The 230686-nt window shown below is 43.1% G+C and carries 202 protein-coding genes, 36 tRNA genes, 3 rRNA genes and 1 other RNA gene (2 of these 242 running past the window's edge); 143 read left to right on the forward strand and 99 right to left on the reverse strand.

Going from position 1 to position 230686, the window contains the following annotated elements; all coding sequences use genetic code 11:
- The 12 genes from Q7657_RS10745 to lpxC form a co-directional block, all read left to right on the forward strand.
- A protein-coding gene (locus Q7657_RS10745) for a penicillin-binding transpeptidase domain-containing protein (RefSeq protein ID WP_053988056.1) crosses the window boundary here: on the forward strand, nt 1-26 show its end. The gene continues 1723 nt to the left of window position 1, outside the view; 26 of the gene's 1749 nt are visible here — the last part of the coding sequence; the start codon falls outside the window, past its left edge; the stop codon is at nt 24-26.
- 3 nt (nt 27-29) lie between these two features.
- Complete coding sequence (gene murE, locus Q7657_RS10750) at nt 30-1547, forward strand: UDP-N-acetylmuramoyl-L-alanyl-D-glutamate--2,6-diaminopimelate ligase (protein ID WP_107166895.1); 1518 nt, start codon at nt 30-32, stop codon at nt 1545-1547.
- Complete coding sequence (gene murF, locus Q7657_RS10755; RefSeq protein WP_107166894.1) at nt 1544-2926, forward strand: UDP-N-acetylmuramoyl-tripeptide--D-alanyl-D-alanine ligase; 1383 nt, start codon at nt 1544-1546, stop codon at nt 2924-2926. The genes murE and murF overlap by 4 nt, the downstream gene beginning before the upstream one ends.
- On the forward strand, nt 2926-4008 hold the full coding sequence (gene mraY, locus Q7657_RS10760) for a phospho-N-acetylmuramoyl-pentapeptide-transferase (RefSeq protein WP_053988059.1): 1083 nt from the start codon (nt 2926-2928) through the stop codon (nt 4006-4008). Before murF ends, mraY begins: the two co-directional genes overlap by 1 nt.
- A gap of 2 nt (nt 4009-4010) precedes the next feature.
- Entirely contained in the window at nt 4011-5351 is a 1341-nt protein-coding gene (gene murD / locus Q7657_RS10765) for a UDP-N-acetylmuramoyl-L-alanine--D-glutamate ligase (RefSeq protein WP_107166893.1), read from the forward strand.
- Complete coding sequence (gene ftsW / locus Q7657_RS10770) at nt 5351-6661, forward strand: cell division protein FtsW (RefSeq protein ID WP_107166892.1); 1311 nt, start codon at nt 5351-5353, stop codon at nt 6659-6661. Before murD ends, ftsW begins: the two co-directional genes overlap by 1 nt.
- On the forward strand, nt 6648-7712 hold the full coding sequence (murG, locus tag Q7657_RS10775) for an undecaprenyldiphospho-muramoylpentapeptide beta-N-acetylglucosaminyltransferase (RefSeq protein ID WP_107166891.1): 1065 nt from the start codon (nt 6648-6650) through the stop codon (nt 7710-7712). The genes ftsW and murG overlap by 14 nt, the downstream gene beginning before the upstream one ends.
- A 15-nt stretch (nt 7713-7727) precedes the next feature.
- Nucleotides 7728-9191, forward strand: coding sequence for a UDP-N-acetylmuramate--L-alanine ligase (murC, locus tag Q7657_RS10780; RefSeq protein ID WP_053988063.1), 1464 nt, complete (start codon nt 7728-7730; stop codon nt 9189-9191).
- A gap of 276 nt (nt 9192-9467) precedes the next feature.
- Nucleotides 9468-10253: a cell division protein FtsQ/DivIB gene (locus Q7657_RS10785; protein WP_053988064.1), complete on the forward strand. Its 786-nt coding sequence runs from the start codon at nt 9468-9470 to the stop codon at nt 10251-10253.
- Between the two features lie 12 nt (nt 10254-10265).
- Nucleotides 10266-11522: a cell division protein FtsA gene (gene ftsA / locus Q7657_RS10790; RefSeq protein WP_053988065.1), complete on the forward strand. Its 1257-nt coding sequence runs from the start codon at nt 10266-10268 to the stop codon at nt 11520-11522.
- A gap of 32 nt (nt 11523-11554) precedes the next feature.
- Entirely contained in the window at nt 11555-12697 is a 1143-nt protein-coding gene (ftsZ, locus tag Q7657_RS10795; protein ID WP_008987911.1) for a cell division protein FtsZ, read from the forward strand.
- Between the two features lie 285 nt (nt 12698-12982).
- Nucleotides 12983-13900: a UDP-3-O-acyl-N-acetylglucosamine deacetylase gene (lpxC, locus tag Q7657_RS10800; protein WP_008987912.1), complete on the forward strand. Its 918-nt coding sequence runs from the start codon at nt 12983-12985 to the stop codon at nt 13898-13900.
- Nucleotides 13901-13964: 64 nt separating this feature from the next.
- Here lpxC and Q7657_RS10805 read toward each other — a convergent pair whose 3' ends face one another.
- Complete coding sequence (locus Q7657_RS10805; protein WP_107166890.1) at nt 13965-14423, reverse strand: DUF721 domain-containing protein; 459 nt, start codon at nt 14421-14423, stop codon at nt 13965-13967.
- A 428-nt stretch (nt 14424-14851) separates the two neighbouring features.
- Here Q7657_RS10805 and secA point away from each other — a divergent pair, with 428 nt between their 5' ends.
- On the forward strand, nt 14852-17584 hold the full coding sequence (gene secA / locus Q7657_RS10810) for a preprotein translocase subunit SecA (protein WP_045063166.1): 2733 nt from the start codon (nt 14852-14854) through the stop codon (nt 17582-17584).
- An 89-nt stretch (nt 17585-17673) separates the two neighbouring features.
- Here the strand turns inward: secA and mutT are convergent, their stop codons facing one another.
- From mutT to nadC, 9 genes are all read right to left on the reverse strand, one after another.
- On the reverse strand, nt 17674-18078 hold the full coding sequence (gene mutT, locus Q7657_RS10815; protein ID WP_107166889.1) for an 8-oxo-dGTP diphosphatase MutT: 405 nt from the start codon (nt 18076-18078) through the stop codon (nt 17674-17676).
- A 4-nt stretch (nt 18079-18082) separates the two neighbouring features.
- Nucleotides 18083-18304: a DNA gyrase inhibitor YacG gene (yacG, locus tag Q7657_RS10820; RefSeq protein ID WP_107166888.1), complete on the reverse strand. Its 222-nt coding sequence runs from the start codon at nt 18302-18304 to the stop codon at nt 18083-18085.
- Nucleotides 18305-18311: 7 nt separating this feature from the next.
- Complete coding sequence (gene zapD / locus Q7657_RS10825; RefSeq protein ID WP_107166887.1) at nt 18312-19058, reverse strand: cell division protein ZapD; 747 nt, start codon at nt 19056-19058, stop codon at nt 18312-18314.
- Nucleotides 19059-19122: 64 nt separating this feature from the next.
- Nucleotides 19123-19728, reverse strand: a complete 606-nt coding sequence (coaE, locus tag Q7657_RS10830) for a dephospho-CoA kinase (protein ID WP_107166886.1) — start codon at nt 19726-19728, stop codon at nt 19123-19125.
- 3 nt (nt 19729-19731) lie between these two features.
- A complete protein-coding gene (locus Q7657_RS10835; RefSeq protein ID WP_107166885.1) occupies nt 19732-20601 on the reverse strand; it encodes a prepilin peptidase in 870 nt (289 codons plus the stop codon).
- Nucleotides 20602-20689: 88 nt separating this feature from the next.
- Nucleotides 20690-21913 carry a type II secretion system F family protein gene (locus Q7657_RS10840; RefSeq protein WP_107166884.1) on the reverse strand — a complete coding sequence of 408 codons (1224 nt, stop codon included), beginning with the start codon at nt 21911-21913 and terminating at the stop codon, nt 20690-20692.
- A gap of 44 nt (nt 21914-21957) precedes the next feature.
- Entirely contained in the window at nt 21958-23643 is a 1686-nt protein-coding gene (gene pilB, locus Q7657_RS10845) for a type IV-A pilus assembly ATPase PilB (protein ID WP_107166883.1), read from the reverse strand.
- Nucleotides 23644-23648: 5 nt separating this feature from the next.
- Nucleotides 23649-24050: a pilin gene (locus Q7657_RS10850; protein WP_107166882.1), complete on the reverse strand. Its 402-nt coding sequence runs from the start codon at nt 24048-24050 to the stop codon at nt 23649-23651.
- Between the two features lie 347 nt (nt 24051-24397).
- The gene (gene nadC / locus Q7657_RS10855) at nt 24398-25285 is read right to left on the reverse strand and encodes a carboxylating nicotinate-nucleotide diphosphorylase (protein WP_107166945.1); all 888 of its coding nucleotides are present in this window, start codon (nt 25283-25285) and stop codon (nt 24398-24400) included.
- 238 nt (nt 25286-25523) lie between these two features.
- On the opposite strand from nadC, the gene ampD reads away from it, so the two are divergent.
- From ampD to lpdA, 5 genes are all read left to right on the forward strand, one after another.
- Nucleotides 25524-26069, forward strand: a complete 546-nt coding sequence (ampD, locus tag Q7657_RS10860; RefSeq protein WP_107166881.1) for a 1,6-anhydro-N-acetylmuramyl-L-alanine amidase AmpD — start codon at nt 25524-25526, stop codon at nt 26067-26069.
- 321 nt (nt 26070-26390) lie between these two features.
- On the forward strand, nt 26391-27164 hold the full coding sequence (gene pdhR / locus Q7657_RS10865; RefSeq protein WP_107166880.1) for a pyruvate dehydrogenase complex transcriptional repressor PdhR: 774 nt from the start codon (nt 26391-26393) through the stop codon (nt 27162-27164).
- A 70-nt stretch (nt 27165-27234) separates the two neighbouring features.
- Complete coding sequence (gene aceE / locus Q7657_RS10870; RefSeq protein ID WP_053988075.1) at nt 27235-29901, forward strand: pyruvate dehydrogenase (acetyl-transferring), homodimeric type; 2667 nt, start codon at nt 27235-27237, stop codon at nt 29899-29901.
- A 14-nt stretch (nt 29902-29915) separates the two neighbouring features.
- The gene (aceF, locus tag Q7657_RS10875; protein ID WP_107166879.1) at nt 29916-31802 is read left to right on the forward strand and encodes a pyruvate dehydrogenase complex dihydrolipoyllysine-residue acetyltransferase; all 1887 of its coding nucleotides are present in this window, start codon (nt 29916-29918) and stop codon (nt 31800-31802) included.
- A 195-nt stretch (nt 31803-31997) separates the two neighbouring features.
- Nucleotides 31998-33428 carry a dihydrolipoyl dehydrogenase gene (gene lpdA / locus Q7657_RS10880; protein WP_008987928.1) on the forward strand — a complete coding sequence of 477 codons (1431 nt, stop codon included), beginning with the start codon at nt 31998-32000 and terminating at the stop codon, nt 33426-33428.
- A gap of 72 nt (nt 33429-33500) precedes the next feature.
- Here lpdA and Q7657_RS10885 read toward each other — a convergent pair whose 3' ends face one another.
- Nucleotides 33501-35420 (reverse strand): methyl-accepting chemotaxis protein, encoded by a 1920-nt coding sequence (locus Q7657_RS10885; RefSeq protein ID WP_107166878.1) that lies wholly within the window; start codon nt 35418-35420, stop codon nt 33501-33503.
- 380 nt (nt 35421-35800) lie between these two features.
- Between Q7657_RS10885 and acnB the strand changes: the two genes are divergently transcribed.
- Complete coding sequence (acnB, locus tag Q7657_RS10890; protein ID WP_107166877.1) at nt 35801-38398, forward strand: bifunctional aconitate hydratase 2/2-methylisocitrate dehydratase; 2598 nt, start codon at nt 35801-35803, stop codon at nt 38396-38398.
- 81 nt (nt 38399-38479) lie between these two features.
- On the opposite strand, the gene Q7657_RS10895 is transcribed toward acnB, so the two are convergent.
- Complete coding sequence (locus tag Q7657_RS10895; RefSeq protein ID WP_107166876.1) at nt 38480-39613, reverse strand: glycerate kinase; 1134 nt, start codon at nt 39611-39613, stop codon at nt 38480-38482.
- Nucleotides 39614-39801: 188 nt separating this feature from the next.
- On the opposite strand from Q7657_RS10895, the gene Q7657_RS10900 reads away from it, so the two are divergent.
- From Q7657_RS10900 to Q7657_RS10925, 6 genes are all read left to right on the forward strand, one after another.
- Complete coding sequence (locus Q7657_RS10900; RefSeq protein WP_107166875.1) at nt 39802-40170, forward strand: YacL family protein; 369 nt, start codon at nt 39802-39804, stop codon at nt 40168-40170.
- Nucleotides 40171-40381: 211 nt separating this feature from the next.
- Complete coding sequence (locus Q7657_RS10905; RefSeq protein ID WP_008987933.1) at nt 40382-40720, forward strand: P-II family nitrogen regulator; 339 nt, start codon at nt 40382-40384, stop codon at nt 40718-40720.
- Nucleotides 40721-40770: 50 nt separating this feature from the next.
- The gene (locus tag Q7657_RS10910; protein WP_008987934.1) at nt 40771-42000 is read left to right on the forward strand and encodes an ammonium transporter; all 1230 of its coding nucleotides are present in this window, start codon (nt 40771-40773) and stop codon (nt 41998-42000) included.
- Between the two features lie 175 nt (nt 42001-42175).
- Nucleotides 42176-43189, forward strand: coding sequence for a Fe(3+) ABC transporter substrate-binding protein (locus tag Q7657_RS10915; RefSeq protein ID WP_107166874.1), 1014 nt, complete (start codon nt 42176-42178; stop codon nt 43187-43189).
- Nucleotides 43190-43355: 166 nt separating this feature from the next.
- A complete protein-coding gene (locus Q7657_RS10920; RefSeq protein WP_107166873.1) occupies nt 43356-44984 on the forward strand; it encodes an ABC transporter permease in 1629 nt (542 codons plus the stop codon).
- The gene (locus Q7657_RS10925; RefSeq protein WP_008987937.1) at nt 44984-46024 is read left to right on the forward strand and encodes an ABC transporter ATP-binding protein; all 1041 of its coding nucleotides are present in this window, start codon (nt 44984-44986) and stop codon (nt 46022-46024) included. The genes Q7657_RS10920 and Q7657_RS10925 overlap by 1 nt, the downstream gene beginning before the upstream one ends.
- Before the next feature lie 79 nt (nt 46025-46103).
- On the opposite strand, the gene Q7657_RS10930 is transcribed toward Q7657_RS10925, so the two are convergent.
- Nucleotides 46104-46712: a TetR/AcrR family transcriptional regulator gene (locus Q7657_RS10930; RefSeq protein ID WP_053988084.1), complete on the reverse strand. Its 609-nt coding sequence runs from the start codon at nt 46710-46712 to the stop codon at nt 46104-46106.
- 222 nt (nt 46713-46934) lie between these two features.
- Here Q7657_RS10930 and hpt point away from each other — a divergent pair, with 222 nt between their 5' ends.
- Nucleotides 46935-47468 carry a hypoxanthine phosphoribosyltransferase gene (gene hpt, locus Q7657_RS10935; RefSeq protein WP_008987939.1) on the forward strand — a complete coding sequence of 178 codons (534 nt, stop codon included), beginning with the start codon at nt 46935-46937 and terminating at the stop codon, nt 47466-47468.
- Between the two features lie 47 nt (nt 47469-47515).
- Here hpt and can read toward each other — a convergent pair whose 3' ends face one another.
- Nucleotides 47516-48205, reverse strand: coding sequence for a carbonate dehydratase (can, locus tag Q7657_RS10940; protein WP_053988085.1), 690 nt, complete (start codon nt 48203-48205; stop codon nt 47516-47518).
- A gap of 117 nt (nt 48206-48322) precedes the next feature.
- Between can and Q7657_RS10945 the strand changes: the two genes are divergently transcribed.
- Entirely contained in the window at nt 48323-49258 is a 936-nt protein-coding gene (locus Q7657_RS10945; protein ID WP_107166872.1) for an ABC transporter ATP-binding protein, read from the forward strand.
- Nucleotides 49255-50025, forward strand: coding sequence for an ABC transporter permease (locus tag Q7657_RS10950; protein ID WP_107166871.1), 771 nt, complete (start codon nt 49255-49257; stop codon nt 50023-50025). Before Q7657_RS10945 ends, Q7657_RS10950 begins: the two co-directional genes overlap by 4 nt.
- 72 nt (nt 50026-50097) lie before the next feature.
- Here the strand turns inward: Q7657_RS10950 and panC are convergent, their stop codons facing one another.
- The 7 genes from panC to sfsA all read right to left on the reverse strand — a co-directional run bounded on the left by panC (nt 50098) and on the right by sfsA (nt 56268).
- Entirely contained in the window at nt 50098-50985 is an 888-nt protein-coding gene (panC, locus tag Q7657_RS10955; protein ID WP_107166870.1) for a pantoate--beta-alanine ligase, read from the reverse strand.
- A 10-nt stretch (nt 50986-50995) separates the two neighbouring features.
- Nucleotides 50996-51790, reverse strand: coding sequence for a 3-methyl-2-oxobutanoate hydroxymethyltransferase (gene panB / locus Q7657_RS10960; RefSeq protein ID WP_008987944.1), 795 nt, complete (start codon nt 51788-51790; stop codon nt 50996-50998).
- Nucleotides 51791-51816: 26 nt separating this feature from the next.
- On the reverse strand, nt 51817-52302 hold the full coding sequence (gene folK / locus Q7657_RS10965) for a 2-amino-4-hydroxy-6-hydroxymethyldihydropteridine diphosphokinase (RefSeq protein ID WP_008987945.1): 486 nt from the start codon (nt 52300-52302) through the stop codon (nt 51817-51819).
- Nucleotides 52299-53684 carry a polynucleotide adenylyltransferase PcnB gene (gene pcnB, locus Q7657_RS10970; RefSeq protein WP_237459080.1) on the reverse strand — a complete coding sequence of 462 codons (1386 nt, stop codon included), beginning with the start codon at nt 53682-53684 and terminating at the stop codon, nt 52299-52301. Before pcnB ends, folK begins: the two co-directional genes overlap by 4 nt.
- 102 nt (nt 53685-53786) lie before the next feature.
- The gene (gluQRS, locus tag Q7657_RS10975) at nt 53787-54671 is read right to left on the reverse strand and encodes a tRNA glutamyl-Q(34) synthetase GluQRS (protein WP_023933590.1); all 885 of its coding nucleotides are present in this window, start codon (nt 54669-54671) and stop codon (nt 53787-53789) included.
- Nucleotides 54672-54975: 304 nt separating this feature from the next.
- On the reverse strand, nt 54976-55425 hold the full coding sequence (gene dksA, locus Q7657_RS10980; RefSeq protein WP_008987948.1) for an RNA polymerase-binding protein DksA: 450 nt from the start codon (nt 55423-55425) through the stop codon (nt 54976-54978).
- Between the two features lie 129 nt (nt 55426-55554).
- Entirely contained in the window at nt 55555-56268 is a 714-nt protein-coding gene (gene sfsA, locus Q7657_RS10985) for a DNA/RNA nuclease SfsA (RefSeq protein ID WP_107166868.1), read from the reverse strand.
- 114 nt (nt 56269-56382) lie between these two features.
- On the opposite strand from sfsA, the gene hrpB reads away from it, so the two are divergent.
- Together hrpB and mrcB are read left to right on the forward strand one after the other, a co-directional pair.
- Nucleotides 56383-58881 carry an ATP-dependent helicase HrpB gene (gene hrpB, locus Q7657_RS10990; RefSeq protein ID WP_107166867.1) on the forward strand — a complete coding sequence of 833 codons (2499 nt, stop codon included), beginning with the start codon at nt 56383-56385 and terminating at the stop codon, nt 58879-58881.
- 113 nt (nt 58882-58994) lie between these two features.
- Nucleotides 58995-61475, forward strand: coding sequence for a penicillin-binding protein 1B (mrcB, locus tag Q7657_RS10995; RefSeq protein ID WP_107166866.1), 2481 nt, complete (start codon nt 58995-58997; stop codon nt 61473-61475).
- A 129-nt stretch (nt 61476-61604) separates the two neighbouring features.
- Here the strand turns inward: mrcB and Q7657_RS11000 are convergent.
- The 18 genes from Q7657_RS11000 to mutY form a co-directional block, all read right to left on the reverse strand.
- Nucleotides 61605-61680, reverse strand: a tRNA-Thr gene (locus Q7657_RS11000).
- 47 nt (nt 61681-61727) lie between these two features.
- Nucleotides 61728-61803, reverse strand: a tRNA-Phe gene (locus Q7657_RS11005).
- Nucleotides 61804-61860: 57 nt separating this feature from the next.
- Nucleotides 61861-61936: transfer RNA gene (locus tag Q7657_RS11010), tRNA-Thr, on the reverse strand.
- 10 nt (nt 61937-61946) lie between these two features.
- A tRNA-Asn gene (locus tag Q7657_RS11015) sits at nt 61947-62022 on the reverse strand.
- 43 nt (nt 62023-62065) lie between these two features.
- Nucleotides 62066-62141 (reverse strand) — tRNA-Phe (locus Q7657_RS11020).
- Between the two features lie 54 nt (nt 62142-62195).
- Nucleotides 62196-62271 (reverse strand) — tRNA-Thr (locus Q7657_RS11025).
- A gap of 51 nt (nt 62272-62322) precedes the next feature.
- A tRNA-Asn gene (locus tag Q7657_RS11030) sits at nt 62323-62398 on the reverse strand.
- A gap of 42 nt (nt 62399-62440) precedes the next feature.
- Nucleotides 62441-62516 (reverse strand) — tRNA-Phe (locus Q7657_RS11035).
- 372 nt (nt 62517-62888) lie between these two features.
- Nucleotides 62889-62964, reverse strand: a tRNA-Asn gene (locus tag Q7657_RS11040).
- A 43-nt stretch (nt 62965-63007) separates the two neighbouring features.
- Nucleotides 63008-63083: transfer RNA gene (locus Q7657_RS11045), tRNA-Phe, on the reverse strand.
- Between the two features lie 57 nt (nt 63084-63140).
- Nucleotides 63141-63216 (reverse strand) — tRNA-Thr (locus tag Q7657_RS11050).
- A gap of 10 nt (nt 63217-63226) precedes the next feature.
- A tRNA-Asn gene (locus Q7657_RS11055) sits at nt 63227-63302 on the reverse strand.
- A gap of 43 nt (nt 63303-63345) precedes the next feature.
- Nucleotides 63346-63421: transfer RNA gene (locus Q7657_RS11060), tRNA-Phe, on the reverse strand.
- Between the two features lie 54 nt (nt 63422-63475).
- Nucleotides 63476-63551 (reverse strand) — tRNA-Thr (locus Q7657_RS11065).
- Between the two features lie 51 nt (nt 63552-63602).
- Nucleotides 63603-63678, reverse strand: a tRNA-Asn gene (locus tag Q7657_RS11070).
- 42 nt (nt 63679-63720) lie between these two features.
- A tRNA-Phe gene (locus Q7657_RS11075) sits at nt 63721-63796 on the reverse strand.
- 173 nt (nt 63797-63969) lie between these two features.
- Nucleotides 63970-64242, reverse strand: coding sequence for an oxidative damage protection protein (locus Q7657_RS11080; protein ID WP_053987270.1), 273 nt, complete (start codon nt 64240-64242; stop codon nt 63970-63972).
- Nucleotides 64243-64371: 129 nt separating this feature from the next.
- Nucleotides 64372-65436 carry an A/G-specific adenine glycosylase gene (mutY, locus tag Q7657_RS11085; RefSeq protein ID WP_107167271.1) on the reverse strand — a complete coding sequence of 355 codons (1065 nt, stop codon included), beginning with the start codon at nt 65434-65436 and terminating at the stop codon, nt 64372-64374.
- A gap of 285 nt (nt 65437-65721) precedes the next feature.
- On the opposite strand from mutY, the gene trmB reads away from it, so the two are divergent.
- The 3 genes from trmB (at nt 65722) to Q7657_RS11100 (ending at nt 67961) form a co-directional block, all read left to right on the forward strand.
- A complete protein-coding gene (gene trmB, locus Q7657_RS11090) occupies nt 65722-66459 on the forward strand; it encodes a tRNA (guanosine(46)-N7)-methyltransferase TrmB (protein ID WP_053987272.1) in 738 nt (245 codons plus the stop codon).
- A gap of 116 nt (nt 66460-66575) precedes the next feature.
- A complete protein-coding gene (glsB, locus tag Q7657_RS11095; RefSeq protein WP_053987273.1) occupies nt 66576-67496 on the forward strand; it encodes a glutaminase B in 921 nt (306 codons plus the stop codon).
- A gap of 54 nt (nt 67497-67550) precedes the next feature.
- Nucleotides 67551-67961 (forward strand): YggN family protein, encoded by a 411-nt coding sequence (locus Q7657_RS11100; protein ID WP_258178297.1) that lies wholly within the window; start codon nt 67551-67553, stop codon nt 67959-67961.
- A 63-nt stretch (nt 67962-68024) separates the two neighbouring features.
- Here Q7657_RS11100 and hemW read toward each other — a convergent pair whose 3' ends face one another.
- The 7 genes from hemW to Q7657_RS11135 all read right to left on the reverse strand — a co-directional run bounded on the left by hemW (nt 68025) and on the right by Q7657_RS11135 (nt 72942).
- Nucleotides 68025-69188 carry a radical SAM family heme chaperone HemW gene (gene hemW / locus Q7657_RS11105; protein ID WP_107167269.1) on the reverse strand — a complete coding sequence of 388 codons (1164 nt, stop codon included), beginning with the start codon at nt 69186-69188 and terminating at the stop codon, nt 68025-68027.
- Complete coding sequence (locus Q7657_RS11110; protein ID WP_107167268.1) at nt 69189-69782, reverse strand: XTP/dITP diphosphatase; 594 nt, start codon at nt 69780-69782, stop codon at nt 69189-69191.
- A gap of 119 nt (nt 69783-69901) precedes the next feature.
- The gene (locus Q7657_RS11115; RefSeq protein WP_107167267.1) at nt 69902-70327 is read right to left on the reverse strand and encodes a DUF4426 domain-containing protein; all 426 of its coding nucleotides are present in this window, start codon (nt 70325-70327) and stop codon (nt 69902-69904) included.
- Between the two features lie 145 nt (nt 70328-70472).
- Complete coding sequence (gene yggU, locus Q7657_RS11120; protein ID WP_053987278.1) at nt 70473-70766, reverse strand: DUF167 family protein YggU; 294 nt, start codon at nt 70764-70766, stop codon at nt 70473-70475.
- Nucleotides 70763-71317, reverse strand: a complete 555-nt coding sequence (locus tag Q7657_RS11125; protein ID WP_008987961.1) for a YggT family protein — start codon at nt 71315-71317, stop codon at nt 70763-70765. Before Q7657_RS11125 ends, yggU begins: the two co-directional genes overlap by 4 nt.
- 9 nt (nt 71318-71326) lie before the next feature.
- Complete coding sequence (gene proC, locus Q7657_RS11130; protein WP_107167266.1) at nt 71327-72145, reverse strand: pyrroline-5-carboxylate reductase; 819 nt, start codon at nt 72143-72145, stop codon at nt 71327-71329.
- 86 nt (nt 72146-72231) lie between these two features.
- On the reverse strand, nt 72232-72942 hold the full coding sequence (locus tag Q7657_RS11135) for a YggS family pyridoxal phosphate-dependent enzyme (protein WP_107167265.1): 711 nt from the start codon (nt 72940-72942) through the stop codon (nt 72232-72234).
- A 22-nt stretch (nt 72943-72964) separates the two neighbouring features.
- On the opposite strand from Q7657_RS11135, the gene Q7657_RS11140 reads away from it, so the two are divergent.
- A complete protein-coding gene (locus tag Q7657_RS11140) occupies nt 72965-74002 on the forward strand; it encodes a type IV pilus twitching motility protein PilT (protein ID WP_008987964.1) in 1038 nt (345 codons plus the stop codon).
- Nucleotides 74003-74036: 34 nt separating this feature from the next.
- Nucleotides 74037-75140 carry a PilT/PilU family type 4a pilus ATPase gene (locus Q7657_RS11145; protein WP_008987965.1) on the forward strand — a complete coding sequence of 368 codons (1104 nt, stop codon included), beginning with the start codon at nt 74037-74039 and terminating at the stop codon, nt 75138-75140.
- A gap of 349 nt (nt 75141-75489) precedes the next feature.
- Here Q7657_RS11145 and ruvX read toward each other — a convergent pair whose 3' ends face one another.
- From ruvX to metK, 7 genes are all read right to left on the reverse strand, one after another.
- Nucleotides 75490-75918, reverse strand: a complete 429-nt coding sequence (gene ruvX / locus Q7657_RS11150; RefSeq protein ID WP_023933568.1) for a Holliday junction resolvase RuvX — start codon at nt 75916-75918, stop codon at nt 75490-75492.
- Nucleotides 75915-76478: a YqgE/AlgH family protein gene (locus tag Q7657_RS11155; RefSeq protein WP_008987967.1), complete on the reverse strand. Its 564-nt coding sequence runs from the start codon at nt 76476-76478 to the stop codon at nt 75915-75917. Before Q7657_RS11155 ends, ruvX begins: the two co-directional genes overlap by 4 nt.
- A 123-nt stretch (nt 76479-76601) precedes the next feature.
- Entirely contained in the window at nt 76602-77552 is a 951-nt protein-coding gene (gene gshB / locus Q7657_RS11160; RefSeq protein WP_006647266.1) for a glutathione synthase, read from the reverse strand.
- Between the two features lie 18 nt (nt 77553-77570).
- A complete protein-coding gene (gene rsmE, locus Q7657_RS11165; protein WP_045069248.1) occupies nt 77571-78302 on the reverse strand; it encodes a 16S rRNA (uracil(1498)-N(3))-methyltransferase in 732 nt (243 codons plus the stop codon).
- A 147-nt stretch (nt 78303-78449) separates the two neighbouring features.
- Nucleotides 78450-79223 carry an endonuclease gene (locus tag Q7657_RS11170; RefSeq protein WP_107167264.1) on the reverse strand — a complete coding sequence of 258 codons (774 nt, stop codon included), beginning with the start codon at nt 79221-79223 and terminating at the stop codon, nt 78450-78452.
- A 126-nt stretch (nt 79224-79349) separates the two neighbouring features.
- Nucleotides 79350-79835, reverse strand: coding sequence for a SprT family zinc-dependent metalloprotease (locus Q7657_RS11175; RefSeq protein ID WP_053987282.1), 486 nt, complete (start codon nt 79833-79835; stop codon nt 79350-79352).
- A 153-nt stretch (nt 79836-79988) separates the two neighbouring features.
- Nucleotides 79989-81143, reverse strand: coding sequence for a methionine adenosyltransferase (gene metK / locus Q7657_RS11180; RefSeq protein ID WP_053987283.1), 1155 nt, complete (start codon nt 81141-81143; stop codon nt 79989-79991).
- Nucleotides 81144-81820: 677 nt separating this feature from the next.
- Between metK and epd the strand changes: the two genes are divergently transcribed.
- The 5 genes from epd (at nt 81821) to Q7657_RS11205 (ending at nt 87481) form a co-directional block, all read left to right on the forward strand.
- Nucleotides 81821-82867, forward strand: coding sequence for an erythrose-4-phosphate dehydrogenase (gene epd / locus Q7657_RS11185; protein WP_053987284.1), 1047 nt, complete (start codon nt 81821-81823; stop codon nt 82865-82867).
- Between the two features lie 96 nt (nt 82868-82963).
- Nucleotides 82964-84127, forward strand: a complete 1164-nt coding sequence (locus Q7657_RS11190; protein WP_053987285.1) for a phosphoglycerate kinase — start codon at nt 82964-82966, stop codon at nt 84125-84127.
- Between the two features lie 161 nt (nt 84128-84288).
- Nucleotides 84289-85365, forward strand: a complete 1077-nt coding sequence (gene fbaA / locus Q7657_RS11195; RefSeq protein ID WP_053987286.1) for a class II fructose-bisphosphate aldolase — start codon at nt 84289-84291, stop codon at nt 85363-85365.
- 311 nt (nt 85366-85676) lie between these two features.
- A complete protein-coding gene (gene mscS, locus Q7657_RS11200) occupies nt 85677-86561 on the forward strand; it encodes a small-conductance mechanosensitive channel MscS (RefSeq protein WP_053987287.1) in 885 nt (294 codons plus the stop codon).
- A 206-nt stretch (nt 86562-86767) separates the two neighbouring features.
- Nucleotides 86768-87481, forward strand: coding sequence for an oxidative stress defense protein (locus Q7657_RS11205; protein ID WP_107167263.1), 714 nt, complete (start codon nt 86768-86770; stop codon nt 87479-87481).
- A 75-nt stretch (nt 87482-87556) separates the two neighbouring features.
- On the opposite strand, the gene serA is transcribed toward Q7657_RS11205, so the two are convergent.
- From serA to zapA, 5 genes are all read right to left on the reverse strand, one after another.
- Nucleotides 87557-88786 (reverse strand): phosphoglycerate dehydrogenase, encoded by a 1230-nt coding sequence (serA, locus tag Q7657_RS11210; RefSeq protein ID WP_053987289.1) that lies wholly within the window; start codon nt 88784-88786, stop codon nt 87557-87559.
- A gap of 287 nt (nt 88787-89073) precedes the next feature.
- Entirely contained in the window at nt 89074-89733 is a 660-nt protein-coding gene (gene rpiA, locus Q7657_RS11215) for a ribose-5-phosphate isomerase RpiA (protein ID WP_023933552.1), read from the reverse strand.
- A gap of 190 nt (nt 89734-89923) precedes the next feature.
- On the reverse strand, nt 89924-90544 hold the full coding sequence (locus Q7657_RS11220) for a 5-formyltetrahydrofolate cyclo-ligase (RefSeq protein WP_107167262.1): 621 nt from the start codon (nt 90542-90544) through the stop codon (nt 89924-89926).
- 75 nt (nt 90545-90619) lie between these two features.
- Nucleotides 90620-90801: non-coding RNA, 6S RNA (gene ssrS / locus Q7657_RS11225), on the reverse strand.
- Between the two features lie 7 nt (nt 90802-90808).
- Nucleotides 90809-91111 (reverse strand): cell division protein ZapA, encoded by a 303-nt coding sequence (zapA, locus tag Q7657_RS11230; RefSeq protein WP_053987292.1) that lies wholly within the window; start codon nt 91109-91111, stop codon nt 90809-90811.
- 389 nt (nt 91112-91500) lie between these two features.
- Here zapA and Q7657_RS11235 point away from each other — a divergent pair, with 389 nt between their 5' ends.
- From Q7657_RS11235 to gcvH, 4 genes are all read left to right on the forward strand, one after another.
- Entirely contained in the window at nt 91501-92079 is a 579-nt protein-coding gene (locus Q7657_RS11235) for a YecA/YgfB family protein (RefSeq protein ID WP_053987293.1), read from the forward strand.
- A 25-nt stretch (nt 92080-92104) separates the two neighbouring features.
- Nucleotides 92105-93292: a 2-octaprenyl-6-methoxyphenyl hydroxylase gene (gene ubiH, locus Q7657_RS11240; RefSeq protein ID WP_107167261.1), complete on the forward strand. Its 1188-nt coding sequence runs from the start codon at nt 92105-92107 to the stop codon at nt 93290-93292.
- A gap of 2 nt (nt 93293-93294) precedes the next feature.
- Nucleotides 93295-94509, forward strand: coding sequence for an FAD-dependent 2-octaprenylphenol hydroxylase (locus tag Q7657_RS11245; RefSeq protein WP_181319902.1), 1215 nt, complete (start codon nt 93295-93297; stop codon nt 94507-94509).
- Between the two features lie 184 nt (nt 94510-94693).
- A complete protein-coding gene (gene gcvH, locus Q7657_RS11250) occupies nt 94694-95089 on the forward strand; it encodes a glycine cleavage system protein GcvH (protein ID WP_053987295.1) in 396 nt (131 codons plus the stop codon).
- A gap of 50 nt (nt 95090-95139) precedes the next feature.
- Here the strand turns inward: gcvH and Q7657_RS11255 are convergent, their stop codons facing one another.
- Nucleotides 95140-95349: a DUF1107 domain-containing protein gene (locus Q7657_RS11255; protein ID WP_053987296.1), complete on the reverse strand. Its 210-nt coding sequence runs from the start codon at nt 95347-95349 to the stop codon at nt 95140-95142.
- Between the two features lie 443 nt (nt 95350-95792).
- Here Q7657_RS11255 and Q7657_RS11260 point away from each other — a divergent pair, with 443 nt between their 5' ends.
- The 3 genes from Q7657_RS11260 to nqrM all read left to right on the forward strand — a co-directional run bounded on the left by Q7657_RS11260 (nt 95793) and on the right by nqrM (nt 96831).
- A complete protein-coding gene (locus tag Q7657_RS11260; protein ID WP_045069258.1) occupies nt 95793-96083 on the forward strand; it encodes a DUF134 domain-containing protein in 291 nt (96 codons plus the stop codon).
- A 77-nt stretch (nt 96084-96160) separates the two neighbouring features.
- Nucleotides 96161-96631: a NifB/NifX family molybdenum-iron cluster-binding protein gene (locus tag Q7657_RS11265; RefSeq protein ID WP_053987297.1), complete on the forward strand. Its 471-nt coding sequence runs from the start codon at nt 96161-96163 to the stop codon at nt 96629-96631.
- Nucleotides 96628-96831: a (Na+)-NQR maturation NqrM gene (nqrM, locus tag Q7657_RS11270; protein ID WP_008987989.1), complete on the forward strand. Its 204-nt coding sequence runs from the start codon at nt 96628-96630 to the stop codon at nt 96829-96831. The genes Q7657_RS11265 and nqrM overlap by 4 nt, the downstream gene beginning before the upstream one ends.
- Before the next feature lie 44 nt (nt 96832-96875).
- On the opposite strand, the gene Q7657_RS11275 is transcribed toward nqrM, so the two are convergent.
- Complete coding sequence (locus Q7657_RS11275) at nt 96876-97832, reverse strand: LysR family transcriptional regulator (protein ID WP_107167259.1); 957 nt, start codon at nt 97830-97832, stop codon at nt 96876-96878.
- 236 nt (nt 97833-98068) lie between these two features.
- On the opposite strand from Q7657_RS11275, the gene Q7657_RS11280 reads away from it, so the two are divergent.
- Nucleotides 98069-99199 carry a patatin-like phospholipase family protein gene (locus Q7657_RS11280; protein WP_107167258.1) on the forward strand — a complete coding sequence of 377 codons (1131 nt, stop codon included), beginning with the start codon at nt 98069-98071 and terminating at the stop codon, nt 99197-99199.
- A gap of 82 nt (nt 99200-99281) precedes the next feature.
- Here Q7657_RS11280 and Q7657_RS11285 read toward each other — a convergent pair whose 3' ends face one another.
- Entirely contained in the window at nt 99282-99761 is a 480-nt protein-coding gene (locus Q7657_RS11285) for an aminoacyl-tRNA deacylase (protein ID WP_181319901.1), read from the reverse strand.
- Complete coding sequence (gene ygfZ / locus Q7657_RS11290; RefSeq protein ID WP_107167257.1) at nt 99751-100734, reverse strand: tRNA-modifying protein YgfZ; 984 nt, start codon at nt 100732-100734, stop codon at nt 99751-99753. The genes Q7657_RS11285 and ygfZ overlap by 11 nt, the downstream gene beginning before the upstream one ends.
- Nucleotides 100735-100983: 249 nt before the next feature.
- Between ygfZ and Q7657_RS11295 the strand changes: the two genes are divergently transcribed.
- The 3 genes from Q7657_RS11295 to Q7657_RS11305 all read left to right on the forward strand — a co-directional run bounded on the left by Q7657_RS11295 (nt 100984) and on the right by Q7657_RS11305 (nt 103618).
- Nucleotides 100984-101244, forward strand: a complete 261-nt coding sequence (locus Q7657_RS11295; protein ID WP_023933531.1) for an FAD assembly factor SdhE — start codon at nt 100984-100986, stop codon at nt 101242-101244.
- The gene (locus tag Q7657_RS11300; RefSeq protein WP_107167275.1) at nt 101216-101629 is read left to right on the forward strand and encodes a protein YgfX; all 414 of its coding nucleotides are present in this window, start codon (nt 101216-101218) and stop codon (nt 101627-101629) included. The genes Q7657_RS11295 and Q7657_RS11300 overlap by 29 nt, the downstream gene beginning before the upstream one ends.
- A 159-nt stretch (nt 101630-101788) precedes the next feature.
- Nucleotides 101789-103618, forward strand: coding sequence for a methyl-accepting chemotaxis protein (locus tag Q7657_RS11305; protein WP_107167256.1), 1830 nt, complete (start codon nt 101789-101791; stop codon nt 103616-103618).
- A 78-nt stretch (nt 103619-103696) separates the two neighbouring features.
- Here the strand turns inward: Q7657_RS11305 and nadB are convergent, their stop codons facing one another.
- Complete coding sequence (gene nadB / locus Q7657_RS11310; RefSeq protein WP_107167255.1) at nt 103697-105313, reverse strand: L-aspartate oxidase; 1617 nt, start codon at nt 105311-105313, stop codon at nt 103697-103699.
- Nucleotides 105314-105880: 567 nt separating this feature from the next.
- On the opposite strand from nadB, the gene rpoE reads away from it, so the two are divergent.
- From rpoE to acpS, 11 genes are all read left to right on the forward strand, one after another.
- Nucleotides 105881-106459 carry an RNA polymerase sigma factor RpoE gene (gene rpoE, locus Q7657_RS11315; RefSeq protein ID WP_008987998.1) on the forward strand — a complete coding sequence of 193 codons (579 nt, stop codon included), beginning with the start codon at nt 105881-105883 and terminating at the stop codon, nt 106457-106459.
- Nucleotides 106460-106482: 23 nt separating this feature from the next.
- Entirely contained in the window at nt 106483-107139 is a 657-nt protein-coding gene (locus Q7657_RS11320) for a sigma-E factor negative regulatory protein (protein ID WP_181319900.1), read from the forward strand.
- Nucleotides 107139-108134, forward strand: coding sequence for a sigma-E factor regulatory protein RseB (gene rseB, locus Q7657_RS11325; protein ID WP_107167254.1), 996 nt, complete (start codon nt 107139-107141; stop codon nt 108132-108134). Before Q7657_RS11320 ends, rseB begins: the two co-directional genes overlap by 1 nt.
- Nucleotides 108134-108631 carry a SoxR reducing system RseC family protein gene (locus Q7657_RS11330; protein WP_008988001.1) on the forward strand — a complete coding sequence of 166 codons (498 nt, stop codon included), beginning with the start codon at nt 108134-108136 and terminating at the stop codon, nt 108629-108631. The genes rseB and Q7657_RS11330 overlap by 1 nt, the downstream gene beginning before the upstream one ends.
- 77 nt (nt 108632-108708) lie before the next feature.
- Nucleotides 108709-110505: a translation elongation factor 4 gene (gene lepA, locus Q7657_RS11335; RefSeq protein ID WP_053987306.1), complete on the forward strand. Its 1797-nt coding sequence runs from the start codon at nt 108709-108711 to the stop codon at nt 110503-110505.
- 142 nt (nt 110506-110647) lie between these two features.
- Nucleotides 110648-111547: a signal peptidase I gene (gene lepB / locus Q7657_RS11340; protein WP_045064353.1), complete on the forward strand. Its 900-nt coding sequence runs from the start codon at nt 110648-110650 to the stop codon at nt 111545-111547.
- 10 nt (nt 111548-111557) lie between these two features.
- Nucleotides 111558-112232: a ribonuclease III gene (rnc, locus tag Q7657_RS11345; protein WP_053987307.1), complete on the forward strand. Its 675-nt coding sequence runs from the start codon at nt 111558-111560 to the stop codon at nt 112230-112232.
- Nucleotides 112229-113134 (forward strand): GTPase Era, encoded by a 906-nt coding sequence (era, locus tag Q7657_RS11350; RefSeq protein WP_008988005.1) that lies wholly within the window; start codon nt 112229-112231, stop codon nt 113132-113134. Before rnc ends, era begins: the two co-directional genes overlap by 4 nt.
- A gap of 8 nt (nt 113135-113142) precedes the next feature.
- Complete coding sequence (recO, locus tag Q7657_RS11355; protein WP_053987308.1) at nt 113143-113853, forward strand: DNA repair protein RecO; 711 nt, start codon at nt 113143-113145, stop codon at nt 113851-113853.
- A complete protein-coding gene (gene pdxJ, locus Q7657_RS11360) occupies nt 113850-114581 on the forward strand; it encodes a pyridoxine 5'-phosphate synthase (protein WP_107167253.1) in 732 nt (243 codons plus the stop codon). The genes recO and pdxJ overlap by 4 nt, the downstream gene beginning before the upstream one ends.
- The gene (gene acpS / locus Q7657_RS11365) at nt 114581-114961 is read left to right on the forward strand and encodes a holo-ACP synthase (protein ID WP_107167252.1); all 381 of its coding nucleotides are present in this window, start codon (nt 114581-114583) and stop codon (nt 114959-114961) included. Before pdxJ ends, acpS begins: the two co-directional genes overlap by 1 nt.
- 87 nt (nt 114962-115048) lie before the next feature.
- On the opposite strand, the gene barA is transcribed toward acpS, so the two are convergent.
- Nucleotides 115049-117844 carry a two-component sensor histidine kinase BarA gene (gene barA / locus Q7657_RS11370; protein ID WP_107167251.1) on the reverse strand — a complete coding sequence of 932 codons (2796 nt, stop codon included), beginning with the start codon at nt 117842-117844 and terminating at the stop codon, nt 115049-115051.
- A 120-nt stretch (nt 117845-117964) separates the two neighbouring features.
- On the opposite strand from barA, the gene rlmD reads away from it, so the two are divergent.
- The 3 genes from rlmD to Q7657_RS11385 all read left to right on the forward strand — a co-directional run bounded on the left by rlmD (nt 117965) and on the right by Q7657_RS11385 (nt 122527).
- A complete protein-coding gene (gene rlmD, locus Q7657_RS11375; protein WP_107167250.1) occupies nt 117965-119284 on the forward strand; it encodes a 23S rRNA (uracil(1939)-C(5))-methyltransferase RlmD in 1320 nt (439 codons plus the stop codon).
- A 71-nt stretch (nt 119285-119355) separates the two neighbouring features.
- A complete protein-coding gene (gene relA / locus Q7657_RS11380) occupies nt 119356-121590 on the forward strand; it encodes a GTP diphosphokinase (protein WP_107167249.1) in 2235 nt (744 codons plus the stop codon).
- A gap of 739 nt (nt 121591-122329) precedes the next feature.
- Nucleotides 122330-122527: a hypothetical protein gene (locus Q7657_RS11385; protein ID WP_107167248.1), complete on the forward strand. Its 198-nt coding sequence runs from the start codon at nt 122330-122332 to the stop codon at nt 122525-122527.
- A gap of 81 nt (nt 122528-122608) precedes the next feature.
- On the opposite strand, the gene Q7657_RS11390 is transcribed toward Q7657_RS11385, so the two are convergent.
- Nucleotides 122609-122860, reverse strand: a complete 252-nt coding sequence (locus Q7657_RS11390) for a hypothetical protein (RefSeq protein WP_107167247.1) — start codon at nt 122858-122860, stop codon at nt 122609-122611.
- Between the two features lie 96 nt (nt 122861-122956).
- Between Q7657_RS11390 and mazG the strand changes: the two genes are divergently transcribed.
- The 11 genes from mazG to rpoS all read left to right on the forward strand — a co-directional run bounded on the left by mazG (nt 122957) and on the right by rpoS (nt 133274).
- Nucleotides 122957-123766, forward strand: coding sequence for a nucleoside triphosphate pyrophosphohydrolase (gene mazG, locus Q7657_RS11395; protein WP_107167246.1), 810 nt, complete (start codon nt 122957-122959; stop codon nt 123764-123766).
- Nucleotides 123767-123987: 221 nt separating this feature from the next.
- Nucleotides 123988-125628, forward strand: a complete 1641-nt coding sequence (pyrG, locus tag Q7657_RS11400; protein ID WP_008988015.1) for a CTP synthase — start codon at nt 123988-123990, stop codon at nt 125626-125628.
- Nucleotides 125629-125708: 80 nt separating this feature from the next.
- Nucleotides 125709-127010, forward strand: coding sequence for a phosphopyruvate hydratase (gene eno / locus Q7657_RS11405; protein ID WP_053987316.1), 1302 nt, complete (start codon nt 125709-125711; stop codon nt 127008-127010).
- A gap of 359 nt (nt 127011-127369) precedes the next feature.
- On the forward strand, nt 127370-127648 hold the full coding sequence (ftsB, locus tag Q7657_RS11410) for a cell division protein FtsB (protein WP_053987317.1): 279 nt from the start codon (nt 127370-127372) through the stop codon (nt 127646-127648).
- Between the two features lie 35 nt (nt 127649-127683).
- Nucleotides 127684-128391, forward strand: coding sequence for a 2-C-methyl-D-erythritol 4-phosphate cytidylyltransferase (ispD, locus tag Q7657_RS11415; protein WP_107167245.1), 708 nt, complete (start codon nt 127684-127686; stop codon nt 128389-128391).
- Nucleotides 128391-128867 (forward strand): 2-C-methyl-D-erythritol 2,4-cyclodiphosphate synthase, encoded by a 477-nt coding sequence (gene ispF / locus Q7657_RS11420; RefSeq protein WP_107167244.1) that lies wholly within the window; start codon nt 128391-128393, stop codon nt 128865-128867. Before ispD ends, ispF begins: the two co-directional genes overlap by 1 nt.
- Nucleotides 128868-128901: 34 nt before the next feature.
- Nucleotides 128902-129954, forward strand: coding sequence for a tRNA pseudouridine(13) synthase TruD (truD, locus tag Q7657_RS11425; RefSeq protein WP_107167273.1), 1053 nt, complete (start codon nt 128902-128904; stop codon nt 129952-129954).
- Nucleotides 129935-130684 carry a 5'/3'-nucleotidase SurE gene (surE, locus tag Q7657_RS11430; protein ID WP_107167272.1) on the forward strand — a complete coding sequence of 250 codons (750 nt, stop codon included), beginning with the start codon at nt 129935-129937 and terminating at the stop codon, nt 130682-130684. Before truD ends, surE begins: the two co-directional genes overlap by 20 nt.
- 2 nt (nt 130685-130686) lie before the next feature.
- Nucleotides 130687-131316: a protein-L-isoaspartate(D-aspartate) O-methyltransferase gene (locus tag Q7657_RS11435; protein ID WP_053987321.1), complete on the forward strand. Its 630-nt coding sequence runs from the start codon at nt 130687-130689 to the stop codon at nt 131314-131316.
- A 21-nt stretch (nt 131317-131337) separates the two neighbouring features.
- Nucleotides 131338-132189 carry a peptidoglycan DD-metalloendopeptidase family protein gene (locus tag Q7657_RS11440; protein ID WP_053987322.1) on the forward strand — a complete coding sequence of 284 codons (852 nt, stop codon included), beginning with the start codon at nt 131338-131340 and terminating at the stop codon, nt 132187-132189.
- A gap of 83 nt (nt 132190-132272) precedes the next feature.
- A complete protein-coding gene (rpoS, locus tag Q7657_RS11445; protein WP_008988024.1) occupies nt 132273-133274 on the forward strand; it encodes an RNA polymerase sigma factor RpoS in 1002 nt (333 codons plus the stop codon).
- A gap of 110 nt (nt 133275-133384) precedes the next feature.
- On the opposite strand, the gene mutS is transcribed toward rpoS, so the two are convergent.
- The gene (gene mutS, locus Q7657_RS11450; RefSeq protein WP_107167243.1) at nt 133385-135964 is read right to left on the reverse strand and encodes a DNA mismatch repair protein MutS; all 2580 of its coding nucleotides are present in this window, start codon (nt 135962-135964) and stop codon (nt 133385-133387) included.
- A gap of 232 nt (nt 135965-136196) precedes the next feature.
- Between mutS and pncC the strand changes: the two genes are divergently transcribed.
- The 30 genes from pncC to luxS all read left to right on the forward strand — a co-directional run bounded on the left by pncC (nt 136197) and on the right by luxS (nt 156198).
- Nucleotides 136197-136688, forward strand: coding sequence for a nicotinamide-nucleotide amidase (gene pncC, locus Q7657_RS11455; protein WP_107167242.1), 492 nt, complete (start codon nt 136197-136199; stop codon nt 136686-136688).
- Nucleotides 136689-136813: 125 nt separating this feature from the next.
- On the forward strand, nt 136814-137866 hold the full coding sequence (gene recA / locus Q7657_RS11460; protein WP_008988027.1) for a recombinase RecA: 1053 nt from the start codon (nt 136814-136816) through the stop codon (nt 137864-137866).
- Between the two features lie 181 nt (nt 137867-138047).
- Nucleotides 138048-139277, forward strand: a complete 1230-nt coding sequence (kch, locus tag Q7657_RS11465) for a voltage-gated potassium channel protein (RefSeq protein WP_053987325.1) — start codon at nt 138048-138050, stop codon at nt 139275-139277.
- 290 nt (nt 139278-139567) lie between these two features.
- A complete protein-coding gene (alaS, locus tag Q7657_RS11470; protein WP_107167241.1) occupies nt 139568-142192 on the forward strand; it encodes an alanine--tRNA ligase in 2625 nt (874 codons plus the stop codon).
- Between the two features lie 16 nt (nt 142193-142208).
- On the forward strand, nt 142209-143393 hold the full coding sequence (locus Q7657_RS11475; protein ID WP_107167240.1) for an aspartate kinase: 1185 nt from the start codon (nt 142209-142211) through the stop codon (nt 143391-143393).
- Nucleotides 143394-143479: 86 nt separating this feature from the next.
- A complete protein-coding gene (csrA, locus tag Q7657_RS11480; protein ID WP_005371488.1) occupies nt 143480-143677 on the forward strand; it encodes a carbon storage regulator CsrA in 198 nt (65 codons plus the stop codon).
- Nucleotides 143678-143925: 248 nt separating this feature from the next.
- Nucleotides 143926-144017 (forward strand) — tRNA-Ser (locus Q7657_RS11485).
- Nucleotides 144018-144066: 49 nt separating this feature from the next.
- Nucleotides 144067-144143: transfer RNA gene (locus tag Q7657_RS11490), tRNA-Arg, on the forward strand.
- Nucleotides 144144-144191: 48 nt separating this feature from the next.
- A tRNA-Ser gene (locus Q7657_RS11495) sits at nt 144192-144283 on the forward strand.
- Between the two features lie 45 nt (nt 144284-144328).
- A tRNA-Arg gene (locus tag Q7657_RS11500) sits at nt 144329-144405 on the forward strand.
- 48 nt (nt 144406-144453) lie between these two features.
- Nucleotides 144454-144545 (forward strand) — tRNA-Ser (locus Q7657_RS11505).
- A 99-nt stretch (nt 144546-144644) separates the two neighbouring features.
- Nucleotides 144645-144723 (forward strand) — tRNA-Arg (locus Q7657_RS11510).
- A 43-nt stretch (nt 144724-144766) separates the two neighbouring features.
- Nucleotides 144767-144843 (forward strand) — tRNA-Arg (locus Q7657_RS11515).
- 43 nt (nt 144844-144886) lie between these two features.
- Nucleotides 144887-144963 (forward strand) — tRNA-Arg (locus Q7657_RS11520).
- 44 nt (nt 144964-145007) lie between these two features.
- A tRNA-Arg gene (locus Q7657_RS11525) sits at nt 145008-145084 on the forward strand.
- Between the two features lie 44 nt (nt 145085-145128).
- A tRNA-Arg gene (locus Q7657_RS11530) sits at nt 145129-145205 on the forward strand.
- Nucleotides 145206-145249: 44 nt separating this feature from the next.
- Nucleotides 145250-145326 (forward strand) — tRNA-Arg (locus tag Q7657_RS11535).
- Between the two features lie 44 nt (nt 145327-145370).
- Nucleotides 145371-145447: transfer RNA gene (locus tag Q7657_RS11540), tRNA-Arg, on the forward strand.
- 44 nt (nt 145448-145491) lie between these two features.
- Nucleotides 145492-145568: transfer RNA gene (locus tag Q7657_RS11545), tRNA-Arg, on the forward strand.
- Nucleotides 145569-145611: 43 nt separating this feature from the next.
- Nucleotides 145612-145688 (forward strand) — tRNA-Arg (locus Q7657_RS11550).
- Between the two features lie 43 nt (nt 145689-145731).
- Nucleotides 145732-145808: transfer RNA gene (locus Q7657_RS11555), tRNA-Arg, on the forward strand.
- Nucleotides 145809-145860: 52 nt separating this feature from the next.
- A tRNA-Arg gene (locus tag Q7657_RS11560) sits at nt 145861-145937 on the forward strand.
- 451 nt (nt 145938-146388) lie between these two features.
- Entirely contained in the window at nt 146389-146643 is a 255-nt protein-coding gene (locus tag Q7657_RS11565) for an oxaloacetate decarboxylase subunit gamma (RefSeq protein WP_107167467.1), read from the forward strand.
- 61 nt (nt 146644-146704) lie between these two features.
- Nucleotides 146705-148486, forward strand: a complete 1782-nt coding sequence (oadA, locus tag Q7657_RS11570) for a sodium-extruding oxaloacetate decarboxylase subunit alpha (RefSeq protein ID WP_107167466.1) — start codon at nt 146705-146707, stop codon at nt 148484-148486.
- Nucleotides 148487-148495: 9 nt separating this feature from the next.
- Nucleotides 148496-149629, forward strand: a complete 1134-nt coding sequence (locus tag Q7657_RS11575; protein ID WP_053986462.1) for a sodium ion-translocating decarboxylase subunit beta — start codon at nt 148496-148498, stop codon at nt 149627-149629.
- A gap of 134 nt (nt 149630-149763) precedes the next feature.
- The gene (locus Q7657_RS11580) at nt 149764-150210 is read left to right on the forward strand and encodes a YqaA family protein (RefSeq protein WP_107167465.1); all 447 of its coding nucleotides are present in this window, start codon (nt 149764-149766) and stop codon (nt 150208-150210) included.
- A gap of 11 nt (nt 150211-150221) precedes the next feature.
- Nucleotides 150222-153071, forward strand: a complete 2850-nt coding sequence (locus Q7657_RS11585; protein WP_107167464.1) for a M16 family metallopeptidase — start codon at nt 150222-150224, stop codon at nt 153069-153071.
- Between the two features lie 147 nt (nt 153072-153218).
- Nucleotides 153219-154796: a glutamate--cysteine ligase gene (gene gshA / locus Q7657_RS11590; protein WP_181319911.1), complete on the forward strand. Its 1578-nt coding sequence runs from the start codon at nt 153219-153221 to the stop codon at nt 154794-154796.
- Between the two features lie 200 nt (nt 154797-154996).
- Complete coding sequence (locus Q7657_RS11595) at nt 154997-155605, forward strand: transglycosylase SLT domain-containing protein (RefSeq protein WP_053986458.1); 609 nt, start codon at nt 154997-154999, stop codon at nt 155603-155605.
- A 74-nt stretch (nt 155606-155679) separates the two neighbouring features.
- Nucleotides 155680-156198 (forward strand): S-ribosylhomocysteine lyase, encoded by a 519-nt coding sequence (luxS, locus tag Q7657_RS11600; RefSeq protein WP_107167461.1) that lies wholly within the window; start codon nt 155680-155682, stop codon nt 156196-156198.
- 60 nt (nt 156199-156258) lie between these two features.
- Here luxS and Q7657_RS11605 read toward each other — a convergent pair whose 3' ends face one another.
- Together Q7657_RS11605 and Q7657_RS11610 are read right to left on the reverse strand one after the other, a co-directional pair.
- Nucleotides 156259-157524: an HlyC/CorC family transporter gene (locus Q7657_RS11605; protein WP_053986456.1), complete on the reverse strand. Its 1266-nt coding sequence runs from the start codon at nt 157522-157524 to the stop codon at nt 156259-156261.
- 108 nt (nt 157525-157632) lie between these two features.
- Entirely contained in the window at nt 157633-158430 is a 798-nt protein-coding gene (locus Q7657_RS11610; protein ID WP_107167460.1) for a cytochrome C assembly family protein, read from the reverse strand.
- Between the two features lie 208 nt (nt 158431-158638).
- Between Q7657_RS11610 and ffh the strand changes: the two genes are divergently transcribed.
- From ffh to rplS, 5 genes are all read left to right on the forward strand, one after another.
- Entirely contained in the window at nt 158639-160006 is a 1368-nt protein-coding gene (gene ffh, locus Q7657_RS11615; protein WP_008988042.1) for a signal recognition particle protein, read from the forward strand.
- Nucleotides 160007-160177: 171 nt separating this feature from the next.
- Nucleotides 160178-160426 carry a 30S ribosomal protein S16 gene (gene rpsP / locus Q7657_RS11620; protein WP_008988043.1) on the forward strand — a complete coding sequence of 83 codons (249 nt, stop codon included), beginning with the start codon at nt 160178-160180 and terminating at the stop codon, nt 160424-160426.
- A gap of 27 nt (nt 160427-160453) precedes the next feature.
- Nucleotides 160454-160987, forward strand: coding sequence for a ribosome maturation factor RimM (rimM, locus tag Q7657_RS11625; RefSeq protein WP_008988044.1), 534 nt, complete (start codon nt 160454-160456; stop codon nt 160985-160987).
- 23 nt (nt 160988-161010) lie between these two features.
- Nucleotides 161011-161757 carry a tRNA (guanosine(37)-N1)-methyltransferase TrmD gene (trmD, locus tag Q7657_RS11630; RefSeq protein ID WP_023933478.1) on the forward strand — a complete coding sequence of 249 codons (747 nt, stop codon included), beginning with the start codon at nt 161011-161013 and terminating at the stop codon, nt 161755-161757.
- A 37-nt stretch (nt 161758-161794) separates the two neighbouring features.
- The gene (gene rplS / locus Q7657_RS11635; RefSeq protein WP_008988046.1) at nt 161795-162145 is read left to right on the forward strand and encodes a 50S ribosomal protein L19; all 351 of its coding nucleotides are present in this window, start codon (nt 161795-161797) and stop codon (nt 162143-162145) included.
- 141 nt (nt 162146-162286) lie between these two features.
- Here the strand turns inward: rplS and asrC are convergent, their stop codons facing one another.
- From asrC to cobA, 4 genes are read right to left on the reverse strand one after another with little or no spacing between them, the layout of a single operon-like run.
- Nucleotides 162287-163288 carry a sulfite reductase subunit C gene (gene asrC / locus Q7657_RS11640; RefSeq protein ID WP_008988047.1) on the reverse strand — a complete coding sequence of 334 codons (1002 nt, stop codon included), beginning with the start codon at nt 163286-163288 and terminating at the stop codon, nt 162287-162289.
- Nucleotides 163289-163297: 9 nt separating this feature from the next.
- The gene (gene asrB / locus Q7657_RS11645) at nt 163298-164131 is read right to left on the reverse strand and encodes an anaerobic sulfite reductase subunit AsrB (RefSeq protein WP_107167459.1); all 834 of its coding nucleotides are present in this window, start codon (nt 164129-164131) and stop codon (nt 163298-163300) included.
- On the reverse strand, nt 164124-165185 hold the full coding sequence (gene asrA, locus Q7657_RS11650; protein WP_107167458.1) for an anaerobic sulfite reductase subunit AsrA: 1062 nt from the start codon (nt 165183-165185) through the stop codon (nt 164124-164126). Before asrA ends, asrB begins: the two co-directional genes overlap by 8 nt.
- A 12-nt stretch (nt 165186-165197) precedes the next feature.
- The gene (gene cobA, locus Q7657_RS11655) at nt 165198-166004 is read right to left on the reverse strand and encodes a uroporphyrinogen-III C-methyltransferase (RefSeq protein WP_008988050.1); all 807 of its coding nucleotides are present in this window, start codon (nt 166002-166004) and stop codon (nt 165198-165200) included.
- 219 nt (nt 166005-166223) lie between these two features.
- On the opposite strand from cobA, the gene Q7657_RS11660 reads away from it, so the two are divergent.
- The 3 genes from Q7657_RS11660 (at nt 166224) to tyrA (ending at nt 169062) form a co-directional block, all read left to right on the forward strand.
- Complete coding sequence (locus Q7657_RS11660; RefSeq protein ID WP_008988051.1) at nt 166224-166604, forward strand: DUF2799 domain-containing protein; 381 nt, start codon at nt 166224-166226, stop codon at nt 166602-166604.
- A 237-nt stretch (nt 166605-166841) separates the two neighbouring features.
- The gene (locus tag Q7657_RS11665; protein ID WP_107167457.1) at nt 166842-167912 is read left to right on the forward strand and encodes a 3-deoxy-7-phosphoheptulonate synthase; all 1071 of its coding nucleotides are present in this window, start codon (nt 166842-166844) and stop codon (nt 167910-167912) included.
- 19 nt (nt 167913-167931) lie between these two features.
- The gene (gene tyrA, locus Q7657_RS11670) at nt 167932-169062 is read left to right on the forward strand and encodes a bifunctional chorismate mutase/prephenate dehydrogenase (RefSeq protein ID WP_107167456.1); all 1131 of its coding nucleotides are present in this window, start codon (nt 167932-167934) and stop codon (nt 169060-169062) included.
- A gap of 72 nt (nt 169063-169134) precedes the next feature.
- Here the strand turns inward: tyrA and pheA are convergent, their stop codons facing one another.
- From pheA to bamD, 3 genes are all read right to left on the reverse strand, one after another.
- Nucleotides 169135-170310, reverse strand: coding sequence for a prephenate dehydratase (pheA, locus tag Q7657_RS11675; protein ID WP_107167455.1), 1176 nt, complete (start codon nt 170308-170310; stop codon nt 169135-169137).
- A gap of 291 nt (nt 170311-170601) precedes the next feature.
- The gene (gene hpf, locus Q7657_RS11680) at nt 170602-170952 is read right to left on the reverse strand and encodes a ribosome hibernation-promoting factor, HPF/YfiA family (RefSeq protein ID WP_053986445.1); all 351 of its coding nucleotides are present in this window, start codon (nt 170950-170952) and stop codon (nt 170602-170604) included.
- 405 nt (nt 170953-171357) lie between these two features.
- Nucleotides 171358-172086 carry an outer membrane protein assembly factor BamD gene (bamD, locus tag Q7657_RS11685; RefSeq protein ID WP_053986444.1) on the reverse strand — a complete coding sequence of 243 codons (729 nt, stop codon included), beginning with the start codon at nt 172084-172086 and terminating at the stop codon, nt 171358-171360.
- Between the two features lie 169 nt (nt 172087-172255).
- Between bamD and rluD the strand changes: the two genes are divergently transcribed.
- The 10 genes from rluD (at nt 172256) to Q7657_RS11735 (ending at nt 182758) form a co-directional block, all read left to right on the forward strand.
- On the forward strand, nt 172256-173230 hold the full coding sequence (gene rluD / locus Q7657_RS11690; RefSeq protein WP_053986443.1) for a 23S rRNA pseudouridine(1911/1915/1917) synthase RluD: 975 nt from the start codon (nt 172256-172258) through the stop codon (nt 173228-173230).
- Complete coding sequence (gene pgeF, locus Q7657_RS11695; RefSeq protein ID WP_107167454.1) at nt 173230-173964, forward strand: peptidoglycan editing factor PgeF; 735 nt, start codon at nt 173230-173232, stop codon at nt 173962-173964. Before rluD ends, pgeF begins: the two co-directional genes overlap by 1 nt.
- A gap of 169 nt (nt 173965-174133) precedes the next feature.
- Complete coding sequence (gene clpB, locus Q7657_RS11700) at nt 174134-176710, forward strand: ATP-dependent chaperone ClpB (RefSeq protein WP_053986441.1); 2577 nt, start codon at nt 174134-174136, stop codon at nt 176708-176710.
- 431 nt (nt 176711-177141) lie between these two features.
- A 16S ribosomal RNA gene (locus tag Q7657_RS11705) occupies nt 177142-178690 on the forward strand.
- A gap of 99 nt (nt 178691-178789) precedes the next feature.
- A tRNA-Glu gene (locus Q7657_RS11710) sits at nt 178790-178865 on the forward strand.
- Between the two features lie 21 nt (nt 178866-178886).
- Nucleotides 178887-178962: transfer RNA gene (locus tag Q7657_RS11715), tRNA-Lys, on the forward strand.
- Between the two features lie 29 nt (nt 178963-178991).
- A tRNA-Val gene (locus Q7657_RS11720) sits at nt 178992-179067 on the forward strand.
- Between the two features lie 386 nt (nt 179068-179453).
- Nucleotides 179454-182344 (forward strand): 23S ribosomal RNA (locus Q7657_RS11725).
- Nucleotides 182345-182429: 85 nt separating this feature from the next.
- Nucleotides 182430-182545, forward strand: a 5S ribosomal RNA gene (gene rrf, locus Q7657_RS11730).
- Together the 16S, 23S and 5S rRNA genes with 4 tRNA genes alongside form the textbook arrangement of a ribosomal RNA operon.
- A 136-nt stretch (nt 182546-182681) precedes the next feature.
- Nucleotides 182682-182758 (forward strand) — tRNA-Asp (locus tag Q7657_RS11735).
- A 213-nt stretch (nt 182759-182971) separates the two neighbouring features.
- Here Q7657_RS11735 and Q7657_RS11740 read toward each other — a convergent pair.
- Nucleotides 182972-183499, reverse strand: coding sequence for a glycine zipper 2TM domain-containing protein (locus Q7657_RS11740; protein WP_107167235.1), 528 nt, complete (start codon nt 183497-183499; stop codon nt 182972-182974).
- Between the two features lie 307 nt (nt 183500-183806).
- On the opposite strand from Q7657_RS11740, the gene Q7657_RS11745 reads away from it, so the two are divergent.
- Nucleotides 183807-184997 carry an MFS transporter gene (locus tag Q7657_RS11745; RefSeq protein WP_258178296.1) on the forward strand — a complete coding sequence of 397 codons (1191 nt, stop codon included), beginning with the start codon at nt 183807-183809 and terminating at the stop codon, nt 184995-184997.
- A 2-nt stretch (nt 184998-184999) separates the two neighbouring features.
- Here Q7657_RS11745 and Q7657_RS11750 read toward each other — a convergent pair whose 3' ends face one another.
- From Q7657_RS11750 to gadC, 4 genes are all read right to left on the reverse strand, one after another.
- On the reverse strand, nt 185000-185614 hold the full coding sequence (locus tag Q7657_RS11750) for a trimeric intracellular cation channel family protein (RefSeq protein WP_107167233.1): 615 nt from the start codon (nt 185612-185614) through the stop codon (nt 185000-185002).
- A 138-nt stretch (nt 185615-185752) separates the two neighbouring features.
- Nucleotides 185753-187153: a glutamate decarboxylase gene (gene gad / locus Q7657_RS11755; RefSeq protein ID WP_107167232.1), complete on the reverse strand. Its 1401-nt coding sequence runs from the start codon at nt 187151-187153 to the stop codon at nt 185753-185755.
- A gap of 15 nt (nt 187154-187168) precedes the next feature.
- Nucleotides 187169-188113: a glutaminase A gene (gene glsA / locus Q7657_RS11760; protein ID WP_107167231.1), complete on the reverse strand. Its 945-nt coding sequence runs from the start codon at nt 188111-188113 to the stop codon at nt 187169-187171.
- Nucleotides 188114-188123: 10 nt separating this feature from the next.
- The gene (gadC, locus tag Q7657_RS11765) at nt 188124-189641 is read right to left on the reverse strand and encodes a glutamine/gamma-aminobutyrate antiporter GadC (RefSeq protein WP_107167230.1); all 1518 of its coding nucleotides are present in this window, start codon (nt 189639-189641) and stop codon (nt 188124-188126) included.
- A gap of 315 nt (nt 189642-189956) precedes the next feature.
- Here gadC and Q7657_RS11770 point away from each other — a divergent pair, with 315 nt between their 5' ends.
- Nucleotides 189957-190295, forward strand: coding sequence for a hypothetical protein (locus Q7657_RS11770; protein WP_107167229.1), 339 nt, complete (start codon nt 189957-189959; stop codon nt 190293-190295).
- Between the two features lie 102 nt (nt 190296-190397).
- Here the strand turns inward: Q7657_RS11770 and dapD are convergent, their stop codons facing one another.
- Together dapD and Q7657_RS11780 are read right to left on the reverse strand one after the other, a co-directional pair.
- A complete protein-coding gene (dapD, locus tag Q7657_RS11775) occupies nt 190398-191429 on the reverse strand; it encodes a 2,3,4,5-tetrahydropyridine-2,6-dicarboxylate N-succinyltransferase (protein WP_107167228.1) in 1032 nt (343 codons plus the stop codon).
- Between the two features lie 335 nt (nt 191430-191764).
- On the reverse strand, nt 191765-192070 hold the full coding sequence (locus Q7657_RS11780) for a YebG family protein (RefSeq protein WP_107167227.1): 306 nt from the start codon (nt 192068-192070) through the stop codon (nt 191765-191767).
- An 81-nt stretch (nt 192071-192151) separates the two neighbouring features.
- Between Q7657_RS11780 and Q7657_RS11785 the strand changes: the two genes are divergently transcribed.
- Nucleotides 192152-192838 carry a DNA-3-methyladenine glycosylase I gene (locus Q7657_RS11785; protein WP_107167226.1) on the forward strand — a complete coding sequence of 229 codons (687 nt, stop codon included), beginning with the start codon at nt 192152-192154 and terminating at the stop codon, nt 192836-192838.
- A gap of 27 nt (nt 192839-192865) precedes the next feature.
- On the opposite strand, the gene Q7657_RS11790 is transcribed toward Q7657_RS11785, so the two are convergent.
- Entirely contained in the window at nt 192866-193753 is an 888-nt protein-coding gene (locus tag Q7657_RS11790; RefSeq protein ID WP_107167225.1) for a LysR substrate-binding domain-containing protein, read from the reverse strand.
- Nucleotides 193754-193962: 209 nt separating this feature from the next.
- On the opposite strand from Q7657_RS11790, the gene Q7657_RS11795 reads away from it, so the two are divergent.
- The 4 genes from Q7657_RS11795 (at nt 193963) to recD (ending at nt 204579) form a co-directional block, all read left to right on the forward strand.
- On the forward strand, nt 193963-194955 hold the full coding sequence (locus Q7657_RS11795; RefSeq protein WP_107167224.1) for a TDT family transporter: 993 nt from the start codon (nt 193963-193965) through the stop codon (nt 194953-194955).
- 200 nt (nt 194956-195155) lie between these two features.
- Nucleotides 195156-198617 carry an exodeoxyribonuclease V subunit gamma gene (gene recC / locus Q7657_RS11800; RefSeq protein WP_107167223.1) on the forward strand — a complete coding sequence of 1154 codons (3462 nt, stop codon included), beginning with the start codon at nt 195156-195158 and terminating at the stop codon, nt 198615-198617.
- A gap of 276 nt (nt 198618-198893) precedes the next feature.
- Nucleotides 198894-202517 (forward strand): exodeoxyribonuclease V subunit beta, encoded by a 3624-nt coding sequence (gene recB, locus Q7657_RS11805; RefSeq protein WP_107167222.1) that lies wholly within the window; start codon nt 198894-198896, stop codon nt 202515-202517.
- Complete coding sequence (gene recD / locus Q7657_RS11810; RefSeq protein ID WP_107167221.1) at nt 202510-204579, forward strand: exodeoxyribonuclease V subunit alpha; 2070 nt, start codon at nt 202510-202512, stop codon at nt 204577-204579. Before recB ends, recD begins: the two co-directional genes overlap by 8 nt.
- A gap of 72 nt (nt 204580-204651) precedes the next feature.
- Here the strand turns inward: recD and Q7657_RS11815 are convergent, their stop codons facing one another.
- The 3 genes from Q7657_RS11815 to argA all read right to left on the reverse strand — a co-directional run bounded on the left by Q7657_RS11815 (nt 204652) and on the right by argA (nt 206819).
- Nucleotides 204652-205200: a disulfide bond formation protein B gene (locus tag Q7657_RS11815; RefSeq protein ID WP_107167220.1), complete on the reverse strand. Its 549-nt coding sequence runs from the start codon at nt 205198-205200 to the stop codon at nt 204652-204654.
- Between the two features lie 13 nt (nt 205201-205213).
- Nucleotides 205214-205369: a DUF5993 family protein gene (locus Q7657_RS11820; protein WP_045065873.1), complete on the reverse strand. Its 156-nt coding sequence runs from the start codon at nt 205367-205369 to the stop codon at nt 205214-205216.
- 121 nt (nt 205370-205490) lie between these two features.
- Entirely contained in the window at nt 205491-206819 is a 1329-nt protein-coding gene (gene argA / locus Q7657_RS11825; RefSeq protein ID WP_107167219.1) for an amino-acid N-acetyltransferase, read from the reverse strand.
- A gap of 166 nt (nt 206820-206985) precedes the next feature.
- Between argA and Q7657_RS11830 the strand changes: the two genes are divergently transcribed.
- Complete coding sequence (locus Q7657_RS11830) at nt 206986-207402, forward strand: DUF2850 domain-containing protein (RefSeq protein WP_181319898.1); 417 nt, start codon at nt 206986-206988, stop codon at nt 207400-207402.
- Here the strand turns inward: Q7657_RS11830 and Q7657_RS11835 are convergent.
- Nucleotides 207388-207603: a hypothetical protein gene (locus tag Q7657_RS11835; protein WP_053989509.1), complete on the reverse strand. Its 216-nt coding sequence runs from the start codon at nt 207601-207603 to the stop codon at nt 207388-207390. The genes Q7657_RS11830 and Q7657_RS11835 overlap by 15 nt on opposite strands.
- A 298-nt stretch (nt 207604-207901) precedes the next feature.
- Between Q7657_RS11835 and mltA the strand changes: the two genes are divergently transcribed.
- Both mltA and tcdA read left to right on the forward strand, forming a co-directional pair.
- A complete protein-coding gene (mltA, locus tag Q7657_RS11840) occupies nt 207902-209029 on the forward strand; it encodes a murein transglycosylase A (RefSeq protein ID WP_107167218.1) in 1128 nt (375 codons plus the stop codon).
- 125 nt (nt 209030-209154) lie between these two features.
- Entirely contained in the window at nt 209155-209964 is an 810-nt protein-coding gene (gene tcdA, locus Q7657_RS11845; protein WP_023933432.1) for a tRNA cyclic N6-threonylcarbamoyladenosine(37) synthase TcdA, read from the forward strand.
- Between the two features lie 114 nt (nt 209965-210078).
- On the opposite strand, the gene csdE is transcribed toward tcdA, so the two are convergent.
- Together csdE and csdA are read right to left on the reverse strand one after the other, a co-directional pair.
- On the reverse strand, nt 210079-210513 hold the full coding sequence (gene csdE / locus Q7657_RS11850) for a cysteine desulfurase sulfur acceptor subunit CsdE (RefSeq protein ID WP_107167217.1): 435 nt from the start codon (nt 210511-210513) through the stop codon (nt 210079-210081).
- Between the two features lie 22 nt (nt 210514-210535).
- Nucleotides 210536-211756 (reverse strand): cysteine desulfurase CsdA, encoded by a 1221-nt coding sequence (gene csdA, locus Q7657_RS11855; protein ID WP_107167216.1) that lies wholly within the window; start codon nt 211754-211756, stop codon nt 210536-210538.
- A 364-nt stretch (nt 211757-212120) separates the two neighbouring features.
- On the opposite strand from csdA, the gene Q7657_RS11860 reads away from it, so the two are divergent.
- Genes Q7657_RS11860 through rlmM form a run of 4 tightly spaced genes read left to right on the forward strand, consistent with a single transcriptional unit; the run spans nt 212121 to nt 215180 of the window.
- A complete protein-coding gene (locus tag Q7657_RS11860; RefSeq protein WP_042116732.1) occupies nt 212121-213041 on the forward strand; it encodes a transcriptional regulator GcvA in 921 nt (306 codons plus the stop codon).
- Entirely contained in the window at nt 213022-213699 is a 678-nt protein-coding gene (locus Q7657_RS11865; RefSeq protein WP_107167215.1) for an alpha/beta family hydrolase, read from the forward strand. Before Q7657_RS11860 ends, Q7657_RS11865 begins: the two co-directional genes overlap by 20 nt.
- On the forward strand, nt 213692-214084 hold the full coding sequence (locus tag Q7657_RS11870) for a DUF423 domain-containing protein (RefSeq protein WP_107167214.1): 393 nt from the start codon (nt 213692-213694) through the stop codon (nt 214082-214084). The genes Q7657_RS11865 and Q7657_RS11870 overlap by 8 nt, the downstream gene beginning before the upstream one ends.
- Before the next feature lie 10 nt (nt 214085-214094).
- Nucleotides 214095-215180 (forward strand): 23S rRNA (cytidine(2498)-2'-O)-methyltransferase RlmM, encoded by a 1086-nt coding sequence (rlmM, locus tag Q7657_RS11875; RefSeq protein WP_107167213.1) that lies wholly within the window; start codon nt 214095-214097, stop codon nt 215178-215180.
- A gap of 76 nt (nt 215181-215256) precedes the next feature.
- Here the strand turns inward: rlmM and xni are convergent, their stop codons facing one another.
- The 5 genes from xni to queF form a co-directional block, all read right to left on the reverse strand.
- Complete coding sequence (gene xni / locus Q7657_RS11880; protein ID WP_107167212.1) at nt 215257-216033, reverse strand: flap endonuclease Xni; 777 nt, start codon at nt 216031-216033, stop codon at nt 215257-215259.
- Between the two features lie 74 nt (nt 216034-216107).
- The gene (gene ppnN / locus Q7657_RS11885) at nt 216108-217481 is read right to left on the reverse strand and encodes a nucleotide 5'-monophosphate nucleosidase PpnN (RefSeq protein WP_107167211.1); all 1374 of its coding nucleotides are present in this window, start codon (nt 217479-217481) and stop codon (nt 216108-216110) included.
- 282 nt (nt 217482-217763) lie between these two features.
- Entirely contained in the window at nt 217764-219329 is a 1566-nt protein-coding gene (locus Q7657_RS11890; RefSeq protein ID WP_107167210.1) for a GGDEF domain-containing protein, read from the reverse strand.
- Between the two features lie 126 nt (nt 219330-219455).
- Nucleotides 219456-221735 (reverse strand): tetratricopeptide repeat protein, encoded by a 2280-nt coding sequence (locus Q7657_RS11895; protein ID WP_107167209.1) that lies wholly within the window; start codon nt 221733-221735, stop codon nt 219456-219458.
- A gap of 115 nt (nt 221736-221850) precedes the next feature.
- The gene (queF, locus tag Q7657_RS11900; RefSeq protein ID WP_053989498.1) at nt 221851-222699 is read right to left on the reverse strand and encodes an NADPH-dependent 7-cyano-7-deazaguanine reductase QueF; all 849 of its coding nucleotides are present in this window, start codon (nt 222697-222699) and stop codon (nt 221851-221853) included.
- An 89-nt stretch (nt 222700-222788) separates the two neighbouring features.
- On the opposite strand from queF, the gene syd reads away from it, so the two are divergent.
- Together syd and Q7657_RS11910 are read left to right on the forward strand one after the other, a co-directional pair.
- Complete coding sequence (gene syd, locus Q7657_RS11905) at nt 222789-223343, forward strand: SecY-interacting protein (protein WP_053989497.1); 555 nt, start codon at nt 222789-222791, stop codon at nt 223341-223343.
- Nucleotides 223344-223347: 4 nt separating this feature from the next.
- A complete protein-coding gene (locus Q7657_RS11910) occupies nt 223348-224124 on the forward strand; it encodes a Zn-ribbon-containing protein (protein WP_053989496.1) in 777 nt (258 codons plus the stop codon).
- 50 nt (nt 224125-224174) lie between these two features.
- Here Q7657_RS11910 and Q7657_RS11915 read toward each other — a convergent pair whose 3' ends face one another.
- From Q7657_RS11915 to Q7657_RS11930, 4 genes are all read right to left on the reverse strand, one after another.
- Nucleotides 224175-224447, reverse strand: coding sequence for a hypothetical protein (locus tag Q7657_RS11915; protein ID WP_008986219.1), 273 nt, complete (start codon nt 224445-224447; stop codon nt 224175-224177).
- Between the two features lie 30 nt (nt 224448-224477).
- Nucleotides 224478-224708: a DUF2789 family protein gene (locus Q7657_RS11920; protein WP_008986220.1), complete on the reverse strand. Its 231-nt coding sequence runs from the start codon at nt 224706-224708 to the stop codon at nt 224478-224480.
- 2168 nt (nt 224709-226876) lie between these two features.
- The gene (locus Q7657_RS11925; RefSeq protein WP_008986221.1) at nt 226877-227191 is read right to left on the reverse strand and encodes a DUF3301 domain-containing protein; all 315 of its coding nucleotides are present in this window, start codon (nt 227189-227191) and stop codon (nt 226877-226879) included.
- A 25-nt stretch (nt 227192-227216) separates the two neighbouring features.
- Nucleotides 227217-228257: a DUF3549 family protein gene (locus tag Q7657_RS11930; protein ID WP_181319899.1), complete on the reverse strand. Its 1041-nt coding sequence runs from the start codon at nt 228255-228257 to the stop codon at nt 227217-227219.
- A 198-nt stretch (nt 228258-228455) separates the two neighbouring features.
- Here Q7657_RS11930 and Q7657_RS11935 point away from each other — a divergent pair, with 198 nt between their 5' ends.
- The 3 genes from Q7657_RS11935 (at nt 228456) to Q7657_RS11945 (ending at nt 230062) form a co-directional block, all read left to right on the forward strand.
- Nucleotides 228456-228776, forward strand: a complete 321-nt coding sequence (locus Q7657_RS11935; protein ID WP_107167238.1) for a YqcC family protein — start codon at nt 228456-228458, stop codon at nt 228774-228776.
- A 9-nt stretch (nt 228777-228785) separates the two neighbouring features.
- Nucleotides 228786-229523 carry a tRNA pseudouridine(65) synthase TruC gene (gene truC / locus Q7657_RS11940; RefSeq protein WP_107167207.1) on the forward strand — a complete coding sequence of 246 codons (738 nt, stop codon included), beginning with the start codon at nt 228786-228788 and terminating at the stop codon, nt 229521-229523.
- Between the two features lie 92 nt (nt 229524-229615).
- Nucleotides 229616-230062 (forward strand): flavodoxin, encoded by a 447-nt coding sequence (locus tag Q7657_RS11945; RefSeq protein ID WP_107167206.1) that lies wholly within the window; start codon nt 229616-229618, stop codon nt 230060-230062.
- Nucleotides 230063-230123: 61 nt separating this feature from the next.
- Here the strand turns inward: Q7657_RS11945 and glnD are convergent, their stop codons facing one another.
- On the reverse strand, nt 230124-230686 hold the end of the coding sequence (gene glnD / locus Q7657_RS11950; protein WP_107167237.1) for a bifunctional uridylyltransferase/uridylyl-removing protein GlnD. It continues 2059 nt past the right edge of the window; the window shows 563 of its 2622 coding nt (coding positions 2060-2622); its start codon lies off the right edge, out of view; its stop codon occupies nt 230124-230126.

Below are 230686 nucleotides of genomic sequence, written 5' to 3' on the forward strand. Positions count from 1 at the left end.
TACATAAAGTCGATAAGGGAGCGTAAATAATGGCATCGTCACGCATTATGATGAAATTAGAGATGCTGTTATCACCTTGGTTAGCAAAAGATAAGTTGCCTCTTGAACTTACTGATTGCCAGATTAGCGCGATAACATTGGATAGCCGACAAGTTGCCGCAGGCAGCTTGTTTGCTGCTGTAAAAGGACATACGGTTGATGGTCGTCGTTTTATTGAAACGGCAATTAAGGCTGGTGCTGCTGCCGTGATTGCAGAAGCTGATGGTGTTGCACAAGATGGTGATATTGTGCTGCAAGACGGTAGTTGTATTGTCTACTTGCAGGATTTAAATCAAAAGTTATCTTCGATTGCTGGGCGCTTCTATGGTGAACCAGATCAGCAACTTGCACTATATGCGGTAACGGGAACTAACGGTAAAACCACGATCAGCCAATTATTAGCGCAATGGGCAAATCTTATTGGCTATAAAGCTGGTGTGATGGGGACCACAGGTAATGGTTTACTTACTGATCTAAAGCCTGCGGCAAATACCACGGGTAGTGCGATTGAGATCCAGCAAACGTTAGCGGGTTTAGTGGCGCAAGGTGCTGATTTTGCAGCGATGGAAGTCTCTTCTCATGGCCTTGTTCAAGGTCGAGTACGTGATCTGCATTTCAAAGCGAGTATTTTTACTAATTTAAGTCGTGATCATCTTGATTATCATGGCAACATGCAAAATTATGCTGATGCAAAGAAGTCTTTGTTTACTGAGCATGATACGGGTGTGCCGATCATTAATGCAGATGATGCTGTCGGTGCTAAGTGGCTCCATGACTTAACGCATGCTGTTGCCGTTGCTATTGAACCTGAGGCGGTTGCTGAGCATACGGGCTTAAAGCTTTGGGCAACAGAGGTGCAGTTCAGTACCCAAGGTGTCACCATTGCTTTTGATTCTAGTTGGGGGCAAGGCAAATTTACCGCACCATTAGTTGGTTCATTTAATGTCACTAATTTATTGCTGGCATTGGCGACGTTATTAGCAACAGGTCATCCTATGGCTGATTTACTTGAAAAAGCACCGCAACTACAGGCGGTGATTGGTCGAATGGAAGTTTTTCAAGCCAATGACAAAGCGATGATGGTGGTCGATTATGCTCACACACCAGATGCATTAGAAAAAGCATTGCAAGCTCTGCGTGTACATTGTGATGGAAAGCTATGGTGTATCTTTGGTTGTGGTGGCGATCGCGATAGCGGTAAACGCCCAATGATGGCAGAGGTTGCTGAGCGCCTTGCCGATCAAATTATTCTGACTGATGATAACCCTCGCAGTGAAGATCCTAAGACAATTATTGCAGATATGTTGGCTGGTCTAAACGCGCCACAATCTGCATCAGTGATCCACGATCGTGCAACGGCTTGTCGCCATGCATTTACTCATGCTTCTCACCAAGACATTATTTTAGTGGCAGGTAAAGGGCATGAGGATTATCAAATTCTAGCGGATCGTACGATCCATTATTCTGACCGTGAAACGGTTGCTGCATTATTAAAGGAATTGGCATGATTGAGGTTCAATTAAGTCAGCTTGTATCGGTATTAAATGCCGAGCTTATTGGTGCGGACACATCAATTTCTGCGGTATCAACCGATACGCGAAATATCTCTGCCGAAACGCTGTTTATTGCCTTAAAAGGCGAGCGTTTTGATGCTCATGATTTTTGCCAAACGGCGAAAGATAACGGTGCTAAAGCTCTGTTGGTAAGTAAACGCTTACCTGTCGAGTTACCTCAGTTGGTTGTGACAGATACCCGTATTGCTTTAGGGCAAATGGGCGCATGGCTAAAAGCGGAAATGGCTCAAAAACACGGTTTAAAGACATTAGCGCTAACAGGTAGCTGCGGTAAAACCACAGTAAAAGAAATGTCTGCAGCTATTCTCGCAACCAAAGGCAATGTATTAGCGACAGCGGGCAACTTTAATAACGACATTGGTGCACCATTAACGCTACTGCGTCTAACGCCTGAGTACCAATACGCTGTGATCGAGCTTGGTGCAAATCACCAACAAGAGATTTCTTATACCACTCATTTAGTTAAGCCTGATGTCGCGCTTATTAATAATTTGGCGGCAGCGCATCTGGAAGGTTTTGGCTCACTTAAAGGTGTGGCAAAAGCGAAAGGTGAAATCTTCGAAGGGTTAAGTGATGGTGGGATTGCTATTGTTAACCTTGATTCAAATGACTTACCGCTATGGCAGCCATTGCTTGCACAGCATCAAGTGCTTACTTTCTCTGCAACCGCACCTGACGCTGACTACCATGCCGAGCAGATAAACATTAACACTCAAGGGTTAGCCTGTTTTACAATGTGCACCCCGATTGGCAAGGTTGAAGTGAATCTAACTCTGGCGGGTATGCACAATGTGGCGAATGCACTGGCAGCAGCAGCATTAACTATTTCGTTAGGTGCAACACTTGCAGAAGTGAAAGCTGGGCTAGAGACTATGGCGAACGTGAAAGGTCGTTTAGATATTACTGAGCCTCGTGCGGGTTTACGTCTGATTGATGATACGTATAACGCCAGTGTTGCTGCAGTAAAAGCCGCAATTGATGTATTAGCCAATTTCCAAGGTCAGCGTTATTTCATCTTAGGAGATATGGCTGAGCTAGGTGAGGAAAGCGATAATCTTCACCGTGAAGTGGGTGAATATGCGCAAGCAAAACAGCTTGATTGTGTGATGACGTTTGGTCGTGCAAGTGCCGTGGTTAGCGAACTAAACCAAGGGCAACACTTTACCGATAAAACAGCGCTGATCGCATTACTTAAACAACAATTACAACAACATTTTAGTCAACCAGACTTTGAGCAAGTGACGGTGCTTGTAAAAGGCGCTAGAAGCTCGAAAATGGAAGACGTTATTGCAGCATTGCAGGATGATAAATAATGATTTACTGGTTAGCTGAACAGTTTCAGTCAACAATCCCGTTTTTCCGCTTATTTGAGTACCTCACGTTCCGAGCGATCATGAGTATTCTAACAGCGTTACTTTTCTCGTTATGGATGGGACCTCGTTTAATTGCCCGCTTGCAGATGCTGCAAATTGGTCAGGTTGTGCGTAACGAAGGACCGGAGTCTCACTTTAGCAAGCGTGGTACGCCAACCATGGGCGGTATTATGATCCTTGCTGCGATCACTTTCACGGTATTGCTATGGTGTGACTTAGCTAACCCTTATGTTTGGGCTGTGCTGGTTGTGATGCTTGGCTATGGTGCTGTGGGTTTTGTTGATGATTACCGTAAAGTGGTACGTAAAAATACCGATGGTTTGATCGCCCGTTGGAAGTACTTCTGGCAGTCAGCTATCGCATTAGTCGTTGCTTTTGCGCTATATGCTTATGGTAAAGATACAGCCGCTACTCAATTGGTAGTGCCTTTCTTTAAAGATGTAATGCCTCAGCTTGGTCTGTTCTACATCATCATGACTTACTTTGTGATTGTTGGTACCAGTAACGCAGTAAACCTAACCGATGGTCTTGATGGCTTAGCAATCATGCCAACCGTAATGGTATCAGCAGGTCTTGCATTTATTGCATGGGCGACAGGTAACTTTAACTACGCAGAATACCTTCATATTCCTTATATCAAAGATGCTGGCGAGTTAGTGATTGTTTGTACGGCTATCGTTGGTGCAGGTCTTGGCTTCTTATGGTTTAACACTTACCCAGCACAAGTCTTTATGGGCGATGTTGGCTCACTAGCATTAGGTGGTGCACTGGGTACGATTGCAGTATTAGTTCGTCAAGAGCTACTGCTGGTGATCATGGGCGGTGTATTTGTAATGGAAACTGTATCGGTGATCCTACAGGTCGGCTCATACAAACTACGTGGTCAACGTATTTTCCGTATGGCACCGATCCATCACCACTACGAATTAAAAGGCTGGCCAGAGCCACGAGTTATCGTGCGTTTTTGGATTATTACACTGATGTTGGTATTGATTGCGTTAGCAACACTTAAGGTACGTTAAAAATGAAAGGCTTGGCTGGTGTGAATACGGTCGTTGTGATCGGTCTAGGGATGACAGGGCTCTCTGTTGTTAATCATTTAATGCGTTTACCGCAATCATTGACCATCAAAGTGATTGATACCCGTGACAATCCACCTGGCCAAGATCAACTGCCTGAGTCGGTAGCGTTATGTAGTGGGCAATGGAATACCGAATGGCTATTGTCCGCTGACATGATCATTGCAAGCCCTGGTATTGCATTAGCAACGCCAGAGCTTGTACTCGCTGCTGAGGCGGGCGTAGAAATCATTGGTGATATTGAGCTATTTGCTCGTGAAGTGGATAAACCTGTCGTTGCGATCACAGGCTCTAATGGTAAAAGTACCGTAACGAGCCTTGTAGGTGAAATGGCAAAAGAAGCGGGTATTGATGTCGGTGTTGGCGGCAATATCGGCTTTGCAGCGCTGGATATGCTAGTGCAGCAACATCAGTTATATGTGCTAGAGCTCTCTAGCTTTCAACTAGAAACCACATCCTCTCTTGAATTAACCGCAGCGGTTTATCTTAACCTTTCTGAAGATCACATGGATCGCTACCCTGGCGGGTTAGCACAATACAGCCAAGCAAAAATGCGTATTTTTGATCACGCAAAGCTAGCTGTGTTCAATCGTGATGATTTAGCCACAAAGCCTGCTCACTTTAATGGTGAGATGACAAGTTTTGGCTTTGATGACAAGGCTTATGGCATCGTTTTAGTCGATGGTAAAGAGTGGTTAGCTGTAAACGGTGAAGCAGTAATGGCGGTCGCTGATATTGCTTTAGTGGGTCGTCACAATGTGGCGAACTGTTTAGCGGCATTAGCGCTTGCTGATGCAGCTGGTATTTCGCGTGACGCATCATGCCGTGCAATGCAGCATTACACAGGTCTTGCTCACCGTTGCCAATTAGCGGTTAATCGTCATGGTGTACGCTGGGTCAATGACTCAAAAGCCACTAACCTTGCAAGTACTTTAGCAGCATTAAATGGTTTACAGCTTGATGGTAAATTGCACCTATTAATGGGTGGTGATAGCAAAGGTGCGGAGTTTAGTGAACTAAAACCGGTTCTTGCTGACTTAAACGTACAGCTTTATAGCTTTGGTCGTGATCGACACTTATTTGATGATGTAACTAATAACGTTATCAGTGTTGAAACGATGAGCGAAGCAATGGAGCAAGTGAGCCATCGCGTCCAATCTGGCGATATGGTGTTGTTATCTCCTGCCTGTGCCAGTTGGGATCAATTTGCCAACTTTATGGCACGTGGCGATGCGTTTGTTGAGCAAGCGATTAAGTTACAAGATTCGGTTTCAGGAAATAGTTAATGTTTAAAATGATCCGTAATGGATTCGCTGCAGTGGGGGGCTGGTTTGTTAAACCAAGTAAGCCCTGTTTGTATGATCGCCAATTAGTCTGGATTGCGATTGCATTGATGATCACCGGCCTTGTAATGGTGACATCGGCTTCTGTACCTGTAGCGACACGCCTTACTGGCATTCCTTTTTATTTTGCTTATCGTCATGCATTCTTTTTGCTGGGTGCTTTAGTGATCGGTGCTATTGTATTGCAGGTACCATTAGCAAGATGGAGGCAATTAAGTGTACCGATGTTATTTATATCGATAGTCTTACTGGCTGTCGTGCTAATCATCGGTCGTTCAGTTAACGGTGCCGCACGTTGGATCCCGCTAGGTATTTTTAACTTACAGCCTGCTGAAGTGGCAAAGCTTTCCCTGTTTATTTTCCTCGCAGGTTATCTTGTTCGTCAGTACAACCAAGTCCGTGGTACTTTTATTGGCTTTTTAAAGCCGCTTGGCGTACTTGGTATTCTGTGTGTGCTATTGTTGATGCAGCCTGACTTAGGCTCATCCGTGGTGATGTTTGTTGGTACTGTCGGCATGCTCTTTATCGCCGGTGCCAAGTTATGGCAATTCTTAATGATGCTAGGTACTGCCCTTGTCGGTATTGCCTTTTTGATCATTTTAGAACCTTACCGTATGCGCCGTGTTACATCTTTCCTCGACCCATGGCAAGATCCTTACGGCAGTGGTTATCAGCTAACCCAATCCTTAATGGCGTTTGGTCGTGGAGAATGGTTTGGACAAGGGCTTGGTAACTCGATTCAAAAATTGGCTTACCTTCCTGAAGCACATACTGACTTCGTATTTGCCGTACTAGCAGAAGAGCTAGGACTTGCTGGTGTGATTGTGGTGCTTTGCTTACTTTTTGCACTGGTTTACAAAGCCTTAATGATTGGACGTAAATGTCTTGAAACAGGTCAGCTGTTTGGTGGTTTCCTTGCGTTTGGTTTCGGTTTTTGGTTCGCATTCCAAACCCTTGTAAACGTAGGTGCCGCAGCCGGCATTGTTCCAACAAAAGGTCTAACATTGCCGTTGATCAGTTACGGTGGTTCCAGTCTGTTTATTATGGCAGCAGCTGTTGCTATTTTGATCCGTATCGATTTTGAGCAGCGTATTGCTGCCAAATTTGAATCTGACGAGCCAGCTGAAGTGGATGACGAAGCGCTAGATAATATGGATGGTGCAGTCGAGCAAATTGCGATTGACCCAGAGGCTTTACTTGATGAGCCTACTCAATTAGAGAACGATAAAAAAGACGCTCATGACAAAGAATAAACGTTTATTAGTAATGGCAGGTGGCACTGGTGGTCACGTTTTTCCAGGGCTTGCCGTTGCACAAAAATTACAGCAAGAAGGCTGGGAGATCCGCTGGCTAGGTACCGCAGATCGTATGGAAGCCGATTTAGTACCAAAACATGGTATTGAAATTGATTTCATTAAAGTGAAAGGCTTACGTGGTCAAGGTGTACTGCGCTTACTGACCGCTCCTTTTAAAATTGTTGGCGCTATTTTACAAGCTCGTAAATACATCAAAGCATGGCAACCTGATGTCGTGCTTGGTATGGGCGGTTATGTGAGTGGCCCAGGCGGCGTCGCTGCATGGTTATCAGGTGTACCCGTTGTACTGCATGAGCAAAATGCAGTTGCGGGTTTAACTAACCAGTGGCTATCAAAAATTGCAGCTAAAGTACTGCAAGCCTTTCCAGGTGCATTCCCAAACAAAGAAGTGGTGGGAAACCCTGTTCGTCATGATGTTACTGTCTTGCCTGCGCCTACAGAGCGTTTTGCTGAACGCACTGGTCCTATTCGCATTCTAGTGATGGGGGGCAGCCAAGGTGCACGTATTTTGAACCAAACTATGCCAGAAGTGGCAAAAGTGTTAGGTGATAGCGTGACGATTTGGCATCAAGCTGGTAAAGGTAGTCAACAATCTACTGAGCAAGCTTATACCGAGCAAACTTCTACTCCACACAAAGTCACCGAGTTCATCGATGATGTTGCTGCAGCCTACAGCTGGGCAGATCTTGTAGTTTGTCGTTCAGGTGCATTAACGGTTTCAGAATTATCTGCAGCGGGTGTGGGTGCTATTTTTGTTCCATTTATGCATAAAGATCGCCAGCAAGCGTTAAATGCTGATCATTTGGTACAGTGTGGTGCAGCCAAAATGATTGAACAAATGGATCTGACCGTGTCAGGTTTAGCTCAAGAAATACAACAATTAGATCGTCATGCGTTAGAGCAAATGGCATGTGCAGCACGTGATGCTGCCATTCTTGATGCTGATGAACGTGTGGCGACTGTGATCAAATCACTAGCAAAAAATTAAGACGGGAACAAAGTGATGAGTAAACTGGATAACCAGCAATTAGCAAAAATTCGTACAATGGTGCCTGAGATGCGCCGTGTAGAGCGAATTCACTTTGTTGGCATTGGTGGTGCAGGCATGAGCGGTATCGCTGAAGTGCTTGTAAACGAAGGCTACCGTATTAGTGGTTCTGATATTGCGCCTAATGCCGTGACTAACCGTCTAACAGCAAAAGGTGCAGAGATCTTCTTTGGCCACTCAGCTGAAAACGTACAAGGCGCAAGCGTCGTGGTAGCATCAACGGCTATTAGCAAAGAAAACCCAGAGCTAATGGCGGCAACAGAGCTACGTATTCCCGTTGTTCGCCGTGCTGAAATGTTGGCAGAGCTAATGCGTTACCGTCATGGTATTGCTATTGCGGGAACACATGGTAAAACCACAACGACGGCACTTACGACACAAATTTATTCTGAAGCAGGTCTCGATCCAACGTTTGTTAACGGTGGTTTAGTGAAAAGTGCAGGTACCAATGCTCGTTTAGGTTGTAGCCGTTATTTGATTGCAGAAGCGGACGAAAGTGATGCGTCGTTCTTGCACCTACAACCTATGGTGTGTGTGGTTACTAACATTGAAGCCGATCATATGGACACTTATGGCGGTGACTTTGAAGTATTAAAGCAAACCTTCATTGATTTCCTACATAATTTACCGTTTTATGGTTTAGCCGTAATGTGTATTGATGATCCTGTGGTACGTGAATTATTACCACGAGTGGGTCGTCCAATGCTGACGTATGGTTTTGCAGAAGACGCAGATGTACGTTTAGTTAACTACACCCAAACAGGTCAACAAGGTCACTTTACAGTACTACGTAAAGGCAAACCTGCGCTGGATATTACGTTAAATATTCCAGGCAAACATAATGCATTGAATGCGACAGCGGCAATTGCTGTTGCAACTGAAGAAGGCGTTGATGATGATGCTATCTTACGTGCCTTGGTTGAATTTGAAGGCACAGGTCGTCGTTTTGATCATTTAGGTGAATTTGAAACTGGCAACGGTAAAGTGATGCTGGTGGATGATTATGGTCACCACCCAAGCGAAGTAGATGTAACGATCAAAGCTGCACGCGCTGGTTGGGAAGATAAGCGCCTAGTGATGATCTTCCAGCCGCACCGTTATAGCCGTACTCGTGATTTATACGATGACTTTGCAAATGTACTGGATCAAGTCGATGTGCTAGTGATGCTAGATGTTTATGCAGCAGGCGAAGCACCAATCGCTGGTGCGGATGGTCGAGCTTTATGTCGAACCATTCGTTCTCGCGGTAAGATTGATCCTATTTTCGTACCTGAAAAAGAAGAATTACCCGCAGTCTTGGCGAATATTATTCAAAATGATGATTTAGTTTTGACACAAGGTGCAGGTGATGTCGGCAAAATAGCGCGTCAGCTTGCAGATATGAAGCTAAATATCGAGATCATGCAAAAAGACGTATAAGTTTGTTATAACGTCAAGCATTCAGCTGTAAGTAAATGGTAATGACTGGCTATAGATTGTCTACACAATAGCCAGTTATGCTACTTTTTTCGATATTTGGGTAGGTATACACAAAATTATTCTCAGGTTATGCGTCGAAAACGCCTAATGAGTGTTGGAGTGGGTCGAGTTGCTCGGTATAATCGTTCAACTTTGCTTATTATACCTGTGATAGCTGACAGCTTATTTGTACCGAAAGGTTGGGTGAAGCTGAAATGGTAAGGCGAATAGTAAACAATGACTGAAGAAGTCGTAGACCAAGAGCATGTACTCCCATCTCCGAAAAAGCGTTCGCGCTGGGGAGGATTGGCGTTTTTCATCTTTGTCATTGGTTTCACGGTTTGGTTATTCAGTGCAACAAAGGACTGGATGACAGATACAAACCGACTGCCTTTGTCACAATTAGTGATTCAGGGGCAATTGCATTATCTAACCAAAGACAATGTACGCCAGGCAATATTAACTATCGATCATCTTGGTACTTTTATGACCCAAGATGTGGATACAATTCAGGCGCATATAGAAGCATTACCTTGGGTAGCCCATGCTTCTGTACGTAAACAATGGCCTGATACAATAAAAGTTTTCATTGTAGAAAACCAACCAGTAGCGCAATGGGATCATAAATATTTGGTCAACACAGATGGTCAAGTATTTAAAGCGCCTGCTGAGCAAGTTGCCGATTTAAACCTTGCTAATCTATCTGGCCCTGAGGCAAGTAGTCCTGAGGTATTAGCAGCCTTGCGAGAAATGCGTCCCGTATTGAAAAACGCTGGCTTAAGTATCGCGTCGTTATCATTAAATGAACGTCGGGCTTGGCGGATACTGTTATCGAATGGCATCACGCTTAAGTTAGGTCAAGAGGCGCGAATGGAGCGTCTTAAGCGTTTTATTGAAATTTATCCAGAACTAGTAAAACTGGGTAAACCGATAGATTATGTGGATTTGCGTTACGATACTGGCGCAGCTGTGGGTTGGAAAACAATACCGGAACATGATGCTAATGCATCAGCTACCAAATAAGAGCGTGTGTTAATGACTAAGGCTGCAGATCAAAAACTTATCGTTGGTCTTGATATCGGCACATCCGAAGTTACGGCTTTGGTTGGGGAAGTGCTGCCTGATAACACTGTAAATGTTATTGGTATGGGAAGTAGTCCGTCACGCGGAATGGACAAAGGTGGGGTGAATGACCTCGAATCAGTGGTTAAGTCAGTTCAACGTGCTGTTGATAAAGCTGAATTAATGGCTGAGTGCCAAATCAGTTCCGTGTACCTGTCGCTATCAGGTAAACATATTAGTTGCCAAACAGAAAAAGGCATGGTGCCTATTTCTGAAAAAGAAGTGTCTCAAGACGACGTCGACAATGTTATTCATACGGCGAAGTCAGTAAAATTAAGCGATGAACAACGAACTTTGCATGTAATTCCTCAGGAATTTGCTATTGATTATCAAGAGGGCATTAAAAACCCTGTTGGTTTGTCTGGGGTTCGTATGGAAGCCAGCGTTCATTTGATCACGTGTCACAATGACATGGCGAAAAACATCGTGAAAGCAGTAGAGCGTTGTGGTCTTACGGTTGATCATCTGATTTTCTCAGGATTAGCCTCAAGCTACGCTGTGCTGACACCAGATGAGCGAGAGCTAGGTGTATGCGTGGTCGATATCGGCGGCGGTACGATGGATCTGGCTATTTGGTCTGGTGGCGCATTACGTCATGCGGAAGTAATTCCGTATGCTGGTAATGTGGTTACCAGTGATATTGCTTATGCATTTGGTACACCACCGGGTGACGCTGAAGATATTAAAGTGAAATACGGTTGTGCGCTAAGTGAATTGGTGAGTAAAGATGCCAAAGTTGATGTCCCTAGTGTGGGGGGTCGACCATCACGCAGCTTGCAAAGCCAAACACTGGCAGAAGTGATAGAGCCTCGTTACAGCGAATTGCTGGGGCTGGTTAATCAAAAGCTGTTAACAGTACAAGAACAGTTGCGTGAAGCGGGTGTTAAACACCACTTAGCAGCGGGCATCGTCCTAACTGGGGGCGCTGCACAAATGGAAGGTTTAACTGAGTGCGCTGAGCGAGTTTTCCGTCACCAAGTGCGTATTGGTCAACCTTTAGAGCTAAGTGGATTGACTGACTATGTTCAGTCTCCAGCTTACGCAACCGCAGTAGGATTACTGCACTACGGAAAGGACAGTCAATCATTTGATGAAAATGAATTAGAGCCAAAACGTTCGGTTTCTGGTTTATTTTCTCGAATTAGTGGTTGGTTAAAAAAAGAATTTTAAACCTGATGCGAACAGGATAACGGAGAGAACACATGTTTGAACCGATGATGGAAATGTCTGATGAAGCTGTAATTAAGGTCATTGGCGTTGGCGGCGGCGGCGGTAATGCTGTCGATCACATGGTACGTGAATCTATCGAAGGCGTTCAGTTCATTAGTGTAAACACTGATGCACAAGCCCTACGTAAAACAAGCGTAAGTACAGTTATTCAAATCGGTGGTGATATCACTAAAGGTTTGGGTGCGGGTGCTAACCCACAAGTGGGTCGTGATTCTGCGCTAGAAGACCGTGAAGCAATCAAGAAAGAGCTTGAAGGCTCTGACATGATCTTCATTGCAGCGGGTATGGGCGGTGGTACTGGTACAGGTGCTGCTCCAATCATTGCAGAAGTGGCAAAAGAGCTAGGTATTCTTACTGTTGCGGTGGTGACTAAACCATTTAGCTTCGAAGGTAAGAAGCGTATGGCTTTTGCTGAGCAAGGTATCGATGAGCTTTCTAAGCACGTTGACTCATTAATTACGATTCCAAACGAAAAGCTACTTAAAGTACTTGGTCGTGGTATCACCCTACTTGACGCATTTGCAAAAGCAAACGACGTTCTTAAGAACGCTGTTCAAGGTATTGCAGAACTAATTACGCGTCCTGGTATGATCAACGTCGACTTTGCTGACGTTCGTACAGTGATGTCTGAAATGGGTCATGCGATGATGGGTAGTGGTGTTGCTTCTGGTGATGACCGTGCTGAAGAAGCGGCTGAAATGGCTATTTCAAGTCCACTTCTTGAAGATATCGATCTAGCTGGTGCTCGTGGTGTTCTTGTTAACATCACTGCTGGTATGGATATGCGTCTAGACGAATTTGAAACTGTGGGTAACACAGTGAAAGCATTCGCATCTGACAACGCAACTGTTGTTATCGGTACTTCTCTAGACCCAGAGATGACTGATGAACTACGTGTAACTGTAGTTGCAACAGGTATCGGCAAAGAAGTGAAGCCAGACATTACGCTAGTAACATCATCTAAGCCTGTTCAAGCTGCTGTAGCACAAGAAAAAACTGTTGCTGCAGAAGAGAAAACAGTAACTAACAATGATGGTCAAGCGACTGCGGCTAAGCCACAAGCTGATCATGATTACTTAGATATTCCTGCGTTTTTACGTAAACAAGCTGATTAATATCTATAGTTAATAGGGTAAAACTGCTTTAACGCGAAAAGTAAAAAGGAAGTGTCATATTTATATGATAACCATTTTACTTGAAGCATAAGTTAATCAGTTAATTAGCGGTGCCTTTTGAGATTATTCGAAGGCACTGATTTATCTTATTTGCAAATTATTTTGGATATTTAGTAGCTTATGGTATTATTTATACCCATTTCGCAGATTAATAGTTGATAATGGGTTTTATTTAGCTTAGTTGCTTTATAACAAAAGTTTGTTTAACAGTTGAGATATGAGCAGATGATCAGACAACGTACACTTAAAAGCATTGTGCAAACGACCGGTGTGGGTCTCCACTCTGGGCGTAAAGTGACGCTTACTCTACGTCCTGCGGCCGCTAATACTGGCGTGATTTATCGTCGCACGGATCTAAATCCACCTGTGGATTTCCCTGCTAATGCAGATTCTGTCCGCGATACCATGCTATGTACAGCTCTTGTAAATGAAGAGGGCGTGCGTATTTCTACGGTTGAGCACTTGAATGCAGCACTAGCAGGTATGGGTATCGATAATGTTATTATCGAAGTAAACGCACCAGAAATCCCAATTATGGATGGTAGTGCGAGCCCATTTATCTACCTGCTTCAATCTGCGGGTATTGAAACGTTGAATACGCCAAAGCGTTTTCTTCGAATCAAAAAGCCTGTTCGCATTGAAGATGGCGACAAGTGGGCGGAGCTCGTTCCTTACAACGGTTTCCGTCTAGATTTTGCTATCGAGTTTAACCACCCTGCGATTGAATCAGATCAGCAGCGTCTAGTGTTAGATTTTTCAAGCCAGTCTTTTGTTAAAAACATTAGCCGCGCGCGTACCTTTGGTTTCATGCGTGATATCGAATATCTACAATCACAAAACTTATGTTTAGGTGGTAGTTTCGATAATGCTATCGTACTGGACGATTACCGCATCCTGAATGATGACGGCTTACGTTTTGACAATGAGTTAGTAACCCACAAAGTATTAGACGCCATTGGTGACTTATACATGTGTGGTCATAACATCATTGGTGAAATGCGCGCTTACAAGTCAGGACATGCGTTAAATAACAAGTTGTTACGTGCAGTATTGGCAGATCAAGAAGCTTACGAGTGGTCTACCTTTGAAGATGAGCAGCAAGTACCGGTTACTTTTGCTCAACCAGGTATGGTTCTCGCTTAATACCATTGCGATGCAAGAATTAAAAAACGCCGAACTTCATGTTCGGCGTTTTTGTATCTATTCATTACTGTCTTTTCTTCATAGCTAATTGTGCCAGCCGTTCTAATCGCTTTTTTACTTTATCTGGTGCAGTTGCCGCAGTTGCTAATAAGTGTTGTGCGGCTACATCAGAAATTGGTTTTTGCACAATATCAGGGATCTTATTCTGTTTTTGCTCTTGAATCGCAGCAAGTGCGGGGTTGACCTTGATTTCAATGTCTTGCAATTTGGGTAACAGCTTTTCTCTTAGCTTCATGATCAGTTGATGACGTTCATAATTGAGTCGCATCGACCATGCCGCAGAGGCAGTTTCAATGATCAATATCCCATGACGGTAATTACTCACCCGACAATGCTCGGCACCATTGACATGTTGTTTTACTGCTTTATTTAGCTGGCTTAATGCAATCGCGCGTTGCTGAATATTATTAAGTCCAGTTTCTTCTAAAATATCACCAGTAGTTTGCGGACGATGATCTCTCATGGCTTGTGATCCTAGGTAATGCAGTCAGATAGAGTAAAAATTTGCGGATATGATCCTAATTTTGCGAATATAAAAAGCGCTCTGGCCGCTTTTCCCATAGGCGATGACACTATTATGACTTATTATATCATTCATATAGGTTAATATATCTGGAAAGATGTGCCTGTTCGCGTTGTGACTTAATTCGCTGTAATTAAGTGATCAATAGTTTTTCCTCTTCATTGTTTACGGTTATTACAAAACAACCCTTGAAAAAAGAACTGTTCGACGCAATATCAGGTACTACACAGTTTCAGGAATATCCTCTTAGTCACCATTGTGGCGATTCTAGTGGGACAGGGATTGCTTAAGGTCCCCCAGAGAATGAAACCAAGATTAAGCGATTCAGCAATAGAACGCTGATATAACAAAGAGAAAACGGCATCGCCATGTTATCAAAACTACTGACTAAAATTATCGGTAGCCGTAACGACCGCACTCTGCGTCGTATGCGCAAAATTGTTGATCAAATCAATAAGCTAGAACCTCAATTTGAAAGCCTGCAAGATCATGAGCTGCAAGCAAAAACAGCTGAATTTCGTGAGCGTTTAGATCAAGGCGAAACGCTAGATCAACTATTACCGGAAGCCTTCGCGACAGTTCGTGAAGCATCAAAACGTATTTACGGTATGCGTCACTTCGATGTCCAGCTGCTAGGCGGTATGGTACTGAATGACTGTAAAATTGCAGAAATGCGTACAGGTGAAGGTAAAACCTTAACAGCTACCTTGCCTTCATACCTGAATGCCCTAACAGGTAAAGGTGTTCACATCGTAACAGTGAACGACTACCTTGCGGCACGTGACGCCGAAACTAACCGTGCGTTATTCGAATTCCTAGGCATGACTGTTGGTGTAAACGTACCTAACATGGCACCACATGCTAAGAAAGAAGCTTATGCTGCTGATGTACTTTACGGTACAAACAATGAGTTTGGCTTTGACTACTTGCGCGATAACATGGCATTCCGCCCAGAAGATCGTGTTCAACGTGAACGCTTCTTCGCTGTTGTCGATGAGGTTGACTCAATCTTAATCGATGAAGCACGTACCCCTCTTATCATTTCAGGCCCTGCTGAAGATAGCTCTGAAATGTACATCAAAGTTAACGCACTGATCCCACAACTTGTTCGCCAAGATAAAGAAGACAGCGAAGAATACCGTGGTGAAGGTCACTACACCGTTGATGAAAAATCAAAACAAGCGCACTTAACTGAAAATGGTCAAGAGTTCGTTGAAGAGCTATTAATCAAAAATGGCTTGATGGCTGAGCATGATACCCTGTACTCACCTGCGAACATTAGCTTGCTACACCACGTTAATGCTGGCTTACGTGCACACGTACTATTTGAAAAAGACGTTGATTACATCGTTCAAGACGACGAAGTTATCATCGTTGACGAACACACTGGTCGTACAATGCCAGGTCGTCGTTGGTCTGAAGGTCTTCACCAAGCGGTTGAAGCGAAAGAAGGCGTGAAGATCCAAAATGAAAACCAAACGCTAGCCTCTATCACATTCCAGAACTACTTCCGTTTATACGAAAAACTTTCTGGTATGACAGGTACGGCAGATACTGAAGCGTTTGAATTTCAGTCTATCTATGGTCTAGATACAGTTGTACTTCCAACTAACCGTCCTATGGCACGTATCGATAACGGCGATTTAGTCTACATGACTGAAGCTGAGAAATTCGCAGCAATTAGCCAAGATATCAAAGAGCGCGTAGGCAATGGTCAGCCATGTCTTGTAGGTACAGTATCGATTGAAAAATCTGAGCTGTTATCTAATGCACTTAAGAAAGAAGGCATTAAGCACAACGTACTGAATGCTAAATTCCACGAAAAAGAAGCGGATATCATTGCAGAAGCGGGTGCGCCAGGTGCGGTAACTATCGCAACTAACATGGCAGGTCGTGGTACCGATATCATGCTAGGTGGTTCGTGGAAGACGGATGTTGAGAAATTAGACAACCCAACAGAAGAGCAAATCGCGAACATTAAAGCGAAGTGGCAAGAAAAACACGACGCTGTTTTAGCTTCTGGTGGTCTACACATTATTGGTACTGAGCGTCACGAATCTCGTCGTATCGATAACCAGTTACGTGGTCGTGCAGGTCGTCAGGGTGATGCTGGTTCATCGCGTTTCTACCTATCGATGGAAGATGGCTTAATGCGTATCTTCGCTTCAGATCGTGTATCAGGCATGATGAAGAAGCTTGGTATGGAAGAAGGTGAAGCGATTGAGCACCCATGGGTATCAAAAGCGATTGAAAACGCACAACGTAAAGTTGAAGGTCGTAACTTTGATATTCGTAAGCAGCTGCTTGAATTTGATGACGTAGCGAATGACCAACGTAAAGTGGTTTACGAACTGCGTGATGAGTTAATGCAAGCTGATGATATCAGCGAAATGATCGAGCATAACCGCGAAGACGTACTAAACGCATTGATGGATAGCTACATTCCACCTCAATCACTTGAGGAAATGTGGGATATCGAAGGCTTAGAAACGCGTCTGAAAGAAGATTACGATCTTGAGCTTCCTATCCAGCACTGGCTTGATACTGAAGACAAACTTTACGAAGAAGCGCTACGTGAGCGTATCGTAGAGAAAGCACTAGAAGTATACCGCGAGAAAGAATCTGTTGTGGGTGCTGAAGTGTTACGTAACTTCGAGAAAACAGTGATGCTGCAGAACCTTGATACGCTATGGAAAGAACACCTAGCGGCAATGGATCATCTGCGTCAAGGTATTCACCTACGTGGTTACGCACAGAAGAACCCGAAACAAGAGTACAAGCGTGAGTCGTTTGAACTGTTTGAAGAAATGCTTGATAACTTGAAGAGCGATGTTATCTCGATCCTAAGTAAGGTTCGTGTACAGCAGCAAGAAGAAGTTGATCGCATGGAAGAAGAGCGTCGTCAAATGGCAGAAATGCTAGCACGTCGCCAACAGTTCGAGCATCAAAGTGCTGAAAACCAAATTGTTGATGAATCATCACAAGAAGCAGGTGAGTCTCAAGGTACTTACGAGCGTGAAGAGCGCAAAGTAGGTCGTAATGAGCCTTGTCCTTGTGGTTCAGGCAAGAAGTACAAGCAATGTCACGGTAAGATCAGCTAAGGTTTTATCCTGATAAGAAAAAAGTCGCTCTCGGGCGACTTTTTTGTTGCTTACTTTTCGCGTTAACTGACTTATTTGTAAGTCAATGATTAAGCGAAACAGCGTTGGATTTTTTCAAGTACTGGGGTATTAGCTTCTGGGAAGGCATATTCTGCGAGTTGGTTAATTGCAACCCATTCGCCCGGTTGTCCCTCTTTACCAAAAGCTTCACCATTAAATTGCTGGATTAGAAAGAAATCAAACTTGAGTGATTTATCTGGGTAGTCATGAGCAAGGGCAATAAAAGGTTCAACCTTAGTTGCATCAATGCCGACTTCTTCATGTAATTCACGGATCACCGCTTGCTCTGCGGTTTCGCCTGCTTCGACCTTACCGCCAGCAAACTCCCAGAATCCGCCTTGATGGGCTTTATCTGCACGTCGAGTAATAAAGATTCGCTTTTTATCGCTATCTAAAATAATGCCCGCAGCAATCCAGATTTGCTTTTTATCCATGCTATTAGTAACCCATATCTTCAGACCAGCCATCAGAATCAGATAGATCTGGTGCGCCTGGAATTGATTTTTCTTCGTCTGCCCATTCACCTAAATCGATAAGTTGGCAACGCTTACAGCAAAAAGGACGAAATGGACTCTGCTCACCCCATACCACATCAGTTTTACAGGTTGGACACTTCACGACAGTGATTTTGTCGTTGGTATTGGTTGTAGATTGAGACACAAAAACCTCAGCAAATAGCTAGTTTGAATTCAAGATCACTTGCTACAGGTTCACCTTCAGTAAAAGGTGAAAAACGGATAGCAAAGCGATTACGGTGTCCCGATATCATAGGATAAACGCCGTCTTCAGCGCAAATTTCTAGCCTTAGTAAACAGGCATCTTCAGCATCGTATTGGAAGAAGCCATTACGGGCATGATGGGTTTTATATTGCGCTGTTTCTCGAATCAACTTTAGCCACAGGTTTAAGGCATCTTGAAGTTCGTCTAACTCACCAAGCCATGCTTTCATCGCACTTTGCTTTTCATCATTAGGCAGGTGTAGCCAGTGATGCAGTGAAGGGAGATCGAAACAACAGCTACCACCTGGGATAGAAAAACGTTGTTTAATACTAGAAAGGAAACGATCTTCTCGCAGGCTTTGACCTAAACGTGGTGATGAAATTAGGGCTTTGTGTGCTTGCTCCATCGCATCGATCATTTGCTGTAGTGCATATTCATCGACACCATCGATATTGAGCCAGCTTTTGAGTTGTTGGCGCTGTTTATCAATGTCTTTGGCTAGATCAGTTTTTACTTGGACTTGATCAAGGATCTCTAGCAAATCAAACAGCGCATTAAAGAAGATTTTATATTGCCACGGATCGTTTTGGTTACTGCTGTGCTGCATTTGTCGCAAGAGATAATCAAGACGTAAATAGATACGGACTTTCTCCGTTAAAGGGTGTTCATAGCGCGTGATTTGCGAAGTTTGCATAAGGGGATTACCAAACAGGAACCAAGTTAAGAATAAGAATTATCAGTGGTTAGACAAAATATTACTACTGATCTTGGCTCATTTTGAGATATTGCAGGTGAAGTTGCTCTACTTGCGAAACAAGGGCTTTATTATCGCCATTGTTAGTGATGACATCATCAGCGGCATCAAGTCGTTGCTTGCGAGAAGCTTGGCTCGCTAAAATGTTTTTGATCTGCTCAATAGAGACATTATCACGTTGTTGGGTACGCTCTATTTGTACCTGTTCGTCCACATCAACAACCAGTAAACGGTGAGTCATGGTTTGCAGATTATTTTCCACCATCAGGGGCACAACCAAAAGGCAATAAGGGGATTGGCTTTGGGTTATGTCTTGCTGCATTTTTTCGCGGATCAATGGATGAAGTAAATTGTTCAGCCATGTCTTTAGCTCTGGTTGACTAAAAATAGCATCACGTAACTTGGAACGATTTAACGTACCATCTTCAAGTAAGATCTCTTTGCCGCACTTTTCAATAATGGCATTTAGGCCAAAGGTGTTGGGTTCAACCACTTCTCGAGCGACAATATCAGCATCAATAATATCGATGCCATAGGTGTCTGCAAAAAGGTTAGCAACTGTGGTTTTACCGCTACCAATACCACCGGTTAGGCCAATAACAAGGCTCATTTATTACATTCCTAAGTATGATGTTAAATACCAGTCGATGATTGGTGCGCCCCAAAGCATTGCGATCCACCCAGCAATCGCAAGGTAAGGACCAAATGAGAATGGGGTTTGGTTATCTGCGTCTTGCATTTTAAGTAATACAAGACCACATAGCGCACCGACAAGAGATGATAATAACACAACGAAAGGCAGTAATTGCCAGCCAAGCCATGCACCTAATGCGGCAAGTAGTTTGAAGTCACCATAGCCCATGCCATCTTTTTTAGTCAGCAGTTTAAATACCCAGAACACACTCCACAGTGATAAATAACCTGCCATCGCACCGATCACTGAATCGGTTAGGGATACAGGGCTAATACCAGCTACCGACAATAAGATACCCGTCCACATTAATGGCAAGGTGATTTGATCGGGTAGTAGCATTTTATCGATATCGATAAAGGTTAGCGCGATTAATGCGAAGGTAAAAAAGATCACTGCCAGTGACCACCATGATGGTGGCAACATTAATGATACGGTTAAGCTCATAGCGGCTGTCAGTAACTCAATGGCAGGGTAGCGTTTACTGATCGGTGCTTTGCATTCTTTGCATTTACCACCGAGTACGAGCCAACTGATCACTGGAATATTTTCTAGCGCGCTAATGGCGTGATTACAGTGCGGGCAGCGTGAACGTGGGACACTTAAATTAAATACACTGTCGTCTTTCTCTGCGTTGATTTCAGGAAAACACTCTTGGCATTCCTTACGCCATTGACGCTCCATCATGATAGGCAGGCGATAGATCACCACATTTAAAAAGCTACCGACAAGTAAACCAAAAATAACGGCAAAAAGAGGGTAAAGCCAAGGGTAATAATCAAGTACTGCCATGAGAGGATCTCTTAAAAATGATGAAGTTATTGTAAGGCAATCGGCTAGGTGATCCTAGCCGATGGAAGGGAAGATAAGTAAAAAAGAATTAACCCATTACACTCATTAAGGTGAATATTGGCATATACATCGCCACTAGTAGGCCACCGATCAAGCCACCTAGAATAATGATGATGAAAGGCTCTAAAATTTGCCCAAGGTTATCAACGGTATTATCGACATCTGATTCATAGATTTGCGCCATTTTATTGAGCATGTCATCGAGTGCACCTGATTCTTCACCGATCATCACCATTTGCAGCATCAGCTCTGGAAAAACACCTGATTGACGCAGGGCTAAATACAAAGGCATACCGCCAGCGGTACTTTCATAAACTTCTTCAATGGCTCTTTCAATGTATAAGTTGCCACAGGTTCTTCCTGCTGATTGGATACCTGATAGCAGCGGAATACCTGCCATAAAGGTGGTCGCTAAAGTGCGGGCAAAACGGGCAATGGTTGCTTTGAGTAATACATCACCAAAGATAGGAAGCTTTAACACGAATTTATTGGATTTATAACGAAAATCGTCAGATTTCTTGTAAAAATAACGGTAGAGGAAAACAATCGATGCAATTCCTATTGCCATATAGGTGCCATAGGCAATCAGAAAATCTGATGCATGCATGACAAATTGAGTAAAAAGAGGCAATTCTGTATTGAAACTTTTGAATATGGCTGCAAATTGCGGGATAACAAAAACCAGCATTAGAACGGTGACGAGCACAGCCGTTAACATAACCATAGATGGGTAAATCATGGCTTTGATGACTTTTTTACGCATTGCTTCGTTTTTTTCACGGTAAACCGCAATACGGGCAAAGACTTGTCCGAGGTGACCAGTTTGCTCACCAGTTGCGACCAAATCACAGAAGAATTTATCAAATAGTGGCGAGCTAGAGCGCATGGCGCTTGATAGGGATGCGCCCGATTCCACTTGGGCGGTGATTTGCAATAAGGTGGCGCGCATTTCAGCTTTGTTATAACTGCTCGCCATTAATTGCAGTGCCTGAACAACGGGAACACCTGATTCAATCATGGTGGCAAGCTGGCGGGTGACTGCTGTTATATCTTCCCCTTTCATTTGGTCGCGCATTTTTGCCAAAATCGAAGGAGAGGTTTTCTTTATTTTCTTAATAATGATCTTTTGTTCAAGCAGTTGTTGGCGAACTTCTTGTTCTTGAAAGCCTAATGTGGTGCCTGAAACTTTACGCCCTGCTTGGTTGGTTCCACGCCAGTTGTAATAGCGAATTTTAGTGGCAGCTGTACTCATAAGCGGGACTCTCTATTAATATCCATATCAAAAGAAAACTATTGTTAAAGCTGTAATACACGTTGCAGTTCAGATAGGCTAGTTACGCCTTCAAGCAACTTCTCAACACCTGAATCTTTTAAGCGCTGCATGCCTTGTTTAACAGCAATATCTTCTAGTTGTAATGCAGTGGCATTCGCCATTAAGGCTTCGGCTATTTCGCGACTAAATACCATTACTTCATAAATACCAACACGTCCGGCATAGCCTTTATTACAATCATCACAACCTGCATTATTGGCTTGATAAACCGTGGTATTCAATGGCACGTTTAAACGCTGGCAAGTGATTTCATCTAGCGGGTGAGGGTGTTTACAGCTTTTACATAAACGGCGGGCAAGGCGCTGGGCAATGATTAAGCTCAGCGATGATGCAAGGTTAAAATCTTCCACTCCCATGTTAGTTAAACGGGTAATGGTTTCGGCAGCAGAGTTCGTATGCAGGGTTGATAACACTAAGTGTCCGGTTTGCGCCGCTTTTACTGCAATAGAGGCGGTTTCTAAATCACGGATCTCACCAACCATCACGATGTCAGGGTCTTGGCGCAGAAATGAACGCAGCGCATCGGCAAAACTTAAACCCACTTGCTGATTAATTTGTACTTGGTTAATGCCGGGTAAGTTAATTTCCACCGGATCTTCAGCAGTAGAAATATTGCGCTCATCGGTATTTAAAATATTTAGCCCGGTATAAAGCGAAACAGTTTTACCGCTACCTGTAGGACCGGTGATTAATATCATTCCTTGTGGGCGTTCAAGGGCAGTTAAATAATCAGATTTTTGCTTATCGTTATAACCCAAAATATTGATATCAAGGTTCGCCGAAGAGCTATCTAATATCCGCAGTACCACTTTTTCTCCCCACAGTGTTGGCAGGGTAGAAACACGTAAATCTATTGCTAAGGTATCTGATAGCTTTAGCTTAATACGTCCATCTTGCGGTTGGCGACGCTCGGCAATGTTGAGCTTCGACATGACCTTTAAACGAGTGGACAAACGGCGTGATAAACTTGCTGGTGGAGTTAAGTGCTGATGCAAAATACCGTCACAGCGAAAACGAATACGATAATTATGCTCGTAGGGTTCAAAGTGAATATCGGACGCTTTTCGACGCACAGCATCTAATAACACTTGGTTGATGTAACGGGTAACAGGAGCGCTGTCTTGGGTTAAATCTGTCGCTTCATCAAGCTCTGTATCGTTAATATCAACCAGTTCACCTAAATCGGCATCACTGACTTGTTTGCTGTGGCTGGTTTCACCAATATCGCTACCGTAAACACGGCGAATGGCTGATTCTAACTGTTTGTTTTCTAAAATTAGAAACTCAACGGTTTTACCTACCGCAAAACGAAACTCATCTTGCGCATCCATATTGGTGGGATCGCTGACACCTAAAAATAGACTGTTAGCATCTTGGGTTAATGGTAGGGCGCGGTGGCGCAATACTAATTCACGTTGGTAAACACTTTGGCAACAACCATCGTAGTCGTAGTGGTGAACATCGACTTTTTGTAAGCCAAATAAATTCGCCAAGTTATCGGCTAAATCTATGTCGCTTAATATCCCTAAACGGGTTAAGGCGGTCGGGACGTTAATCCCTTCCGCCGTCACAAACTCGACCACTTGTTGCTCTTGCTCTGGGCTAATTAAACTAGCTTGAGCCAAAATGGAAGCGAGATTGGTTTGCATAAATATTAACTACATCCATCAACAGTGGCTGTTGCACCAGAAATAGAACAAGCCCATCCTGTATCGGCATTACGAGTTAAAGTTACGGTAGCATTATTAACGGAGCTAGTGCTATTAAATAGAAATTGTAGTTCGTTGGTACCAGTGAATGAAATTGTACCTAGAGTATTTTCAGAGCCAGTTGTTCCTGCTGCAGAAGCAACTGCAGTCCCTGATGCAATATCACCATTCTCTTGGATATATAGTTCAGTTGGAGTAATAAGAGCTTTCATTGTAGCTACTGCAGATGCAAGTTCTCCTTTGGTAACATAATTTTTATATGCTGGGATAGCTATAGCTGAAAGCACACCGATAATCGCTACCACGATCATCAATTCAATAAGAGTAAAACCCTGTTGTTTTTTCATTTCTCTGTCCTTAAGTAACAAAATAATAAATGAGTTAACTTCATAAATTCGCGAATGGAATTAAGTTCAGGATAGAGGCTTTACTGTTAGAGTGAATAACGAAAAAGAGATAGCTCGGTGCGGGTTAAAAAAAAATATTGAGTGTTGCATAAGTTGCAATATTCAAAGCGAGTAACCGCGCGTAATTACATTTGATTTTTATAAAATTCAGTAAGATGTGAGATAGAAAGAGAAAAATCAGTAGTTATTCTTCTCTTTCTTTATAAATAGATGTATTAGTTAAATAAAAGGGTCATATAACTCTGTTAAGGCAAGTTATATGCTTGAGTGTATTATTTAGAACACCTTTATTTGAAACGCATGGAAAGATCCATGGCTTTGACGTGCTTAGTCAGTGCGCCTACCGAAATATAATCAACGCCTGTTTCTGCACATTCTCGGATATTGCTTAGAGTAATATCACCTGAGTTTTCTAATGCCACTCGCCCTTTGTTAAATGCTACGGCTTCACGCATCATCTCTAAGGTAAAGTTATCCAGCATTACAATGTCAGCGCCTGCTTCAATGGCTTGTTTTAGCTCATCAAGGCTTTCGGTTTCCACTTCAACTGGTTTGTTTGGATTTAGTTGCTTGGCTGTGGTAATGGCTTGCTTAATACCGCCACAAGCAATGATGTGGTTTTCTTTAATAAGGTACGCATCAAACACCCCAATACGGTGATTAAAACCGCCGCCACAGGTTACTGCATATTTTAGTGCGCTGCGAAGCCCCGGAATGGTTTTACGGGTATCAAGCAAACGAGTATTAGTACCTTCAAGCTGCTTAACATATTGTGCGGTTAAGGTGGCACAGCCTGACAGGGTTTGGATAAAGTTCATCGCATTACGTTCGCCAGTTAACAGAATGCGAGAAGGGCCAGATAGGGTACACAAGGTTTGATTTGGCTCGACTATGTCACCATCTTCTAAGTGCCATTCAATGGTGACTTCACCACCTAATTGTTTAAACACTTCATCAGCCCACATTTTGCCGCAGAACACACCGTGTTCACGGGTAATAATGGTCGCTACTCCTTGGCTATCGGCTGGAATCAACCCTGCGGTAATGTCGAGGTTAGGATCGATTTCGCCACCAAGATCTTCACGTAGCGTATCTGCGACAGTACGGGTGATTTCTAAAGGTAATAGTTGTTTAAGGTAAGCAAGGCGAGCACTGCTGTCGTGTTTGTGTTCCATATCTAATGCGGTATCCATTACAGGTTTTGCAGCCAAACTATGCTGCGGATCATGGCTAAATCATACCGTGAGATAGTGTAGGGATAAAGTAAAGAAGGGTTAATCCCATGTTAACCGTGATTATATCTATTGCTGTGATAGGTGAAAGCGATGAGAGGATATTGGCTTTTGGCTATAAGCTAGCGATACTTTATCTTCCAATCTAATTTTAGTGACTCAATAGAGATGAAGGTGAACTATGACGTTAATGATTAATGATGATCATTGGGTAACAACGGCAAGGCATGTCCCGTCACCTTTTTGTGATGCTCGACCAGCAGATGAAATGTCGTTGCTGGTGGTGCATAACATTAGTCTGCCACCGGGAAAGTTCGGTGGCCCTTACATTGAGCAATTGTTCACGGGGAAATTAAACCCCCACGATGATCCCTATTTTGAAATCATTCATCAATTTCGAGTCTCTGCTCACTGTTTGATCCGCCGAGATGGTGAGATAGTGCAGTTTGTGCCATTTAACCAACGGGCATGGCATGCTGGCGTATCTAAATTTGAAAATCGTGATAAGTGTAATGATTTTTCGATTGGTATTGAGTTAGAAGGGACGGATAATATCCCTTACACCGATGAGCAATACCAAATTTTAACCAAATTGACTCAAATGTTGATGTCTAGGTATCCAGCGATTACACGAGAGCGTGTTACAGGTCATGAGTTCATTGCGCCTGTTCGTAAGACAGATCCTGGGCTGTCTTTTGATTGGTTAAGATATAAAAAAGCGCTTTAAAAGCATAGTTATTAGACTAAAGTTTTATTTACGTATGGAAATTGGTCAAATTGGTAAGACCAATTTCCATAACTTCCCTTCTTATTTGTCATACTTTTCGTTACCTTCCTGTATCTGGCTTTGAATGACTAATGTATTAGTAATAAGTCAGGATTTTAAAATTTTGTTAAAACCAACTGCATTCTATGATTTCAATCAAGTTGTATGTGGACATCCTCGATTATTTCTGTACACTTTGCTGCTATAAATTAATTGGTAATACCAATTATCCGATGATTCGGACTTTATGAAACGGGTTTTATACAAGAAGCGTCGATAAAAATGACTTATAAACGCATTAGACAACCTAAGCTTTCCGATGCAATTGAGCAGGAGTTGGAGCGCTTGATCCTCGAAGGGATTTTATCTCCGGGTCAGCAATTACCTCCAGAGCGAGAGTTGGCAAAACAATTCGATGTTTCCCGTCCGTCCGTTCGTGAAGCGATCCAACGCTTAGAGGCAAAACATTTGCTCACTCGTCGCCAAGGAGGCGGAACTTTCGTTAAAGAGAAGTTGTGGCAAAGTTTTTCAGAGCCTTTATTGGATCTGTTAGCGACTCATCCGGAAACACAATTAGATTTATTGGAATCTCGCCATGCGCTTGAGGGGTTAGCCTCTTATTTTGCGGCATTGCGAGGTAACGACGAAGATTTTGAACGTATTCGAGATTGTCATCAGCGTATTCAAGATGCGCAGCAGCAAGGAGATTTACCGGCTGAAGCTGCTGCTGTGATGCAATATCTGATTGCGGTAACAGAATCGGCTCATAACGTGGTGTTGCTCCATATTATTCGCAGCTTAGCGCCACTGCTTGAGCAAAACGTATTACAAAATTTCGAACTCCTAAACCGCCGACCTGAAGTGGTGGAGAAAGTAAGAAAGCACCGAGCTAATATTGTGCAGGCGATTGTTTCTGGTGAACCAGAAAAGGCCCGTGAAGCATCGCACGCACATTTGGCTTACATCGAGGAAACCTTGTTGGATTTATCGCGTGAAGATAGCAGACGTGAACGCTCTCTTCGTCGGATTCAACAACGCAAGGACGGGCTAGAGTAAAGCATCCCTAATTTAATGCTTAACCTAGTCGCGACATTGTTAGTAGATTATCAACGAAAGGATAGATCGCATGTCTGAAGTCATGAAAAATGACGTGGATGTACTGGAAACTCAAGATTGGCTAGAAGCACTTGAATCAGTTGTCCGTGAAGAAGGTGTAGAACGCGCACAGTTCTTACTTGAAACAGTGTTAGAAAAAGCTCGTTTAGATGGTGTTGATATGCCAACTGGCATCACAACGAACTACATCAACACAATTCCAGCAGCACAAGAACCAGCATACCCAGGTGATGTAACATTAGAGCGTCGTATCCGTTCTATCATCCGTTGGAACGCAATCATGATCGTTCTACGTGCTTCTAAGAAAGATTTAGACCTAGGTGGCCACATGGCTTCTTACCAGTCTGCATCTGCTTTCTACGAAGTATGTTTCAACCACTTCTTCCGTGCGCCTAACGACGTTGATGGCGGCGACTTAGTGTACTACCAAGGTCACATCTCTCCAGGGATTTACTCTCGTGCGTTTGTTGAAGGTCGTCTAACTGAAGAGCAGCTAGATAACTTCCGTCAAGAAGTTGATGGTAAAGGTATTCCTTCATACCCACACCCTAAACTAATGCCTGAATTCTGGCAGTTCCCAACTGTATCTATGGGTCTAGGTCCAATTTCTGCGATCTACCAAGCTCGTTTCCTTAAGTACCTTGAAGGCCGTGGTCTTAAAGATACTTCTGCTCAGCGCGTATATGCGTTCTTGGGCGATGGTGAGATGGATGAGCCAGAATCACGTGGTGCTATTTCTTTCGCTGCGCGTGAGAAACTAGACAACCTATGTTTCCTAATCAACTGTAACCTACAGCGTCTAGACGGCCCAGTAATGGGTAACGGTAAGATCATTCAAGAGCTTGAAGGTCTATTTAAAGGTGCTGGCTGGAACGTTGTTAAGGTTATCTGGGGCAACAACTGGGATGCACTATTAGCGAAAGATACGTCTGGTAAGCTTCTACAGCTTATGAACGAGACTATCGACGGTGACTACCAAACATTCAAATCTAAAGATGGTGCATACGTACGTGAGCACTTCTTTGGTAAGTACCCAGAAACTGCAGCACTTGTTTCTGACATGACTGATGAGCAAATCTTCGAGCTGAAGCGTGGTGGTCACGATTCTTCGAAACTATTTGCTGCATTTAACAATGCAAAAGAAACAAGCGGTAAGCCAACTGTGATCCTAGCTAAGACTGTTAAAGGTTACGGCATGGGTGAAGCAGCTGAAGGTAAGAACATCGCTCACGGTGTTAAGAAGATGGACATGACTCACGTTCAATACCTACGTGATCGTCTAGGTCTACAAGATCTAATTTCTGACGAAGAAATTAAGTCTCTGCCTTACCTAAAACTAGAAGAAGGCTCTGCTGAGTTTAACTACCTACACGCTCGTCGTGATGCGCTACACGGTTACACACCTAAGCGTAATCCTAAGTTTACTCAAGAATTCCAAGTGCCTGAGCTTGAAGCATTTGCGCCACTACTTACTGAGCAGAAGCGTGAAATCTCAACTACTATGGCTTACGTTCGTGCGCTAAACATTCTTCTTAAAGATAAAGCGATCGGTAAGAACATCGTTCCAATTATCTGTGACGAAGCACGTACATTCGGTATGGAAGGTCTGTTCCGTCAGGTTGGTATCTACAACCCTGAAGGTCAAACTTACACGCCAGAAGATAAAGGCATCGTTTCTTTCTACAAAGAAGCGACATCTGGTCAGGTACTGCAAGAAGGTATCAACGAACTAGGTTCAATGGCATCTTGGGTTGCTGCTGCAACATCTTACAGCACCAACGATCTTCCAATGATCCCATTCTACATCTACTACTCAATGTTCGGTTTCCAACGTATTGGTGACATGGCATGGCTAGCAGGTGACCAACAAGCACGTGGCTTCCTATTAGGTGCTACTGCAGGTCGTACAACACTGAACGGTGAAGGTCTACAGCACGAAGATGGCCACAGCCACATTCTTGCAAACACAGTACCTAACTGTATTTCTTACGACCCAACATTCGCTTACGAGCTAGCAGTAATCATGCAAGATGGTATCCGCCGTATGTACGGTGAGAACCAAGAAAACATTTACTACTACCTAACAGTGATGAACGAAAACTACGCAATGCCAGCAATGCCAGAAGGCGCTGAAGAAGGCATTCGTAAGGGTATTTACAAGCTTGAGTCTCACGCTGGTGATAAAGCTAAAGTTCAGCTAATGAGCTCTGGTACTATCATGAACGAAGTACGTAAAGCGGCTGAGATCCTAAGCGCAGAGTACGGTGTAGCGTCTGATGTTTACTCTGTAACATCATTCAACGAACTGACTCGTGATGGTCAAGATTGTGAGCGTTACAACATGCTTCACCCAACGGCTGAGAAGAAGGTGCCTTACCTAACAACAGCTATGGGTTCTGAGCCTGCAATCGCTGCAACTGACTACATGAAGAACTACGCTGAGCAAGTACGTGCATTCATGCCATCAGAATCTTTCAAGGTTCTTGGTACTGACGGTTTCGGTCGTTCTGACAGCCGTGCAAACCTACGTCGTCACTTCGAAGTGAACGCAGGTTACGTAGTTGTAGCTGCACTTTCTGAACTAGCTAAACGTGGCGATATCGATAGCTCTGTAGTTGTAGACGCAATTGCTAAGTTCGACATCGACGCTGACAAGATCAACCCGCTATACGCATAAGAGGCAAAACAAAAATGGCAATCGAAATTAATGTACCAGACATCGGTGCGGATGAGGTTGAAGTAACTGAGATCCTTGTTAGCGTTGGCGACAAGGTTGAAGAAGAGCAATCACTGATCACTGTTGAAGGCGATAAAGCTTCAATGGAAGTTCCTGCTTCTCAAGCGGGTATCGTTAAAGAAATCAAAGTTGCTGAAGGCGACACGGTTTCTACTGGTTCTCTAATCATGATTTTCGAAGCCGAGGGTGCAGCTGACGCTGCACCTGCTCCTGCGGCTGAAGCAGCGCCTGCTGCTCCAGCTCCAGCTGCAGCGGCTGAACTGAAAGAAGTTCACGTTCCAGATATCGGTGGTGATGAAGTTGAATGTACTGAAATCATGGTATCTGTTGGCGATACAGTAGAAGAAGAGCAATCTCTAATTACTGTTGAAGGTGACAAGGCTTCTATGGAAGTTCCTGCACCGTTCGCTGGTACAGTTAAAGAAATCAAAATCGCAGAAGGCGACAAGGTTTCTACTGGTTCTCTAATCATGGTATTTGAAGTGGCTGGTTCTGCACCTGCAGCAGCACCGGTAGCTCAAGCGGCAGCGCCTGCTCCAGCAGCACCTGCGGCATCTGCATCGAAAGAAGTTAACGTTCCAGATATCGGTGGCGACGAAGTAGAAGTTACTGAAATCATGGTAGCTGTTGGCGATACAGTGGAAGAAGAGCAATCTCTAATCACGGTTGAAGGTGACAAGGCTTCTATGGAAGTACCAGCACCATTCGCTGGCACAGTTAAAGAAATCAAGATCGCAGAAGGCGACAAGGTTTCTACTGGCTCACTAATCATGGTATTTGAGGTTGCTGGTGCAGCACCTGCAGCTGCTCCTGTAGCTCAAGCGGCAGCGCCTGCTCCTGCAGCAGCACCTGCGGCGGCTCCAGCAAAAGCTGAAGTGCCTGCAGCAACAGGTGAGTTCGTTGAAAACAACGAATACGCACACGCATCACCAGTTGTTCGCCGTCTAGCACGTGAGTTCGGTGTTAACCTTGCGAAAGTTAAAGGTACTGGCCGTAAGAACCGCGTTCTTAAAGAAGACGTTCAAAACTTCGTTAAAGATGCACTTAAGCGTCTTGAGTCTGGTGCTGGTGCATCAGGTAAAGGCGATGGCGCAGCGCTTGGTCTACTACCTTGGCCGAAAGTTGATTTCAGCAAGTTTGGTGAGACTGAAGTTAAGCCACTATCTCGCATTAAGAAGATCTCTGGTGCGAACCTACACCGTAACTGGGTAATGATCCCTCACGTTACACAGTGGGATAACGCAGACATCACTGCGCTTGAAGCATTCCGTAAAGAGCAAAACGCGATTGAAGCGAAGAAAGACTCTGGCATGAAGATCACTCCACTTGTGTTCATCATGAAAGCGGCTGCTAAAGCACTTGAAGCATTCCCTTCATTCAACTCTTCTCTATCTGACGATGGTGAGAGCTTGATCCTGAAGAAATACGTGAACATCGGTATCGCAGTAGATACGCCAAACGGTCTAGTTGTTCCTGTATTTAAAGATGTGAACAAGAAAGGTATCTACGAGCTATCTGAAGAGCTAATGGCTGTTTCTAAGAAAGCACGTGCTGGTAAGCTAACTGCATCTGACATGCAAGGCGGCTGTTTCACTATCTCTAGCCTTGGTGGCTTAGGTGGTACTGCATTCACACCAATCGTGAACGCACCAGAAGTAGGTATCCTAGGTGTATCTAAGTCTGAAATGAAACCTGTATGGAACGGTAAAGAGTTTGAACCGCGTCTACAGCTTCCACTATCACTATCATACGATCACCGTGTGATTGATGGTGCTGAAGGTGCACGCTTCATCACTTACCTAAATGGTTGTCTATCTGACATTCGCCGTTTAGTACTATAAGGTTTCACATCCACAACGCCATGCCTACAATGCGTAGGCATGGAATTGTTGTGTAGCTCACAGGCTGCGGTAATTTATTTTTCACCTTGTTAACAGGTCTGTAGACTTGTTATTCATCTGAAAGATAAACGTATATAAATACGTAAAAGTTACCTGATAGCTTGTTAGGGATATAAGACTTACAACGAGGTCATAATGAGTAAAGAAATTAAAGCCCAGGTAGTGGTGTTGGGTTCAGGCCCTGCGGGTTACTCTGCTGCATTCCGTTGCGCTGACTTAGGTCTAGATACGGTTCTAATTGAAAAATTCAACACACTAGGTGGCGTATGTCTTAACGTGGGTTGTATCCCATCGAAAGCACTACTTCACGTAGCGAAAGTTATCGAAGAAGCAAAAGCAATGGCTGAGCACGGCGTTGTTTTTGGCGAACCACAAACTGACATCAACAAGATCCGTCTGTGGAAAGATAAGGTAATTACTCAGCTAACTGGCGGTCTTGGCGGTATGGCTAAGATGCGTAAAGTTAACGTTGTTAACGGTTACGGTAAATTTACTGGTCCTAACACGATTGTTGTTGAAGGTGCTGACGGTCAAACGACTGTTAACTTCGATAACGCTATCGTAGCTGCGGGTTCTCGTCCAATTGAACTTCCGTTCATTCCTCATCACGATCCACGTATTTGGGATTCAACTGATGCGCTTGAGCTAAAAGAAGTACCTGAGAAGCTGCTTGTAATGGGCGGTGGTATCATCGGTCTTGAAATGGGTACGGTTTACCACGCACTAGGTTCTCAAATCGACGTTGTTGAAATGTTCGATCAAGTGATCCCAGCTGCCGATAAAGATATCGTTAAAGTATTTACTAAGCGTATCGAGAAGAAATTCAACCTGATGCTTGAAACGAAAGTAACAGCAGTTGAAGCAAAAGAAGACGGTATCTACGTAACAATGGAAGGCAAGAAAGCACCTGCTGAGCCTGTACGTTACGATGCTGTTCTTGTTGCTATCGGTCGTGTACCAAACGGTAAACTGATTGACGCTGAGAAAGCGGGCATCAATGTTGACGAGCGTGGCTTCATCAATGTTGATAAGCAAATGCGTACCAATGTTTCTCACATCCACGCTATCGGCGATATCGTAGGTCAACCTATGCTTGCTCACAAAGGTGTGCATGAAGGCCACGTAGCAGCTGAAGTTATTTCTGGTAAGAAGCACTACTTCGATCCTAAAGTTATTCCTTCAATTGCTTACACTGAGCCAGAAGTTGCTTGGGTTGGTAAGACTGAAAAAGAAGCGAAAGCAGAAGGTATCAACTACGAAGTTGCGACTTTCCCATGGGCTGCATCAGGTCGTGCAATCGCATCTGACTGTGCTGACGGTATGACGAAGATGATCTTCGACAAAGACACGCATCGTGTGATCGGTGGTGCTATCGTTGGTACTAACGGTGGTGAACTACTAGGTGAAATCGGTCTAGCGATCGAGATGGGTTGTGATGCTGAAGATATCGCATTAACTATCCACGCTCACCCAACACTACACGAATCTGTTGGTCTTGCAGCAGAAGTATTTGAAGGCTCTATCACTGACCTTCCAAATGCAAAAGCAGTTAAGCGTAAGAAGTAATTACTACTTTTTATGACAATAAAAAAAGCGCCTCAGGGCGCTTTTTTGTTATCTAGATTTTTTTGTTCGCCATTACAACTTAAACGTACCAACCATATGATCTAGACGTTGCGATAGCTGACGTAGCTCTTGGCTTGAATCGGCCAATTGTGCGGCAGTATCTGCGGTCATTTGAGTTGTTTCGTTGATCTCTTCAATATTGCAATTGATATCTTGTACCACGGTAGATTGCTCTTCTGTCGCAGTAGCCACTTGGGTATTCATATCGGCAATTAAGCTAATTCGCTCAGAAATCGCAATCAATGCGGTAGATGCTTGATCTGAAGCTGAGACACCATCTTCTGATAGTTGGCGACTTTGCTCCATCGCTGTCACTGCATTAGAGGCTTCTTGTTGAAGTCGGTTGATCATTGCTTGAATTTCATCGGTTGAATCAGCTGTTCGGCTAGCAAGGCTTCGTACTTCATCGGCAACCACTGCAAATCCACGACCTTGTTCTCCTGCTCGTGCTGCTTCAATGGCAGCATTTAACGCAAGTAAATTGGTTTGCTCTGAGATCCCTCGGATCACATCCAAAATGCTGCCAATTGATTGGGTGTTACTTGCCAGAGAATCAATCACTTCACTGACTTGGCTAATATCAGATGATAATTGATTGATGGTGTTGCGGGCTTGTCCAACGACGGTTTGACCATCATGGGTTTGTTGCTCCGCCTGTTGGGTAGATTCAGCAGCTAGGGCGGCATTGCTGGCAATTTCATTGACTGTTGCACCCATTTCATTAATCGCGGTGACAACTTGTAGGGTTCGGTCGCGTTGACTATGGCTGTTATCGAGCGTCATTTGTGCTTGATGAGCCACAGACTCGGCAGCTTGGCGGAGTGAGTTACCGGTTTCGGCGACTTCTGTTACCGAGTGGTGAATTTTACCGATAAAGCCATTAAAGCCTGCTGATAGCTGTGCAAGTTCATCATTACCTTCCACAGTTAAACGGTGGCGTAGATCGCCATCACCTTCACCTAAGTCTTTAAACATTGCAGCTAGTCTTTGGATCGGGCGAGTAATACTGCTGGCAAGGAAGATAGCAATTACAATGAAAATTGCAGCAATCACACAGGTAAGGAGTATCACTTGATTACGAATGTGGGTGAGTGCAGCATAGGCCTCTTTTTTCGGCAGCTCACCAATGACATACCAATCCATGGCTGGAATATAACTAGATGCTAAGAACACTTCTTCGTTGTTATTTAGGGTTTCTACCACACTGAAACTTTGCTTATTTAATAATTTAGATGCGATGTTGGAGTTAAACAACGTGGTGATAGAGTTGTTATTTAGCATCATGTTGTTATCTCGGTGGATCTTTACTGTGCCACGACCGTCAACTAAATAAACAAATCCAGTCTCTTCAATTTTGAATTGGCTAATAAAGCTTGCCATATCATTGAGCGATTTTGATAAGCCAGCAAGGGTATCGCCGTGGGTTTGTTGGTAATTAACAAACAGTTTTACCTCACCATTATTTTCTCTAAAAATGCTGAGTGTGCGGGCTTGATTACTCTTAATTGCATCATAAAACCATGGGTCTTGCTGTGGTGTTAATTGGCGTAAAAAGCCGTTTTGATTCCAGTAGTCGCCATTATGACGGTTAGCGATTGACACATCTAACAGATGATATTGGCTTTGAATGTTTTGTAATTCTTGTACTAAGCGTGATTTATCTTGTGGTGCTTTATCGCTTAATACACTTTCAATGACATAGCTATTATTTGCTAGTTGTTCGGCTGCAGATTGGATTTGTGTGACTTCTTTTTCAACATTGTTTCGGATCTGATGCAGGATCGCAGGGAGCTCTAGATCTAAGATACGAGTGGAAATGGCATCACGAACCTTACTTTGGCTAATGATACTGACTAAAGCGGTTGAGGCTAATACAGCAAGGGTAATTGCGAGTATCAGTTTGGTTTTGATACTTAAATGTTTGTAGTTCATAAAGCGACTTATATTTATGAGCAATGATCTCACCGTAGGAGTAACGGTAATGCCATTTTTCGGTGAATGTAAAATACGCATTTATGTATCTGCTTGTATGTTGCAAAACTTTAGTGAATTAGCTCACTAAAATGGATATTTAATGCGAAATTGGAATTGAAGTTATAAACAAGATTCTTTCTAAAATGTGAATGTTGTAAAAAAGCAGTAGTTTTTAACTTAACGTTAAAAATGGTATGATGTTTATACAGATCTGATCTCTACTAAATGGTTTTTGCTCAGAAGGTATTTGGCAAAACAAGATTGATAAGAATCCAGAGATCATTTACTTCCAAGGATGTCTAGCCGCTAGAGCTAGGCCGTAATATGAGGAATATGTCGTGCTTGAAGCCTACCGTAAACACGTCGAAGAGCGTGCTGCTGAAGGGGTTGTTGCTAAACCATTGGATGCTGAACAAGTTGCCGCTCTTGTTGAGTTATTAAAGAACCCGCCAGCAGGTGAAGAAAGTGTTCTACTAGATTTACTCGAAAATCGTATTCCCCCTGGTGTTGATGAAGCCGCTTATGTCAAAGCTGGTTTCCTTACTGCTATCACTAAAGGTGAAGCGCAATCGCCACTCGTCAGTAAAGAAAAAGCGGCTGAATTGCTTGGTACAATGCAAGGTGGTTACAACATCGAACCATTAATTGCATTGCTTGATGATGAATCACTTGCGCCTATTGCTGTTAAAGCACTCTCTCATACGTTACTGATGTTTGATGCGTTCTACGATGTAGAAGAAAAAGCGAAAGCTGGAAATGCATTTGCTCAACAAGTTCTACAATCATGGGCTGATGCTGAGTGGTTCTTATCAAAACCTGCACTGGCTGAAAAAATCACGTTAACTGTCTTTAAAGTGACAGGTGAAACCAATACCGATGACTTATCACCTGCACCTGATGCATGGTCTCGCCCTGATATTCCATTACACGCACTAGCGATGCTAAAGAATGAGCGTGATGGCATCGTGCCGGATCAAGCGGGCTCTGTGGGTCCAATTAAACAAATCGAAGCGCTAAAAGAAAAAGGTCACCAATTAGTATACGTGGGTGATGTTGTGGGTACGGGTTCATCTCGTAAGTCTGCAACGAACTCAGTGCTTTGGTTTATGGGGGATGATATTCCTTATGTACCGAACAAGCGTGCGGGTGGTTATGTACTAGGTGGTAAGATCGCACCTATCTTCTTCAATACCATGGAAGATGCTGGCGCACTACCAATTGAGGTGGACGTAACGAAACTGGCAATGGGTGATGTGATTGATGTGTACCCATTTAAAGGTGAAGTACGTCGTCACGATAGCGATGAGCTTGTGTCTACCTTTGAGCTAAAAACCGATGTACTGATTGATGAAGTACGTGCAGGTGGTCGTATTCCATTGATCATCGGACGTGGTCTGACTGATCGTGCTCGTCAATCATTAGGTTTACCATCATCGGATATTTTCCGTCGCCCAGTGGCAGTAGAAGATAGCGGTAAAGGTTACACGCTTGCTCAGAAGATGGTAGGTAAAGCTTGTGGTGTTGAAGGCGTTCGCCCTGGCACTTACTGTGAGCCTAAGATGACAACGGTAGGTTCGCAAGATACTACCGGTCCTATGACTCGTGATGAGTTAAAAGACTTAGCGTGCCTTGGTTTCTCAGCAGAACTTACGATGCAGTCGTTCTGTCACACATCAGCTTATCCAAAACCGATTGATGTAAATACGCATCATACCTTACCTGATTTCATTATGAACCGTGGTGGTGTATCACTTCGCCCAGGTGATGGTGTTATTCACTCATGGTTAAACCGTATGCTACTTCCTGATACTGTAGGTACAGGTGGCGATTCACATACCCGTTTCCCATTAGGTATTTCATTCCCTGCAGGTTCTGGCCTTGTCGCCTTTGCTGCTGCAACAGGTGTTATGCCGTTGGATATGCCTGAATCAATCTTGGTTCGTTTTAAAGGTGAGATGCAAGAAGGGATCACGCTACGTGATCTGGTTCATGCGATCCCGTATTACGCGATTCAGCAAGGTCTACTGACGGTTGAGAAAGCAGGTAAGATCAACGAATTCTCTGGTCGAGTACTTGAGATCGAAGGTGTTGAGCACCTAACGGTTGAGCAAGCATTTGAGCTATCAGATGCATCGGCAGAGCGAAGTGCGGCAGGTTGTACCGTTAAGCTTTCTGAAGAATCGATTGCCGAGTACTTAAACTCAAACATCGTGATGCTGAAGTGGATGATCTCTGAAGGGTATGGCGATCGTCGTACCATTGAGCGTCGTATTACCGCAATGGAAGAGTGGTTAGCAACCCCTGAGCTAATGACCGCAGATAGCGATGCAGAATATGCTCACGTGATTGAAATTGATCTGGCAGAGATTGATCAGCCAATTCTATGTGCGCCAAACGATCCGGATGATGCGCGTTTACTGTCTGACGTTCAAGGTACACAAATTGATGAAGTGTTCATCGGTTCATGTATGACGAACATTGGCCACTTCCGTGCAGCAGGTAAACTGCTTGAGAAATTCGGTGGTCAGCTAGATACGCGTCTATGGGTCGCACCACCAACGAAGATGGATAAAGATCAGCTAACGGAAGAAGGCTACTACGGTATCTTTGGTCGTGCTGGGGTTCGTATCGAAACACCGGGATGTTCACTGTGTATGGGTAACCAAGCACGTGTTGCAGATAAAGCGACGGTGATGTCGACATCAACCCGTAACTTCCCGAACCGTTTAGGTACAGGTGCTAATGTTTACCTATCTTCAGCTGAACTTGCAGCAGTAGGTGCGATTTTAGGTCGTATTCCAACGAAGGAAGAATACCTAGAGTATGCTAAGCAAATTGATGCAACAGCGGCGGATACTTACCGTTACTTAAACTTCCACCGTATGGAAGATTACACTAAGAAAGCGGACGAAGTGATCATTCAACAGCCTGCTTAGTATTGTATCTAGTTGCTGATTAAATAATAAAAAACGCCTCGACTTATGATAAGTTCGAGGCGTTTTTGTTCCTTATTCGTATTAGCGAGCTAGAGCATAAATGGCTGCCACATTACGTGCGGTTAGCTCAACGTTGATTGCTGCTTCTGATAGCGCTTCCGCTAGGCTAACCGAGCGTGGAACCACACTGAATACGGCATCAATACCATGTTCATGAACGACATTGCAGTCGTAAGATAAAGAGCCCGCAATACCAATCACTGGTTTGTTAAAACGTTTTGCAGTACGTGCCACACCAATCGGTGTTTTGCCGTGAATGGTTTGACTATCAATGCGGCCTTCACCGGTGATCACTAGATCAGCGTCTTTTAGTACATCTGCTAAGTTAACGGCATCCATGACAATCTCAATGCCAGGACGTAATTGGGCATTAAACAGCCCTAGCAAAGCTGCTCCCATACCGCCAGCCGCTCCTGCGCCAGCGATATCTTTTACATCTTTACCTAAGTTACGCTTAATGATTTCAGCATAATGGGCAAGGTTATTATCGAGTTGAGTGACCATTTCAGGCGTTGCACCTTTTTGAGGACCAAAGACTTGCGACGCGCCTTTTTCTCCACACAATGGGTTATCAACATCACACGCTACGTCGAGCTTTACAGATCTTAAGCGAGGATCAATATTGCTCATATCAATACGTTGTAAGCGATCTAATGCACCACCGCCATAGCTAATTTGCTTATTATTTTCATCGAGAAAACGTATACCTAATGCTTGCGCCATGCCTATACCACCATCGTTAGTGGCACTACCGCCAATGCCGATGATGATGTGTTTAACGCCTTGATCTAATGCGGCAAGAATGAGCTCACCAGTACCAAAGCTGGTGGTCAACATTGGGTTGCGTCGCTCTGGGCTCACAAGGTGTAAACCTGATGCGGCAGCCATTTCGATAATGGCGGTTTTACCGTCACCCATTAAACCGAAGAAGCCATTGACTTGTTCACCTAACGGCCCGGTTACTGAATGCTCAATGATGGTGCCGTTGCTGGCATCAACCAGTGATTGCACAGTACCTTCACCGCCATCAGCCATTGGCAACTTAATGTATTCAGCGTTCGGTATTACTTGGCGAAAACCGTTTTCAATCGCCGTTGCCACGTCCATTGCCGTTAAGCTTTCTTTGTAAGAATCAGGAGCAATAATAATTTTCATAATTTGGGCCTTTCATACGAACCGATTGAATACATTTCTCTTTGTTGTTCTATGGTGTATCACGATTTGTTGAATATAGCGCTATTGAGTTGCATTTATTGAGAAGATCCTGACAATGGGCGACAAGCGTAAGGGCTGGCAGTTGATCAGCTTCATCGCAACAAGATCACCTATGAGGAACGAAAGGTATGGATTACGAATTTAAAAAAAATACCTTGGACGGTACTTACCACGCTATTTTTTCTATGGGACATGAAGTTCTGGGGCGCTGGATCATTGATGAGATAGGTAAAGATACCGATAAGCTTGATCTGATCATGGATCAACTTAGTGCAATGAAAAATAGTAGCCAAGAATGGCGTTTAGTCGGTGAAGAGCTGACCCTTTCTCTGCAAGATAATGAAGCATTAGTTCAAGCTAATTATTTGTTTTTAGAGGAAGAAGAAGATTTTGAAGAAGATCTGCACTTTTATGATGAAGAAAGTTTATCTGTATGTGGATTTGAAGATCTAGCACAAGTTCTTGAAGGGTGGCGTGCTTTTATCCAGCGTTTTTAAACGGGAAATCGTGTTAAAAAAGCGTCATTGATAGAAAACATATTTATGCTTCATGTTAGTGAAAAGGCTGCACTGTAATAGTGCAGCCTTTTTTCGTTTATTTGTCCTTAAATTTATAAGTTATTGAATATTCGGGAAAATAAATATTGGCATAATGCTTGTTTGTTAAATAAGTGTAAACATCAAGGATTGGGTATTTGAGGAGCTAGCAATGAAGATCATTAACGCCATTATTAAGCCATTTAAGTTAGACGATGTACGTGAAGCATTAGCTGATGTCGGTGTTGAAGGTATGACTGTCTCGGAAGTCAAAGGATTTGGCCGACAGAAAGGACACACCGAATTGTACCGTGGTGCTGAATATCAGGTGGATTTTCTGCCTAAGGTGAAAATTGAAATTGCCACACAAGCCCAGAACTTGGATGCCATTGTTGAAGCGATCAGCAATGCTGCGCAAACCGGCAAAATCGGTGATGGAAAAATTTTTGTTTATGACCTTGAACACGCAGTACGTATCCGTACAGGTGAAGTTGATACTGAAGCGCTGTAGATCGTAAACGTAACAAATTGATGAATTAGGGTTATTAGGGGAAGACGACCATGGAATTATCAACAACAGTAACAGAATTGCGTTATGCGCTAGACACCTTTTTCTTTTTGATGTCTGGAGCATTAGTAATGTGGATGGCAGCTGGATTTGCAATGTTAGAAGCAGGTCTTGTTCGATCTAAAAATACCACAGAAATCTTAACTAAAAACATTTGCTTATATGCTATCGCTTGTACTATGTACCTGCTAGTGGGTTACAACATCATGTACGTTGATAACGGTGCTGGTGGCTGGTTACCGTCATTTGGTACTTTAATTGGTACCCAAGCAGAAGGGGCTGATCACTCACTAGAATCTGACTTCTTCTTCCAAGTGGTATTCGTTGCAACAGCAATGTCTGTGGTATCAGGGGCGGTTGCTGAGCGTATGAAGCTATGGTCATTCCTTATTTTCTCTGTAGTGCTAACGGCATTTATCTATCCGGTTGAAGGTTACTGGACATGGGGCGGTGGTTTCTTATCAGAAGCAGGTTTTAGTGATTTTGCAGGCTCAGGTATTGTTCACATGGCAGGTGCTGCTGCGGCATTAGCGGGCGTATTACTGCTTGGTGCGCGTAAAGGTAAGTACGGTAAAAACGGTGAAATTTACCCAATTCCTGGTTCAAACATGCCACTTGCGACACTAGGTACATTTATTCTGTGGTTCGGTTGGTTTGGTTTCAATGGTGGTTCTCAGTTAATGGTGTCTGACTTTGAGAACGCAACGGCAGTAGGTCAAATCTTCCTAAATACCAATGCAGCAGCGGCAGCAGGTGCGATTGCAGCATTGGCAGTATGTAAAACAACATGGGGTAAAGCTGATTTAACCATGGTATTGAACGGTGCATTAGCAGGTCTAGTTGCTATTACCGCAGATCCTTTATCTCCATCACCAGTTGCAGCGGTAATTATTGGTGTGGTTGCAGGTGCATTGGTTGTATTTAGTATCATCGCACTAGATAAAGTGAAGATTGATGATCCTGTAGGTGCAATCTCTGTACACGGTGTGTGTGGTCTATTTGGTCTAATGGTAGTGCCATTTAGTAACGCTGATGCCAGCTTTATGACGCAGTTATTTGGTGCTGCTGTTATCTTCGGTTGGGTATTTGCTGCAAGCTTTGCGGTATGGGGCGTGCTAAAAGCAACAATTGGTATCCGTGTAACAGAAGAAGAAGAATTAGAAGGTATGGACTCACACGATTGTGGTGTTGATGCTTACCCAGAATTTGTTAGCGTGAAATAAAATATAAGTAACTAATTACTTTATAGATAAAAAATCGCCACCTAGAGATAGGTGGCGATTTTTATTTTTGATTGTAAAAATTTGTAACGGCTAGATTGCGAAGGGAAGTCTTTTGCGTATAATGAATGTTATTGAGAAACATTATCATTACATTTTGCGTTTAAGGGAATAATCAATGAAAAAGCTTTTAGCTCCTGCCATCCTTATGGGTTTAGCCGCTCCTCAAGTTGCCACTGCGGCTGAAGAGGTAAATGTTTATTCATACCGTCAACCTTTCTTAGTTGAGCCTATGTTTAACGAGTTCACAAAAGAAACAGGTATTAAAGTTAATGTGAAATTTGCTAAACAAGGTATTGCAGAAAAACTACAACAAGAAGGTGAGTACAGCCCAGCAGACGTTGTATTAACAACAGATATTAGCCGCTTGGTTGAGCTTTCAGATAAGAAGCTAGTTCAAGCTGTTGATAGCAAAGTGATTGATAGCAATGTACCTGCTCAGTTCCGTGATAACGAAGATGAGTGGTTTGCTCTAACATTGCGTTCTCGTAACGTTTATTCATCAAAAGATCGTGTAGGTAAGCTACCAGCATCTTTTGATTACAGCGATTTAGCGAAGCCTGAGTGGAAAGGTAAGATTTGTACTCGCTCTGGTAAACACCCTTACAATGTTTCATTAGTATCATCAATGATCGCGCATTACGGTGAAGCAGAAACCAAAGTATGGCTTGAAGGCGTGAAAGCGAACCTTGCGCGTAAGCCACAAGGTAATGACCGTGCGCAAGTACAAGCTGTGAAAGAAGGTCTATGTGATCTGGCAATTGGTAACAGCTACTACCTAGGTAAAATGGTTAACGATGAAAACCAAAAAGCATGGGCAGAAGCAGTTTACATTAACTTCCCAGGTCAAGAGAGCAAAGGTACACACGTTAACGTAAGTGGTATGGCAATGGCGAAATACGCGCCAAACAAAGACAACGCACTTAAGTTAATGGAATTCCTAACTTCTGATAAAGCACAAGAAATGTATGCAGAAGTGAACTACGAGTACCCAGTAAAAGATGGTGTGAAGCGTTCAGAGCTTGTGGCATCTTGGGGTGACTTCAAAGCTGACGATGTATCACTAGATGAAATTGCTCAGTACCACAATGCAGCGACTAAACTGTTGGATGAAGTGAAGTTTGATCTGTAATTAGTTACAAAATAAATGGGGCGCTAAGCCCCATTTTTACATTGTGCTTGGTAAGTTTTGCAATAAGTTGTGGTAGTTTCCCTTTCCCATTTAAGGAATATGGGGACAGAATCTAGCCGATGCGGATGATGGCTAAAGATATTGAAAAAATACTAAGTAGTAGTAAATGAAAGAAAAGTTTTTGTTCTGGAAGACCGGTAGTTGGACGTTTGCTCTGCTGCTGGTTTTTCCTATTTTAGCGATATTTGTTACCGCAATGGGCAATTCAGATGATGTGTTTAGTCATTTGCTTAATACGGTGATGCCAACCTATGCCTTCAACACGGTTGGTCTTGTTATTGGTACGGTACTGCTTTCTCTTTGTTTTGGTCTTCCTGCTGCCTGGTTTATGGCAATGTGTCGCTTACCGGGAGAAAAAATCCTGCAATGGGCGCTTGTACTTCCCCTGGCGATGCCAGGTTATATCGTCGGTTATCTCTACACTAACTGGTTTGATTACGCTGGCCCTATCCAGATTTTCCTGCGCGATATTTTCGGTTGGCAGCACGTTAGTGATTATTGGTTTCCTGATCTACGTACCCTTGGTGGGGCGTGTTTTGTCCTCGCTTTAGTGCTTTATCCTTATATCTATTTATTAGTTCGTGCAGCGTTTATGGAACAAAGCGTGAGTCTATTGCAATCAGCACGTTTGCTACGTTGTACCCCTTGGGAAAGTTTCCGTCGTATCTCATTGCCATTAGCGCGCCCTGCCATCGCGGTAGGTGTGTCTCTGGTCGCAATGGAAGCACTAGGGGATTTTGGCACCGTTAGTTATTTTGCGGTCAATACCTTAACCACGGCGGTATACGATACATGGTTGGGTTACTCGAACTTGTATGCAGCGGCAAAAATCTCCGCGATTATGTTGTTGGTGATTTTCTTTTTGATCAGCAGTGAGCGTTTTAGTCGTCGTAAACAGAAGATGTTCCAACATCAATGTGATAACGATGGCGATTATAAATATCAGCTAACGGGTTGGAAAAAGTGGTTTGCCTTGGTGTGGTGTTGGAGTTTAGTCGGCAGTGCCTTCATTCTACCGGTACTGCAATTAGGTTATTACGCGGTTGATTATTTCAGTCAGAGTTGGACGCCAGAATTTCAGCAATACAGCATTAATAGTTTATTAGTCTCGGTATCGGCAGCCGTGATTGCGGTGATCTTAGGACTATTAGTGAATTTTTACCGCCGCTTAGATGGCAAAGGCTTAAGTCAAATGCCAATTCGCTTATCGTCACTGGGTTATGCGGTACCGGGAACGGTTTTGGCGATTGGGGTGATGATCCCACTAACCAGTATGGATCACCTTGTTAATGATATTGCGATTAGTTTAGGTTTAGGTCGTCCAGGACTTATCTTCTCAGGCACTATTTTCGCGATTGTATTTGCCTTTGTTGTCCGTTTTGCCGCTGTTGCGATTGGCAGTATTGAAACTAGCTTAACCAAAATATCGCCATCGTTAGATATGGCCTCAAAAACCATGGGATATGGCTCAACGGCAATGTTGAGAAAAGTCCATTTACCGTTGATACGTCGTGGCTGTTTAATTGCGGGTTTATTGGTGTTTATTGAGTCGATGAAAGAGCTCAACGCGGCACTGTTATTACGTCCATTTAACTTTGAAACCTTAGCGACGTATGTATTTAATTTCGCCTCTGATGAGCAGTTAGAAATCGCCGCATTACCTGCGATTTTACTGGTGGCGGTAGGGTTGATCCCTTTGGTGTTGGTTAACCGATCTTTGGAGCAAAAGAACTAATGAAACATGCATTATCTGTCAGTGGCTTAACCTGTAGTTACCATGGTCAGCCAGTGTTAAAAGACTTATCGTTAGCGGTTAATTCAGGTGAGATTGTCTGCTTGCTTGGCGCCAGTGGTTGCGGTAAGACAACGTTATTAAAAGCGATTGCTGGCCTACTGCCATTAGAGCAAGGTTATATGTCGATCAACGAGCGTACGATTGTTGATGAACATCAGTGGCAACCGCCAGAGAAACGTAATATTGGCATGATCTTTCAAGACTATGCATTGTTTCCACATCTTACGGTGGCGCAAAATATCGCGTTTGGTTTGCGCCATTGGGAAAAGCCACGTATTGCAGCCAAGATCCAAGAGATGTTGGAATTGGTTCACTTAACAGGGCTTGCAGATCGTTACCCTCACCAATTGTCTGGTGGTCAGCAACAGCGTGTGGCGATTGCACGAGCACTGGCGTGTGAGCCTGATTTAATCTTACTTGATGAGCCGTTTTCAAATATTGATACTCAAGTACGCCATAGTTTGATCCGTGATATTCGTAAGATTTTCAAAGCTCAAGGTGTTACTGCTATTTTCGTAACTCACAGTCGTGAAGAGGCTTTTGCTTTTGCCGATAAAATGGCGGTGATGAATAACGGTGTGATTGAACAGTTTGGTACGGCGACGGAGCTTTACTATCAGCCAAGCAGTCGTTTTGTCGCTGACTTCTTAGGTACAGGTTCTTACTTACCAGCCACAGTGAAAAATCAAAACCGCTTACTGACACCATTGGGTGAATTAGCGCTAGCATCGAATGAAACCTTACTGGCGGATGATACTTCCGTTGATTGGTTGTTACGCCCTCAGAACCTACGTGTAAGCTTGCAGCAGGATGGTGATGGGGAAATTATCGAACAACAATTTATGGGCGATAGCTGTCGTTATACGGTTGACTTCTCTGGTCATCAATTGATTGTTAATTCACACTCATTGATGAATATCGGCGATCGTGTGGCGGTGGATGTTGAACCGCATCAGCCTGTTGTTTTTGCAGTCGCGTAAGTTGCGTTAATTACAAAGTCAAAGAATATAGATATGAAAAAGGCCAGCATGATGCTGGCCTTTTACTTATGGGATTTTATTAGCGAGTCAGTGCTAATGCTTCAAGGTAAGTTTCTGCTTGTTGATGTAGTGCTGTTTGATCTGGCAGTAAATTAGCTTGGATATAAAGTACGTAGCAAATGCCGTGCAGTAATTTGGCTAAGTCATCTGCAGTTTGCTCTGTTTTGATCTCACCATTATCAATGGCTTGAGAAAAAGCATCACGCACTTTGTGTAGATTATTACGGTTAGTTTCAACAAATTGTGGCCATACTTCATCACGTACAGAAGTACTCCATTCAAACCACACTTTGATCCAATCTTGTTGCTCTAAAACGGTATCGATAAGGTTGTGACTAATGCAAGTTAGACGCTCGTGCAGTGTCCTGTTTTTATCACCAAGGCATTCTTCAAGTAATGCACTAAACTCGTTTTCAACTTCAACTAATACTTGTTCAACCAGTGCTTCTCGGGTTGGAAAATAATTGAATACAGTAGCAACGGAAACGTTTGCCATTTCCGCAATATCAGCGTGACCTGCACGACCAATACCTCTTCTTGCGAAAACTTCTAGTGAGTAATCAAGAAGTTGCTGTCTTCTTTTCTCCGGTGAAAGACGCGTACGAGTTTTTTTGGTAATCGTATCCATAATTAATCATCCCTAGCCTAAGTATAAAATTCAGTTATGCATCTGCTTTAATAAGGCTAGCTTACATAATAAACAACTGTTCGGCAAATAATTACTCAGTGATGTGTTTCGTATAATTGACACTATTGATTAAATAACCATTATTTCTAATGAGTGGTACAATGCGATTCCTTTGAAAGAAGTAGCCTTGTGGCTAGTGCCGTTGCACTAATGGAGAAGAAAATGAAACATACAATTGAAGTAATGATTTCTGAGCAGGAAGTTCAGGAACGTGTAAAAGAGCTAGGTAAGCAGATCACTGAATGCTACAAAGACTCAACTGATTTAGTGATGGTGGGTTTACTACGTGGTTCTTTTGTTTTCATGGCTGATCTAGCACGTGCGATTGAATTGCCACATGAAGTCGATTTTATGACTGCATCAAGCTACGGTAATACTATGGAAAGTAGCCGTGATGTTCGCATCCTAAAAGATCTGGATGATGACATTAAAGGTAAAGATGTACTGCTGGTTGAAGATATTATCGATACTGGTAATACTCTAAGCAAAGTATGTGAAATTCTATCGCTACGTGAGCCTAAGTCTATTCGTATTTGTACGCTACTTGATAAGCCAGAACGCCGTGAAGTAGACGTGAAAGTAGATTGGTACGGCTTTGTGATCCCAGATGAATTCGTTGTGGGTGTAGGTATCGACTATGCTCAGAAATACCGTCACTTACCTTACATTGGTAAAGTGGTACCGGTACAGGAATAATAAAAAAGCGACCTGATGGTCGCTTTTTTTCTATTTAATCAACAAGATTATTCTGCTTTTTCAGCAATATGTTCTTCAATCGATTTTTCCAGTGGCGGTAGCAGTGATGCCATCGCAGCTTGATAACCCACTTCGAGTGTTTCGCGGCTGGTTGATGTCACGCCAAGATCTTTAAGCACACCATTACTTGTACCGTAGATCCAACCGTGAATTTTCACTTCCTGACCACGCTCCCAAGCTTGTTGTAGGATCGTAGAGTTACCTAGGTTATAAACCTGGGAAGCGACGTTGATTTCAGATAGCTTATCATCCCACTCTTGACGAGGTAGCGCGCCTAGATCTGAGCGGTGTTTTAGATAAAGGTCGCGAATGTGAAGTAGCCAGTTATTGATAAGACCAAGTTGTGGATTCTCAATGGCGGCTGTCACACCACCACAACCATAGTGACCACAAACAATGATGTGTTTAACTTTTAAAACATCAACGGCATACTGCACTACTGATAAACAGTTTAAGTCGGTATGGATAACTTGGTTTGCTACGTTACGGTGAACGAATAGCTCACCTGAAACCAGTCCTGTTAGACGTTCTGCAGGAACACGGCTGTCAGAACAACCAATCCAAAGGTATTGAGGATGTTGTCCTTTTGCTAATTCGGTAAAGTAGTCAGGATCTTCATTTTTAATGTTCTCTGACCAAGATAGGTTGTTTGCGAAGAGCTGCTTAATATCTGCCATGATGATACCTTATATTGATATGTTCCTTACTATACACAAGCTGAGCTGGTAGCAAATCGGATTAGTGATAAATCAGTAATAATTCCTTTTATTTTTGTAACAGAAAGAGCGCAATTTATGAACGCTTTAGAAATAAAAAGTGTAAGAAAAACTTACAATGGCGGTGTGAAAGCGCTTAAAAACATGAACTTAACCGTGACTGAAGGCGACTTTTTTGCGCTTTTAGGGCCAAATGGCGCAGGAAAATCTACCACGATTGGCATTATTAGCTCGTTAGTGAACAAAACTTCTGGTTCGGTGAAAATCTTTGGCTATGACCTTGATAGTGAAAAAGTTGATGCGAAAAATCAGCTAGGTTTAGTGCCACAAGAGTTTAATTTTAACCCATTTGAAACGGTTGAGCAGATAGTGGTGAACCAAGCGGGTTACTACGGAGTTGAGCGTTCGGTGGCTAAAGAGCGTGCTAAAAAATACCTTTCTCAACTTGATTTATGGGGTAAGCGTAGTGAACGTGCGCGTAATTTATCCGGTGGTATGAAGCGTCGTTTAATGATCGCACGGGCATTAATGCATGAGCCAAAGCTGCTGATTTTAGATGAGCCAACCGCTGGGGTTGATATTGAATTACGTCGTTCGATGTGGGCGTTTTTACGCAAAATCAATCAAGAAGGAGTGACGATCATTTTAACTACTCACTACCTTGAAGAAGCAGAAATGCTGTGTCGTAACATTGGCATTATTAATCACGGTGAGTTGATTGAGCACACGTCGATGAAAGACTTACTGGGTAAATTAGAACTAGAAACGTTCATTTTAGATATTGAGTCACAAACCCAAGCACCACAATTAACAGGCATGAACAGCCAGTTAGTCGATAGCACCACATTGGAAGTTGAGCTGAAAAAGGGCGAAAGTTTAAATCCTGTTTTCACTCAATTATCTGAGCAGGGCATTGCGGTGAAATCGATGCGTAATAAGAGTAATCGCTTAGAAGAGCTATTTGTCACGCTGGTCAATCAAGCGGAAGCGAAGAAAGAAGGAGTAGAGGCGTGAAGAAGCAATACTGGATCGCATTTAAGAGTTTGATCACCAAAGAGATCCATCGTTTTACTCGTATTTGGGTGCAAACCTTAGTGCCGCCAGCGATCACCATGACCTTGTATTTCATTATCTTCGGTAACTTAATTGGTAGCCGCATTGGTGATATGGAAGGCTTTAGCTATATGGCGTATATCGTTCCTGGTTTGATCATGATGTCGGTGATCACCAACTCTTACTCGAATGTGGCATCCTCATTTTTCAGCGCTAAGTTTCAGCATAACATCGAAGAGTTATTGGTCGCACCGGTACCGAATTACATCATTATTGCAGGCTATGTCGGTGGTGGTGTGCTGCGAGGTTTAGCTGTGGGAACGCTAGTGACGATTGTATCGTTGTTGTTTGTACCACTGCATATTGCGTATATTGGGGTGATTATCGCAACCGTAGTGATGACATCGATCGTGTTTTCACTCGGCGGTTTAATTAATGCGGTATTTGCTCGTACCTTTGATGATATCAGTATTATTCCGACCTTTGTCCTAACGCCATTAACCTATCTGGGTGGGGTGTTTTATTCGATCAATCTATTGCCTGAGTTTTGGCAAGGCGTTTCGAAAATTAACCCAATCGTCTACATGGTCAATGCGTTCCGTTATGGCTTCTTAGGGGTATCCGATGTTGCGATTGGTACTTCTTTTGCGGTGTTAAGTGTGTTTGTTATCGCGCTTTATAGTGTGGCGTATTACTTAATTTCTCGTGGTATTGGTTTACGCTCATAACAGGCAACCAAAGAAAAAAGATAAAAAAATACCGCTCATGTGAGCGGTATTTTTTTGCTTATGCATTAATGCTTATTCAGCCACATCTTCATCTGAGTTTTGTGTTGGACCTAAATCGACCACTTGGTTGTCGATCAGGCGTACTTTACCCAATTGAGAAGACATTAAGATCACCGCATGTTGGGTCTCTTCTGTCACTGGCAGTAGGGTAACGGCATCGCGAATAAAGCACTTGTCAGGTTGTAGACCGGCTGCACGTAATTGATCATTGGCATCAATCACTAGCTCATCATAATCAGTACGACCACCACGCATTTGGCTGCTGATCCAACGCATAGTACGAGCGATCACAGGTGCACGTTGGCGCTCGTCAACGGTTAGTTTACCGTTGCGTGAGCTCATAGCTAAGCCATCCATTTCACGCACAGTTGGTACGCCAACGATTTTGATGTCTAACGCTAAATCGATCACCATTTGACGAATTAATGCCAACTGTTGGAAATCTTTCTCGCCAAAACAGGCAACATCAGGCTGAACAATATTAAACAGTTTATTAACGATGGTTGCCACGCCACGGAAGTGACCTGGACGCAGTTCGCCTTCAAGGATGCTAGATAGGCCTGGAACTTCAACAAAAGTTTGGTTCTCAATACCTGCTGGATACATGATCTCTGGTGTTGGTGTAAACACCACATCAACCATGTTTTGCTCATGCAGTTTGGCAATATCTTCTTCCAGCGTACGCGGGTACGTTTGAAGATCTTCAGCTTTATCAAACTGCATTGGATTAACAAAGATACTAGCAACAACAACATCGGCATGTTTGCGCGCTTTACGCATTAGCGTTAAGTGGCCTTCATGCAAGTTACCCATAGTTGGAACAAAAGCGATACGACGACCCTCACGGCGCCAGGTACGAATTTGCTCTCTTAGTGGGGCAATTTCGGCGAATGTTTGCATCTCTTATTCCTTATTCAAAAGTATGTTGAGGTCCTGGGAATTCACCCGTTTCAACATCTTTAATATATTTAGTGACGGCCTCACGCATGTCGCCAGTTTCTGCAAGGAAGTTCTTTGAAAACTTCGGCATGTAGTTAGCAGAAATACCGAACATATCGTGCATAACTAGAATTTGACCATCGGTGCTATTACCAGCACCAATGCCGATGACGGGAATATCAACCGCTTTGGTAATGCGCTCAGCAAGGCTTGCAGGAACACACTCAAGTACAATGATTTGAGCGCCAGCATTTTTTAAGACGATAGCGTCTTTGACCATTTGCTCGGCTTTATCGATATCACGACCTTGGACTTTGTAACCGCCGAAAATGTTAACAGATTGCGGGGTTAAACCAAGGTGAGCACACACAGGAACGGCACGTTCAGCTAGCATAGAAATGGTATCTGCTAGCCATGCGCCGCCTTCTAGTTTGACCATGTTTGCACCAGCTCGCATTAGCTTAGCTGCGTTTTCGCAAGCTTGCTCTGGTGTTGCATAACTCATAAATGGCATATCAGCCATCAGTAATGCATTAGGGCTTCCCGCACGAACACTACGCGTGTGGTAAGCAATATCTTCTACCGTCACAGGAAGCGTATCTTCACGGCCTTGTAAAACCATGCCAAGAGAATCACCAACCAGCATAACTGGCATTTCCTGTTGCTCAAATAATTGAGCGAAACTCGCATCGTATGCGGTAACAGATGCGAACTTACGACCTTCTTGCTTCCATTTCATGAGATCGTTGATAGTAATTTTCTTCATAGCTTCTCCTCGCCCTGATAGATTTTTTATTTTTGCCAGATAGCTAAGCCATTGAGGTCTACCTGATCCAATAGAGTGGATAAAGAAGTGTTGTCAGGTAGGATTAACTTAGGGCTGATCTCAGCTAACGGATAAAGTACAAATTCACGTACTTTCATGCCGTAATGGGGAACGGTTAAACGTTCACAATGGTGTTCAAGATCACCATATAACAGAATGTCGAGATCCAAGGTTCTTGGTCCCCAACGTTCATCTTTGCGCACTCGACCATGTTCAAGCTCAATTGCTTGGGTTTGATCAAGTAAAGCCAGCGGCGCTAATTCGGTATCAATAGCGACGACGGCGTTAATGTAGTCTGGTTGGTTTTGTGGTCCCATCGGGGTACTGCTGTACAGCGATGATACGGCAACCACCGTCATATCTGGATGTGCTTTTAATGCATCAATGGCGCTATTAGCTTGGGCGATCGGATCGCCCAAGTTACTGCCAATCGCTATATAGGCTCGGATCATGATGATTTTGGCTGCGGTTTTTTACGACGTTGCTGAGGACGGCGACGACGTGGGCGGCGGTTACCACCTTCATTGACATTCATGACCATTTTGCCGCGTTGATTACGATCGGCATTTTGGAACTCAGCCCACCACTGCGCTAACTCTTTAATGTCATGACCTTCAAATAGGGCACGCATTTCTAAGAAATCGTAGGCAGCGCGGAACTTTGGATGTTCCATGGTCTTAAAGGCACGTTTCCCACTGCGACGGGCAAAGCGCAATTGTTGCTGCCAAATATCACGTACAGTAGTGGTATGACGGCGTGGGATCGCAATGGTGCGAACTTGATCATCAAGAATATCGTTACTTGCCACCATAAAGGCATCGTAGAACGATAAGCCGCTAGCAAAAGAGACTTCTTCCGCGCGGATCATCATTGGATACCACAGCATTGCAGCATAGATAAACGCAGGATTAACTCGCTTATCTTCGGCAATACGCTTATCCGTTGATGCCAAGATATGCTCAATCATCTTCTCTGTTTGGCTACTTTGATCTTCGGTAAAGTGATCTGCCAAAATAGGGAAGAGTTGCTGGAATAGGTTGTATTCACGCAACATGCGGTAGGTTTCTAAACCTTGGCCTGATTGCAGCAGTTTTAAACTTTCTTCAAACAAACGCGCTGCAGGAATATCTTGCAGTAATGATGAAAGCTCTTGGATTGGTGCTGCTGTTGCAGGATCAATGTCCATGTCCAGTTTCACCGCAAAACGGACTGCACGTAGCATACGCACAGGATCTTCACGGTAACGGGTTTCTGGATCACCCATTAGGCGTACGATGCGATTATTTAAATCTTCAACACCGTTTGCGTAATCGGTAACAGTGAAATCTTTGACGCTGTAGTACAGGGCATTGATAGTAAAGTCACGGCGTTCTGCATCTTCATCGATGGTGCCATAGACGTTATCTCGAAGTAGCATACCTTCACGGTTGCGTGAAGAAATTTGTGGCTTCTGTTTGCTGTCTTTTGGGGTTGTGGCTTGTACTGGCGCATCGGAGTGGTGACCACGGAAAGTGGCAACTTCGATGATGTCTCGACCAAATAGGATATGGGCAAGACGGAAACGGCGACCAATTAAACGACAGTTACGGAACAGCTTTTTGATCTCTTCTGGCGTTGCATTGGTAGCAATATCAAAATCTTTTGGTTGTTTGTCTAGCAGTAAATCACGTACGCCGCCACCTACTAAGTAAGCGTCGTAACCGGCTTTATTTAGACGATATAGTACTTTCAGCGCATTTTCGCTGATATCTTTACGTGAAATGCTGTGCTCTTGGCGTTGGTAAACTTGCAAAGTTTGTTCCTCTGGAACGCGAGTACTACTGTCGCGATTCAATACTTTACGGCAAAAGCTGGCTACTCGATTAAAGATAATACACCCCATTATGTGCATCTGGTTCAACAAACAGCCGTATATAATATATCACGGCAGACTATTTTAGAATGCTAGTGTGATGGCAGTTGTTTTTGGTAGCTTATCTAGCTGCCAGTGCGCAACGCCCCACATTAAAATTTCTTCTACAGTGTGTGCAGCAAGATCTGCTGGTGGCGCAAGGCCTAAAAACTGTAGCGCTGCAACCAAGGCTGGACGCGGATTGGTTTTATCAATCGCAGGCGCATGGTTTTGTTTCGACAACTTATTGCCGTTTTCTGTAACAGCGAGCGGTAAATGCAAGTAACTCACAGGGGTATGACCAAGTTGCTGGTATAAACCGATTTGACGACCTGTTGGTTCTATTAAATCAGCACCACGAACAACTTCAGTGATCCCTTGTTCGATATCATCGAGCACCACCGCAAGATTGTAAGCAAATAACCCGTCTCGACGTCGAATGATAAAATCTTCTCCCGCCAGTGATTCCGGCAGAGCGATTCGACCATGTAATTGATCATCGAAAGCAACGATAGGTGTGTCCACTTTTAATCGCACAGCACTGTCTTTTGGCTGTTGATTGAGGTGACGACAAGTACCTGGGTAAAAACCGCCAGCTTCTTTGATTGCTTTACGACTACACTGGCAATAATAAGCATCGCCTTGGGCTAACCATTGGTCGATTTGACCTTGATAAGCATCATGACGTTGGCTTTGATACATCAGTTCACCATCCCAACAGAAGCCATAAGCTTCTAATGTGCGCAGAATATCATCGGCAGCACCGGGCATTTCTCGAGGTGGATCAAGATCTTCAATTCTGACTATCCATTTTCCTTGATGTGACTTAGCTTGTAAGTAACTTCCCAAGGCAGCAATGAGTGAGCCGAAATGAAGCGGTCCTGACGGTGATGGCGCAAAGCGTCCTACATATTGGTTCGTCTGTGTCATAAATCATGAGCAAAAAAGTTGCCTACACCTGATAGGGCGTTAGGCACGGCGTTAACGTATGTTGACCAGAGCTAGGGGTACTGCAACAAGGCAAATCCTCCAAACTGAGTAAGATTCTTATGCAAGAACCTTATTCAGTTTGGTGCGAGCTAATCTGTGGGCTGGTTAAGCGTGATCAGGGCGCAAGCTATGGTCGACATGGATAGGGTGCAAAAAAGTGCACCACATTAAATCGCACGCTAGTGTAAACGAAAGAGGGAGCTTTCGCTCCCTCTAAAATTAGGCATTAACGCAGGCGACGTAATTAGCCAGCCATTTGCTTTTCTTTGATCTCTGCAAGTGTCTTACAATCAATACAAAGTTCAGCAGTTGGACGTGCTTCTAGTCGACGAATACCGATCTCAATACCACAAGAATCACAGAAGCCGAAATCATCTTCTTCAATGCGCTTCAATGTTTTCTCGATCTTTTTGATCAGTTTACGTTCACGGTCACGGTTACGTAACTCAAGGCTGAATTCTTCTTCCTGAGCTGCACGATCCACAGGATCAGGGAAGTTAGCTGCCTCGTCTTGCATGTGGTTTACTGTACGATCGACTTCTTCACGAAGTTGATTACGCCATGCTGAAAGAATCTTATGGAAGTGGGCACGTTGTGCTTCACCCATATACTCTTCACCAGCTTTTTCCTGGTAAGGTTCAACCCCAGCAATAGCCAGGATGCCTAGTGATTTTTTAACGTTGGTCTCTGGCATATAGCATCTCCTAATGTACCTAATAACCGTCACTGGTTAATTTTGGGCGGTATCTATAGCAGAAAGGTTTGGCTGTGGCAATTACTGTCTTTCTTCAATTCTATACCAATGTGAAGAAAGCATCACTTTTCAGTTCGAGTGACGAAATTCTATACAATTGGACAGTGTTATTTGCTCTATATCGAGATCTGCTTTGTAGCAGATAACCTCAACCCCTGCCTTTACTGCTTGTTTGAGTAATTGGGCGTATATCGGATCGATATGATCTGCGACCGAAACGCTATTAATTCCTGAATGTAATACTGCAAAAAATAGTACCGATCTGTAGCCTTGCTCTACCATTTCGGTGAGCTCTCTCAAATGTTTTTGTCCACGAGTGGTCACAGCATCAGGGAAATAACCTTGTCTATTTTCCCCTAATAAGGTGACGCTTTTTACTTCAATATAGCAGGGTGGACGTGTTTCTGATTCAAGTAATAGATCAATACGACTATTTTCAGCACCATATTTCACTTCTGCTCGCAGTGATGTGTAACCTGTTAGCTCATCAATTACGTCATTACGAATCGCTTCTTCCACTAATCGATTGGCTTGTGCTGTGTTGACACAAATCCAATCATTATTGAGTGTTTGGGTGAGTTCCCAACTATTAGGGTACTTACGTTTTGCGTTATCTGAGGTGGAATACCAAACAGTGCTATTCGGTTCGGCACAGCCTGTCATTGCACCTGTGTTAGCACAGTGGATGGTACGAACTTCATTATTATCAAGCTCAATATCGGCTAAAAAACGCTTATAACGTTTAATAAGTTTGCCTGCTTGTAAAGGTTGCGCAAATTTCATAGTTCTCTCGATGGCTGATGATTGTTTTTCGTTATAAATTGCCTTTTCGTTACAATAGCACTTAAAGGCACTGGCATTAGCCGATTCATTCGATCATGACATAAGGTATCTAGATTGTCACAGCTCCCTATTGAAGACGTTTTACCTGACTTGTTTGCAGCATTAAACACGCACTCACAATTGATTTTAAAAGCCCCTCCGGGCGCAGGTAAATCAACATATCTTCCTCTTTCATTACTACAGCAAAAAGCCTTTACTGGACGTATTGTGATGTTAGAACCAAGACGTTTAGCGGCAAGAAATATTGCCGGCTTTTTAGCGCGTCAGTTAGGAGAAAAAGTTGGGGAAACTGTTGGCTTGCGGGTTCGTGGTGAAACCAAAGTCAGTGCTAAGACCAAGCTTGAGATTGTCACCGAAGGGGTGATGACTCGAATGCTGCAGCAAGATCCTGAACTCACTGGCATTGATTTACTGATCTTCGATGAATTTCATGAGCGCTCTATTCATGCCGATACGGCATTGGCGTTAGCACTCGAAGTACAACAAGCGCTGCGTGATGATTTAACGGTGCTGGTCATGTCGGCAACCTTATCGCAGCAAGAGCTGATGACGTTATTGCCAGAGGCGAGTTATATCGAATCGCAAGGCCGTTGTTTCCCTGTTGAATATCGTTATAGCGGCACTATTGAACCCCGTGAACTGATTGAGAAAATGGCGCAAGCGATTTGTCAGCTATTGGATAATGAAAAGGGCTCTGTGCTGGTGTTCTTACCCGGTGTCGGTGAAATCAAACGTTTGCAGCAATTGCTGCAAGAACGTTTAGATAACAAAACATGGCTTTGCCCGTTATATGGTCAATTAAATATTGAGCAGCAGCAACAAGCGATCAGTGCACCAACCAATGGACAACGTAAAGTGGTATTGGCAACCAATATCGCGGAAACCAGTTTAACCATTGAAGGTATTCGCTTAGTGGTTGATAGCGGCTTAGAGCGAATTGCGCAGTGGGATCCTAAAACTGGGATCAGTCGCTTACAGCAAGTACGTATTGCACAATCGTCGGCAGAGCAACGAGCAGGTCGTGCTGGGCGATTAGAAGCGGGTATTTGTCTGCGCATGTACAGTGAAGAGCAGTTACAACGCCAACCTGCCACACCACAGCCTGAAATTTTGCGAAGTGATCTAACCTCATTAGCGATGGAGCTAGTGCAATGGGGCTGTAACGATCCTGCTGAATTACAGTGGTTAGATTTACCGCCAGCCATTGCTTTGCAACAATCTCGTGAGTTATTAGTACAACTTGGCGCTATAGACAGTCGAGGGCAGCAAACTGAGCGTGGACAATTAATTCAATCTTTAGGTGCCGAGCCTCGTCATGCCGCTATCTTAGCGTTTGCGCTTGAGCTGTATCGTGAGCAATCCGATGCGACAATCTTATCAACGGCTGTCATGTTAATTGCTTTACTCGAAGATCCGCCTCGAGCAATGGATAATCCAGATCTCGCATTCCAACTACATTTATTAGAAAGCCAGAAACTTGCCAAAGCTGGGCATTATCGTCAGCGAGCAATACAAACCCAGCAAAAGCTCCATCAACAGCTAGATATCAAAGTAAAGAGTGCGTCATTGACGGTGAATAACCAATGGTTAGGCGCATTACTGGCAGCGGGCTTTCCGGATCGTATAGCAATGACCCGTAATCATGATGGACGTTATCAGCTGTCTAATGGTCAAGGAGTAATGCTAGAGGTTGATCTGAGCTTAGCATCAGAGCAAACCTTAGTGGTTGCCGATGTGGTCAAAACACGCCAAGGGGATAGCCGAGTTTTCTCTGCTGTTGCGGTTGATATTACACAGTTGCAGCAAGCGCATCCTGAACTTTTCACTGCGCAAGATTGGCTCGATTGGGATGATAAGAAAGGGCGATTAAGTGCCGAACATCGTGTTTACTGCGGTAAGCTAATTATAAGTCGAGATATTGCGCCAGAGCCTGATCCAGCCCTTGCCAGTGAAGCTTTGGTGAATGCGATTAAGCGTAAAGGGTTAAGCGTATTGAATTGGACAGATAAAGCCCATTCACTCTTAACTCGTGCCCGTTGTGCCACACGATGGTTACCTGAGTTAAACCTTCCTGCATTAGATGATGAGAGTTTACTCATGGTAGCTGATACATGGTTACTGCCTTATATGAGTGGGATCAAGACCATGAAAGGCGTAGCGAAAGTTGATGTATTAGCTGCCTTAGAAGCATATTTAGGTTGGGATAAAAAACAACAGATTGATTTGCTACTGCCAACGCATTATCAAGTGCCAACAGGGTCTAATATAGTGATCCGTTATCATGAGCAACAACAGCCAGTGCTTGCGGTAAAATTACAGGAAATGTTTGGTGAAAAAGCGTCGCCTTGTATTGCTAATGGCAAAGTAGCATTAGTACTGGAGTTGTTATCTCCAGCACAGCGACCGTTACAAATAACTCAAGACTTAGCGGCATTTTGGCAGGGCTCATACAAAGAAGTGCAGAAGGAAATGAAAGGACGTTATCCTAAGCATCCATGGCCGGATGATCCCGCCAATCATATTCCAACCCGCAAAACGAAAAAATATATGTAGCAATAGACCTGTATATATAATCAGGTATAGTGTTCAATAATTATCAAATCACATGTATAGGAGCAGTATTATTTGCTCCTATCTTATATAGGAATGACATTAGTTGACGCATTATGATTAAGTTGTCTTCTCATCTACAGTCAAGCAAACATGTCGCACCGCCGAAAGACAGTGGCGGGAAAAAGCCGACGACGCCTCGAAAAAAAACACCAGTAAAACCAAAACCTACCGAAAAAAAGCCAACTAAGCGTACAGCAACCAGTGCGACGAAAAAGGCTCCAGCAAAAAAAACGCCTGCGAAGAAAACCAAAAAGACCACCAAAAAAGATCGCCCATGGCTTAAAAAGCTTGGCTGGCTAGGCTTTAAAATTGGTTTAGTGGTGGTGGCTGCGATGTTAGTGGTAGGGATTTATTTAGATACGATTGTGCGCAATAAAATGGACGGTCAAATTTGGGATTTACCGTCTGTTGTTTATGGTCGCGTGTTAACACTTCGCCCTGATCAACACATTAGTATTATGGATGTGCGCCGTGAATTAGATTTATTGAAATACCACAAAGTGCGCACACCAACCCGTATCGGGGAATATTCAGCATCATCAACTCGCATTGAATTGATCCGACGTCCGTTTGATTTTCCTGAAGGGGCTGAGAAAAAAAGTCATGTGTTGCTGACTTTTTCTGGTAACACCCTAGCAAGCATTAAAGACTTAACCACTAATCGCTCGTTAGGTTATTTCAATATTGAACCTAAAATGCTCGGTATGCTTGGCCTTTCAGGCAATGAGCAGCGCATCTTTATGAAGCGTGATGAATTCCCACCGTTATTAATTGATGCATTACTGGCAACGGAAGATAGAGATTTCTATCAACATGATGGTGTTTCACCGTTAGCTATCATTCGTGCCATGTTCGTTAACTTACGCGCAGGCCGCACAGTACAAGGTGGTAGTACTTTAACCCAGCAACTAGCGAAGAACTTATTTTTAAGCCGTGAACGTAGTCTATGGCGTAAAGTTCGTGAAGCCTATATTGCCGTGATCATTGATTATCGCTATAGCAAAGATCGGGTATTAGAAGCTTACCTTAACGAAATCTATCTCGGTCAAAATGGCGGTAAAGAGGTACATGGTTTCCCATTAGCAGCAAGACTGTATTTTGGTCGTCCATTGGATGAGTTAACACCTGCACAGTTAGCCATGCTGGTGGGCATGGTGAAAGGGCCTTCTCAGTTTAACCCTTGGCGACATCCAGAGCGTACGCTAGAGCGTCGTGATTTGGTGTTAAGCCTTCTGCTTAAAAACAACACCCTTACTGGAGCTGAATATGAAGCTGCAGCTTCAAGCCCATTAGGTGTACAAAAGACACCGAAGATCGCTAGTCGTCAACCTGCTTATTTCCAGCAATTACAACGAGAGCTTGAGCGTGATGTCGGTGATATTTATAAGTCAGGTAAAGGTCTTCGTATCTTCAGTACTTTAGATCCATTATCACAGCAATCAGCAGAGCAAAGTATTGCTGCAATGGTGCCAAAGCTCAATAAAAAAGCAGGGCTGAAAGTTGAAACGGCAATGGTGGTGGTTGATCGCCTAAGCGGAGAAGTACGCGCTATTGTCGGTGGTAGTCGCCCAGGTTACGCAGGCTTTAACCGTGCGTTAGATGCGAGCCGTCAAATTGGCTCATTAGCCAAGCCTGCGGTTTATTTAACGGCATTAAGCGAGCCTAATAAATTTAACTTAGCAACAAGCTTGGATGATAAGTCGATTGTATTACGCGGCAGCAAAGGCACTACATGGCGTCCACGAAATTACGATCGTAAGTTTAGAGGCCAAGTTCCACTTTATTATGCGTTAGCTAATTCTTTGAATGTGCCAACGGTAAATCTTGGTTTAAAAGTTGGGCTGGGAAGTGTGATTAATACCATGAGCAAATTGGGTGTTGATCGCGATGAAATTCCTAAACTGCCATCAATTCTGCTTGGTTCATTTACTTTATCACCTTATGAGGTGGCACAAATGTTCCAGACCATTACCAGTGGTGGACGTAAAGCTGATTTAACTGCGCTACGAGCGGTAGTCGATCAGAAAGGTAGAATTCTTTATCAGAACTATCCGAAAGCAGCTCAGGTAGTGCCAGAGCAGGCTGCGTGGCTCACTACGTATGATATGAAGCGTGTCGTTAGCCAAGGCACCGCACGTTACTTACAAAGTAAATTCAGCGCGGCAAAATTGGCTGGTAAAACCGGAACAACGGATAAGAACCGAGATAGCTGGTTTGCAGGTGCTGATGGTCATGAAGTGGCGGTAGTATGGGTTGGACGTGATGATAACACTCCAGTGCGCTTAACAGGCTCTAGTGGTGCTTTACGTATTTATGCTGATTATCTTACTCGCAGGCAACCAGCCCCACTGACATTGCCGTGGCCACAACAGATCACAACTATGAAATACGATAAGCAAGCTAATGGCACATTAACACCTAACTGTAACGGTAGTGTTTCGTTGCCGGTTTGGGATAAAGATGGACAATTAAAAGCGCAGTGTTCAAGTAATAAACCTGCCGCTTGGATCACCAATATGTTTACGGGTGGTTAATCTATCGGTATTGCAAAAAGCCTCGCTCATATAGCGGGGCTTTTTTCTGTCTGAAAGGGGAGTGATGACTTTGAAGAGGTATTTTCTTTAGATGAAAAAAAACCTCATCAAAGATGAGGTTTCAAAAGATGGTGCCGACTACCGGAGTCGAACTGGTGACCTACTGATTACAAGTCAGTTGCTCTACCTACTGAGCTAAGTCGGCACGTTTTGTTCTTTTTGTCATAACGTCAAAGACGTTACTTTTTAATATGGTGCCTCGAGGCGGAATCGAACCACCGACACGAGGATTTTCAATCCTCTGCTCTACCGACTGAGCTATCGAGGCAGAAGTAGCGATGGTTAAGTCTCTACTTTTGCATTCTTACCAAAGTAAGAAAATAAATGGTGCCGACTACCGGAGTCGAACTGGTGACCTACTGATTACAAGTCAGTTGCTCTACCTACTGAGCTAAGTCGGCACACTTTATTTGGCTCCTCCTGCTGGACTTGAACCAGCGACATACGGATTAACAGTCCGCCGTTCTACCGACTGAACTAAGGAGGAATTGTACTTTTATCTTACTCGATTAAATCAAGCGAGATGAATATGGTGCCTCGAGGCGGAATCGAACCACCGACACGAGGATTTTCAATCCTCTGCTCTACCGACTGAGCTATCGAGGCAAAAACACGAAGTTAATCGTTGTTTTGCATTTCTTACGTGAGTAAGAGAATAAATGGTGCCGACTACCGGAGTCGAACTGGTGACCTACTGATTACAAGTCAGTTGCTCTACCTACTGAGCTAAGTCGGCACACTATATTCTTTTTTATTTCTCCGCTCAATGAGCCAAGAAACTAAATAGTGGCTCCTCCTGCTGGACTTGAACCAGCGACATACGGATTAACAGTCCGCCGTTCTACCGACTGAACTAAGGAGGAACAGATTGTGGTTGCTTGCACCAAACTTCGAAAGGGAAGTGATGGTGCCTCGAGGCGGAATCGAACCACCGACACGAGGATTTTCAATCCTCTGCTCTACCGACTGAGCTATCGAGGCAACGGAGCGCATTAAAAAGGTTTTCGCTCTTTTCGTCAATGCTTTTTTTTCAAATAATTATCAACCTTGTCTTTTTTATCCCGTTTGTTTGAAAAGTGAGCTTTTATTAAGGGTTACAGTGATGTTATGGCTGAAAAAGAGAATAAATATAAGGAATTTATGAAGCTTAAGTTTGGGATGTTTTCACCTGTTCAAGAGAAAAATATGGCATAAAAATGAGAAATAAGCACAAAGCAGAAAGATAAAAAGAGTCGAAGCGAGAGAGGGGAGTGAGAACTAAAGAGATGTGAGTGGAAGAAATATGACTGAACGTATTGATTAATCCAAATGACAGGCGAAAAAAAACCTTGTCTTACGACAAGGTTTCTTAACTGGCTCCTCCTGCTGGACTTGAACCAGCGACATACGGATTAACAGTCCGCCGTTCTACCGACTGAACTAAGGAGGAATCGTACTTTTATCTTACTTGAACAAATCAAGCGAGATGAATATGGTGCCTCGAGGCGGAATCGAACCACCGACACGAGGATTTTCAATCCTCTGCTCTACCGACTGAGCTATCGAGGCAGAAGTAGTGATGCTTAAGTCTCTACTTTTGCATTCTTACGTGAGTAAGAAAATAAATGGTGCCGACTACCGGAGTCGAACTGGTGACCTACTGATTACAAGTCAGTTGCTCTACCTACTGAGCTAAGTCGGCACACTTTATTTGGCTCCTCCTGCTGGACTTGAACCAGCGACATACGGATTAACAGTCCGCCGTTCTACCGACTGAACTAAGGAGGAATTGTACTTTTATCTTACTTGATTAAATCAAGCGAGATGAATATGGTGCCTCGAGGCGGAATCGAACCACCGACACGAGGATTTTCAATCCTCTGCTCTACCGACTGAGCTATCGAGGCAAAAACACGAAGTTAATCGTTGTTTTGCATTTCTTACGTGAGTAAGAGAATAAATGGTGCCGACTACCGGAGTCGAACTGGTGACCTACTGATTACAAGTCAGTTGCTCTACCTACTGAGCTAAGTCGGCACACTATATTCTTTTTTATTTCTCCGCTCAATGAGCCAAGAAACTAAATAGTGGCTCCTCCTGCTGGACTTGAACCAGCGACATACGGATTAACAGTCCGCCGTTCTACCGACTGAACTAAGGAGGAACAGATTGTGGTTGCTTGCACCAAACTTCGAAAGGGAAGTGATGGTGCCTCGAGGCGGAATCGAACCACCGACACGAGGATTTTCAATCCTCTGCTCTACCGACTGAGCTATCGAGGCAACGGGGCGCTATTAAAAGGGTTTTCAGCCTTTTCGTCAACACTTTTTTCAAGAAAAAATGATAAATGTTGTTGTTTGTTGGCTTTTTGTTCGTTGTGATGTTGTTTTGATATTCATTTGTGAGATTTCATCAATTTAAAACTAATTCGTGATGAAATCTCAGTAACGAATTTTTACTTTTCTGGCGGTGTGTAACCGTCGATTACCACGTCTTGACCTTCAAATAAAAACTTCACCATTTCAGTTTCAAGCAATTGGCGGTGTTCTGGGTTCATCATGTTCAACTTTTTCTCGTTGATTAACATGGTTTGCTTACCTTGCCACTCAGCCCATGCTTGCTTAGAAATATTGTCAAAAATACGTTGGCCTAGCTCACCTGGGTATAGTTGAAAATCTAAACCTTCAGCTTCTTGTTTTAGTCGAGCACAAAAAACAGTACGACTCATGAAATATTCCTTACTTTTGCTCGCTGAATGTCACGCCCAGCGAAAATGAGTGATGATTATCTAGTTATACCAGAGTCAGTGACGGGCATCTAGCGTCACTGACAGGAATAAAACGGCTAAAAATTAGGGTTATTTTGTGTTGGCTAGCTGATATGCCAAGCTTTCTAATATTTTTTGTACTGGCGCTGCTAAACCGATTTTTGCTGGATTTTCGAGATCATACCATTGCCCTGCATTGTCATTGATGAGGTTAGGCTCGGCAGATAACTCATACAGCATAGGCACAATATCAAGGTGATAATGGCTAAATGTGTGGCGAAATGCGGTTAACTGCTGATTACTTTGAATTAAGTCTTGTTGTTGACCGAGCTGTTTTTCAAGTAGCGGCACTAAATCATCATTATCGTGTTGTGGAAAACACCATAATCCTCCCCAAATCCCTACTTGTGGGCGTTGCTCTAACCAAACCTTGTTGCCATGTTGCAAGATAGCGAACCATGTTTGTTTCTCTGGCATGGTCTTTTTCGGTTTTTTGTCAGGAAAATCCATTTGTCGTTGTTGGGCTAAAGCGAGACATTGGTTGCTTACCGGGCATAATTCACACTTGGGTTTACTGCGAGTACAAATCATCGCCCCCATGTCCATCATGGCTTGGTTATAACGCTCAACCCCTTCTGCTGGGGTGTTGGTTTCAGCAATCTCCCATAAGGTATTTTCAACGGTTTTCTTGCCCGGCCAACCTTCAACGGCGTAACAGCGTGAAAGTGTGCGTTTAACGTTCCCATCTAAAATTGGATGATGCTGACCCAATGACAGCGATAACACTGCTCCTGCTGTTGATCGCCCAATGCCCGGTAGGGCTTGAACTTGATCAATATCCGTTGGGAAAACACCGTTATGATCGCTGACGATCATTTTTGCCGCTTTGTGTAAGTTACGGGCACGGGCGTAGTAGCCCAGTCCAGTCCATAGGTGTAGCACTTCATCTTGTTCGGCGGCGGCTAAGTCTTGCACCGTTGGGAAGCGTTCCATAAAGCGTTCAAAGTAGGGGATCACGGTGGCAACTTGAGTTTGTTGCAGCATGATTTCTGATAGCCAAACTTTGTATGGGGTTTTATTTTGTTGCCAAGGTAGGGTTTTACGGCCGAATTTGTCGTACCACGCTAAGATGGCATCGGAAAATGACGTACTCAATGTTGTGCTCACTTTACGGTTGGGGTGTGACTTATCACTGGCAGTACGAAGAAATTCGGTACTTTGTTTAATGACAAGCAACGATTTTGTTATTTTTGCTGCGAGGTGAAAATTGGTGTCCGCCAGTGCAATCACTTATACTGCAAGCGGAGGTGCAGCGTTATTTATTGTCTATTTTGGACAAGATTGCACCATAAACTGGCTATTGTCGCAATCGATAGACTTGAATTGAGTCTATAACTTTGGATAATGCCGTTCCGTTTCTTTTTTGTTTGGATAGTTAGCATGAGCGAAGTTTCAAAGAAGTCAGGCGAAGTGACCCTGACTGAATTTACCGAAGATGGCAAGCTGGTTCGTAAGATCCGTAGCTTTGTTCGTCGTGAAGGCCGTTTAACTAAAGGCCAAGAAAATGCGATGGAAAACAACTGGCCAACTATGGGTATTGATTTCGCCAAGCAAATGCTGGACTGGAAAGAAGTATACAACCGTGAAGCACCAGTTGTTCTTGAAATCGGTTTTGGTATGGGCGCATCATTAGTTGAAATGGCGAAAAATGCCCCTGAGAAAAACTTCATCGGTATCGAAGTACATAGCCCAGGTGTGGGGGCGTGTCTAATGGGGGCTGAAGAAGCAGGTTTAACTAACCTACGTGTAATGTGTCACGACGGTGTGGAAGTGTTTGAGCACATGATCCCAGACGGTAGCCTAGACACAGTACAACTATTCTTCCCAGATCCTTGGCACAAAGCGCGTCACCATAAGCGTCGTATCGTTCAGCCTGAATTTGCTGAAATGCTACGTAAGAAGCTTAAAATTGGTGGTATTTTCCATATGGCAACAGACTGGGAAAACTACGCAGAGCACATGGTTGAAGTGATGGATGCAGCACCAGGTTACCGTAACACGGCAACTGATGGTCCTTACATTGCACGTCCAGAAGATCGTCCATTAACCAAGTTCGAAGCGCGTGGTCACCGCTTAGGTCACGGTGTTTGGGATATGAAGTACGAGCGTACTGAGTAATCGCCATTCAGCATGCTTTGCTTAAATTAGAGAGATTTTATCGATCTTAGCAAGCAGTATAGAATTGATTAAAAAGCCAACCTCGTGTTGGCTTTTTTGCCCTTGGAGAAAGAAATATGAAGCCTACCGCAGCATTACTAAATGAAGTGTTAGAAGAAGTGAGACCTCTGATTGGTCAGGGAAAAGTTGCTGATTATATTCCTGCTTTAGCCACTGTTCCGGCTGAAAAATTGGGTATCGCTGTGTGTTACAACGATGGTGAAATTATCCAAGCTGGTGATAGTCAAGAAGGCTTTTCTATTCAATCGATCTCCAAGGTGTTATCGCTAACCTTAGCCATGACGCTATATGAGCCAGAGGAGCTATGGTCACGCGTGGGTAAAGAGCCATCAGGCCAAGCCTTTAACTCAATGATCCAGCTAGAGCTAGAAAAAGGTATTCCACGTAACCCGTTCATTAACCCTGGTGCCATTGTTGTCTCAGACATGCTGCATAGCCGCTTATGTGCGCCACAATACCGCATGCTTGAGTTAGTACGAGAGCTATCGTGCAACCCACATATTGTTTACGACAAGGTGGTAGCAAGCTCAGAGATGCAGCATAGCGATCGTAATGCATCGATTGCTTATTTGATGCGTTCATTTGGTAACTTTGAAAATGAAGTCATGCCAGTGCTAACTAACTATTTTAGTTACTGTGCACTGAAGATGAGCTGTGTGGATTTAGCAAGAACGTTTAGCTATTTAGCAAATAAAGGGCTTCCTTTAGGCGCGAAAAAAAGAATTATCAGCCAGACTAAAAGTAAGCACATAAATGCATTGCTTGCGACTTGTGGTTTATACGATGGCGCAGGTGAATTTGCTTACCGTGTAGGGATGCCGGGTAAATCTGGTGTCGGTGGCGGTATTGTTGCGATTGTACCGGGTGAAATGACGATTGCGGTTTGGTCGCCAGAGCTTGATCAATCCGGTAATTCTGTTGCAGGGACTGCAGCATTAGAAAAATTATCAGAGCGTATTGGGCGTTCTATTTTTTAGTGAGTCCGTGTAGTTGACGTTACGAGACTCACATTAGGGGAGGATCGTATGTTAATGAATAAAGGGATTCACGGATTAAGAATAGCGATACAAGGGGCTTTATTGGCTTCTGTGGGATTTATCAGTTCAACGGTATTTGCCAATGAATGTGATCCGCAGTGGCATAATTCACTTAGCTTGAATGAAGGGCGATTAACCCTGGTACAAGGTGAACAAGAGTTTAGTATTGATGCTAAAGGGCAGATGTACTTTGATGTTCATAAAATTGAACTCAGCTCCAAGCAAACCGAGTTATTATCTGATTACTATGAGATTTTAGATAATGATTTGCCTTATTTATTGTCGCATTCTCAGCGTATCGATAAGCAAGTGTGTGAGTTTGTTACGCTTCGAATAGAACAAGAACAACGCCTACAAGATGCGATCCCAGCATTAAAAAATTGGCGCAGCGTAACATTAAACTAGTCAGCGTTTGAAAAGAAAAAGCGAGCATGAGTGATCTCTCAATGCTCGCTTTTTTATTGATTTTTATTCGTCGTCATCTTCGACAAAAGCGGCTAATAAATCATTTAAGAACAATTTACCATGCTCGGTAATTTGCCAATGCTCACCTGTGTCTTGCAGATAATTTTGTCCAATCGCCCAATCAATGGCTGGCTCAATGCTTGATAGCGGTAAGCCCGTACGAGTTGGGTAGTCTTGTTTTGGACAGGCTTCTAGCAAACGGAAACGGTTCATGAAGAACTCGAATGGACGCTCGCAGTCAGCCACATTGGTTTCTTGCGTCAGGTAAGGCTTATCAGCCTGTAAATAGCCACGAGGATGTTTGACTTTAACAGTGCGGATAATACGACCGTCTTCAAAACTGATCTTACCGTGAGCACCACAACCTATCCCTAAGTAGTCACCAAAACGCCAGTAGTTCAGGTTATGCTGACATTGTTTTCCCAGCTTGCTGTAGCCAGAAATTTCATACTGTTGATAACCGGCTTCTGTAAGTAGTTGATGACCTTGCTCAAAAATATCCCATAAATCGTCATCGTCAGGTAGCGTGGGTGGCTTTGAGTAATACAGGGTATTTGGCTCAATCGTCAGTTGATACCAAGACAGATGCGGTGGATCGAGTGCGATCGCTTGCTTTAGATCGCTGATCGCATCTTCCACGCTTTGATCTGGCAGACCATGCATAAGATCGACATTAAAGCTGTTTAATCCCGCTTGTTTTGCAAGTCCTGCTGCACGGATCGCTTCATCACAACCATGAATACGACCAAGGCGCTCTAGCTTTTCGTTTTGAAAGCTTTGAATACCAATTGAAATACGGTTTACACCTGCTTGGCGATAGGCATCAAAACGTCCCGCTTCAACGGTACCGGGGTTGGCTTCCATAGTGATTTCAATGTCATCACTAAAGGGAATACGCTGCTCAATGGCTTTGAGTAAACGACCAATCTCGTTTGGTGAGATCAGGCTTGGTGTGCCGCCACCAATAAAAATAGAGTGCAGTGGACGTACACCGTTTACTAATTGATAAGCGCTGAGATCGGTTTCAAGATCGTCAATTAACGCATCAATGTAATCGAGCTCAGGGAGTTCCGTCTTTAGTGCGTGTGAGTTGAAATCGCAGTAAGGGCATTTCTGCACACACCAAGGAATGTGAACATATAAGCTGAGCGGTGGAGGTACCAACATTTATTGTGCCTTTAGTGCGCTAAATAGTTGCTGTAGGGCTTTACCACGGTGTGATAGTTGTTTTTTACGAGCAGGAGCAAGCTCTGCAGATGCACATTGATCTTCTGGTACCCAGAATACTGGATCGTAACCAAAACCGTTTTCGCCATGACGTTCAGTTAAAATGCTGCCTTCCCAAGAGCCGTGGCAAACTAGTGGTGTTGGATCGTTTTCGTGGCGCATCATCACAAGTACACAATGAAAACGTGCCGTGCGTTGATCTTCTGGTACGTCTTTCATTTCAGCTAATAGCTTATCAATGTTGTCAGCATCAGATGCGCCTTCACCTGCAAAGCGTGCCGAGTAAATACCCGGTGCACCTTTAAGAAAGTCCACTTCTAAACCTGAATCATCCGCAATGGCTGGAAGACCGGTTTCTTTTGCCGCATGGCGAGCTTTGATAATGGCATTTTCGATAAATGTTGTGCCGGTTTCTGCCACAGAAGAGACGTTATAATCACTTTGAGCGACTACATCAAAACCAAAATCAGCCAGTAAATCGGCCATTTCTTTTACTTTGCCTTGGTTGCCTGTTGCTAGTACAAGTTTACTCATTTTGATGCCTTTTGATCGTCAAGCTCTCTAAATAATGGCGGCTATAATAGCGGTTGTTTAGCCAATAAAAAAGGCGCAGATGCGCCTAGTGAGTGTAGCTATGATTAAGCAAATTCTGTTTATTTATCGACAAAGAAGGTTTGTTTAAAGGTTAGGGTTTCTTTTTTGCCGTTGTAGAAAATATTGATCTTAAAATCGAGGGTTTCGTCGTTGGTATGCTTAAATTGTGCAATGGAATAAATCGCTTTCCCTTCTTTGATTTCCCTAAAGGTTAAGGTTTTCTGTTGGCCTAATACGTTACGAGCTGTGCCTGTAAGCTGAGCAGAAACCGCTGGGTTGCCTTCTTTGCTGGTATCGAAAACGGAAATATTAACCAGTGCGCCATAACGGCTACGTTGAATTTTATAGTGACTGGCAATGTCTGGGGTTAAAAACGTTGATGCGAAGCTAGAATAATGCACTTCTAAATCGCCAAAACGTTTTAGTTGCTCTGCAGTACTCGGTAGGCTGAAGGCGAGCAAAAGTAGACTCAATAAGGCTTTCATCGTTGTATCCTTTCTGTTCAGTATTTCACTGAATACTTCCTTTAAGTGTAGCGTTTACCGCTAGCTGTTTTGATTGTAGCGAAGTGTTACCACATAAAAAAAGCGAATACCTAAATTAGATATTCGCTTTGTTGTGCTGATCAAATTACATCAGGGTTTCTATCTCATTGGGTATCGCTTTCGGCGCTTCAATCCGTACCTGTTTGTGACGTCCTTGTAAGCCTTTTTCGACATGGATCAGCCCTTTAGCAACCTTGAATTGTTTCGATAGGTATTTCACTAAATGGGCGTTGGCTTTGCCATCGACAGGTGGCGCTGTGATGGCAATTTTAATTTCGTCACCGTGCAAACCAACGATCTGATCACGGCTTGCTTTGGGTTGGATATAAAGTCGAACGATGAGATCGTCACCATCCTGATGGATCGCTTTTTCTGTCACAGCATGTACCAAACGTTACCTACAACAGAGCCCATTGCGTAGTTGGCAAACTGCAGCGCAATGAAGATCACTAAGATACTTAAATCTAAGCCGCCCATCGCAGGAAGAATACGACGCACAGGTGCCATTAGTGGCTCTGTAAGTTGATACATTACGTATTCCATTGGGCTACGGCCTTGGCTCACCCAACTTAGGATTGCACGGATCAGTAGTACCCAGAACAGTAAGCTACCCGCAGCTTTTAATAGTGCAAGCAAGCCTAAGAATAGGAAGCTTGGCTCAAAAATAACGCCACCGCTACTGATGGAAATAATGATGAGGAACTTGGCAACACAGAGTACGTAAGCAAACAATACAGTTGCCATATCTAATGAACCAATTGATGGGATCACGCGGCGAAGCGGTGCAACAATTGGCTGGGTTGCTTTAACAATAAATTGTGAGAATGGGTTATAGAAGTCAGCACGTGACCATTGTAACCAAACTCGTAATAACACCACCATGATGTATAAATCAAAGGCGGTTTGAACTAAATAAACGAATGGATTCATAGATAAACCTTAAAACAATTGTTCCATTTCTTTTGCGCGAGATACTGCAGCTTGCATCGCTTTAGCAACAATCTCTGACAATTGGTGTTGATTGAATGTGTTGATAGCTTCTGCTGTTGTACCACCTTTTGAGGTGACTTGCTCACGTAATGTTGAAAGCGATGTTTCTGGATTTGCTTTCACCATTTCAGCGGCGCCCAGAGCGGTTTGTTGGATCAACAAACGTGCAGTATCGGCATCAAAACCTTGTTTGATCGCTTCTTGCTGCATTGCTTCCATAAATAGGAAGAAATAAGCCGGTGCACTACCAGCAGCAGCAATAATGCCATTAATGCCAGATTCATCTTCTACCCAGCAAATTTCACCTACCGCTTGTAGTAATTGGGTCGCAAACTCACGATCAGCCTGTGCCAACTGTGGTTTAGCGTATAAGCCGCTCATCCCTTTACCAATCAAAGACGGGGTATTTGGCATCACTCGTACTAATTCAACATCTTGCCCTAACATTTCACAAAGACGCTGACAGTTAATACCTGCTGCAATCGAGATCACCAGTTTGCCTTCAAAGTTAATACTCTGTAGTGGCAGACAGACTTCCTCCATTAATTGAGGTTTAACCGCAAGTACTACGACATCTGCTTCTTTAGCTGCTTGTAGATTATCGCTGGTGGTATGAATAGCAAAATCACGCGCTAAAGGCTCACGACGCGCGTCACTTGGCGCTGTCGCTGTGATTTTTTTCGCATCGTAACCGCTGGCAACAAGACCTGCGATGATCGAGCGCGCCATATTTCCTGCCCCAATAAAGGCGATTGAGCGTTGTTCCATGTCAAATCCTTATAAATAGGTACAAACTTAATGTTTTTTACCTTAATTGAGCTGTCATTTAAATGAACAGTACGAGTGATTTTTTATTATGCTTTTGGGCTGTAATCACGCGCACCAAAAATAGCAGTACCAATGCGAACGATGGTGCTACCGGCAGCAATCGCTGCATCCATATCATCACTCATACCCATTGATAGCGTATCAACTTGTGGGTATGTGGTTTTTAACTGCTCGAGTGCATCGGATAGCGCTTTAAATGTTGCAAATTGGCTATCAAAATCGGTTGCTGGCTGAGGAATAGACATCAAGCCACGCAATTCAATATTGGGCATCGCTGCAATTTCTGCTGCTAGTGCAGGAAGCTCTGCGAGAGATACGCCCGATTTGGTCTCTTCATCATTGCTGTTAACTTGCAATAGCACTTGTAATGGTGCCATATCAGCAGGACGTTGATCGCTTAAACGTTTAGCTGTTTTTACACGATCAATCGAATGTACCCAATCAAAGTGCTCTGCAACAAGGCGCGTTTTATTTGATTGAATTGGGCCAATAAAATGCCATACAAGCAAGTTTTTAGCACTATGGGTTGAAAAGTGATTTACCTTATCAACACCTTCCTGTACATAGTTTTCGCCAAATGCATACTGGCCTGCGGCGATGGCTTCTTCGATCGCCTCGACTGGCTTGGTTTTACTTACCGCCAATAATTGCACGGAATCTGCAGCCCTGCCGCATTTTTCAGTTGCTAAGGTGATCTGATTGATGACCTCTGCAATATTTTGTTTGATACTAGTCATAATTGATTCTTGGGGAAAATTTATGGATATCACCGAACTACTGGATTTTAGTGTAAAGCATAACGCATCGGATCTACATCTTTCTGCAGGTGTTCCTCCCATGATCCGTGTCGATGGCGATGTGAGAAAATTAAGCATGCCAGCGTTGGATCATAGTGAAGTGCATCGCTTAGTGTTTGACATTATGAACGATGCCCAACGTCGTGAGTATGAAGAAAACTTAGAAGTCGATTTTTCATTTGAAATTCCAGACATTGGTCGCTTCAGGGTGAACGCTTTCCATCAATCTCGAGGTTGTTCGGCTGTATTACGTACGATCCCAATTCATATTCCTACATTGGAATCGTTAAATGTACCTGACGTGTTCTACGACATTGCTCAGCTTAAGCGTGGCTTAGTGCTAGTAACAGGTGCAACAGGCTCAGGTAAATCGACCACAATTGCTGCCTTGGTTGATTATATCAATAGCAACTATAACCGTCATATTTTGACGATCGAAGATCCGATCGAATTTGTTCACCAAAGTAAGCGTTGTTTGATCAACCAGCGTGAAGTGCACCGTGATACGTTAGGTTTCCAGAATGCATTGCGCTCAGCACTGCGTGAAGATCCAGACGTTATTTTGGTTGGTGAATTACGTGACCAAGAAACCATTAGCCTAGCACTCACCGCAGCAGAAACAGGTCACTTAGTATTGGGCACGCTACACACCAGTTCAGCGGCGAAAACGGTCGACCGTATTATTGACGTATTCCCAGGTGCGGATAAATCCATGGTGCGCTCAATGTTGTCTGAATCACTGCGTGCGGTAATTTCTCAAAGCCTATTAAAGCGTGTCGAAGGTGGTCGTGTTGCTTCTCATGAAATCATGATGGCAACGCCTGCGATCCGTAACTTGATCCGTGAAGATAAGATCGCGCAAATGTACTCGATGATCCAAACCGGCTCAGCAATGGGTATGCAGACGATGGAGCAAAGCGTCAAGATGCTGGTGGCGCAAGGTTTAGTGGAAGCCGAAGAAGGGCGTCGTATTGTTGATAGTAGTCAGCGAGGCTTCTAATTGCGTTGAGCAGCTGCAATAAGTAGGAAAAATAATGAATTTAGATTACATCTTAGCGCAGATGGTTGAGCGTAAAGCATCGGATTTATATATCACGGTTGGCTCGCCTTGTTTGCTTAAAGTCGATGGTAACTTACACAACTTAGGTGAGTTATTAGATCGTGAAGCTGTCGATGCCTTGTTTGATGAAGCGATGGATGATGAGCAGCGCAAGGTATTTGTCACCAGTCGTGAGGCAAATTTTGCGATCGTGCGTAACGGTTGTCGTTTTCGTTTAAGTGCATTTTGGCAACGTGAATTACCGGGTGTGGTGATCCGTCGAATTGAAACCAAGATCCCGAATATTCATGATCTTCACCTACCTATTGATATGGAGCGTTTAGCGCTATCTAAACGTGGTTTAGTACTGGTTGTGGGGGCTACGGGGTCGGGTAAATCTACGTCGATGGCAGCAATGACAGGGTATCGAAACCAAAACCGTAGTGGCCATATTCTAACGGTAGAAGATCCGATTGAGTTTATTCACGAACATAACAAATGCATCATTACTCAACGTGAAGTGGGACTTGATACGGAAAGTTATGAAGTCGCACTGAAAAACTCGCTGCGCCAAGCACCAGACATGATTTTGATCGGTGAGATCCGTACCCGTGAAACCATGGAATACGCAATGACCTTTGCTGAAACAGGCCACTTGTGTATGGCAACGCTACACGCCAACAATGCTAACCAAGCCCTTGAGCGTATTTTGCATTTAGTGCCTAAAGAGCGTCGAGATCAATTCTTATTTGATCTGTCATTGAATCTTAAATGTATCTTAGCGCAGCAGTTGATCCCAGATGCGAATGGTATTGGGCGTCATGGTGTGTATGAGCTATTACTCAATACACCACGTGTTGCTGATTTGATCCGTCGTGGTGAGCTACATGAAATTAAAGATGTCATGGCGAAATCAAACCAAGCGGGCATGGTGACATTTGACCAATCACTGTATGCCTTGTTCCGTGACGGTAAGATCACAGAGCAAGATGCACTGCACCATGCTGATTCACCAAATGATCTGCGTTTGATGATTAAAATGGGCGATCCAAATAATAAAACGGCGAGCTCGTTATCCGGCGTTAAATTAGATTTGTAATAAGCCTATAATGATCACTTTACTTTAGTCACATGATAGGTCAATAGCTGTATTAAAAACGATCAAGTGTTAACTACTTGAGTCATAGCTATTAATATTTTGAATGATGAAAAGTGATCAGCTTGTGGAGCTTTTGAGTTCAAATGGTTCAAAAGCTGTACAAGCTGTACAGACGAGAAACAATAAGGGATAGCGCGATGATCGAATGCTCTGTAAATGATCTTGCTAACCTTTATGATGATCAATCTAGAAAAAGCTGTACAAGGATTAAACGTATTCTCTTAAAAGCGGCAATAAAAAAGACAAGCGCAATGCTTGTCTTTTTCGTTAATAGAAAGGGGTATAGCGATTAACCGTATTGGCGTTCAAACCAGCTTTCTAAAATCACAACGGCAGATTGTGAATCAATATTGCCTTTACTGAGAGAGCGATAACCACCACGCTCAAACAGTTCTGCCCGTGCTTCTACGGTGCTTAAGCGCTCATCGTGTAATTCAACTTGGCAGCCAAAACGACCATGCACACGGTTAGCAAATTTCTTTGCTCGTGGTGTGATGGTTTCTAGCTCTTTGCCTTCCAAATCTAAAGGTAAGCCTACAACCACTAAATCCGGTTGCCACTCTTTTAAAAGCTTTTCAATGTTATCCCAATTGGGGACACCATCATTGGCTTTAATCGCAGCAAGTGGGGTTGCTGTACCTGTAAGTTCTTGTCCGATCGCCACACCAATACTTTTGGTGCCGTAATCAAAGCCTAAAACTGTGCGTGATTGACTCATGCGTGACCTATATCTAAAGAAAGATTTGCTAAGTTAAAGCCTAATTTTTCAATGGCTTTATGCCAGCGTTCACCCACTGGTGTGGAAAAAATAATGTTGTCATCAGCTTCAATAGTAAGCCAATTATTATCAACTAACTCTTGCTCTAATTGACCCGCATCCCAGCCAGCATAACCTAGCGCAACAATAAATTGCTCTGGTGCCAGTGTTGTACCTAGCTCAGATAAAATATCGAGCGAAGTGGTGACGGCCAGTTCACTGTTGACAGGTAGGCTTGAGCTGTATTGCCCTTTGGTGGTGTGAAGTACAAAACCACGATCTTCAGATACTGGACCGCCATTTAGCACTGGAGACTCTAGGCTGACAGGATCGGCGATCGGGAGTGTTCTATCGACTTCAATTTGCTCCAGCATATTAGCGATGGAGATATCGATAGGGTGATTGATAATGATCCCCATAGCACCTTCATCATTATGCTCACAAAGATAAATAACACTTTGCTTAAATTGAGGATCTTGCATAGTGGGCATGGCCACTAAAAAGTGGTTGGTTAGATTCATGTACAACACCAGAATTTAGTACAAACCAGCAAGGGATAATACGTTGCTGATAAGCAAAAAAGCAGCGACATGGCCGCTGCATTCTTGTTTTGAGTATGGCTGATGATTGTCGGTAAAGCGATATTACTTCGCGTTTACTCGGCGCTCGATCGCATCCATTAATTTGCCTGTAATTGAAATATCAAACGCAGCTTCAATTTCACGAATACAGGTAGGGCTGGTTACGTTGATCTCAGTAAGCTTATCGCCAATGACATCAAGGCCAACGAAAATCAGACCTTTTTCTTTTAGTACGGGTGCAACTGTTTCTGCGATCTTACGATCTGTTTCGCTAATAGGGCGAGCTTCACCACGACCACCGGCAGCTAGGTTACCGCGAGTTTCACCTTTGGCAGGAATACGTGCTAAGCAGTAAGGCATTGGTTCGCCATCTACCACTAAAATTCGTTTATCACCATTACTAATATCAGGCACGAAGGTTTGTGCCATACAGTAGTTTTGACCCATGTTAGTCAGGGTTTCGATGATCACTGAAACGTTAGGATCGCCTTTCATCACACGGAAAATTGAAGAGCCGCCCATGCCATCTAGTGGCTTTAAGATCACATCACCGTGCTCTTGGTGGAACGCTTTTAGTTTCTCTGCACGACGCGTCACGATAGTGGTTGGCGTTAGCTCTGGGAACCATGCCGTAAATAGCTTTTCATTACAGTCACGTAAGCTTTGCGGCTTATTAACGATTAGAGCACCGTTATCTTCTGCACGTTCAAGGATGTAAGTCGCGTAGATGTACTCAGTATCAAACGGAGGATCTTTACGCATTAGCACAGCATCAAGATCTGATAATTCAATCTCTTGCTCGCTGTGGAAATCAAACCAGTGTTCAGGATCTTGTTGTACTGTTACCACACGAGTACGAGCAATTGCTTTGCCTTGCTCTAACGAAAGATCATTCATTTCCATGTAATGAATTTCCCAACCACGACGTTGAGCTTCTAACATCATGGCAAAGCTTGAATCTTTCTTGATATTGATAGACTCGATAGGGTCCATCACGATACCCAGTTTGATCATTGTGTTCTCCTAATCTAATTAGCCTAAATCACCAAAACGTACTTGTAGTGCGGTGATGGCTGTCATTGCTGTGGTTTCTGTACGTAGTACACGAGGACCCAGCAAAATTTCATCAAATTTATATTCTTCCGTCATGCCGATTTCTTCAGCTGATAAACCGCCTTCAGGACCAATCAGTAAACGTACATTAGTCACAGGTGTAGGCAGGGTATTAATGGAATATTTAGCGCGAGGATGTAAGTTAAGCTTTAATCCATCATATTCCTCAGCACACCATTGTTCCAGTTTCATCACTGGACGAATGGTTGGCACAACGTTACGACCACATTGCTCACAGGCAGCAATGGCGATCTTTTGCCATTGGTCGAGTTTCTTTTCAAAACGCTCAGCATTTAATTTAACGCCACAACGTTCAGAAATCAGTGGGGTAATAGTGCTTACACCTAATTCCACTGATTTTTGAATGGTGAATTCCATTTTATCACCACGTGAAATCACCTGACCTAAATGGATATTCAGTGGTGACTCAACGCTATGTTCCACACGAGATTGAATTTCAACTTCAACGCTTTTTTTGCTGGCGTTAGTGATCACAGCAGGAAACTCTGCATCACTGCCATCGAACATTAGAAGTTCTTGACCTGCTTGCATACGCATAACGCGGCCAACATGGTTAGCTGCATCGTCACTGAGCATTACCTTGCCTTGAGAAGGTAAAGATTCTGGATGATAAATACGTGGAATTCTCATAATGCGGTCATCTATGCAATAAAAAAAGAGTAATGACGAATCTTAACATGGATGCTCTGTTCGCCAATTATTCGAGGTGAAATAAAACGCGTTATTTACACATAACGCGTTTTTGAACGCTAAAGTGCGTTTAAGTAAAAGATGCTGTTATGAACAACGGCTCGCAAGAATAGGGTTAACGTTACCTTGGATTTTTTCAATCTTAGCAGCGCGTTGACATTCCCATTTGGTGACTGGGTATTGCTTATCCCAAGCATCCATTAATCGGCGTTGTTGTTTACTCATCTTGTATTTAGGGTAGACCGCTTCAAAGTACATGTAAGTACGGGCAATCACACCACGCGCGCGCTCTGGTGGTTGAGCATCATGATCTTTTTTATCGATGATCATGTCACAGCTACCGAACGAACGGTAATTTTTGCTACTGGTACTTGGTAGCATAACGAAGTTGTAATTCTGACGTGCTGCGTTCACAGCACCGACTGCTGGATATAAGTTGTAAAGATCGGATTGCATAAAGCGATATTCTTTATTTGCTTTTTCAGCACATTTACGACCTTTAAATGCTTTTCCTTTGCTATCGACACAAACGGCTGCACCTTCACGCCATTCACTAAATGCGCGACCAAAGTTTTCCGCTGGCACGATGTGCTCTGCTTCCCAACGTTTAACACGTTTTTTATAGACTTCAGTGCTAAACCCAGAAGGTAACGTTACATATTTTTGATTGTTAAAATCGGCACCACAATAAATGGTCTTCATATCTTGGGGCGCAATATAGATCTCTTTCTGCATAATTTTTTTTGCTTTGCTGAAAGAGTCGTTGCTGTTGTTGCCTAAAGGATTGGCATGATAAGGGGTTGCCTGTGCGACAGCAGGAAATAACAGCGCAATGGCTAAGCTGGTAAATACACGCTTCATCAGTGTGCTCAATAGAAAAGTATCGTATCACTAGCTTACTGATATTTTTCTCTTTGAGAAGTGTGTCGCAGATATTTGTAACTATGTTGTGGTTATTTAGCTGAAAGTTTAATAGTAAATAGCACTTTACTGTGGCGAATACACTAAGACTTCACGACATCGACGACAGTGATAGGTGGCTTGACCACGTAAAATACGGTTATGGCGACGGATGGTTAATGGGTATTCGCTACAGCTGCATTTATAAAGATAAGTCTCACCGGCAACAGAGCTGACATCAAAGCTATGAGTGGTTCTAGGTGCAACTTGAAATACTTCTCGCATGATCAATTGCCATTCTCGACCGTGCGGTTTTACTCGTCCAAACAGTTTAAACACAATTAAATGCGCCACTTCATGTGGTACCACCTCATTGAGAAAAGCATCGGTATTTTCTTTTAATAAAATAGGATTAAAGCGTACTTCCCAGCTTTGTAGACGTGCGCTACCGGCAATTTTTCCTCGTTGGGTGAAAGTGACGGTTGGCATTTTTAACCGTTTATTTAAGCGTTGATTTGCGGTTTTAATAGCATGCTCGACACGCTCGATAACTTGTTGTTGCAGTGAATTCATTGTTACTCGTTCTTTACTATATAGAGCTGCACTATACACCGAACAAAAAGGGCTGGCGAGAGCTTGAAACTCTAGCATTTGACCGAGGCTCGACAGCGCACAGGCAATAAAAAAGGACGCCTAAGCGTCCTTTTTTGTGCAGTATTAAGTGTATTACTTAATGTTTGCGAAATCGCGAAGTGCAGCCACTTTGTCTGTTTTTTCCCAAGGGAATTCTTCACGACCAAAGTGACCGTAAGCTGCTGTCTTCTTATAGATAGGCTGTAGAAGATCTAGCATTTCTTGTAGGCCGTATGGACGTAGGTCGAAGTGCTGACGTACTGCTTCAATGATGATCTCATGTGCTACTTTTTCAGTACCAAATGTTTCCACCATGATAGATGTTGGATCGGCAACACCGATAGCGTAAGAAAGTTGGATTTCACAACGATCTGCCATACCAGCTGCAACGATGTTTTTCGCTACATAACGTGCTGCGTATGCTGCAGAGCGGTCAACTTTTGATGGATCTTTACCAGAGAAAGCACCACCACCGTGACGTGCTGCACCGCCGTAGGTATCAACGATGATCTTACGACCTGTTAGACCACAGTCACCCATTGGACCACCGATAACGAAACGACCGGTTGGGTTAATGAAGAATTTTGTCTCTTTGTTTAACCACTCAGCTGGAAGTACCGGCTTGATGATCTCTTCCATTACCGCTTCACGTAGATCTGGGGTTGAGATTGAATCGCTGTGCTGAGTTGAAAGTACAACTGCATCAATACCCACGATCTTACCTTGATCATAAGCGAACGTTACCTGAGATTTTGCATCAGGGCGTAACCAAGGTAGTGTGCCGTTCTTACGAACTTCCGCTTGGCGTTGAACTAAACGGTGAGAGTAAGTGATTGGCGCAGGCATGAATACTTCAGTTTCGTTAGTTGCGTAACCGAACATAATACCTTGGTCACCAGCACCTTGCTCTTTAGGATCTGTTTTATCAACACCTTGGTTGATATCTGGAGACTGTTTACCGATGGTATTCATTACTGCACAAGAGTTAGCATCAAAGCCCATATCTGAATGAACGTAGCCAATCTCACGTACTGTTTCACGTGTTAGCTCTTCGATGTCTACCCAAGCTGACGTTGTGATCTCACCACCAACCATTACCATGCCGGTTTTTACGTAAGTTTCACAAGCTACACGCGCTTTAGGATCTTGTTCAAGAATTGCATCCAATACTGCATCTGAAATCTGATCTGCGATTTTATCGGGATGACCTTCTGATACCGACTCAGAAGTGAATAAATGTTTTGCCATCGGTAGTCTCACTTATCTTTGAATTTAGTCGCACGGTCGCGTTTATAACGCAGTTATATAGCTATATGTACGTTTACATGTATAGAGCTACTTCCGTCTAGACGTCCATAATAACGTTAAAGCGGAAAAAATCAACATTAGTGATATTAGGGTTTTTGCTTTAATTCATGATGATGGTGCTATAGCAGCGTTGAAATTGATGATATTTAAGATGGATAAATAAGTTTTATTTTGTTTTATAACAGTTGGTTATTGTTTTTATAGGGCTGGGGTGAGCATAAGAAAACAGTAAATAAGATAAAAATGTAATAAAAAATTGCGATTTCGATATCTACATGGAAGGTGAGCATATTACAGGTGTTTAATGCTTAGATTGCGAAAAAGCGATAACAGGGAAAATTAAGATAAAAATGAATCACATCTTGAAGGATTCGTACTTTTTAACAGCGATAGTTGAGTGACAATTGAGTGAAATTTTTATATCGACATAAAGCGAAAATAGCATAGTGGTAGCTTGGTTAAGCTATAGCTTATAACTATATTCGCATGACGAATAATCTTTATGTGTTTGGTTATATTGGTTTTTATAGCTGGTTGGTGAGAGATATCACAATTATGGTGATTCTCTAACGGGCTTGGTATACACTAACGCCGCTTAGTATTTTTGTAGCACGGATATGACACTAAAAGTCGCAATAAATGGATTCGGTCGCATTGGTCGCAGTGTGCTTCGCGCATTGTATGAAAGCGGCAAATATCATCACATTAACGTCGTGGCAGTTAACGAGTTAGCTGAGCCAGAAGCAATGGCGCACTTACTTCAGTTCGATTCTAGCCATGGACGTTTTCGTAATCCTGTCAGCCATGATCAGGAGCACCTTTTTATTGCTCACGAAAATGGTCATCAAGATCAAATCCGTATTCTTCATCAACCGGATCTAAAATTACTGCCTTGGCACGACCTCGATGTTGATATTGTTTTAGATTGTACCGGTAAATATGGTTCTCGTGATGACGGTTTAGCGCATATCGCATCGGGCGCTAAAAAAGTGTTATTTTCCCATCCTGCTAGCAAAGATATCGACTGCACTGTTATTTATGGTGTTAATCATCAGCAATTAACATCCCAACACCGCATTGTTTCCAACGGCTCTTGTACAACTAACTGTATCGTCCCTATTATCAAAGTGCTTGATGACAACTTTGGTATTGAATCTGGGACCATCACGACGATTCATTCCGCGATGAATGATCAACAAGTGATCGACGCCTACCACTCTGATTTACGCCGAACTCGCGCTGCAAGCCAGTCTATTATTCCTGTTGATACCAAACTACATCTTGGAATCGGTCGTATATTTCCGAAGTTTTCTGACAAATTTGAGGCCATTTCTGTGAGGGTGCCCACAATTAATGTCACTGCTATGGATTTGAGTGTCACAGTTAAAACAAATGTGAAAGTTAATGACATAAATCAATCATTAAAAAATGCGTCTCGTTGTACATTAAGTGGTATTGTGGATTACACCGAAGCACCTTTAGTATCAATCGACTTCAATCATGATCCCCATAGTGCGATTGTCGATGGTAGCCAAACAAGGGTAAGCAACCAGCATTTAATTAAGTTGTTGGTGTGGTGTGATAATGAATGGGGCTTTGCTAATCGCATGTTGGATACAGCGTTAGCAATGCATGCAACCGAAAACACGGATGCTGAAAAGTAAAATAGTAAGAATTACTGGGTTTGGCGTTGAACATTGATAACGCTGGGCTGTCAATTTTATGAACTTTTATTTTTAATAATGTTGAGAGGACAAAACATGTCTGTAATCAAGATGACTGATCTGGACCTAGCTGGTAAGCGTGTATTTATTCGTGCTGACCTAAACGTGCCAGTAAAAGACGGTAAAGTAACTTCAGATGCACGTATCATTGCATCTCTTCCTACAATTAAGCGTTGCCTAGAAGCTGGCGCTAAAGTAATGGTTACTTCTCACCTAGGTCGTCCAACGGAAGGCGAATACGCAGAAGAATTCTCTCTACAGCCTGTAGTTAACTACCTAAACGACGTTCTAGATTGTGACGTTAAATTAGCAAAAGACTACCTAGACGGTCTTGAGCTAAACGCAGGCGAGCTTGTTGTTCTTGAAAACGTACGTTTCAACAAGGGCGAGAAGAAAAACGAAGACGAACTATCTAAGAAATACGCTGCACTTTGTGACGTATTCGTAATGGATGCATTCGGTACGGCTCACCGTGCACAAGCATCGACTTACGGTGTTGGTATGTTTGCACCAGTAGCATGTGCTGGTCCTCTACTAGCAGGTGAGCTTGAAGCACTAGGTAAAGCAATGGACAACCCAGCGCGTCCAATGGTTGCTATCGTTGGTGGTTCTAAAGTATCAACTAAGCTAACTGTTCTTGAGTCACTATCTAAGATTGCTGACCAAATCGTTGTTGGTGGTGGTATTGCTAACACATTCATCGCTGCTGAAGGTAACGATGTAGGTAAGTCTCTGTACGAAGCAGACCTAATCCCAACAGCTAAAGAGCTAATGGCGAACACTAACATCCCAGTAGCAACTGACGTTGTTTGTGCGAAAGAGTTCTCTGAGTCAGCTGAAGCGACAATCAAGTCAGCTTCTGATATCGCTGCAGACGACATGGTACTAGATATCGGTCCTGATTCAGCTCAAGCACTTGCTGACATCATCATGAACGCAAAAACGATCCTTTGGAACGGCCCTGTAGGCGTATTCGAAATCGAGCAATTCGGTAAAGGTACTGAAGTTGTTGCAAACGCAATCGCAGAATCTGCTGGCTTCTCTGTAGCTGGTGGTGGTGACACACTAGCCGCTATCGACAAGTACGGCATTAAAGATAAAGTATCTTACATCTCTACTGGTGGCGGTGCGTTCCTTGAGTTCGTTGAAGGCAAGAAACTTCCTGCAGTTGAAATGCTAGAGACTCGCGCTAAAGCATAATTTATTTCACGTGGAAGTCTGATTTATTCTGAAATATAGCCATTCTTCCACGTTTAAATGTTTGTGATAGCATGATTGTTTAAGTAAAATACATCACTATCGCAAACGTTTGCATAAGAATTTTTTTCACAGACAACAAAGTAAATAATAGGACTATTGTTATGTCTAAGATCTTTGATTTTGTAAAACCTGGTGTTATTTCTGGCGACGACGTACAGAAAGTTTTTGCTGTAGCTAAAGAAAACAACTTTGCTCTACCTGCAGTTAACTGTATCGGTACTGACTCTGTTAACGCAGTACTTGAAGCTGCGGCTAAAGTTAAGTCTCCAGTAATCGTTCAGTTCTCTAACGGTGGTGCTGGTTTCTTCGCTGGTAAAGGTCTTAAACTAGACGGTCAAGGTACACAAATCCTTGGTGCAATCGCTGGTGCTAAATACGTTCACGCTGTAGCTGAGTCTTACGGTGTGCCTGTAATTCTTCACACTGACCACGCAGCTAAGAAGCTTCTTCCATGGATCGACGGTCTACTAGACGCTGGTGAAGAGTTCTTCGCTCAAACTGGTAAGCCTCTATTCTCTTCTCACATGATCGACCTTTCTGAAGAGTCTCTAGAAGAGAACATCGAAATCTCTGCTAAGTACCTAGAGCGCATGTCTAAAATGAACATGACACTAGAAATCGAACTAGGTTGTACTGGTGGTGAAGAAGACGGCGTTGATAACTCTCACATGGACGCTTCTGAGCTTTACACTTCTCCAGAAGACGTTGCATACGCATACGAGAAACTAAGCGCAATCAGCCCACGTTTCACTATCGCAGCATCTTTCGGTAACGTACACGGTGTTTACAAGCCAGGTAACGTTGTTTTAACTCCAACTATCCTACGTGATTCTCAAGCGTACGTTTCAGAGAAGTTTGGTCTACCAGCTAACTCTCTAAACTTCGTATTCCACGGTGGTTCAGGTTCTACTGAAGCTGAAATCCAAGAGTCAATCGGCTACGGTGTTATCAAAATGAACATCGATACTGATACTCAGTGGGCATGTTGGGATGGTATCCGTCAGTTCGAAGCTGAGAACCACGACTACCTACAAGGTCAAATCGGTAACCCAACTGGTCCTGATGCACCAAACAAGAAGTACTACGATCCACGCGTATGGCTACGTGCTGGTCAAGCTTCAATGGTTACTCGTCTTGAGAAAGCATTTGCTGACCTTAACGCTATCGACGTTCTATAATCGAACGACTTAGCAAAGCTAAAATGTGAAAAAGTCCGCTTCGGCGGACTTTTTTTTTGTATTTGCTAATTGCTTGTACTTAAATGGTTCTTTAGTGATATTTAAGTTAATTTATGTAAATATCTTCTTTTTTTAGTAGCTATTTAATATCAAAAGCAGGAATAATTAGCGTCCAGAATTCTGATATGCGTAAGGCGACCGTTTTACGTGTTTTATAGGAAGTTTATTCAATGGTGTAAGTCGTAGTGCATTGACCTACGACTTGCTCTATGAATTTATATTTTAAGTAAATTATAAGAGAGAGCACTTCAATGACTGAGAGCGTTACTGACAAGGTTGTCGACAAAATTTCAGATAACTCATTAACTGACAGCGTACTTCACGCTGGCAACTGGTTAAGTGATAATCAAGATCTACTGATCCAATATGCAGTGAATCTTGTATCAGCACTGCTAATCCTATTTATCGGTAATATGATCGTTAAAGCAGTTGCTGGCGCAGTTGCTAAAGTATTACGTAAGAAAGATATGGATAATGCGGTTGTTGAGTTTATTCACGGCCTAGTTCGTTACCTACTATTTGTTATCGTATTAATCGCAGCCTTAAGCCGTATCGGTGTACAAACAGCCTCTGTGGTTGCTGTGATCGGTGCTGCAGGTCTTGCTGTTGGTCTTGCTCTTCAAGGTTCACTATCTAACTTTGCTGCAGGTGTTTTGATCGTTGCGTTCCGTCCATTCAAATCTGGCGACTTCGTAGAAGTTGCGGGTGTGTCTGGTGCCGTAGAATCTATCCAAATCTTCTCTACAGAGCTACGTACTCCTGACAATAAAACAGTAGTTGTACCAAACTCATCTATTATTGGTAACCCAATTACAAACTACTCACGTAATGCGACACGTCGTATTGATCTTGTGATCGGTGTTTCTTACAAAGCTGATCTTCAAAAGACAAAAGAAGTGCTTACTCGTGTTGTTAATGCAGATTCTCGCGTTCTTAAAGATCCAGAGCCAACAATCGGTGTTGTTGCACTAGCAGATTCTTCTGTGAACTTCGTGGTACGTCCATGGGTTAACACGCCTGATTACTGGGCTGTATACTTCGATCTTAACCAAGCGATCAAAGAAGAGCTTGATAAAGAAGGTATCGAAATCCCATTCCCACAAATGGATGTTCACCTAAACAAAGTTGATGCTTAATTTTTAAAGTATCACGATGAAGAAAATGGAGCCTTTGGGCTCCATTTTTTTATCGCTAAAATGGTGAGAGAAATATATAAAGGAACAATGTTCAAAATTAATGGTCTTAAGGGATAGTTTTCATTTTTTAGTGGTCAAACATTCGTAAGTGATTTATCTCAGAACTAAGATAAAGAAACGAATGTTGTTGCCAATGAGGATTTCCAATGAAGAAACAACTATTAGCTCTTTTATTAACTACCAGTGCATTGATGTCAACGGGCGCAATGGCTGCTGATTTGCCATTTCCTCATTTGGAAACTACAGGGCGCGGTGAAGTAGTAGTAAAGCCTGATATGGCAGTATTCTCGGTTGATGTTGTCGCAACCAAGCCAACAGCGTCAGAAGCAAAACAAGCGGCTGATGAAGCGGTCACTAAATTTATTGAACGTCTAACCAAAGCGGGAGTTGAACGTAAGAATATTAGCAGTGCTAATATTTCGTTATCTGCGCAGTATCGCTACCCTAAAGATCAAGCGCCAGAATTTACAGGTTTTAAAGCAACCCGCAATGTGGTTGTGACGGTATACAAATTAGAGAATCTAAACACTTACCTTGATGGTGCATTAGGTGATGGTATTAATCAGATCAACAATATCACCTTGAAAGTGAAAGATCAGAAGAAATACCAAGAAGAAGCACGTCAAGCAGCGATTGCTAATGCGAAAGAAGTAGCTGCATCGTTAGCAAAAGGCTTCGGCGATAAAGTTGAAGGTGTATGGCAAATTGATTACAACACGGCTTCTCGTCCAATGCCGTATCGTATGGCTAATTATGCTGGTGGTGCGATGCAAGACTCCGCTGCGATTAACCAAAGCTACAGTGAGAACAACATTGTTATCTCTGATAGTGTGAATGTGATTTTCAAGCTCGCTAAGTAATCACAATTGCTTTTAGCTGCTGGAATAAAAAAGGAGAGCTGATGCTCTCCTTTTTACTATTTATTCACGCTGTAACTAGTGAAGAATACGTGCACGAATAGTGCCTTCGATAGATTTCAGTTTCGCTAATGCTTCTTGAGATCGTTCTGTTTCGACATCAATCACCACATAACCAATTTCAGCCCCTGTTTGTAGGAACTGAGCGGCAATGTTGATACCTTCTGAGGCAAAGATAGTGGTTATTTGATTTAAAATGCCAGGGCGGTTTTCGTGAATATGCAGTAGACGTGAACAGCCACGGTGCTCAGGCAATGATACTTCTGGGAAGCCAACTGCAGATAAGGTTGACCCGTTATCTGAGTATTTCACTAGCTTACCAGCAACTTCAATCCCAATATTTTCTTGAGCTTCCTGGGTTGAACCACCAACGTGAGGAGTTAGTAGTACATTGTCGAAACGCAGTAATGGTGACTCAAATGGGTCGTTATTGGTCTTTGGCTCTACAGGGAATACATCAATCGCAGCTCCTGCAATGTGCTTGCTTTCTAGCGCACTACATAAGGCATCAATATCAACCACTGTGCCACGGGCAGCGTTAATGAAAATAGCACCAGGCTTCATGCGTGCAAATTCTTCTGCGCCCATCATGTTTTGGGTATCTGGTGTTTCTGGTACGTGAAGAGAAACCACATCTGATTTATTTAATAGCTCACTCAATGAAGCAACTTGAGTGGCATTACCGAGGGTGAGTTTATTCTCGATATCGTAGAAACAAACACGCATACCAAGGTTTTCAGCCAAAATACCTAACTGCGTACCAATGTGACCATAGCCAATAATGCCCAGTGTTTTACCGCGAGCTTCAAACGAGTTGTCTGCTGATTTTAACCACTCACCACGGTGCGCTTTGGCGTTCTTTTCTGGAATACCACGAAGCAGTAGTAGCAGTTCACCAAGAACCAATTCAGCCACACTACGAGTATTTGAAAATGGTGCGTTGAAAACGGGGATACCGCGACGCATGGCTTCTTCAAGATCAACTTGGTTGGTACCGATACAGAAACAACCTACCGCAGTCAGTTTTTTCGCAGCGGCAAATACCTCTGGTGTTAATTGAGTGCGTGAGCGAATACCGATAAAGTGTGCGTCTTTCACTGCTTCAAGTAGCTCTTCGCCAGCGAGTGAGCCTTTGTGGTATTCAATATTGGTGTAACCTGCTTGTTCTAGTACTTCTACTGATGAAGGGTGAAGACCTTCTAACAATAGAATTTTGATCTTATCTTTATTTAGTGAAACTTTGGCCATGGTTCTCATCCTTAAAAACGCAGCTAACTGCTTTTAAAATAAAGAAATATCAGAGGGTGAGCGTTCTTTATTAGATTAACAGTAGCGGTATGGTTAAACGTTTGCTAATAGCTGATTAATAAAGTATCAAAAAATAGCCACTATGGGTAAGAATATTACAAAAAAGATAATAAAAAACGGCATAAGCTAGAATGAGAACCACTAAGCTATGCCGTTTTGAAAGGAAATAACATTTATAACGAGATTAATAGCGTTTTATCATCCCATTAAGTCGCTACCGACTGACATTATTTCTCGAATTTTTTCACGCCATCAGGTGCACCAACAAGAAGTACATCTGCACCACGGTGAGCAAATAGACCAACGGTAACTACACCTGGTAGTGCGTTGATCTTATCTTCCATCTCTTTCGGGTTAGTGATTTGCATGTTGTAAACATCAAGGATGATATTGCCGTTATCGGTGACAACACCTTGACGGTAAACCGGATCACCACCTAATTTAACTAGCTCTCGACCAATGTATGAACGTGCCATAGGGATCACTTCAACAGGTAGTGGGAACTGACCAAGAACATCGACTTGCTTGGTATCATCCACAATACAAACGAACGTTTTTGCAATGGCAGCGACAATCTTTTCACGAGTTAATGCTGCACCACCACCTTTGATCATGTCGTAATCTGCGTTGATTTCATCAGCACCATCAACATAGATATCAAGAGAAGACACTTCGTTAGCATCAAAGACTTTAATGCCAAGTTGCTCAAGGCGCTCAGTAGAAGCGATAGAGCTTGAAACCGCTCCTTTGATCTCTTCTTTGCGAGTCTCTAATGCATCGATGAAGTGATTAACCGTAGAGCCAGTACCCACACCAACAATGGTTCCTTTTTTTACGTACTCTAGCGCGGCCCAACCGGCTGCTTTTTTCATTTCATCTTGTGTCATGTCATTCTCCTCATTATGACTAATACGCCCATTAAGCGTTGGCGCTAATTATAACGAATTGGAAATAGTTCGTCAGTGCGAACATGAGCAAACCTAATGCAAAATAAGAAATAAAAACAGAAGGTTATTAATAACAATTAGTTAGGTTGTTTGCTTTTTCTTAAACTTAAGTAAACGTTTGCTTAATTGCTCATCTTTTGGGGTATTTCAGATTAGAACACCAATGATAGGTTGTTGATGGAGTAATAATTTGAGGTAGTGGTACGTCCCAATGCTCACTGGGAAGTTGCTCGATCAACTGGCAATCATGGGCTAAACCAAGAGGGTAAGGACCTTGCTGATGATGGTGCCATTGGCTCAATGTACGATCGTAATAACCGCCGCCCATACCTAGTCGTTGACCTGTGCGATCAAAGGCGACTAATGGCGTACAAATAACATCGAGCTCTCGAACGGGTTTCACCGCGCGAACATCAAGTATCGGTTCTGATATTTGATAGCGATTTTTGTCCATTCGGGTATTGGGTGTGTAGTGAAGAAACAGTAAGTGCCCTTTACTAAAAGGATGCAAAACAGGGAGGTAAACAGACTTACCCTTTTGCCATAACCAGTCGATGATTGGCTGAGTGTTAATTTCACCATCATTGGTTAGGTATAACGCGATATGGTGTGCTTGGGTGATTTTACTGCATTGCTGCACTTGTTGTAGTAATTGCTGGCTGGCTTGTTGCTGTTGTTCTGTGGTGAGTTGTTGCCGACGCTCACGGATCTGTTGTCGAATCGCTTGTCGTGGTGATAATGCTACAGTCATGGCTCAATCCTTGAGTATAGGGATTTAGCTTGATTGTAAGAGGATAATATTCAGAATGAAAGAGATATAAGGAGGAGGTGCCCCAAGGTGCCGTTGTAAATGGTGGCCCTTGAACCAGACGTTCAAGGTGGATCGGCAACATTAACCGTAGGCTTCTCAGTCGAGCTGAGCATGCTCAGTAGCTAATAAAAGCAGATCCTGGGTATTTGCTTATCGGCTCGGGGACGTTCATTCACTGACGCACACCCCAGGGTAAATTCATTATCAACGCTTTGGATAATTTTGCAATGCTTTATCTAGTTTTTCTTCTAGTGCATTGATCTTAATGGACAAATCTCCAGCGTTTCCGTTATGTTCTAGTCGCTCTGCATGTAACTCGTTGCAGATGTTTAGCCCTGTAAAGATTAACAGTTGCTCTACATTGGATACTTTAGTGCGCTCTGACATATCTTTCAAGCGTTGGTCGAAATCAGCTGCGGCAGCACGAAGCGCATCTTCTTGACCTGTTGGGCAGTTCACTTTTAAGTTTCTGCCGAACACTTGAATTTCTACAGCCTGAGTACTCATAAATCTTCGGTTTGCTCCATGCCTTAATGGGTATTCATTCCGCCTTTGCTTATCGCCAAATCATAGGAAAACAGGTTACAACATGCAAGCGGCTATACTTCACTTTGTGCTCAATAGGTTCTAAGTAAACAGATATTAATCACACCAAATTGGTTGTTGGTTAACTATTGAACGTTATGCTCGGTGTTATCATTTGCCGAACAGAGCTTAAGTGTTAGCATAACACAGGCGGTTACTGACCCATTGTTATTTCTGCTTAAGAATTTGAGTAAAAATGTAATTATTGATGTTCACTTGATTTTTTACATCAGTTGCAGTGGAAATCACAATGTGAAAGTAACAATAGCATCCGTGTTTATTGTTTGAATGAATATATAGGTAAATAAACCATGAGTGAAATAACCCTACCAACTTACCAAGCGGTGGAATCAGCATTAAAAGAGCAGGGCTTAGCGTCCGCACCTGCTGAATTACATGGTTTATTAAGCGGCATGATTTGCGGTGGCTTATCGGTTGATGATGAAAGCTGGGTTGGTCCTGTTTGTGACTATGCCAATGAAGGTGAGCCATTAACGGATGGCGCAAAAATGATGGTGCGCACTCTATTTTCAACCACGGCGAATGAACTTTTTGGTGGTGGTTTTGAGTTTTCGCTATTAATGCCAGATGATGATGAATCGCTAACAGTACGTGCTGAAGCATTAACTGAGTGGGTAAACAGTTTTATTTCAGGTCTTGGTTTAATGGATCTGCAAAAGAACCAATTATCAGAAGCGGTAACAGAAGCATTGGCAGATCTTCAAGATATTGCACAATTGGGCATTGATGAAGATGACGATATGGAAGAGCAAGCCGCACTATTTGAACAAGTGGTTGAACATGTTCGTATGTGTGTATTGAGTTGCCACTCTGAGTTAGGTCAGCGTCCTGCTGATGAAGCGCCAGAAGAGAAGCCAACGCTGCACTAAGCGTTGTTGAGTGAAGGGATCAAAAGTGAAGCACTATGATGTTGTTATTGCCGGTGGTGCAATGGCGGGAGCGAGCCTTGCTATTGCGTTAGATGTGTTAAGCCGTCAGTCATTACGCATTGCGGTCGTAGAAGCGGTAATGCCGGAATTTGGTACTCATCCAGGTTACGATTCGAGAAGTATTGCCCTGTCTTATGGCACCACACGTTTGCTTGATAACATTGGTATGTGGTCAGCATTGAAACAAGTATCGACGTCGATTGAGCATATTCATGTCTCTGATCGTGGCCATGCTGGCATGGTGCGTATTTCGGCACAAGAGCAAGCAGTTGATGCTTTAGGTTATGTGATTGAACTGGCTGATGCAGGAGAGATCTTCCATAAAAAGATCCAGCAAATTGATAACATAGAGATGTATTGCCCAGCTAGTGTTCAGCAAGTTGAGCGTAACCAAGAAAAAGCTATTATCACGCTTGATAATGGTGAATCACTGTCAACCTCGTTATTGGTCGCCGCTGATGGTGCTATTTCTCACTGTTGCCAATTGGTCAATATTGGTCGCTCTGAATATGATTTTGAGCAAACAGCCATCATTGCCAATATCACGACTGCTGAGCCTCATCAAAACCAAGCTTTTGAACGTTTCACTGAGCATGGTCCCGTGGCGTTATTACCTATGTCACAAGGGCGTAGTTCACTGGTTTGGTGTGTACCGCCAGAGCAACAACAAGCGATCATGGCGCTGTCTGATGCCGAGTTTCTTGCCAAGTTACAGCAAGCGTTTGGTTGGCGTTTAGGTGAGTTAACACAAGCTGGCCAACGTGCGTGTTATCCATTGTTATTACGCCAGTCAAATGCATTAGTGTCACACCGTGTGGCAGTGGTTGGTAATGCTGCTCAAACGTTACATCCGATTGCAGGACAAGGATTTAACCTCGGTATTCGTGATGTGATGACGTTAGCAGAAGAGATTGTTTCAGGCGCTTTGCAAGGTAAAGATATTGGTTTGCCTGAAGTGTTGGGTCGCTATCGTGAACGTCGCATCCCTGATCGTCAAAATACCATAATGATGACGGCAGGCTTGGTGGGTATCTTTGCTAATGACAACCTATTATTTACTGCTGGACGCAATGTCGGTTTAGCAGCCATGAGCTTTTCAAAAACATTAAAAGCACCGCTATTGCGTCGTGCTATGGGACAGGTAGAACGATAGTTATGATGCAAAGTGTGGATATCGCCATTATTGGTGGTGGCATGGTGGGGTTAACGTTAGCTGCTGCATTAGCTGATACAGAATTACGCATTGCCGTGATTGAAGGTCATTTACCTGATCCTGAATTGCAACCCTTGCCTGATTTACGTGTATCAGCCTTAAGTCGTGCTAGTGAGCGTATTTTCCGTCGCCTTGGGGTATGGGAAGGTATTGCTAGTCGTCGTATTAGCCCCTATTCAAAAATGACAGTGTGGGAGCAAGACAGCTTTGCCAAAATCGACTTTGATGCAGAGCGTTTATCGCAACCGGATCTCGGCCATATTGTTGAAAACCGTGTTATTCAATTAGCTTTATTAGATCGCATTAAGCAGCAAAGTAATGTCACGTTATTAGCACCAGAGCGTTGTGAAAATATTGCCTTTGGTGAGTCAGAAGCATGGCTAACTTTAGCGTCAGGTAAACATCTAACAGCAAAGTTAGTAGTAGGTGCTGATGGCGCTAATTCTTGGGTACGTCAGCAATTAGATATTCCATTAACGCACTGGGATTATGGTCATAGTGCGATTGTGGCGAATATTCGTTGCCAAGAAGCTCATGAGCAAACCGCGCGCCAAATCTTCCGCCCACAAGGCCCACTGGCTTTCTTGCCATTGTCTGAGCCTGATCTGTGCTCGATTGTGTGGTCAGTACCACCAGAAGATGCTGAGCAATTATGTGCAATGTCGAATGAAGCGTTTGATCAGCATTTAACTACAGCGTTTGATAATCAGCTGGGTTTATGTCGCGTTGAAGGTGATCGTCAAGCATTCCCATTAAAGATGCGTTATGCCCGTGATTTTGTTCGTGAACGTGTCGCTTTAGTGGGCGATGCAGCCCATACTATTCATCCCTTAGCAGGACAGGGGGTTAATCTTGGCTTGCTCGATGCTGCGGCGTTAGCGCAAGAGCTAAAAGCATTATGGCTGGCGGATAAAGACATAGGTAAGCAAGCAAACTTACGTCAATACGAGCGTTGGCGTAAAACAGAAGCCGCGAAAATGATCACTGCGATGCAAGGTTTTAAAGAGCTGTTCTCCGGCTCTAACCCGGCGAAAAAATTGCTGCGTGATATTGGCATGCTGGTGGCTGATAAAGCGCCAGGGGTAAAAGATGAATTTATGCGTAAAGCATTAGGCTTAAGTGGTGAATTGCCCGAGCTGGCTCGACATTCATCGTAAACTGCCCATTACTCATTATTAAAAAGTCATCTTCGGATGACTTTTTTTGTTTTTCTCGACTAACAAAATGAATTTTTTCACCTACATTAAATATCAGAAGTAGAAAGACGTTGTTGCGATCGTTTGTGTTGGATTAACAGATAGTGAAAGTCATTGTCATGGCTGCTTTGATAAGGATATGAAAATGAGTTACGTTCCCTCTGAATTACAATATACCCATAGCCACGAATGGATTCGCTCGGAAGGTAATGGTATCTACACCGTTGGTATTAGCGATCATGCTCAGTCTTTATTAGGTGACATGGTCTATATTGATCTGCCCGATATAGATTCTGCAACGGATGTTGGGGAAGAGTGTGCGGTGGCAGAATCAGTCAAAGCCACTTCAGATATTTATGCGCCGCTATCTGGGATAGTGATTGCGGTTAATGAAGATTTGGAATCATCACCTGAGCTGGTAAATAGCGACCCTTATGGTGATGGATGGTTATTTCAGCTAAGAGTCAATGATGATAATGAGCTTAATGATTTATTGATGGCTGATGACTATCTGACAATTATTGTGGAAGATGAAGAATAGGCGATCAAAAAAGCCCATCGAATAATGGGCTTTAACAGTAACAAGGGCGATTAAGCTTCGTAGGACTCGCGTAAACGCTTCACCTCTAAATTCACCTCATTCACAGTATCGTAATGACGCTTCTCTGCTTTAACCGGTACGAGTAGTAAACCATTTTCAAAATGGTATCCACCACGTCCGTCAATATAGAGGCGACCGCTAAATAAGCGACTGATATGCTTGGCGATTAATTTTGGTAAGTAGCGTTTGAACATCCGCATAATACTGCTAACTCCAACCTTCCTGGTTATTGACGGCGGCAAGTATAACAGTTTGTGTATGACACTTCTGTGACATAATTAGCAGGTTCTGTTTCTTAAATGTAACTATCTAATTTATTAATTAACAATGAACGTAAAAGTTAGATAATTATTCTGATTTTATTCTTTTTTCTATTTTCGCATAAAATAAATGACCATATTTACAAGATGGTTTTTGCTCATATTTAACCGACGTTAGCGGCTTTTTTCTTTCTTATATCTGCATGTTCTTGAATAAATACTTTTTAGGCTAAGAAGGTTAATTAGTGTTTTATTTTGATGTTTTATAAATTTTATGCTGTTCAGGTTTTGATCATAAAATCACTATTATCCGAATCTAGATCAAAGCGTTGTTTTTGGCATATGCCAATAATAAGCGCAGATGAAAGAGAGAAAGGTGAATCATGGCGAGGCCAAAAATTGAACGCCAGATCGGATGTCGACCTGCGTACAGTTGCTTTAAACCTAATGGGGTACCGATGAAACAACTGCCTTCATTGGTATTAGAAAGTGATGAGTTAGAAGCATTACGCCTAGTTGATATGCTTGGTATGCAGCAAATAGAAGCGGCAAAGCAGCTTGGGGTTTCTCGTCAAACCTTAGGTAATATAGTGGCATCTGGACGTAATAAAGTGGCGCAAGCCTTAGTTCAAGGATGGGCTCTAGAGCTCGATGGCTATCATCATCGTTCGTGAATTTTCCATTTTATCTCCGTTATATATCAAGCTATCACTGGGTAGTGATTGCTTGTTTCAGTTAGTGAGGAATAGTTATGTCAATGGCAATTGCATTAACGCCACGTGATCAAGTTGCAGGACACTTTGGTAAAGCCGCGGCTTTCGCTGTTTATGATCAGCATGGGCAGTTCGTGACGAAAATTGAGAATGCGGGCAGTCGTGAGCTTGGATGTAAACATAAGAAAGTGATCCAACGTCAGTTGGCTGAATATGGTGTATCTGAAATTGTATTAGGCAACATTGGTCAACGTTCACTGGCTCGATTATTAAATGCTGGCTTTAATGTGAGCCGCGTTGCTCCTCGTACTGCATTGAGTGATGTTCTTACTGGCTTGGTAGATAAAGAAGCGTTAACGTCTGCGGAGCAAGGTCGTGATTGTAAGCGTGAAAAAGGCGCTTGTGGTTGCGGGTGTGGCAGTAAGAAAAAAGCACCTGTTGCTAAAGTAGGTATGTCATCACTCGCCCCAATGAGTGGTTTAGCGAAAATTGGTGGCTTTAAACTATGACCACATTTTTATTAACACTAGGGATCTTCTTTATTGTGATCCTAGCAATGGCGATTGGTTGGTTTTTAAAACAACGGACTATCAGTGGTAGCTGTGGTGGTTTAGCTAATGTCGGCGTAGACAAAGAATGTAACTGCGACGAGCCGTGTGATGAACATAAGCTATACCAAATTCAAGAGCCAAGCGCCGGACATAAATAATCCAATCAGCAGAGTGTTATCATACTCTGCTTTTTTATTGCCATTTACTTTTGTTTTAGCTGCTTAACTTGTTCTATCACTGTCTTTGCTACTAGTTGGCGTAACCATTCATTACGTGGGTGAGTCGCATTACGGTGTAGCCATAGCAAGCGAATATCAAAATCAGCAATATCGACCGGTGCTGGGCATTGAGTTAAATCATCGTGAAACAAATCTAATTGTGCCATTAGTCGAGATACCACACAGAGTAAATTTCTGCCTTTTAACAAGTGACGTATGGTCAGAAAGTTACGTGATCCTACCGCCACTTGACGCTCTAGCGCATGATGTTTGAGTTGGTTATCGACCTGAGTGATCAACTGTCCATCCGGTGAGACTAAAGCATGTGGATGCTGGCTATATTGCGCTAATGTTATTGGTGCTTGAAGCCCTGTGGCTTTGTTATCAAATAAGCAAACATGATCTTCGGTATACAGATATTGGCTGCTGATCTCTTTTCCCATATTGGTCATAGAGCCAATCACGATATCTAATTGTTGCTCATTAAAGACGGTTTGATAGTTATGGCGATCGACATTAAAAAAGCTGAGATGACTGTTCGGTGCAAGGTTATGAATAACATCGAAAATGGCTGGTGCAAACAGTAATTCTGCATAATCCGTTAAGCCAACCTTAAAGGTGCCGTTAAAGCACTCCGGCTCGAAACTACTTGGCTGTAATAGCTCGTTGGTAACAAGGTTTAGGATATTTTCGACGGTAACTGAGAGCTCTACTGCCTTTTGAGTCGGGATCATATGATGCCCCTGGCGCTCAAATAAAGGATCGTTTAGTAATTGGCGTAAGCGAGATAAATTATGGCTCATTGCCGATTGACCAATAGCAAGTTTATTGGCGGCTTTCGTTACACTCTGGGTTTCCATTAAGGCAGAAAAGGCAATGAGAAGGTTGAGATCTACACCGCGCCAGTTGATGTCTTTTTTATGTGAAGATGATGAAGCCATAGTGAGGAATACCTAAAATAAAAATGCTGCCCATGGTATGAGAGAAAGCCTTAAAGCAGTGTACTTGTAGCACAAGGAGTGTTGGTTACAACGATTTGATGTGCAATTAATTGCAATTGATAAATTACAGCTTGTGAATCTGCTTTGTTTTATATCTATTATCCGTTTTTTTAGCAAGCCGATGATTTTTTAATCTGTAGAGTAGTGATTGGACTCATCTGAAAAAAGGGATAAAGATGGCTAGAACACGTACAAAGAAAAAACCAAAGGTTTGCCTTGTATTACAAGGTGGCGGCGCACTTGGTGCCTATCATATCGGTGCGTATCAAGCATTAGAAGAAGCTGGGTATATTCCAGATTGGTTTGCAGGTATCTCTATTGGTGCGCTGAATAGCGCTATCCTAGCGGGTAATAAACCAGAAGATCGTTTAGAGAAGCTAACCGAATTTTGGCAACGCATTTCAAGACCAGAAACGGATGTCGATCTACCGTTAGAAATGGCACCGATGTTCAATATGTTTAGTGCATCACAAGCACTAATGATCGGGCAACCTGACTTTTTCACTCCTCGATTGATTAACCCTTGGTTAGCACTACCAGGGGAAGCTGCAACCAGCTTCTATGATACAAGCCCATTATTTACAACCCTTAATGAATTGGCTGATTTTTCATTGATCAATCAGCAAAAAGCCCGTTTAACAGTGGGAGCAACATGTGTTACTGATGGTAATTTAGTGTTCTTTGATAGCCAACGCCAACCGCTACAGGCTGCGCACGCTGTGGCAAGTGGTTCATTACCTCCGGGTTTCCCTGCAACGAAAATTGGTGAAGATTATTATTGGGATGGTGGTTGTGTATCGAATTCGCCAATTAATGGTATTTTAGATCTGGCAGAAGAAGATGAAGATTTATTGATCTTCATGGTCGATCTTTGGAATGCCAAAGGCGAGTTACCGCAGACCATGAGTGAAGTGCTGTGGCGTGAAAAAGAGATCCAATATGCAAGTCGCTCATGCGAGCATGTAGAAGCATTAGTAGCGAAACGTAATCTTGATCATATTATGGGTAAGTCACCAGAAGTGGTCGACAGTGAGCAAGTACCGGATGTCACTTCGCTAAAAGCGGGTAAGAAGATTGATATCGTGCATATCACCTTTAATCCGTTGAAAGGACATATTCCATTGAGTGATGCAGAGTTTTCTCGTCGTTCAATTCGTCTTCGTCGAGAAGCGGGATATGAAGATATGGTACAGGCGATCCAAGAGTCACCTTGGACACAACGCAGTGCTAAATTACCAGCACACTTCCATCGTCGTCACAGTCACGGTAGTTGGATTGAAGAGCAAAAAATTGATAAAGCGAGTTAAGCCAATAAGTTGCAAATAGATAAACAAAAGCCCCTATTGTGATAGGGGCTTTATTATTGAAAGTGCATATTGTTTATATGGCTCAGTCTCGGCTGATATCACCAAACATAGGATCACATAAGATCACTAGATCATCGGTAGCTAACTCTAGCCCAGCCATACGATCACCACTGCTAATGTTGACCTTAGTATGTTGCTCAATTTGATGATCGAAAATAACAGGCAGTGGACGTTTTAACCCTAATGGCGCCACGGTGCCGATCACTAATCCAGTGATTTTTTCAACATCAGCAGCATCGGCACAGGTCATACGGCGACAGCCAAATAATTCACGTACCTTTTTCGGATCAACTGCGTTGGGGCCTGGAACACAAGCCAGTACATGAAAGCCTGCCATGTCTTTAAGCAAAATAGATTTCACCATTTGCTTGGGATCAACCCCACGCTCTTGTGCTGCTTCTTCAATGGTTTTTGCCGGTTTGCTATGAGGAAGCAGGCGATAATCAACACCTTCCTCATCTAAAAAACGGGTAACCGCAGTATCGATAGAATTATGCGTCATCATCTAAAGCATAAGGCAGTGATTGTTTTTCCCAAATCGCTTCAGGTTGTGCTTCAAAGCGAAATTGTGTGTCTTCGTCGAGATCATTCGGTAATACAACCAGCGCCATTGCTTGATTGTCATTAAATTGGAAGCCTGTGATCACGCTACCGCCTTTACGCCAGTTTTCGCCGACGCTACGTTCCAACGCATCACCAGCTTGTGGGCATTGTGTCGCTTCACCTGTCACGATGTACATTGCACGTTTATTAATGCCTCGGTATTTGGCACGAGCGACAGTCTCTTGGCCTGTGTAACAACCTTTTTTGAAGCTAATACCATTGACGGCTTGTAGGTTCATTGCTTGAGGGATGAATTCAAGCTCTGTTGCGCTATCAACACGCGGTAGGGCCGCGTTAATATCGTAGAGATCCCAAAGTGTTGAATCAGAAAGCGTCGCGTTAGCAGCAAAGTGCTGTGCGATGGTTTCTGCGTGCTCTGGCGATGCGATGATAAACCAACGTTGTGCATCCACTTTTACCGCTGTTGCGATGTCATTGTGGCGTACATCGTCACCTTCGGTGAAGTATGCATCAATTGCAGCTTGCGCTTGTTCACCACTTAAACCTAACACGATGTTATCAGATGGCGTGATGTCTGTTTTAGAGAAGACCGCGTACTTTTTCAACTCAGGAATTTGGGTTGCCATTACGCTTTGACGTTGCAGGTAGCCATAGCCATTTTCGATGTGAAAAAGGCGCATGACGGTGCGCATTTTACCTTTAGCATCGCAATGGGCTGCCAGCGTTGATTTGCCTGCTTCTAGTGATACAACGTCGCAGGTTAACTGACCTTGTAAATACGCTTTACTGTCAGGGCCAATTAAAGTGACCATACCCCAGTCATCAAGCTTACTTAATGCTAAGGCTGGAAGAGGATCTTGCGATGATAGCGCAAGCGGCGCAAAAGTGAGGTTAGTTGACCAAGTACTCATATCTCTGTCCACAGAATGTTGTCATTATTACGACATGGTATACCAAGTGAATAAAATAATTAACCATCGCACGATTGTGGTGATGTGGGCTACTCTCGATAAAGTAATATTTACTGATCATAGGTCTCATCTTTGACGATTGCTTGTTTAAGCTCATGGTCGGTGGGGGATGGCACTGCTACTATAAATAACTGTTTATCTTTGTTTTAAAACTACAGCAGCCTGTAGTTATGGTTATTGAGGTTAAGTATGTTAAGCGCAGAAGATAAAGCACGAGTTAAATGGGCATGTCGCCGTGGAATGCTAGAGCTTGATGTGATTATTATGCCGTTTTTTGAAGAGCGCTTTGATGGTTTATCAGAGCAGCAGCAGCAAGACTTTATTGATCTGCTAACGTGTGACGATCCTGATCTGTTTACGTGGATGATGCAGCATGGTCGCAGTGACAATGAAGCGTATGCAAATATGGTGGATATGATTGTTGCTCACAACAACAGTAAACTACGCTGATTTTTATTTAACACCCTCCAAATTACATCTAGCTACACTCTGTTTTGGTTATCTGAGTGTGGCTACTTTCCTTTTTATTATTACGCCTCTTTTCTGGCTTCCTATCGCCTTATTACTATGTGAGTTACTGCTTGATGAAGGGTTACAAAGCGCAGCTTATGCTTATCAATTGCAAGGCTCAGTTCGGATCTCTTCACAAGGTGATGTGTATTATTGTCATCAACACGGCAAGATTGTTTATCTGCGCCCCTTAACCCGTTGGTTGATTGTTTTACGAGTACAAGGCTTAGATCACCAGTGGTTGTTAGTGTGGCGAGACAGTTGCACTGATGCTAGTTATCGAACGTTAAAAATGTTTACTTATTTACACTTTTCACCACGTTAGCTTTTTTCATTAGTTAATTTTCTCCAAAGTAGATTGTGAGCTGAATTCCGATTTTTTATTCCGTATTAAATTTTTTATTACATTTTCATTTCATTTGCCGATACAAATAACTATTGATGAAAATAATAATAATTCTTATGCGAGAACAAGGAATACAGGATGAAAATCAAACATAAGCTAATGGGACTTAGTACAATTTCTGTGATCGCTTTGGTTTCAGTACTGTCGATGAGCAAACTAGCCAATAACCATGTGGAGATGATGAGCCATGCGGTACAAGACATCGGACAGCTTGAAGTCACGTTATTAAATTTAAGGCGTAATGAAAAAGATTTCTTAATGCGCCAAGACGTAAAATATCGTGAAAAATTTCAGCAAAATATCTCACTGTTTGATAAGCAGCTAGCACATTTAAATCAAGAGCTTTCAGAGCTTGATATGGTATTGCCTGAGCTAGGTCAATTGCCTGTGGCAATGAAGAATTATCAGCAAGAAATGATGGATTTAATTGCGGCTTACGAAATTCTTGGGTTAGATACCTCACAAGGCAAATATCATACCTTCCTTAATGCTTCTGAGCAGATGACGCAGCTCGTAGTGGAGAAACATATTAATGCCGCAGCATTGTCTCATATTATCCAGACGGCAAAACTGTTTGTGCTCACAGGCGATCCTGAATACGCCACGTTGTACCAACAATCTTTGACGAAAATGGATTCACAGCTTGTGGCGGATTATGGCGCTGAATTTACAGCCTTTAAACAAGCAACAAATGCAGTATTTGCACAGCGAACCATTATTGGTTTGCATTATAACGAAGGATTGCGAGGTCAGATCCGTACTCAGTCTCGTCAGGTTGAGCAAGAATTCATTACGATGAGTGAGCAACTTAAACAAAAGATCAGCGAAGAAAAGCAGCAGGTTGTGACGATAACCAGTGTGGCTGTTATTGCCATTATTGCGCTGTTATTGGGGCTGTCTTGGTTTATTAGTGTCTCTATTCAGCGTCGTTTAAATGGTTTGAGCTCGCTGATGGCTGATATAGCGAAAAGTCATGATTTAAGTTTAAAAGCCGATCAAACGGGTAATGATGAATTTGCTCATATGGCAGAGAACTTTAATTATTTATTAGCCCATCTACGCCAGCTGATTGGCAATGTCAAAGTGGCGGTAGAGCAATTAAGTGATGCGTCAGGCTCATTGCAACAGCGCAGTCTTGAAACTGAAAATGCGATGCAGCAGCAACAGGAAGAAACCAATTCGGTCGCAACGGCTGTGACCGAAATGGGAATGACTATCCGTGAAATTGCGATGAATACTGAAACGGCAGCAGCCAATGCTGAAAGTAGTCATCATATTGCTCAGCAAGGGATTGATGAAGTGAGTGCAACCAAAGAGCGTATTCGTACGCTTGCATCGGGGTTAGAGCATACCAGTAATGAGGTTGCTAACTTATCGAGCTTGTCGGAGAACATTGGCTCGGTGCTAGATGTGATCATGGCAATTGCTGAACAAACAAATTTACTGGCTTTAAATGCGGCAATTGAGGCGGCACGAGCAGGGGAGCAAGGGCGAGGTTTTGCGGTGGTTGCTGATGAAGTACGCTCTCTTGCATTGCGTACCCGACAATCGACAGAAGAGATCACAACCATTATTAGCTCGCTGCAACAGCAAACCGATCAAGTGGTGAGTCATATTGGTCATTGTCGTGAGCAAGGTGAAGCGAGTGTCGAACAGGTAAATAGTGCCGAGTTGAAAATCTCTGCAATCATGGCGGAAATGCAGCAAATTATGGACATGAGTACCCAAATCGCCACTGCGGTAGAGCAGCAGAGTTTAGTCTCAGATGAGATCACTGCTAACGTTACGTCTATTCGAGATATTACCGCCAGTAATTCAGACGTTGCAGGGCAAAATGCACTGGCTGCGAATGTGGTTGCTGAGCAAGCTGAAGAGTTAGATAAAGCAATAACAGGTTATCGCGTTTAGTGACACTCATCAGCTTATTAATTGAAATAAAAATCCCGACACGCTGTCGGGATTTTTCATGATTGGAATTGCGAAGTATTAATGATTGTCAGGCGTTAATACGGTTGGTTTCGCATTATTGTCGAGCTCGGGGTAATCCAAGGTGTAATGTAAACCTCGGCTTTCTTTACGCTCAATGGCACAACGAATGATCAACTCGGCAACTAACACGAGGTTGCGTAATTCCAATAAGTTGTTGGATACGCGGAAGTTACTGTAATACTCATTGATTTCGTTTTTGAGTAATTCGATACGGTTCATGGCACGCTCTAAACGTTTGGTTGAGCGAACAATGCCGACGTAATCCCACATAAAGAGACGCAATTCGTGCCAGTTATGTTGGATAACTACCTCTTCATCAGAGTTGCTAACTTGGCTCTCATCCCACGTTGGTAAGGCAGGTGGAATGGCAATATTGTTGATCTTACTTTGAATATCTTTCGCAGCAGACCATGCATAAACCACACACTCTAATAGTGAGTTAGAGGCCATGCGGTTAGCACCATGTAAGCCAGTGTAACTGACTTCACCTATTGCGTATAAACCATCGATATCGGTTTTACCGTTTTTATCAACCATCACACCACCACAGGTATAGTGGGCGGCAGGGACAATAGGGATTGGCTCTTTAGTGATATCAATACCATAGCTTTGCAGTTTTTCATCAATCATTGGGAAATGTTTTTTGACAAAATCTGCTGGTTTATGGCTGATATCAAGGTACATGCAATCAGCACCTAAACGTTTCATTTCATAGTCGATGGCACGAGCAACAATATCACGCGGTGCAAGTTCGGCACGCTCATCAAAGTCAGGCATAAAACGTGTGCCATCAGGGCGACGTAAGTAAGCGCCTTCACCGCGAAGTGCTTCGGTTAATAAGAAGGTTTGGGCTTCAGGATGAAACAAGCAGGTTGGATGAAATTGGTTAAATTCAAGATTAGCCACACGACAACCAGCACGCCACGCCATGGCAATACCATCACCGGAAGAGACATCTGGGTTAGATGTGTATTGGTAGACTTTTGATGCGCCGCCCGTGGCGAGAATAACGAATTTTGCGGATAAGGTTTCTACTAACTCTTTGTCACGGTTCCAAACATAAGCGCCTAAAACACGATTTGAATCCGCATCGGGGCTAAGCTTTTTCTCGGTGATCAGATCAAGGGCGTTATGACGCTCTAAAATCGTAATGTTTGGGTGATTACGGGCTTGCTCTTGTAGCGAGGTTTGCATCGCCATACCTGTTGCATCAGCAGCATGCAAAATTCGACGATGACTATGACCGCCTTCACGGGTTAAGTGAAAACGTGGGTTTTCATCGTTATCGGATTCTTCACGATCAAAAGGCACACCACCATCAATGAGCCATTGAACACATTCTTTGGCGTTTTCTGCAATAAAACGTACGACGTCTTGCTCACATAAATGTGCGCCAGCAATTAGCGTATCTTCGACATGAGAGTCAATACTATCGGCTTCATCAAAGACTGCCGCGATACCGCCTTGTGCGTAATATGTAGCGCCTTCACTGAGAGGCCCTTTACACAATACAGTGACATTGGCAGAAGAGGAAAGATGGAGTGCTAATGATAGTCCAGCAGCGCCGCTGCCAATAACCAGTACATCGCAATGATGTTGATGAGTCTGATCCATATGTGATCTCATATCCTTTTGTTATCTGCTTGTATCCTATCAAAAAAATGTCGTATCCGCACATTTATTGTATGACAAATAATCGAGTGGTTTGTTAATTGGACTACTATATTTTATGCATTTTCTTTTCACTTATGACTCTTATCACTGATACGGCTAAGGTAGAGGATGGGATAAAAAAGTTATATCAAGCAATAATCCCTAAAGTTGTCATTAATTTTGCTTTTTTCGTAGTGAAAAGCCCGTTAGTATCATGAATTAGGGTAAGATGCATCTAATGTGGTGTTTTGTACATCAGTCACAGTGATAGAAAAAAGTTAATAATAAGCTGAATTTATTTTGTGGGCGTAGGAACTTTGCCATTATCCTCCGGTCATAAATAGTGCTCATGCTCATAAATATTTCATAACTCAATGATTTATTTAAGGTGACACTTAGCTTATTAGGGCTACCACACCAAATAAATCATGATATAGCATTTTTAGTAGAGCACTTTACACAAGTATGGGTGGCTCTATTTTGCTAATGCAATATTGAGTAAAGACAGATATAGGAGTACACGCTCGAATGAGCGAGCAGCAAACTGATCAGGTATTAATTGAGCGAGTACAGCGGGGAGATAAGCAAGCTTTCAACCTTCTGGTTATTAAATACCAGAATAAAGTTTGTAACCTTGTATCGCGTTATGTCAGCAATTCTGGTGATGTACCAGATGTGGCACAGGAAGCGTTTATTAAAGCGTACCGTGCATTGCCAACATTCCGTGGTGAAAGTGCCTTCTATACTTGGCTCTACCGTATTGCAGTAAATACGGCAAAAAACTATTTAGTCGCTCAGGGACGCCGACCGCCTGCATCTGACGTAGATGCAGAAGAAGCGGAATACTATGAAAGTGGTAGCGCGATGAAAGAAATTTCGAACCCTGAGAACCAAATGTTGTCAGATGAATTGAAGCGAGTTGTTTTTAGCACGATTGAAGCGCTACCTGACGATCTCAAAACCGCAATCTCATTACGTGAACTGGATGGTCTAAGTTATGAGGAAATTGCTGAAGTGATGGGATGTCCTGTAGGGACAGTTCGTTCTCGTATATTCCGTGCACGTGAGGCGGTTGAAAAACGTATCCGTCCTCTCATGCAGCAATGATGTTGCACCCAACGGTGGAAAAAATGGCTGATAAAGAAAAGATCTCCGCACTATTTGATGGCGAAGAGCTAGATCAGAGCATTATTAATGCGCTGACTGTTGACAAAGAAGATGAGCTGACATGGCGCGATTACTCGTTAATTGGTGACGTCATGCGCGGTGATGCTCCGCAATGCAAGGAATGGAATATTGCAGCGAATGTCGCGTTAGCGCTAGACGATGAACCTGCCCATTCTGTTGGTGCAATTGAAACACCAGTTGAAGTGGTTTCTGTATCAACACAACAAACAATTGAAGAGCAACCGACACCATTTAAAGCCAAGCGCACTTTACCTGCATGGCTGACCCAATTTGGCCAAGTGGCCGTTGCGGCTTGTGTCTCTTTAGCTGTGATTGTTGGCGTTCAACAGTATGACGGTGGTGATAATGCATCAAGCTCAACAGGTAATGACGTCCCAGTATTACAAACCATTCCGTTTACAGGTAAAGCGGAGCCGGTAAGTTTAAATACCAGTATGGAAGCAGATACGAACCGTGCACCAACTGAAGCTCAGTTAATGGAGCAGCGCCGTCGTATTAACGCTATGCTGCAAGATTACGAACTGCGATTGCGCTTCAACGCCCAAGATGGCAGTTTGGATCACTCTTTACTTCAACAAAATCATTCTGTGGCGGATTAATGAAAAAAATTCTGGTCGGTGCCGTTGCATTGGTCAGCCTGCTATTGCCACTCCAAGCCTCTGCTGAAGCTAAAAAGCCTTCGGCAGAGGCTTTGTTGCTTCAAATGGAGCAGGCAAGCCAAGCGCTGAGTTACGAAATCTCTTATATCAGAGTAAAAAAGAACAGTATTGATACCCTGCGTTATCGTCATGCGCTTGAAGATGGACAAGGGTATAGCCATTTATTGTATTTAAGTGGCCCACCTCAAGAGGTTATTCAGCGTGGTAACGAAGTGAGTTACTTCGAGCCAGGGCTTGATCCATTTACAGTGATCAGCAGCAAAATGGTCGCGCCTGTAATGCCATTAATGAAAGTCGACATTAAAGACTTAGCCCATTACTACGATTTTATTTCCATGGGGCGTGCTCGTGAAGCGGGCGTGACTTGCGATGTAGTACGCATTGCGCCGAAAGACGGTGCTCGTTACTCTTATTTAGTGTGGATTGATCAACTAAGTCACTTAGTGATGCGTGCTGATTTATTGGATCGCAATGGTGACTTATTAGAGCAGTTCCGTGCAGTCTCTTACGCCGTGAATCCAAAAGTCGCTGAAATGCTAAGTAAACTGAAAGCAGTGAAATTACCTGAAGTGCTGAAGTTACTTATTCAGAAAAAAGCGAACCTTGATTGGAAAGTGTCATGGTTACCAGATGGCTTTAAATTGATTTCAGGGGATCGCCATCGTGTATTGATTACTGAGCGTCCTGTTGAAAGTCGTATGTACAGCGATGGTTTGTTTAGCTTCTCTGTGTATGTGTCAGATATTGATAGTTACGCAATAAGTGGTCAGTTAGTTCGTCAAGGTCGTCGTACATTAAGCAATATTGTTAAAGACAATAAAGAAATTACTGTAGTGGGGGATATTCCACCGTCCACTGCACGACAAATTGCAGAAAGTGTGACTTTCGATAACACTAAAGGTACACAAGCAAAGGCTGGAGTAGGTAATCAATAATGATGCGCACGTTAGCAACAGTGACGGCAGTGGATAAAGGGGCGGTAACGGTCAGTTGCCAGCAACAAACCAGCTGCGGTCATTGTGCATCACGGGAGAGTTGCGGTACGGGTATTGTGAGTAAAGCAATACCCGGTCGTGTTCATGATATAAAAATCATGACCAAATCCCCGTTAACTATTGGGCAAGTGGTAGAAATCGGTTTATCCGAGCGAAGTATGTTAAGCTCCGCGCTATTAGTTTATATGCTACCACTGCTATTTTTAGTCTTGGGTAGTGCTCTAGGGCAATGGGTATTTATTGATTTAGCGGGAAGTAATGAGCTAGGTGTTATTGGCTCTGCAGCGATAGCTACCACTGTTGGATTACTTATTGCACGATACTACGCCAAACGTTTAGAGGGTAATTCTGCGTATAAGCCAACCCTTATTCGAGTTCTCGGCGCACCGATTTCATCAGATAAGCTGATAAATGCCGCATCGAAAGATAGCGAGTAGCGTTTAAATTCGGTAGAATCCGACAACTTGATCGTAAGATCCCATTCATTTTAATCACGAGCTAGTCACGCCAATTCATGAAGCACATTCGTAACTTTTCGATTATCGCACATATCGACCATGGTAAGTCGACCTTATCCGACCGTCTAATTCAAGTTTGTGGCGGCCTTTCTGATCGAGAAATGGCTGCGCAGGTTTTGGATTCCATGGATCTTGAACGCGAACGCGGTATTACTATCAAAGCCCAGAGCGTGACGCTCGATTACACGGCTAAAGATGGTGAGACTTATCAATTAAACTTTATCGACACACCGGGACACGTTGACTTCTCATACGAAGTATCACGTTCACTTGCAGCTTGTGAAGGCGCATTGCTGGTGGTTGATGCTGGTCAAGGTGTAGAAGCCCAGACGCTAGCTAACTGTTATACAGCTATCGAAATGGACTTAGAAGTAGTGCCAATCCTAAACAAGATTGACTTACCTGCTGCTGAGCCAGAGCGTGTATCAGAAGAAATTGAAGAAATTGTTGGTATCGATGCTATTGATGCGGTTCGCTGTTCAGCGAAAACCGGCCTAGGCGTTGATGACGTACTTGAAAAAATTGTAGAAGCGATTCCTGCACCTGAAGGTGATCCTGAAGCGCCACTACAAGCACTGATTATTGACTCATGGTTCGATAACTACTTAGGTGTTGTTTCTTTGGTTCGTATCAAGAACGGTAAACTGAAGAAGAATGACAAGATCAAAGTAATGACCACAGGTCAAGTTTGGGGTGTTGACCGCTTAGGTATTTTCACGCCAAAACAAGTGGATAAAACCGAATTGAACACAGGCGAAGTGGGCTGGGTTGTTTGTGGTATTAAAGACATCCTAGGCGCACCTGTAGGTGATACATTAACACTTGCAAAGAATGGCTGTGAAAAACCGCTACCTGGTTTCCAAAAAGTGAAGCCACAGGTTTACGCTGGTCTATTCCCTGTATCGTCTGACGATTATGAAAACTTCCGTGATGCACTAGGTAAACTGAGCCTAAACGATGCATCATTGTTCTATGAGCCAGAAAGCTCATCAGCACTAGGTTTTGGTTTCCGTTGTGGTTTCTTGGGTATGCTTCACATGGAGATCATCCAAGAACGTCTTGAGCGTGAATACAACCTAGATCTCATCACCACAGCACCGACTGTAGTGTATGAAGTGAAGAAAACTGACGGTACAACACTGTACGTTGATAGCCCAGCTAAGCTGCCAGCAGTTAACGATATTGAAGTGATCGGTGAGCCGATTGCACGTTGTAATATCCTAGTACCAAGTGATTACCTAGGTAACGTTATTACACTGTGTGTTGAGAAACGTGGCTCGCAGGTAGACATGGTTTACCACGGTAACCAAGTTGCACTGACTTACGATATTCCAATGTCAGAAGTGGTACTGGATTTCTTCGACCGTCTAAAGTCGACTTCTCGTGGTTATGCATCACTGGATTACAACTTCCAGCGTTACGAAGAGTCAGACATGGTTCGTGTTGATATTCTACTAAACGGCGATCGTGTTGATGCCCTAGCGATTATCACGCACAAAGATAACTCTCAAGGTCGTGGTCGTGACTTGGTTGAGAAGATGAAAGAATTCATTCCTCGCCAAATGTTCGATATCGCGATTCAGGCAGCTATCGGTAACCACATCATTGCACGTTCAACAGTGAAGCAGTTACGTAAGAACGTAATCGCGAAATGTTACGGTGGTGACGTGAGCCGTAAGAAGAAACTGTTGCAGAAACAGAAAGAAGGTAAGAAACGTATGAAGCAGATCGGTAACGTTGAACTGCCTCAAGAAGCGTTCCTTGCAATTCTTCATGTGGGTAAAGATAAGTAATCATCTTTAGCTAGCAAGAGTTCGAAACGATAAGAAAGTGCTTATTTATTAATTAAATGGCACTTTCTTTTACTCTGACGCTCTAAATGGGGCAGAGCAGGTCAACAAATGCGTTGTTGATCGAAATAACATAAGGAATAACATGGCAAATACATTTTCGTTGATCCTCGTACTAGCCACGCTGGTGACGGGTATCATTTGGGCACTCGACAAGTTTGTATGGGCACCAAAGCGCAAATTAAAAATCGCAGCAGCTGCTGAGCAATCTGGTGGTCAAGTTGATGCAAAAACGCTAGAAAGTGTTGCGCCACAACCTGCATGGGTTGAATCTGCAAGTTCAATGTTCCCTGTGATTGCATTGATCATGGTATTCCGCTCTTTCATTTATGAACCTTTTCAAATTCCATCAGAATCAATGCTTCCAACGCTATACGTAGGTGATTTTATTCTGGTAGAAAAATTTGCTTATGGCCTACGTGATCCTGTTTTCCACGATAAAATCGTAAGCACGGGCGAGCCTAAGCGCGGTGACGTAGTGGTATTTAAATTCCCACCACAACCAAAGATTGACTACATTAAGCGTGTTGTTGGTCTACCTGGCGATACTGTTCGTTACAGTGAAGATAAGCAATTGTGTATCCAGCCTAAAGGCACATCTGTATGTAAGCCAGTAAAACTGACTGATATGACAGATAGCGAATTTACTCAAGGCATGGCGCGTTTAGTGCAATTTAACGAACAATTAGGTGATGTGAATCATCACATTCTGATCAACCCATTACGTCGTGATCGTCGTATGGCTTATGAGCCTCGTCCAGGCGTAGGTGAGTGGGTTGTGCCAGAAGGAAACTATTTTGTTATGGGTGATAACCGTGACAATAGTGCTGACAGTCGTTACTGGGGCTTTGTGCCAGAAGCGAACTTAGTTGGCAAGGCGGTGGCTATTTGGATCAGTTTTGAATTTGATCGAAAAGCAGATAGTGTACTTCCATCTTGGATCCCTACCGGCGTACGTTTCAATCGTATCGGTAGCATTAAATAATCGAGAGAAAATGACAACTCCAGCGAATAGGCTTCAGCGTAAGCTGGGCTACCAATTTAATAAAAGTGAGTTGATGACATTAGCACTGACACATCGCAGTGCTAATGGCAATCACAATGAGCGTTTAGAATTTCTTGGCGATTCTATTTTAAGCTTTGTTGTTGCTGATGACTTATATCACCGTTTTCCTTCAGTGGATGAAGGTGATATGAGCCGAATGCGTGCAACATTGGTTCGTGGCAAAACATTGGCAGAGCTAGGTCGTGAATTCGAACTAGGCGATCACCTGCTACTTGGCCCAGGCGAATTAAAGAGTGGCGGTTTCCGTCGTGATTCAATTCTAGCGGACTGTGTTGAAGCAATCATTGGCGCAATTTACCTAGATAGCGATATCGAAACAGTACGCCAAATCGTACTGACTTGGTATAAAACACGCCTTGAAACGATTGAGCCAGGCATCAATCAAAAAGATCCTAAGACTCGCTTGCAAGAGTGCTTACAAGGTCGCCGTTTACCGCTACCTGCATATACTGTAATTAAGGTACAAGGTGAAGCTCATAACCAAGAGTTCACGGTACAATGTGACGTAACAGGTTTGGATAAGCCTGTGATCGGCAAAGGCGGCAGTCGGCGCAAGGCAGAGCAGGCAGCAGCAGAACTTGCACTAAATCAGTTGGAATCATGACAGATAAACAACATTGTGGCTTTATTGCCATTGTTGGTCGACCGAATGTCGGTAAATCAACCTTGCTAAACCGTTTAGTGGGACAGAAGCTATCTATTACTTCTCGTAAACCACAAACTACGCGCCACCGTATTATGGGTGTAGACACACGTGATGGCTACCAAGCTGTATACGTTGATACCCCAGGATTACACATCGAAGAAAAACGTACGATTAACCGTTTAATGAACCGTGCTGCAAGCAGTTCATTAACTGATGTTGAATTAGTATTGTTCCTTGTCGATGGCACCATGTGGACTGATGACGATGAGATGGTATTAAACAAGCTGGCGAAAAGTCAGTTACCAACAGTGTTATTGGTTAACAAGGTTGATAATGTTAAAGATAAGCATGAACTATTCCCACACTTGCAAGAGCTTGCAAGCAAGATGGAATTTGTTGATGTGGTTCCTGTGTCAGCAAAGCATGGCACTAACATTGATGCGGTAGAGAAGATCGTACGTGAGCACTTACCTGAATGTGAGTACTACTTCCCTGAAGAATACGTAACCGATCGCTCTCAGCGTTTTATGGCGTCTGAAATTATTCGTGAAAAGCTAATGCGTTTTACGGGTGATGAATTGCCATATTCGGTAACGGTTGAAATCGAGCGATTCGACTATAACCCAGAAACTGATGGTTTTGATATCAACGGTTTGATTCTGGTTGAGCGTAAAGGCCAGAAGAAAATGGTGATTGGTAAAGGCGGCGATAAGATCAAAGTGATCGGTCGTGAAGCCCGTTTAGACATGGAAGACTTGTTTGAACGTAAGGTTTACCTTGAACTATGGGTTAAAGTGAAATCAGGTTGGGCAGATGACGAACGTGCACTGCGTAGCCTTGGTTACATCGACGACTTATAAGGGTAGTAATGGAAGGGCTACAGCGTTGTTTTGTCCTTCATTCTCGTCCCTATAGTGAGACGAGCCTGATCCTTGACGTATTCAGTGAGGATCATGGCCGTCTTACTCTTCTCTCTAAAGGCGCTCGTCGTAAGCGTTCTAATCTTAAAGGCACACTGCAACCTTTTACTCCCTTGTTTATGAAGTGGAGTGGCAAAGGCGCGATGCCTGTTCTCACTCATGCTGAGCCTATTAGTATTGGTTTACCGATGCGTAGCTATATTTTATATTCAGCGATGTACGTGAACGAAATCCTAGTGCGAGTCTTAGGCAATCACACCCCGTATCCTCAGTTGTTTCTGGATTATTTGAATGTGCTGCGAGAGCTGGCACAAGCGGATAACCCAGAGCCTGCTTTGCGTCGCTTTGAGCTTTCCTTACTTCATCATCTTGGCTATGGCATTGATTTTCTTCATTGTGCTGGTAGCGGATTAGGTGTTGAAGATGATATGACCTATAACTATCGTGAACAGCAAGGGTTTATTGCTTCAATGAAGATTGGGCAAATGACGTTTAGAGGTAATGAGCTTAAAGCCATTGCAGCTAGGCGATTTGAAACTCCAGAGCAATTGCGTGCAGCAAAACGATTTACAAGGATGGCATTAAAACCGTATCTTGGTTCTAAGCCATTAAAAAGCCGGGAATTGTTTATCCCGCGAGGAAGGAGAATCGGAACATGAACAACATACTACTCGGCGTGAACATTGATCATATTGCCACATTACGTAATGCCCGTGGCACACGTTACCCGGATCCTGTTCATGCAGCAGAAGTGGCAGAGCGTGCAGGCGCTGATGGTATTACTATCCATTTGCGAGAAGATCGTCGACACATTAATGATCGTGACGTGCGCATTCTACGTGAGACGATTCAAACCCGTATGAACTTAGAAATGGCTGTCACTGATGAAATGCTTGCTATTGCCTTGGAAGTGAAACCTGAATATGTTTGCTTGGTGCCGGAAAAGCGTGAAGAGCTCACCACTGAAGGCGGCTTGGATGTGGCAGGTCAGCTTGAGAAAGTAAAAGCGGCAACAGAAAAACTCACTGCAGCTGGGATCAAAGTGTCTCTGTTTATCGATGCTGATCGCGCGCAAATTGATGCGGCACATGCTTGTGGTGCGCCATTTATTGAGCTGCATACGGGTCAATATGCAGAGGCAGCAACAGAAGAAGCACAATTGGATGAGCTGAAGAAAATTTCAGCAGGCGCAAGCTATGCTCATGACTTAGGTATTAAAGTGAATGCCGGTCATGGTCTGACGTATCACAACGTGAAACCGATTGCGGCATTACCTGAGCTTTACGAGCTAAACATTGGTCACTCAATCATGGGACGTGCAATGTTTGATGGTTTAGATAAAGCCGTTGCTGATATGCGTGATTTAATGCAGGAAGCTCGTCGTTAATGGCTATTTTAGGTTTAGGGACAGACATTGCTGAAATCGAACGGGTAGAGAAAGTCTTAGCACGTTCAGGCGAGGCGTTTGCGCATAAAATTTTGTCTGGCTCTGAGCTTGAACGTTATCAAGAGCTTAAGCTGAAAGGCCGTTTTCTCGCAAAACGTTTTGCTGTTAAAGAAGCAGCATCGAAAGCACTAGGTACTGGTATCGCTTGTGGTGTGTCTTTTCAAGATTTTACTGTCACCAATGATGAGCGTGGTAAACCCTTGCTTACATTATCAGGTAAGGCACAAGAGCTAGCGCAAATGATTGGTGTGAATCATGTCCATCTAACGATAGCTGATGAGCGTCGTTATGCGGTGGCAACGGTGATCCTAGAAAGCTAGTGTTAATGCTCTGATAGGTCATAGCGAGATATAATAAAAAGGCGGTAGTTTTGGCTACCGCTTTTTTGATCTCAAAATGAGCGCTTTTTAGTGTCGATAATCTTTCGATGCTTTAACGATATTATCCATTTCATCAATCAACTCGAGTAACTCAGGCTCAACATCATCAATTGTCGCATCGGCTTTAAGTGCGGTTTCGATCTCTGAACAGAGGTTCTTTAAGCGAGGAACGCCACTGTAAGCACAACTGCCGTGGAGTTTGTGGATCGGTGGCCATAGATCCACATCTTTACCGTCTAATGCTTCGTTAACCAGCATTTCCACTTCTGGCATAAAGTCGAGCAGCATTTGTAGCATGTCATGGGCTAAATCTGGCTTACCTGCGGCTTGTTTAAGCGCTAAATCCCAGTCAAAACTGATATTGTTATTAGCAAGCACGGGTACTGCTGGTACGTTTTCTATCTGCCCTTCAAGCGTGACAGGTGCTCGACTGTTTAAAGCTGTGTTAGCTTGTGAGGATGTTGGTGCAATCCATTTAGCTAAGATCTGTTGCAAAATATGCTCTTCCAGAGGCTTAGTCAGATAATCATCCATACCTGCATTAATTAAACGCTCGCGCTCGCCAGCCATAGCATGGGCTGTTACCGCAATTACTGGGGTATTTTTATTCAGCGCTGTTTCATGGATTTTCTGACATGCTGTAACGCCGTCCATTTCCGGCATTTGAATGTCCATAAAGATCAAATCAAAAGCTTTATTCTGGGCGTACTCAACAGCCTTTTTACCACCAGTTGCGGTAATAACTGTTTCTACTCGCTCACCGAGCAGGGCGGAGATCAGTTTCAAGTTCGCAGGGTTATCATCAACGGCCATCACCGTTAGTGGTTGCAGCGTTTCTGCGGTGGTTGGTAATAATGGAACTTCCAACTCACTGATGAGCTCATCATCATTATCACATAAGGCTTCAAACAATTTACGCTGTGCCAGTGGTTTACCAAGACAAGCATAAACACCGGTTTGGGTTAGTTTTTCTGAGAGTGCAAGCTCTGTTGTCGGTAAGCAAACCAAGACTTTTGCAGCGGTTTGTTCGGCTTTAAATACATCATTGAGTATGACTGGTAGTGGTGGTTGTTCACCCGGAGATAAACACAATAGGGCAAAGTCATGGCGATCCAGATCATCTGGCATCGAAGCGCGATAAGTGACATGCACACCGGCTAACATGAGACGTTGCTGGATCACGGATGCCGCTTGCATGTTGGCTTCAACCAGTAGTAATGACTTACCTTCAAGTGAAGTGGTATCAATTGGTTGGGATACAGGCAGATCTGTTTTGTTCATCTTGATAGTGAACCAGAAGGTCGAACCTTGGTGTAAGCGACTGGTTAAGCTCACTTCACCGCCCATTTGGCTGACCAGTTTCTGGGTGATCACCAAACCTAACCCCGTACCGCCATAACGACGAGAAATACTCGCATCAGCTTGGCTAAAGGCTTGGAATAACTGTGCTTGTTGACGTTCAGAAATACCGATACCAGTATCACGCACCATAAATTGCAGCTCGATGTTGTTATCGATCTCTGATTTCAGTTCAACTGACACATCAATGTTACCGTGTTCAGTAAATTTCACCGCATTACCAATTAAGTTAGTCACCACTTGCTGAATACGCAGTGGATCACCAATCAAGCCAGGTGGAATGCGGTTATCGATTTTCAGCGTTAGCTCAAGACCTTTTTCATGGGCACTAGGTGCAAGCAAACGCATCACTTCATCGAGAGAATCAGTAAAGTCGAATGGAATATTTTCCAGTAACAACTTACCTGCTTCCAGTTTCGAGAAATCAAGAATGTCATTGATGATGGTAAGCAGGTTATTGGCTGAGTTCTCAATGGTTAACAGATAATCTTTCTGGCTGGTATTAAGCTTGGTTTTTAGCATCTGGCGGGTAAAGCCAATCACACCGTTTAGTGGTGTACGTAATTCGTGGGACATATTAGCCAAAAACTCTGACTTCACGCGTGCCGCTTCTTGAGCTCGTTTTTTAGCGATGTCTAACTCAACGTTTTGAATTTCAAGCTGCTCAAGAGTTTCACGCAAATCTGAGGTGGCTTGGTCGATACTTTGTTGCATCTCAATATGGTATTCCGATAAGGAAATAGCCATGGCGTTAATACCATTTTTCAGCGTATCAAGCTCACCTAATAGGCGACCTTCAATTCGGATATCGAGGTGACCGCGACGGATTCTATCAACGACGCTGATCATATGCGAGATAGGTTGCGTTACGTCCTGCATTAAGCGATATGCAAAGAGCGATGATAAGGTTAAACCAAGCAGTAGTACCATCAGGGCAGTAAATACTTCTTGATATTGTTGCAAACGGAGAGAGCTTAGATCGAGTTCTATTGCAATATAACCCAAGGCTTTACCACGGACATCACTGCCTACATTCGAGCCAAATTGCCCTTCCGTTAGAATAGGCGCACGGAGTATTAAGGTATTGTCGGTTAGCTGGGTATCGAGTAGCCGAGGAATGGGTTTTCCTTCTGGATACATGAAGGATTCAAAATTACGGTGAAAGTTAGATGTTGCGAAAATATGGTTGTGATTATCAAAAACGGCGATGCTGCGAATAATGTCAGAATGCTTTCTATGGGTGTAACCAATTAGCCGACGAATCGCTTCTCGGTTCTTTTCCGTCATGCCGTATTCAGCAGAAATAGCGAGGGGTTCAATGATACTTGCACCGGTCGAAATAAGCTGATGTTCCAGATCCTGATAACGGCTCATGGTAAAAAATGCGCTTAATAATAAGCCGATAATAAGTGTAGGTGCTAATGTCAGAGTGAAGACTCTGGCACGAAGTCCATATCTGGTCATGGTTCTCTTAATTACAAGCAGACAAATCTATGGGAGAATTAGCTCCCATCTGTGGCACTAGGTTAAAGAATCTAGCGCTCTTCGACAAACACTCAATGTCTGAACAGTGAGCAAAATTTTATGGCACGCTTTTTTAAGCCTCAAAAACGTAAAACCGATACCAAGCATAAAGAAATAACAATTAGCCGTTTAGATCACCTCGGCGCTGGCATCGGCCATTTGAACAATAAACCTGTCTTTATCGACGGCGCATTACCGGATGAAACTGTGGTTGTTCAATTGACGGAAGATAAAAAGAATTATGCCCGTGCTCGCGTGATCAAACGTTTAAAAGACAGCTCTGCGCGTATTAAACCTCATTGTCCGATCTATGACCAGTGTGGCGGCTGTAACTTGCAGCATTTATCCCACCAAGGTCAAGTTATCGCCAAACAGCAGGCATTAACTGAACTGATGGAAAAGTTTGCCATCACAGAAGAAGGAACAAGCCAAGTCGCACCTATTGTTGGACAAAGCGAGCATTATCGTCGTTGCGCACGTTTTAGCGTCCGTATGTTACCGAATGGACAGATGGTTTTTGGCTTTCGTAAAAAGCAGAGCAAAGACATTGTCGATGTGAGTGCATGCCCTGTGCTTGCAACGGAGTTAGACTGCTTACTACCCGCATTACGCGCCTTGTTATCTAGCTTAAAAGGGCGCAAACATTTGGGTCATGTTGAATTGGTGAATGCTGATAATGGTCGGGTATTGTTAATTCGTCACTTGCAGCCTTTTAATGACAAAGATCTTGCTGCAATTAAAGCCTTTGCGACTGAGCATCAGCTCATGCTGTTTTTAGCCCCATCTTCAGATGAACTTGAGCAAGTAATGGGTGAGCAACCTTATTACGACATTGATGATGTGCGCTTAACGTTTTCACCAAAAGACTTTATTCAAGTTAATCGTGATGTGAATTTACAAATGGTAGAGCAAGCGATCAATTGGCTTGATGTTCAGCCACAAGATAGGGTGTTAGATCTATTCTGTGGTCTAGGTAACTTCAGTCTACCATTGGCACGCCGTGCTAAAGCGGTGGTGGGTGTTGAAGGTGTGGATGAAATGGTGACACGCGCAACAGCAAATGCTGTCGCAAATCGTCTAGATAATGCTACATTTTATCAAGCAAATTTAGACGAAGATGTAACGAAATTAGTGTGGGCTCAAGAGCAATTTGATAAAATTTTGTTAGATCCAGCACGAGCGGGTGCTGCTGGCGTAATGCAACATATTGTGAATTTAGCGCCAAGCAAAGTGGTATACGTATCATGCAATCCTGCAACATTAGCTCGTGATAGCCAAATATTGTTGCAGCAAGGTTATAAGTTGGCACGTTTAGGTATGATGGATATGTTCCCTCATACCGGACATTTAGAATCAATGGCGTTGTTTGTTAAGTGTTAATCACAATAAAGAAAAATAGTAATGTGATGTAAGACATTCATCGGTATTCAGAGAGAAAACAGGATAGAAACATGGTCGCAGTTCGCGGTGCGCATTTAAAGGAAAATACTACATTTGAGCTAGCCTCATGGGTAGAGAGCTTACGTCAAGATGCGAAAGTATCGAGTCGTATTGAAGGAACATATCAGCGTTGTACTGAGCAAGTCGCTGAGCAAGAAAACGGTGCGTTATTGTTATGGCGTGGTCGTGAAATGGTTGAAATTCTTGTTACCTTAAGTATGGATGCCGATACGCTGATCGCCGCTATGTTATATCCTCTTGTGGAAGCGGGCTGCTACAGCCATGAGCAAACAAAAGAGGAATATAACGGGACTATCCTTCATTTGGTTGAAGGTGTAGAGCAAATGTGTGCGATCAGCCAGCTTAAATCAACCGCTGAAGAAGCGGCACAAACGGCACAAGTCGATAATATTCGTCGCATGCTGCTTTCCATGGTCGATGATTTCCGTTGCGTCGTTATCAAACTCGCTGAGCGTATTTGTAATCTGCGTGAAGTGAAAAATGAGCCCGATGAAGTGCGCCGAGCTGCAGCTCAAGAGTGTGCCAATATTTATGCGCCATTAGCAAACCGATTAGGTATTGGTCAGCTTAAATGGGAAATTGAAGATTACGCCTTCCGTTATCAGCATCCTGATACTTATAAACAAATCGCTAAACAGTTATCTGAGCGTCGTATCGATCGTGAAGATTACATCACGCATTTTGTCGATGATTTATCAGAGGCCATGAAAGCGTCAAACATCAAAGCAGAAGTGCAAGGGCGACCTAAGCACATCTACAGTATTTGGCGCAAAATGCAGAAGAAAAATCTCGCCTTTGATGAGCTGTTTGATGTACGTGCTGTACGTATTATTGCCGATCAATTGCAAGATTGTTATGCCGCATTAGGGGTGGTGCACACTAAATACCGTCACCTGCCGAAAGAGTTTGATGACTACGTTGCAAATCCAAAACCTAATGGTTACCAGTCTATCCATACCGTGGTATTGGGGCCTGAAGGTAAAACCATTGAAATTCAGATCCGTACCAAGCAAATGCATGAAGAATCTGAATTAGGTGTTGCGGCACACTGGAAATACAAAGAAGGTACAGCATCAGGCGGAGCGCAATCCGCGTATGATGAGAAAATCAATTGGCTACGTAAGCTACTGGCATGGCAAGAAGAAATGTCAGATTCTGGCGAAATGCTGGATGAGTTACGCAGCCAAGTATTTGATGATCGTGTCTATGCTTTCACCCCAAAAGGGGATGTGGTTGATTTACCATCAAATGCAACACCGCTAGATTTTGCTTATCATATTCACTCTGAAGTGGGTCACCGTTGTATTGGTGCGAAAGTAGAAGGGCGCATTGTTCCGTTTACTTACCATCTTCAAATGGGTGATCAAGTTGAAATCATCACCCAAAAAGAGCCAAACCCGTCACGAGATTGGCTGAACCCTAACTTAGGTTTTGTGACATCCAGTCGTGCTCGTGCCAAGGTCCATGCATGGTTCCGTAAGCAAGATCGTGATAAGAATATTATCGCTGGTAAAGAGATCTTAGAAGCAGAGCTAGTTAAGATCCATGCAACATTAAAAGATGCCCAAATGTATGCGGCGAAACGCTTTAATGTGAACTCTCCTGAAGAGTTATACGCAGGGATCGGTAGCGGCGATTTACGTATTAATCAGGTGATTAATCATATTAATGCGTTAGTGAATAAGCCAACTGCGGAAGAAGAAGATCAGCAACTATTAGAGAAACTGGCGGAAGCGAGCAACAAGCAAGCGGCAACCCATAAGAAACCACAACGCGATGCCGTCGTGGTGGAGGGGGTTGATAACCTAATGACCCATCTTGCTCGTTGTTGTCAGCCAATTCCGGGGGATGATATTCAAGGCTTTGTTACTCAAGGTCGAGGTATTTCGGTCCACCGCATGGATTGTGAGCAGTTAGAAGAGCTGCGTCACCATGCGCCAGAGCGTATCATTGATACTGTTTGGGGCGGTGGTTTTGTTGGTAATTACACCATCACGGTGCGAGTAACTGCATCTGAGCGTAATGGCTTGCTAAAAGAGTTAACTAATACGCTGATGAATGAAAAAGTGAAAGTGGCTGGGATGAAGAGTCGTGTCGATTATAAAAAACAAATGTCGATCATGGATTTCGAACTTGAGCTTACGGACTTAGAAGTATTAGGCCGTGTCCTGAATCGTATTGAGCAAGTCAAAGACGTTGCTGAAGCGAAACGCTTATATGGCTAATTAAAAATAAAGTATTTAAAGGGTGGCAATAAGCCGCCCTTTTTTATTTATACAACATAATGAGTAGTGGAAAATAATTAATAGTAATATATGGTTTTATTTTTAATCATTAATGTCATTATTAAATGATCTTAAACAAGTCTAGATGTTGACTCATATATATAAGCTCGATAGTATTTACTTCTCTTAAAAATAAAGACTCAGTATGTACTTTTCAAATTTACATAAAATATTATATGCATTATTTATCGCAATATTACTATTAGGTAGTAGTGTGAATGCTGCATATATGAGTCAAAATATATCAACTGCTCAGTCAGTAGTATCGTCTTTTAATATAAAAGACGTCTTGCAAAACCAGCACTCAGCCATTCAACAATCAGAACACTGTTGCTTGCAGTGTGATAATGGTTGTAGCGACTGTTCACATTGTCCGTGTTGTCGAGTATTACCTCGCACTAGCAGCAATGTCTTCAACTTACTTTCATTTCCTCCGTTAGTTATTGCGCGTATCAGTGATCTCTTGCCGATTGAATATTTCCAGGAGTCAGTGGTCGTTGCGGTAATAAAATCTATATATCGACCTCCGATAATAAAATAGTTCACTTATCTCTGAATATTATTCATGTTCGGATTAAGTATTAATTAAGAAATATTATTCACCCGACTAATATCGGTGAGTGATAGTTGTAAAGAATTAATGATGTGGCTTTATTTATAACGCTGCAGGAGAACTATTATGAAAAAATTACCATTTAAATTATTAACTAAAAATAGCGTTGTCAGTATTTTATTACTTGTGGCGATACTTATTATTCCTGATAACAACTTCATGAATATACCGAGTCATGAAATAAAACAGCTACTGCTATTTATTCTTTGTGTGCAGGGAATGAAAACGGGGTCAAATACCTTTATGACGGAGCAGGCAAAATAATGTATATGAAAGGATATGTGATGAAATCAAAATTACTAAATCTAATGGCTGACAAGCGACTTGCAAGCATGTTGTTATTGTTTATCTCACTGCTAATGCCACATGCAGTATTAGCACAACCGTCAAACGATGATAACTATGCATGCTCTCATCATTCTGACTGTCGACATCATGAGTCACACCATCATCAGGGATGCAGACATCATCATTCATATCATAGTCGATGCGAACATCACCATGATTGTAATGATAATCACCATGAAAATTGTGATCATCAAAAAGAACATCACAACGATGAACATCACTATTGCCAACATAATGATGACTGATCATTGCTATGAATTACTAGATTAGTTTTCTAGTATTAACTATCGATGTTAAGGCGCTTGAAGTGAAAGCGACAAGCGCCATTTTTAGAGTGTGAATGGTATGGACAATAAAAAATCATCTCAGATAGAACAATTATTAACGATTATGTCTCAGCTGCGAGACCCAAACCGTGGTTGTCCATGGGATTTGAAACAAAACTTTGATTCAATCGTTCCCTACACTCTTGAAGAAGCCTACGAAGTGGCAGATGCCATCGAGCAGAGAAACTGGAATGATGTAAAAGAAGAGCTAGGGGATTTACTGTTTCAAGTTATCTTCTATAGCCAGCTGGCAAAAGAGCAAGGGCTGTTTGAGTTTGATGATGTCGTAGCTGGAATTAATGAAAAGCTGGTTCGCCGTCATCCTCATGTTTTTAGTGATGTTGATTTTGCAGATGAAGCCGCAGTCAAACAAAATTGGGAAGCGGAGAAAGCCAAAGAGCGTGCGGAGAAAGAGCCAGATTCAAGTTTGCTGGCGAATATTCCTAATGCGTTACCTGCTTTGATGCGAGCAGATAAGATCCAAAAGCGCTGCGCAAATGTTGGCTTTGATTGGGATGAATTAGCACCAGTAGTTGATAAGGTAAAAGAAGAGCTCGATGAAGTCATGGATGAAGTGATTCAAGCGGTGCCTGAACAACAGAGAATTGAAGAAGAGTTGGGGGATTTGCTATTTTCGGTAGTAAATTTAAGCCGTCATCTCAATGTGAAACCAGAGCTTGCACTACAGAAAGCCAATAAAAAGTTTGAGAAGCGTTTTCGCCAAGTTGAAAAAAATGTGCTAGAACAAGGAAAGCTGATCAGTCAGTGTTCATTATCTGAACTTGATGCAGAATGGAATCGGGTAAAAGAGAAACAAGAATATAAATAATCATTCCCAAAAAGAATGTATTTGTATAGTTTTATCGCTGTAAGTGTTAGTTGAGTCTTAAAAAAGTAAGTTTTTCAAAGCCATATCACTAACTTGATTTGAGACAAAAAAAATCAAAGGGTGGTGTGATAGTTTTCACGTTGTGGCGATAAATGGTGTCTGGTATACTAATTTCCCGTCCAGATACTTTTTATCCTCTACACCAATCTTCCAGGTTAAACATGACAACGAATTACATTTTTGTTACGGGCGGAGTTGTTTCCTCTCTTGGTAAAGGCATTGCTGCTGCATCACTTGCAGCTATTCTAGAAGCACGTGGTCTAAACGTGACTATGATGAAGCTAGACCCTTACATTAACGTTGACCCAGGCACAATGAGCCCAATTCAACACGGCGAAGTATTCGTTACGGAAGACGGTGCAGAGACTGACCTAGACCTTGGTCACTACGAGCGTTTCATTCGTACCAAAATGACAAAGCGTAATAACTTTACTGCTGGTCGCGTGTACGCAGACGTGTTACGCAAAGAGCGTCGTGGTGATTACTTAGGCGCAACGATTCAGGTAATTCCTCACATCACCAATGAAATCAAATCTCGCGTATTAGCGGGTGCTGAAGGTCATGATGTAGCAATCGTTGAAGTAGGCGGTACTGTAGGTGATATCGAATCACTGCCATTCATGGAAGCTATTCGTCAATTAGCAGTAGAGCAAGGTCGTGAAAACACCATGTTCATGCACTTGACTCTTGTTCCTTACCTAGCAGCTGCTGGCGAAGTAAAAACTAAGCCAACTCAGCACTCAGTTAAAGAATTACTATCAATTGGTATTCAGCCAGATGTACTGATCTGTCGTTCAGACCGTATGATCCCTGCGAACGAGCGTGCGAAGATTGCACTGTTCTGTAACGTACAGGAAAAAGCTGTAATCTCAATGAAAGACGTAGATTCAATCTACAAGATCCCACAATTAATTAAGTCTCAAGGTCTTGATGAACTAGTGTGTAAGCGCTTTGGTATCACAGCACCTGAAGCTGATCTTTCTGAGTGGGAACAAGTAATCTACGAAGAAGCAAACCCAACTGCTGAAGTTACTATCGGTATGGTTGGTAAATACATTGAACTGCCAGACGCATATAAATCAGTGAACGAAGCGCTTAAGCACGCGGGTCTGAAAAATCGTCTGTCTGTTAAGATCAAATACATCGATTCTCAGGATGTTGAGTCTAAAGGTACAGAAGTACTTGCAGGTCTTGACGCTATCCTAGTTCCAGGTGGCTTTGGTAACCGTGGTGTTGAAGGTAAGATCCTTACTGCTCAATACGCACGTGAAAACAAAATTCCTTACCTAGGTATTTGTTTAGGTATGCAGGTTGCACTTATTGAGTTCGCTCGTAATGTAGCCAAAATGGCGGATGCGCATTCAACTGAATTTAATGCTGAAACTAAACACCCAGTTGTTGGTCTTATCACAGAGTGGGTAGATAGCGAAGGTAATGTTGAAGAGCGTACAGAGAAATCTGATCTAGGCGGCACAATGCGTCTTGGTTCTCAGCTATGTCATCTACAAGACGGTTCTAAAGCGCGTGCACTATATGCACAACCAACGATCCATGAGCGTCACCGTCACCGTTACGAAGTAAACAACATGCTACTACCTAAGCTTGAAAAAGCAGGTCTTAAAGTATCTGGTTTGTCTGCTGATAAGAAACTTGTTGAAATTATCGAAGTTCCGAATCATCCTTGGTTCGTAGCTGCACAGTTCCACCCTGAGTTCACATCAACACCTCGCGATGGTCACCCATTGTTTGAAGGCTTTGTTAAAGCGGCGGGCGAGTTCCACCGTGGTGAGCTTAACCAGTAAGGATTACTGATAGCTGTAGTGGTTATAGCTACAGCTATTTTTTTAGCTTTTAATTTGAAGATAAAGCAAGAGGAAACACAATGTCTAAGATCGTTAAAGTTCTAGCTCGTGAAATCATCGACTCACGTGGTAACCCAACAATTGAAGCAGAAGTTCACCTAGAAGGTGGTTTCGTAGGTATGGCTGCTGCGCCATCTGGTGCTTCAACTGGTTCTCGTGAAGCTCTTGAGCTTCGTGATGGTGACAAGTCACGTTTCCTAGGTAAAGGCGTTCTTAAAGCTGTTGCTGCAGCAAATGGTCCAATCGCTGAAGCGCTAATCGGCAAAGATGCAAAAGATCAAGCTGAAATCGACCAAATCATGATCGACCTAGACGGTACTGAAAATAAGTCAAACTTCGGTGCTAACGCAATCCTAGCTGTATCTCTAGCAAACGCAAAAGCAGCAGCTGCTGCGAAAGGCATGCCTCTATACGAGCACATCGCTGAGCTAAACGGCACTGCTGGTCAATTCTCTATGCCTCTACCAATGATGAACATCATCAACGGTGGTGAGCACGCAGACAACAACGTTGATATCCAAGAATTCATGATTCAACCTGTTGGCGCTAAGACTCTTAAAGAAGCACTACGTATCGGTGCTGAAGTATTCCACAACCTAGCTAAAGTTCTTAAGTCTAAAGGCTACAACACAGCTGTTGGTGACGAAGGTGGTTTCGCTCCAAACCTTAAGTCTAACGCTGAAGCACTAGAAGTTATCGCAGAAGCTGTTGCTGCTGCAGGTTACGAACTAGGTAAAGACGTAACACTAGCTATGGACTGTGCTGCATCTGAGTTCTACGACGCAGAGAAGAAAGAGTACAACCTAAAAGGCGAAGGTCGTATCTTCAAATCTGAAGAGTTCAACCACTTCCTAGCAGAGCTAGTTGACCAATACCCAATCGTTTCTATCGAAGACGGTCTAGACGAGTCAGATTGGGATGGCTTCAAGCACCAAACTGAACTACTAGGTAACAAGATCCAGCTAGTAGGTGACGATCTATTCGTTACTAACACTAAGATCCTAGCTGAAGGTATTGAGAAAGGTATCACTAACTCAATCCTAATCAAGTTCAACCAAATCGGTTCTCTAACTGAAACTCTAGCTGCTATTAAGATGGCTAAAGATGCTGGTTACACTGCAGTTATCTCTCACCGTTCTGGTGAAACTGAAGATGCAACTATTGCAGATCTAGCTGTTGGTACTGCTGCAGGTCAAATCAAGACTGGTTCTATGAGCCGTTCTGACCGTGTTGCTAAGTACAACCAACTAATCCGTATCGAAGAAGCACTAGGTGAGCGTGCTCCTTTCAATGGTCTTAAAGAAGTTAAAGGCCAAGCTTAATTTTTGATTAAGCATGATTGAGGTAACTCAATTAGGTTAAAAGAAACCGCCTTGTAAGAGGCGGTTTTTTTAGCTTTAAAGAAAATATAACGTTAGACGTTATCGATAAATACAATCAATCTAAGCTGGGTTAATTATTATTTAAGATGAATTTAGGTGGTTATGATTGTGTTTATTTTCGACAAAATCAGCCGTTAAGTAATAACCCTGTGAACTCTCATAGCATAATTGTGGTCACAGTTACCCGATTATGGGATTATTACTGCTTGGCAAAATGCATTCCAATTGTGCAGGTTGACTTAAAATCTTCGACAATTGGAATACAACTTGCTGTTACCAATTATTTCGCAGGGAGAATTATGCGCCTGTTTATTATTGTTTTATTAGGGCTTTTAGCTTGGTTACAATACGACTTCTGGTATGGCAAAAATGGTATGAATGAATTTAATGCCGTGGAAGAAAGCGTAGCCTTACAAGAAAAGGCGAACGCGGAGCTTCACCAGCGTAACCAGCAGATGTATGCCGAGATCAAAGATCTGCATGGTGGTAAAGAAGCGGTTGAAGAACGTGCACGTACCGATCTTGGTTTAGTTAAACCAGGGGAAACATTTGTTCGTGTAGTTGGCGATAATAACTAATTATACAGCCTAGCTAAGTAATGAGATAACCATCCATGATCGATAAATGTATTGCTGTTGTCCCTGCCGCAGGTGTCGGTAGTCGTATGGCGGCAGATCGCCCTAAACAATATTTGACGATTGCGGGTAAAACGATCCTTGAACACTCCGTTGAGCGTTTATTAAGTCTACCTGAAATTCAACACGTGGTTATTGCTGTTAGTAAAACAGATCCGTATTTTCCAACCTTGCCGCTGGCTAATGATCCTCGTATTACCGTGGTTGATGGTGGTGCTGAACGAGTAGATTCTGTGTTTTCAGGTTTAGCGGCTATCAATGATGATAATGCATGGGTGATGGTGCATGATGCAGCAAGACCTTGCGTACGATTAGACGATCTTCGTCAGTTAATGGTTGCAGCTCAGCAAAGCGAGTGTGGTGCGATTTTAGCAACACCTGTTCGCGATACCATGAAACGTGCAAAAGTGAATGAACAAGGCAACGTGATTGATCACACTGTTGATCGTGAGCAATTGTGGCATGCACTTACCCCACAAATGTTTCGAGCAGGACAACTGCGTGAAGCATTAACAACCGCATTGGCACAAGATGCAGTGATCACAGATGAGGCATCAGCACTTGAGTTTTGTGGTTATTCCCCCGTGTTAGTTAAAGGTCGGGCTGATAATTTAAAAGTCACGCAGCCAGAAGATTTAGCGTTAGCAGAGTTCTACTTACAACAATTATTAAAGGAATGTTCATAATGCGTATTGGTCATGGTTTTGATGTTCATAAATTTGGTGGCGAAGGTCCGGTTATTATTGGTGGCGTTGCTATCCCTTATGAACAAGGTTTAATAGCTCACTCTGATGGTGATGTAGCACTCCATGCAGTATGTGATGCACTATTAGGTGCGATTGGTGCTGGTGATATCGGTCGCCATTTCCCTGATACTGATTCCGAGTGGGCAGGGGCTGACAGCCGATTTTTATTACGTGATGTCTACAGTAAAGTGAAATCTCAAGGTTATCGCTTGGGTAATGTAGACGTCACCATCATGGCACAAGCACCGAAAATGGCCCCCCATATTGATGCTATGTGTCAGGCGATTGCTGAAGATTTAGAAACAGATGTCGCGAATGTTAATGTTAAAGCAACGACAACTGAACGTTTAGGTTTTACTGGACGTAAAGAAGGCATTGCTTGTGAAGCCGTTGTTTTAATTAAAAAGGTATCTTGAGCTTATGTCTCACTCTCACACTGCAGAAAATATCATGGATTGTTTTAACTGGTTTCATGCAAAGCCAGTTTGTCACGGACGCATTAAAGCTAACCCTGAAGACTTCATCGTAAATGAAGAGCTCGGTTTTGAGTTTAGCGGTACAGGCGAACACCTGATGGTGAAAATTCGCAAGGTCGGTGAAAACACCAAGTATGTAGTGAATGAGTTAGCAAAAGCATGTGGCGTGAAATCACGCGACGTGAGCTGGGCTGGACTTAAAGATCGTCATGCGGTGACTGAGCAGTGGTTAAGTGTTCACTTACCGGGTAAAGCAGATCCAGATCTTACTCAGTTTGAAGCTGAACATCCTGGTGTCGAAATTCTTGAAGTGACACGCCATGATAAAAAATTACGCCCAGGTGATTTAGCGGGTAACTGGTTCCAATTACGTCTTACTGATCTAGATAACCTTGATGCATTAACTGAGCGTCTAGAAATAGTCAAAGCACAAGGTGTTGCCAACTATTTTGGTGAACAGCGTTTTGGTCATGGTGGTAATAACGTGGTTAAAGCACGTGCTTGGGGCAACGATGAGTTCCGTGTGCGTGATAAGAGCAAGCGTAGTTTTTATCTTTCAGCAGCACGTTCTTGGATGTTTAACCAAGTATTGTCACAGCGTATTGAGCAAGGTTTAGCGGCAACGATTATCGCTGGTGATTGCTTACAAGCTGAAGGTGATGAGCGTACGTTTGTTGCAGATGTGGTAACGGATGCATTACAGCAGCAAGTGGCATCCGGTGAACTTGCAATTACAGGTCCATTACTAGGTGATAATGCACTACCAACGCAAGGTGATGCACAAGCGTTTGAACTAGCGATTGTGGAGCAAGAGCCAGCGTTAGTTAAACTTGTGCGTGATAACCGTATGCGTCACGATCGTCGTCCATTGCTACTGATGCCTAAAAATATGCAATGGCATTTCGAAGAGAAGGATTTGATTGTTTCATTTGCTCTGCCTGCTGGTAGTTTTGCCACCTCGGTAGTGCGTGAGTTGATCATGCCACTTCAAAATGAGGTAGTGAATGATGAGAATTCTGATCAGTAATGATGATGGTATTTTTGCCGAAGGTATTAATACACTCGCAAAAGCATTAAGTGAATTAGCAGAAGTAATAGTGGTTGCGCCTGATCGAAATCGATCAGGGGCATCAAATTCATTAACACTGGATTACCCGTTACGTATTCGAGAAGAAGGTACAAATCGTATCTCGGTACAAGGCACCCCAACGGATTGTGTTCATTTTGCTTTAAATGAATGGCTAGATGAACGTCCTGATATTGTGGTTGCTGGTATTAATCACGGCGCCAATTTAGGTGATGATGTGCTTTATTCAGGTACAGTTGCCGCTGCCACTGAAGGTCACTTTCTTGGTGTGCCAGCGATTGCAGTTTCTTTAGTTGGTGATAGTCATTTTGAAACAGCTGCGAAGGTGATTCAGCAAGTTGTTAAGCAGTTATCGCAACAGCCGTTACCGAGCAATAATATCTTAAATATTAATGTTCCTGATGTGCCTTTTGAACAGTTGAAGTCATGGCAAGTGACACGTCTAGGTGCACGTCATCGGGCAGAAAATATGATCAAAGAGTTAGATCCTCGTGGTAAAACGCTCTACTGGCTAGGCCCTCCTGGTCAATGCCAAGATGCAGGCCCAGGCACTGATTTTTATGCCATAGAACAAGGTGCGGTTTCGATAACCCCACTGCAAGTTGATTTGACCGCGCATGATGCCATGGTTGGAGTTGAAGGCTGGATGCGAAATGTGGAGATCCAGTAATCATGCGGTATCAAAGTCAGCTTGATAGCTTAATCGCATTTTTAAGAAATAAAGGGATCAGTGATCAGCGAGTGTTAAATGCGATTGCGACCGTTCCTCGTGAACGCTTCGTTGATGAAGCTTTCTCTTTTCAAGCATATGAGAATAATGCGCTACCGATTGGTAGTGGGCAAACAATTTCTCAACCCTACATTGTTGCGAAAATGACCGAGTTATTGGGCTTAACTTACCAATCTTCAGTGTTAGAAATTGGCACAGGCTCAGGTTATCAAACAGCAGTATTAGCTCAACTTGTTGAGCATGTTTATTCTGTCGAGCGGATCAAAGCCTTGCAATGGCAAGCGAAAAGACGTTTTAAACAGTTAGAGTTACATAATATATCAACCAAACATGGTGACGGGTGGCAAGGATGGGCAAGCAAAGGGCCTTTCGATGCCATTATTGTGACCGCAGCTCCTAGTGAAGTTCCCCAGAGCTTACTGGAGCAACTGGTTGATGGTGGACGATTAATTTTGCCTGTTGGCTATCAACAGCAAGAATTGAAATTGATTGTCCGAAATGGCGAAGCATTTTGCGAAACCGTGATTGAACCCGTAAGATTTGTGCCTTTAGTGGCTGGAGATTTGGCTTAAACCATGAGTACAGAGTGTATGATGAAAAAAATTATTCAACCTTCTTTGTTAGCAGTAACCAGTATGATTCTGCTATCAGCTTGTAGTAGTCATACACCAGCTCCGGTTGCTAATCTCAGTAAAGATTACTCTCAATTAGAGCGTGGTAGCTTTAGAGGCGATTCATACACGGTACGTAAAGGGGATACGTTATATTTTATCTCCTACGTGACAGGTCAAAATGTAAAAGACATTGTTAGCCTAAACAATTTAGCGCCACCATACATTATTTATCCAGGCCAACGATTAGCTATCCCTAGTGGTAGTCGCTCATCATACTCATCAAATACGTCTGTGGTTACACCACCTGTGAAAACGACTCCTGTGAGTAAACCGAAGCCAGTTTCAAAACCTGTTGCACAAAAAACAGACAATAAAACGGTTGCGCAGTCAAAACCAAAAGAGTACTCTGAAAACTCAAAAGTTAACAAACCTGTAACAACTAAGCCGAGCACAACCCCATCAACATCAAAATGGGCTTGGCCTGTAAAAGGTAAAATTATTGCTGGATTCTCAAATTCAGAAAACGGCAATAGAGGTATCGATATTGCAGGTACGCGAGGAGAAGCAATTAAAGCAACCGCTGCAGGTGTTGTTGTATATGCGGGTGATGCATTACCGGGTTACGGTAATTTAGTCATTATTAAGCATGGTGAAGATTATCTAAGTGCTTATGCGCATAACGATAAGATCTTAGTAAAAGAGCAACAAACAGTAAAAGCTGGGCAAAAGATAGCTTCCATGGGAAGCACTGGGGCTAGCAGTGTAAGGCTACACTTTGAAATTCGCTATAAGGGTAAATCAGTGGATCCAATGCGCTACTTACCTAAATAAGAAACGAAAAATCAATGATGCAGCAATTAGAGATGACATGATGAAGTTGTAATGTCTTGCTAACTCGCCATCTGGGAGGCGCTATGAGTAGAAGCAGCACAGCCACAAACCTTGATTCATTCACTTTAGACGAAGACGTGGAAATGAACGTTCCAATGCCGTCTGCTGATGATAGTTCTGATACTGAAGCAATATCGGTTAATGATGATGACGCCGATATTGCTAAATATGAAGCAACTCAAAAAGCATTAGATGCTACTCAACTCTATCTCGGTGAGATTGGTTATTCGCCTCTTCTCACCGCAGAAGAAGAAGTCTTGTATGCACGTCGTGCATTGCGAGGTGATGAGGTTGCACGTAAACGAATGATTGAAAGTAATCTTCGTTTAGTAGTGAAAATCTCGCGTCGCTATAGTAACCGAGGACTTGCACTGCTCGACTTGGTGGAAGAAGGTAATTTAGGCCTGATCCGCGCTGTTGAGAAGTTTGATCCTGAACGAGGCTTCCGCTTCTCTACCTATGCGACATGGTGGATCCGCCAAACCATTGAGCGGGCAATCATGAATCAAACCCGCACCATCCGACTACCTATTCATGTAGTCAAAGAGCTCAATGTTTATCTACGTACGGCACGTGAATTAGCACAAAAGCTGGATCATGAGCCAACAGCCGAAGACATTGCACAACAGTTAGAAAAGCCTGTTGATGATGTGAATCGTATGCTGCGCTTAAATGAGCGAGTGAGCTCGGTAGATAATCCGATCGGTGGTGATTCAGAAAAAGCACTGCTTGATATTATTCCTGATGAAAAAGGTGGAAGTCCTGAATCATCAACCCAAGATGATGATATTAAAAACTCAATCGTTCATTGGTTACAAGAGCTTAATCCTAAGCAGCGTGAAGTGTTAGCGCGTCGATTCGGCTTACTGGGCTATGAAGCATCAACATTAGAAGATGTTGGGCGTGAGATCGGTTTAACCCGTGAGCGTGTTCGCCAAATTCAGGTTGAAGGTCTGCGACGCTTACGTGACATGCTAACGCACCAAGGACTTAATATTGAGTCGCTCTTTAATCAAGAGCTTTAATTTACTCGATTCAATGTAACCTTTTTACCTCCTTCTAAATACATTGAAATAGTAATAAGAAAAAAGGACGCAGAAGCGTCCTTTTTTGTTTCTGTTGAATGAGTTAAAGATTAAAGCAGTGCTTTTAATCGGTATAACTCATCTAAGGCTTGGCGTGGGGTTAAATCATCTGGATTCACATTCGCCAATGCTTCTTCCACTTCACTCGGCTCTGGGATCAAACTTAATTGATGCTCTTCTTTTGGTGCTTGTGAGGCTAAAGTGTCAGGTTGAAGTGCTTGTTGGTGACCTGATGCTTCTAGTTGTTGCAGCTTGATCTTAGCTCGCCTGATCACAGATTTCGGAACACCGGCTAAACTCGCTACCGCCAGACCGTAAGACTTACTCGCAGCACCTTCTTGAACGGCATGCATGAAGGCAATTTCATCACCGTGTTCGACAGCATCGAGGTGAACGTTCGCCAATCCGGTTAATAGTGAAGGCAACTCTGTTAGCTCGAAGTAGTGAGTGGCGAATAATGTCATGGCAGAGATCTTATCTGCCAGCCATTCAGCACTTGCCCATGCAAGTGATAGACCATCGTAAGTACTGGTACCACGACCGATTTCATCCATTAACACCAAGCTTTGCTGGGTGGCGTTATGAAGAATATTCGCCGTTTCCGTCATTTCAACCATGAAGGTTGAGCGACCAGAAGCTAAGTCATCAGAGGCACCAATACGGGTAAAGATACGATCTAGTGGACCAATTTTCACTGCTTCTGCTGGTACAAAAGAGCCCACATGTGCCATTAACGCAATCAATGCGGTTTGACGCATGTAAGTTGACTTACCACCCATGTTAGGACCGGTAATGATCAACATGCGGCGATCTTGATGCAGCGAAATAGGGTTAGCGATAAACGGTTCACTTAACACATGTTCAACCACAGGGTGACGACCTGCAGTGATCTCAATCCCTGTTTGTTCCATTAATTCTGGACGACAGTAATTGAGGCTATCGGCACGTTCAGCAAGGTTTGTTAAAACATCAAGTTCAGAAAGGGCGCTTGCTGCATTTTGCAGTTGCTCAAGATGTGGCAGTAGTTGATCAAATAGCTCTTCCCATAGCTTTTTCTCTAATGCGAGTGCTTTAGATTTTGAGTTAAGTACTTTGTCTTCATGCTCTTTAAGCTCAGGGATAATATAACGCTCGGCATTTTTCAGCGTTTGGCGACGCACGTAGTGGTTTGGTACTAAGTGGCTTTGACCACGGCTGACTTGAATGAAGAAACCGTGTACTTGGTTAAAGCCCACTTTCAAGCTATCAATATCATGACGCTCACGTTCACTAGCTTCTAATTCTTCTAAGAATTTGGTTGCGCCATCAGCGAGATCACGCCACTCATCAAGCTCTGCATTATAGCCCGGTGCTAATACGCCACCATCACGGATGATCACTGGTGGGTTTTCAATGATTGCACGTTCAAGCAGTTCGCATAGTTCATCCATTGGAGCGGCGTACGTCGCTAAATCACTAATGCGAGCTTGTGGTACTTCAGCTAATAGTTCAGCTAATTCTGGCAGATATTGCATGGCGGTACGCATGCGGGCTAAGTCACGAGGACGTGCCGAGCGCAGTGCTAAACGTGCCAAAATACGTTCTAAGTCACCCATATGACGTAGTACACCAGCGACATCAACAAACATACCGCTGTCTTTAAATGCTTCAATAGCATCTAAACGACCATTAAGTTGTTTTTGATCTCGGATAGGCTGGTGGAGCCAACGTTTCAGTAAACGGCTTCCCATTGGTGTTGCAGTTTGATCAAGTACCGATGCCAGTGTGTTGTCATAACCGCCAGCTAAGTTTTGCGTCAGCTCTAGGTTACGACGTGTAGCGGCATCTAAGATCACAGCATGATCTTTAGTATCTAACGTGATCGCACGAATATGGGGTAGTGCAGTACGTTGGGTATCTTTAACGTATTGCATCAAACAGCCTGCCGCACATAAACCAAGTTCTGTATTTTCAACGCCGAAACCGACTAAGTCACGAGTACCAAATTGCAGGGTTAATTGCTGACGTGCAGTGTCTAATTCAAATTCCCAAATAGGACGACGACGCTTACCTTTAAACGGTTCAACTAAATGCAGATAAGTGAAATCTTCTGGATAAAGCAGTTCAGCAGGGCTAGTGCGCTGAAGCTCAGCTTGCATTTCTTCTTCACTAGCAGGCTCAGTGAGCATGAAGCGGCCAGATGTGATATCTAAGGTTGCGTAGCCAAATTTGTTATTTTCGGTGTAAATTGCAGCAATTAAGTTGTCACGACGCTCATTAAGTAAGGCTTCATCACTGACAGTACCTGGCGTGACAATACGAACCACTTTACGCTCTACCGGGCCTTTGCTTGTTGCAGGATCGCCGATCTGTTCACAAATAGCGACAGAAACGCCTTGTTGTACCAGCTTGGCTAGGTAGCCTTCTACTGCGTGGTAAGGCACACCCGCCATAGGGATAGGCTCGCCATTGGTAGAGCCACGCTTTGTTAATGAGATATCAAGCAGTTGAGAGGCGCGCTTCGCATCATCAAAAAACATCTCGTAGAAGTCACCCATTCGATAGAACAGTAAAACGTCAGGGTTCTCAGCTTTGATTTTCAAAAACTGCTGCATCATAGGTGTATGTTTTTCTAAGCCTTTTATCGTCACGATATTGCCTACTCTTGCTTGAACTATGTCATGCTAAATTGACAGCATGACCAATGAATTTTGACCGCTAAGGATACGTGAATCCGCTAATAGGGCAAAGCGGGATAGCGAGTTTTTTTAAGATATTTGCAATGGTAGTTGTTAGGCGTAAAGTCACAAAATTAATTGCATTGAGTATGATGAAGTCATGCTTTTATGCACCACCATTAATCGTATTAGCAAGGAGCAACAAATGAATATTGAACAGCTGGCCACTGATTTAGGACTAGCCTTAAAAGATAAAGGTTGGATTGCGACAACTGCAGAATCATGTACCGGTGGTGGGGTCGCTTATGCCATTACTGAAATTCCTGGTAGCTCTGCATGGTTCAACCGCTCATTTGTCACTTATAGTAATGAAGCAAAGCAAGAGATGTTGAGCGTTTCAGGTGCGACACTGGCAGAGTTTGGTGCTGTCAGTGAAGGCGTTGTATTTGAAATGGCTTGTGGTGCATTAGCGGCATCTCGGGCTGATATCAGTGTGGCAATCAGTGGTATTGCTGGTCCTGATGGCGGCACTGCTGAAAAGCCTGTTGGCACGGTGTGGTTTGCATGGGCTGATAGTACAGATTGGCGACATACAATTTGTTGTCATTTTGAAGGTGATCGAAAATCAGTAAGATTACAAGCGATTGCTAAAGCCTTGTCTGTCATGCTGGAGCGAGTAAAAAGCGTGAATGAGTAAAAGTGGGCTGACGCATATTTAACAAAAAAAATGTAGTCATCTATAGACACTGTATGAATAGACAGTATACTAGTCTGCATTCAAACAGTTCAGAAATTTCATTTTAGCATCCGTTGGAGAGTCGAATGGACGACAACAAACAAAAGGCTCTTGCCGCAGCGTTAGGCCAGATTGAGAAGCAGTTCGGTAAAGGTTCAATCATGAAGTTGGGTGATAACCGTACTATGGATATCGAAACAATTTCAACCGGCTCCCTATCTTTAGATATTGCACTGGGTGCTGGTGGTTTACCAATGGGTCGTATCGTAGAAATCTACGGTCCTGAATCTTCAGGTAAAACAACCTTAACACTTGAAACGATTGCAGCAGCTCAGCGTAAAGGAAAAACCTGTGCTTTCATCGATGCTGAACACGCACTGGATCCTATTTACGCACAAAAGTTGGGTGTAGATATCGATCAGCTTTTAGTTTCTCAGCCAGATACGGGTGAGCAAGCATTAGAGATTTGTGATGCATTAGCACGCTCTGGTGCTGTTGATCTTATCGTTGTTGACTCCGTTGCCGCACTAACACCGAAAGCTGAAATCGAAGGTGAAATGGGTGACTCACACATGGGCCTACAAGCACGTATGCTTTCTCAAGCAATGCGTAAGCTAACAGGTAACCTAAAGCAGTCTAACTGTATGTGTATCTTCATCAACCAGATCCGTATGAAGATCGGTGTGATGTTTGGTAACCCAGAAACCACTACTGGTGGTAACGCACTGAAGTTCTACGCATCTGTTCGTCTTGATATCCGTCGTACTGGCGCTATCAAAGAAGGTGACGAAGTTGTTGGTAATGAAACGCGCATTAAAGTAGTTAAGAACAAGATTGCAGCACCATTTAAGCAAGCTGATACACAGATCCTTTACGGTCAAGGCTTTAACCGTAACGGTGAGCTAGTTGACCTAGGTGTTAAGCACAAGCTAGTAGAAAAAGCAGGTGCTTGGTACAGCTATAAGGGCGATAAGATCGGCCAAGGTAAAGCAAATGCGTGTAAGTTCTTAACTGAGAATCCAGAGACAGCAGCAGAGATCGAAGCTAAGTTACGTGAGTTATTACTTAGCCCAGTAACGGAAGGCGAAACATCTGAAGCGCAAGACAACATGGATATCGAAGAAGACGAAGCATTCTAAGACGTCTTTAATCGTGAAAACCCAGCCAACAGGTTGGGTTTTTTTATATCTTTTGTTTTTGAAAATAGACATTTAAATCCCTGTCATTAGCTGGTTTTTGATCTAATATACCTGAACATCATTTTTTATTTACTAAACTGTGAATGTAAGTTGTTGATAATACTTTGTAGGTGTGTGTTAGGTGAAAGAAGGTTTTTCATTACTGCGTTGGATTGGACGTACTCTACGCCGTTTTGCGTTATGGCTTTATAGCATTAGACATATTTTTGTCGCGCTATTTGTCCTTGCCAATAGTGGTCTTATATTCCACACCATTTATGGTTTGCCGGTTGATGTTATTGCTATTTTTAACGTTAAAAATTACGAGCAAATCAACCATACGTTTTTAACTAATGCCCCATATTTCATGTTGGGTGTCTTTATTGCACTAAGCTCAATAGGCTTATTTTTCCGAGCCCGTATCTCATGGATGATCAGCTTTACCTTGATGATCATCGATACCCTCTATACGGCACATATCCACCCAGATCAAACTTATAATATTCATTATGGTTTGATTTCATTGGTTATTTTATTTTTAGTTAGACGTCATTTCTCAAGAAGCAGTGTTGCGGCAGGTAGTATTTTTGCGTTGATCAGTGTGATCACCTTGATGCTCACCTCAACCTATGGTGCGTTGTACTTTGGCGATGGCTTTGAACCTAAGATCACTTCATTGCTTACAGCGTTTTATTATGCGATAGAAACCATGTCGACAGTGGGGTACGGTGATATTGTTCCGGTTTCTGAGCCTGCGCGATTATTTACCATTTCTGTGATTGTTTCCGGTATTACCGTGTTTGCAACATCGGCAACATCCGTATTAGGCCCGGTTGTTCATAGTGGTTTTGAACGACTCGTTAAAGGTAATAGCAAAAAGATGAATAGAACCAATCATTTTATTATTTGTGGCTTATCAAGCCTTGCAGTGAATACCATTAAACAACTGTCATCACGCAAACAGCCAATCACCGTGATTGTCTCTCCGCGTACGCAGCAAGCAGCGAAAGATTTGCTTGAAGATCTTGATGTTGTGGTTGGTGATTACAGTGATGGTGAGATATTAACGCAAGCGGGTGTGATGAATGCCAAAGCTATCTTGGCACTGAGTGATGATGATGCCGATAACGCGTTTATTGTGCTATCTGCAATTGAACTCGATAGCAATGCACGGACTGTTGCGTTGGTTAACGACAGTAAAAATATCAATAAAGTAAAAAGCGTTAATCCAGATATTGTGATTTCACCACAGCAGTTTGCGAGTGATATTCTGGCTCGGGTACTTAATGGTGAAAGTATTGATAGTGATTCTATTGTTTCATCATTGCTCAATTCAGTGCAGGGATTGTCTGAAAAAGAAATTTCGAAATAGCGACTAACTTGCCACTATCTGCTTTATTCATTGTAAATCTCATTCAATCGAGAGAATTACACAGACAAATGCATTAAAGATTTCGATTATTTAATGCATTTGTCCACATAACATTTCCTGTTATTGCCGCCGTTGTTTTACAATGGTCCCCAAAAAATTTATCTTAGTTCGATTACTCAACTCAGCCTTTTATCAAAAGTGTGTATTACGCACCAATAAAGGGTGAGTTAGAAGATCACCTAAGTATGATTTTCTGTCTTTCAATAAAAGCATTAATTCAGGATTTGCCAATGTACATGAGCACTGATGAGATCCGCCGTGCGTATCTTGCGTTTTTCGAGAGCAAAGGCCACCAAATCGTGGAAAGCTCCTCTCTTGTACCTGCGAACGACCCAACATTGTTGTTCACAAACGCGGGTATGAACCAATTTAAAGATGTTTTCTTAGGTTTAGAAAAGCGCAGCTACACGCGAGCGACAACGGCACAGCGTTGTGTACGTGCAGGCGGTAAGCATAACGACCTTGAAAATGTAGGCTTTACAGCGCGTCACCACACATTCTTTGAAATGTTAGGTAACTTCAGCTTTGGTGATTACTTCAAGCATGACGCTATCGCATACGCTTGGGAATTCTTAACATCAGTACTTAAGCTTCCTGCTGATCGCCTTGTTGTTACCGTTTATGAAACGGATGACGAAGCATTTGATATCTGGAACAAAGAAGTAGGTATTCCTGCTGATCGTATCGTGCGTATCGGTGATAAGAAAGGTGGTAAGCCTTTTGAATCTGACAACTTCTGGCAGATGGGTGACACAGGTCCTTGTGGTCCATGTACAGAGATTTTCTACGATCACGGTGATCACATCTGGGGTGGCCGTCCAGGCACACCTGAAGAAGATGGTGACCGTTTCATCGAGATCTGGAACAACGTATTTATGCAGTTCAACCGTCAAGCTGACGGCACAATGGAGCCGCTACCTAAGCCTTCTGTTGATACAGGTATGGGTATTGAGCGTATTGCTGCAATCATGCAAGGCGTTCACTCAAACTACGAAATCGATATTTTCCAAACGCTAATTAAAGAAGCGGCGAAAGTGATCGGTTTTGACGATCTATCTAACCAGTCACTACGCGTTGTTGCTGACCACATCCGTTCATGTGCTTACCTGATCTCTGACGGTGTTATGCCATCAAACGAAGGTCGTGGTTATGTACTACGCCGTATTATCCGTCGCGCAGTACGTCACGGTAACAAGCTAGGTGCACAAGGTGCGTTCTTCTACAAGCTTGTTGGCCCGCTAGCTGACATCATGGGTACTGCTGGTGAAGAGCTAAAAACACAGCAAGAACTCGTAGAAAAAGTACTTAAGATTGAAGAAGACAACTTTGGTCGTACTCTTGACCGTGGTTTGACAATTCTTAACGAAGCACTAGATAACTTAGACGGTAAAGTGCTTGATGGTGAAACTGTATTTAAACTATACGATACGTACGGTTTCCCAGCTGATTTAACCAACGATGTTGCTCGTGAGCGTGGCTTCTCTATCGATGAAGAAGGTTTTGAAGCGGCAATGGAAGAACAACGTCAACGTGCTCGTGATGCGGGTAACTTTGGTGTTGATTACAACGATGCAATCAAAGTTGATGCTGAAACAGAATTCTGTGGTTACAGCGCAACAGACGGCGAAGGTGAAATTGTTGCCCTATACCGTGATGGCGTTGCTGTTGATAGCGTAAATGCAGGTGAAGATGCGTTAGTTGTACTAACGAATACACCATTCTACGCAGAGTCAGGCGGTCAATGTGGTGATAGCGGTATTCTTACTGCTGAAGGTGTACTGTTCAACGTTGCTGACACGCAAAAGTTCGGTGCAGCTATTGGTCATAAAGGTCAAGTTGCTGAAGGTACGCTAACTGTTGGTCAAAAACTAACAGCATCTGTAGATTCAGCGCGCCGTGCAGCAATTAGCCTAAACCACTCAGCAACACACCTAATGCACGCAGCACTGCGTAACATTTTAGGTGAGCATGTCGCTCAGAAAGGTTCATTAGTAAAAGCTGATGGTCTACGTTTTGACTTCTCTAACCTAGAAGCCGTTAAACCTGAGCAACTACGTGCAGTTGAAATCATGGTTAACGATCAAATCCGTGCTAACCACGCGATTGAAACCAACATCATGGACATCGAAGCGGCGAAAGCGAAAGGTGCAATGGCACTGTTTGGCGAGAAGTACGATGACGAAGTTCGTGTATTAAGCATGGGTGAGTTCTCAACTGAGCTTTGTGGTGGTATTCACGCTACTCGCACTGGTGATATTGGTCTATTTAAGATCCTATCTGAGAGTGGTATCGCTGCAGGTATTCGTCGTATTGAAGCGGTAACAGGCGCTGCTGCAATCGAAGCGATGCACACTGAAGATGCAATGCTTGCTAAGACAGCTCGCCTAGTGAAATCAGATTCAGCATCAGTTGTTAGCAAAGTGGAAGCATTAGTTTCTCACAGCAAGCAACTAGAAAAAGAAATTCAACAATTAAAAGATAAGCTAGCGGCTCAAGAAGGCGCAAACCTTATCAACCAAGCGCAAGAGATCAACGGCGTTAAAGTTTTAATCGCAAAACTTAACGGTGCTGATAACAAAGCCCTACGTGGTATGGTTGATGAATTAAAGAATCAGCTAGGTAGTGGTGTAGTTTTACTAGGTAATGTAAGCGACGATAAAGTTGGCTTAATTGCTGGTGTAACAAAAGATCTTGTTGGCAAAGTTAAAGCGGGTGAACTAGTTAACCTAGTTGCTCAACAAGTTGGCGGCAAGGGCGGCGGTCGTCCTGATATGGCGCAAGCAGGTGGTACAGACGCAGCAGCATTGCCTGCAGCACTAGAAACCGTTGCACCATGGCTAGCTGACAAACTGTAATCACTGGAGAGGTAATGTGGCACTATTAGTGCAGAAATTTGGTGGAACATCGGTTGGCTCTATTGAGCGAATTGAAGCGGTGGCTGAGCGTGTGATCAAAGCACGCCAGTCTGGCCATCAAGTTGTCGTTGTTCTTTCTGCTATGGCAGGGGAGACCAATCGTTTATTAGGTCTAGCCAAGCAAATTGACGAAGTACCAACACCGCGCGAGCTTGATGTTCTGCTTGCTGCGGGCGAGCAGGTGTCAATTGCCTTGTTAGCCATGGCATTGAATAAACGTGGCTACAGTGCGGTATCGTTGACAGCTGATCAGGTTGTTATTCGAACTGATAATGCATTTAATAATGCCACTATTCGTGAAGTAGAAACGCAACGAATGACAGCATTACTTAGCAACGATAACATTGTTATCGTTGCGGGTTTCCAAGGTCGTGATGTTGAAGGTAACATCACGACATTGGGACGTGGTGGCTCTGATACCACTGCGGTTGCTATTGCAAGTGCGTTAGATGCCGACGAATGTCAGATCTTTACCGATGTCGATGGTGTTTACTCCACTGATCCGAGAATCGTTCCTACAGCAACACGACTAGATGTGATCCACTTTGACCATATGACGTCAATGGCACGTTTAGGTGCGAAAGTGCTACAATTGCAGTCTGTAGAGTATGCCTGTCAGCATCGTGTTCCACTTCGAGTGCTTTCATCTTTCGATGAAGGCGAAGGAACACTAGTAAATTTTGATAGTATGGTTTCATCAACTATCATAGGTGTCGCGCTACAAAAGCAGCATGTATTGCTGGAGATCGCGCTACCAAAAACAGAGCTGAATAAGCAAATATCATTATTTGGATTAGCCGTGTGGATCCTTGATCACAGTAGTGACGAGAATAAATCACAAATAGTTGCTGCAAATGATGATATTGCGCGTTTGAAGCTAGTTTTTGATAGTAAAATGCGCCATATTGGTATGGTCTCGATTCTGTCTCTTGTTGGGGATGGAACACAACATTGTTTGGATGCCGTCCAAAAAGTGTTAAAAGAGGCTAGCATTAAAGTGCATACTTATCAGGGTGACGCTAAGTGTTTATCTTTGTTGATTGATGATGAAGATCATGTCGCTGCTGTAGATTTAATCCATAAAAAGTTTGTGGTTGATAGCCAAAGTCTGGATAATCGATCATATCTCGCTGTTTCTTGAGCAGTGGCTATTTACGAAAACGTAAATAATATTGGATAATAAACGTTAAATTCTTATAAGATTGAGATGACTCAAGGAGCACATAAATGCTAATTTTGACACGTCGCGTAGGTGAAACTCTAATGATCGGTGACGAAGTTACCGTTACTGTTTTAGGTGTTAAAGGTAACCAAGTACGTATTGGTGTTAATGCACCTAAAGAAGTATCTGTTCACCGCGAAGAAATCTACATGCGAATTCAAGCGGAAAAAGAAACTGACTCTCAGGGTTCTGGCAACTATTAATTTGAAAAAGGTCAGGTATAAAAGCCTGGCCTTTTTTGTACCTGTCGTATGTGGTTATTTAAAATATTTATTTAATTGGCACAGGAAATAGCAGCAAATAAGTTAAAAATGAGTGAATATTTTAACGCTTACGTTGTATAAATTATCTCATTGGCTATTAAGTACGCATGCAGTCAGAGATTGTCGTTTTTTATCAATAAAGTGTTTGACTTATTTTTGGCTGACAGTAATATGAGCCCCCGAAAGACGGTGAGGTGGCCGAGAGGCTGAAGGCGCTCCCCTGCTAAGGGAGTATACGGTTTATCCCGTATCGAGGGTTCGAATCCCTCCTTCACCGCCATTTTTCTTGTTTAATTTCTTAAATAAGAATGTCTTAAATGACACTCAGTGCGCGCGTAGCTCAGCTGGATAGAGTACCTGGCTACGAACCAGGCGGTCGGAGGTTCGAATCCTCCCGCGCGCACCATTATTTAGAGTGATAAGTTTTACACTTGTTATTCGCACCGATTTGAGTGGTGAGGTGGCCGAGAGGCTGAAGGCGCTCCCCTGCTAAGGGAGTATACGGTTTATCCCGTATCGAGGGTTCGAATCCCTCCTTCACCGCCATTTATTACCTCTTTTTAAAAGAGGTAAGTCTGCAAAGACATCTGCGCGCTCGTAGCTCAGCTGGATAGAGTACCTGGCTACGAACCAGGCGGTCGGAGGTTCGAATCCTCCCGAGCGCGCCATTATTTAGAGTGACGAGTTTTACACTTGTTATTCGCACCGATTTGAGTGGTGAGGTGGCCGAGAGGCTGAAGGCGCTCCCCTGCTAAGGGAGTATACGGTTTATCCCGTATCGAGGGTTCGAATCCCTCCTTCACCGCCATTTAATTGCTGTTGTCAAGGATTACCGCAAGGTAAGGTTTGGCGACTGCATTATTTCCTTTTATAGCTAAAAGGAATACCTTTCTGAAAAGAAAGTTCTGCGCGCTCGTAGCTCAGCTGGATAGAGTACCTGGCTACGAACCAGGCGGTCGGAGGTTCGAATCCTCCCGCGCGCACCATCTTCTCCTGTTTAAAGAAGACTAAACAATTAAACAACTCAGTGCGCGCGTAGCTCAGCTGGATAGAGTACCTGGCTACGAACCAGGCGGTCGGAGGTTCGAATCCTCCCGCGCGCACCATCTTCTCCTGTTTAAAGAAGACTAAATAATTAAACAACTCAGTGCGCGCGTAGCTCAGCTGGATAGAGTACCTGGCTACGAACCAGGCGGTCGGAGGTTCGAATCCTCCCGCGCGCACCATCTTCTCCTGTTTAAAGAAGACTAAACTAATTAAACAACTCAGTGCGCGCGTAGCTCAGCTGGATAGAGTACCTGGCTACGAACCAGGCGGTCGGAGGTTCGAATCCTCCCGCGCGCACCATCTTCTCCTGTTTAAAGAAGACTAAATTAATTAAACAACTCAGTGCGCGCGTAGCTCAGCTGGATAGAGTACCTGGCTACGAACCAGGCGGTCGGAGGTTCGAATCCTCCCGCGCGCACCATCTTCTCCTGTTTAAAGAAGACTAAATTAATTAAACAACTCAGTGCGCGCGTAGCTCAGCTGGATAGAGTACCTGGCTACGAACCAGGCGGTCGGAGGTTCGAATCCTCCCGCGCGCACCATCTTCTCCTGTTTAAAGAAGACTAAACTAATTAAACAACTCAGTGCGCGCGTAGCTCAGCTGGATAGAGTACCTGGCTACGAACCAGGCGGTCGGAGGTTCGAATCCTCCCGCGCGCACCATCTTCTCCTGTTTAAAGAAGACTAAACTAATTAAACAACTCAGTGCGCGCGTAGCTCAGCTGGATAGAGTACCTGGCTACGAACCAGGCGGTCGGAGGTTCGAATCCTCCCGCGCGCACCATCTTCTCCTGTTTAAAGAAGACTAAATAATTAAACAACTCAGTGCGCGCGTAGCTCAGCTGGATAGAGTACCTGGCTACGAACCAGGCGGTCGGAGGTTCGAATCCTCCCGCGCGCACCATCTTCTCCTGTTTAAAGAAGACTAAATAATTAAACAACTCAGTGCGCGCGTAGCTCAGCTGGATAGAGTACCTGGCTACGAACCAGGCGGTCGGAGGTTCGAATCCTCCCGCGCGCACCACATTATTTAACGTGATGAGCTTTAATGCTTGTTACTGCAACACCGATTTAGTGCGCGCGTAGCTCAGCTGGATAGAGTACCTGGCTACGAACCAGGCGGTCGGAGGTTCGAATCCTCCCGCGCGCACCATTGTTTAAAAGCTCAGCCTCTGGCTGGGCTTTTTTCATATCTGCTGCTTTTCATTTCCATTCATTATTTATTCTATTAAGGCTCTATTCTTTGTGAGAATAATAGAACTAGTCTTTTATTTACTTAGAATCAATAAGGGTATCTAACTCATTATTTATCATGCTAATTTCCTCATTTTAAGCTTATATCCCACTCTTATAAATTTATTATTTTTCTTTTCTTTTTATTAAATATCAGTGTGTTAAAACTTTTTCTTTAATATATATGTATCACCATTCATATCGTGGCTGCATGTAAAGAAATTCTGCAATAAAAACTGATAATTACGTTTATAACGAGTAAAAATTAGACTAATGTTGCAAATTTAATCAATTTTTATTAATCGATTTGACTTGTTTTTTATTGTCATGATAATCGTTAACACTACGGTCACAATTAGAAGGAATTTATGATGACTGATCTGGGAGATACGCTGTGGCAAGCAGCGGTAATTATGGCAACAGGAATGGTTGTTGTATTTGTCTTTCTATCAATCCTTATTTTTTTGGTGAAATTGTTGGCAAAACTTGCGCCAGCAGAGCCAATTGAAGCGCCTCAAACTGCCAAATCGGCAGTGATCCCAAATCAAAACGGTATTAAACCTGATGTGATTGCAGCGATCTCAGCCGCTGTGCATCAGTATCGCCAAGCGAAAAGCTCGAGCTGATATTTCCAACTAATACACAGTTTTGATTTTAGGACACTTATTCTTACAAGGAGTTTTGAACATGTCCAAGCCTCTAGCTATCACCGATGTGGTATTGCGTGATGCACACCAATCTTTATTTGCTACCCGTCTTCGCCTTGAAGATATGTTGCCAATTGCCGCTCAACTTGATGATGTGGGTTATTGGTCGTTAGAAACATGGGGCGGCGCTACTTTTGATTCGTGCATTCGTTATCTTGGTGAAGATCCTTGGGAGCGTCTGCGTGCATTAAAACAAGTGATGCCAAAAACACCGATGCAGATGCTACTTCGTGGACAAAATCTACTTGGTTATCGTCATTATGGTGATGATGTTGTAGAAAAGTTTGTTGAGCGTGCACATGCGAATGGTATGGATGTTTTCCGTATTTTTGATGCCATGAACGATGTACGTAACCTTGAGAAAGCAACTAAATCTGTGGTTGATGTCGGAGCTCATGCGCAAGGTACGATTTCTTACACAACTAGCCCTGTACATACATTAGATACATGGACTGATTTAGCTAAGCGTTTGGAAGATCTAGGCTGCCACTCGATTTGTATTAAAGATATGGCGGGGTTACTAAAGCCTTATGAAGCCGAAGAGCTGATCAAACGCATTAAAGCATCATGTGATATTCCACTAGCCTTACACTGTCATGCAACAACGGGTCTTTCAACAGCAACTGCTGTGAAGGCAGTAGAAGCCGGACTCGATATTCTCGATACGTCTATTTCTTCAATGAGCCAAACTTACGGTCACACACCAACAGAAACGGTCGTTGCAATGCTACAAGGTACTGGTCGTGATACGAACTTAGATCTTGAAAAATTCGCTCCGATTGCCAGCTACTTCCGTGATGTTCGCAAAAAATATGCGAAATTTGAAGGCAGCTTGAAAGGTGTTGATGCACGTATTCTATTAGCACAAGTACCTGGTGGCATGCTGACTAACATGGAAAGTCAGTTAAAAGAGCAAGGTGCAGCCGATCGTTTTGATGAAGTATTAGAAGAGATCCCACGTGTACGTGAAGATCTTGGTTTTATTCCATTAGTTACGCCAACATCACAAATTGTCGGTACTCAAGCGGTATTAAACGTACTGACAGGTGAGCGTTATAAGAGCATCAGTAAAGAAACAGCCGGTATTTTAAAAGGTGAGTACGGTGCTGCTCCTGCGCCAGTAAATAGTGAGCTTCAAGCAAAAGTGCTTGATGGTGCTGAGCCAATTACTTGCCGTCCAGCTGATTTGATTGCTGATGAGCTATCGACGTTAACAGATGAATTAGTGGCGAAAGCGAAAGCTGACGGTATTACACTTGCTGAGCAGCAAGTTGATGATGTATTAACTTACGCATTATTCCCACAAGTTGGGCTTAACTTCCTGAAAAACCGTAACAACCCAGATGCTTTCGAGCCAGTACCTACGGGTGAAGAGCTTGTTGTTGCAGCACCTGCTGCGAAAGCGGTTGCTGAGGTTGAAAGCTATAGCGTACGTGTAAACGGTCAGGTTTATAACGTTGAAGTTGCAGAAGGTGGTGAACTTTCTTCTGTGGAAGTGGCACAACAGCCAGCATCAGCGCCTGTCGCTGCACCTACGCCAAGTGCTGCAGCGGAGGCGGTAGGTGCACCGCTAGCGGGTAATATCTTTAAGATCAACGTTCAGCCGGGTCACCAAGTGACTGAAGGTGATGTGTTAGTGATCTTAGAAGCGATGAAGATGGAAACAGAAGTACGTGCAGCACGTAGCGGTGTCGTTGACCAACTACATGTAAAAGAAGGTGACTCTGTGACTGTTGGCTCGCCAATCATTAGTTTGGCATAAGAGGTAACCATGGAAGGTTTATTAAAACTCTGGGCCGAAACAGGGATTGCGAACTTCGAGTTTGGTCAGATCGTGATGATCATCGTCGGGTGTGGTCTACTGTTTTTGGCTATTCGTAAGGGCTTTGAGCCGTTATTGCTATTGCCGATGGGATTCGGTGCCATTCTTGCCAATATCCCTAATGCTGGGTTTACCGATCCTGGTGGTCTACTGTACTACATCTATTATGTGGGGATTGAAACGGGAATTTTCCCACTGTTGATCTTCATGGGTGTTGGTGCCATGACCGACTTTGGTGCCTTGATTGCTAACCCTAAAACCTTGTTATTAGGTGCGGCAGCGCAGTTTGGTATTTTCTTTACCTTATTCGGTGCAATTGTATTGAATGTTATACCGGGTATGGAATTTACGCTCGCTGATGCGTCATCAATCGCTATTATTGGTGGTGCGGATGGTCCTACAGCTATCTTCCTTGCTAGTCGCTTATCACCTGATTTATTAGGTGCAATAGCCGTTGCAGCCTATAGCTATATGGCACTGGTGCCGATTATTCAGCCGCCGATCATGAAAGCGTTAACGACACCTGAAGAGCGTCAAATTCAGATGCAGCAGCTTCGTCATGTTACGAAGACGGAAAAAGTATTGTTCCCATTAGCGGTATTGCTAATGACAATCTTGTTCCTACCATCAGCAACACCGCTGGTTGGTATGTTCTGTTTAGGTAACTTAATGCGTGAGTCTGGTGTGGTGGATCGTCTGTCAAATACAGTACAGAACGAGCTTATCAACATTGTGACTATCATGCTTGGTTTAGGTGTTGGTTCAAAACTTGAAGCTGCGACATTCCTTCAGATCGAAACACTGGGTATCTTGGTGCTAGGTGCAGTGGCATTCAGTGTCGGTACTGGTGGTGGTGTGTTAATGGCAAAAGCGCTTAACCGCTTTAGTAAAGAGCCAATTAACCCATTGATCGGTGCGGCGGGTGTATCTGCTGTGCCAATGGCGGCACGTGTAGTTAATAAAGTAGGTCTAGATGCAAACCCACAAAATTTCTTATTAATGCACGCAATGGGACCAAACGTAGCAGGGGTATTAGGCTCAGCAGTAGCAGCTGGTATTTTGTTAGCACTGGTTGGTGGTTAATACTTCTATTATTCATTATTGAAGATAAAGGCAGCATATCGCTGCCTTTTTTCGTTTTTAAGCATTATAAAAACGGTTTAAACGATTATCGTCCAATGGCACACTGCGTTATCGATATTTTAAGGCGTTAATCAATGACTGAGTTTTTTTCCGGTGATACGGGATTATGGGTATTATTTGCTACCGGTTTTTTAAGTGCCACTTTGTTACCCGGTGGATCTGAGGCTAATCTTATTGCGGCAGTTAAGCTGGGTGATAACCCGATTTGGCAAATTGTAGCTGTCGTTGCAATAGGTAATACCTTAGGTGGTCTCACCAATTATTGGTTAGGGCTTTTGCTTCCCGATAAAACTTCCGAGCAAAAACAGAGTCATAAAGCTTTATTGTGGTTAAAAAAATACGGTTACTGGAGCTTGTTGCTCAGTTGGATGCCTATCATTGGTGATCCATTATGTTTAGCAGCAGGCTGGCTACGCATGCGTTTTGGGTGGTGTGCTGTAGTTATATTTATTGGAAAAACATTACGTTATATCGCATTAGCCGCAATCGTACTGGGACTTTTCCCATCATTACCATTTTAAGGAATTCGAGAGTGCAAAAATGGATCCTGAGTGCAGCGGTGCTGTCACTAACGGGCTGTAGTCAATTTGTAGAGCAGTCATCAACCCAAGCGTTACCGAAAGGGGTAACGTTTGTCGAGCAAGTTAAAGCGGTGAAGGGAGAAGCTGTGATCCCTTATAGTAAATACCGTTTAGCCAATGGGCTAACTGTGATTTTATCGCCTGATCATTCTGATCCGTTAGTGAATGTGGATGTGACTTACCATGTGGGCTCAGCACGGGAGCAACAAGGTAAATCAGGATTTGCTCACTTCTTTGAGCATATGATGTTCCAAGGCTCGAAACATGTTGGCGATCAGCAGCATTTCAAATTGATCACGGAAGCGGGCGGTAATTTAAATGGTAGCACTAATCGAGATCGCACCAATTATTTTGAAACGGTACCAGCTAATCAATTAGAAAAAGTGTTGTGGCTTGAATCCGATCGTATGGGCTTTTTACTTGATGCGGTATCTCAGCGTAAGTTTGAAATTCAGCGTGATACAGTGAAAAACGAGCGTGCGCAAAACTTTGAAAACCGTCCGTATGGTTTGATTTATGAAAAAATGGCAGAAGCTTTATATCCACGTAGCCATCCATATTCATGGCAAACCATTGGCTATGTAGAAGATTTAGATCGTGTTGATGTTAACGATCTTAAAGCTTTCTTCCTACGCTGGTATGGGCCAAACAATGCTACCTTAACCATTGGTGGTGATATTAATAAAGCGCAAACATTGGAGTGGGTAAATAAATACTTTGGCTCTATTCCGCGTGGTCCTGAAGTAAAAAATGCACCGAAGCAACCGGTGACATTACCGTCTGATCGTTACATTACACTGCAAGATAATATTAAGCAGCCAATGTTAATGATGGGATGGCCGACAGCGTATTTAGGCGCAGCAGAGCAACCATCATTAGATATGTTGGGCCAAGTGATCGGTAGCGGTACCAATAGCTTGCTGTATCAAAAACTGGTGAAAACAGGCAAAGCCGTTGATGCAGGCGCATTTCAAGATTGTGCAGAGCTTGCTTGTACCATGTATGTGTATGCGATGGCGCCAAGTGGTGACAAAGGCCATTTAGATACACTACGTAAAGAAGTGATGTCAGTCGTTAATGGCATTGAAAAGCAAGGGATCAAAAAAGCCCAACTGGATGAAATTAAAGGTTCGGTAGAAGCGAGTGCGATTTATGGCTTACAAAGTGTCAGTGGTAAGGTCTCGCAACTTGCGGCTTACCAAACATTTTTTGGTAACCCTAACTACATTTCAACGGATCTAGCGAACATTGAGAAAGTGAATACGCAGAGCGTTATGCGTGCGTATAACCAATACATTTATCAGCATCCTAGTGTCACATTAAGTGTTATTCCACATGGTGAATTACAGCTTCAGGCGGCAAAACCTAACTATACGCCAGCCCCTCGCGTGTTACCGAAAAACACCAAGATCAAAGATAAAGATCTGGCGTATCGTACCGTTAAAGACAACTTTGATCGCTCAGTAATGCCGAAGGCTTCAAAACCTGTTAAAGCGGTAATGCCAACGCTGTATGAATTTAGCTTGGCGAATGGGATCAAAGTGATTGGTACTCAGTATCAAGAAACCCCAACCATTAGCTTGCAATTAACAGTACCTGCTGGGCGTCGTTTAGATCCAGCAAATAAAGAAGGCTTAGCTGAGCTTACTGCAGCCATGATGAATGAAGGCTCAGAGAAGTTTACAGCTGAAGAAATAGCTTCTAAGTTAGACACACTAGGCAGTAATATTTCTGTGCGTGCAGGGCTTTATGGCACCACAATATCGCTAAGCACATTAACCAAAAACTTACCTGAAACTATGGCGTTATTGGAGCAGCGTTTATTCCATCCTACGTTTAAAGAAAGTGATTTTAACCGCCTTAAAAAGCAGATGATTGAAGGTATTGTTTATGAGCACCAAAGTGCTGATTGGTTAGCAGACCAAGCAACCCGAGAAGTCTTATTTAAAGGAACGGTATTTAGTCGCCCATCTGATGGTACGAAACAAACCTTGAGTCGTATCACGCTGCAAGATGTGAAAGATTTCTACCAGCGTTATTACACGCCAAACAGTGCTGATGCCGTTGTGGTGGGGGATATTACCCAATCTCAATTAACGAAAGCGTTAGCACCTATTGGGCAATGGCAAGGGGCACCAGCACCAAGTATTACGCCACAAGTTTTACCTGTATTAAAGAAACAAGCTATTTGGTTAGTGAACAAACCTGATGCTCCACAAACGGTGATCCGTTTAGCGCGTCAGGGGATGCCATTTGATGCAACGGGTGAGCTATTTAAAACTCAGTTAGCGAACTTTAACTTAGCCGGTAACTTTAATAGCCGTATTAACATGAATTTACGTGAAGATAAAGGCTATACCTATGGGGCTGGCGGTTATTTCAGTGGTGGTAAAGAGGTAGGACTAGGCGTGTATTACGCGCAAGTTCGCGCCAATACTACCGTTGCTTCGATTAAAGAATTCTTAGCTGAACTTAAGAAAATGAGTACATCTGGATTAACTGATAAAGAGGTTAACTTTATGCGCTTAGCGGTAGGTCAGCAAGATGCTCTTAGTTATGAAACGCCAAGCCAAAAAGCAGCCTTATTAGGTAATATTTTAGCCTATCATCTACCTAAGGATTTTGTCGCGCAACGTAATCATATTGTCGATAGCATCAGCAAATCCACGATGGATAAACTTGCTGAAAAATGGTTTGACCCTAAAGACTATCAAATCATTGTGGTTGGTGATGCGAAAAGCTTAGAGCCACAATTGAAGACATTAGGGTTACCTGTGCATCTTCTCTCCCTAACGAAATAATCGTGCTTTCGGTAACAACTAGTACGCGGTGCTAGTTGTTACCATTCAGTAAAAGTCTTTCGCAAGTTTTGCTGATATAAATGATGGTAATCACATGCAATAATGATTACTCTGTTTTCCTTAAATTAGATTAAAACGAGAATAGCCTTGATGGATTTTTCACAGAGGTTACAGCAGCTTTCTACTCATGCTGATGCATTAACCCAGTTTGGGCGTGGACTTGAACGAGAGTCACTTCGAATTACTGCTGACAGGCATTTATCCCAACAACCTCATCCCGTGGCATTAGGTTCTGCACTAACCAATAAGTGGATCACAACTGATTTTGCCGAATCATTGTTGGAATTTATTACACCAGTATCAACCGACGTTGATCAGCTGTTATGGCAACTTGAAGATATCCATAAATTTGCTTTAAGCAAGATGGATGGTGAGCGTTTATGGCCAATGTCGATGCCATGTTTTGTTGGCTCGCAAGATGACATTACCTTAGCGCAATACGGTTCATCGAATACTGGGCGTATGAAAACGCTTTACCGCGAAGGCTTGAAGCATCGTTATGGTAGCGTGATGCAGATCATCTCTGGTGTTCACTTTAACTTCTCATTCTCAGATAGTTTTTGGGATGGTCTATTTGGTGAGCAAACACCAGAGCAACGCCAAGAATCAGTATCAGATGCATACTTCGGTTTGATCCGTAACTACTACCGCTTTGGCTGGTTAATCCCTTATTTATTTGGGGCGTCTCCTGCACTTTGTGGCTCTTTTATTAAAGACGACAAAGTGAAGGAATCATTTAGCAAAGTGGGTACAGGTACCTATTACTTAGAAAATGCAACAGCATTACGATTAAGTGATTTGGGTTACACTAATAATGCGCAAAGCTCGCTGAAAATTGGCTTTAATAGCTTAGAACAGTACCTAGATGGCTTAAATAAAGCGATTCATACTCCGTCAAAAGAGTTTGCTGAGATTGGTGTGATTGTTGATGGTGAACGCCGTCAGCTAAACAGCAATGTACTACAGATTGAAAATGAGCTTTATGCACCAATTCGCGCTAAACGTGTAACGAAAAGTGGTGAAAAACCATCAGAAGCATTAAAGCGTGGCGGCGTTGAGTACATCGAAGTACGTTCGCTAGATGTAAACCCATTTAGCCCGATTGGTATCAGTGAAGATCAAGTTCGTTTCCTTGATTTATTCCTAACGTGGGCGGTATTAACACCATCTGCTGATATGGATGACAGCGAGTTGGCTTGCTGGCGTGATAACTGGAACCGTGTTGTGGTAGACGGTCGTAATCCTGAGCTAATGCTTAAGATCGGCTGTGCTGGTGAGCGTTTAAGCTTAAAAGATTGGGGCTCGCGTGTCTTTGCTGAGTTGGAGCAAGTAGCGAAAACCATTGATGAGCTAAACGGTAACACTCTTTACCAACAAACATGTGAGCGTTTATTAGGTTGGATCCAGCATCCTGAACGTACGCTATCAGCGCAATTGCTTGAGCAAATTAAAGCGGAGCAAGGCATTGGTAATGTAGGTTACAAGTTAGCGGCACAACATTTAGATTACCTAAATGAGCAAGGTTTCCGCTTCTATGATGCAAAAACGTTTGAACAAGAAGTACATCATTCAATAGAGAAGCAACAGCAAATTGAACGTGATGATACTGTCTCTTTTGACGAATACCTTGATAACTATTTTGCCGACATTAATATCGGATTATAAATAGCAGCACAGAGAGCGTTATAAGCTTCTCGTGTTAATTAAAGCTGGTATCAGGACGGTACCAGCTTATTATTTTTTATATTTTGTGATGCGCACAGATATAACAGGGATGATCATACCTTTCTTTCAGTTTCCATTCCCTTTCATCTTGATATCCTGTCGTACTCAATCCATGCCTTATTTTTAACGTGCGAGTATATATGCAGCTTTCTCTTCGTTTATTTTTGTTACTCGGTATCACTTTTATTGTGACAGGGTGTGCCAGTGCGCCGCCACGGGATCAGTCGAATATTTGTAATATCTTCCGCCAGTACCCTAGTTGGTATGACGATGCTGTTGATATGCAAAAAGAGTGGGGTACGCCAATCAATGTGGCGATGGCAATTATTAAGCAAGAAAGTAGCTTTCGTCATGATGCTCAACCACCAAAAGATTACGTACTCGGTTTTATTCCTTGGGGACGTGTGAGCAGTGCTTATGGTTACGCACAAGCGCAAGATCCAGCATGGGAAGATTTCCAAAAACACACCGGGCATGGTGGCTCTCGTACCGACTTTGGTGATTCACTACAGTTTGTTGGTTGGTATACCCATGAAACCCAGCGTCAGCTTGGGATCTCTAAATGGGATGCGTATCGTCAATACCTTGCTTACCATGAAGGGCGAGGTGGCTATAAACGTGGAACATATTGGAAAAAGCCATGGTTGACCAAGGTTGCGCGTAAAGTAGAGCAGCAATCGAAGAATTATGGTTGGCAGCTAAAACAGTGCCGCAAAGAATTAGAAAGTAAGAGAAGCTGGTGGTTTTAATTCATAAGTTGCTAACTTAGGAAAAACACCAATAATTGAATAAGTCAGGATTTACGTGCAAGGAGAAGCAAACAATGCCATTACTCGATAGCTTTACCGTCGATCATACTAAGATGAATGCACCTGCGGTTCGTGTGGCAAAGACCATGCAGACTCCAAAAGGTGACACGATTACCGTATTTGATCTGCGTTTTTGTCGCCCTAATGTCGATATTTTAAGTGAGCGTGGTATTCATACTTTAGAGCATCTTTACGCAGGTTTTATGCGTGCGCATTTAAACTCGCAAGATGTCGAGATCATTGATATTTCACCTATGGGATGTCGTACAGGTTTTTATATGAGCTTAATCGGCACGCCAACTGAAGAGATGGTTGCGGCAAGCTGGAAAGCGGCGATGGAAGATGTGCTAAAAGTTGAGTCACAAAATCAGATCCCTGAGCTTAATGAATACCAGTGCGGTACTTATGACATGCACTCGTTAGATGAAGCGAAGCAAATTGCTCAAACGATCCTAGCGCAAGGGATCTCTGTTAACTTAAATAATGAGTTGGCATTACCTGAAGCGATGTTGCAAGAGCTAAAAGTAAAATAAGCTGGTGGGCAAATAACAGATAATAAAAAAGCCGACATCATGTCGGCTTTTTTGTGTTTATTATGGGTTGTCTGGTAACACTTTGATTAATTTAATCATATTGTCTGACACTTCCACAATCTCCATCTTATGATCAGCAATCATAATACTGACCTGATTTTCTGGAATGTATTCTAAGTGCTCTAAGATCAAACCATTTAAGGTTCGAGGGCCATCAGTGGGCAGTTTCCAATTTAAGCTCTTGTTCAAATCTCGAATGTTGGCACTGCCTTCAATCATTAAACTACCATCACTTTGAGCGGTAATTTCTTCTGCTAACGTTGGCGCAATAGAGGTAGTAAATTCACCGACGATCTCTTCTAAGATATCTTCTACTGTGATCAAGCCTTGAATGTCACCGTATTCATCAACAATCAGACCAATACGCTCTTTATTGCGCTGGAACTTCAACAGTTGGATATTCAGTGGTGTACCTTCTGGTATGAAATATACTTCATCCGCTGCACGTAGAAGGTTTTCTTTGCTGAAATCGTTTTTATCCATCATAAGGCGATATGCTTCACGGACACGCAGCATACCCACGACTTCATCTATATTGTCACGGTATAGCACGATGCGACCATGAGCTGAATGGCTTAACTGACGAACAATTGATTTCCAATCATCATTTACGTTAATCGCTGCAATTTCACTGCGTGGCACCATTAGATCTTCAACGGTGACATTTTCTAAATCCAGAATTGAAAGCAGCATGTCTTGGTGACGACGTGGGATCAAGCCGCCAGCTTCATTAACCACAGTACGCAGTTCTTCTGAACTCAATTTTGATGACGTGTTATCACTGCTTTTTAAACCCAGCAAGAATAAGAAAGCGCTGGTAATACCGTTGACGAACCATACCAATGGGTAAAGCACTTTCATCAAGATATTTAATACAATACTGCTGGCATAAGAGATCCGCTCTGGATAAAGCGCAGCAACAGTTTTCGGCGTCACTTCGGCAAAAACGAGAATTAAAATGGTTAGAGCACCGGTTGCAATCGCCACCCCTGCATCACCGTATAAACGCATACCTAAAATAGTTGCGATGGCTGACGCGAGGATATTTACAAGGTTATTACCGATTAAGATCAAGCCAATTAAGCGGTCAGTACGAGAAAGTAGCTTCTCAACACGTTTTGCTCCTTTGTGGCCTTGGTTGGCCATATGGCGCAGTTTGTAGCGGTTTAGTGCCATCATGCCTGTTTCTGAACTGGAGAAGTAGGCTGATAGGATGATCATTAAAATGAGTAGAGAGAACAGTACACCCGTGGAGATATCGTCCAAAAGTTGTAATCCTTAATTTTTTATACAAGCTGAAAGCCCAATAGGGCAAAGTTATCAATGTTTTAATTATAGTGAGATTCTATATGAATCAAGATTAGGCAATGTTAATTACATGCCAATGATAATTTCTTTTACGAAGCGGCTCCCAAAGTAAGCCAGTGTTAGTAGAAAGGCGCCAATTAAGCTAAACCAAATCACACGACGCCCACGCCAACCTTGTCGGTAGTGACCCCACAATAAGACGCTGTAAACACACCAAGCTAATAATGATAGTATCGCTTTATGGGTTTTACCTTGGGCTATGATATCGTGAATAAACAGATATCCGGTGAATAAAGTGACAGTTAATAGCACATATCCCACTACAATGATCTTGAAAAGTTGACGTTCAACCATCATTAACGGTGGAATATTAGGGTTAGGCGCTAAGCTCTTTTTATGTTTTAGCTTATGATCAAGCCAAGCCAGCTGAATTGCGTATAAAGTAGCAATCATCAGTGTTGAATATGAGAACAACGCAAGAGAAATATGCAGTAATACTTGCGGATGAGCCTCTAAATGGGTAATAAAAGCCCCCGGCAGTAATGCCGAAGCTGCCAAGTTGATTGCTGCAAAGCTGTAAATAACAGGTAGTAAAAACCAAATCCGCATTTTTAACATTGCAGCCGTAGTCAATATTGCCACAATCAAGCTGATCAACGATGCAACGTTAAGGATACTGAGGTTTTGTCCTGAGCCGGCAAAGATAAGATCTTTAAGCAATAGGATATGTAGCACAATCGCAATGCTTGCGGCTGCAAAAACAGGCTGGGCTTTAATGCCGTTATTATTTGCAAGCCCCGGGATCACCAGCAAAAGTGCAATGATGTAAAAGCCAACGGCTGGAATAGCAAGTAACATATCCATAATAAATGAGATAGCTCCGTATTAACTAATGGCTATTTTATAAGGTTTTAGAGTGGCAATTATACCTTGCTCAAACCTTCGCCGCCAACGTAATACCTAAAAGTGACAGCGGATTACATGAAAGCGAGGGGCTTTTTGCGGTATACTTGTGCCAATTTTAGTGATTTTGCAATTTTGATTGAGTTGCGTAACGAGCGAGTAGCACTACATGTTCGAAAATTTAACCGAGCGTTTATCGCGAACGCTTAAAAATGTCAGCGGCCGTGGTCGCCTTACGGATGACAACATCAAGGATACCCTACGTGAAGTACGTATGGCCTTACTCGAAGCCGATGTTGCGCTGCCCGTTGTTCGTGAGTTCGTTAAGCGTGTAAAAGAGCGCGCTGTTGGTACTGAAGTATCGAAAAGCCTGACTCCAGGTCAAGAGTTCATCAAGATCGTTCAAGCTGAACTTGAATTGGTGATGGGTGAAGAAAACGAAGGCCTAGATTTAAGCTGTCAGCCACCGGCTGTGATTTTAATGGCAGGTTTACAAGGCGCAGGTAAAACAACCAGCGTTGGTAAACTAGGTAAGCTATTAAAAGAGCGCGATAGCAAAAAAGTATTAGTGGTTTCTGCCGACGTTTACCGTCCTGCGGCGATCAAACAGCTAGAAACATTAGCAGGTGATATCGGTATCGATTTCTTCCCATCTAATGTTGAGCAAAAACCAGTAGAAATTGCCAAGGCTGCATTAGAGCACGGCAAGCTGAAGTTCTACGACGTGGTTATCGTCGATACAGCGGGTCGCCTTCACGTTGATGAAGAGATGATGGATGAAATTAAAGATGTCCATCAAACCTTAAACCCTGTTGAGACATTGTTCGTGGTTGATGCCATGACAGGTCAAGATGCGGCAAACACGGCAAAAGCTTTTAACGATGCACTACCGCTAACTGGTGTGATCTTAACCAAGGTTGACGGTGATGCGCGTGGCGGTGCGGCATTATCTGTACGTCATATTACAGGTAAGCCAATTAAATTCTTGGGTGTGGGTGAAAAGACCGACGCACTAGAGCCGTTCCACCCGAACCGTGTGGCTTCACGTATCTTAGGTATGGGTGACGTTCTTTCTTTAATTGAAGATCTAGAACGTAACGTTGATAAGAAAGAAGCAGAAAAACTGGCGAAGAAATTCAAAGATAAAAAAGGCTTTGATTTAGAAGACTTCCGTAGCCAGTTACAACAGATGAAAAACATGGGCGGTATGATGGGAATGCTTGATAAGCTTCCTGGCATGTCACAACTGCCGTCTGATGTGAAAGATAAAGTGGACGATAAGATTTTCGTTCAAATGGAAGCGATCATTAACTCGATGACCAAAGCTGAGCGTGCACGACCAGAGCTTATCAAAGGTTCTCGTAAAAAACGTATTGCAGCAGGTTCTGGTACTCAGGTTCAGGACGTAAACCGTCTATTGAAGCAGTTCACTCAAATGCAGAAGATGATGAAAAAGATGCAGAAGGGTGGGATGAAGAACATGATGCGCCAAATGAAAGGCATGATGCCTGGCGGTGGCATGTTCCCTGGTCGCTAATTATATAATTTTAAAAGATTTTAAAGTCGATTGGTTATTTTACTGGCGAAAAAGTAACTAAAGAAGTTGCATTCGTCGTTCTAAAGAGTAAAATTCCGAGGCTTTATTTTGGCACGGGCCCCGTTTTTTAAGCGGGGCCAATTTAATTTACAGTAATGCAAAGAGGACGATATGGTAACCATTCGTTTGGCACGTCACGGCGCTAAGAAGCGTCCATTCTATCAAATCGTTGTTGCTGACTCACGTTGTGCACGTGACGGTCGTAACATCGAGCAAATCGGTTTCTTCAACCCACTAGCTAAGGGTCAAGAAGAGCGTCTACGTCTAGACCTAGACCGCGTAAACCACTGGGTAGGTCAAGGCGCTTCTGTGACTGACCGCGCAGCAAAACTAATCAAAGATGCAGCTAAAGCAGCTTAATTTGATTTTTAAGGTAGAAGAGAAACGATGAGCAATAAAAACCAAGACCACATTATTGTCGGTAAACTGGGTGCCACCTACGGTATCAAGGGTTGGCTCAAAGTTTTTTCCTACACCGAACAATCTGAAAGCATTTTCTCTTACACCCCTTGGCTAATTAAAGTAAAGGGCGAGTGGAAAGAGTTCCATGTTGAATCATGGAAACGTCATGGCCAAGGTCTAGTGGCTAAGCTAGAAGGCATGGACATCCGCGAGGAAGCCCAAGTTTTCACTAACGCTGAAGTCGCTGTATTGGCTGAGCAACTACCCGCATTGTCAGATGAAGAATTCTACTGGCGTGAGTTGTTTGGTATGTCTGTAGTAACAACTGAAGGTTACGACCTAGGTAAAGTTACAGATATCCTGGAAACAGGTTCAAACGACGTGTTAGTTGTTAAGGCGAACTTAAAAGATGCTTTTGGGCAGAAGGAACGCTTAATTCCGTTCCTCGATGAGCAGGTCATCAAGTTGATTGATCGCACTGCTCAGCGGATCGAAGTTGACTGGGATCCTGAGTTTTAACCTCCGGTAATAAGGTGAGTAACATGTGGGTTGGTGTAATCAGCCTTTTTCCTGAAATGTTCTCTTCCATTACCAATTTTGGGGTAACAGGCCAGGCGGTAAAAAAAGGCCTTTTGACTGTCGAAACGTGGAATCCTCGTGATTTTACGCACGACAAACATCGTACGGTGGATGATCGCCCCTACGGTGGTGGACCCGGTATGTTAATGATGGTGCAGCCTTTGCGCGATGCCATTCACACTGCCAAACAGTCTGCAAAAGGTAAGGCTAAAGTAATCTACCTTTCCCCTCAGGGCCGTAAGCTGGATCAGGCTGGTGTTGAGGAGTTAGCAACCAATGAGAATCTGATTCTTATTTGTGGTCGCTATGAAGGGGTTGATGAGCGCATTATCCAACAAGAGGTAGACGAAGAATGGTCTATCGGTGATTTTGTGTTAACGGGTGGTGAACTACCAGCCATGACGTTAGTAGACGCTGTTGTTCGGTTTGTACCGGGCGTATTAGGCGACTTTGCGTCAGCAGAAGAAGATTCTTTTGCAAATGGCTTGTTAGATTGTCCTCATTACACAAGACCAGAAGTGTTGGACGGACAGGAAGTACCTTCGGTATTAATGTCTGGCAATCACAAAGATATTAGTCGCTGGCGATTAAAACAATCGTTAGGCCGTACATGGCTGAGAAGACCAGAGCTCCTGGAAAACCTAGCTCTGACTGACGATCAGGAATTCTTGCTAGCGGAATTTATCCGCGAACATAAAGCAAGCATTTAATTAATTTAGTATCAGTTTATTCTAGGGTATATACCAAATGAGTAACATCATCAAAGCTCTTGAGCAAGAGCAAATGAAACAAGACCTACCTGCATTCGCACCAGGTGACACTGTTGTTGTTCAGGTTAAGGTTAAAGAAGGTGACCGTGAGCGTCTACAGGCTTTCGAAGGCGTTGTAATCGCAATCCGTAACCGTGGTCTACATTCTGCATTCACAGTTCGTAAGATTTCGAACGGTGAAGGTGTTGAGCGTGCGTTCCAAACTCACTCTCCAGTAGTTGACAGCATTACTGTTAAACGTCGTGGTGCAGTACGTCGTGCCAAGTTGTACTACCTACGTGAGCGTTCTGGTAAATCAGCACGTATCCGTGAGAAGCTATCTAAGTAATAGCTTTAAACGCTTGACGTTTAGACGTTTAATTAAAAAGCCCACCGAAAGGTGGGCTTTTTTTGTATTGCATGACATGTCTTGAAATCATGCAATATGAAAGCCTATCAACGAGATAGGCTATCGGATTTGAAACGTCGTTTATTTTAAATGAATATTGGCAACGTATTCTTCTTCTGACCAGTAAATACGCTCTGCAACTTGTGCTTCGGGGTTTAATGTTACCCCACGTAATACACGCTCTTTGAATTTGTGGTAGCCTGCTCGGTCAATTAAGTGCCCCATATGAAGGTAAACGGGAGTGCCTTCAAGCATCTCTTTTTCAAATTCAAGTAAGTTACTGATCACTTGATGAATGACATCTTCAGTTACCCAATTTAAAAACGTTTTACCTACACGCGGTGTTTTCTTTGATGTCCGTCCACCAAGCTTAACCATATAAAGCTGTTTTGGATCGCGCTGCCATGCCAATGTTGGGCAAGCTAATACACACTCACCACAGCCAATACATTTACTCTCTTCTTTCACCGCTTTACCATTCTTCAATGATAAACAGTTAACTGCATGGTGCTGACAAGCTCGTACACAAGCGCCACAACCAATACAGCGTTCTGGTGTAAAGTTAATTTTAGCGATACCTAGAATACCAAAGTCAGCCATGTTCGCTTTTGCACAGTCATTAGGACAACCAGCTGCGACAATCTTTAAGTGATAAGGCTGTGGATAGATGTGATGCTCTAAGCGTTGAGCAAGCCCTGTAGTATCGGTGTTAGCTTTTTGACAAATACGGCTACCTTGGCAAGCGACAATGTTACGCCCGGCAATGCTTTGGTAACCCGCTTTGGTATCTTCAACTTCAATACCACACATTTCGACAGTAATATCTTGAATAAAGGGCTCAAGCTCTGCATTTACTTTATCAATGTCGCGGTAATGAATACCTGGCATAGCCAGCTTTTGTCGTGTTGTTAGGTGGATGATCCCATTGCCGTATTTCTCTGCGATATGCTGCGCTGTTGATAATAAATAAGCAGGCATAATACCGCCGGGAATACGTACACTGATCATGCACTCACCACGTACTTTCGATAGGCGATAATCACCTTTAGCACGGGTTTTAATAATATCGATATCTAATCCCATGATTTCCTCCTAATCGACCAAATACTCAGCTTCATCAAAACGAAATACAGGGCCATCAATACACACGTATTTTTCCCCCATACGGCAGTGCCCACATTTACCAACAGCACAGGCCATACGACGTTCGTAATCCACCCAAATTTGTTGTTTGGTGAGTCCCTCTTTTAGCAGTGCTTGTACTGCAAATTTGATCATAATAGGTGGACCAACCACAATCGCTTGGGTATTGGCAAGATCAGACAGATCCAACTTGTCGATATGTGCGGTCACTAAACCAAGATGAAATTCTTCATCTTCTTCACCTTCATCTAAGGTGGTGATGAGGTTTTGACGTTCACGCCATAACGGCATTTCATCACGGTATAAAACGGCTTCTTTATTTTTAAAACCGAGGATCATGTCCATACCGTTCACTTTTTCAGGGTGTTCAGAGAAGTGGCGCATTAGCCCTTTAACTGGAGCAACCCCCGTACCGCCAGCGATAATGACAAGATGGCGATGATGATAGTGCTCTATTGGATAACCATTGCCATGAACGCCACGCATCCAAATATTGTCACCAACATTGAGTTCAAAGAGACGATTGGTTACTTTACCGACATTTCGGATCAATAAATCAACGTAATCATCACCGCAATCAGAGACTGAAATTGGCGCTTCACCGACCATAGGGAGAGAGACTTCAACAAATTGCCCTAGTTTGGCATCAAAATCTTTAGCAACACGGAAGTTCCACTCAAGCTCTGTGTGTTTAGTGATTGCCAAAATAGGATAAGCTTTTGGTAGTAGAATATTTTTATGATCACCGCAACTACATTGGTGAGCGGTTGATTGACTAGACATCAGCTTTCTCCTTTTGACGATCAATGAGGTGTTGTTCGACAATATCGGTCATACGATTAACGATGGTGGTAAAAGAAATGTATTGTGGGCAGCGATCGTCACAACGACCACAACCGACACACATATGATTAGTACCTTCACGTGCCTTGTAGTCATTGACTTTATGCAATGCACGGTACCGTAAACGCTCACCTGTCTTTTCACGGAATTTATGGCCGCCAGCCATGTTGGTAAAGTCACCTGTCATACAACTGGCTTGTTGACGGCGGCGCTCACCTTGAGTTGGATTTTCATCATAAGCGACATCAAAGACACTGTGACAACTGCATGTTGGACAAGAGGTAGTACAACGACCACAACCAATGCAACGGCTATCGTATTGTGCCCAGCTTGGATCGTTTTGCAGGATCTGTCTGATGAGGTTCGGATCATCACACACTTGGTCAGGAGTACGTACTGTTGTTGGGTTAGACTGAACAAACTGTGGTTGATAGTCTGTTTCTTTACCAACGGTTTCAAATAGCGGTTTCAAGCTATTATCGTTGATTTGAATATGAAGGCCATCATCACTAAATCGAACTGCGGCATCGTAATTATCGGTTTGGTTGGTACCCATTGAGACACAGAAACAGTTCTCAAAACTTGAGCTACATTCGAGCAGAATGAGTTTGAGTTTTTTACGTTTCATTTCGTAGTAGTAATCCGCATTACCACCATTTTTCAAATACATATGATCAAGACGTTCCAACGCATGAATATCGCAGCTACGAAGGAAAAGTAGGGTCGGTCTTGGATCGATACGGGACTCTCTTAACTCATCACCATTAAAGTAAAACAGGGTTTCAGTGATAGGTAATACCACTTCTTTAGGTGAAAAATGAGATTTTTTCTTCCATACGATTTGTTCTGCTGATTTCACTTCTTGGTAAAGCAGGTTATCGGTGTGAGCAAAACGACCGCCAAAGTGTTCATAGGCGGGTGCCATAATTTTGTATTGTGAGCCGAGCTGACGAAAGACGTCATTCAACTCATCCATACTGAGATATTTTTCCATGATCAGTAGCCTTTATAAGTAATATTCGATATCACGAAGCAAGGTGTTGTGGATTTGATGATGATAGGTAACCACATCGCCTACCACGATAAGTGCAGGGCTTGGTAGAGCATGCTTCGCAAGTTGTTCGGGTAGCTGAGCTAAAGAGGTGATGAGCTGACTTTGGTTTGGTGTTGTGCCTTGGCTAATAATGGCGATAGGAGTCGATGCCGCCATACCATGACGCATTAATTGTGCTGCAATTTGCTCGGCTCGATTGAGCCCCATATAAAAAACCAAGCTATGTTGTAATTCGACCAATGCTTGCCAATTAATTTGATGTGTATCTTTTTGACTATGTGCAGTGATAACAGTAAATCCGCGTGATACTTGGCGATGGGTTAATGGAATACCGCTATAACTACAGCATCCCATTGCAGCTGTAATACCGGGAATAATGGCGCACTGAATATTATGTTGTTCAAGAAAGAGTGCTTCTTCTCCGCCACGCCCAAAAATAAAAGGGTCTCCACCTTTTAGTCGGCAAACTTTTTTACCTAGTTGGGCGTACTGCAATAAAAGTTCATTAATCGTTTGCTGTGAGGTTGATTGCCCATTACAGCGTTTGCCAACAGCAATAGCGTGACTTTGCTTAGGAAATAGAGCAACGATCTCTGGTGAAACAAGAAAGTCATACAAAATAACGTCAGCATCGAGAATACTATTTAAAGCTTTAACGGTGAGTAGCTCAGGATCACCAGGTCCGGCACCGACTAAAGTCACAGAACCGTGCAAATAGTGAGGTAATGTTGATGTTGGCTGTATCGTTACTGAATCCATATAAATTACTCACTAATTTTTGAAGATAGTAATAGGTTAAATAATCTTCATGTTGTATAAAATTCATAATTGTTGAAGTGCATGTTTTGTAATTCTTAACCTATTGGTTTGTTTATGCTTATTTTGATTAACATCAAATGAAGAGTGAATAATCTGAAAAGAAATGCTTTTAAGTTGAATAGAAAAGGCGATTTTTACGAAAAATAAGAGGAAAAAAAGATGAAGCTAATCTCTACGCTAGGTGTGATTTCTGTTGTTTTTCTATCTGGCTGTGTCACACAGTCCTCTTTGATCAGCAAAGGAAATTTTGAAAAGCTCGGTTTTTATGACGGTGCTGGTGGTCGAGTTGCGCTAACGACAGAAAAGCTAGATAAAATTTCAGATAAATATGACGCGACGGAAACGCCTAATCATCAAGAATATATGCAAGGCTATAATAAAGGACGTGATAACTACTGCTCGATTGAGCATGTATTGCAGTTAGGTGAGCAAGGGGATTCAAATTGGGGAATTTGTGAATATCGTCGTGAAGTCCCATTATTTAAAGCAAAATGGCAACAAGGTTTTGAGCGTTATATGTCACGCGAGCCAATATTATAATTATACGAAAATGAATGATGAAATAAGGGCGGGCACAGTCAGTGTGTTCGCTCTTATTTTTTGCATTGAACTACTGCTGTAAATTTAAATTTACAGGTGGTGTTTTTTATTTACAGTGCTATTGCATTAAACCATCAAGGCTTGTTATGTTTGTTAGCATGATGTTACTAATGGATGTAGTGATAACGGAACAAGGATTGTGTTTCGTGCTAACAAATAAACGACAGGGATGCCACTATGCAAAAAGACCAACTCAATAATGTTCATATCGAAGATGAATCTGTTCTTATTACGCCTGCAAAGCTAAAACAAAACCTACCTGTTTCAGAACAAGCATTGTCTTTTGTTGAGCAATCTCGTCAAACTATTGCTGATATTATTCACAAGCGAGATCATCGTTTACTTGTCGTATGCGGACCGTGCTCTATTCATGATGTAGAGCAAGCTAAAGCTTACGGACAGAAGTTAAAGCAGTTAGCTGAAGAGCTTAGCGATCAACTTTACATTGTGATGCGGGTATATTTTGAAAAGCCGCGTACTACTGTGGGTTGGAAAGGATTGATTAATGATCCGCATATTGATGGCTCTTTTGCCGTCGAAGAAGGTTTGCACATAGGTCGTCAGTTATTGGTGGACTTAGTTGAAGAAGGTATTCCATTAGCAACTGAAGCACTGGATCCAATTAGTCCGCAGTACCTAGGTGATTTATTTAGCTGGGCAGCCATTGGTGCACGTACTACCGAATCACAAACACACCGTGAAATGGCAAGCGGTTTATCCATGCCGGTTGGCTTTAAAAATGGTACAGATGGTAGCTTGGCAACCGCGATTAATGCGATGCAGGCGGCAGCATCAGGTCACAAGTTTATGGGTATTAATCCCGAGGGGCAGGTTGCATTACTCAATACTCAAGGTAACCCTGATGGCCATGTTATCTTACGTGGTGGTAAGCAAACCAACTATGATTCTGTTTCAGTAAGAGAATGTGAAAACGAGATGGTTGCATCAGGTCTTTCTCCTGCCTTAATGGTAGACTGTAGTCATGCCAATTCTCGTAAAGACTATCGTCGCCAGCCTTTGGTTGCTGAAGATGTCATTCATCAGATCCGTGAAGGAAATCAGTCTATTATTGGATTGATGATTGAAAGTCATTTGAATGAAGGGAATCAAAGTGCGGATCTTCCTCGTGATGAGATGAAATACGGTGTATCGATAACTGATGCATGTATTAGTTGGGAAACGACAGAACAACTATTGCGTCAGGCACATAAGGAATTAGTGCCGTTTTTACAAAATCGAATTAAATAATTACGGATAGAAAGAAGTCATGGTTGCTGAGTTAAGCAAATTAAGAGATCAAATTGACGATGTCGATCGTCAAATGGTTGAGCTATTAGCTCAACGTCTTGCATTAGTCGAGCAGGTGGGCGTGGTAAAAAGCCAGCATGGTTTACCTATTTATGCGCCAGATCGTGAAGCGGCCATGTTGGCTTCTCGTCGTGAAGAAGCAGAACGTAAAGGTGTGCCAGCGGATCTGATTGAAGATGTATTACGTCGTACAATGCGAGAGTCATATTCCAGTGAAAATGATTCTGGCTTTAAGTGTTTAAACCCACAATTACGACCTATTGTTATTGTTGGTGGTAATGGGCAATTAGGTAAATTATTTAATCGCTTACTGACATTATCAGGCTATCAAGTAAAAGTATTAGGCAGCCAAGACTGGGATCGTGCAGATGAGATCTTGCATGATGCGGGTATGGTGATTGTCTCTGTACCTATCCACTTAACAGAGTCTGTGATCGCAAAGCTAGGTAACTTACCAGAAGATTGCTTACTTGCTGATTTAACATCGGTGAAAAGTGGTCCATTACAGGCAATGCTGGAAGTACACAAAGGCCCTGTGGTAGGTCTGCATCCAATGTTTGGTCCTGATATTCCAAGTCTGGCAAAACAGGTGATTGTGTACTGTGATGGTCGTAACCCTGAAAGTTACCAGTGGCTACTGGAGCAGTTTCAGATTTGGGGTGCAACGCTAAATCGTATCAGTGCAATTGAGCACGATCAGGGTATGACCTTGATCCAGGCGCTGCGTCACTTTACGTCATTTGTTTACGGTGTTCACCTTGCTGAAGAAGATCCTAAGCTAGAGCAGTTAATGTCGTTAAGCTCACCTATTTATCGCTTAGAGTTGGCGATGGTAGGGCGTTTGTTTGCTCAGGATGCGCAATTGTACGGTGACATTATTATGTCGGCACCACAGAATATTGCGATGATCAAACGTTTCCATCAGCGGTTTGGTGAAGCAATTGAAATGCTAGATGCCCAAGACAAAGATGCGTTTAAACAAGCCTTTGGTCAGGTATCAGGATGGTTTGGCGATTACGCTGAACATTTTTTAGCAGAGAGCCAGGGACTGCTTAGGCAGGCGAACGATTCAACTCATCGTAAAGCATAGTTAGTGCATGATTAAAAAAGCCCGTAATGATCTGATGATCATTACGGGCTTTTTATTATCTATTGGTAAATACTATTCGATAATATCAACATCCGTTGGTGCAACATTTTCACTGGGATAACAGCCTAATACCTTGATAAAGCGTGTTAGGCGAGTAAGTTCTTCTAATGCTTGCTGCATAGTGGCAGATTTCAAATTCACTTCTACATCCACATAGAACATTTCTTCCCATGGATTACCAATTACAGGGCGAGATTCAAGCTTGCTCATGTTGATATTGAGATTGCGAAGCACCAGTAAGCACTCAACCAGTGAGCCTACTTTTTGTGCCGTTGACATAATCAGTGTGGTTTTAGCTGGGATCAACGATGTTACATCAACCGCTTTTCGTGCCACTACAATAAAGCGAGTGAAGTTTTCTTGTTGGTTAGCAATGTTAGACTGGATTGCCGTTAAACCATAAAGCTCACCACTGGATGCATTACCAATTGCTGCGACGTTAGGTTGTTTTAGCTTGGCAACTTGTTTCATCGCATCAGCAGTGCTTGAGCAATACTCTTGTTTGATATTGCCCATACTATGGAGGTATTCACTGCATTGTTGATGGGGCTGTGGGTGAGAATACAAGGTATCAATTTTTTCTACACTGGTTTCTACCGCAGTCAGCAAGCAGTGTTCAATCGGCTGAGTGATCTCTCCAACAATAGAAAGACTGGTATGCTGCAATAAGTCATAGACTTCATTAATTGAGCCTGAGCTGGTGTTTTCAATCGGTAATACACCGTAGTCAGCATTACCGGTTTCAACAATATTGAAAATATCACGGAATGTTGAGCAGCTGATCTCGACTAAATCCGTTTGCTTACGGCTAAAGTAATTACGACTAGCAAGATGTGAATACGAGCCTTTTGAGCCAAGGAATGCGACACGTGCTGAAGGATTTGCACTGTCAGGATTGGCTAGTTTTTGTAAGTAGGCTTGTTGAAATAAAACCGAGTCTTCAATAATGGTATGGAAGATCTGTGTTACGTATTGTGGATCTAACTGATGTTGTTTACCTGTTTCGATAAGCTTTAATAATAGCTCTTGCTCTCTAGCTTGGTCACGAACAGGTTTAGCTGTGCTAATTTTACTTTTTGCCACCTCTAAACTAAGCGTACGTCGCTCTGCCAGTAGTTCAAGTAAAGCGTTATCGATACGACTAACATTTTTACGAATGTCGTCGAGAGAGTAGCGAGTATCGGTCATTGGCGTCCCTATCAGATTTCCGAATGTAGCTTATCTAAATAAACACAGTGCGATCTATGGGTATAGGTGCTTAAATGTGTTTATTACAAGCTGAGTGGTCACTTTTTATCTTTAGTCACATTATGCAGCGGGGTATTTAATGTCAAGCTGATTAGCGGGAATGATTAAGGATGGAAAAAGAGTGGTGATGTATAAGGTGATAAAACATAGAAGCATTAATGAATGTTGATGCGATAAAGCAAATAGCCCCGCAGAGCGGGGCTATTTTAAATCCTTATAATGTAGCGATGATTATGCGTCGTCTAGTTCTGCTTCTTCTTCAACTAGTCCAGGTTTTTCACTGTGACTAGCACGACGTGCATTAGGTTTGTGAGCTTGCTTTTTAAGCTGACGGTCAAGCTTTTGGTAAAGCTCTGTAATTGCACCAAACAGGTCATCATGCTCTGCAGAAGCAACCAACTCTCCTCCTGCGATATTAACTGCAGCTTCAACTTTAAATTGCTTGTTTGGCTCTTTGCTAATCACAACATGCTTTTTGATTAGCGGCACCTGAAGTTTTTCTAACTTATTGAACTTAAATTCAAAACGCTCACGGATAGCCGGGGTGATATCGATGTTTTTGCCAGTGATTTCTAATGTCATAATTATCTTCCTCGTTTGCTACCCTTCGTTGGGTTGAATTCAGATTACTAAATCTAGAACTTAATAATGTGCGCCATATCACATTTTGCTGTTTAATAATTCTCGGCAAAAAAATCTGTGATCATCTTTGGTTTGTAGCAAAAAAGTTTATAAAAAGTACTTGAGATGCGATCAATCTTTAGGGCAGTATGAAGAAAGGTGAAATGCTGGTGGCCTGTGCTAACTAGGGATTTTATATAACCATTTTAATTATTTGTGTGTTTTTTACTCGTGCAGTTAAGTGTTTAATTGTTAAAAAGTTAACGCAGAAGGCACAAAATTATTGTGGTAAATAACAACAGATAAAAAAACGGCAGCTAAAAAAGCTGCCGTTTGTCTTTCTATAAAACTAAATTGAGCGAATGATTATTTTGCTGGATTTAATTTCATTAGTTTTTCGGTACGTTCCACTTCTTTTTGTAAGTTTAGCTTCTCATACGCTGTCTTTTCTAACTTCAATGATTCACGCGCCGCTTCTGTATCTGGGTACAGGCGTTGTACTTGCTGGCAACGGTTAATTGCTGCAATCCATGCTTCACGACGAATGTAGAAGTCAGCAGTTGCTAAATCGTAATTGGCTAAACGGTTTTTCAAAAAGATCATACGTGCTTTAGCATCTGCGCCGTATTCACTTTCAGGGTAACGTTCTAGCAGGTATTTAAAATCAGCGAATGCTTGACGTGATGGCGTAGGATCACGATCAAAGCGATTGATATTAAATAGATCATGCATAAAGCTTCGATCTTGTGCCATATGCGTTAAGCCACGCATATACACAACCCAGTCAGCTTGTGGATGATCGGGATTTAAACGTAAGAAACGTTCAATGGTTGCTTCACCTAGCGCCAGATCATCACTTTTGTAGTAAGCGTAAATGAGATCTAGCTGTACTTGATCGGAATAAGCACCAAATGGGTAACGTGAATCAAGCGCTTCTAATTGCTCGATAGCCGATGTCCAGTTACCACTTTGTAGCGCAGTTTGTGCTGTCGCATACAGGTTTGATGGTGGAACATCTGGTATTACTTCTTCTTTACTCGAACAGCCTGAAAGAAGGGCTACGGCAAGAAGAGTCGTGATTGTCAGGCGTTTCATTGCGGCGTTAGTTTCCTTGATAAAAATTTTATTTTGCTCGATCCATTACGGTCTGAGCCGTTAACAGATACAATGACACTATATTAGGTTACATCAAGCATAGTTTTAAGCTTGGTATATTTTACGCAGCGTATGGCAATTAGTCCCACGCTTTTTAAAAAAGTTCGCTATGGCACAGCAAATAGAATTAACAAACACAGTTGGTGAAAGCCAATTAGGCATGCGCCTGGATCAGGTTGTTGCTGAATTATATCCAGATTATTCGCGCTCGCGCATTAAAGACTGGATTTTAAATGGTATGGTTTCAGTGAATGGCAAAGTCGTCAAGAAGCCTCGTGAAAAAATGATGGGTGGCGAAGAGTTATTCATCCAAGCTGAAATTGAAGATGAAGTTCGTTGGGTTGCACAAGACATCCCATTAGATATCGTTTATGAAGATGACGATATTCTTGTGATCAACAAACCGCGAGACTTTGTTGTTCACCCTGGTGCAGGTACGCCAGACGGTACAGTATTGAATGCATTATTGCATCATTGTCCGTCATTAGCAGAAGTACCGCGTGCTGGTATTGTGCACCGTCTTGATAAAGACACAACTGGCTTGATGGTAGTTGCGAAAACAATCCAAGCGCAAACTCGTCTAGTTCGTGCGCTTCAAAAGCGTAAGATCACTCGTGAATATGAAGCATTAGCGATTGGCCAAATGACGGGCGGTGGTACGGTGGAAAAGCCGATTGGTCGTCACTCAACAAAACGTACGTGTATGGCAGTACATGAAATGGGTAAAGATGCGATCACCCATTACCGTGTCGCTGAGCGTTTCCGTGAACATACACGTATTGTATTACGTCTAGAAACCGGTCGTACACACCAGATCCGTGTTCACATGTCATACCTAAGCCATCCTTTGATTGGTGATGTGACATACGGTGGTCGTCCTCGTCCACCTCGTAATGCCTCTCCTGAGTTTATTCAGGCACTACGTGCCTTTGATCGTCAAGCCCTTCACGCTCGTATGCTGCGTTTGGATCACCCAATCACTGGTGAGAAGATGGAGTGGCATGCACCATTGCCAAATGACATGGTGGCAATGATTGATATCTTGCGTAAAGACACATTAGAAAACAGCGAAGAAGAGTATTAATGAAAGCGATTATTCCTAACTGGCCGGCTCCTAAATCGGTAAAAGCAATTAGCACTACACGCTCAGGTGGCGTGAGTGTAGCGCCTTATCATGAATTAAATTTAGGGTTACATGTTGGGGATATCGAAAGCGACGTTAAGCAAAACCGAGATCTATTAAAACAACACTGTGAGTTAGTTGAATCACCTGCGTGGTTAAACCAAGTCCATAGTGCTGATGTGATCGAGTTTGATGTTGCACTTTCATCAGTACCAGATGCCGATGGTAGCTTTACTCGCACTCCGGGATTAGCCTGTGCCATCATGACGGCAGATTGTTTACCTGTTTTGTTTTGTAATAAGCAAGGTACTGAAGTTGCTGCCGTACATGCCGGATGGCGAGGGCTTGCTAGTGGTGTGATTGAAAATGCGGTTGATAAATTCGATTGTACACCCGATAACATCATGGCGTGGTTAGGTCCTGCTATTGGTCCTGATGCTTTTGAAGTTGGTGGTGAAGTGCGTGAACAGTTTATGGCGGTTGATGCTAATGCTGAACTCGCATTTAAACCTCATGGTGATAAGTGGCTGGCAGATTTGTATCTACTGGCTAAACAACGTTTGCAGCGTTTAGGTATTACAGAGGTATATGGGGGAGAATATTGCACGTTCAGTGATGAACAGCAGTTTTATTCCTACCGTCGTCAGTCAATCACAGGGCGTCAGGCATCATTAGTCTGGTTAACTGAAGAGTAAACTTTATACTTTTCTATTTTAAAGCTGAATCTATTATTAAGCGGGTGATCTTCAATAAGATCACCCGTTTTTTTTGCAGCATTATATTGCGATTTGCAGAGTTGAAAAATACACCCTGAGTATCCATATATATAGCATTAGTTTATTAAGAATTTTATTGGGAGAACTTATGCGTCTTGACCGATTCACCAGCAAATTTCAATCGGCAATATCTGATGCGCAATCGCTGGCTCTAGGGCGAGACCATCAGTATATCGAGCCTGCACATCTAATGGTGGCATTGCTTAATCAAGATGGTAGTACCGTACGTCCGTTGCTCACCCTTTTGAACATCGATATTACCCAGTTACGTTCACGTCTTGCTGAGCTGTTAGACCGTATGCCAAAAGTGACCGGCATTGGCGGTGAAGTTCAGCTTTCACATGGCATGGGCGTACTGCTTAATATGTGCGATAAGTTGGCACAAAAGCGAAAAGATAAATTCATTTCATCAGAGCTATTCATTTTAGCGGCTGCTGAAGACAAAGGCCCATTGGGCGAGTTATTTAAAGAACTCGGTTTAACTGCGAAAAATATTGAACAAGCGATCGATCAGATTCGTGGTGGTCAAAAAGTCGATGATCCTAATGCAGAAGAAAATCGTCAGGCATTGGAAAAATACACTATCGATTTAACCGAGCGTGCAGAGCAGGGCAAGTTAGATCCTGTGATTGGTCGTGACGATGAAATTCGTCGAACCATTCAAGTGCTTCAACGTCGAACTAAAAACAACCCCGTGATCATTGGTGAGCCGGGTGTGGGTAAAACAGCGATTGTTGAAGGTTTAGCACAACGTATTGTTAACGGTGAAGTGCCTGAAGGTTTGCGTGATAAACGTGTGCTTTCTTTAGATATGGGTTCACTGATCGCGGGTGCAAAATTCCGTGGTGAATTTGAAGAGCGACTCAAAGCGGTATTGAATGAATTATCGCAAGAAGATGGTCGTGTGATCTTATTTATTGATGAAATTCATACCATGGTTGGCGCTGGTAAAGGCGAAGGCTCAATGGATGCGGGTAACATGCTAAAACCTGCATTGGCTCGTGGTGAACTTCACTGCGTGGGTGCGACAACATTAGATGAATACCGTCAGTACATTGAAAAAGATGCGGCCCTTGAACGTCGTTTCCAAAAAGTGCTGGTGGATGAACCAAGTGTGGAAGATACCATTGCGATTCTTCGTGGTTTGAAAGAGCGTTACGAGCTTCACCACCATGTTGAAATTACCGATCCTGCGATTGTAGCGGCAGCGACATTGTCACACCGCTACATCTCAGACCGTCAGCTACCAGATAAAGCCATCGATCTTATCGATGAGGCGGCATCAAGCATTCGTATGCAGATCGATTCAAAACCTGAATCTTTGGATCGTTTAGAGCGTCGTATTATTCAGCTTAAGATTGAACAGCAAGCATTAGAGAAAGAAGACGATGATGCAAGTCATAAGCGTCTAAGTGATTTGCTAGAAGAGCTTGATCTAAAAGAACGTGAATATGCTGAACTTGAAGAAGTGTGGAATGCAGAAAAAGCCGCACTATCTGGCACTCAACATATTAAAGCTGAACTTGAGCAAGCACGTACTGATGTAGAAATTGCTCGTCGTGCAGGTGATTTAAACCGCATGTCTGAGTTGCAATATGGTCGTATTCCTGAGCTTGAAAAACAGTTAGATCTTGCTGCGCAAGCTGAAATGCAAGAAATGACCTTGTTGAAAAACAAAGTCACAGATACTGAAATTGCCGATGTGCTATCAAAAGCAACCGGTATTCCAGTATCAAAAATGCTAGAAGGTGAGCGTGATAAATTACTTCGTATGGAAGATGAATTACACCATCGTGTGATTGGTCAAGATGAAGCCGTAGAAGCAGTAGCCAATGCTATTCGTCGTAGTCGTGCTGGTTTATCTGATCCACAACGCCCAATTGGTTCATTCTTATTCTTAGGTCCAACAGGGGTAGGTAAAACCGAGCTTTGTAAATCACTGGCTAACTTTATGTTTGACAGTGAAGAGGCAATGGTTCGTATCGATATGTCTGAGTTTATGGAGAAACACTCTGTAGCTCGTCTAGTGGGTGCGCCTCCAGGTTACGTTGGCTATGAAGAAGGTGGTTATCTAACAGAAGCGGTTCGTCGTCGTCCATATTCAGTGGTATTACTGGATGAAGTAGAAAAAGCACATCCAGATGTGTTCAATATTTTACTTCAAGTGTTAGATGATGGTCGTTTAACTGATGGTCAAGGTCGTACTGTGGATTTCCGTAATACAGTGATCATCATGACATCGAACTTAGGTTCTGATCGTATTCAAGAGCATTTCGGTAATCTTGATTATGACGGCATTAAAGCATTAGTGATGGAAGTGGTGGGGCAGCATTTCCGTCCTGAGTTCATTAACCGTGTTGATGAAACTGTTGTATTCCATCCGCTTGGTAAAGAGAACATCAAAAATATTGCTAGCATTCAGATTGAGCGTTTGAAAAAACGTTTGGCTGAAAAAGACTACCGTCTTGATATTGATGATAGTGCGCTAGATTTAATTGCAGAAGCCGGATTTGATCCTGTGTATGGTGCGCGTCCATTGAAACGTGCTATTCAGCAATATATCGAAAACCCATTAGCACAAGATTTACTATCAGGTAAATTTGTACCGGGTAAAGTGATAACACTATCTGTAAAAGATGATGAAATCGTTGCTCAGCAAATCTAATTCTCTGATTTGAACACGATGAATAAACGCCCTGCATTCTAGTAGGGCGTTTTTGTATCTATTAATAATTCGAGTATTGGTGCGATTATTGATCGTTAATGAGTGAATTGTTCAATACTTGTGCGAACGAAAATAATTGAGCAGAAAAGGGTTGTCAGCGGGAAATCTCTCCCTATAATGCGACCTCACTGACACGGAGCGAGCCACAGGCAAGCAACGTAATCAGTATTGTTCTTTAACAATTTGACCATGCAATCTGTGTGGGCACTCGTTGAATGATTAGTCAAAAGATTTATCAATGATACTAGTGACCAATTTGATTCGCTTCTTTATATAAAGAGGGGTATCAGCACAGTCAATTCATTCATCATTTATGATGAATTAACAGTATTCATTGAGCCGGTCGCCTTTTTACAAGACCAACAAAACTTTAATTGAAGAGTTTGATCATGGCTCAGATTGAACGCTGGCGGCAGGCCTAACACATGCAAGTCGAGCGGCAGCGACTTAACTGAACCTTCGGGGGACGTTAAGGGCGGCGAGCGGCGGACGGGTGAGTAATGCCTGGGAATATGCCCTGATGTGGGGGATAACTATTGGAAACGATAGCTAATACCGCATAATCTCTTCGGAGCAAAGAGGGGGACCTTCGGGCCTCTCGCGTCAGGATTAGCCCAGGTGGGATTAGCTTGTTGGTGAGGTAATGGCTCACCAAGGCAACGATCCCTAGCTGGTCTGAGAGGATGATCAGCCACACTGGAACTGAGACACGGTCCAGACTCCTACGGGAGGCAGCAGTGGGGAATATTGCACAATGGGGAAACCCTGATGCAGCCATGCCGCGTGTATGAAGAAGGCCTTCGGGTTGTAAAGTACTTTCAGTAGGGAGGAAGGCAGTGTCGTTAATAGCGGCATTGTTTGACGTTACCTACAGAAGAAGCACCGGCTAACTCCGTGCCAGCAGCCGCGGTAATACGGAGGGTGCGAGCGTTAATCGGAATTACTGGGCGTAAAGCGCATGCAGGCGGTCTGTTAAGCAAGATGTGAAAGCCCGGGGCTCAACCTCGGAACAGCATTTTGAACTGGCAGACTAGAGTCTTGTAGAGGGGGTAGAATTTCAGGTGTAGCGGTGAAATGCGTAGAGATCTGAAGGAATACCGGTGGCGAAGGCGGCCCCCTGGACAAAGACTGACGCTCAGATGCGAAAGCGTGGGGAGCAAACAGGATTAGATACCCTGGTAGTCCACGCCGTAAACGATGTCTACTTGGAGGTTGTGGCCTTGAGCCGTGGCTTTCGGAGCTAACGCGTTAAGTAGACCGCCTGGGGAGTACGGTCGCAAGATTAAAACTCAAATGAATTGACGGGGGCCCGCACAAGCGGTGGAGCATGTGGTTTAATTCGATGCAACGCGAAGAACCTTACCTACTCTTGACATCCAGAGAACTTAGCAGAGATGCTTTGGTGCCTTCGGGAACTCTGAGACAGGTGCTGCATGGCTGTCGTCAGCTCGTGTTGTGAAATGTTGGGTTAAGTCCCGCAACGAGCGCAACCCTTATCCTTGTTTGCCAGCACTTCGGGTGGGAACTCCAGGGAGACTGCCGGTGATAAACCGGAGGAAGGTGGGGACGACGTCAAGTCATCATGGCCCTTACGAGTAGGGCTACACACGTGCTACAATGGCGTATACAGAGGGCTGCCAACTCGCGAGAGTGAGCGAATCCCATAAAGTACGTCGTAGTCCGGATTGAGTCTGCAACTCGACTCCATGAAGTCGGAATCGCTAGTAATCGTGAATCAGAATGTCACGGTGAATACGTTCCCGGGCCTTGTACACACCGCCCGTCACACCATGGGAGTGGGCTGCACCAGAAGTAGATAGCTTAACCTTCGGGAGGGCGTTTACCACGGTGTGGTTCATGACTGGGGTGAAGTCGTAACAAGGTAGCCCTAGGGGAACCTGGGGCTGGATCACCTCCTTACCTAAAGACTTGCTGTTGAATGCAGTGTCCACACAGATTGCCTGGTTAAAATGTAAGAGAGCCACTTATTGTTGCCCAACAACAGTAAGTATGAACATTGTCCCGTTCGTCTAGAGGCCTAGGACACCGCCCTTTCACGGCGGTAACAGGGGTTCGACTCCCCTACGGGACGCCACTTCTCTTTGAAGTGAATATTGGGTCGTTAGCTCAGTTGGTAGAGCAGTTGACTTTTAATCAATTGGTCGCAGGTTCGAATCCTGCACGACCCACCATCTTCTCCTCGAAGATGTAAAACATCGGAGGGCGATTAGCTCAGTTGGGAGAGCACCTCCCTTACAAGGAGGGGGTCACTGGTTCGAGCCCGGTATCGCCCACCACTCTCTAAAAGTTTTCTGCACGGATTTCGCAGATTTAATGAAGAATCTCTTTGTTAAGTCCGCATTCTTATCGCCGAAAATCGTTAGAAAGTGGTTCGAAAGAAACACAATGCTCTTTAACAATCTGGAAAGCTGACTAGTAAATTCAATCGAATAGATTGATTTATAGTTTTCATCAAAAGATGAAAACGAGTTCTCAAAAACAAACACATTCAAGTGTCTGTTGTTTGCTTTCACTTTTTAAAGTGAAGACAAATAATGAGTCCGGCGAAAAACCAACGTTTAATACTTTCTTGATCGAAGTGTTAGACATAAACCTTGGTTGTTTGACCAACTTATTTCACTTTTTAAGTGAAGACTAAGAGTGAAACCTCTTGGGGTTGTATGGTTAAGTGACTAAGCGTACACGGTGGATGCCTTGGCAGTCAGAGGCGATGAAGGACGTATTAACTTGCGATAAGCCCAGATGAGGTAGTAAAAACCGGTGACTCTGGGATTTCCGAATGGGGAAACCCACTTACATAAGTAAGTATCGTGTTGTGAATACATAGCAGCACGAGGCGAACCGGGGGAACTGAAACATCTAAGTACCCCGAGGAAGAGAAATCAACCGAGATTCCGGCAGTAGCGGCGAGCGAAACCGGATTAGCCCTTAAGCTAGTTTTGCGTTAGGTGAAAGTTCTGGAAAGTTCTGCGATACAGGGTGATAGCCCCGTAACCGACAACGCATTATCAGTGAAAACGAGTAGGACGGGACACGTGTTATCTTGTCTGAATATGGGGGGACCATCCTCCAAGGCTAAATACTCCTGACTGACCGATAGTGAACCAGTACCGTGAGGGAAAGGCGAAAAGAACCCCTGTGAGGGGAGTGAAATAGAACCTGAAACCGTGTACGTACAAGCAGTAGGAGCCCACTTGTTGGGTGACTGCGTACCTTTTGTATAATGGGTCAGCGACTTAATTTTAGTAGCAAGGTTAACCGTTTAGGGGAGCCGTAGGGAAACCGAGTCTTAACTGGGCGTCATAGTTGCTAGGATTAGACCCGAAACCGAGTGATCTAGCCATGGGCAGGTTGAAGGTGAGGTAACACTTACTGGAGGACCGAACCGACTAATGTTGAAAAATTAGCGGATGACTTGTGGCTAGGGGTGAAAGGCCAATCAAACTCGGAGATAGCTGGTTCTCCCCGAAAGCTATTTAGGTAGCGCCTCGGACGAATACTACTGGGGGTAGAGCACTGTTAAGGCTAGGGGGTCATCCCGACTTACCAACCCTTTGCAAACTCCGAATACCAGTAAGTACTATCCGGGAGACACACGGCGGGTGCTAACGTCCGTCGTGAAGAGGGAAACAACCCAGACCGCCAGCTAAGGTCCCAAAGTTATAGCTAAGTGGGAAACGATGTGGGAAGGCTCAGACAGCCAGGATGTTGGCTTAGAAGCAGCCATCATTTAAAGAAAGCGTAATAGCTCACTGGTCGAGTCGGCCTGCGCGGAAGATTTAACGGGGCTAAGCTATACACCGAAGCTGCGGCAATGAAGTTTTACTTATTGGGTAGGGGAGCGTTCTGTAAGCCGTTGAAGGTGAGTTGTAAAGCTCGCTGGAGGTATCAGAAGTGCGAATGCTGACATGAGTAACGATAAAGGGAGTGAAAAACTCCCTCGCCGGAAGATCAAGGGTTCCTGTCCAACGTTAATCGGGGCAGGGTAAGTCGACCCCTAAGGCGAGGCCGAAAGGCGTAGTCGATGGGAAACGGGTTAATATTCCCGTACTTCTTATAATTGCGATGGAGGGACGGAGAAGGCTAGGTGAGCCTGGCGACGGTTGTCCAGGTCCAAGTATGTAGGCTGATGGTTTAGGCAAATCCGGACCATCTTAAGGCTGAGATACGATGTCGAGTCACTACGGTGATGAAGTCATTGATGCCATGCTTCCGGGAAAAGCTTCTAAGCTTCAGATTATAAGGAATCGTACCCCAAACCGACACAGGTGATCAGGTAGAGAATACCAAGGCGCTTGAGAGAACTCGGGTGAAGGAACTAGGCAAAATGGTACCGTAACTTCGGGAGAAGGTACGCTCCTAGCGGTGATGAGACTTGCTCTCTAAGCTGCCGGGAGTCGCAGATACCAGGTGGCTGCAACTGTTTATTAAAAACACAGCACTGTGCAAAATCGAAAGATGACGTATACGGTGTGACGCCTGCCCGGTGCCGGAAGGTTAATTGATGGGGTTAGACTTCGGTCGAAGCTCTTGATCGAAGCCCCGGTAAACGGCGGCCGTAACTATAACGGTCCTAAGGTAGCGAAATTCCTTGTCGGGTAAGTTCCGACCTGCACGAATGGCGTAATGATGGCCACGCTGTCTCCACCCGAGACTCAGTGAAATTGAAATCGCAGTGAAGATGCTGCGTCCCCGCGGCTAGACGGAAAGACCCCGTGAACCTTTACTATAGCTTGGCACTGAACATTGACCCTACATGTGTAGGATAGGTGGGAGACTGTGAAATAATCGCGCTAGCGGTTATGGAGTCGTCCTTGAAATACCACCCTTGTATGCTTGATGTTCTAACGTCGACCCCTTATCGGGGTTACGGACAGTGCCTGGTGGGTAGTTTGACTGGGGCGGTCTCCTCCCAAAGAGTAACGGAGGAGCACGAAGGTGGGCTAATCACGGTCGGACATCGTGAGGTTAGTGCAATGGCATAAGCCCGCTTGACTGCGAGACTGACAAGTCGAGCAGGTGCGAAAGCAGGTCATAGTGATCCGGTGGTTCTGAATGGAAGGGCCATCGCTCAACGGATAAAAGGTACTCCGGGGATAACAGGCTGATACCGCCCAAGAGTTCATATCGACGGCGGTGTTTGGCACCTCGATGTCGGCTCATCACATCCTGGGGCTGAAGTCGGTCCCAAGGGTATGGCTGTTCGCCATTTAAAGTGGTACGCGAGCTGGGTTTAGAACGTCGTGAGACAGTTCGGTCCCTATCTGCCGTGGGCGTTGGATGATTGAGAGGGGCTGCTCCTAGTACGAGAGGACCGGAGTGGACGAACCGCTGGTGTTCGGGTTGTGTCGCCAGACGCATTGCCCGGTAGCTAAGTTCGGAATCGATAACCGCTGAAAGCATCTAAGCGGGAAGCGAGCCTCAAGATGAGTCATCCCTAGACCTTCAAGGTCTCTAAAGGGTTGTTGAAGACTACAACGTTGATAGGTCGGGTGTGTAAGTGCTGTGAGGCATTGAGCTAACCGATACTAATTGCCCGTGAGGCTTAACCATACAACACCCAAGGGGTTTTATACGGACTCCAAGAACACTTGAACGTGTGTTTGAGAATCAGCTTTTCAAGATTGTAACGAATTTGCTTGGCGACCATAGCATTATGGACCCACCTGATCCCATGCCGAACTCAGTAGTGAAACGTAATAGCGCCGATGGTAGTGTGGGGCCTCCCCATGTGAGAGTAGGACATCGCCAGGCTTCCTATTCGTTTTCATCTTTTTAAGAAAAAGATGAAAGCAAAAAATAGATATCTATTTGAACTATGGATATCGCATGTGGTGTTATCGCTCTTAGCCATCCATGGCTTCGCGATATTAGAACATCCATGTTCGTCGGAGCGGTAGTTCAGTTGGTTAGAATACCGGCCTGTCACGCCGGGGGTCGCGGGTTCGAGTCCCGTCCGCTCCGCCACTTATTAAGAAGCCTCGCTAGAAATAGCGGGGCTTTTTTACGTTTTAAATAAGTTAAATCTATTTGAATGCTTACAGCCGTTCTGTCACTTATAAAAAAAACTCAGTCGAAAGGCTGAGGTCTTTGTATGTGTTATATGCAAATGAGTCATAGATAAACAAAAGCCCTACTATGGCTAGCAGGGCTTGGAATGCGCTGAGTTAACTTTAAAAATTAGATAACAACTTCACCATCTTTAACTGGTAGCGTCTTGCCTGTTGGTTTCTTGTCCATACGAATGGTATCTTCGTCATCACCTATCTTGTAAGTCACATCGTAACCAATGGTTTTTTCTACTTTCGAATTCTCAGTGTGACAACGTTTTTCCATTGTCGTCGTTGTGTTATTTGCTTGCATCTTTCCTTGCACAACATTACCAGCTGCACCGCCAGCAACAGCACCAGCAACAGTTGCAACTTTCTTACCATTACCACCACCAACTTGATGACCTAATACGCCACCTGCGACGGCACCGACAACTGTGCCTAAGATTTTGTTTTCGTCCTTAGGAGCGGCTTTATGGGTTACAGCAACTTGCTCACACACTTCATGTGGCTCTGTTACTGTTTTTGTTACTGCTTCAACAGATAAAATGTGTGCGACTGTTGGCTCTTTTGCATGTGAATCTTCATTACAGCCAGTTAGTGATACGCTTGATAACGCAACAAGTGCACTTAACCCTAAAACCATGTTCTTTTTCATAATGCTCTCCTAAATGTCTTGGGCTCTATTTTCCTTATAAGTTCCTTTTTTATGACAGGGTTTTGTAAGATAAATGTAAGTTGATAGTAAAAATGTGAATGTATTTATGGTTATTGATTATAAATATTGATGATTTGAGTTGTTCGCTTTTCGTTAAAGCAAAGGAGAATATAAAAAACTTAAATTGATTAACTAAGCGTCAATTGTGTGAAGAGAGAGGCATAAAATAGCATCGCACTTTACACTCTATTGGCGTGTTGTCATGAATACTTCAACGAAAACTCCCCTTACTGAGCAAGTAACAGGCGTGATTAAGCAGAACTGGAATATTTTCTTTTTAGCTATTTTAATTGTGAGCATGGGACAATTAAGCTTAGGGCTTGTTTTTCCACTGTTGCCTTGGATTCAAAAATACTTCGCTATTAATCAAACGCTTACTGAAAGCCTCGTCGTTAGTTATTTGATTGGATATGGTCCATCTCAACTATTTTATGGTCCGCTTTCTTATGTTTATGGTAGGCGACGTATTTTATTAATCGGCCTATTCCTGTCTATTTTAGGTTTAGGCTTGCTGTTGTATTTTCACGATTGTTTTTATCTTTTAATACTCGCACGCTTTATTCAAGGGATTGGTGGAGGCTGTGAATCTGTTATAGCTAGAGCGATGTTACATGATAGCTATAAGAATAAATTTTTCTTATCAGCCATGACGGGGTTATCGATAGTTTCAGCTTTTACACCGATATTTTCTCCGATTGTTGGTGGGTTGGTGAATCACCACTTTGGTTGGTTAGCGGTTTTTATTGGTTTATTTATCTATACCGTTTTAGGGTATTTGGTATTAGTGTTTTATTTACCGGAAACCTTACCTAAATTACGCACTTCTATTCCCATTATCCCGATATTTCATTACTACTATGCGTTATTAAAAGATCGTTACTTCCTTTCTTATACGGTTATTGGTTGGATTAATTGGGCATTAGTTATTTTTTCAGGATCACTTGCCCCGTTTGTTTTAGAAAACCAATTACACCTGACTTCAGAAAACTACGCTTATTGGTCAATTGTGCCTGCGATAGCTTTTCTTTTTGCTAGCTGGCTGTGTTTTATTTTAAGGAAGTCTTACGGTACTCACCATATTGTATTTATTGCCCCTCTGATTCAATTAACCGTGGTAGGTATATTTATATTATTGCCGCTGACATTATTTACGGCGACATTCGGTTTTATTGGAATGGCGATTGCACAAGCGTTGATCTACCCATGTTCCCAATCGTTGTTACTTGTTCCTTATAGTAATAAGTTTGGTACGGTGAGTGCGTTATCAGGCGCAGGGCAGATGGTATTTGCGGCGATCTTCATTTTTATTGCTTGGCGAGTGCATTTAGGTAATGTGCATGCGTTAGCGATGATTGTTTTTATTACTGTAATATTAGGGTTAGCACTCGCCATGATTGGGAAAAAGAGCGTAGCGTGTGCCTCGCTTGAAAATGAATAGCGTTACTTTAAGAGTAAACAACGAGGGAAGGTGATCTTCTTAATTACAATATACATACGCAACGCGATAATAAAGCCAATACTGGTGAGTGTTGCTACGTCTGGGTTGATGTGATGCTGGGTTTGTAGAATATATAAATAACAGCCAATAATGACTGGGCTGGCATAGAATTCAGTGTTGTTAAACATGGTTGGACGGTTAGTCAGAATGTCACGCAATACGCCACCAAATACCGCAGTGATCATTCCCATGGTGATTGCAACATAAGGTGCATAATGTTGAGCGGTCAGATCTTTGGTGACTAACACTGAGAACATGGAAATACCTACAGCATCAAGCACGACGATCAGACGCTCTGCTTTGATCCGGCGTAAATGTGAAGCTAGAAAGAAGCCTACAAATGAGCTGATCAATGCTGTCCAAAAATACGAGGGATCTCGGATCCAAAATACTTGGTTAGTTGAAAGAATCACATCCCGAACAGTACCGCCACCGAGTGCGGTTACCCAGCCAATTACCATGATACTGACAATGTCTTTGCCTTTGTTAGACTCACTGATCACAGCACTCAATGCAAAGGCAATAATGCAGATAATTTCGATAGTGTGAATAAACATAGTGAGCCTATACGATCAAGGAGATGGGTATAAATCTAGCATGTAAAAAAGGATAGGCGAGGAGCAAAAATGGGCTTAGTGTTTGCAAAAATAAAAAGGCCGGAGTTAACCGGCCTTTAGCGTTTCTTAGTGCGTTAATTAACGACCACTATGATCAAATGTCTGCACATCTTTTTCTTCACACACTGCTTGTGGGTGAGCGTTTAGAAAATCGATAGAACGTTTGAAGTCAGCGATGAGCAAGTTAGCAAGGTCAATGGTTAAACCTTGTTTTACTAAGATACGCTGAACCACAATATCTTGTGCATTCGCAGGTAAGCTGTAAGCCGGTACTAACCAACCACGGGTACGTAGACGATCAGCTAAGTCATATAAGCTAAATGGCACGTCAGCATTGGCTTTTAAACGCCAAGAAATCGCTGGAATACCTTTTTCACGGTTACCATCAAAGAGGAACTCGAAGAGATCAAATTTGCTGAGTTCTTTTACTAGGTACTCACAGACGTTATAGCTGTTATCGTGAATACGTTTGTAGCCTTCATAACCTAAGCGAAGGAAGTTGTAGTATTGCGCAATGATTTGTCCTGCTGGACGAGAGAAGTTCAAGGCGAAGGTTGGCATATCACCACCTAAGTAGTTGACATGGAATACTAAACCTTCTGGTAGATCTTCTTTGTTACGCCATACAACCCAACCACAACCCAGTGGGGCTAAACCAAATTTATGGCCTGAAGTACTGATTGATTTAACACGTGGTAAGCGGAAATCCCAAGGTTCAATTTCTGGAGCACAGAACGGTGCTAACATTGCACCACTTGCACCATCGACGTGGATATCAATTGAGTTACCAGTATCATGCTCGTAAGTATCTAGCGCATCAGATAATGGTTTTACTGTTTCGTATAAACCAGTAAAGGTTTGACCGAAGGTTGGTACTACCATGATGGTGTTAGCATCGACAAGCTCTAACATGTCTTCAGGGGTCATGTAGTAATGGCCATCAGACATTTTTGTTTCACGCATTTCAATGTCCCAGTAGCGGGCAAATTTTTCCCAACATACTTGGACAGGACCACAAACCATGTTTGGTTTATCGGTTGGTTGACCTAGCGCACGACGCTTTTCACGCCAACGCCATAGCGCCGCCAAACCACCTAACATGCAGGCTTCACTTGAACCTGTGGTTGAGGTACCGACGGTAGTGGCTGATTCTGGTGAATTCCATAAATCCGCTAACATATGAACACAACGGCCTTCAATTTCAGCAGACTGAGGGTATTCATCTTTATCAATCATGTTTTTATCAATGGAAAGATCCATTAATTTATGCACTTCATCTTCTTCCCAAGTTTGGCAGAAGGTCGCAAGGTTTTGACGCGCATTACCATCAAGGTAAAGTTCATCACGGATCATTTGATAGATCACGTTAGGTGCTTGTTCGTGCTGTGGTAGCTTAGTAGTTGCCGCAACGTTGTTGATAGTGTCTGAGCCAAAGATTGGATCATTCTCGTTTTGACGATTTACTTCATGAAGAGCCATAATTTTCTTCCTACCTTAGTGTTGCTTGCTATTAAACAAGTTCCAACTCATTGTTTGAGCGACATGTTTAATCATTAATTGTCCACGTACGCTATTACCAAATTGGTCTAGACGTGGGGAGAATGCAGCGAGTGCACCTACATTTGGAATGATGGTCAGTAAGCCACCACCGACGCCACTTTTACCCGGCAAACCGACGTCATAAGCCCAGTCGCCAGAGGTGTCGTAAAGTCCTTCCATCATCATTTCCGCTAAAATATGTGCGGCATTTTCAGGACTAACGATTTGCTGCCCAGAGACAGGATTTTTGCCTCCGTTAGCAAAAGTGGCACCTACCGTTGCGAGTTCAACAGTATTAAATAGCGTTGAACATTGACGGGTGTATACATCGCACGCTTCAAGCGGATCTGAGTAAATACGATTAGAGGATTCCAGTAGCAATGCCATAGCACGGTTATGTGCATTGGTGGTTTGCTCTGACTGGTTAACATCCTCTGATAGCTCAATATCAGCAGCGGCAAGGGCGGATTGAAACGCCAGAATTTTTTGCCAGCGTTGCTCTTTATCATCCGCTTCAATTAAGCTCACAGTCGCCATTGCCCCTGCGTTGACGAGTGGGGTTAATGGTTTGTCGTCATGAAGCTCAAGCGCCATCACAGAGTTAAATGGCAGGCCCGTTGGATCGGCACCAATTTTACTGTGAACTGCATCAGCACCTGATTGTTCCAGCGCTAAACCTAATGTCATGATTTTTGAAATTGACTCAATGGCATATCTATAGTCAACATCTTGGATTTTGATGACTTCGCCTGTGACTGAGACGAAAGCCAACCCACATAACTCTGATGGAACCGATGCTAGGAACGGAATGTAAGAAGCATTAGCGCCATCTTTGTTGTCTTTATGCAAATCAAAGGCTTGTTGCATAACGGCAGCGACATCTTTTTTACAACACGACATATTCATCTCCTTATTGATTCAATGTGTGAGTAACTTTGTCTGATGGGTTAATAACACCTGGATGAACGTTTTCAATTTCCCAAGTGAATGGCGCAAAGTCTGTAACCGCTGGATCTTTCCAGTGTGGTTTGCGGGCTTTGTAAATAAATAGCGGAACAGAGACAAAGATGATGGTTAGCGCCACTAAGATACCGACGTATTCTTCTGGGCTACCGACAGAGATCTGACCCGGTGGAATGAATGAGAATAGAAATGCAGTTAAAGAGCCTACAAAACCTAGACCACCAATGAACCACATACCCCCGTTACCACCAGGGATTTTGAACGCACGAGGGCGATTAGGTTGGCTGTAACGTAAGTGAATCGCTGCTGCAAACATCAGTAGGTACATCACAAGATATAGGATCACGGTGAGCTGACTTAAGATTTGATAAGCCGCTTGCACTGATGGTAATACTACGAAAACAACAGATAGCGCGGTAACAAGTAGACCTTGCATCAACATGATGTGTGATGCCATACCGTGTTTATTGGTGTATTGCCAAAAACGAGGTAAGTAACCGCCTTTCGCTACGACAAGTAGACCTGAAGATGGACCTGCAACCCAGCCTACAACACCCGCTAATACGCCGAGAGCTAAACATGCTGCCATGATAGGTGCAGCCCAGCTAATGCCAGCCCATGCAAACATGTCATCGTAAGTGACAAGTAAGCTTTGAGTTAAGCTGATGTCTTTTTGAGGAATAACAAAGGCAATTGCAAGTGTACCGAGTACGAATACACACACGGTACCAATGGCTGCAATGGCAATCGCAATAGGGTAGTTACGAGGCGCATCATCAACTTCCTTAACGTGAATAGCGTTCATCTCCATACCGGCATAGAACAAGAAGATGCTGGCAGCGAGAACAACATTATTAAAGTTAGAGAAGTCAGGGATTAACTTATCCCAGCCTAATTGGATTTGTGGAGTATTGCCGGCAAAGAAGTAAGAAAAGCCTAAGACAATTAAGACGATGCCAGGGATCACAGTACCGATTAAGCCACCCCATTTAGCAACTTTAGAGAAGGCTTCTGTACCGTGTAAGGCAATGAAAGTCGCTATCCAGTAAATAGCTAACACAATTGCTAGTACAAAGAATTTATTTTCTGAAAGGGCTTGGTCAAATGAGTGGTTTGGACCCATAAAGGCAAGCGACACTGAGCCGAATGTTAATGCGGTTGGGAACCACACTGTCACTTCAATCCATAACATAAACATGGCAACTAATGCCATTTTTGGACCAAAAGCTTCACCTACCCAGCGGAAGATACCGCCTTTTTCAGACCAACCTGTTGCAAGCTCTGCTGCAACCAGTGATACCGGAATAAGAAAAACCACAGCGGCAAAAATGTAATAAAAGATCGAACTTAAACCATATTCCGCTTCTGCTGGAAGACCACGTAAACTGACCACGGCAACAATGTTTAACATTGCCAAGGCGAATACGCCAATTCTCCCTTTTTTAATCGTGTCTGTACTAGCCATATTGACCTACTTTTATTATTTCCATATTTAAGATTTTTATTAGGTCTCTCATGGCGATATAACGAAATAAACGCTATACGAAAGCAGAAAAAACCTAATAGAAAAAAAGTAGCACCAAGGTTCTTTTTTTAATATTCCTAAAATGAATACTTGAAGTTGCAAATATTAATGTTGTTTTAATGAATAAATAGTGTAAAAGTGAACAATTTTTGTTTTTATTTCGATGGAAAATGAGCGTGTATTTATATTTATAAATACAAATCTACTTGATAGCGTTTATCGGGATATGAGATTCTAAATTCAGTGAATTAACAGGTGGATGAAACAGTGAAATTCTTTTTTCAGCGACGCGAAACGGATAACGAGATTCAGATTGAATTAAAAACTGCGCCCTTTTATTTATTGCTGGCGATGATTGCAGGTTGGCTAGCAGTGAGTTTTATTTTGAAATCAAATGAGGCGGGATCGGTATTTTTACCGATTTTAATTGGTTTTATTATGCTGAGATTCTTTGCATTAATTAAAACGCAGAAAGAAGTGTTAGGGGCGATGAAAGATAAGCGCTTAACCACTAAGGGGAGTAAATTCTCATTCAATAATCCTTTTGTTTATATCATTCAAAAGAAAACAGAGAATACGGAAACAGAAAAATAAACCGTTATCTCTTATAAAAAATAGGTTTATTTAAATGACATTATAAAAAAGCGGCGCACTTATTACAGTGCGCCGCTTTTTATTATCGAGTTAGCAACGAAATTAGTTGTTGCTGTGTAGCTCGCTGTTTAGCTCAATCGCTGTTTTGTTGGTTAAACATTCGATTTGACCCGTCATTGAGTTACGACGGAACAGTAGATCTGGCTTACCAGCAAGATCGCGTGCTTTAACCACTTCTACTGGTTTACCGTTAGCATCAAGCATTTGTACTTTAGAGCCCGCTGTTACGTATAGACCTGATTCGATAGTACAACGATCGCCCATTGGGAAACCAAGACCAGCGTTCGCACCTAGTAGGCTGTTTTCACCGATAGAAACTACTACTTTACCGCCGCCAGAAAGCGTACCCATGATAGATGCACCACCACCGATATCAGAACCATCACCGACAACAACACCAGCAGAGATACGGCCTTCAACCATGCTCACACCTGTTGTACCTGCGTTGAAGTTGATGAAACCTTCGTGCATAACCGTTGTGCCTTCACCAACATGTGCGCCAAGACGAACGCGAGATGTATCAGCAATACGAACACCTGTTGGTACCACGTAATCGACCATTTTAGGGAACTTGTCTACACAGTCGACAGTGATTGTTTCACCGTTTAGACGTGCATCCATTTGACGCTCAGCAAGCTCTGGCAGATCGATAGGACCTTTGTTTGTCCATGCGATGTTGTGTAGTAGGCCGAAGATACCATCAAGCACCACACCATGAGGCTTAACTAAACGGTGAGAGATAAGTTGTAGCTTTAGGAAACCTTCAGCAACAGAGGTTGGTGCGATGTCAGTTTTTAGCATCACCATTACAAGTGGCTGTGATGATAGCGTTGCTTTTGCTGCAAATTGTGCGCTGACTTCATCGTTAGCATCTTCAAATGCAGAAGCGATAGCGGCACATTGCTCTGGTGTTACTTCAATCGCTTGGTTACCACCACGGTAATCAACGATAGCTGCGATGCTTTTTACTAGATCTTCTGATGGATGTAGCGTTGGGGTAGGGAAAAACGCTTCAATGATTTTTCCATCACGGTTTTTAGTGGCTGTACCTAGGGCAAGTGAAAAGCTAGACATTATTACCTGTTCTCCATTACAAAAAATGCGATGTTGAATACACCTTACATTGAGGTGGAACATCAAGATGAGCCCGACAGGTTATTACAAGCGCAATAACTCTCGGTTAATGAAACCATCATAAAGAGAGTTTTAAAGATATAGAAGAGTGGAACGAAGAATCAGAGCAAAATGATGGATTATTCACGGAAATATTGCCTGAATGGATTGAAATAGTGCGAATACACGGAGCAATTTGCTGTGAGTAACTCAGTGATAAATAAAATAGAAAAAAATCGAGGTATAAAAAAACCTCCACAGAGGAGGTTTTGACAGCGAACGGGATAATTAAAAAATTATGCTGCGTCTTCTTGCGCTTCGTCATCAGCGACTAGCTCAGGCTTCGCTGGCTTTTTTTTCGCTGCAGGTTTTGCTTTTTTTGCGCCTAATGCGACTAATACTTCTTCACGCTTTTGCGCTAAGAACATTGATAGTTCTTCTTGCTTGGCTTCATCTTCGAATAGCTCACTTTCACTCAGTAAAGCAAACATATCATCCGCCATATCTAGCATTTTGTCGTATGCGTCGGCTTCGGATTTAGAGGTGAAAGTCATCTTTTCTTCTCCGTTACGCTCAACTACATATTTGACGATAACAGCCATGGTCATCCTCTCCCAAATTGATTTACTGGCTGTTTATACAGTAGCATACTGGCTTCGTCCAGTGCTAAGCGTGTTAATGTGATGACCAGAGAAAAATTTAACCAGATTTACACTCGTGCTGCAGAAAGAAAGGGCGGTGATATCGCATTAGAGCAGCGATTATCGACCCCACTTAGTTGCACAGAGTTACAACAAATTACCGACGATCGTTGGCTTGCATGTTTAACCCAGAAGATCTTTCAGTGTGGGATCCGTTGGCAAGTTGTACGCAATAAATGGGAAGGGTTTGAAAAGGTCTTCTTTGGCTTTGATATCGAGAAAATGGGCTTGATGCCTGAAGAAATGTGGGAGCGTAAAGCCCAAGATCCTGAGATCATTCGTGACTTAAAGAAGGTAATGACTATCCCTGATAATGCCAACATGATCCACCGTGCCGCTATCGAATATGGCTCATTTGCCAATATGGTGGCCGAATGGCCTGAGCAAGATATCGTAGGCTTATGGCTATATTTAAAGAAACACGGTAAACGTTTAGGCGGAAAAACAGGTGCTTACAGTTTACGTGCAATGGGCAAAGACAGCTTTTTGTTTACTAAAGATGTAGAAAGTTATTTGCGTCATACAGGCATTGTGGATGGTGGACGAGACAGCTTGAAGTCATGGCGCAATGCGCAACATGCGTTTAATGATTGGCAACAAGAATCAGGCCGATCTCTTACTGAGATCAGCCAAATCATTGCTTATAGTGTGGGTGATAATCGTGTTTAACCAGCTTTTGAAGGCGTGTTATGGCGATTAATCAAATGTCCATTGCTGGCTAAATTGAATAAAGGATTCTAGCAATGGGCTTTGGTATTTTTCTTTATGGAATATTAACCAGTATTGGCGTCGCATATCTAATGGCATTGGCAGTAAGGCTATGCGTTTTTCTTCGACAGCATGCATGGCTGCTCGTTGAGAAATACAGGTAATACCAAGCCCAGCGGAAACACTATTGATGATTGCTTCTGTAGTATTAAGCTCAAAAGCTGGCGTCCAGTGCTCTAAACGTGGCGCTAAACGATTTAAGAAAAACTCACGTGTACCAGAGCCTGTTTCGCGCAGTACCCATTCGGAATCTTCCAGATCAGATAAACGTAATTCTTCAATTTGTGCCAGTGGATGTTCTGGGTGACAAGCCACCACCATATTATCTTCAAGCCATGGCTGCACAATAAGATCTGGGTGCTGTACTTTACCTTCAACAAAACCGACATCTAACTCAAATTCACTGAGTTTTTGGCAAACATGGGCTGTATTTGAAATGAACAATTTTTGGTGCTGATGCTGGGTGTTAGCTCGGAAGTCTCGGATCAAAAACGGGGTGAGTTGGTTACCCACTGTATCACTGGATCCAATCTTTAATTCGCCAGCAATAATATCGTCTTGATCAAACAGTTTTTCGATGGTGTTAGAACGTGCTAATAATTCGTCAGCTAACGGTAGTAGTTTCTTACCTTGTTCGTTGATCAGTAGGCGGTTGTTGTTGCGATCAAACAGTTTATGATCAAGCTGCTTTTCTAGCTCAGATAAAGCCATGCTCACGGCTGGCTTTGATAGGAATAATTTGTCGGCGGCTGCGGTAATGGTACGTTCTTGAGCAACGGTTACGAAAACTTTCAATTGTTTTAGCGCTATATTCATAACTATCCTTTGTTGAAAACTCATTGTGCAAGGTCGTTATTAAAATTAAACGACGGTAAAATCTCGCCTCTAAAATTTTAGTTCAGTTTAACTTAACATGTAGTTAAATATATTCAGATATTATAAAACAATCAAGCTGGATATACTTACTACATCAAAAAGACACAGACAATTCGCTAAGAGCTATCAGATAAAGGCGGAGAGAGAACATGATTAAGACGACGAAAAGAAAAGTAGCTGGTGCACCAACACCAATGGCAGGTTTAGCACTGGGTATTGGTAGTGTTTTATGGTGCTGGGAAAATGGTGCAACACTGCATGGCTACGCTCAAATGACAGGTGCGGTTATTGCGGCATTAATGTTACTTGTTCTAATTACAAAATTTATATTCCATCCAAAATTATTATGGGATGATTTATCTCACCATGTAGTGGGTAGTGTTGTTCCTACTTTTGCGATGGCATTAATGGTGGTATCAAAAGCGATTGGTTTATACCTATCAGCGCAAGCTGGCGCTTATCTTTGGTTATTTGCCGTTGCGTTACACGCTATTTTCTTAACACTATTTATTTACCACCGTGCATGCGATTTCCATCTTCATCACATGGTGCCAAGTTGGTTCGTACCGCCAATCGGTATTATTGTTGCTGATGTGTCGTTCCCTGGTATTGCAGAGTTACACCCATTAGCAAACGTATTGTTAATCTTTGGTATGTTGTCATACGCAGTTATGCTTCCAATGATGATTTACCGTTTTATGTTCCGTGTTGAAGTGCCAGATGCTGCAAAACCAACCATTGCTATTATGGCAGCACCAGCAAGTCTATCATTAGCGGGTTACTTAACAGTGACTGCAAATCCATCACCAGTAGTGGTTGCATTACTTGCAGGTATTGCAGTGTTGATGACAGCGGTTATTTACTTAGCTTTCTTCCGTTTATTACGCTTAGAGTTTAGCCCAGGTTATGCAGCCTTTACGTTCCCAATGGCAATTGGTGCAACAGCACTATTTAAAACTGCAGCGTGGATGAAAAATTACGGCTTTGATGCTCACTATGTTGCGCAAGTACACGGTCTAGCAACCATCGAACTTTATGTTGCAAGTATTATCATTGGCTATGTAGCAATTCGTTATTTAGCATTTTACCGTCCATTCAGTGGACTATTTAAAAGCAGTAAACACTGTCCACAAAATATCTGATAGCGATGGTAGGTAGGCAGGTAAGTTAAGGATATTTGCCTACTCTATTACCGATATTTTGTGTGTTGCCCGATCTAGGAGATCGGGCTTTTTTGTTTTAGGGCTAAGACGATATTTTAATATTTCCGCCTGTATGTATTTACAGTATTCAATTCATGGTAGACAATTTAGTTATTCATCACCTGCTGTGAGATCCCTAAGTGTTTACTGTCTACCATTCAAATCAACTCGACCTGCTAAAATCTTTGCTGGTGGAGCTTATTCGGCTACAACCGTTAGCCAATCCATTTGAAAAAGAACAAATTCTGGTGCAAAGCCCAGGGATGTCGCAGTGGCTAAAAATGGAGCTGGCGAAATCATTAGGTGTCGCAGCCAATATTGATTTTCCACTGCCTGCGACCTTTATTTGGAAGATGTTTACCCAAGTATTGGCAGATGTACCAGAGCGTAGTGCATTTAACAAAGAAGCGATGACGTGGAAGTTAATGCAAGTGTTGCCAGCACAGTTTGACCAACCAGAGTTTGAAGCACTACAGCGCTATTTAGACGGTGATGACGACAACTTAAAGTGCTATCAATTAGCCGAAAAGATTGCCGATATTTTTGACCAATATTTGGTGTATCGCCCTGAGTGGATCCAACAGTGGGAAGCGGGAGAAACGGTTGCTGAATTAGAAGGTGAACACCCTTGGCAGCCTATTTTATGGCAAGCACTGTATGATCAGACGTTGGCATTAGGGCAATCGCCTTATCATCGTGCCAACTTGTACGAACACTTTATTGAAACACTACAAAACTACAACGCATCCCAAGGTAAAGAAGCATTAATTGCAGCAGGTTTACCGCAGCGTTTGTTTGTGTTTGGGATCTCATCATTACCCCCACGTTATTTAGATGCACTTGCCGCTATTGGTGAGCATATTGACGTGCATTTAATGTTTACCAACCCTTGTCGTTATTACTGGGGGGATATTCGCGATCGTAAACATCTCGCCCGATTAGCTGCAAGCAAGCGTGTAAAACTACAGACCATTGATAACGAGCAGGACATCTCAGCGACGATTGATGTATTAAAAGATAGCGATGAAAATCACTATGACGATGATATGCAAAACGGCATGGTGGGTAATAGCTTATTAGCGTCAATGGGTAAGCTTGGTCGTGATAACATGTACTTGTTATCAGAGATGCAAGTGAACGAAGTAGATGCGGGTTTTGTTGATATTGAATCTGATAACTTATTACATGCTATTCAAGCCGACATTTTAAACTTGGTGGATCGCCAAGATGATACCTTGCTTGAATCTAGCGAGCATAAATTCCCCATTGCTGCAGATGATAACTCACTCTCTATTCATGCCTGTCATAGCCCAATGCGTGAAGTGGAAGTGCTACACGACAAGCTCTTAGCCATGTTTGAGGCAAATCCAGATCTTAAGCCGCGCGATATTATTGTAATGGTGGCAGATATCAATGCTTACAGCCCTGCGATCCAAGCGGTATTTGGTAATGCGCCGGGTAATCGCTACATCCCATTCTCCATTTCTGACCGAACCGCAGAACAAGAAAACCCAATCTTGTTGGCTTTTTTACGTCTATTAACTCTGCCAGATAGCCGCTGTCACGCTTCCGAATTGCTAGAGCTATTAGAAGTACCTGCGGTGATGAATAAGTTTGGTTTTGATAGCCAAAGCTTTGAGAAAGTAAAACAGTGGATAGAAGAAGCAGGGGTGCGTTGGGGCTTAGATCAACATACATCGAGTCAATTTGATCTTCCTGAGCAGATGCAAAACACCTGGCTGTTTGGTATTCAGCGAATGTTACTGGGTTATGCCATGCCGCATGATACGGGCTTGTTTGAAGGCATTTCTGCTTACGATCAAGTGCAGGGTATTGATGCAGAATTAGCTGGTCAGTTGGCAGGTTTTATTGATTGCTTAATTAGTTACCGTGAAGTGTTAGCGGAGCCGCACACAGTCGCTGGTTGGTCAGACATATTGAATCAACTATTGGATGATTTCTTTGCTGTTGAGCTTGAAGGCGAATTAGTTCTGAAATCGATCCGCGATAACGTACACCGCTTACAAGAGCAGCTTTCAGATGCAGGGTATCAAACCGAGATTACGCCAGCGGTGTTAACTCAATACTTGCGCGATAAACTATCGGGCGAGCGAGTTAGCCAACGTTTCCTTGCTGGGCAAGTAAACTTCTGTACCTTGATGCCAATGCGATCGATCCCTTTTGATGTGGTGTGTTTGCTTGGCATGAATGACGGTGCTTACCCTCGTAACATTGCGCCTGAAGGATTTGATTTAATGAATGGTCGCACTAAAGCTGGCGATCGTTCCCGTCGTGATGATGACCGTTATCTATTCTTAGAAGCATTGCTTTCTGCGCAGCAAACCTTGTATATCAGCTATGTTGGACGCTCGATTCAAGATAACGCTGAGAAGATAGCTTCAGTCTTGGTTAGTGAGCTGGTGGAATACTGCCAGCAAGGTTACTGCCTTGAAGGTGATGAGCCATTAGCGGTTGATGAATCAGCAGAAAATATTAAACAAAAACTGATTGAGCACCATCCATTAGTACCATTTAGCCCAAGTGCATTTACTGGCGAGAAAGGCAGTTATGCCATTGAATGGTTACCTGCAGCAGCTCGTGAAGGACAAGCGAGTCAGCCATTCCAACTTGGTGAATTACCACCAGAGCCAATTGCAGACGATCAGCAACAAGTGTTAGAGCTTGCCGAGCTACAACGTTTTTGGCGTTTACCGGTACGTTATTTCTTTAACCGCCGTTTGAAAGTTTACTTCGAGCCACCAATGGGCTTGCTTGAAGATGATGAGCCATTTGTGCTTAATCAGCTAGAAAGCTATCACATCAAAAATGATCTGTTAGGTTTGTTACTCGATGCCAAGATGACGAACCAAGATCCTGATCAGATCTTTAGTCATTTTGCACAAGAGCAAAAAGCGGCAGGTCGATTACCGGTAGCGGCATTTGGTGAAATTGACTTAGATGCTAGCCGCACTTCTGTTGGGGAGTTGGTCGATAAAATTGAGCCTTTGGTGCATGCGCCATTAGCAGATCAAGAGGTGGGCATTCGCTTTGATGTTAATGGTCATCCTGTTTTGCTACAAGGCTGGTTAAAGCAGCGTTATCAATCAGGTCTAATGCGTTTTAGAAGCGGTAAAGTACGCTCGGTGGATTTACTGGCGGCTTGGTGTGATCACCTGTGTTTAGCCATTAGCCAACCTCAAGCGATGCAAAAAACACATCTTATTGGCACCGATAAATACCTTATTCTGCATCCTATTGATGCCGCAACGGCTAAACGTTACCTACAAGAATTAATCGAGCTTTACTATCAAGGTTTAAACCAGCCATTGGCGTATTTCCCGAAAACGGCACATGCCGGCATTCAAGCTTGTGTTGATAAACAAGGTAATTGGAAAGATGACGAACTGACGGTTGAAAAAGCTTACGACAAGATGGCGGGTTGTTTTAACGATGGTTATCTTTTTGCTGGTGAAGGGGCTGATGAGTACATCAATCGGGTGTGGACACATTGGAATGATGAGCTTGCGAAAACCAGTTATGTATTGGCATTGAAAGTGTTACAAGCGGCAGTGCTAAACAGTGAAGAAGTAGAGCAGGAATAAAGAGAGTAGTGTGGCCGCCAGCAAATCATTATTAATTGTAGGGTGTTCGCTGTACGGCCACCGGTCCAGAGGTGACCAAGTTTCTGGCGCTGATACTAACTAACCGCTGTAAGACAAACCGTGAGTAAGTTCTCACAATATTAGAATAAAACAGGATTTGATCGTTTAATCTTCGCTTATAAGTGTTTGATCACATTAGTGATGTGAGCAAGATCACCTTGAAATAACAATGATCATTTTAGCGTTCAAATTTGATGATATGGGACAAGTAAAATCATGACGGCACAAACGCAGACCAACATTTTGCAGCCAATGGCGTTCCCACTGCATGGCACCCGTTTAATAGAAGCCTCAGCGGGTACGGGGAAAACCTTCACCATTGCCAGTTTATACCTTCGTTTATTGTTAGGTCATGGCTGCGCACAAACACGCCACGCTACAGAGCTTACCGTTGATCAGATCCTCGTGGTGACCTTTACTGAAGCAGCAACCGCTGAACTACGTGATCGTATTCGTGCTCGTATCCATGATGCACGACTCGCTTTTAGCCGAGGTGTTAGTAATGATCCTGTGATTGAGCCATTGTTAACGGAATATCCAGATCATAAAGCGGCAGCGAATATTTTATTGCAGGCAGAGCGCCAAATGGATGAAGCGGCGATTTATACCATTCATGGTTTCTGTCAGCGAATGTTGACTCAAAATGCGTTTGAATCAGGCTGTCGTTTCAACAATGAATTTGTTACTGATGAAAGCCAGCTTAAAAGCTTGGTGGTAGCCGATTATTGGCGAAGCCATTTCTATCAATTACCTCGCTCGCTGGCATCACAAATTCGTGATTTATGGTCATCGCCAGCAGCCTTATTAAAAGATATCGGTAATAGCTTAACTGGTGCACCAGTCAAATTATCTGTCTCAGCCATGACGGCGGATTTAGAACAATTACACCAACAAAACCTCGAGCGCATTAATGGCTTTAAGACGTTGTGGAAAGAGCACTTTGCCGATTTAGAAGCGTTAATTGCGAATTCTGACGTAAATAAGCGCAGCTATACCAAAAAGAGCTTACCCGCTTGGCTAGCACAGGTAAATGAGTGGGCAAATGCAGCCACTGATAGCTATGAGCTACCCGATAAATTAGATAAGTTTTCACAGCGAGTATTAAGCGAGAAAACCCCGAAAGGTGAAGCACCGCAACATAGTGTGTTTGTGGCTATCGATGACTTGATTGATAACCCTGCGACGTTACGGGATCCATTATTAGCTCATGCGATTGAACGTTGTCGCACGCTACTCGCTCAAGCCAAAGCACATAAAGGCTGGTTATCGTTTGACGATCTTCTTACTCAGTTAGGTACAGCGATCGAGAATGATCAAGATGATCTGCTGGCAAGTAAGATCCGCAGTCAATATCCGGTTGCGATGATAGATGAATTCCAAGATACCGACCCATTACAGTACGGTATTTTTAGCGCTGTTTATAAAGATCATCCTGAGTGTGGTTTATTTATGATCGGTGATCCGAAGCAGGCGATTTATGCTTTCCGCGGCGCTGATATTTTTACCTATATTCAAGCTCGTCGACAGGTACAAGATCATTACACGCTAGGCACAAACTGGCGTTCGACTGCCGATATGATTGCCTCTGTGAATAGTGTTTTTGCCCATCCAAATAGTCCGTTTATTTACGATCAAGACATTACTTTTGAACCTGTTGGTCATAGCCCGAAAGCACCAGAGCGAAGCTGGTGGCTCAATGGCGAAAAACAGCACGCGTTAACTTTCTGGTTGCAAGATAGCGATGAGGGTAAACCTGTTACCAAAGGTGAATATGAATCTACTATGGCGCAGGCCACCGCAGCGCAAATTCAGCATATTCTTGAGCGCTCACAACAAGGGCAAGGCTACTTTTTAGATAAAGAAGGTGGTGAGGCTAAAGCTGTGAAAGCGGGTGATATTGCGGTACTGGTGCGAACTGGTCGTGAAGGCAAGTTAGTGCGGGAAGCGTTAGCACGCCAAGGCATTGCCAGTGTGTATTTATCGAATCGTGACAGCGTATTTTCAACCGCAGAAGCGGCAGATGTTCAACGTTTACTGCAAGCAGTATTAACTCCTGAAGATGATCGCGCGCTGCGAGCGGCACTAGCGTCTGGTTTATTTGCGTTAACGGCGATTGAGCTTGATACCCTTAATAACGATGAGAACGAATGGGAAATTGCGGTAAATAGCTTTAAACAATATCGTCAGCAATGGCAAAAGCGCGGTGTGATGCCGATGCTGCGCAGCGTCATGGCGAAAAATAATATCGCTGAGCGTTTGTTAGTTGAAGAAGGCGGTGAGCGTCGTTTAACGGATTTACTGCATATAGGCGAATTGCTGCAAGAAGCCAGTCAAACCTTAGACAGTGATTACGCATTGCTACGTTGGTTAGCTGAAAATGTGGCAGAGCCAAATGGCAATGCTGATGAGCAAATTTTACGTCTGGAATCAGAGCGTAACTTGGTGCAAATCGTCACTATCCATAAATCAAAAGGTTTGGAATACGATCTGGTGTTTATGCCGTTTGTGTGTAGCTTCCGTGCCGTTGATAACAAAGGTGAAGTGAAATATCACGATGAAGCCGAGAATGTAACGATTTTAGATATCACCAAGCATGAAGACTCGGTTGTTAAAGCAGATAAAGAGCGTTTAGCTGAAGACTTACGTTTGATTTACGTTGCTCTGACCCGTGCGGTGTACGGTTGTTTTGTGGGTATGGCACCAGTTCGAAATGGTCGTAGCACCAAAGAGCCAACGGGACTGCATAAATCAGCCATGGGTTATTTAATCCAAAATGGCGAAGAGTGTGGTGTGGCAGCGTTAGAGCTTGCACTGGCGAAGTTATCTGAAACACAACCAACTATCACGATTGCAGAGCCGCCAGTGCTCCCTGAAGATAAATGGGAAGCACTGGATGAGCAAAGCCAAACATTAACCCGTCGTGAGTTTGAACGTCAGATTGAACGTAATTGGTGGATGACTAGTTATTCCAACTTGGTAAAACAAGGGCATCAAGCACACCATGATAGCAGCTTAGATCTGCCGGGCTTTGATATTGATTCGGTCCAAACGGATACGCTGCAAAATGACGGTGCAGAAAGCCCTGATACCGAGGTTGAGTTAGAGCCAGAATACTCCATTTATACTTTCCCTCGTGGTGCGCGTCCGGGTACGTTTTTGCATACCGTGTTTGAAGAAATTGAATTTACCCGTCCAGTTGATAGCCCAGAAACGATCGCCAAGTTAACCGAGTTGCTTGAGCTGGAGCATTATGAATTGGCGTGGCTACCTGTATTGCAGCAGCTAATTCAAGATGTGCTCAATTGTGCGCTTGATGGTGAGCAATTGTTGCTGGCAGAAAAAACGCCACAACAACGCTTAACTGAAATGGAGTTTTTGTTGCCGATTGAAATGCTGCAATCACCATTACTAAACAAAGTGATCGCAAAACATGATGCCATTTCTGCCAAAGCGGGCGAGTTAGGGTTTAGCTCGGTTAGTGGGATGCTAAAAGGCTTTATCGACTTGGTGTTTGAGCATCAAGGCAAATACTACGTGCTTGACTGGAAATCGAATTATTTGGGTGATGATCCGCAAGTCTATCGTGGCGAGCAGTTAGTGGAAGCGATGCGTGATCACCGCTACGACTTGCAGTACCAAATTTATGCTTTAGCACTGCAACGTTTCTTACGTAGCCGTATTCCTAATTATGATTACGATACCCATTTCGGTGGCGTGTATTACCTGTTCTTACGGGGTATTCAGGCGGGCAGTGACAGTGGCATTTTCCATGCGAAACCATCGCAAGCACTATTAGATGAACTGGATTTATTAATTGATGGAGCATTACCTCATGCTTAAACGACTACAAGCATTAACTAAACAAGGTGTGTTACGTCAGCTTGATTACCAGTTTGCCAAATTTGTAGCGCAACATAGCCCTGCTGAACAGGCTGATTTAGCGGCATTGGTGGCCGCCATTGCCAGTAATGAGCTAGGTAAAGGGCATGTGTGTGTGATGCTAGATAAGATCACACCACAACGCTTATTGGGCTTACCATCTCGTGTGGCGATTGAGCTTTTAGATGGCATACCAGAGCCCGCTTTATGGGCGGAATTACTTACCCAATTTACTGTTGTTTCGACAGTAAAAGCCGGTAATGTGGCCGCTACGCCTCTCGTGATTGAACATGGTCGTTTGTACTTAAGCCGTTATTGGCAATTTGAACAGACCGTTGCTGATAAGATCTTATCAATGGCGAAAAATGCAGATAATCAACAGCAGATATTTAATGCTGAGCAACTGACTGAGATGCATCAAGCGTTAGATAGTTTGTTCCCTGTTTCTTATGGCTATCTGTTTGAAGCGTTGTCCAACGCTGACACGCCGCAAGCTCGTCAAACACTAGTCTGTGACATGCTTGATATTGTTAAACCTGAATCGCTTGATTGGGCGAGTATCGATGCTGTTTTAAGTGCGGCAAAACAACAAACTGATTTAGCGCAGCTTGATAGTTTGATCCCATTAGATGCGTGTTTGAACTGGCAGAAAGTGGCTGCAGCCGTGGCGTTAACTCGACAATTTGCGGTGATTTCAGGCGGCCCGGGTACCGGTAAAACTACCACGGTAGCAAAACTGTTAGCGGCACTGGTGATGCAAGCAGGTGATGAGCATATCCCTAATATCATGCTGGTAGCACCAACCGGTAAAGCTGCGGCACGACTGACAGAATCGATTAGTTCGGCGGTTAAATCATTGCCTATCGATAAGTCGGTAAAAGAGCGTATTCCAACGCAGTCGAGCACGATTCACCGCCTATTAGGGGCGATTCCGGGGCGGGTTGAGTTTCGTCATCATAAAGACAATCCACTGCACCTAGATGTGTTGGTGGTAGATGAAGCTTCAATGGTTGATTTACCCATGATGGCGCGTTTATTAGATGCAATGCCAGCTGGCGCAAAACTGATTTTATTAGGTGATAGAGATCAGTTGGCATCAGTGGAAGCAGGTGCAGTGTTAGGTGATATCTGCTCGTTTGCAAACCAAGGCTATAGTGGTTCACAAGGTCAGGTATTAAGCCAATTAACAGGCTATGACTTACATAGCACTTCGTTAGATTTAAGCTTGGTGGCAGATTGTTTATGTATGCTACAAAAGAGTTATCGCTTCCATTCCCAATCTGGTATTGGTCAATTAGCGAAAGCGATCAACAGTGGTCGTCCTGCGCTGGTTGATAAAGTATGGCAGCAAGGCTTTAAAGATATCCATCACTATGCGTTATCCACTGAAAGTTATCAGTCGATGATCAATCAGGTGACGACTTTCTATTTTGATTATTTGGATGCGATTGCTGAGCAACGTGAGCCCAAAGTGGTATTAGATGCGTTTGCCAACGTGCGTTTATTGTGTGCATTACGTGAAGGTGATTTTGGTGTCGCTGGCTTAAATTACCGAATTGAAAAAGAGTTAACACATCGCGGTAAGATCAATCCGGGGGATGATACTTGGTATCAAGGTCGTCCGATTATGATCACTCGTAATGATCACGCTGTCGGTTTGTATAACGGTGATATTGGTATCACCATGTTAGAGCCTGAAACGGAAGCGGTAGATGGTGTACGCCGTTTAAAAGTGTATTTTGAAATGCCCGATGGCACGAACCGTGGTTTCTTACCAAGCCGTATTCCTGAGCATGAAGTGGTGTTTGCAATGACGATCCACAAATCGCAAGGTTCGGAATTTGCTGATACCGTGATGGTGTTGCCACACGATTTTACGCCAATTTTAACCCGAGAGCTGATTTACACCGGTATTACCCGTGCAAAAGCAAGACTGTATTTGTATGCGCAACCTGATGTGATTCGTCGCAGCGTGCAAGTGCGTACTGAACGTGCTAGTGGATTATCTGAGTTATTGGTTTAACGTGATTGTTGCGAGTTAGAAAACAAAAAACGCCAGCATTGATGCTGGCGTTGTTCTTAGGTGCTATCGGCCTTACTTGAACATATCTAGTAGCAAGTAGCTGACGGGATCGGCTGGACACTCGTAAGGACCACATTCAACGAAAGTTGAAATTACGTTGATAAGTACTGTAGCGATAGCCAATACACAAACAAATTTACCAAATTTATTCATTTGGTAGTTTTCGCTTGTCCAGTTTTTATTCCATAGCATCAACAGTAGTGCAACACCCGCAATCGTCATACCGAAGATCACAAATGCCCACGTGTAGTAGTGCATACCTAAAATAGGGCTACCAAAACCAGGAGTACCTGGAATAACGTGTAGCGATACTTGGCGAAGCGCGGTCGCTGCGCCAAATAACGCACCAACAAGGATGACACCGTAGTGACGTTGCTGTGTGCCGTAAACCACGTTTAGCATGAAGCCAAACATGACCATCACAAAGCCAAGGCGCTGTAGTAGGCACAATGGGCAAGGTAATTCATTCCAAGCAACTTGTAATACGGAACCCATCAGTAGTACAAAAGTAATGCCTAGTAGACCTAGTGTGTTGAGCAAGGTTACGTGTTTATTATTCATTCTTTATCGCCCGTTATAACAAAATGGATAGGGTGTCGGTTGCGTGGTGATTAAACCAGTACAGACCCAGAACGACAGAGATTGCGAAAAACGCATAACCCATGCTTTTTTTACCAATGAACGCCGTGACCATGGCGATCAAAAGTAATAAGAAAATTAAACTCATCATAAGCTGCTTTACCTTTGCTTTATACTTTCTGTAATAATTATGTGTTGAGCGGTTGTTCTATAAGTTATAGAAGCGGGAAAGTATATTTCCAACAATGACTGGTTTGTTAATTTATTGTCATTTATTTGAGTTTTGTTATTAGGATCTTTGATCTTCTTTGGTAATTGTATAGTGCTTTTTTCGCCATAGGCAGCCTTTCTACATCACATTCAGAGAACCCTTGCTCTCTGAACCAGTGTAAGCTTCTGGTGGTTAGCACAAATAAATGATCAAGTTCTTGTTGGCGGGCTTGCAGGCAGAGCTCATTTAGTAACAGTACGCCACGGTTGCCATCTCTATAGTCAGGATGGATCGCAACACAAGCCATTTCTGCCATTTTCTCGTCGGGGAAGGGGTAGAGGGCGGCACAACCAATGATTAAGTTATCACGTTCAACGATGGTGAATTGGGTGATCTCTTGCTCGAGTTGTTCTCGTGAACGTCGAACTAAGATGCCATCTTGCTCAAGAGGCTGAATTAAATCAAGAATACCACCTATGTCGTTAATATTGGCGCGACGGACTTTTTCGGCACTTTCCATCACGATTTGGGTGCCAATACCATCAACAGAAAATAGCTCTTGAATTAATGCGCCATCTTCTTTGTAACTGACTAAATGACTGCGAGGCACGCCTGCTCGACATGCGCTGATGGCGCCACGAAGGAAGCGTCCTGTACCACAATCTTGGGCTCGTTCGTTAATCAGATTTTGCAAGATTTCATCTGCTTCATTGGGTAATAGTTCAGAGAGCACTTCGTTATTGTCACCGAGCACACCCAGCTCAGAGCAAAAACCGATGAGTTTGTCAGCTTTTAAACGAATGGCTACTTGGGTTGCGACTTCTTCTGAGGTGAGGTTAAAACATTCACCGGTGACTGAACTGGCGATCGGGCCAAGTAAGACAATAGAACCTTGTTCAAGCTGACGCTTAATAGCATCGGTATCAATCCGACGTATTTTTCCACTGTGGCAGTAATCAACACCCTCATCAACCCCTAAAGGCTGAGCAATAATAAAGTTGCCACTAATGATATTAATTTGAGCACCAGCCATTGGCGTATTGTGCAGCCCCATTGAAAAACGCGCAGTAATGTCCAGTTGAAGCTGTCCTGCGGCTTGTTTGGCAATTTCTAGTGAACGTTCATCGGTAATACGGATCCCTTTATGATAGGGAGAGTAACAATCTTGCTCTGCAAGCAATGCATTTATTTGTGGGCGAGCACCATAGACAATCACGATCTGAATGCCTAGGCTATTTAGTAAGGCGATGTCGTTGACGATATTACTGAAGTTGGGATCGGCAAAGGCTTCACCGCCAACCATGATCACCATGGTTTTCCCAACATGGGCATTTAAATAAGGGGCTGACTGTCTAAATCCTTTGACTAGCGCTGTACTACGTCTTTTCACTATCTGACATCCATGTACAAAAAAGTTATATGGATAAAGTAAATTAATTTGTCAATTTGTACAGCCTTAAAGTGATAGTATTTACCAAGATGTTACGTTGGTAATTAGGTGTTTACATTGAGATGTCATACTTAATCTAACTATAAGTTTATTCTGGAGATGAAGATTGGATAAAGCCCAATTATCAAAAGATAATGTGATGGCTCAGCCGACCAAGCGTTCGCATGTCATTATGCTGCTTTGTTTATTAATCGGTGGGTTAGTGCTAGCAGGGGTGTTTATATCTAAACATTCATTATCGAATTTATTTCAGCCCGCTTCATCGGTTGGGATATATGGTTATTGGCAAGAGCAGGATGTCGCAAAATATGCTGCTGATAGTTTCGAAGTCGGCCCTTTAGGGATTTATCATCAAAACCGTTTAGTGACGACGACGTATGAATGGGACGGGCAAACGCTCAGCTATCATTTGGGCGGGGAGCTATACAGCTATATTTATGTAAAAAACACGTTTATCCGTCAGCAACCCGCGCACTATATTTCTACGTTTTTGCGCACACCCCTACCATTAAATCAGTTTTAATAGCTCGTGAATGGAACTTTGCTTAATAGCTATTTGTCTCATGAGTTCAGCCGTCTGTGGTGTACCACCAAGGCAGTGCTGAATAACGTTATTGATTTGTTGTTGAGGAACCCCCTCGCTGGTTAAATTTCGTATCCATTGATATTCAATAGCATTGGGATCTAACAAAGTATCTTTGCCAACTTTAAGTGGTACTTGCATCTCTTTATGTCCTTATGAGTGCGATATTTTTATTCTAAATTTGTAAGTTGTGTATTTTTTGTGACGCTTTTATTAAATCTGTTGAGTGTGACAAAGATATGACACTTATTGAATTATAAATAAAATAAATACCCGCCTTATTTACATGGAAATGCAAACACTTCAATGACATTTAGATACAAATATGGCTTAAGATTATGACGTTATATGGCTTGGGGTTTGTTACTATTGCCGTTATAAACGCATATTAATCGTGTTGGTTATATTGCTTTTTTAAATTTTTATAGGCTTATCTATCGTGTTACGTAAAGCAACAATCGCTCTTATTCTATTTGGCTTGGCTGGTTGTGCATCGGATGATGCAGTTAAATCTAATGAACAAGCTGAAATTCAAAAAAATCCACTTGCGCAGCAATATCTTGGTAATTACTTTTCTCATGTATTAAATCGTGTCTCAACGATAAAATCAGATAAGCCTCGTGATTACACTACGTTTGCACCGCAAGCTGAAATGGTTGTAACGCGCTCACCATCGATGGCGCGTAAATATGGCCCGTTATACAAGCAATTAGAAAAGTGGATCAGTGCTGGTGGTGATCCAAGTAAACTGGCTAGCTACGGTATTGAAGCGGCACAAATGGGTGGTGGTGATAACCGTGGTAATGTGATGTTCACAGGTTACTATTCACCTGTAATTGAACTTCGTCATACACCAAATGCAGAGTTCCGTTACCCAGTATACGCAATGCCTAAGTGCCATGGCCGTTGCCCATCTCGCGCGGAAATTTATAACGGTGCGTTAAAAGGTCAGGGCTTAGAGCTAGGTTACAGTAAATCCATGCTAGATATCTTCATGATGGAAGTACAAGGCAGTGGTTTTGTGCATTATGAAGATAACGATCAATTAGAGTATTTTGGTTACAACGGCAAAAATGGTCACCGTTATGTGAGTATTGGTCGTGTACTGATTGATCGCGGTGAAGTGCCTAAAGAAAAAATGTCACTAAAAGCGATCCAAGAATGGGTATCAACACACAGTGAATCACAAGTACGTGAATTACTAGAACAAAATCCATCGTTTGTTTTCTTTAAGCCACATAAGAGCTTAGATGTAAAAGGTAGCGCAGGTATTCCACTGCTAGCAAATGCTGCTGTTGCAGCTGATCGTAAGTATATTCCAATGGGCTCTGCGCTACTTGCAGAAGTACCTGAGCTTGATGCACAAGGTAACTGGACTGGTAAACACGTTTTACGCCTGTTACTAGCGCTAGATACTGGTGGTGCAGTGAAGAAAAACCACCTCGATCTTTACCACGGTATGGGTAAGCAAGCAGGTATTGATGCTGGTCACTACAAGCACTTTGGTCGTGTATGGCGTTTAGGCTTAGAAGGGACTGCAACTCAAGACCCTTGGCTTAAGCCATAGTTCGGTATTGTTAGAAAGCATTACCAGCAAACTTGAGTGATGCTAACAACTGGACAATCTTATTAAGAGTGCGTATAAAAACGCACTCTTTCTTTATCCATCCATCATCTCTGTGAAGAAGTACTATGCGCGAACTTGATACCCCAGCATCTGATAGTTACAACCAACGTTTTGGCGGCACACGTCGTTTATACGGCAATAGCGAAGTAGAAATCCTTCGTGCAGCGCACGTGTGTGTGATTGGTATTGGTGGTGTAGGTTCATGGGCAGCAGAAGCGTTGGCGCGTTCAGGTATTGGTGAGCTGACGTTGATTGATATGGATGACGTATGTGTAACTAACATTAACCGTCAGATCCATGCTATGACAGGCACGGTAGGTAAGAGCAAAATCGAAGTGATGGCAGAGCGCATTCAATTGATCAATCCTGAGTGTAAGGTCAATCTGATTGATGATTTCATCACCCCTGATAACCAAGCTGAATACCTATCAAAAGACTTTGATTACGTGTTGGATGCGATTGATAGCATGAAGCCAAAAGCGGCACTGCTGTCTTACTGTAAAAGTAATAAAATTAAAGTGATCACCACAGGTGGTGCCGGTGGTCAGATGGATCCGACTCAAATTCAAATCGCAGATTTAACCAAAACGATTCAAGATCCATTAGCGAAAAAATTACGTGATACGCTGCGTCGTCATCATAACTTCCCGAAAAATCCAAAGCGTAAGTTTGGTATTGATTGTGTATTCTCAACAGAGCAATTGAAATACCCACAAGCTGATGGCTCTGTATGTGCTGTGAAAGCAACCGCAGAAGGACCAAAGCGTATGGATTGTGCTAGTGGTTTTGGTGCTGCAACGGTAGTCACTGCGACCTTTGGTTTTGTTGCGGTATCGCAGATCTTACGTAAGCTAATTGAAAAACATAAAAAGTAATGCTTTGGCTTAATAGATACTGCATCGAAAAGATTTTCAAATAGCAAAAAGCGGATTCGATGATCCGCTTTTTTGTTTTTAGCTTTCTATCATTTGCTTTAGTAATTAAGCAGTTTAGTTAGCTAATTGCTTAATTTGTTCAACAATGGCTTTTAAGCCGTTACCACGAGAAGGGCTTAAGTGAGCAATTAAGCCTAGCGAGTCAAAGTAACCATCGATATCAAATGTACTAATTTCAGCACGAGTTTTGCCGTGATAAGCGGCTAGTACCAGTGTTATTAATCCACGCACAATTCGCGCATCGGAATCGGCTTGAAAATAAAAGCGATCATCAACTTGCTGGTGGTGAAGCCACACTTGCGATTCACAACCACTCACTTTCAATTGCTCATCTTTGTCTTCTTCTGCCATTACAGGCAATTTCTTACCTAATTGGATCACAGCACGGTAGCGATCTTCCCAGCCAGAAGCGGTTTGCATTTGAGCCACGATATCAGCCGTTGTAATGTCGGTGCCGAAAGGGTGAGAAGGAAGCGTAAGTTCAGCCATAATGTTCAATCCAGATAACGCATTAAAGTAAGTCACAAGCTTTGTGTAGTGCTGTAATGAAGCGCTCTACATCTTGCTCGGTATTATAAAGGGCTAATGATACTCGTAATGTCCCTGTTAAGCCTAGCGCATCAAGCATAGGGTGAGCACAATGATGCCCAGCACGTAGCGCGATATTTTGCTGATCAAGCAAGGTCGCAATATCTTGATGATGGACACCATCGACGACAAAAGAGAATAAGCTGGCCCCTGGCTGTAAGCCAATAATACGCAGATCATCAATGCTGTTAATGCCATCAATCGCTTGTTGGCGAAGCTTGGCAATGTGGTGCTCCGCACCTTTTCTATCTAATTGATTTAGCCAGTTAATCGCAGCAGCTAAAGCGAGACTTCCTGCCACATTCGGTGTACCTGCTTCAAATTTTCCTGGTAGCGCGGCGAAAGTTGTGCCGTCGAAAGAGACTTTCTCCACCATTTTACCGCCACCGTGCCAAGGAGGCATGGCTTCAAGTAGTGCTTGTTTACCATAAAGCACGCCGATACCCGCTGGCGCATAAATTTTGTGGCCAGAGAAAACATAGAAATCTGCATCTAGCGATTGCACATCCACGTTTTCATGAGCAATCCCTTGAGCACCATCAATGACAGCAATGGCATTGTGCTGATGGGCAGCATTGATAATGTCTTCAATTGGGTTACGTGTGCCAGTGACATTGGTAATGTGCGCGACAGCAACTATCTTGGTGTTATCAGAAAGCAGTGTATAGAACGCATCCATATCTAAGGTGCAGTCTGAACGCATTGGGATTTTCACCACTCGAGCGCCTGTTTCTGCTGCAATCATCTGCCAAGGCACGATATTGGCGTGGTGCTCTAGCTCACTGACAAGGATTTCATCACCGGCTTGCAGGTTTGCTCGACCGTAAGTTTGGGCAATTAAATTTAATGCTTCAGTGGCACCACGGGTCCAAATAATTTCTTTACTGTTTGCAGCACCAATAAAGTCTTTAACCGTTTCACGGGCTTGTTCAAATCGTAATGTGGCGTTCGCCGTTAAGCTGTGGCTGCCTCGATGTACATTGGCATTGTAACCACGGTAATACTCAGTAAGGGTATCGATCACAACTGCTGGCTTTTGTGCGGTCGCTGCACTATCTAAATACACAGGAGGTAGCTCACCGTCAGCTTGTTGCAATGCTGGAAATTGAGCCAAAATGGTTGAGATATCGAATTGAGTCGTCATGGTCGTTCACATTACTGAGATTTGAACAGCGGATCATGCTAAGAAATGGTCTTCAGAGCAAGTGATGATGGTTTTTAATTGATAAAAAAATAGCACTGCGTTGGGGCGCAGTGCTAACAATAGCTTTGACAGGAAAGTCAAAAATACAGGAAGTAAAGGATGGAAATTCCATCCATCCGGAATGATCCGGACAATATGCAAACACAACATGCAATGTTGATAAGCTGGTTAGCCAGAGGGCAAAAAACAGATGGTTAACTCAACATTGCGGGAGGAATAATAGGGTTTCTCTAGCAGTTGAACAATGGACAATTTATAATGTTCAGGATTAAAAAAACTAATGTATTAAATAGTCGAGAAAAGTATGTCTAGACGTTTACCCCCGCTCAACTCATTAAAGGTATTTGAAGCGGCAGCAAGGCACTTGAGTTTTACTCGTGCGGCGGAAGAATTATTTGTCACACAAGCTGCAGTTAGCCATCAAATTAAAGCGTTAGAGGAATTTTTAGGATTAAAACTATTCCGAAGACGTAACCGTTCTTTGCTATTAACTGAAGAAGGTCAGGGGTACTTTCTCGATATTAAAGATATTTTCTCTGCCATTTCAGATGCTACCGATAAGGTATTAGAGCGAGGTTCAAAAGGTGCGCTTACCATTAGTTTACCTCCAAGTTTTGCTATCCAATGGTTAGTGCCGCGTTTAACCGATTTTAATGAACAACATCCTGATATTGATGTGCGCATTAAAGCGGTCGATTTAGATGAAGGTTCACTGACCGATGATGTCGATGTGGCGATTTATTACGGCCGAGGCAATTGGCCGGGACTTCGTGCTGATAAGCTGTATCAAGAATTTATGATGCCAGTGTGTTCACCTATGCTGTTAATGGGAAATAAACCACTGCATAGTCTTGATGATTTGAAGTTTCATACTTTATTGCATGATACCTCGCGTAAAGAGTGGAAGAACTATGTTCGCCATTACAACATTTCCGGCGTTAACGTAAACCAAGGTCCGATCTTCAGTCACTCGACCATGGTGTTACAAGCCGCAGCGCACGGTCAGGGTATTGCGCTTGGTAATAATGTATTGGCACAACCCGAGCTAGAAGCTGGGCGTTTAGTGTGTCCATTTGATGAAGTGTTGGTGAGTAAGAACGCATTCTATTTTGTCTGCCAAGAGCGCCAAGCAGAGACGGGACGTATTCAAATTTTTAGAGATTGGGTATTAGCGAAAGCCCGTCGTGAGCAGGAGGACATGCCTGATGTCGAACTTAGCCAGTGAATACATGATCAATGAACCACAATCAGGCACAGCAATCGCGACTTTTTTGTTTGCCCATGGCGCCGGCGCAGGAATGGATCATAGCTTTATGACAGCCGTTGCCGAAGGGTTAGCCAAGCACGATATTCGTGTGGTTCGGTTTAATTTTCCTTATATGGTGAAACGGGGTGAAGACGGTAAAAAGCGTCCGCCCGATCGTCAGCCAAAACTGTTACTCGACTTCCAACGTCATATTGAAAACTTTGCCGATAACGCGTTAGTGATTGGTGGTAAATCCATGGGCGGTAGAATGGCAAGTTTAATGGTGACGGATATTGCTGCTGAAAGTCCTGATGTCGAAAACTGTGCAACAAAAGTTAATGGCGTGGCGTGTTTAGGCTTTCCGTTTCATCCGCCAGGTAAGCCTGAAAACTTTCGCGGTGATCATTTAAAAACCATATCAACGCCAACGCTGATTTTACAGGGTGAGCGCGATACGTTTGGTACTAAAGCAGAAATGGCTGAATGGACGTTTTCACCTCAAGTAGACATTGCTTTCTTGCCTGATGGCGATCATAGCTTTAAACCGCGTAAAGCATCGGGATATACCGAAGCGCAAAACATTGCAACAACGGTAGTGCAGCTAGCTCGTTTTATTAAGGAAATCAGTCATGACTAACGGATTAGAAAACCGCACCCGTTGGATACTGTTTATCGCAGCGATCAGTGGTGTATTAACCGTAGGGCTTGGCGCATTTGCTGCACATGGTTTAAAGCACCATTTATCACCGTATTTATTGGATGTATTTAAAACCGGCGTCCAGTATCAGGCTTGGCATACCTTAGCGTTACTCGGTTGTGGAATATTGACACGCTTTTTGTCGTCAAAAGCTGTATCATACGCCGCTCTGTTTTTCGCCATTGGTATAATTTGCTTTAGTGGCAGCTTATATGCGTTGGCATTAACAGGCATTAAGTGGTTTGGTCCCATCACGCCGATGGGCGGAGTATGTTTTATTATTGGCTGGGTAATGCTTGCAATCGCTACCTGGCGTTCAGCTTGAGGGTTCCAACGTGAATCATGTTTTATTGTATTGTCGTCCTGGCTTTGAAAAAGAATGTGCAGGTGAAGTTCAAGACAAAGCAAATGCGCTGGAATTGTTTGGTTTCCCTCGGGTAAAAAACAATTCAGGCTACGTATTGTTTGAATTCTACCAAGCTGGTGATGCGGATAAGTTCATCCAACAACAGCCCTTCTCACAGCTTATTTTCGCACGTCAAATGTTTGCTTCATCGCAAATGCTAACCGATCTTCCAGCAGATGATCGTATCTCACCGATTCTTGAAGCGATCGGTGATGATGTGCCGAAATGTGGCGATCTACGTGTTGAAACGCCAGATACGAACGAAGCAAAAGAGCTATTAAAGTTCTGCCGTAAGTTTACTGTGCCGCTACGCCAAGCAATGCGTAAGCGTGAGATCCTATATACGAAAGACAACAGTAAAAAACCTGTGCTACATGTCTGTTTTGTTGCTCCGGGTTGTTGTTTCGTCGGTTACTCATATAGCTCGAATAACTCGCAGTTCTTCATGGGTATTCCACGTTTAAAATTCCCAGCAGATGCACCAAGTCGTTCAACGCTAAAACTGGAAGAAGCTTTCCATGTATTTATTCCACGTAATGAGTGGGATGAGCGTTTAGCACCGGGCATGTGGGGTGTCGATTTAGGTGCGTGTCCTGGTGGTTGGACATATCAATTGGTGAAGCGATCGATGTTCGTTCATGCGATTGATAACGGTGCAATGGCACAAAGTCTAATGGACACAGGCCAAGTTAAACACCACGCAGTTGATGGCTTTAAGTTTGAGCCACCACGCAAGAACGTGACTTGGATTGTATGTGACATGGTAGAAAAGCCTGCACGTGTTGCGCACTTAATGGGTGAGTGGTTAATTAAAGCATGGGCTAAAGAAGCCCTGTTTAACTTAAAACTGCCAATGAAAGGCCGTTACGACGAAGTACTACAAGATATTGAAAATCTAAAAGTCTTCCTGATCCAAAACGGTGTGAAGTTTAAACTACAAGCAAAGCATCTTTATCATGACCGTGAAGAAATCACAGTTCACATTCAGCGTTTAGATACACGCTCTCCACACTAATAGCGTGGATTGAATAGATAGCAAAACGCCACTGGCTAGTGATAGTCAGTGGCGTTTTTGTATCTATCGCTTTATTTTACGCTTGCGGTGCGTGGTAGCGAATATCTTGCAGATTAAACCCTAATACTAAATCTGTTTTTAAACTAGATACCGCTTTACAGGCAAGGGCGATGTCATGGTTGCCATCAATTTTCTTTTTCCACTTAGCTGGTAAGTCATCGGCAGCAAGGATCGCTTCTAAATTAGGATAAAGCTGTAATAGTTCCACTGCCGCTTTCGGCCCAATACCTGCGATACCTGGAATTTTACTTGAGCTAATACCAGCTAATCCCCAGTAGTCAGTCAGCTTATCGGGAGCGACACCGTATTCTTTTTCGATAAAGGCACTATCTAGCCAACGTTCTTGGAAATAATCACGAATACGCAATGTTGGTTGCAGCAGTTGGCAGTAACCTTTATCGGTTGAAATGATGGTGACTTGTTCACCACGAGAAGCGACCTTAAGTGCAAGGGTTGCGACTAAATCGTCGGCTTCATCGCCATCAGATAATAGAGAATCAATTCCCATATTCATAAATGCATCTTGAATAATATCCATGCCCGTCATGAGTTCATCAGGCATTGGCTTTCTGCCTTCTTTGTAATGGGGGAGGATGTCTGCACGCCAGCCACGATCGTCACCATGATGATCGAACACTGCAACAATATGAGTCGGTTGGCTGATCTTGATGATTTTGCTCAATGCGCGACAACAAGTTTCTGCTGTGGCTGGAACATCAGGCTCACCCGGGCGAGCGGCATGAACACGACGAATAAGATTAAGAGCATCAATAACAACAAGATGAATAGCCATAAATGATTTCTATGTAAATAAAAAGGAGCACTAAGGCTCCTTATTGTACGCAATTATAATCATTAATGTTGTGATTATTTTGTTGCGGGCTCTGCGGTGATGATTTCATAACACGGTTCGTATTTACTACCTGGGAGCTTCATACGTTGCTGCTCGACGAAATCTTGCAGCAGCTTATCCATACGATCCATTAGGTATTTATCACCGTCAATCTTAAAGCGACCATGTTTTTCAATTTCATGGATACCTTCTTCTTTGACGTTACCTGCGACAATGCCTGAAAAGGCACGACGTAGATTGGCAGCGAGTTTATCAACGGGTTGATCCATATGAAGATCTAAATTTGCCATCGCTTCATGGGTGGGAGCAAACGGCATTTGGAACTCATCAGGGATCTTCAATGACCAGTTAAAACAATAAGCATCACCATTAGAGCGGCGGTGCTCCTTGATGTCTGCCATGGCAGTTTTCATTACTTGTGCCACTTGTGCAGGATCATCAATGATAATTTGATAATGTTTGGTCGCTTCTTCACCTAGCGTGTGACGAATAAAGTCATCGAGTGTGCGGAAGTAAGCTTCACTCTCTTTAGGACCCGTTAATACTACAGGTAGTGGTTGGTCGGCATTTTCTGGCTGCATCAAGATCCCCAGAATGTAGAGTAGCTCTTCAGCAGTACCAGCACCGCCAGGGAAAATCACGATGCCGTGACCAACACGCACAAAGGCTTCTAATCGTTTTTCGATATCAGGCAGGATCACCAACTCATTAACGATAGGGTTAGGCGGCTCAGCGGCAATAATAGAAGGCTCTGTTAAGCCAATGAAACGACTACTGCCATAACGCTGCTTAGCATGGCCAATAGCTGCGCCTTTCATTGGTCCTTCCATTGCGCCCGGTCCACAGCCTGTACAGACATTTAATTCACGTAAGCCTAGCTCGTTACCCACTTCACGGGTGTATTGGTACTCAGTGGCATTGATGGAGTGTCCGCCCCAGCAGACCACAATATTGGGATCTTCACCAGCATGTAGCGTACGGGCGTTGCGCAGTAAGCTGAACACGAAATCAGTAATGTGTGGTGGGCTTTCAAGATCGATATCGTTACGGCGTGCGACATGTAAATCTACGTAGAGAATATCGCGCAGTACTGAGAACATGTGCTCTTGGATACCGGTAATGATTTTTCCGTCGACAAATGCATGCTCTGGCGGGTTCACAAGCTCGAGTTTGATCCCACGTTCACGACGTTTCAGATTGATATCAAAGTCTTTATTTTTTTCTAATAGTTCTTTTGAGTTATCTGTATGACTACCGGAATTTAGCACTGCAAGTGAACAGTTACGATATAGACGGTATAAATCACTGCAAGCGGTGGCTTTTAAGCTATCCACTTCAATTTGAGAAAGTAGGGACATAGCGCCTACTGGGCTGATATGTGTGATCATAGTAACCTCCCTGGTAACAATGAAACTTCACTTTGGCTCTGGCTTAATATCTCATCAAGTAGAGTAATAGACTGTTATTGAGGTTATTTCCTCCCGATGGATGATGAATTCATGCGTTGGAAGGAGATATATAACGTGTTGTTGTTTTTATTACCATACACAGAGAGTCAGGCTTTGACTAGTGGTGAATAGCAAAAGAGAAAATAGGATCTTACAGATTAATGAATTGATTTATAGCGTTAAACGGCATTGTTATAAGGAAATACCGTTTAACTGTAGGCATTATGAAATCCAAATTAAACGGTTATTTCCAGCATTTTGAGCACTAATTAAGGCTTTTTCTATACGTTCAATAGCAGAGTGATGATCGTCATTACCTTCAAACAATGTGGCACCAATTGATACTGAAATAGAAATATTCTTATCCTTAAAGCGGAAAGGTAAACGGCTTATGGCTTCTCGGATTTTAGTTAAAAGATGCTTTCTACGTTGCTCATCACTGTCGGGCATCAATAGCATAAAGTTATCGCCGCTGACACGCGCTAAACAGTCGGTATCATTTAAACATTGCTGAATAGCCTTAGCGATGATTTTCAGTGCCTTATCACCAGCATGATGACCGAAGTTATCGTTTATATCTCCAAAATCATCAAGGTCGATCAGCGCCACCGCTAATGGGTGTTGGTAGCGTAACCAGTTACGGTATTCATGCTCAATGCGATCCATAAACGCACTGCGGTTATACACTTGTGTGAGTGAATCTCGTAGCATGCTTTTTTCTTGATCTTGCAAACGTTGGCGATAGTGATGTGTTTGCTCGATAAGATGTTGAATTTGATTTTCACTGTGTTGCAACTGTTGAATTAGCGCTTGCTCGCGTGCTTTTAGAGCAATATTACGCTCTACAATGCTATCTAATTCTTGTGCGACGGATACGAGTTTAGGGCTTGCTTTTGTCAGGTCTTTATTATCATTTAACTCAGTTTTGAGTTGTTGTGATACTTGCGATAACTCATTATCTAGCTCTCCTCGATGCTGGTGGAGCACCAAAGATTTCCCTGCTGTTTGATTGGTGTTTTTGTGCAGTTCGGCAAGATCACTATTGATATTATTCAAAAAGGTTTGTGATGCTTGGCGCTCATATAGTGTGGCATCTAAAATTAAGCGCAGTACTTGGAACTGAAGTGTTGCCAGTTTCTCAGTATCAATATCGTTAGTTAACTGATTTTTGATCTCTTGCAGTTTGTTGCCATACTCACCGTTAAAGTCGAGCTCAGTGATCAAGTATTGCAACTCGGAAATCAACTCAACCTGATGTGTTGCTGTTGTCTCACTATGGTGCTGTGCCAATTGCGGTACTTTATTGGCAGAGACCAATTTGATCGTACGCTCATAGAGCTCAACAATACGCACAATACGTAAGTGATTATCGAGTAATACATCAGAGTTATGGGAAAGCACCGCACGTAGATCTCGACGTAGTTGTACGGGAAGATCACGATAACGAGATAAGGTTTCACCAGCTTGGTGGATTTTCTGATCTAAACGAAGATTCTGCTTATGAATAATATCGGCTTGTTGAGTGACTAAACGTTCAACAATGGCAAGGCGTGGAATGAGTTTACTGATATCGGTAGGCTGTTCGAGCTCATGACTGATATTTTGTAAGCGCTCATCAAGCTCTTTATTGATACCGCGACAAGCGATAACTAATCGTGTGATCAGACGTTTTAAGATCACGATTTCACGCCGTGATTTTAATGAGGCATCACGGTAAGAAAGTTGAGCTTGATCTAAACGTTGTTTCAAATTACTCACTTCAGAAACAACGGCATTAATATCTGTCACAGGTTACACATTCATACAATTACAATTAATATCCATATCGTATCTAAGCTTTTTGATTTTTAATCAATGTCTTAGATTTCTTTTTATCTTTCTTATTATCGACACTGAAAAAAAAGCCTGAACAACTTAACTTAGCTTTGTGTCAGTACTGTGATCATTATTCCAGATAATTTCTGCTTTTGATGAACTACGCACTTTAACTAATCCTTTGTCGATCCCTTCGATACAAGAGCGGCGAATATCGCCACAGACAAAGCTTGCTGCCGGTGCGGCATCAATGGCACAAATATGTACCCAGTGGCTTCCAGGATCGGTGTCATTCATATTCAGACCAGCATTCACTGCCATTAATAAAATGTCAATTAGCTCTTGGTCGTTAATAGCGGTATAGGCTCTTGGTAAGAAGGGATATTCCGCCATACCAATCTGAATCGCATTATTAAGGTTGTGCTTTAATGTGTAGTTATCAACGAGCTGTTGTAATGAGTCAGCCAGTTGTTTGGGATCACAACTTAGACGGGCATTTGGCTCAATATAGAGGAACATGGCATCAGAGAAATGATAGATCCTTGCAGGTTCTAATACTTGCTCTTTTAAGTAAGAGCCAAACGCTTTTTCTGCATCTAGACCTTGCTTATAACCTTGCTCTAAGTAAATACGTTTTAAGAACGTGGCTTCAAATAGGGCGAAACGTAAGCGATCACTGAGTGGCTCGTTAATGATTTCACCTAAATGCCATTGCTCGAAGTTAGCACTACTTTGTTGTAATGAGTTCGCTAAACGCGCATTGAGCATACGAAGATTTCGTAAACCACTTCGAGGGTGAGTGTAGTAGTCTACACGTAATTGTGATAGCTGCTCTTTGAGCTGTTTTGAAATATGCTGACGACGCAGTAATAGCAACAACATAGCAGCTAATAAGCCAATCAGTACCATCGAGACTTTTTGTTGCTTATACAGTGCTTTTTCACTTTCAAATTGCTCGCGCTCCATTTCTTCGAGCTTCAGTGAGCGCTCCATCATTTTTTGCTGCTGTTTAAACACTTCAACGTTACTTTTTGAAATGCTTTCTTGCTGGCTGGCATAGAGTTGCTCATAACGGCGCTGGCTTAAAAGGGCATTGTAATAGTCGTTCTGCTTTTCAAACGCTTCCGATAGGATAGATTCTCCCATCAGCTGTAGTTTGATAGCACCGATGCGACTGGCTGAAATCAATCCAGCTTGAAGTGATGTAACAGCATTATCGAGCTTATTTTCAGCAAGCTCTAACTGACCTTGTAAGATCTGGCTTTCTGCAACAATCTTTTCATTACCACTTTGTAGCGCCAAGTTACGAGCTTGAACAATATACTGCTCTGCTTTGGTGTAGTTATACAAATGCAGATAAACACGGGCAATGTTGAGTCGTAATCGTGCTGAACGAACATCATGCTTGAGCTGATTTTCCTGATCTAAGGCATTGAAATAATGCACTAGTGCTAGGTTATAGCGTCCTTGTTGTTCGTAAATAGAAGCAATTAACGTCAGGGTTTTTGCTAACTGTTGGCTACGTTTGTAACGTTCGAAAAACTCACCGGCTTGGGTCGCGTGATCTAACGCTTTATCATAGACTTTTCGTTCATCAAATAGCTCGGCTAGATAGTAGTTAGCTTGCGCGATCTGGCCTTGGTCATCGGTTTCAACCGCTAACCAATAACCGCTGAGTAGGCGATCCAATGCCATATCATAATGATGATGTTTTAAGTAATGCTGACCTAGTTTTAATTGGTAGTTAATTAACTCATCTTGATCATCAAGAGCGACTAAATAACCTTTAGCTTTGATATACAGCTTTTCTGCTTTCTCATCAGCGCCGATATTTGACTCTATATTGGCACGTAGCATTAATGCACGATATTTCAGTACTTGAAGTTGTTTTGTCAGTTTGAGTGATGGCGCTTTACGGCTTTCTTCTTCGATGCTATCTAGCATCTTTAATGCCGTCGCACTGTTGCGCAGATTTTCCCAATAGAATTCCGCTAGTAATAAACGGCTTTCGTAAAGAGGGTAGATCAGACCATTGTCACTGGCGAGCTCTTCGGCTTTTTTGATCACTGCAATTGCTTGTTCAGAGCGATGTAAAATCGATAGTGCTTTGGCTTGAATCTGCAGTGCATTAACCGTGTTCAAAGGGGTACGAATGGTGTGATCGCTTTCTTCATTGATATGAACACGAGCAGGATCTTGAGGTTTACTTAAGCGGCGTTGACTGAGGTACTTCTCAGTAAGCGAAAGGGCACGTTCTGGCTGACTTAATAGTAAACCATTGGCCTCGGAAAGCATTGGGACAGTGTAGACTTTTGCTTGTAGGCTGAAAGAAAGCGAACATAAAACGAGACCAGTACAAAGCAAACGGCGAAAAAACATATCATCCCAAGACTGCAAAAAACGAATAGTGTTGATTTTACTGGCTTAAGGCATCAAGTCCAGCAAAGTAAAGATTTTTGCTGGACTTAATGTTGATTTCGCTAACGAAGTCGAATTACTGACGAGCTAAGCGGAAGTTATCACTAGGAGATTTACCCATATTTGTACGATATGGATTGATATCTAAGCCGCCTCGGCGGGTATAACGCGCATAAACCGTCAATAATTCTGGTTTGCAGTATTTCATGATATCGCTAAAAATACGCTCTACACATTGCTCGTGGAATTCGTTGTGATTACGGAATGAGATGATGTAACGCAGTAGTTTTTCACGATTAATACGCTTGCCTTTATAAGCAATACGTACGCTACCCCAATCTGGCTGGCTCGTGATCAAGCAGTTAGATTTTAGTAGGTGGCTATGCAAAATTTCTTCTACTTCTTCATCTTCAACACTGTCTTCAAGTAGTGCAGGGTTGAAGCTGTAATCGTCAATTTCAATATCTTGATCGTCAATACAAGCGCCAAAGAAATTCACAATCGGTTGCTCACTGAAATCTTCAAGTGGTTGAATGGTGACATCAACGTTATCACCTGCACAACGAGACAAATCGATTTGTAGGGTATCTGCAATATCTTGCCAGCTTTCAAAACGGGTTTGGTTGAAGCTGTTGAGATACAGTTTAAATGATTTTGACTCGATAAGATTTGGGCTTGATGCAGGTAGACGCACTTCACCAATAGCAACTTGTGGTAACCCTTTACTGTTTAGCCAAGACAATTCGTACAACGTCCAAATATCATAGCCAGTGAATGGGAGTGCATCATCACTGATATTAAGATCGGTACGGTTTAGACTTCTTGGCACTGCTTGTAGTAGCGATGGATCGTACTGATCTTTATACTCAGTGGTTTTACCAAGGGTTAAACCTGCTAATTCTTTAGCGTCTTTATATTTACTCATACTGTCTATGACACTCTTGGATTAGAATTGATAGTCCGTAAAAACGGTTTTCAAACCTAAAGTTTACTGAATCTTTAATGAGGTTGCGAATGAATCATCCAGTTACCCGTGCTTTATCTGATTTTTCTTCTCGTTATTTGCAAGCATGGTGTGATGCAGATCGCGGTTTTCCACAAAGTCAGGATCTTGTTGGCTTAGATTCACCTTGTGTTGTTCATGACTCCGGCAATGCTGTGACATGGAAACCTGAGCTAAGAAATCCAATGGGACGATTAGACGGGGTTGAAAAAGGCATTGAATTGACATTGCATGATGATATTCATGCGTTTTACTGTTCACAGTTTAGTGGTGATATGCAGGCGAAATTTGGCGAGATTGAATTAGATCTTCTCCAAGCATTTAACGAAGAAGATATCGACCGCCTTCAACAAAATATTTTGGGTCACTTAGTAACGCAGCGTCGTTTAAAGTTAAAACCAACAGTATTTATTGCAGCATTAGAAGCTGAATTTGAAGTGATCTCTATCTGTAATTTAACCGGTAATGTACTGCTTGAAACATTGGGTAAAGATGTACGAAAAGTACTTGCTGAAAACGTTGAGCAATTTTTAACACAATTACAACCAGTACTTATCGAGGAATAAAAACGTGTACGTTGTTGAGTTACAGTTTGAGTGTTTTGATAACACAACACTATCACGTGTTGATCGTGCGATTAATGGTTTGATGGATGACTTGCGTTACAACGGTCAGGTTTTAGGACGTGAGTTTCCAATCACTATTGATGAAGGGATTTTTCGTGTACGTGCTGTTTGCCCTGAAAAAGACAGCCTGCATCCTAAATTTAATAGCCCACAGGTAAACCGTTGTTTTGATTTGCTCAGTGATGCTTGTTTATTAGCACCAAAAATTAAAGTGCTAGGCGTCGATTTAAACTCAGAGTCTGTGGCAGAAACTGCGCGTCCAACATGGCAAGTGCTATACACCACTTATGTCCACACTTGCTCGCCATTACGTAGTGGTGATTCATTATTGCCGATCCCGTTATATCAAACCCAAGCACCAATTGATGGCGATCATAAAGCGTTGGTGAAGTGGCAAACAGAATGGCAAGCGTTTGATGAAATTCAAATGGCGAATAAGAGCAAACCAGCGATTGAAATGGCACTACATGAAATTGGTGACATTGATAGTGAGCTATTTATACGTGGTAATAAGCTGCGCGAGAATTTAGAGCGTCAAACTCAAGTACCAACCTATTACTATTTATATCGTGTGGGTGGTGAAAATCTAGAAAGTGAAGCGAGTCGTACTTGTCCTAGTTGTGGTAAGGATTGGCGAGTAGGAGAGCCATTACACGGCTTATTCCATTTTAAGTGTGATGATTGTCGCTTGGTTTCAAATCTCTCTTGGAACTTCCAATAGCAAAGTACACTAACGGCATTTAAATAAAAGGCTCCAGAGGGAGCCTTTTATTATTGTTGTGCTTCTAATCTTGCTAAGCGCTCAGATAGGGCTGTGACTTGTTGCTCCAATTGTGCAATGCGCTCATCTGCGGTTAATGTTTTCGTTTGTTTTTCAATTGTCGGTACTTTTGCGTTCTTCTTCCATGCTTGCAGTGCTTTAATAATCACAGGAATCGGCAGGGGATTAGATAATCGCGCTTTGATCAGTGCAACGGAAGGCTCTTTACCTTCGGTTGTTAATGCTGCAATGACACTTTCTAATTCTTGAGTGATTGTCGACATTCTTTTTGTATCCTACATCTATAACCGCATTTACTTTCTTAGTAATGCATCGAGTTGATCTATTACCTCACACCAATCCGCATCTTGCTCTTGGCACTCTTGAATAAATCGGCGTTGTACCTTTGAGAAAAAAGGTGCCTCAGTTATATGTTGTTGCTGAGACAGCTGATGTTGAGTGATAAACACTTGTATAAATTCATCAGAGTTATTTAGCCCTAATTGACTAAATAGATTGGATAAATTGTGCTGGAATGGCTCCATGAGCAGTTCCTTATCATCATGACTGAGATACTAAGCAAAGTATAGTGCATTCCTATTGTCTTTTTTGACTCTTGGCTTTGTGAGAGATCTCTTACAAAGGTGTAAGATAAATCGATTACATGTTTAGTTGATTTCTTTGTTATTAACGATAAGTTAATGATTTATATTAATTCTAATAGCGTTAGCATTTATAGAATTTAATTATTTTATAAACTATTGGTTTGGGTGGATTGTTTAAAATAACCAATCGCGTAATCTTATTGGTGTCGGAAGGAGCTGACGGAACGGAACAGGAATTGACTACAGGATGTAGTATCTCAGGATGAGAAGTTGGTGAACTAGGATGGTTTATCAAACAAGGATTGTGAAGGGACACCGTAGGATACGGTAAGGTAAATAGGATATTTACCAGTCAGGATGACAGATGGAACACTTCAGGATGAAGTAAAGGACACCTCCAGGAAGGAGAAGAGAGTCAGAACAGGATGTGATGACGGGTTAGGATAACCAAAGGAACAACTTCAGGACGAAGTATAAGGACAATGCTGAAGGAAACAGCAGTCAAAGGAATGAGGCAGGGAGCACTATAGTAGCGGGAATGCTGCAAGTAAGACCTAAGGGCGCAACGAAAGTTGCGCCCTCTCTTTTTATTTGAAGAAAAATATCTTTATTAACTCCCCCACCTTTATTGCATTTAAGGTCATTTGTTATGGCTTTACTGTGCCACTTCTGTTGTTAAAACATCAAATGTAAAAGAATGTGAAAACATAAAAATCACCAATCTCTAGCTTTCTTGTGAGAGATCTCTTACAAAGGCGTGGGAAATATGCATTTTAGGTTTCAAAAATATCTTATATTAAATAATTAACATTATGTTTTTATTGTTATTTTATCGTTTTTCTCCTTGTGGTTTATTTTTTCTGAAAAATAAATAAATTTAAGGGTGTGGGTTTTTATTGGTGATTAACGTAATATTAATGGTGTCGGAAGGAGCTGACGGAACGGAACAGGAATTGACTACAGGATGTAGTATCTCAGGATGAGAAGTTGGTGAACTAGGATGGTTTATCAAGCAAGGATTGTGAAGGGACACCGTAGGATACGGTAAGGTAAATAGGATATTTACCAGTCAGGATGACAGATGGAACACTTCAGGACGAAGTAAAGGACACCTCCAGGAAGGAGAAGAGAGTCAGAACAGGATGTGATGACGGGTTAGGATAACCAAAGGAACAACTTCAGGACGAAGTATAAGGACAATGCTGAAGGAAACAGCAGTCAAAGGAATGAGGCAGGGAGCACTATAGTAGCGGGAATGCTGCAAGTAAGACCTAAGGGCGCGACGAAAGTCGCGCCCGCTCTTTTTTCTGCCTTCGCAAAACTTTCCACGCGCTTCACCTCCTTCATTTCTATGCGATCGATTTTTTAACATTATTACTATGTTTGGCCTAGATCTGCCTATTTTATTGGACTTTATGGTCATTTAGCTATTCGTCTTGTAAGAGATCTCTTACAAGTTTGTGGGAGTAATTCTTTTTTTGTATTGGAAAAAGAGTAATAGATTCTCAATATATAAATATAATCAAACGCTTAACCAAATAATTAACATATTAATAAAATGTTTTATTCTTTCATATTCTGTATATATGTTGTTCTCAATGACTAATGCGGTAATATTTATCGTGTCGAAAGGGAACGACATGGGATTTGGAACAGCTAAGGATTAGCTAGTCTCAGGATGAGAAATAGATAGCGGAGCTATCTAACAAGGATTGTGCAGGAACACTACAGGATGTGGTGCAGTAAATTAGGATATTTACTAGTCTGGATGACACGGACACTTTAGGAACGAAGTTTAGGGATAGCGCTCTAGGATGGAGTAAGTGGAACACTCTAGGATAGAGTAGGGAATACCTTCATTGATGAAGTCAGGAACAACTTTAGGATGAAGTAGGGACACCTCCAGGAACGGGAGAGAGAGTCAGTATCGGATATATTGACGGGTCAAGGAACTACCGAAGAGCAACTCTTGGATGGAGTTTGGAGTTACACTGGGGACTTAAGTATATCAAGGATTGATAGCAGGGAGCACCATAGTAGCGGGAAATGCTACATGTAAAGCCATAGGGCGCAACAGATGTTGCGCCCGTTCTTTTTGTGGCTAAGAATTAATACTCTTCACCTTCAGGCAAACGATGCGGTGGAATAAAGAAGTGACTTGCTCGCAGACGTTTCATTTCTAAATAGCCCTGATAAGCATCATGCCCATCAGCAGAAAATTCAAAGATAAATACTGTTCGCCAGCCCCATTCACCATGGTGATCTTTAAGCTTGTGTTTACCTCTAGCAAAACTTAGCAGCTGTAATCCCATATTTTTGCAGCGTTGCTCAATAAAATATTGTGCTAGCTCGGTTTGTCGTCGCTGTTGCCAGAATAAAAAAGCAATGATTGCAACGAGCAGTATTCCTAATAAGTTTTCCATCGATTAATTTCCGTGAGTAGGCTCATCACTGCCCACGCGCATGTTGTTGTAATTTTTGAATTGCAGCGATCAATTCAGGCTCCGCTTGACCATGTAATACTTGCAGCATGATGCCACGTAGAACAGGTAGCATAACAAGATCGGCAAACAGCTGATTAAACAGTGCTTGATCTTCTGTTTGGGCTAGGCGCAATAAGAATTTAGCCGCAATGTCGGTGTTTGATAATCCAGCCCAGCAACGACCAGCAATGGCAATTAAGACTTCACGATGACACAGTTCAGGTTTATCGAGAATATTTTTAAGTGCTTGATGTAACAGTGAAGTGTTACTGCCTGATAAGGCACGAATTAATGCTGAGACCAGAAAAATATCAGGGTTATCGCTATTGATTTCAGCGTCAAGGTGCTCATTTATACGCGCACTCAGTGTGTCTGGTAATGGGCAATGCTCTAAACAGCCCAATAAAGCGTAAAGCGGTGTCATCGGTAAATTCGTAATCGATTTACGGATATAAGTCGCATTATTTTCTTGCTTCATTCGCGCACAGATATCAGCGAGTCCTTGTAAGCCAACACCTTGCCATTGTTCCCAATCCAATTGACCTGATAAGTAATGCTGCGCATGCTCATAATATTGGCTGGCAGGTAAGTCTAATTGTTGACGAAGTTGAGCATGGAAAATAGCCATCTTGTCATCAGTTGGTTTAAAAGTATAAGGATTGGCTGCTAGTTTTTCTTGTTCTTCTTCTGTTGGCTCAGCATTGAGTGTCGCGCCCATCGCTTCAATCACATACTTAATAAAATCACCTACAGCGGCTTGTTTTAATAAACCACGTTCATCAAGCGGTAAACGTAAAAACCAAATCCATGGCGAGTGGTTTGGCTGCCAAAATGAAATGGCTAAGTGTGCGTGTTGCTGTAATGGCCATGGATAAGGCTGGCGATTGTCTTCTACCGCTTTAAATTGTGAAACGTCGATTTCGTTAACACGGCGGCCGAGATCAAAAATGCTGTACTGACAGCCTGCATTATCAAGTAGTTGGGTTAGGGTATGAAATTTATCCATGGACATATCTGTGCTCCTCAATCAGAAATTCAGTATAACTTTTGCAACGGGGCAATCCTACCTATTCACGAAAGGATTTATCTTTATATCAACACAAGGGATGAAGTGTTGTGAGAGTAGAATGAAGCACAAATGAACAAATCCTTGGGTGATGTGTTATCAGGTGCTATTCTGCGCGGCTTTAGTGCAGGAGGAAAAATGGATAAGTATCATCATAGCCAGCGTCTACTTGATGAGTTAGAAGTGGTTTTACGCCAACATTGTCATTGGCAATTAACGCCTCCTGATCCTCAAGCATTGGCTAGCACAGAGCCTTTTGCAATAGATACACTTGATTGTCATCAATGGCTGCAATGGATTTTTATACCTAAATTTGGTCAGTTAATTGCGCTGCGATTACCTTTGCCTGAGAGGTTTGAAATTAGTCCTTATATTGAAGAGGCTATGAAAGAGCAACCAGGTGTTGAAGCGATTTTAGCGATCACTCGTCAGCTTGATTTACTATTTAAACAACACTGAGTACATGTAATGGAACTTGAAATTTTATACCGTGACGAATATTTAATTGCGGTAAATAAACCTGCGGGTATGTTAGTGCATCGCTCTTGGTTAGACAGCCATGAGACTGTTTTTGTGATGCAAACATTGCGTGATCAAATCGGTCAACACGTGTTCCCATTACATCGCCTTGATCGCCCGACTTCAGGTGTATTGTTGTTTGGTTTATCAAGTGAAATTGCAGCAGAAATGATGCCAATGTTCGCTGGTCGCGATATGCATAAAACCTATCATGCAGTGGTACGAGGTTGGATAAAAGAAGCCGCGGTGCTTGATTATCCACTCAAGGTTGAGCTTGATAAAATCGCCGATAAAAATGCATCGGAAGAGAAAGAAGCGCAGCCTGCCGTTACGGCGTATAAACCACTTGCTACTATCGAGACTGATATTGCAGTAGGTCGCTACCCAACCAGTCGTTATTGTTTAGTGGAAATGAAACCAGAGACAGGGCGTAAGCATCAGTTACGTCGTCATATGCACCATTTAAGCCATCATATTATTGGTGATGTTAATCATGGTGATGGACGCCATAATCGTATGTTCCGTGAAAACTATGATTGTCATCGTTTAATGCTACATGCATCAAGATTGCAGTTTGCTCACCCGATCACAGGGGAGCTGATTGATATTCGTGCTGATATCGATGAAACATGGCAACGTGTAATGTCGGCATTTAATTGGTCATCAGATCTATTAGTGCGAGACTAATCGCGCTTTCACAAGTCAAACCTCATTGGCTTGATTTTTAAGCCTATCATTGCCACAGTGGTAATAACGCAACAGTGGCAATGGAGGGCACAATGGCTCGGTTAGGTATTTTTATTGGATCTGTTTATGGTGGCGCAGAAGATCTTGCTGAAGCATTAGCTAGCAGTGCGGCATCGATTGATACTCAAGTGTATTTTGATCCGACACTCGATGATTTTCTTGATTACAAAAATGACACTGTATTGATCATTTCATCGACAACAGGGCAAGGCGAGATCCCTGAAAATCTACTGCCGCTGTATGTCGCATTACAAGATCAATTCCCATTGTTACCTGAGCAAGGTTTTGGTGTGATTGCTATGGGGGATTCGAGTTATGGAGAAGATCGTTTCTGTGGTGCTGGACGCCAATTTGATGCATTACTTTCAGAGCTAGGCGCTAAATCATTACAGCCAAGGTTAGATATTGATGCTGGTATACATTTTGAACCGTTAGAAGTGGCGCAAGACTGGTTTGATCAATTTGTTACCCAACTTTAAAAAGAAGCCTGCATTACGCAGGCTTTTTTTGTTATCAATGGTGTTCGTGATGAAGATTAAATCAGGCATGTTTATTAATCGTTTTGATTAAGGAAGCTTTTAAGATCTCTTGCTGCTCTTCGGTCAGATGGCTACCTTGTTCATTAACTAAAATAAAGAAGTCTTCAGCCCGTTCACCAATGGTGGTAATTTTGGCAGCCTGTAAGCTAACGTTATGCTCGGCAAACACTGAGCCCACTTTAGCAAGTAAGCCTGGCATATCTAAGGCAACCAATTCCATCATGGTCTTTTTGCCAGTTTTGGTTGGCAGAAAACTGACTTCTGTTGGGACATTGAAATGCAATAGCTTACGAGGTGCTCGACGAATTTTTCGCTCTGATTTCATTACTGTGAGCGCTTTGGTTAGTGCTCTACGGATCGTGATATGGCGGTTTTCATTGATCGCTTTACCATTAGGATCAAGCACCATGAAAGTATCTAGGGTATAACCGTCTTTACTGTTCATGATTTGGGCGTCATGGACACTTAAGTTTTTCTTATCAAGCTCTGACACCACAATAGCAAATAGTTTGGCCTTATCTTTGCTGTAGACGAAGACTTCTGTACCACCGCGCGTGGCCTTTT

The organism is Candidatus Photobacterium acropomis (assembly GCF_030685555.1).
In the GTDB taxonomy this organism is placed as follows: domain Bacteria; phylum Pseudomonadota; class Gammaproteobacteria; order Enterobacterales; family Vibrionaceae; genus Photobacterium; species Photobacterium lucens.

Bases quoted from the DNA above. Each gene is read 5' to 3' on its own strand.
- murE (WP_107166895.1), top strand. From the start codon at position 30: ATGGCATCGTCACGCATTATGATGAAATTAGAGATGCTGTTATCACCT.
- murF (WP_107166894.1), top strand. From the start codon at position 1,544: ATGATTGAGGTTCAATTAAGTCAGCTTGTATCGGTATTAAATGCCGAG.
- mraY (WP_053988059.1), top strand. From the start codon at position 2,926: ATGATTTACTGGTTAGCTGAACAGTTTCAGTCAACAATCCCGTTTTTC.
- murD (WP_107166893.1), top strand. From the start codon at position 4,011: ATGAAAGGCTTGGCTGGTGTGAATACGGTCGTTGTGATCGGTCTAGGG.
- ftsW (WP_107166892.1), top strand. From the start codon at position 5,351: ATGTTTAAAATGATCCGTAATGGATTCGCTGCAGTGGGGGGCTGGTTT.
- murG (WP_107166891.1), top strand. From the start codon at position 6,648: ATGACAAAGAATAAACGTTTATTAGTAATGGCAGGTGGCACTGGTGGT.
- murC (WP_053988063.1), top strand. From the start codon at position 7,728: ATGAGTAAACTGGATAACCAGCAATTAGCAAAAATTCGTACAATGGTG.
- Q7657_RS10785 (WP_053988064.1), top strand. From the start codon at position 9,468: ATGACTGAAGAAGTCGTAGACCAAGAGCATGTACTCCCATCTCCGAAA.
- ftsA (WP_053988065.1), top strand. From the start codon at position 10,266: ATGACTAAGGCTGCAGATCAAAAACTTATCGTTGGTCTTGATATCGGC.
- ftsZ (WP_008987911.1), top strand. From the start codon at position 11,555: ATGTTTGAACCGATGATGGAAATGTCTGATGAAGCTGTAATTAAGGTC.
- lpxC (WP_008987912.1), top strand. From the start codon at position 12,983: ATGATCAGACAACGTACACTTAAAAGCATTGTGCAAACGACCGGTGTG.
- Q7657_RS10805 (WP_107166890.1), bottom strand. From the start codon at position 14,423: ATGAGAGATCATCGTCCGCAAACTACTGGTGATATTTTAGAAGAAACT.
- secA (WP_045063166.1), top strand. From the start codon at position 14,852: ATGTTATCAAAACTACTGACTAAAATTATCGGTAGCCGTAACGACCGC.
- mutT (WP_107166889.1), bottom strand. From the start codon at position 18,078: ATGGATAAAAAGCAAATCTGGATTGCTGCGGGCATTATTTTAGATAGC.
- zapD (WP_107166887.1), bottom strand. From the start codon at position 19,058: ATGCAAACTTCGCAAATCACGCGCTATGAACACCCTTTAACGGAGAAA.
- coaE (WP_107166886.1), bottom strand. From the start codon at position 19,728: ATGAGCCTTGTTATTGGCCTAACCGGTGGTATTGGTAGCGGTAAAACC.
- Q7657_RS10835 (WP_107166885.1), bottom strand. From the start codon at position 20,601: ATGGCAGTACTTGATTATTACCCTTGGCTTTACCCTCTTTTTGCCGTT.
- Q7657_RS10840 (WP_107166884.1), bottom strand. From the start codon at position 21,913: ATGAGTACAGCTGCCACTAAAATTCGCTATTACAACTGGCGTGGAACC.
- pilB (WP_107166883.1), bottom strand. From the start codon at position 23,643: ATGCAAACCAATCTCGCTTCCATTTTGGCTCAAGCTAGTTTAATTAGC.
- Q7657_RS10850 (WP_107166882.1), bottom strand. From the start codon at position 24,050: ATGAAAAAACAACAGGGTTTTACTCTTATTGAATTGATGATCGTGGTA.
- nadC (WP_107166945.1), bottom strand. From the start codon at position 25,285: ATGGAACACAAACACGACAGCAGTGCTCGCCTTGCTTACCTTAAACAA.
- ampD (WP_107166881.1), top strand. From the start codon at position 25,524: ATGACGTTAATGATTAATGATGATCATTGGGTAACAACGGCAAGGCAT.
- pdhR (WP_107166880.1), top strand. From the start codon at position 26,391: ATGACTTATAAACGCATTAGACAACCTAAGCTTTCCGATGCAATTGAG.
- aceE (WP_053988075.1), top strand. From the start codon at position 27,235: ATGTCTGAAGTCATGAAAAATGACGTGGATGTACTGGAAACTCAAGAT.
- aceF (WP_107166879.1), top strand. From the start codon at position 29,916: ATGGCAATCGAAATTAATGTACCAGACATCGGTGCGGATGAGGTTGAA.
- lpdA (WP_008987928.1), top strand. From the start codon at position 31,998: ATGAGTAAAGAAATTAAAGCCCAGGTAGTGGTGTTGGGTTCAGGCCCT.
- Q7657_RS10885 (WP_107166878.1), bottom strand. From the start codon at position 35,420: ATGAACTACAAACATTTAAGTATCAAAACCAAACTGATACTCGCAATT.
- Q7657_RS10895 (WP_107166876.1), bottom strand. From the start codon at position 39,613: ATGAAAATTATTATTGCTCCTGATTCTTACAAAGAAAGCTTAACGGCA.
- Q7657_RS10900 (WP_107166875.1), top strand. From the start codon at position 39,802: ATGGATTACGAATTTAAAAAAAATACCTTGGACGGTACTTACCACGCT.
- Q7657_RS10905 (WP_008987933.1), top strand. From the start codon at position 40,382: ATGAAGATCATTAACGCCATTATTAAGCCATTTAAGTTAGACGATGTA.
- Q7657_RS10910 (WP_008987934.1), top strand. From the start codon at position 40,771: ATGGAATTATCAACAACAGTAACAGAATTGCGTTATGCGCTAGACACC.
- Q7657_RS10915 (WP_107166874.1), top strand. From the start codon at position 42,176: ATGAAAAAGCTTTTAGCTCCTGCCATCCTTATGGGTTTAGCCGCTCCT.
- Q7657_RS10920 (WP_107166873.1), top strand. From the start codon at position 43,356: ATGAAAGAAAAGTTTTTGTTCTGGAAGACCGGTAGTTGGACGTTTGCT.
- Q7657_RS10925 (WP_008987937.1), top strand. From the start codon at position 44,984: ATGAAACATGCATTATCTGTCAGTGGCTTAACCTGTAGTTACCATGGT.
- Q7657_RS10930 (WP_053988084.1), bottom strand. From the start codon at position 46,712: ATGGATACGATTACCAAAAAAACTCGTACGCGTCTTTCACCGGAGAAA.
- hpt (WP_008987939.1), top strand. From the start codon at position 46,935: ATGAAACATACAATTGAAGTAATGATTTCTGAGCAGGAAGTTCAGGAA.
- can (WP_053988085.1), bottom strand. From the start codon at position 48,205: ATGGCAGATATTAAGCAGCTCTTCGCAAACAACCTATCTTGGTCAGAG.
- Q7657_RS10945 (WP_107166872.1), top strand. From the start codon at position 48,323: ATGAACGCTTTAGAAATAAAAAGTGTAAGAAAAACTTACAATGGCGGT.
- panC (WP_107166870.1), bottom strand. From the start codon at position 50,985: ATGCAAACATTCGCCGAAATTGCCCCACTAAGAGAGCAAATTCGTACC.
- panB (WP_008987944.1), bottom strand. From the start codon at position 51,790: ATGAAGAAAATTACTATCAACGATCTCATGAAATGGAAGCAAGAAGGT.
- folK (WP_008987945.1), bottom strand. From the start codon at position 52,302: ATGATCCGAGCCTATATAGCGATTGGCAGTAACTTGGGCGATCCGATC.
- gluQRS (WP_023933590.1), bottom strand. From the start codon at position 54,671: ATGACACAGACGAACCAATATGTAGGACGCTTTGCGCCATCACCGTCA.
- dksA (WP_008987948.1), bottom strand. From the start codon at position 55,425: ATGCCAGAGACCAACGTTAAAAAATCACTAGGCATCCTGGCTATTGCT.
- sfsA (WP_107166868.1), bottom strand. From the start codon at position 56,268: ATGAAATTTGCGCAACCTTTACAAGCAGGCAAACTTATTAAACGTTAT.
- mrcB (WP_107166866.1), top strand. From the start codon at position 58,995: ATGATTAAGTTGTCTTCTCATCTACAGTCAAGCAAACATGTCGCACCG.
- Q7657_RS11080 (WP_053987270.1), bottom strand. From the start codon at position 64,242: ATGAGTCGTACTGTTTTTTGTGCTCGACTAAAACAAGAAGCTGAAGGT.
- trmB (WP_053987272.1), top strand. From the start codon at position 65,722: ATGAGCGAAGTTTCAAAGAAGTCAGGCGAAGTGACCCTGACTGAATTT.
- glsB (WP_053987273.1), top strand. From the start codon at position 66,576: ATGAAGCCTACCGCAGCATTACTAAATGAAGTGTTAGAAGAAGTGAGA.
- Q7657_RS11100 (WP_258178297.1), top strand. From the start codon at position 67,551: ATGAATAAAGGGATTCACGGATTAAGAATAGCGATACAAGGGGCTTTA.
- hemW (WP_107167269.1), bottom strand. From the start codon at position 69,188: ATGTTGGTACCTCCACCGCTCAGCTTATATGTTCACATTCCTTGGTGT.
- Q7657_RS11110 (WP_107167268.1), bottom strand. From the start codon at position 69,782: ATGAGTAAACTTGTACTAGCAACAGGCAACCAAGGCAAAGTAAAAGAA.
- Q7657_RS11115 (WP_107167267.1), bottom strand. From the start codon at position 70,327: ATGAAAGCCTTATTGAGTCTACTTTTGCTCGCCTTCAGCCTACCGAGT.
- Q7657_RS11125 (WP_008987961.1), bottom strand. From the start codon at position 71,317: ATGAATCCATTCGTTTATTTAGTTCAAACCGCCTTTGATTTATACATC.
- proC (WP_107167266.1), bottom strand. From the start codon at position 72,145: ATGGAACAACGCTCAATCGCCTTTATTGGGGCAGGAAATATGGCGCGC.
- Q7657_RS11135 (WP_107167265.1), bottom strand. From the start codon at position 72,942: ATGACTAGTATCAAACAAAATATTGCAGAGGTCATCAATCAGATCACC.
- Q7657_RS11140 (WP_008987964.1), top strand. From the start codon at position 72,965: ATGGATATCACCGAACTACTGGATTTTAGTGTAAAGCATAACGCATCG.
- Q7657_RS11145 (WP_008987965.1), top strand. From the start codon at position 74,037: ATGAATTTAGATTACATCTTAGCGCAGATGGTTGAGCGTAAAGCATCG.
- ruvX (WP_023933568.1), bottom strand. From the start codon at position 75,918: ATGAGTCAATCACGCACAGTTTTAGGCTTTGATTACGGCACCAAAAGT.
- Q7657_RS11155 (WP_008987967.1), bottom strand. From the start codon at position 76,478: ATGAATCTAACCAACCACTTTTTAGTGGCCATGCCCACTATGCAAGAT.
- gshB (WP_006647266.1), bottom strand. From the start codon at position 77,552: ATGATCAAACTGGGTATCGTGATGGACCCTATCGAGTCTATCAATATC.
- rsmE (WP_045069248.1), bottom strand. From the start codon at position 78,302: ATGAGAATTCCACGTATTTATCATCCAGAATCTTTACCTTCTCAAGGC.
- Q7657_RS11170 (WP_107167264.1), bottom strand. From the start codon at position 79,223: ATGAAGCGTGTATTTACCAGCTTAGCCATTGCGCTGTTATTTCCTGCT.
- Q7657_RS11175 (WP_053987282.1), bottom strand. From the start codon at position 79,835: ATGAATTCACTGCAACAACAAGTTATCGAGCGTGTCGAGCATGCTATT.
- metK (WP_053987283.1), bottom strand. From the start codon at position 81,143: ATGGCAAAACATTTATTCACTTCTGAGTCGGTATCAGAAGGTCATCCC.
- epd (WP_053987284.1), top strand. From the start codon at position 81,821: ATGACACTAAAAGTCGCAATAAATGGATTCGGTCGCATTGGTCGCAGT.
- Q7657_RS11190 (WP_053987285.1), top strand. From the start codon at position 82,964: ATGTCTGTAATCAAGATGACTGATCTGGACCTAGCTGGTAAGCGTGTA.
- fbaA (WP_053987286.1), top strand. From the start codon at position 84,289: ATGTCTAAGATCTTTGATTTTGTAAAACCTGGTGTTATTTCTGGCGAC.
- mscS (WP_053987287.1), top strand. From the start codon at position 85,677: ATGACTGAGAGCGTTACTGACAAGGTTGTCGACAAAATTTCAGATAAC.
- Q7657_RS11205 (WP_107167263.1), top strand. From the start codon at position 86,768: ATGAAGAAACAACTATTAGCTCTTTTATTAACTACCAGTGCATTGATG.
- serA (WP_053987289.1), bottom strand. From the start codon at position 88,786: ATGGCCAAAGTTTCACTAAATAAAGATAAGATCAAAATTCTATTGTTA.
- rpiA (WP_023933552.1), bottom strand. From the start codon at position 89,733: ATGACACAAGATGAAATGAAAAAAGCAGCCGGTTGGGCCGCGCTAGAG.
- Q7657_RS11220 (WP_107167262.1), bottom strand. From the start codon at position 90,544: ATGACTGTAGCATTATCACCACGACAAGCGATTCGACAACAGATCCGT.
- zapA (WP_053987292.1), bottom strand. From the start codon at position 91,111: ATGAGTACTCAGGCTGTAGAAATTCAAGTGTTCGGCAGAAACTTAAAA.
- Q7657_RS11235 (WP_053987293.1), top strand. From the start codon at position 91,501: ATGAGTGAAATAACCCTACCAACTTACCAAGCGGTGGAATCAGCATTA.
- Q7657_RS11245 (WP_181319902.1), top strand. From the start codon at position 93,295: ATGATGCAAAGTGTGGATATCGCCATTATTGGTGGTGGCATGGTGGGG.
- gcvH (WP_053987295.1), top strand. From the start codon at position 94,694: ATGAGTTACGTTCCCTCTGAATTACAATATACCCATAGCCACGAATGG.
- Q7657_RS11255 (WP_053987296.1), bottom strand. From the start codon at position 95,349: ATGCGGATGTTCAAACGCTACTTACCAAAATTAATCGCCAAGCATATC.
- Q7657_RS11260 (WP_045069258.1), top strand. From the start codon at position 95,793: ATGGCGAGGCCAAAAATTGAACGCCAGATCGGATGTCGACCTGCGTAC.
- Q7657_RS11265 (WP_053987297.1), top strand. From the start codon at position 96,161: ATGTCAATGGCAATTGCATTAACGCCACGTGATCAAGTTGCAGGACAC.
- nqrM (WP_008987989.1), top strand. From the start codon at position 96,628: ATGACCACATTTTTATTAACACTAGGGATCTTCTTTATTGTGATCCTA.
- Q7657_RS11275 (WP_107167259.1), bottom strand. From the start codon at position 97,832: ATGGCTTCATCATCTTCACATAAAAAAGACATCAACTGGCGCGGTGTA.
- Q7657_RS11280 (WP_107167258.1), top strand. From the start codon at position 98,069: ATGGCTAGAACACGTACAAAGAAAAAACCAAAGGTTTGCCTTGTATTA.
- Q7657_RS11285 (WP_181319901.1), bottom strand. From the start codon at position 99,761: ATGACGCATAATTCTATCGATACTGCGGTTACCCGTTTTTTAGATGAG.
- ygfZ (WP_107167257.1), bottom strand. From the start codon at position 100,734: ATGAGTACTTGGTCAACTAACCTCACTTTTGCGCCGCTTGCGCTATCA.
- Q7657_RS11295 (WP_023933531.1), top strand. From the start codon at position 100,984: ATGTTAAGCGCAGAAGATAAAGCACGAGTTAAATGGGCATGTCGCCGT.
- Q7657_RS11305 (WP_107167256.1), top strand. From the start codon at position 101,789: ATGAAAATCAAACATAAGCTAATGGGACTTAGTACAATTTCTGTGATC.
- nadB (WP_107167255.1), bottom strand. From the start codon at position 105,313: ATGGATCAGACTCATCAACATCATTGCGATGTACTGGTTATTGGCAGC.
- rpoE (WP_008987998.1), top strand. From the start codon at position 105,881: ATGAGCGAGCAGCAAACTGATCAGGTATTAATTGAGCGAGTACAGCGG.
- Q7657_RS11320 (WP_181319900.1), top strand. From the start codon at position 106,483: ATGGCTGATAAAGAAAAGATCTCCGCACTATTTGATGGCGAAGAGCTA.
- rseB (WP_107167254.1), top strand. From the start codon at position 107,139: ATGAAAAAAATTCTGGTCGGTGCCGTTGCATTGGTCAGCCTGCTATTG.
- Q7657_RS11330 (WP_008988001.1), top strand. From the start codon at position 108,134: ATGATGCGCACGTTAGCAACAGTGACGGCAGTGGATAAAGGGGCGGTA.
- lepA (WP_053987306.1), top strand. From the start codon at position 108,709: ATGAAGCACATTCGTAACTTTTCGATTATCGCACATATCGACCATGGT.
- lepB (WP_045064353.1), top strand. From the start codon at position 110,648: ATGGCAAATACATTTTCGTTGATCCTCGTACTAGCCACGCTGGTGACG.
- rnc (WP_053987307.1), top strand. From the start codon at position 111,558: ATGACAACTCCAGCGAATAGGCTTCAGCGTAAGCTGGGCTACCAATTT.
- era (WP_008988005.1), top strand. From the start codon at position 112,229: ATGACAGATAAACAACATTGTGGCTTTATTGCCATTGTTGGTCGACCG.
- recO (WP_053987308.1), top strand. From the start codon at position 113,143: ATGGAAGGGCTACAGCGTTGTTTTGTCCTTCATTCTCGTCCCTATAGT.
- pdxJ (WP_107167253.1), top strand. From the start codon at position 113,850: ATGAACAACATACTACTCGGCGTGAACATTGATCATATTGCCACATTA.
- acpS (WP_107167252.1), top strand. From the start codon at position 114,581: ATGGCTATTTTAGGTTTAGGGACAGACATTGCTGAAATCGAACGGGTA.
- barA (WP_107167251.1), bottom strand. From the start codon at position 117,844: ATGACCAGATATGGACTTCGTGCCAGAGTCTTCACTCTGACATTAGCA.
- rlmD (WP_107167250.1), top strand. From the start codon at position 117,965: ATGGCACGCTTTTTTAAGCCTCAAAAACGTAAAACCGATACCAAGCAT.
- relA (WP_107167249.1), top strand. From the start codon at position 119,356: ATGGTCGCAGTTCGCGGTGCGCATTTAAAGGAAAATACTACATTTGAG.
- Q7657_RS11385 (WP_107167248.1), top strand. From the start codon at position 122,330: ATGAAAAAATTACCATTTAAATTATTAACTAAAAATAGCGTTGTCAGT.
- Q7657_RS11390 (WP_107167247.1), bottom strand. From the start codon at position 122,860: ATGATCAGTCATCATTATGTTGGCAATAGTGATGTTCATCGTTGTGAT.
- mazG (WP_107167246.1), top strand. From the start codon at position 122,957: ATGGACAATAAAAAATCATCTCAGATAGAACAATTATTAACGATTATG.
- pyrG (WP_008988015.1), top strand. From the start codon at position 123,988: ATGACAACGAATTACATTTTTGTTACGGGCGGAGTTGTTTCCTCTCTT.
- eno (WP_053987316.1), top strand. From the start codon at position 125,709: ATGTCTAAGATCGTTAAAGTTCTAGCTCGTGAAATCATCGACTCACGT.
- ftsB (WP_053987317.1), top strand. From the start codon at position 127,370: ATGCGCCTGTTTATTATTGTTTTATTAGGGCTTTTAGCTTGGTTACAA.
- ispD (WP_107167245.1), top strand. From the start codon at position 127,684: ATGATCGATAAATGTATTGCTGTTGTCCCTGCCGCAGGTGTCGGTAGT.
- ispF (WP_107167244.1), top strand. From the start codon at position 128,391: ATGCGTATTGGTCATGGTTTTGATGTTCATAAATTTGGTGGCGAAGGT.
- truD (WP_107167273.1), top strand. From the start codon at position 128,902: ATGGATTGTTTTAACTGGTTTCATGCAAAGCCAGTTTGTCACGGACGC.
- surE (WP_107167272.1), top strand. From the start codon at position 129,935: ATGAGAATTCTGATCAGTAATGATGATGGTATTTTTGCCGAAGGTATT.
- Q7657_RS11435 (WP_053987321.1), top strand. From the start codon at position 130,687: ATGCGGTATCAAAGTCAGCTTGATAGCTTAATCGCATTTTTAAGAAAT.
- Q7657_RS11440 (WP_053987322.1), top strand. From the start codon at position 131,338: ATGAAAAAAATTATTCAACCTTCTTTGTTAGCAGTAACCAGTATGATT.
- rpoS (WP_008988024.1), top strand. From the start codon at position 132,273: ATGAGTAGAAGCAGCACAGCCACAAACCTTGATTCATTCACTTTAGAC.
- pncC (WP_107167242.1), top strand. From the start codon at position 136,197: ATGAATATTGAACAGCTGGCCACTGATTTAGGACTAGCCTTAAAAGAT.
- recA (WP_008988027.1), top strand. From the start codon at position 136,814: ATGGACGACAACAAACAAAAGGCTCTTGCCGCAGCGTTAGGCCAGATT.
- alaS (WP_107167241.1), top strand. From the start codon at position 139,568: ATGTACATGAGCACTGATGAGATCCGCCGTGCGTATCTTGCGTTTTTC.
- csrA (WP_005371488.1), top strand. From the start codon at position 143,480: ATGCTAATTTTGACACGTCGCGTAGGTGAAACTCTAATGATCGGTGAC.
- Q7657_RS11565 (WP_107167467.1), top strand. From the start codon at position 146,389: ATGACTGATCTGGGAGATACGCTGTGGCAAGCAGCGGTAATTATGGCA.
- oadA (WP_107167466.1), top strand. From the start codon at position 146,705: ATGTCCAAGCCTCTAGCTATCACCGATGTGGTATTGCGTGATGCACAC.
- Q7657_RS11575 (WP_053986462.1), top strand. From the start codon at position 148,496: ATGGAAGGTTTATTAAAACTCTGGGCCGAAACAGGGATTGCGAACTTC.
- Q7657_RS11580 (WP_107167465.1), top strand. From the start codon at position 149,764: ATGACTGAGTTTTTTTCCGGTGATACGGGATTATGGGTATTATTTGCT.
- Q7657_RS11595 (WP_053986458.1), top strand. From the start codon at position 154,997: ATGCAGCTTTCTCTTCGTTTATTTTTGTTACTCGGTATCACTTTTATT.
- luxS (WP_107167461.1), top strand. From the start codon at position 155,680: ATGCCATTACTCGATAGCTTTACCGTCGATCATACTAAGATGAATGCA.
- Q7657_RS11610 (WP_107167460.1), bottom strand. From the start codon at position 158,430: ATGGATATGTTACTTGCTATTCCAGCCGTTGGCTTTTACATCATTGCA.
- ffh (WP_008988042.1), top strand. From the start codon at position 158,639: ATGTTCGAAAATTTAACCGAGCGTTTATCGCGAACGCTTAAAAATGTC.
- rpsP (WP_008988043.1), top strand. From the start codon at position 160,178: ATGGTAACCATTCGTTTGGCACGTCACGGCGCTAAGAAGCGTCCATTC.
- rimM (WP_008988044.1), top strand. From the start codon at position 160,454: ATGAGCAATAAAAACCAAGACCACATTATTGTCGGTAAACTGGGTGCC.
- trmD (WP_023933478.1), top strand. From the start codon at position 161,011: ATGTGGGTTGGTGTAATCAGCCTTTTTCCTGAAATGTTCTCTTCCATT.
- rplS (WP_008988046.1), top strand. From the start codon at position 161,795: ATGAGTAACATCATCAAAGCTCTTGAGCAAGAGCAAATGAAACAAGAC.
- asrC (WP_008988047.1), bottom strand. From the start codon at position 163,288: ATGGGATTAGATATCGATATTATTAAAACCCGTGCTAAAGGTGATTAT.
- asrB (WP_107167459.1), bottom strand. From the start codon at position 164,131: ATGTCTAGTCAATCAACCGCTCACCAATGTAGTTGCGGTGATCATAAA.
- asrA (WP_107167458.1), bottom strand. From the start codon at position 165,185: ATGGAAAAATATCTCAGTATGGATGAGTTGAATGACGTCTTTCGTCAG.
- cobA (WP_008988050.1), bottom strand. From the start codon at position 166,004: ATGGATTCAGTAACGATACAGCCAACATCAACATTACCTCACTATTTG.
- Q7657_RS11660 (WP_008988051.1), top strand. From the start codon at position 166,224: ATGAAGCTAATCTCTACGCTAGGTGTGATTTCTGTTGTTTTTCTATCT.
- Q7657_RS11665 (WP_107167457.1), top strand. From the start codon at position 166,842: ATGCAAAAAGACCAACTCAATAATGTTCATATCGAAGATGAATCTGTT.
- tyrA (WP_107167456.1), top strand. From the start codon at position 167,932: ATGGTTGCTGAGTTAAGCAAATTAAGAGATCAAATTGACGATGTCGAT.
- pheA (WP_107167455.1), bottom strand. From the start codon at position 170,310: ATGACCGATACTCGCTACTCTCTCGACGACATTCGTAAAAATGTTAGT.
- hpf (WP_053986445.1), bottom strand. From the start codon at position 170,952: ATGACATTAGAAATCACTGGCAAAAACATCGATATCACCCCGGCTATC.
- bamD (WP_053986444.1), bottom strand. From the start codon at position 172,086: ATGAAACGCCTGACAATCACGACTCTTCTTGCCGTAGCCCTTCTTTCA.
- rluD (WP_053986443.1), top strand. From the start codon at position 172,256: ATGGCACAGCAAATAGAATTAACAAACACAGTTGGTGAAAGCCAATTA.
- pgeF (WP_107167454.1), top strand. From the start codon at position 173,230: ATGAAAGCGATTATTCCTAACTGGCCGGCTCCTAAATCGGTAAAAGCA.
- clpB (WP_053986441.1), top strand. From the start codon at position 174,134: ATGCGTCTTGACCGATTCACCAGCAAATTTCAATCGGCAATATCTGAT.
- Q7657_RS11740 (WP_107167235.1), bottom strand. From the start codon at position 183,499: ATGAAAAAGAACATGGTTTTAGGGTTAAGTGCACTTGTTGCGTTATCA.
- Q7657_RS11750 (WP_107167233.1), bottom strand. From the start codon at position 185,614: ATGTTTATTCACACTATCGAAATTATCTGCATTATTGCCTTTGCATTG.
- gad (WP_107167232.1), bottom strand. From the start codon at position 187,153: ATGGCTCTTCATGAAGTAAATCGTCAAAACGAGAATGATCCAATCTTT.
- glsA (WP_107167231.1), bottom strand. From the start codon at position 188,113: ATGTCGTGTTGTAAAAAAGATGTCGCTGCCGTTATGCAACAAGCCTTT.
- gadC (WP_107167230.1), bottom strand. From the start codon at position 189,641: ATGGCTAGTACAGACACGATTAAAAAAGGGAGAATTGGCGTATTCGCC.
- dapD (WP_107167228.1), bottom strand. From the start codon at position 191,429: ATGTCTAGCTTTTCACTTGCCCTAGGTACAGCCACTAAAAACCGTGAT.
- Q7657_RS11780 (WP_107167227.1), bottom strand. From the start codon at position 192,070: ATGGCTGTTATCGTCAAATATGTAGTTGAGCGTAACGGAGAAGAAAAG.
- Q7657_RS11785 (WP_107167226.1), top strand. From the start codon at position 192,152: ATGACCAGAGAAAAATTTAACCAGATTTACACTCGTGCTGCAGAAAGA.
- Q7657_RS11790 (WP_107167225.1), bottom strand. From the start codon at position 193,753: ATGAATATAGCGCTAAAACAATTGAAAGTTTTCGTAACCGTTGCTCAA.
- Q7657_RS11795 (WP_107167224.1), top strand. From the start codon at position 193,963: ATGATTAAGACGACGAAAAGAAAAGTAGCTGGTGCACCAACACCAATG.
- recB (WP_107167222.1), top strand. From the start codon at position 198,894: ATGACGGCACAAACGCAGACCAACATTTTGCAGCCAATGGCGTTCCCA.
- recD (WP_107167221.1), top strand. From the start codon at position 202,510: ATGCTTAAACGACTACAAGCATTAACTAAACAAGGTGTGTTACGTCAG.
- Q7657_RS11815 (WP_107167220.1), bottom strand. From the start codon at position 205,200: ATGAATAATAAACACGTAACCTTGCTCAACACACTAGGTCTACTAGGC.
- Q7657_RS11820 (WP_045065873.1), bottom strand. From the start codon at position 205,369: ATGATGAGTTTAATTTTCTTATTACTTTTGATCGCCATGGTCACGGCG.
- Q7657_RS11835 (WP_053989509.1), bottom strand. From the start codon at position 207,603: ATGCAAGTACCACTTAAAGTTGGCAAAGATACTTTGTTAGATCCCAAT.
- tcdA (WP_023933432.1), top strand. From the start codon at position 209,155: ATGCGCGAACTTGATACCCCAGCATCTGATAGTTACAACCAACGTTTT.
- csdE (WP_107167217.1), bottom strand. From the start codon at position 210,513: ATGGCTGAACTTACGCTTCCTTCTCACCCTTTCGGCACCGACATTACA.
- csdA (WP_107167216.1), bottom strand. From the start codon at position 211,756: ATGACGACTCAATTCGATATCTCAACCATTTTGGCTCAATTTCCAGCA.
- Q7657_RS11860 (WP_042116732.1), top strand. From the start codon at position 212,121: ATGTCTAGACGTTTACCCCCGCTCAACTCATTAAAGGTATTTGAAGCG.
- Q7657_RS11865 (WP_107167215.1), top strand. From the start codon at position 213,022: ATGTCGAACTTAGCCAGTGAATACATGATCAATGAACCACAATCAGGC.
- Q7657_RS11870 (WP_107167214.1), top strand. From the start codon at position 213,692: ATGACTAACGGATTAGAAAACCGCACCCGTTGGATACTGTTTATCGCA.
- xni (WP_107167212.1), bottom strand. From the start codon at position 216,033: ATGGCTATTCATCTTGTTGTTATTGATGCTCTTAATCTTATTCGTCGT.
- ppnN (WP_107167211.1), bottom strand. From the start codon at position 217,481: ATGATCACACATATCAGCCCAGTAGGCGCTATGTCCCTACTTTCTCAA.
- Q7657_RS11895 (WP_107167209.1), bottom strand. From the start codon at position 221,735: ATGTTTTTTCGCCGTTTGCTTTGTACTGGTCTCGTTTTATGTTCGCTT.
- queF (WP_053989498.1), bottom strand. From the start codon at position 222,699: ATGAGTAAATATAAAGACGCTAAAGAATTAGCAGGTTTAACCCTTGGT.
- syd (WP_053989497.1), top strand. From the start codon at position 222,789: ATGAATCATCCAGTTACCCGTGCTTTATCTGATTTTTCTTCTCGTTAT.
- Q7657_RS11915 (WP_008986219.1), bottom strand. From the start codon at position 224,447: ATGTCGACAATCACTCAAGAATTAGAAAGTGTCATTGCAGCATTAACA.
- Q7657_RS11920 (WP_008986220.1), bottom strand. From the start codon at position 224,708: ATGGAGCCATTCCAGCACAATTTATCCAATCTATTTAGTCAATTAGGG.
- Q7657_RS11925 (WP_008986221.1), bottom strand. From the start codon at position 227,191: ATGGAAAACTTATTAGGAATACTGCTCGTTGCAATCATTGCTTTTTTA.
- Q7657_RS11930 (WP_181319899.1), bottom strand. From the start codon at position 228,257: ATGGATAAATTTCATACCCTAACCCAACTACTTGATAATGCAGGCTGT.
- Q7657_RS11935 (WP_107167238.1), top strand. From the start codon at position 228,456: ATGGATAAGTATCATCATAGCCAGCGTCTACTTGATGAGTTAGAAGTG.
- truC (WP_107167207.1), top strand. From the start codon at position 228,786: ATGGAACTTGAAATTTTATACCGTGACGAATATTTAATTGCGGTAAAT.
- Q7657_RS11945 (WP_107167206.1), top strand. From the start codon at position 229,616: ATGGCTCGGTTAGGTATTTTTATTGGATCTGTTTATGGTGGCGCAGAA.